Origin of the sequence: Pseudomonas sp. Z003-0.4C(8344-21) (assembly GCF_900104975.1) — a bacterium.
GTDB lineage: Bacteria > Pseudomonadota > Gammaproteobacteria > Pseudomonadales > Pseudomonadaceae > Aquipseudomonas > Aquipseudomonas granadensis.
Genome location: NZ_LT629756.1, coordinates 4,727,454 through 4,953,260, shown reverse-complemented (window position 1 = coordinate 4,953,260; position 225,807 = coordinate 4,727,454). Strand labels below are relative to the sequence as shown.

The 225,807-nt window shown below is 60.3% G+C and carries 208 protein-coding genes, 2 tRNA genes and 1 pseudogene (1 of these 211 cut by a window edge); 114 read left to right on the top strand and 97 right to left on the bottom strand.

What is annotated here, in order from left to right; translation table 11 throughout:
* Positions 1-10: the beginning of a CopD family protein gene (locus BLU24_RS22370; RefSeq protein WP_093104031.1), read on the bottom strand. 449 nt of this gene lie to the left of the window's left edge; 10 of the gene's 459 nt are visible here — the first part of the coding sequence; its start codon is at positions 8-10; the stop codon falls past the left edge of the window.
* Between the two features lie 98 nt (positions 11-108).
* Between BLU24_RS22370 and dinG the strand changes: the two genes are divergently transcribed.
* From dinG to BLU24_RS22340, 6 genes are all read left to right on the top strand, one after another.
* Positions 109-2,253: an ATP-dependent DNA helicase DinG gene (dinG, locus tag BLU24_RS22365; protein WP_093104027.1), complete on the top strand. Its 2,145-nt coding sequence runs from the start codon at positions 109-111 to the stop codon at positions 2,251-2,253.
* A gap of 95 nt (positions 2,254-2,348) precedes the next feature.
* On the top strand, positions 2,349-4,811 hold the full coding sequence (locus BLU24_RS22360; RefSeq protein ID WP_093104024.1) for a beta-galactosidase: 2,463 nt from the start codon (positions 2,349-2,351) through the stop codon (positions 4,809-4,811).
* A 145-nt stretch (positions 4,812-4,956) separates the two neighbouring features.
* Positions 4,957-6,102: a serine hydrolase domain-containing protein gene (locus tag BLU24_RS22355; protein WP_093104021.1), complete on the top strand. Its 1,146-nt coding sequence runs from the start codon at positions 4,957-4,959 to the stop codon at positions 6,100-6,102.
* 112 nt (positions 6,103-6,214) lie between these two features.
* Positions 6,215-7,321, top strand: coding sequence for an OmpA family protein (locus tag BLU24_RS22350; RefSeq protein ID WP_093104018.1), 1,107 nt, complete (start codon positions 6,215-6,217; stop codon positions 7,319-7,321).
* Positions 7,322-7,345: 24 nt separating this feature from the next.
* On the top strand, positions 7,346-7,993 hold the full coding sequence (gene pdxH / locus BLU24_RS22345; protein WP_093104015.1) for a pyridoxamine 5'-phosphate oxidase: 648 nt from the start codon (positions 7,346-7,348) through the stop codon (positions 7,991-7,993).
* Between the two features lie 179 nt (positions 7,994-8,172).
* Positions 8,173-8,637 (top strand): glycine zipper 2TM domain-containing protein, encoded by a 465-nt coding sequence (locus tag BLU24_RS22340; RefSeq protein WP_016771369.1) that lies wholly within the window; start codon positions 8,173-8,175, stop codon positions 8,635-8,637.
* A gap of 128 nt (positions 8,638-8,765) precedes the next feature.
* On the opposite strand, the gene BLU24_RS22335 is transcribed toward BLU24_RS22340, so the two are convergent.
* The 3 genes from BLU24_RS22335 to nhaA all read right to left on the bottom strand — a co-directional run bounded on the left by BLU24_RS22335 (position 8,766) and on the right by nhaA (position 11,528).
* Positions 8,766-8,990: a hypothetical protein gene (locus BLU24_RS22335; RefSeq protein WP_093104013.1), complete on the bottom strand. Its 225-nt coding sequence runs from the start codon at positions 8,988-8,990 to the stop codon at positions 8,766-8,768.
* Complete coding sequence (locus BLU24_RS22330; RefSeq protein WP_093104010.1) at positions 8,987-10,171, bottom strand: S-type pyocin domain-containing protein; 1,185 nt, start codon at positions 10,169-10,171, stop codon at positions 8,987-8,989. The genes BLU24_RS22335 and BLU24_RS22330 overlap by 4 nt, the downstream gene beginning before the upstream one ends.
* A gap of 166 nt (positions 10,172-10,337) precedes the next feature.
* A complete protein-coding gene (nhaA, locus tag BLU24_RS22325; protein ID WP_093104007.1) occupies positions 10,338-11,528 on the bottom strand; it encodes a Na+/H+ antiporter NhaA in 1,191 nt (396 codons plus the stop codon).
* Positions 11,529-11,778: 250 nt separating this feature from the next.
* On the opposite strand from nhaA, the gene BLU24_RS22320 reads away from it, so the two are divergent.
* Positions 11,779-12,873 (top strand): PLP-dependent cysteine synthase family protein, encoded by a 1,095-nt coding sequence (locus tag BLU24_RS22320; RefSeq protein WP_093104005.1) that lies wholly within the window; start codon positions 11,779-11,781, stop codon positions 12,871-12,873.
* A 113-nt stretch (positions 12,874-12,986) separates the two neighbouring features.
* Here the strand turns inward: BLU24_RS22320 and BLU24_RS22315 are convergent, their stop codons facing one another.
* Complete coding sequence (locus BLU24_RS22315; RefSeq protein ID WP_093104002.1) at positions 12,987-14,600, bottom strand: NAD(P)/FAD-dependent oxidoreductase; 1,614 nt, start codon at positions 14,598-14,600, stop codon at positions 12,987-12,989.
* A 96-nt stretch (positions 14,601-14,696) separates the two neighbouring features.
* Positions 14,697-15,350: a COG3650 family protein gene (locus BLU24_RS22310; protein ID WP_093103999.1), complete on the bottom strand. Its 654-nt coding sequence runs from the start codon at positions 15,348-15,350 to the stop codon at positions 14,697-14,699.
* A 128-nt stretch (positions 15,351-15,478) separates the two neighbouring features.
* On the opposite strand from BLU24_RS22310, the gene BLU24_RS22305 reads away from it, so the two are divergent.
* On the top strand, positions 15,479-15,826 hold the full coding sequence (locus BLU24_RS22305) for a hypothetical protein (protein ID WP_093103997.1): 348 nt from the start codon (positions 15,479-15,481) through the stop codon (positions 15,824-15,826).
* A 4-nt stretch (positions 15,827-15,830) separates the two neighbouring features.
* On the opposite strand, the gene BLU24_RS22300 is transcribed toward BLU24_RS22305, so the two are convergent.
* Positions 15,831-16,430 (bottom strand): short chain dehydrogenase, encoded by a 600-nt coding sequence (locus BLU24_RS22300; RefSeq protein ID WP_093103994.1) that lies wholly within the window; start codon positions 16,428-16,430, stop codon positions 15,831-15,833.
* 104 nt (positions 16,431-16,534) lie between these two features.
* On the opposite strand from BLU24_RS22300, the gene BLU24_RS22295 reads away from it, so the two are divergent.
* Entirely contained in the window at positions 16,535-17,449 is a 915-nt protein-coding gene (locus tag BLU24_RS22295) for a LysR family transcriptional regulator (RefSeq protein ID WP_093103991.1), read from the top strand.
* Between the two features lie 104 nt (positions 17,450-17,553).
* On the opposite strand, the gene BLU24_RS22290 is transcribed toward BLU24_RS22295, so the two are convergent.
* From BLU24_RS22290 to BLU24_RS22250, 9 genes are all read right to left on the bottom strand, one after another.
* Positions 17,554-18,030: a DoxX family protein gene (locus BLU24_RS22290; RefSeq protein WP_093103988.1), complete on the bottom strand. Its 477-nt coding sequence runs from the start codon at positions 18,028-18,030 to the stop codon at positions 17,554-17,556.
* Positions 18,027-18,785 (bottom strand): HvfC/BufC N-terminal domain-containing protein, encoded by a 759-nt coding sequence (locus BLU24_RS22285; protein WP_093103983.1) that lies wholly within the window; start codon positions 18,783-18,785, stop codon positions 18,027-18,029. The genes BLU24_RS22290 and BLU24_RS22285 overlap by 4 nt, the downstream gene beginning before the upstream one ends.
* Entirely contained in the window at positions 18,782-19,669 is an 888-nt protein-coding gene (bufB, locus tag BLU24_RS22280) for an MNIO family bufferin maturase (RefSeq protein WP_093103980.1), read from the bottom strand. Before bufB ends, BLU24_RS22285 begins: the two co-directional genes overlap by 4 nt.
* 25 nt (positions 19,670-19,694) lie before the next feature.
* On the bottom strand, positions 19,695-20,000 hold the full coding sequence (locus BLU24_RS22275; protein WP_093103978.1) for a BufA1 family periplasmic bufferin-type metallophore: 306 nt from the start codon (positions 19,998-20,000) through the stop codon (positions 19,695-19,697).
* A gap of 297 nt (positions 20,001-20,297) precedes the next feature.
* Positions 20,298-20,999, bottom strand: coding sequence for an ABC transporter ATP-binding protein (locus tag BLU24_RS22270; protein ID WP_003222380.1), 702 nt, complete (start codon positions 20,997-20,999; stop codon positions 20,298-20,300).
* Complete coding sequence (gene livG, locus BLU24_RS22265) at positions 21,000-21,767, bottom strand: high-affinity branched-chain amino acid ABC transporter ATP-binding protein LivG (protein WP_016771357.1); 768 nt, start codon at positions 21,765-21,767, stop codon at positions 21,000-21,002.
* The gene (locus BLU24_RS22260; RefSeq protein WP_090282128.1) at positions 21,764-23,020 is read right to left on the bottom strand and encodes a high-affinity branched-chain amino acid ABC transporter permease LivM; all 1,257 of its coding nucleotides are present in this window, start codon (positions 23,018-23,020) and stop codon (positions 21,764-21,766) included. Before BLU24_RS22260 ends, livG begins: the two co-directional genes overlap by 4 nt.
* Positions 23,017-23,940 (bottom strand): high-affinity branched-chain amino acid ABC transporter permease LivH, encoded by a 924-nt coding sequence (livH, locus tag BLU24_RS22255; RefSeq protein ID WP_090282129.1) that lies wholly within the window; start codon positions 23,938-23,940, stop codon positions 23,017-23,019. Before livH ends, BLU24_RS22260 begins: the two co-directional genes overlap by 4 nt.
* 230 nt (positions 23,941-24,170) lie before the next feature.
* Entirely contained in the window at positions 24,171-25,298 is a 1,128-nt protein-coding gene (locus BLU24_RS22250; protein WP_093103975.1) for a branched-chain amino acid ABC transporter substrate-binding protein, read from the bottom strand.
* A 351-nt stretch (positions 25,299-25,649) separates the two neighbouring features.
* Between BLU24_RS22250 and BLU24_RS22245 the strand changes: the two genes are divergently transcribed.
* Positions 25,650-25,970: a DUF2288 domain-containing protein gene (locus tag BLU24_RS22245; RefSeq protein ID WP_090282131.1), complete on the top strand. Its 321-nt coding sequence runs from the start codon at positions 25,650-25,652 to the stop codon at positions 25,968-25,970.
* A 303-nt stretch (positions 25,971-26,273) separates the two neighbouring features.
* On the opposite strand, the gene BLU24_RS22240 is transcribed toward BLU24_RS22245, so the two are convergent.
* Positions 26,274-28,466 (bottom strand): hypothetical protein, encoded by a 2,193-nt coding sequence (locus tag BLU24_RS22240; protein WP_093103972.1) that lies wholly within the window; start codon positions 28,464-28,466, stop codon positions 26,274-26,276.
* Positions 28,467-28,661: 195 nt separating this feature from the next.
* Between BLU24_RS22240 and BLU24_RS22235 the strand changes: the two genes are divergently transcribed.
* Positions 28,662-29,558 carry an NAD(P)-dependent oxidoreductase gene (locus BLU24_RS22235; RefSeq protein WP_172833292.1) on the top strand — a complete coding sequence of 299 codons (897 nt, stop codon included), beginning with the start codon at positions 28,662-28,664 and terminating at the stop codon, positions 29,556-29,558.
* Here the strand turns inward: BLU24_RS22235 and BLU24_RS22230 are convergent.
* Positions 29,449-31,731, bottom strand: a complete 2,283-nt coding sequence (locus BLU24_RS22230; RefSeq protein ID WP_093103969.1) for a putative bifunctional diguanylate cyclase/phosphodiesterase — start codon at positions 31,729-31,731, stop codon at positions 29,449-29,451. The two genes, BLU24_RS22235 and BLU24_RS22230, sit on opposite strands and share 110 nt — an antisense overlap.
* Before the next feature lie 149 nt (positions 31,732-31,880).
* Positions 31,881-32,249 (bottom strand): YkgJ family cysteine cluster protein, encoded by a 369-nt coding sequence (locus BLU24_RS22225; RefSeq protein ID WP_090282134.1) that lies wholly within the window; start codon positions 32,247-32,249, stop codon positions 31,881-31,883.
* Positions 32,250-32,550: 301 nt separating this feature from the next.
* Between BLU24_RS22225 and BLU24_RS22220 the strand changes: the two genes are divergently transcribed.
* Entirely contained in the window at positions 32,551-33,900 is a 1,350-nt protein-coding gene (locus tag BLU24_RS22220; protein WP_093103966.1) for a spinster family MFS transporter, read from the top strand.
* Between the two features lie 184 nt (positions 33,901-34,084).
* Here the strand turns inward: BLU24_RS22220 and rapA are convergent, their stop codons facing one another.
* The gene (rapA, locus tag BLU24_RS22215) at positions 34,085-36,931 is read right to left on the bottom strand and encodes an RNA polymerase-associated protein RapA (RefSeq protein ID WP_093103963.1); all 2,847 of its coding nucleotides are present in this window, start codon (positions 36,929-36,931) and stop codon (positions 34,085-34,087) included.
* A gap of 239 nt (positions 36,932-37,170) precedes the next feature.
* Here rapA and BLU24_RS22210 point away from each other — a divergent pair, with 239 nt between their 5' ends.
* The 3 genes from BLU24_RS22210 to ccoM all read left to right on the top strand — a co-directional run bounded on the left by BLU24_RS22210 (position 37,171) and on the right by ccoM (position 38,038).
* On the top strand, positions 37,171-37,512 hold the full coding sequence (locus BLU24_RS22210; RefSeq protein ID WP_090282137.1) for an aspartate-semialdehyde dehydrogenase: 342 nt from the start codon (positions 37,171-37,173) through the stop codon (positions 37,510-37,512).
* A gap of 106 nt (positions 37,513-37,618) precedes the next feature.
* Positions 37,619-37,780 carry a hypothetical protein gene (locus tag BLU24_RS27850; protein WP_090282138.1) on the top strand — a complete coding sequence of 54 codons (162 nt, stop codon included), beginning with the start codon at positions 37,619-37,621 and terminating at the stop codon, positions 37,778-37,780.
* Between the two features lie 144 nt (positions 37,781-37,924).
* Complete coding sequence (ccoM, locus tag BLU24_RS28135; protein ID WP_016771346.1) at positions 37,925-38,038, top strand: cytochrome c oxidase subunit CcoM; 114 nt, start codon at positions 37,925-37,927, stop codon at positions 38,036-38,038.
* A gap of 1,006 nt (positions 38,039-39,044) precedes the next feature.
* Here ccoM and BLU24_RS22200 read toward each other — a convergent pair.
* Positions 39,045-40,520 carry an inorganic phosphate transporter gene (locus BLU24_RS22200; RefSeq protein WP_093103960.1) on the bottom strand — a complete coding sequence of 492 codons (1,476 nt, stop codon included), beginning with the start codon at positions 40,518-40,520 and terminating at the stop codon, positions 39,045-39,047.
* A gap of 371 nt (positions 40,521-40,891) precedes the next feature.
* Positions 40,892-41,092, bottom strand: coding sequence for a hypothetical protein (locus tag BLU24_RS22195; protein ID WP_008080067.1), 201 nt, complete (start codon positions 41,090-41,092; stop codon positions 40,892-40,894).
* A gap of 630 nt (positions 41,093-41,722) precedes the next feature.
* On the opposite strand from BLU24_RS22195, the gene pcaR reads away from it, so the two are divergent.
* From pcaR to pcaC, 11 genes are all read left to right on the top strand, one after another.
* Positions 41,723-42,565, top strand: coding sequence for a pca regulon transcriptional regulator PcaR (gene pcaR, locus BLU24_RS22190; RefSeq protein ID WP_090282140.1), 843 nt, complete (start codon positions 41,723-41,725; stop codon positions 42,563-42,565).
* Positions 42,566-42,859: 294 nt separating this feature from the next.
* Positions 42,860-44,206 carry an MFS transporter gene (locus BLU24_RS22185; protein WP_093103957.1) on the top strand — a complete coding sequence of 449 codons (1,347 nt, stop codon included), beginning with the start codon at positions 42,860-42,862 and terminating at the stop codon, positions 44,204-44,206.
* Positions 44,207-44,476: 270 nt separating this feature from the next.
* Positions 44,477-45,334, top strand: coding sequence for a CoA transferase subunit A (locus BLU24_RS22180; protein WP_093103954.1), 858 nt, complete (start codon positions 44,477-44,479; stop codon positions 45,332-45,334).
* Positions 45,334-46,113, top strand: a complete 780-nt coding sequence (locus BLU24_RS22175; protein WP_093103951.1) for a CoA-transferase subunit beta — start codon at positions 45,334-45,336, stop codon at positions 46,111-46,113. Before BLU24_RS22180 ends, BLU24_RS22175 begins: the two co-directional genes overlap by 1 nt.
* Positions 46,110-47,315 carry a 3-oxoadipyl-CoA thiolase gene (gene pcaF, locus BLU24_RS22170; RefSeq protein ID WP_172833291.1) on the top strand — a complete coding sequence of 402 codons (1,206 nt, stop codon included), beginning with the start codon at positions 46,110-46,112 and terminating at the stop codon, positions 47,313-47,315. The genes BLU24_RS22175 and pcaF overlap by 4 nt, the downstream gene beginning before the upstream one ends.
* A 36-nt stretch (positions 47,316-47,351) precedes the next feature.
* On the top strand, positions 47,352-48,056 hold the full coding sequence (gene pcaH, locus BLU24_RS22165) for a protocatechuate 3,4-dioxygenase subunit beta (protein ID WP_093103945.1): 705 nt from the start codon (positions 47,352-47,354) through the stop codon (positions 48,054-48,056).
* 1 nt (position 48,057) lies between these two features.
* A complete protein-coding gene (gene pcaG, locus BLU24_RS22160) occupies positions 48,058-48,624 on the top strand; it encodes a protocatechuate 3,4-dioxygenase subunit alpha (protein ID WP_093103943.1) in 567 nt (188 codons plus the stop codon).
* 236 nt (positions 48,625-48,860) lie between these two features.
* On the top strand, positions 48,861-50,156 hold the full coding sequence (locus BLU24_RS22155) for an MFS family transporter (protein WP_093103940.1): 1,296 nt from the start codon (positions 48,861-48,863) through the stop codon (positions 50,154-50,156).
* Between the two features lie 45 nt (positions 50,157-50,201).
* Positions 50,202-51,566, top strand: a complete 1,365-nt coding sequence (locus BLU24_RS22150; protein WP_093103937.1) for a 3-carboxy-cis,cis-muconate cycloisomerase — start codon at positions 50,202-50,204, stop codon at positions 51,564-51,566.
* An 11-nt stretch (positions 51,567-51,577) separates the two neighbouring features.
* Entirely contained in the window at positions 51,578-52,369 is a 792-nt protein-coding gene (gene pcaD / locus BLU24_RS22145) for a 3-oxoadipate enol-lactonase (RefSeq protein WP_093103934.1), read from the top strand.
* Positions 52,370-52,380: 11 nt separating this feature from the next.
* Positions 52,381-52,773 carry a 4-carboxymuconolactone decarboxylase gene (gene pcaC, locus BLU24_RS22140; RefSeq protein ID WP_093103932.1) on the top strand — a complete coding sequence of 131 codons (393 nt, stop codon included), beginning with the start codon at positions 52,381-52,383 and terminating at the stop codon, positions 52,771-52,773.
* A 713-nt stretch (positions 52,774-53,486) separates the two neighbouring features.
* On the opposite strand, the gene BLU24_RS22135 is transcribed toward pcaC, so the two are convergent.
* The 4 genes from BLU24_RS22135 to emhA form a co-directional block, all read right to left on the bottom strand.
* The gene (locus tag BLU24_RS22135) at positions 53,487-54,746 is read right to left on the bottom strand and encodes an OprD family porin (RefSeq protein WP_093103929.1); all 1,260 of its coding nucleotides are present in this window, start codon (positions 54,744-54,746) and stop codon (positions 53,487-53,489) included.
* A gap of 419 nt (positions 54,747-55,165) precedes the next feature.
* On the bottom strand, positions 55,166-56,626 hold the full coding sequence (gene emhC, locus BLU24_RS22130; RefSeq protein ID WP_093103926.1) for an efflux RND transporter outer membrane subunit EmhC: 1,461 nt from the start codon (positions 56,624-56,626) through the stop codon (positions 55,166-55,168).
* Positions 56,623-59,772, bottom strand: coding sequence for an efflux RND transporter permease subunit EmhB (emhB, locus tag BLU24_RS22125; RefSeq protein WP_093103923.1), 3,150 nt, complete (start codon positions 59,770-59,772; stop codon positions 56,623-56,625). The genes emhC and emhB overlap by 4 nt, the downstream gene beginning before the upstream one ends.
* 3 nt (positions 59,773-59,775) lie before the next feature.
* Complete coding sequence (emhA, locus tag BLU24_RS22120) at positions 59,776-60,933, bottom strand: efflux RND transporter periplasmic adaptor subunit EmhA (protein WP_090282155.1); 1,158 nt, start codon at positions 60,931-60,933, stop codon at positions 59,776-59,778.
* A gap of 266 nt (positions 60,934-61,199) precedes the next feature.
* Here emhA and emhR point away from each other — a divergent pair, with 266 nt between their 5' ends.
* Positions 61,200-61,832 (top strand): efflux system transcriptional repressor EmhR, encoded by a 633-nt coding sequence (gene emhR, locus BLU24_RS22115; RefSeq protein WP_090282156.1) that lies wholly within the window; start codon positions 61,200-61,202, stop codon positions 61,830-61,832.
* A gap of 381 nt (positions 61,833-62,213) precedes the next feature.
* On the opposite strand, the gene BLU24_RS22110 is transcribed toward emhR, so the two are convergent.
* The 3 genes from BLU24_RS22110 to BLU24_RS22100 are packed head-to-tail and all read right to left on the bottom strand — an operon-like array spanning position 62,214 to position 64,798.
* Complete coding sequence (locus tag BLU24_RS22110) at positions 62,214-63,263, bottom strand: alkene reductase (protein WP_093103920.1); 1,050 nt, start codon at positions 63,261-63,263, stop codon at positions 62,214-62,216.
* A 32-nt stretch (positions 63,264-63,295) separates the two neighbouring features.
* Positions 63,296-64,462, bottom strand: a complete 1,167-nt coding sequence (locus BLU24_RS22105) for an MFS transporter (protein WP_093103917.1) — start codon at positions 64,460-64,462, stop codon at positions 63,296-63,298.
* A 33-nt stretch (positions 64,463-64,495) separates the two neighbouring features.
* A complete protein-coding gene (locus BLU24_RS22100) occupies positions 64,496-64,798 on the bottom strand; it encodes an ArsR/SmtB family transcription factor (RefSeq protein WP_007917068.1) in 303 nt (100 codons plus the stop codon).
* A 167-nt stretch (positions 64,799-64,965) separates the two neighbouring features.
* Between BLU24_RS22100 and BLU24_RS22095 the strand changes: the two genes are divergently transcribed.
* Positions 64,966-65,544, top strand: a complete 579-nt coding sequence (locus BLU24_RS22095) for an acyl carrier protein phosphodiesterase (protein WP_093103914.1) — start codon at positions 64,966-64,968, stop codon at positions 65,542-65,544.
* Positions 65,545-65,668: 124 nt separating this feature from the next.
* On the opposite strand, the gene BLU24_RS22090 is transcribed toward BLU24_RS22095, so the two are convergent.
* The gene (locus tag BLU24_RS22090) at positions 65,669-66,460 is read right to left on the bottom strand and encodes a lysophospholipid acyltransferase family protein (RefSeq protein WP_093103911.1); all 792 of its coding nucleotides are present in this window, start codon (positions 66,458-66,460) and stop codon (positions 65,669-65,671) included.
* Positions 66,460-67,215, bottom strand: a complete 756-nt coding sequence (gene olsB, locus BLU24_RS22085; protein WP_071174633.1) for an L-ornithine N(alpha)-acyltransferase — start codon at positions 67,213-67,215, stop codon at positions 66,460-66,462. Before olsB ends, BLU24_RS22090 begins: the two co-directional genes overlap by 1 nt.
* A 153-nt stretch (positions 67,216-67,368) precedes the next feature.
* On the opposite strand from olsB, the gene BLU24_RS22080 reads away from it, so the two are divergent.
* The 5 genes from BLU24_RS22080 (at position 67,369) to BLU24_RS22060 (ending at position 71,758) form a co-directional block, all read left to right on the top strand.
* Positions 67,369-68,247, top strand: coding sequence for an acyl-CoA dehydrogenase family protein (locus tag BLU24_RS22080; protein ID WP_093103908.1), 879 nt, complete (start codon positions 67,369-67,371; stop codon positions 68,245-68,247).
* Between the two features lie 168 nt (positions 68,248-68,415).
* Positions 68,416-69,495, top strand: coding sequence for a serine hydrolase domain-containing protein (locus tag BLU24_RS22075; protein WP_093103905.1), 1,080 nt, complete (start codon positions 68,416-68,418; stop codon positions 69,493-69,495).
* Positions 69,492-69,788, top strand: a complete 297-nt coding sequence (locus BLU24_RS22070; RefSeq protein WP_093103902.1) for an amidase — start codon at positions 69,492-69,494, stop codon at positions 69,786-69,788. The genes BLU24_RS22075 and BLU24_RS22070 overlap by 4 nt, the downstream gene beginning before the upstream one ends.
* A gap of 220 nt (positions 69,789-70,008) precedes the next feature.
* Complete coding sequence (locus BLU24_RS22065) at positions 70,009-70,599, top strand: YceI family protein (protein ID WP_093103899.1); 591 nt, start codon at positions 70,009-70,011, stop codon at positions 70,597-70,599.
* A gap of 1 nt (position 70,600) precedes the next feature.
* Entirely contained in the window at positions 70,601-71,758 is a 1,158-nt protein-coding gene (locus BLU24_RS22060; protein WP_093103897.1) for a phospholipase D-like domain-containing protein, read from the top strand.
* Positions 71,759-71,889: 131 nt separating this feature from the next.
* On the opposite strand, the gene bglX is transcribed toward BLU24_RS22060, so the two are convergent.
* On the bottom strand, positions 71,890-74,181 hold the full coding sequence (gene bglX, locus BLU24_RS22055; protein ID WP_093103895.1) for a beta-glucosidase BglX: 2,292 nt from the start codon (positions 74,179-74,181) through the stop codon (positions 71,890-71,892).
* Between the two features lie 252 nt (positions 74,182-74,433).
* Between bglX and BLU24_RS22050 the strand changes: the two genes are divergently transcribed.
* From BLU24_RS22050 to BLU24_RS22035, 4 genes are all read left to right on the top strand, one after another.
* Positions 74,434-75,042: a LemA family protein gene (locus BLU24_RS22050; protein WP_093103893.1), complete on the top strand. Its 609-nt coding sequence runs from the start codon at positions 74,434-74,436 to the stop codon at positions 75,040-75,042.
* Positions 75,043-75,067: 25 nt separating this feature from the next.
* Entirely contained in the window at positions 75,068-75,823 is a 756-nt protein-coding gene (locus tag BLU24_RS22045; RefSeq protein ID WP_093103890.1) for a TPM domain-containing protein, read from the top strand.
* A gap of 33 nt (positions 75,824-75,856) precedes the next feature.
* Positions 75,857-76,474 (top strand): TPM domain-containing protein, encoded by a 618-nt coding sequence (locus BLU24_RS22040; RefSeq protein ID WP_093103888.1) that lies wholly within the window; start codon positions 75,857-75,859, stop codon positions 76,472-76,474.
* Positions 76,475-76,637: 163 nt separating this feature from the next.
* Positions 76,638-77,864 (top strand): class I SAM-dependent methyltransferase, encoded by a 1,227-nt coding sequence (locus BLU24_RS22035; RefSeq protein ID WP_093103885.1) that lies wholly within the window; start codon positions 76,638-76,640, stop codon positions 77,862-77,864.
* A 65-nt stretch (positions 77,865-77,929) separates the two neighbouring features.
* Here BLU24_RS22035 and BLU24_RS22030 read toward each other — a convergent pair whose 3' ends face one another.
* Positions 77,930-78,835 carry a DMT family transporter gene (locus BLU24_RS22030; protein WP_093103882.1) on the bottom strand — a complete coding sequence of 302 codons (906 nt, stop codon included), beginning with the start codon at positions 78,833-78,835 and terminating at the stop codon, positions 77,930-77,932.
* Positions 78,836-79,102: 267 nt separating this feature from the next.
* Here BLU24_RS22030 and BLU24_RS22025 point away from each other — a divergent pair, with 267 nt between their 5' ends.
* Positions 79,103-79,684 carry a DJ-1/PfpI family protein gene (locus BLU24_RS22025; RefSeq protein WP_093103879.1) on the top strand — a complete coding sequence of 194 codons (582 nt, stop codon included), beginning with the start codon at positions 79,103-79,105 and terminating at the stop codon, positions 79,682-79,684.
* 160 nt (positions 79,685-79,844) lie between these two features.
* Positions 79,845-80,189 carry a YegP family protein gene (locus BLU24_RS22020; RefSeq protein ID WP_093103876.1) on the top strand — a complete coding sequence of 115 codons (345 nt, stop codon included), beginning with the start codon at positions 79,845-79,847 and terminating at the stop codon, positions 80,187-80,189.
* A 162-nt stretch (positions 80,190-80,351) separates the two neighbouring features.
* Here the strand turns inward: BLU24_RS22020 and BLU24_RS22015 are convergent, their stop codons facing one another.
* Positions 80,352-81,371, bottom strand: coding sequence for a DUF4917 family protein (locus BLU24_RS22015; protein ID WP_093103874.1), 1,020 nt, complete (start codon positions 81,369-81,371; stop codon positions 80,352-80,354).
* Positions 81,372-81,525: 154 nt separating this feature from the next.
* Here BLU24_RS22015 and yiaY point away from each other — a divergent pair, with 154 nt between their 5' ends.
* From yiaY to BLU24_RS21990, 5 genes are all read left to right on the top strand, one after another.
* Positions 81,526-82,674: an L-threonine dehydrogenase gene (gene yiaY / locus BLU24_RS22010; RefSeq protein ID WP_093103871.1), complete on the top strand. Its 1,149-nt coding sequence runs from the start codon at positions 81,526-81,528 to the stop codon at positions 82,672-82,674.
* A gap of 28 nt (positions 82,675-82,702) precedes the next feature.
* On the top strand, positions 82,703-82,993 hold the full coding sequence (locus tag BLU24_RS22005; protein WP_157720868.1) for a hypothetical protein: 291 nt from the start codon (positions 82,703-82,705) through the stop codon (positions 82,991-82,993).
* A gap of 38 nt (positions 82,994-83,031) precedes the next feature.
* Positions 83,032-83,745, top strand: a complete 714-nt coding sequence (locus BLU24_RS22000; RefSeq protein WP_093103866.1) for a hypothetical protein — start codon at positions 83,032-83,034, stop codon at positions 83,743-83,745.
* Between the two features lie 84 nt (positions 83,746-83,829).
* A complete protein-coding gene (locus BLU24_RS21995; protein WP_093103860.1) occupies positions 83,830-84,468 on the top strand; it encodes a LysE family translocator in 639 nt (212 codons plus the stop codon).
* Positions 84,469-84,633: 165 nt separating this feature from the next.
* A complete protein-coding gene (locus tag BLU24_RS21990) occupies positions 84,634-85,137 on the top strand; it encodes a DUF4142 domain-containing protein (RefSeq protein ID WP_093103858.1) in 504 nt (167 codons plus the stop codon).
* Positions 85,138-85,256: 119 nt separating this feature from the next.
* Here BLU24_RS21990 and BLU24_RS21985 read toward each other — a convergent pair whose 3' ends face one another.
* Positions 85,257-85,667: a low affinity iron permease family protein gene (locus BLU24_RS21985; protein ID WP_090282181.1), complete on the bottom strand. Its 411-nt coding sequence runs from the start codon at positions 85,665-85,667 to the stop codon at positions 85,257-85,259.
* A gap of 162 nt (positions 85,668-85,829) precedes the next feature.
* Here BLU24_RS21985 and tam point away from each other — a divergent pair, with 162 nt between their 5' ends.
* Positions 85,830-86,600, top strand: a complete 771-nt coding sequence (tam, locus tag BLU24_RS21980) for a trans-aconitate 2-methyltransferase (RefSeq protein ID WP_093103856.1) — start codon at positions 85,830-85,832, stop codon at positions 86,598-86,600.
* 73 nt (positions 86,601-86,673) lie between these two features.
* On the opposite strand, the gene BLU24_RS21975 is transcribed toward tam, so the two are convergent.
* From BLU24_RS21975 to BLU24_RS21945, 7 genes are all read right to left on the bottom strand, one after another.
* A complete protein-coding gene (locus tag BLU24_RS21975) occupies positions 86,674-87,933 on the bottom strand; it encodes a type II toxin-antitoxin system HipA family toxin (protein WP_093103853.1) in 1,260 nt (419 codons plus the stop codon).
* A complete protein-coding gene (locus BLU24_RS21970; protein WP_093103851.1) occupies positions 87,926-88,243 on the bottom strand; it encodes a helix-turn-helix transcriptional regulator in 318 nt (105 codons plus the stop codon). Before BLU24_RS21970 ends, BLU24_RS21975 begins: the two co-directional genes overlap by 8 nt.
* A gap of 255 nt (positions 88,244-88,498) precedes the next feature.
* Positions 88,499-88,572: transfer RNA gene (locus BLU24_RS21965), tRNA-Gly, on the bottom strand.
* A gap of 163 nt (positions 88,573-88,735) precedes the next feature.
* Positions 88,736-89,620, bottom strand: coding sequence for an alpha/beta fold hydrolase (locus BLU24_RS21960; RefSeq protein ID WP_093103847.1), 885 nt, complete (start codon positions 89,618-89,620; stop codon positions 88,736-88,738).
* 315 nt (positions 89,621-89,935) lie between these two features.
* Positions 89,936-90,628: a pseudouridine synthase gene (locus BLU24_RS21955; protein ID WP_093103844.1), complete on the bottom strand. Its 693-nt coding sequence runs from the start codon at positions 90,626-90,628 to the stop codon at positions 89,936-89,938.
* A 33-nt stretch (positions 90,629-90,661) separates the two neighbouring features.
* Positions 90,662-90,880, bottom strand: a complete 219-nt coding sequence (locus tag BLU24_RS21950; RefSeq protein ID WP_275407429.1) for a cysteine-rich CWC family protein — start codon at positions 90,878-90,880, stop codon at positions 90,662-90,664.
* Positions 90,881-90,884: 4 nt separating this feature from the next.
* Positions 90,885-92,372 (bottom strand): sensor domain-containing diguanylate cyclase, encoded by a 1,488-nt coding sequence (locus tag BLU24_RS21945; protein WP_093103838.1) that lies wholly within the window; start codon positions 92,370-92,372, stop codon positions 90,885-90,887.
* A 371-nt stretch (positions 92,373-92,743) separates the two neighbouring features.
* Here BLU24_RS21945 and BLU24_RS21940 point away from each other — a divergent pair, with 371 nt between their 5' ends.
* The gene (locus BLU24_RS21940; protein WP_093103835.1) at positions 92,744-93,145 is read left to right on the top strand and encodes a hypothetical protein; all 402 of its coding nucleotides are present in this window, start codon (positions 92,744-92,746) and stop codon (positions 93,143-93,145) included.
* Positions 93,146-93,208: 63 nt separating this feature from the next.
* Here BLU24_RS21940 and BLU24_RS21935 read toward each other — a convergent pair whose 3' ends face one another.
* On the bottom strand, positions 93,209-94,321 hold the full coding sequence (locus BLU24_RS21935; RefSeq protein WP_093103832.1) for an enoyl-CoA hydratase/isomerase family protein: 1,113 nt from the start codon (positions 94,319-94,321) through the stop codon (positions 93,209-93,211).
* Positions 94,322-94,453: 132 nt separating this feature from the next.
* Here BLU24_RS21935 and ung point away from each other — a divergent pair, with 132 nt between their 5' ends.
* Positions 94,454-95,146 (top strand): uracil-DNA glycosylase, encoded by a 693-nt coding sequence (gene ung / locus BLU24_RS21930; protein WP_093103829.1) that lies wholly within the window; start codon positions 94,454-94,456, stop codon positions 95,144-95,146.
* Positions 95,147-95,271: 125 nt separating this feature from the next.
* Here ung and BLU24_RS21925 read toward each other — a convergent pair whose 3' ends face one another.
* The 4 genes from BLU24_RS21925 to BLU24_RS21910 are packed head-to-tail and all read right to left on the bottom strand — an operon-like array spanning position 95,272 to position 99,306.
* Positions 95,272-96,306, bottom strand: coding sequence for an AbrB family transcriptional regulator (locus BLU24_RS21925; protein WP_093103826.1), 1,035 nt, complete (start codon positions 96,304-96,306; stop codon positions 95,272-95,274).
* Positions 96,299-97,813 (bottom strand): tripartite tricarboxylate transporter permease, encoded by a 1,515-nt coding sequence (locus tag BLU24_RS21920; protein WP_093103823.1) that lies wholly within the window; start codon positions 97,811-97,813, stop codon positions 96,299-96,301. The genes BLU24_RS21925 and BLU24_RS21920 overlap by 8 nt, the downstream gene beginning before the upstream one ends.
* Position 97,814: 1 nt before the next feature.
* Positions 97,815-98,273: a tripartite tricarboxylate transporter TctB family protein gene (locus tag BLU24_RS21915; RefSeq protein WP_093103820.1), complete on the bottom strand. Its 459-nt coding sequence runs from the start codon at positions 98,271-98,273 to the stop codon at positions 97,815-97,817.
* A gap of 55 nt (positions 98,274-98,328) precedes the next feature.
* Positions 98,329-99,306 carry a Bug family tripartite tricarboxylate transporter substrate binding protein gene (locus tag BLU24_RS21910; RefSeq protein WP_093103817.1) on the bottom strand — a complete coding sequence of 326 codons (978 nt, stop codon included), beginning with the start codon at positions 99,304-99,306 and terminating at the stop codon, positions 98,329-98,331.
* A gap of 433 nt (positions 99,307-99,739) precedes the next feature.
* Between BLU24_RS21910 and BLU24_RS21905 the strand changes: the two genes are divergently transcribed.
* Both BLU24_RS21905 and BLU24_RS21900 read left to right on the top strand, forming a co-directional pair.
* Positions 99,740-100,411, top strand: a complete 672-nt coding sequence (locus BLU24_RS21905; protein WP_090282195.1) for a response regulator — start codon at positions 99,740-99,742, stop codon at positions 100,409-100,411.
* On the top strand, positions 100,404-101,789 hold the full coding sequence (locus tag BLU24_RS21900; RefSeq protein ID WP_093103814.1) for a sensor histidine kinase: 1,386 nt from the start codon (positions 100,404-100,406) through the stop codon (positions 101,787-101,789). The genes BLU24_RS21905 and BLU24_RS21900 overlap by 8 nt, the downstream gene beginning before the upstream one ends.
* A gap of 120 nt (positions 101,790-101,909) precedes the next feature.
* Here BLU24_RS21900 and BLU24_RS21895 read toward each other — a convergent pair whose 3' ends face one another.
* Both BLU24_RS21895 and ygfZ read right to left on the bottom strand, forming a co-directional pair.
* On the bottom strand, positions 101,910-102,731 hold the full coding sequence (locus tag BLU24_RS21895) for an HDOD domain-containing protein (RefSeq protein WP_093103811.1): 822 nt from the start codon (positions 102,729-102,731) through the stop codon (positions 101,910-101,912).
* Between the two features lie 35 nt (positions 102,732-102,766).
* Positions 102,767-103,711 (bottom strand): CAF17-like 4Fe-4S cluster assembly/insertion protein YgfZ, encoded by a 945-nt coding sequence (ygfZ, locus tag BLU24_RS21890; protein WP_093103808.1) that lies wholly within the window; start codon positions 103,709-103,711, stop codon positions 102,767-102,769.
* 150 nt (positions 103,712-103,861) lie between these two features.
* Between ygfZ and BLU24_RS21885 the strand changes: the two genes are divergently transcribed.
* Both BLU24_RS21885 and BLU24_RS21880 read left to right on the top strand, forming a co-directional pair.
* Complete coding sequence (locus tag BLU24_RS21885) at positions 103,862-104,116, top strand: FAD assembly factor SdhE (RefSeq protein ID WP_007911418.1); 255 nt, start codon at positions 103,862-103,864, stop codon at positions 104,114-104,116.
* A complete protein-coding gene (locus tag BLU24_RS21880; RefSeq protein WP_093103805.1) occupies positions 104,100-104,552 on the top strand; it encodes a protein YgfX in 453 nt (150 codons plus the stop codon). The genes BLU24_RS21885 and BLU24_RS21880 overlap by 17 nt, the downstream gene beginning before the upstream one ends.
* On the opposite strand, the gene nadB is transcribed toward BLU24_RS21880, so the two are convergent.
* Positions 104,521-106,137, bottom strand: a complete 1,617-nt coding sequence (gene nadB / locus BLU24_RS21875) for an L-aspartate oxidase (protein WP_093103802.1) — start codon at positions 106,135-106,137, stop codon at positions 104,521-104,523. The two genes, BLU24_RS21880 and nadB, sit on opposite strands and share 32 nt — an antisense overlap.
* Before the next feature lie 557 nt (positions 106,138-106,694).
* Here nadB and rpoE point away from each other — a divergent pair.
* The 4 genes from rpoE to BLU24_RS21855 all read left to right on the top strand — a co-directional run bounded on the left by rpoE (position 106,695) and on the right by BLU24_RS21855 (position 110,506).
* On the top strand, positions 106,695-107,276 hold the full coding sequence (gene rpoE, locus BLU24_RS21870) for an RNA polymerase sigma factor RpoE (RefSeq protein ID WP_003172477.1): 582 nt from the start codon (positions 106,695-106,697) through the stop codon (positions 107,274-107,276).
* Between the two features lie 30 nt (positions 107,277-107,306).
* On the top strand, positions 107,307-107,894 hold the full coding sequence (locus BLU24_RS21865) for a sigma-E factor negative regulatory protein (RefSeq protein ID WP_090282201.1): 588 nt from the start codon (positions 107,307-107,309) through the stop codon (positions 107,892-107,894).
* 8 nt (positions 107,895-107,902) lie between these two features.
* On the top strand, positions 107,903-108,868 hold the full coding sequence (locus BLU24_RS21860; protein WP_093103799.1) for a MucB/RseB C-terminal domain-containing protein: 966 nt from the start codon (positions 107,903-107,905) through the stop codon (positions 108,866-108,868).
* A 207-nt stretch (positions 108,869-109,075) separates the two neighbouring features.
* Positions 109,076-110,506, top strand: coding sequence for a DegQ family serine endoprotease (locus BLU24_RS21855; protein WP_090282203.1), 1,431 nt, complete (start codon positions 109,076-109,078; stop codon positions 110,504-110,506).
* A gap of 81 nt (positions 110,507-110,587) precedes the next feature.
* Here BLU24_RS21855 and BLU24_RS21850 read toward each other — a convergent pair whose 3' ends face one another.
* Complete coding sequence (locus tag BLU24_RS21850; RefSeq protein ID WP_093103796.1) at positions 110,588-112,021, bottom strand: M48 family metalloprotease; 1,434 nt, start codon at positions 112,019-112,021, stop codon at positions 110,588-110,590.
* 97 nt (positions 112,022-112,118) lie between these two features.
* On the opposite strand from BLU24_RS21850, the gene BLU24_RS21845 reads away from it, so the two are divergent.
* Together BLU24_RS21845 and BLU24_RS21840 are read left to right on the top strand one after the other, a co-directional pair.
* Positions 112,119-112,358 carry a sulfurtransferase TusA family protein gene (locus BLU24_RS21845; protein WP_093103793.1) on the top strand — a complete coding sequence of 80 codons (240 nt, stop codon included), beginning with the start codon at positions 112,119-112,121 and terminating at the stop codon, positions 112,356-112,358.
* Positions 112,359-112,389: 31 nt separating this feature from the next.
* Positions 112,390-113,460 (top strand): AI-2E family transporter, encoded by a 1,071-nt coding sequence (locus tag BLU24_RS21840; RefSeq protein WP_090282206.1) that lies wholly within the window; start codon positions 112,390-112,392, stop codon positions 113,458-113,460.
* A 129-nt stretch (positions 113,461-113,589) separates the two neighbouring features.
* On the opposite strand, the gene BLU24_RS21835 is transcribed toward BLU24_RS21840, so the two are convergent.
* Both BLU24_RS21835 and BLU24_RS21830 read right to left on the bottom strand, forming a co-directional pair.
* Positions 113,590-114,063, bottom strand: coding sequence for a peroxiredoxin (locus BLU24_RS21835; RefSeq protein ID WP_093103790.1), 474 nt, complete (start codon positions 114,061-114,063; stop codon positions 113,590-113,592).
* Positions 114,064-114,073: 10 nt separating this feature from the next.
* Positions 114,074-114,634, bottom strand: coding sequence for a glycine cleavage system protein R (locus tag BLU24_RS21830; RefSeq protein ID WP_090282208.1), 561 nt, complete (start codon positions 114,632-114,634; stop codon positions 114,074-114,076).
* A gap of 328 nt (positions 114,635-114,962) precedes the next feature.
* Between BLU24_RS21830 and dapA the strand changes: the two genes are divergently transcribed.
* From dapA to BLU24_RS21790, 8 genes and pseudogenes are all read left to right on the top strand, one after another.
* Positions 114,963-115,841 (top strand): 4-hydroxy-tetrahydrodipicolinate synthase, encoded by an 879-nt coding sequence (gene dapA, locus BLU24_RS21825; protein WP_090282210.1) that lies wholly within the window; start codon positions 114,963-114,965, stop codon positions 115,839-115,841.
* A gap of 17 nt (positions 115,842-115,858) precedes the next feature.
* Complete coding sequence (bamC, locus tag BLU24_RS21820; protein WP_090282211.1) at positions 115,859-116,974, top strand: outer membrane protein assembly factor BamC; 1,116 nt, start codon at positions 115,859-115,861, stop codon at positions 116,972-116,974.
* 6 nt (positions 116,975-116,980) lie between these two features.
* The gene (locus BLU24_RS21815; protein WP_090282212.1) at positions 116,981-117,742 is read left to right on the top strand and encodes an MBL fold metallo-hydrolase; all 762 of its coding nucleotides are present in this window, start codon (positions 116,981-116,983) and stop codon (positions 117,740-117,742) included.
* A 28-nt stretch (positions 117,743-117,770) separates the two neighbouring features.
* Complete coding sequence (gene purC, locus BLU24_RS21810) at positions 117,771-118,484, top strand: phosphoribosylaminoimidazolesuccinocarboxamide synthase (RefSeq protein WP_093103787.1); 714 nt, start codon at positions 117,771-117,773, stop codon at positions 118,482-118,484.
* Between the two features lie 83 nt (positions 118,485-118,567).
* Positions 118,568-118,657, top strand: a tRNA-Ser gene (locus BLU24_RS21805).
* Between the two features lie 378 nt (positions 118,658-119,035).
* Positions 119,036-119,556: pseudogene (locus BLU24_RS28055) on the top strand (DNA adenine methylase); the annotation flags it as partial.
* Between the two features lie 399 nt (positions 119,557-119,955).
* Complete coding sequence (locus BLU24_RS21795; RefSeq protein WP_093103784.1) at positions 119,956-122,139, top strand: PAS domain-containing sensor histidine kinase; 2,184 nt, start codon at positions 119,956-119,958, stop codon at positions 122,137-122,139.
* Entirely contained in the window at positions 122,136-122,498 is a 363-nt protein-coding gene (locus BLU24_RS21790; protein WP_093103781.1) for a response regulator, read from the top strand. Before BLU24_RS21795 ends, BLU24_RS21790 begins: the two co-directional genes overlap by 4 nt.
* A gap of 437 nt (positions 122,499-122,935) precedes the next feature.
* Here BLU24_RS21790 and BLU24_RS21785 read toward each other — a convergent pair whose 3' ends face one another.
* A complete protein-coding gene (locus BLU24_RS21785; protein ID WP_090282215.1) occupies positions 122,936-123,127 on the bottom strand; it encodes a YegP family protein in 192 nt (63 codons plus the stop codon).
* A gap of 277 nt (positions 123,128-123,404) precedes the next feature.
* Between BLU24_RS21785 and BLU24_RS21780 the strand changes: the two genes are divergently transcribed.
* The 6 genes from BLU24_RS21780 (at position 123,405) to BLU24_RS21755 (ending at position 129,095) form a co-directional block, all read left to right on the top strand.
* Positions 123,405-124,370, top strand: coding sequence for a glycosyltransferase family 2 protein (locus BLU24_RS21780; protein ID WP_093103778.1), 966 nt, complete (start codon positions 123,405-123,407; stop codon positions 124,368-124,370).
* Between the two features lie 3 nt (positions 124,371-124,373).
* Positions 124,374-125,084 carry a class I SAM-dependent methyltransferase gene (locus tag BLU24_RS21775; RefSeq protein WP_093103775.1) on the top strand — a complete coding sequence of 237 codons (711 nt, stop codon included), beginning with the start codon at positions 124,374-124,376 and terminating at the stop codon, positions 125,082-125,084.
* On the top strand, positions 125,081-125,467 hold the full coding sequence (locus tag BLU24_RS21770) for a GtrA family protein (RefSeq protein ID WP_093103772.1): 387 nt from the start codon (positions 125,081-125,083) through the stop codon (positions 125,465-125,467). The genes BLU24_RS21775 and BLU24_RS21770 overlap by 4 nt, the downstream gene beginning before the upstream one ends.
* Positions 125,464-127,560 (top strand): DUF6311 domain-containing protein, encoded by a 2,097-nt coding sequence (locus tag BLU24_RS21765; RefSeq protein ID WP_093103769.1) that lies wholly within the window; start codon positions 125,464-125,466, stop codon positions 127,558-127,560. Before BLU24_RS21770 ends, BLU24_RS21765 begins: the two co-directional genes overlap by 4 nt.
* An 86-nt stretch (positions 127,561-127,646) precedes the next feature.
* On the top strand, positions 127,647-128,567 hold the full coding sequence (locus BLU24_RS21760; RefSeq protein WP_093103766.1) for a LysR substrate-binding domain-containing protein: 921 nt from the start codon (positions 127,647-127,649) through the stop codon (positions 128,565-128,567).
* A 165-nt stretch (positions 128,568-128,732) separates the two neighbouring features.
* On the top strand, positions 128,733-129,095 hold the full coding sequence (locus BLU24_RS21755) for a 5-carboxymethyl-2-hydroxymuconate Delta-isomerase (protein WP_093103762.1): 363 nt from the start codon (positions 128,733-128,735) through the stop codon (positions 129,093-129,095).
* Between the two features lie 3 nt (positions 129,096-129,098).
* Here the strand turns inward: BLU24_RS21755 and BLU24_RS21750 are convergent, their stop codons facing one another.
* Positions 129,099-130,034 carry a LysR family transcriptional regulator gene (locus tag BLU24_RS21750; RefSeq protein WP_093103759.1) on the bottom strand — a complete coding sequence of 312 codons (936 nt, stop codon included), beginning with the start codon at positions 130,032-130,034 and terminating at the stop codon, positions 129,099-129,101.
* A gap of 176 nt (positions 130,035-130,210) precedes the next feature.
* The gene (locus BLU24_RS21745) at positions 130,211-131,404 is read right to left on the bottom strand and encodes a cyanate transporter (RefSeq protein WP_093103756.1); all 1,194 of its coding nucleotides are present in this window, start codon (positions 131,402-131,404) and stop codon (positions 130,211-130,213) included.
* 413 nt (positions 131,405-131,817) lie between these two features.
* Between BLU24_RS21745 and BLU24_RS21740 the strand changes: the two genes are divergently transcribed.
* From BLU24_RS21740 to BLU24_RS21720, 5 genes are all read left to right on the top strand, one after another.
* A complete protein-coding gene (locus tag BLU24_RS21740) occupies positions 131,818-133,467 on the top strand; it encodes a phosphoethanolamine transferase (protein ID WP_093103753.1) in 1,650 nt (549 codons plus the stop codon).
* 163 nt (positions 133,468-133,630) lie between these two features.
* Complete coding sequence (rnd, locus tag BLU24_RS21735; RefSeq protein WP_093103751.1) at positions 133,631-134,764, top strand: ribonuclease D; 1,134 nt, start codon at positions 133,631-133,633, stop codon at positions 134,762-134,764.
* Entirely contained in the window at positions 134,761-135,054 is a 294-nt protein-coding gene (locus tag BLU24_RS21730) for a YcgL domain-containing protein (protein ID WP_090282226.1), read from the top strand. The genes rnd and BLU24_RS21730 overlap by 4 nt, the downstream gene beginning before the upstream one ends.
* Before the next feature lie 104 nt (positions 135,055-135,158).
* Entirely contained in the window at positions 135,159-136,091 is a 933-nt protein-coding gene (locus BLU24_RS21725; RefSeq protein WP_090282227.1) for a D-2-hydroxyacid dehydrogenase, read from the top strand.
* A 243-nt stretch (positions 136,092-136,334) separates the two neighbouring features.
* Positions 136,335-136,784, top strand: coding sequence for a YcgN family cysteine cluster protein (locus BLU24_RS21720; RefSeq protein ID WP_090282228.1), 450 nt, complete (start codon positions 136,335-136,337; stop codon positions 136,782-136,784).
* 170 nt (positions 136,785-136,954) lie between these two features.
* On the opposite strand, the gene BLU24_RS21715 is transcribed toward BLU24_RS21720, so the two are convergent.
* The 4 genes from BLU24_RS21715 to BLU24_RS21700 form a co-directional block, all read right to left on the bottom strand.
* Positions 136,955-137,323, bottom strand: coding sequence for a YgaP family membrane protein (locus BLU24_RS21715; RefSeq protein WP_090282229.1), 369 nt, complete (start codon positions 137,321-137,323; stop codon positions 136,955-136,957).
* Between the two features lie 81 nt (positions 137,324-137,404).
* Entirely contained in the window at positions 137,405-137,875 is a 471-nt protein-coding gene (locus BLU24_RS21710) for an RNA methyltransferase (RefSeq protein ID WP_007911337.1), read from the bottom strand.
* Between the two features lie 209 nt (positions 137,876-138,084).
* Positions 138,085-138,456, bottom strand: coding sequence for a YajD family HNH nuclease (locus BLU24_RS21705; protein WP_007944009.1), 372 nt, complete (start codon positions 138,454-138,456; stop codon positions 138,085-138,087).
* Positions 138,457-138,505: 49 nt separating this feature from the next.
* Positions 138,506-139,192 (bottom strand): spermidine synthase, encoded by a 687-nt coding sequence (locus BLU24_RS21700; RefSeq protein WP_093103748.1) that lies wholly within the window; start codon positions 139,190-139,192, stop codon positions 138,506-138,508.
* An 80-nt stretch (positions 139,193-139,272) separates the two neighbouring features.
* Between BLU24_RS21700 and BLU24_RS21695 the strand changes: the two genes are divergently transcribed.
* Positions 139,273-139,557, top strand: coding sequence for a hypothetical protein (locus BLU24_RS21695; RefSeq protein WP_090282231.1), 285 nt, complete (start codon positions 139,273-139,275; stop codon positions 139,555-139,557).
* Here the strand turns inward: BLU24_RS21695 and BLU24_RS21690 are convergent.
* Positions 139,554-140,027 carry a cyclic nucleotide-binding domain-containing protein gene (locus BLU24_RS21690; protein WP_090282232.1) on the bottom strand — a complete coding sequence of 158 codons (474 nt, stop codon included), beginning with the start codon at positions 140,025-140,027 and terminating at the stop codon, positions 139,554-139,556. The genes BLU24_RS21695 and BLU24_RS21690 overlap by 4 nt on opposite strands.
* Positions 140,028-140,223: 196 nt before the next feature.
* Positions 140,224-142,278 carry a S9 family peptidase gene (locus BLU24_RS21685; protein ID WP_093103745.1) on the bottom strand — a complete coding sequence of 685 codons (2,055 nt, stop codon included), beginning with the start codon at positions 142,276-142,278 and terminating at the stop codon, positions 140,224-140,226.
* Positions 142,279-142,502: 224 nt separating this feature from the next.
* Here BLU24_RS21685 and BLU24_RS21680 point away from each other — a divergent pair, with 224 nt between their 5' ends.
* From BLU24_RS21680 to BLU24_RS21670, 3 genes are read left to right on the top strand one after another with little or no spacing between them, the layout of a single operon-like run.
* A complete protein-coding gene (locus tag BLU24_RS21680) occupies positions 142,503-143,000 on the top strand; it encodes an MFS transporter (RefSeq protein ID WP_093103742.1) in 498 nt (165 codons plus the stop codon).
* A gap of 15 nt (positions 143,001-143,015) precedes the next feature.
* Positions 143,016-143,792 (top strand): class II glutamine amidotransferase, encoded by a 777-nt coding sequence (locus tag BLU24_RS21675; RefSeq protein WP_093103739.1) that lies wholly within the window; start codon positions 143,016-143,018, stop codon positions 143,790-143,792.
* A gap of 12 nt (positions 143,793-143,804) precedes the next feature.
* Positions 143,805-144,347 carry a DUF2937 family protein gene (locus BLU24_RS21670; RefSeq protein ID WP_090282236.1) on the top strand — a complete coding sequence of 181 codons (543 nt, stop codon included), beginning with the start codon at positions 143,805-143,807 and terminating at the stop codon, positions 144,345-144,347.
* Positions 144,348-144,453: 106 nt separating this feature from the next.
* Here the strand turns inward: BLU24_RS21670 and BLU24_RS21665 are convergent, their stop codons facing one another.
* The gene (locus tag BLU24_RS21665) at positions 144,454-145,368 is read right to left on the bottom strand and encodes a LysR family transcriptional regulator (protein ID WP_093103736.1); all 915 of its coding nucleotides are present in this window, start codon (positions 145,366-145,368) and stop codon (positions 144,454-144,456) included.
* Between the two features lie 158 nt (positions 145,369-145,526).
* On the opposite strand from BLU24_RS21665, the gene BLU24_RS21660 reads away from it, so the two are divergent.
* The 5 genes from BLU24_RS21660 (at position 145,527) to BLU24_RS21640 (ending at position 149,882) form a co-directional block, all read left to right on the top strand.
* Positions 145,527-146,813 (top strand): MFS transporter, encoded by a 1,287-nt coding sequence (locus BLU24_RS21660; RefSeq protein ID WP_093103733.1) that lies wholly within the window; start codon positions 145,527-145,529, stop codon positions 146,811-146,813.
* 62 nt (positions 146,814-146,875) lie between these two features.
* Complete coding sequence (locus BLU24_RS21655) at positions 146,876-147,628, top strand: 5-oxoprolinase subunit PxpA (protein WP_093103730.1); 753 nt, start codon at positions 146,876-146,878, stop codon at positions 147,626-147,628.
* Complete coding sequence (locus BLU24_RS21650) at positions 147,625-148,329, top strand: 5-oxoprolinase subunit B family protein (protein WP_093103728.1); 705 nt, start codon at positions 147,625-147,627, stop codon at positions 148,327-148,329. Before BLU24_RS21655 ends, BLU24_RS21650 begins: the two co-directional genes overlap by 4 nt.
* Entirely contained in the window at positions 148,326-149,243 is a 918-nt protein-coding gene (locus tag BLU24_RS21645) for a biotin-dependent carboxyltransferase family protein (RefSeq protein WP_093103726.1), read from the top strand. The genes BLU24_RS21650 and BLU24_RS21645 overlap by 4 nt, the downstream gene beginning before the upstream one ends.
* A gap of 117 nt (positions 149,244-149,360) precedes the next feature.
* Positions 149,361-149,882: a hypothetical protein gene (locus tag BLU24_RS21640; protein ID WP_090282242.1), complete on the top strand. Its 522-nt coding sequence runs from the start codon at positions 149,361-149,363 to the stop codon at positions 149,880-149,882.
* 61 nt (positions 149,883-149,943) lie between these two features.
* Here the strand turns inward: BLU24_RS21640 and BLU24_RS21635 are convergent, their stop codons facing one another.
* Together BLU24_RS21635 and BLU24_RS21630 are read right to left on the bottom strand one after the other, a co-directional pair.
* On the bottom strand, positions 149,944-151,122 hold the full coding sequence (locus tag BLU24_RS21635; protein WP_093103720.1) for a vWA domain-containing protein: 1,179 nt from the start codon (positions 151,120-151,122) through the stop codon (positions 149,944-149,946).
* Between the two features lie 12 nt (positions 151,123-151,134).
* Positions 151,135-151,980, bottom strand: coding sequence for an AAA family ATPase (locus BLU24_RS21630; RefSeq protein WP_007911294.1), 846 nt, complete (start codon positions 151,978-151,980; stop codon positions 151,135-151,137).
* Positions 151,981-152,179: 199 nt separating this feature from the next.
* Here BLU24_RS21630 and BLU24_RS21625 point away from each other — a divergent pair, with 199 nt between their 5' ends.
* Both BLU24_RS21625 and BLU24_RS21620 read left to right on the top strand, forming a co-directional pair.
* Complete coding sequence (locus BLU24_RS21625) at positions 152,180-152,410, top strand: DUF4160 domain-containing protein (RefSeq protein WP_093103717.1); 231 nt, start codon at positions 152,180-152,182, stop codon at positions 152,408-152,410.
* Positions 152,398-152,895 (top strand): DUF2442 domain-containing protein, encoded by a 498-nt coding sequence (locus tag BLU24_RS21620; RefSeq protein WP_093103715.1) that lies wholly within the window; start codon positions 152,398-152,400, stop codon positions 152,893-152,895. Before BLU24_RS21625 ends, BLU24_RS21620 begins: the two co-directional genes overlap by 13 nt.
* On the opposite strand, the gene BLU24_RS21615 is transcribed toward BLU24_RS21620, so the two are convergent.
* Positions 152,892-153,968 (bottom strand): DUF748 domain-containing protein, encoded by a 1,077-nt coding sequence (locus BLU24_RS21615; RefSeq protein ID WP_090282245.1) that lies wholly within the window; start codon positions 153,966-153,968, stop codon positions 152,892-152,894. The two genes, BLU24_RS21620 and BLU24_RS21615, sit on opposite strands and share 4 nt — an antisense overlap.
* 140 nt (positions 153,969-154,108) lie before the next feature.
* Here BLU24_RS21615 and cysK point away from each other — a divergent pair, with 140 nt between their 5' ends.
* Together cysK and BLU24_RS21605 are read left to right on the top strand one after the other, a co-directional pair.
* A complete protein-coding gene (gene cysK, locus BLU24_RS21610) occupies positions 154,109-155,083 on the top strand; it encodes a cysteine synthase A (RefSeq protein ID WP_090282246.1) in 975 nt (324 codons plus the stop codon).
* A 181-nt stretch (positions 155,084-155,264) separates the two neighbouring features.
* Positions 155,265-156,203: an aspartyl/asparaginyl beta-hydroxylase domain-containing protein gene (locus BLU24_RS21605; RefSeq protein WP_093103712.1), complete on the top strand. Its 939-nt coding sequence runs from the start codon at positions 155,265-155,267 to the stop codon at positions 156,201-156,203.
* A 50-nt stretch (positions 156,204-156,253) separates the two neighbouring features.
* Here the strand turns inward: BLU24_RS21605 and BLU24_RS21600 are convergent, their stop codons facing one another.
* Entirely contained in the window at positions 156,254-156,415 is a 162-nt protein-coding gene (locus BLU24_RS21600; RefSeq protein ID WP_231990170.1) for a hypothetical protein, read from the bottom strand.
* A gap of 35 nt (positions 156,416-156,450) precedes the next feature.
* A complete protein-coding gene (locus BLU24_RS21595; protein ID WP_331717143.1) occupies positions 156,451-156,873 on the bottom strand; it encodes a hypothetical protein in 423 nt (140 codons plus the stop codon).
* A 547-nt stretch (positions 156,874-157,420) separates the two neighbouring features.
* Here BLU24_RS21595 and BLU24_RS21590 point away from each other — a divergent pair.
* A complete protein-coding gene (locus BLU24_RS21590; protein WP_093103703.1) occupies positions 157,421-158,281 on the top strand; it encodes a DMT family transporter in 861 nt (286 codons plus the stop codon).
* Positions 158,282-158,403: 122 nt separating this feature from the next.
* On the opposite strand, the gene BLU24_RS21585 is transcribed toward BLU24_RS21590, so the two are convergent.
* Entirely contained in the window at positions 158,404-159,312 is a 909-nt protein-coding gene (locus BLU24_RS21585; RefSeq protein WP_093103700.1) for a DMT family transporter, read from the bottom strand.
* A 206-nt stretch (positions 159,313-159,518) separates the two neighbouring features.
* Between BLU24_RS21585 and aceK the strand changes: the two genes are divergently transcribed.
* The 5 genes from aceK to BLU24_RS21560 all read left to right on the top strand — a co-directional run bounded on the left by aceK (position 159,519) and on the right by BLU24_RS21560 (position 167,714).
* Entirely contained in the window at positions 159,519-161,240 is a 1,722-nt protein-coding gene (aceK, locus tag BLU24_RS21580; RefSeq protein ID WP_093103697.1) for a bifunctional isocitrate dehydrogenase kinase/phosphatase, read from the top strand.
* A 134-nt stretch (positions 161,241-161,374) separates the two neighbouring features.
* Complete coding sequence (gene hrpA, locus BLU24_RS21575; RefSeq protein WP_093103694.1) at positions 161,375-165,286, top strand: ATP-dependent RNA helicase HrpA; 3,912 nt, start codon at positions 161,375-161,377, stop codon at positions 165,284-165,286.
* Between the two features lie 327 nt (positions 165,287-165,613).
* On the top strand, positions 165,614-166,735 hold the full coding sequence (locus BLU24_RS21570; protein WP_093103691.1) for a beta-ketoacyl-ACP synthase III: 1,122 nt from the start codon (positions 165,614-165,616) through the stop codon (positions 166,733-166,735).
* Positions 166,736-166,872: 137 nt separating this feature from the next.
* Positions 166,873-167,484, top strand: coding sequence for an RNA polymerase sigma factor (locus tag BLU24_RS21565; RefSeq protein WP_093103688.1), 612 nt, complete (start codon positions 166,873-166,875; stop codon positions 167,482-167,484).
* On the top strand, positions 167,478-167,714 hold the full coding sequence (locus BLU24_RS21560; RefSeq protein WP_090282255.1) for an anti-sigma factor family protein: 237 nt from the start codon (positions 167,478-167,480) through the stop codon (positions 167,712-167,714). The genes BLU24_RS21565 and BLU24_RS21560 overlap by 7 nt, the downstream gene beginning before the upstream one ends.
* Positions 167,715-167,858: 144 nt before the next feature.
* Here BLU24_RS21560 and BLU24_RS21555 read toward each other — a convergent pair whose 3' ends face one another.
* Positions 167,859-169,181, bottom strand: a complete 1,323-nt coding sequence (locus tag BLU24_RS21555; protein WP_093103685.1) for a putative porin — start codon at positions 169,179-169,181, stop codon at positions 167,859-167,861.
* Positions 169,182-169,460: 279 nt separating this feature from the next.
* Between BLU24_RS21555 and BLU24_RS21550 the strand changes: the two genes are divergently transcribed.
* Positions 169,461-170,585 (top strand): GNAT family N-acetyltransferase, encoded by a 1,125-nt coding sequence (locus BLU24_RS21550; protein ID WP_093103682.1) that lies wholly within the window; start codon positions 169,461-169,463, stop codon positions 170,583-170,585.
* A gap of 117 nt (positions 170,586-170,702) precedes the next feature.
* Here BLU24_RS21550 and BLU24_RS21545 read toward each other — a convergent pair whose 3' ends face one another.
* The 4 genes from BLU24_RS21545 to BLU24_RS21530 all read right to left on the bottom strand — a co-directional run bounded on the left by BLU24_RS21545 (position 170,703) and on the right by BLU24_RS21530 (position 174,932).
* Positions 170,703-172,535 (bottom strand): ABC transporter ATP-binding protein, encoded by a 1,833-nt coding sequence (locus tag BLU24_RS21545; RefSeq protein ID WP_093103679.1) that lies wholly within the window; start codon positions 172,533-172,535, stop codon positions 170,703-170,705.
* Positions 172,536-172,623: 88 nt separating this feature from the next.
* On the bottom strand, positions 172,624-173,187 hold the full coding sequence (locus BLU24_RS21540; protein ID WP_093103676.1) for a peptidylprolyl isomerase: 564 nt from the start codon (positions 173,185-173,187) through the stop codon (positions 172,624-172,626).
* A gap of 3 nt (positions 173,188-173,190) precedes the next feature.
* Entirely contained in the window at positions 173,191-173,994 is an 804-nt protein-coding gene (locus BLU24_RS21535; RefSeq protein WP_093103673.1) for an alpha/beta fold hydrolase, read from the bottom strand.
* Between the two features lie 14 nt (positions 173,995-174,008).
* Entirely contained in the window at positions 174,009-174,932 is a 924-nt protein-coding gene (locus BLU24_RS21530; RefSeq protein ID WP_090282261.1) for a LysR family transcriptional regulator, read from the bottom strand.
* A gap of 49 nt (positions 174,933-174,981) precedes the next feature.
* Here BLU24_RS21530 and BLU24_RS21525 point away from each other — a divergent pair, with 49 nt between their 5' ends.
* The 3 genes from BLU24_RS21525 (at position 174,982) to BLU24_RS21515 (ending at position 177,329) form a co-directional block, all read left to right on the top strand.
* Positions 174,982-175,296: a 3-phosphoglycerate kinase gene (locus BLU24_RS21525; RefSeq protein WP_083353346.1), complete on the top strand. Its 315-nt coding sequence runs from the start codon at positions 174,982-174,984 to the stop codon at positions 175,294-175,296.
* A gap of 232 nt (positions 175,297-175,528) precedes the next feature.
* Entirely contained in the window at positions 175,529-176,128 is a 600-nt protein-coding gene (locus BLU24_RS21520; RefSeq protein WP_093103670.1) for an FMN-dependent NADH-azoreductase, read from the top strand.
* A 334-nt stretch (positions 176,129-176,462) separates the two neighbouring features.
* Complete coding sequence (locus BLU24_RS21515; RefSeq protein WP_093103667.1) at positions 176,463-177,329, top strand: carboxylate/amino acid/amine transporter; 867 nt, start codon at positions 176,463-176,465, stop codon at positions 177,327-177,329.
* 122 nt (positions 177,330-177,451) lie between these two features.
* On the opposite strand, the gene BLU24_RS21510 is transcribed toward BLU24_RS21515, so the two are convergent.
* Positions 177,452-178,750 carry a mechanosensitive ion channel family protein gene (locus tag BLU24_RS21510; protein WP_093103665.1) on the bottom strand — a complete coding sequence of 433 codons (1,299 nt, stop codon included), beginning with the start codon at positions 178,748-178,750 and terminating at the stop codon, positions 177,452-177,454.
* Positions 178,751-178,942: 192 nt separating this feature from the next.
* Here BLU24_RS21510 and BLU24_RS21505 point away from each other — a divergent pair, with 192 nt between their 5' ends.
* On the top strand, positions 178,943-180,283 hold the full coding sequence (locus BLU24_RS21505; RefSeq protein ID WP_093103662.1) for a DEAD/DEAH box helicase: 1,341 nt from the start codon (positions 178,943-178,945) through the stop codon (positions 180,281-180,283).
* A 52-nt stretch (positions 180,284-180,335) separates the two neighbouring features.
* Here BLU24_RS21505 and BLU24_RS21500 read toward each other — a convergent pair whose 3' ends face one another.
* Positions 180,336-180,611 (bottom strand): hypothetical protein, encoded by a 276-nt coding sequence (locus BLU24_RS21500; protein WP_093103660.1) that lies wholly within the window; start codon positions 180,609-180,611, stop codon positions 180,336-180,338.
* Between the two features lie 79 nt (positions 180,612-180,690).
* Positions 180,691-181,425 (bottom strand): DUF899 domain-containing protein, encoded by a 735-nt coding sequence (locus BLU24_RS21495; RefSeq protein ID WP_093103657.1) that lies wholly within the window; start codon positions 181,423-181,425, stop codon positions 180,691-180,693.
* 174 nt (positions 181,426-181,599) lie between these two features.
* On the opposite strand from BLU24_RS21495, the gene BLU24_RS21490 reads away from it, so the two are divergent.
* Positions 181,600-181,992 carry a transcriptional regulator gene (locus BLU24_RS21490; RefSeq protein WP_090282272.1) on the top strand — a complete coding sequence of 131 codons (393 nt, stop codon included), beginning with the start codon at positions 181,600-181,602 and terminating at the stop codon, positions 181,990-181,992.
* Between the two features lie 121 nt (positions 181,993-182,113).
* Here BLU24_RS21490 and BLU24_RS21485 read toward each other — a convergent pair whose 3' ends face one another.
* The 3 genes from BLU24_RS21485 to BLU24_RS21475 form a co-directional block, all read right to left on the bottom strand.
* Positions 182,114-182,983, bottom strand: a complete 870-nt coding sequence (locus BLU24_RS21485) for a DUF6279 family lipoprotein (RefSeq protein WP_093103654.1) — start codon at positions 182,981-182,983, stop codon at positions 182,114-182,116.
* Positions 182,984-183,060: 77 nt separating this feature from the next.
* Positions 183,061-183,777: a TorF family putative porin gene (locus tag BLU24_RS21480; protein WP_093103651.1), complete on the bottom strand. Its 717-nt coding sequence runs from the start codon at positions 183,775-183,777 to the stop codon at positions 183,061-183,063.
* 203 nt (positions 183,778-183,980) lie between these two features.
* Entirely contained in the window at positions 183,981-184,169 is a 189-nt protein-coding gene (locus tag BLU24_RS21475; RefSeq protein WP_016985943.1) for a hypothetical protein, read from the bottom strand.
* 340 nt (positions 184,170-184,509) lie between these two features.
* On the opposite strand from BLU24_RS21475, the gene BLU24_RS21470 reads away from it, so the two are divergent.
* The 3 genes from BLU24_RS21470 to BLU24_RS21460 all read left to right on the top strand — a co-directional run bounded on the left by BLU24_RS21470 (position 184,510) and on the right by BLU24_RS21460 (position 186,999).
* Positions 184,510-185,346: a CvfB family protein gene (locus BLU24_RS21470; RefSeq protein WP_093103648.1), complete on the top strand. Its 837-nt coding sequence runs from the start codon at positions 184,510-184,512 to the stop codon at positions 185,344-185,346.
* 45 nt (positions 185,347-185,391) lie between these two features.
* Positions 185,392-185,796 carry a DUF2177 family protein gene (locus BLU24_RS21465; protein WP_093103645.1) on the top strand — a complete coding sequence of 135 codons (405 nt, stop codon included), beginning with the start codon at positions 185,392-185,394 and terminating at the stop codon, positions 185,794-185,796.
* A 315-nt stretch (positions 185,797-186,111) separates the two neighbouring features.
* Positions 186,112-186,999: a DMT family transporter gene (locus BLU24_RS21460; protein WP_442965790.1), complete on the top strand. Its 888-nt coding sequence runs from the start codon at positions 186,112-186,114 to the stop codon at positions 186,997-186,999.
* Here BLU24_RS21460 and BLU24_RS21455 read toward each other — a convergent pair.
* Positions 186,944-188,125, bottom strand: a complete 1,182-nt coding sequence (locus BLU24_RS21455) for an MFS transporter (protein WP_093103639.1) — start codon at positions 188,123-188,125, stop codon at positions 186,944-186,946. The two genes, BLU24_RS21460 and BLU24_RS21455, sit on opposite strands and share 56 nt — an antisense overlap.
* Positions 188,126-188,229: 104 nt before the next feature.
* On the opposite strand from BLU24_RS21455, the gene ptrR reads away from it, so the two are divergent.
* The gene (ptrR, locus tag BLU24_RS21450; RefSeq protein ID WP_093106894.1) at positions 188,230-189,123 is read left to right on the top strand and encodes a putrescine utilization regulator PtrR; all 894 of its coding nucleotides are present in this window, start codon (positions 188,230-188,232) and stop codon (positions 189,121-189,123) included.
* Positions 189,124-189,265: 142 nt separating this feature from the next.
* Positions 189,266-189,394, top strand: coding sequence for a PA1414 family protein (locus BLU24_RS28115; RefSeq protein WP_003198971.1), 129 nt, complete (start codon positions 189,266-189,268; stop codon positions 189,392-189,394).
* A gap of 169 nt (positions 189,395-189,563) precedes the next feature.
* On the opposite strand, the gene BLU24_RS21445 is transcribed toward BLU24_RS28115, so the two are convergent.
* The 4 genes from BLU24_RS21445 to speB form a co-directional block, all read right to left on the bottom strand.
* The gene (locus BLU24_RS21445) at positions 189,564-190,943 is read right to left on the bottom strand and encodes a sodium:solute symporter (protein ID WP_093103636.1); all 1,380 of its coding nucleotides are present in this window, start codon (positions 190,941-190,943) and stop codon (positions 189,564-189,566) included.
* A 152-nt stretch (positions 190,944-191,095) separates the two neighbouring features.
* Positions 191,096-192,598 (bottom strand): purine-cytosine permease family protein, encoded by a 1,503-nt coding sequence (locus BLU24_RS21440; RefSeq protein WP_093103631.1) that lies wholly within the window; start codon positions 192,596-192,598, stop codon positions 191,096-191,098.
* A 51-nt stretch (positions 192,599-192,649) separates the two neighbouring features.
* Positions 192,650-193,072: a YybH family protein gene (locus tag BLU24_RS21435; RefSeq protein ID WP_093103626.1), complete on the bottom strand. Its 423-nt coding sequence runs from the start codon at positions 193,070-193,072 to the stop codon at positions 192,650-192,652.
* Positions 193,073-193,082: 10 nt separating this feature from the next.
* Complete coding sequence (gene speB, locus BLU24_RS21430) at positions 193,083-194,033, bottom strand: agmatinase (protein WP_039761035.1); 951 nt, start codon at positions 194,031-194,033, stop codon at positions 193,083-193,085.
* A 398-nt stretch (positions 194,034-194,431) separates the two neighbouring features.
* Between speB and BLU24_RS21425 the strand changes: the two genes are divergently transcribed.
* Both BLU24_RS21425 and BLU24_RS21420 read left to right on the top strand, forming a co-directional pair.
* Entirely contained in the window at positions 194,432-195,325 is an 894-nt protein-coding gene (locus BLU24_RS21425) for a LysR family transcriptional regulator (RefSeq protein WP_090282283.1), read from the top strand.
* Between the two features lie 6 nt (positions 195,326-195,331).
* Positions 195,332-195,928 (top strand): tRNA-uridine aminocarboxypropyltransferase, encoded by a 597-nt coding sequence (locus BLU24_RS21420; RefSeq protein ID WP_093103623.1) that lies wholly within the window; start codon positions 195,332-195,334, stop codon positions 195,926-195,928.
* 120 nt (positions 195,929-196,048) lie between these two features.
* On the opposite strand, the gene BLU24_RS21415 is transcribed toward BLU24_RS21420, so the two are convergent.
* The 3 genes from BLU24_RS21415 to BLU24_RS21405 form a co-directional block, all read right to left on the bottom strand.
* Entirely contained in the window at positions 196,049-197,410 is a 1,362-nt protein-coding gene (locus BLU24_RS21415; RefSeq protein ID WP_093103620.1) for an HlyD family type I secretion periplasmic adaptor subunit, read from the bottom strand.
* A 9-nt stretch (positions 197,411-197,419) separates the two neighbouring features.
* Positions 197,420-199,579, bottom strand: coding sequence for a type I secretion system permease/ATPase (locus tag BLU24_RS21410; RefSeq protein ID WP_093103618.1), 2,160 nt, complete (start codon positions 199,577-199,579; stop codon positions 197,420-197,422).
* Positions 199,580-199,762: 183 nt separating this feature from the next.
* A complete protein-coding gene (locus BLU24_RS21405) occupies positions 199,763-201,121 on the bottom strand; it encodes a TolC family outer membrane protein (RefSeq protein ID WP_093103615.1) in 1,359 nt (452 codons plus the stop codon).
* A 531-nt stretch (positions 201,122-201,652) separates the two neighbouring features.
* On the opposite strand from BLU24_RS21405, the gene BLU24_RS21400 reads away from it, so the two are divergent.
* Positions 201,653-208,798 carry a retention module-containing protein gene (locus BLU24_RS21400; RefSeq protein ID WP_093103612.1) on the top strand — a complete coding sequence of 2,382 codons (7,146 nt, stop codon included), beginning with the start codon at positions 201,653-201,655 and terminating at the stop codon, positions 208,796-208,798.
* Between the two features lie 238 nt (positions 208,799-209,036).
* Here BLU24_RS21400 and BLU24_RS21395 read toward each other — a convergent pair whose 3' ends face one another.
* From BLU24_RS21395 to BLU24_RS21380, 4 genes are all read right to left on the bottom strand, one after another.
* On the bottom strand, positions 209,037-209,396 hold the full coding sequence (locus BLU24_RS21395) for a DUF6124 family protein (protein WP_093103609.1): 360 nt from the start codon (positions 209,394-209,396) through the stop codon (positions 209,037-209,039).
* 467 nt (positions 209,397-209,863) lie between these two features.
* Positions 209,864-212,872: an Ig-like domain-containing protein gene (locus BLU24_RS21390; RefSeq protein WP_093103606.1), complete on the bottom strand. Its 3,009-nt coding sequence runs from the start codon at positions 212,870-212,872 to the stop codon at positions 209,864-209,866.
* A 139-nt stretch (positions 212,873-213,011) separates the two neighbouring features.
* Positions 213,012-213,407 (bottom strand): YbaN family protein, encoded by a 396-nt coding sequence (locus tag BLU24_RS21385; protein ID WP_093103604.1) that lies wholly within the window; start codon positions 213,405-213,407, stop codon positions 213,012-213,014.
* A 10-nt stretch (positions 213,408-213,417) separates the two neighbouring features.
* A complete protein-coding gene (locus tag BLU24_RS21380) occupies positions 213,418-214,005 on the bottom strand; it encodes a UPF0149 family protein (RefSeq protein ID WP_093103601.1) in 588 nt (195 codons plus the stop codon).
* 387 nt (positions 214,006-214,392) lie between these two features.
* On the opposite strand from BLU24_RS21380, the gene recQ reads away from it, so the two are divergent.
* The 3 genes from recQ to BLU24_RS21365 all read left to right on the top strand — a co-directional run bounded on the left by recQ (position 214,393) and on the right by BLU24_RS21365 (position 219,146).
* On the top strand, positions 214,393-216,522 hold the full coding sequence (gene recQ / locus BLU24_RS21375) for a DNA helicase RecQ (RefSeq protein ID WP_093103598.1): 2,130 nt from the start codon (positions 214,393-214,395) through the stop codon (positions 216,520-216,522).
* Positions 216,523-216,841: 319 nt separating this feature from the next.
* On the top strand, positions 216,842-217,276 hold the full coding sequence (locus BLU24_RS21370) for a MarR family transcriptional regulator (RefSeq protein ID WP_090282294.1): 435 nt from the start codon (positions 216,842-216,844) through the stop codon (positions 217,274-217,276).
* A gap of 127 nt (positions 217,277-217,403) precedes the next feature.
* Positions 217,404-219,146, top strand: coding sequence for a FimV/HubP family polar landmark protein (locus tag BLU24_RS21365; RefSeq protein WP_093106889.1), 1,743 nt, complete (start codon positions 217,404-217,406; stop codon positions 219,144-219,146).
* Between the two features lie 121 nt (positions 219,147-219,267).
* On the opposite strand, the gene BLU24_RS21360 is transcribed toward BLU24_RS21365, so the two are convergent.
* Positions 219,268-221,457 carry a patatin-like phospholipase family protein gene (locus BLU24_RS21360; protein WP_093103595.1) on the bottom strand — a complete coding sequence of 730 codons (2,190 nt, stop codon included), beginning with the start codon at positions 221,455-221,457 and terminating at the stop codon, positions 219,268-219,270.
* 71 nt (positions 221,458-221,528) lie between these two features.
* Here BLU24_RS21360 and BLU24_RS21355 point away from each other — a divergent pair, with 71 nt between their 5' ends.
* Positions 221,529-221,816 (top strand): SelT/SelW/SelH family protein, encoded by a 288-nt coding sequence (locus BLU24_RS21355; protein WP_093103592.1) that lies wholly within the window; start codon positions 221,529-221,531, stop codon positions 221,814-221,816.
* On the opposite strand, the gene BLU24_RS21350 is transcribed toward BLU24_RS21355, so the two are convergent.
* Positions 221,810-222,703: a DMT family transporter gene (locus BLU24_RS21350; RefSeq protein WP_093103589.1), complete on the bottom strand. Its 894-nt coding sequence runs from the start codon at positions 222,701-222,703 to the stop codon at positions 221,810-221,812. The genes BLU24_RS21355 and BLU24_RS21350 overlap by 7 nt on opposite strands.
* Before the next feature lie 202 nt (positions 222,704-222,905).
* Positions 222,906-223,670: an AraC family transcriptional regulator gene (locus BLU24_RS21345; protein ID WP_093103587.1), complete on the bottom strand. Its 765-nt coding sequence runs from the start codon at positions 223,668-223,670 to the stop codon at positions 222,906-222,908.
* 135 nt (positions 223,671-223,805) lie between these two features.
* Between BLU24_RS21345 and BLU24_RS21340 the strand changes: the two genes are divergently transcribed.
* Positions 223,806-224,621 carry a UDP-2,3-diacylglucosamine diphosphatase gene (locus BLU24_RS21340; RefSeq protein WP_093103584.1) on the top strand — a complete coding sequence of 272 codons (816 nt, stop codon included), beginning with the start codon at positions 223,806-223,808 and terminating at the stop codon, positions 224,619-224,621.
* A gap of 134 nt (positions 224,622-224,755) precedes the next feature.
* Here the strand turns inward: BLU24_RS21340 and BLU24_RS21335 are convergent, their stop codons facing one another.
* Both BLU24_RS21335 and BLU24_RS21330 read right to left on the bottom strand, forming a co-directional pair.
* Entirely contained in the window at positions 224,756-225,346 is a 591-nt protein-coding gene (locus BLU24_RS21335) for an HD domain-containing protein (RefSeq protein ID WP_093103581.1), read from the bottom strand.
* Between the two features lie 13 nt (positions 225,347-225,359).
* Positions 225,360-225,671: a DUF962 domain-containing protein gene (locus tag BLU24_RS21330; RefSeq protein WP_090282301.1), complete on the bottom strand. Its 312-nt coding sequence runs from the start codon at positions 225,669-225,671 to the stop codon at positions 225,360-225,362.
* Between the last annotated feature and the right edge of the window lie 136 nt (positions 225,672-225,807).

The window sequence follows — 225,807 nt, the reverse complement described above, 5'->3', positions numbered from 1 at the left end:
AAGGTGTCATTCGGGCACTCCGTTCTGCGCAGGATCGATTAGCGGGGTATGATAGCCGCCGAATCAAACCACTGAAAATTTATCCAGCGTTTTTGCGCCCGACACTCAATGATCAGCACTGAACTCAAAACCACGATCCAGGGCGCCTATTCGCGTTTTCTAGAGGCCAAGAGCCTCAAGCCGCGATACGGTCAGCGCCTGATGATCGCTGAAGTCGCGAAAGTCCTCGGTGATATCGACACCGACGACGAAGGCCGGCGCAGTGGCGACCCCGCGATTGTCGCGGTGGAAGCCGGCACCGGTACCGGCAAGACGGTGGCCTACAGCCTCGCGGCGATCCCGACTGCGAAACTGGCCGGCAAGCGCTTGGTGATCGCCACCGCGACCGTCGCCCTGCAAGAGCAGATCGTCTACAAGGATTTGCCTGACCTTATGCGCAACAGCGGGCTGAATTTCAGCTTTGCGCTGGCCAAGGGCCGTGGCCGTTACATGTGCCTGTCCAAGCTCGACATGCTGTTGCAGGAAGGCCACGCACAGACCGCCACCGCGCAGCTGTTCGAAGAAGAAGGCTTCAAGATCGAGGTCGACGAGGCGAGTCAGAAGCTTTTCACCAGCATGATCGAAAAGCTCGCCGGCAATAAGTGGGACGGCGACCGCGACAGCTGGCCGAATGCGCTGGAAGACGCGGACTGGGCGCGCCTGACTACTGATCACAGCCAGTGCACCAACCGGCATTGCCCGAACTTCGGCCAGTGCGCCTTTTACAAAGCGCGCGAAGGCATGGGCAAGGTCGACGTGATCGTCACCAACCACGACATGGTCCTGGCTGACCTGGCCTTGGGTGGCGGTGCGGTGTTGCCGGATCCGCGCGACACCATTTACGTGTTCGACGAAGGCCACCACCTGCCAGACAAGGCCATCGGCCACTTCGCCCATTACACGCGCCTGCGTTCCACCGCCGATTGGCTGGAAACCACCGCCAAGAACCTCACCAAACTGCTGGCTCAGCACCCGTTGCCGGGCGATCTGGGCAAGCTGATCGAGCAGGTCCCGGAGCTGGCGCGGGAGATCAAGGCGCAGCAGCAGTTCATGTTCAGCGCTTGCGAGCAGGTGGCCGATTTCAAACCCGGTGAAGACGTCGAGGGCCGCGAGCGCCCGCGTCATCGCTTTGTCGGCGGGGTGATTCCGGAGCACATGCGCGAAATGGGCATCGAGCTGAAGAAGGGCTTTTCGCGGCTCAATGATCTGTTCCAGCGCCTGACCGACCTGCTCAAGGAAGGCATGGATGGCGAGGTCAACATCGGCATCGCCAGCAATCAGGCCGAAGAATGGTATCCGCTGTTCGGCAGCCTGTTGTCCCGTGCCTCGGGCAACTGGGAATTGTGGACCGCGTTCACCGCCGAAGACCCGGAAGACAGCCCGCCGATGGCGCGCTGGCTGACCTTGGCCGAAAGCGGTTCGCTGTTCGACATCGAGGTCAATGCCAGCCCGATCCTCGCCGCAGAAACCCTGCGCCGCAGCCTGTGGAACGTGGCTTACGGCTGTCTGGTGACTTCGGCGACGCTGACCGCGCTGGGCACGTTCGACCGATTCCGCATGCGCGCCGGTCTGCCGAAAAAAGCCGTCACCGCCGTGGTGCCGAGCCCGTTCCATCACGCCGATGCCGGGGTATTGCGCGTGCCCGACCTGAAGGCCGACCCGCGCGATGCGGCGGCGCACACGGCGGCGATCATTCGCGAATTGCCGGATCTGGTCGAGGGCTCGCGCGGCACGCTGGTGCTGTTCTCTTCGCGCAAACAGATGCAGGACGTATTCGACGGCCTCGATCGTGACTGGCGCAAGCAAGTGTTCATTCAAGGCAACCTGTCGAAACAGGAAACCCTGAACAAGCACAAGGCGCGGGTCGATGGCGGCGATTCCAGCGTGCTGTTCGGCCTCGCCAGTTTTGCCGAGGGCGTCGACTTGCCGGGGGCTTACTGCGAGCACGTGGTGATCGCCAAGATCCCGTTTTCGGTGCCGGATGACCCGGTCGAGGCCGCGCTGTCGGAATGGATCGAAGCCCGCGGCGGCAATCCGTTCATGGAAATCTCGGTGCCCGACGCTTCGCTGAAACTGGTCCAGGCCTGCGGGCGTCTGCTGCGCACCGAAGAAGACCGCGGCACCATCACCTTGCTTGATCGGCGTCTGGTCACCCAGCGCTACGGCAAGGCGATCCTCAACGCACTGCCGCCGTTCCGCCGCGAAATATCCTGAGACAACGGTGGGCGGTTTCGCCCACTGTGTTGTCTATCTCCTTGCCACCGCTTTTCCACTGGCCTTGATGGGTCGTTAGGGAGAACTCCGTTCTTATGATTCGCCGTTCGTTGCCCGCTGTATTCGCCCTGATCTTCGCTGCGCCGTTGTGCGCAGCGCCTGCCGGTCAACAGACCCTGTTCAACTTCGTGCGCCCGGCCGATGTAGTCAAGGTTGTCACCGAAAATGCTGATCTGCCGCAAGCCAACGCCGAGCAGACAGCAGAGGGCGAGGTGCTGCGCCGTGTGACCTTCAATCCCGTGGCCCGTCCGACCCTGCGTCTGACGCCGCAGACCGGCGCTTGGGACTGGTCGCAGTCCGGCATGATGACCCTGCGGCTGCAGAGCGCGATGGACTGGGCTGTAACGGTTTACGTGCAGATTCAGAGCAACGATGGCAAAACCCTGGTCAGCCGCGTCGACCTGCCGGCCGGTCCGGCGCAGACCCTGCTGGTGCCTTTGGTCGCCACCACGCCGTTGAGCCAGGGCATGAAAGCCGGGCCGGCGATGCCGATGACTGTCGATGGCCAACGCATCCTGCTCGCCAGCAGCAGTGGCGCAATTGATCGCAGCCAAGTGGTCTCGGTCAGTCTGTCGATGGATCAACCGAAAGTTGCCCAGAGCCTGCTGCTCGAGCGTTTCGGCGTGCAGAACGACGACGGGATCAACCAGGCCGTGTACGGCAATCTGGTCGATGCATACGGGCAATCGACTCGAGGCAAGTGGCCGGAGAAGATCGCCGACGACCAGCAACTGAAATCCGCCGCCGCCAAGGAACAGCAGCAACTGAAGAGCTGGCTGGCCGAGCGCCAGAAGTCTTCACTGGACAAATTCGGTGGCTGGAATCGGGGCCCGGCGTTCAAGGCCAGCGGTTTCTTCCGCAGCGAAAAGCGCGATGGCCGCTGGTATCTGGTGACCCCTGAAGGGCATCCGTTTTACTCCCTCGGCGTCAACACCGTCAGCCCCGACGTCAACCGCACTTATGTGAGCGGTCGCGAATACATGTTCGACTCGTTGCCCAAGCCGAACGAACCGTTGGCCAGCCATTTTGGCGAGGGCGACAATCGCGGTGGCAATGGCGTCGATCAGGGTCGAGGCTATGCCAATGGTCGCTGGTATGACTTCTACGCCGCTAACCTGCAACGCTTGTACGGCGCGCCGTGCAAGGCGGACAGCGAAGGCAAGTCCGGCGTGGCAGAGGCGGCCAAATCCGAAGCCGCCGAAACGTCCGCCGAGAAAACCGCCGCGCCTGTAGTCGAGCCGAAATCCGGCGTGGCCGAAGCCGCTCAAACAGACGCGGCGCACATCGCCCGCGCTGAAACCTCCGCGCCGTGCCAAGCGACTATCGACGAACAGCAATGGGCCACCCACACTCTTGATCGCCTGCAAGCCTGGGGCTTCAATACCATCGGCAACTGGAGCGCACCGGTGCTTGGCGATGCCGAGCGCGTGCCGTATACCTTGCCGCTGTCGATCGTCGGCGACTACGCCAGCATCAGCACCGGCAGCGACTGGTGGGGCGGCATGCCTGACCCGTTCGATCCGCGTTTCGCCATGGCTACCGAACGTGCGGTGGCGATTGCCGCGCGCGATCATCGCGACGATCCGTGGCTGATTGGCTATTACGCCGACAACGAACTGGCCTGGGCCGGTCCTGGCGATGATCCGAAGGCGCGTTACGCGCTGGCTTACGGCACGCTGAAAATGACCACTGACGTGCCGGCCAAACGCGCCTTCCTCAAACAACTGCGCGACAAATACCGCAATCAGGCCGGGCTGTCGAAGGCCTGGGGCATCGACTTGCCGGCGTGGGAATTGATGGAAGATCCGGGCTTCGTGCCGCCGCTGCCGAACCCGGAACACCCGGAAATCGAGGCCGACTTCAAATACTTCCAGAAGGTTTTCGCCGACACGTACTTCAAGACCATTTCCGACTCGCTGAAATGGCACGCACCCAACCAGATGTTGCTCGGCGGGCGCTTCGCTGTCAGCACGCCGGAAGCCGTGGCGTCCTGTGCGCAGTATTGCGATGTGCTGAGCTTCAATATGTACACGCTCAAACCGCAGGACGGTCATGACTTCGCCGCCCTCGCCGCGCTGGACAAACCGGTGCTGATCACCGAGTTCAATTTCGGCTCGACCGATCGTGGCCCGCTCTGGGGCGGTGTCACGCAAGTCGCGCGAGAAGAAGATCGCGGCCCGGCCTATGCCAATTTCCTCAAACAGGCGCTGAACGAGCCGTCGATTGTTGGCGTGCATTGGTTCCAGTATCTCGATCAACCGGTAACCGGGCGTTTGCTCGACGGCGAGAATGGTCACTTCGGTCTGGTCGGGGTCACCGATGTGCCGTACCAGGGCTTCGTCGAGACTGTGCGCAAGAGCAATCTGCAGACGCTTGAGCAGCTTGGCAAAGAAGCACAGAAAGCCCCGGCTCATGAAGCTGAGGGCGGGCGCAAAGGGGAGGCGGGTAAGGCGGCAGGGGCCGGACATGCAGGTGGGCATTCCGGCAATGGTCACTGAGTTCCGAAAGACCGCGTTAGCGTTCTTCGCGAGCAGGCTCAACAAATTTCCAGAACAACCGTCTGGCCCGCGCCTGTTCCCAAATCCTTCAAGGGCTGGAACAATGCGGGCCACTTTGTAGAGCGTTTTCGCGGGGGAGTTGCGGGTGCAGATTCAGGGTCATTACGAGCTTCAATTCGAAGCGGTGCGCGAGGCATTTGCCGCACTGTTCGACGATGCCCAGGAACGCGGCGCAGCCCTGTGCATTCAGGTCGGTGGACAAACCGTTGTCGACCTCTGGTCCGGCACCGCCGACAAGGACGGCGCCGAAGCCTGGCACAGCGATACCATCGCTAATCTGTTCTCCTGCACCAAGACGTTTACTGCGGTCACCGCGCTGCAACTGGTGGCCGAAGGCAAGTTGCAACTCGATGCACCGGTCGCCCGCTATTGGCCGGAATTCGCCGCCGCCGGTAAAGAATCCATAACGCTGCGCCAATTGCTCTGCCATCAGGCCGGCCTGCCGGCGTTGCGCGAACTGCTCGCTCCCGAAGCCCTGTACGACTGGCAAACCATGGTCGATGCCCTCGCGGCCGAAGCACCGTGGTGGACGCCGGGCACGGGTCACGGTTATGCCGCGATCACTTACGGTTGGCTGGTTGGCGAATTGCTGCGCCGCGCTGACGGCCGTGGGCCCGGTGAATCCATCGTCGCTCGTGTGGCCAAGCCGTTGGGGCTGGATTTCCATGTCGGTCTGGCCGATGAAGAATTTCATCGCGTGGCGCACATCGCCCGCGGCAAGGGCAACCCCGGCGACGCCGCGGCCCAGCGCTTGCTGCAAGTGACCATGCGCGAGCCGACGGCCATGACCACCCGTGCCTTCACCAATCCGCCGTCGGTGCTGACCAGCACCAACAAACCGGAATGGCGACGCATGCAGCAACCAGCGGCGAACGGCCATGGCAATGCGCGTAGTCTGGCCGGGTTTTATGCCGGTCTGCTTGACGGCAGCCTGCTCGAAAGCGACATGCTCCAAGAGCTGACCCGTGAGCATAGCCTCGGCGACGACAAGACGTTGCTGACCCGCACGCGTTTTGGTCTCGGCTGCATGCTTGATCAACCCGACGTGCCCAACGCCACCTATGGCCTCGGTCCGCACGCGTTCGGCCATCCGGGAGCGGGCGGCTCCATCGGTTTTGCTGATCCTGAGCATGATGTCGCGTTTGGTTTTGTGACAAATACCCTTGGGCCATATGTATTGATGGACCCGCGCGCGCAAAAGCTCGCGCGGGTGCTTGCCACTTGTCTGTAAAGCGTTGATAGAGGTTCCAGGGGCGGAACCTCAACAGGATTTTCGATTCAAAACGGCTGTTTATCCGGGCGAAAGTGCTCTGATTTTTCATTACTTCATTTGTGGATTTTCAATGTCATCTAAAAAGACCCTCGCCCTGGCCCTGTGTGTAGCGATCACCGGTTGCGCACAGACCCCGAAAAACGACGCGGACGGCGGCAGCTGGTGGCCGTTCGGTTCTTCCGACACGGTCGCGGCCAAGGAGCCTGCACCGGCCCCGGCCCCGTTGAAACCTGCGGCGACTGCACCGGTCGCCAAGGCTGAGAGCAGCAATCCGTGGTACTGGCCGTTCGGTTCCAGCGATGAAGCGACCAAAGCGGACCTGAAGGCTGAAGTTGCTCCGGAAGTGAAAAAACCGGTCACTGTCGCCAAGGCTGAGGCCGAGTCCAGTGGCAAATGGTGGTGGCCGTTCGGCGGTAAAGACCAACCGACCGCCAAAGCCGTGCCGATGCCTGATCCCAAGGTGACTCAGGCTTGGCTCGACGACTACGAGCCGCGCTTGCGCGAAGCGGTCAAGGACAGCAACCTGCAACTCGAGCGCCGCGACAACGTGCTGGTCGTCACCGCGCCAGTTGAGGGCTCGTTCAACCCGGACCGTCCGGCGATGCTGTTGCCGGTCACCCTCGGCCCATTCACCCGCGTAGCGAAAATCCTCGAAGCCGACCCGAAAACTGCCGTGCTGGTGCTCGGCCACAGCGACACCAGCGGTGCCGCGCCGGCCAACATCAAGCTGAGCCAGGAACGAGCTCAATCGGTGGCGGCGATCTTCCGCCTCAGCGGTCTGCAGCGTGATCGCCTGATGCTGCGTGGCATGGGTTCGGAAGCACCGCGTGCGGCCAATGACAGCGTTGAAGGCCGCGCCTTGAACCGTCGCGTTGAGTTGCTGGTGACCCCACAAAACACCATGGTTGCGCTGTTGAGCAAATACAACATGCCAGCGCCGAAGCCAGTGACCCTGGTTGCAGCGCAAGACGTCAAGCCAGCGGCCAAACCAGCGACTCCGGCTCCAGCCGCGAAAAAAGCCGCCGTCCCAGCGGCGAAAAAGGCCCCGGCCAAGAAAGCTGCGGCCAAGGCACCTGCGAAAAAGGCTCCGGCCAAACCGGCTGCAAAGAAAACCGCGCCAGCCAAAGCTGCCACGACCGACAAGAAAGTCGCTGCGACAGACGCCACCAAAAAGTGATCCGCTAATCAAAAGGAATGCGCCATGACCCAGGCTCTGGCAGATATGCGTCGTGATTACACCCGCGATGGCTTGACCGAGGCGCAAGCCCCGGCCGAGCCGTTCGCCCTGTTTCACCAGTGGTTCGCCGATGCGGTGAACACCGAACAGGCACCGGTAGAGGCCAACGCCATGACCCTGGCCACGGTCGATGCCGACGGGCGTCCGCACTGCCGCATTCTGCTGCTCAAGGGCCTGGACGACCACGGCTTTACCTTCTTCACCAATTACGACAGCGCCAAGGGACAACAGCTGGCGGCCAATCCATTTGCCGCCATGACCTTCTTCTGGCCTACCCTGGAACGTCAGGTGCGCATCGAAGGGCGAGTGGTCAAGGTCACACCGCAGGAGTCCGATGCGTACTACCAGGTACGGCCACTGGGCAGTCGTCTCGGTGCCTGGGCCTCACCGCAAAGCCGCGTGATCAACGGCCGTGGTGAACTGGAAGATTTGCTCAAGGCCACCGAGCAGCGTTTCTCCGACAGCCAACCCGACTGCCCGGCACACTGGGGCGGGTATCGCTTGCTGCCCGAGCGCATCGAATTCTGGCAGGGCCGGCCGAGCCGTCTGCACGATCGCCTCAACTACCGTGCGCAGGGCGCCGCCTGGATTCTTGAACGACTGGCACCCTGAGCAGTCTACCGAGCCAGATAGCGGCCGGCGGCGCAGGATCGCTGATTTGGCGCTACTGTAAGTGGACGTTCGCCGCCATCTGTACCTGGCCTGAATGGAAGCCAATTTATCCGGCCGGTGTCGTGACAGGCGCCAAGCCACGGAGTTTAATGAACACATGTTCTTTTGGAGTTGATGCTATGCGTAAGTCTGTTCTGCTGGTTGCTTCCTTTTCCACCATGGCAATGTTGCTGACCGGCTGCCAGTCGAGCCTGACCGGTGACTCCTACTCCCGTGACGAAGCGCGTCGCGTGCAGACGATTCGCATGGGCACCATCGAATCCCTGCGTCCGGTGAAAATCGAAGGCACCAAGACCCCGATCGGCGGCGCGGCTGGCGCAGTGGTCGGCGGTGTCGGCGGCAGCGCCATCGGCGGCGGCAAGGGCAGCATCGTCGCCGCGGTCATCGGTGCAGTGGCGGGCGGCTTGCTCGGCTCGGCCACCGAAGAAGGCCTGACCCGTACTCAAGGCGTGGAAATCACCGTCCGCGAAGACGACGGCAGCATGCGCGCCTACGTGCAGCAGGTTCAGGAGAATGAAGTGTTCCGCGTCGGCGAGCGGGTACGGATTTCGACCGTTGGCGGGACCAGTCGCGTTTCGCACTAAGCGGGATGCAGGTGAAGAAAACCCCGATCAGGTGACTGGTCGGGGTTTTTTGTTGCTTGTGATTTGAGCAATCAGTATTTGGCGCAGGTGCCCATGAAGTATTCGAGGCCCCTGTGGCACCTAAGTCATTAGTCTTCAGAGGAAAGATATAGGTCAAGGTGTCGAGGCATGTTTACGGCGCATGCTTGTTCAATATCAGTGATCTGTTGCTCCGTCAGCTTGTAATCGTAAAGAGAGTCGTCTCTCGTACTCCAACCCATAATGACTTTTAAATTGGACGTAGCGATGGGGAGCGCTTGCTCAAATACAGCTGAGTCGTCACCCTTTACCACGCCCATGATTCGATGCTTCATGGTTCTATCCTTCTTGTAGGATCTGCTGGTTTCGTCTGTTCGCCTGTTTCATGGTTGTACTCCCCCAAATGCCTCCCACGCTTTGTATATTTCTCAACCGCACCGTGCCGGAAATCCCATTCAAAAATTAATCCCTCTTTGTCTTTCCATCGCGGGCGTAACCCTCCGCCACCCTTTATTGGTGTTTTTGGAGGAGCCCATCGAGCATCGGGATATGCAGGTAAGCTTTTAGGTTTTTGATGGTAATTTCCCTGTGAAATGCTGGCCACAATATATAGCGGCCTGATGCCCGAATCCGCCGGAAACACGAGAATGAAATCCTTGTACTCCGGCGGATAAACTGGATTCACCAGAATCCCGTCCGCCGCTTTCGTCGGCGGGTACACCCAGATATGCGGTGCTTGTGGTGCAGCCTCCAACGCCGGTATGCCGAGAATGTCAGAGCCATCCACAGCCGGCGTCCACAGCAATTCGACGCCTTCCCCCAGATCCGCAACGAACCGGTCACCGCGTGGCCTGAACTGCACGACATCAACCATTTCCCAATCGCGGTTCTTGCCGGTGTAGAAACCGTAACCCTTGAGCGTGCCATCGGCCTGCTGTTCGACACGCAGGCGCACGCGAGTCCGGGCTTGTTTGAGCGTGCTCAGTTGCTCATCGGTATACAGCGCACTGTCACCCAGATTTGAAGGCATCAGCAGCGCAACCAACCCGAGCAAAGGCGAGACCGCCGCGCTGGACATCATCGCTGGCAGCGCTTCGAAGGCTGAACCGGCCAACGCCAGGCTGCCAAACCCGACGGGGAGGGCATTGGCGCTGATTTTCTTGAGGGGGACGCCACCGCGTTCATCCGCCTCGCGAGCGCCGAGCAGGATCAGCTCGCCGTAATCCTTCAGGCTGTCGGTCGGCACCATGCCGGAAGGGTTGGCGTAATCGATGATGGCGTCCGGCAACTTGCAGGACTTGGCAAACACGCAGCCAGCACGCACGGCTTCAGGTTTTGTCGCAGCCACTTCCCGGCTGCGTTCAAACGTCTCTTGCCGGACCAGCATCGCGTCGTAGGCGTTTTGTCGCGCTTCACGCTCGGCCAGTTCAGTGGCCGTCATATACCGCCAGGTAACATGATGCCCGTCGCCCGCCGGTGGGTTATGCACCCGGGGAATGTCCTTGTTAGGCGCCACAGATCGTCCCTTCGTTCATCATCGACAGCCCCTCGAAAGGGGCTGCACGACGTTAACGAAGCAGGAAAATTATGGCTGTAGGACGCGTCGCTAAAGGCGTGGAGATAGTTCGCCGCGCGTTACAAAGAATGATGGCGAGGGAAGATTTCCCCTCGCCATGGATCTTCTATCTGGTGGGCAATACGGCCTGCTTGCGACTCGCCGCCGCCGTCACCGCGTAACCGATCAACGCCGCCAGAATCGAGCCGGTCAAAATGCCCATCCGGTCCATGCCGGCGTAGTCGCTCACGCCCGGCTCGAAGGCCAGTGAGCCGACGAACAGGCTCATGGTGAAGCCGATGCCGCAGAGGATCGCCACGCCGAGGATCTGGCCCCAGTTGGCGCCTTGGGGCAGGGCGGCGATACCGACTTTTACCGCGAGCCATGTCAGGCCGAACACGCCTATTGTCTTGCCCAGCAGCAGGCCGATGGCGATCCCCATCGGTACATCATGGGTGAAGCTTTCGACGGTGACGCCGCTCAGCGACAGACCGGCGTTGGCGAAGGCGAACAGCGGCAGGATGCCGTAGGCGACCCAGGGATGCAGCGCGTGTTCGAGGGTGAGCAAGGGTGACGGTTCGGCGTTTTTCGTGCGCAACGGAATGCAGAACGCCAGCGTCACACCGGCCAGCGTCGCGTGGACGCCGCTCTTGAGCACGCAGACCCAGAGGATCAGACCGATGATCATGTATGGCCCGAGCTTGACCACGCCGAGTCGATTCATCGCCACCAGCGAGGCGATGCACGCCGCGGCGAGACCCAGCGACAGGGTCGACAGTTCGCCGGAGTAGAAGATCGCGATGATCACGATGGCGCCGAGGTCATCGATGATCGCCAGGGTCATCAGGAACAACTTCAGCGACACCGGCACGCGTTTGCCGAGCAGGGCAAGTACGCCGAGGGCGAAGGCGATGTCGGTGGCGGTCGGGATCGCCCAGCCACTGAGGGCGGCAGGGTTTTCGCGGTTGAGAAACCAGTAGATCAGCGCCGGTATCAGCATGCCGCCGACGGCCGCCGCACCGGGCAAAACGATCTGCGAGGGCTTGGACAACTGGCCGTCGAGCACTTCGCGCTTCACTTCCAGACCGATCAGCAGGAAGAACATCGCCATCAGGCCGTCGTTGATCCACAACAGCAGCGGTTTGGCGATTTTCAACGCACCGACCTGCGCCACCACCGGCGTGTCGAGCATGCCGGTGTACAGCCACGACAGCGGCGAGTTGTTGATAATCAGCGCCAGAATGGCTGCGGCGATCAATAACAGACCGCTGGCAGCTTCCAACTGAAAGAAACGCGTGAAAGTGCTACGCAGAGGCAAGGTCGCTCTCCATCGAATCGTCAAAAAGGTAGGACACCCTAACCCGTACGGTTAGTTGTTAAAACAAAAGTTATATTCTTTTTTGTTATATGTCGTTACAAGGCTTTTGACCCCAGCCACGCTGAGCCTAGCAGTTGCCGGACACATTGAGACTCAGCTGTACCTGTGCGCGCTGGAGGATTTTTCCTAAGCTGATGAGCGAGCCTCATAAAGAGGCTGATTCCTGCCCGATTCGACGAGAAGCCTGACCATGAGCGACAACCGACAGTGGGCCCGCGAGGCCATCCGCATCATCGAGGCGGATTTCCAGCGCAGCGCCGATACCCACTTGATCCCCTTGCCGCTGCCGGGTTTTGCGGGCATCGAGTTGTACTTCAAGGATGAATCCAGCCACCCTACCGGCAGCCTCAAGCATCGCCTGGCCCGTTCGCTGTTTCTGTATGCGCTGTGCAACGGCTGGTTGAAGCCCGGCGCGCCGGTGATCGAGGCGTCCAGCGGCTCGACGGCGATTTCCGAAGCGTACTTCGCCCGGATGCTGGGTTTGCCGTTCATTGCGGTGATGCCGGCGACTACGTCGAAAGAGAAGATCGCGCAGATCGCTTTTTACGGTGGCCAGAGCCATCTGGTGCAAGACCCGACACAGATTTACGCCGAATCCGAGCGCCTGGCTCGCGAACACGGCGGGCATTTCATCGATCAGTTCACTTACGCCGAACGCGCCACCGACTGGCGGGCGAACAACAACATCGCCGAATCGATCTTTCAGCAGATGCGCTATGAAAAACATCCGGAACCGAGCTGGCTGATTTCCAGCCCCGGCACCGGTGGTACTACCGCGACGCTCGGTCGTTATGTGCGCTATCGCCAGCACTGCACTCGCGTGTTGTGCGCCGATGCCGAGCGCTCGGTGTTCTTCGATTATTACCGGAGCGGCGATGCCGGTCTGCGCCTGGAGTGCGGTTCGCGCATCGAAGGCATTGGCCGGCCGCGGGTGGAAGCGTCGTTTCTGCCCAAAGTGATCGATGCGATGGTCAAGGTGCCGGACGCCCTGTCGCTGGCGGCCATGCATTACCTGGCGCAGCGCCTGGGCCGGCATGTCGGCGGCTCGAGCGGGACCAACCTGATCGGTGCGCTGATGGCGGCGCAGCAAATGAAGGCGGCGGGGGAGTCGGGGTCGATCGTGGCGATACTGTGCGATGGCGGCGAGCGCTATGCCGACACCTATTACGATCAGGCCTGGTTGCAGGCGCAGGGGTACGAGTTGGATGGATTGATCGAGGCCGTAACGGCGAGTGCCGAGCGGGGAGAGGCGCTGCCGACTTCAGTCTTGCGCGCCAATATCTGACACACCGCAATCAAATGCAGGAGTGAGCCTGCTCGCGATAGCGGTGATTCAGTCAACTTAAGTGTTGAATGTTATCGCGCTATCGCGAGCAGGCTCACTCCTACACGGTTATGTCAGTCAGAGAGACCGAGGATATCCCGCGCCACCGCCTCGGCAATCCGAATCCCGTCCACGCCCGCCGAAAGAATCCCGCCGGCATAACCCGCGCCTTCGCCCGCCGGGAACAGGCCTTTGACGTTCATGCTTTGCAGTGACTCGTTACGGGTGATGCGCAGCGGCGACGAAGTGCGCGTTTCGATCCCGGTCAACACCGCGTCGTGCAACGAATAACCACGGATCTGCTTCTCGAACGCAGGCAACGCTTCACGGATGGCTTCAATGGCAAAGTCCGGCAGGGCCAACGCCAGATCGCCCAACGCCACACCCGGTTTATACGATGGCTCGACTTCACCCAGTTCGGTCGAAGGTGTGCCATTGATGAAGTCGCCGACCAGCTGCGCCGGGGCCTTGTAGTCGCTGCCGCCAAGGATGAACGCGTGGGATTCCAGACGCTCCTGCAACTCGATGCCCGCCAGCGGGCCGCCCGGATAATCGACCTCCGGGGTGATGCCGACGACGATGCCCGAGTTGGCATTGCGCTCGTTACGCGAGTACTGGCTCATGCCGTTGGTGACCACGCGGTTCGGCTCTGAAGTTGCCGCGACCACGGTGCCGCCCGGGCACATGCAGAAGCTGTAGACCGAACGGCCATTCTTGGCGTGGTGCACCAGTTTGTAATCGGCGGCGCCGAGTTTCGGGTGCCCGGCGTACTTGCCCAAACGTGCGCGGTCGATCAGCGATTGCGGGTGTTCGATACGGAAACCCACCGAAAACGGCTTGGCTTCCATGAACACGCCACGGCTGTGCAACATGCGGAAAGTGTCACGGGCGCTGTGGCCGAGGGCCAGAACCACGTGCTTCGAATGCAAGGTTTCGCCGCTCGCCAGTTGCACGCCGACCAGTTGGCCTTCTTCTATCAGCACGTCGGAAACGCGCTCCTGAAAGCGCACTTCACCGCCGAGTTCGCGGATCTGCTCACGCATGTTTTCAACCATGCCGGTCAGACGGAACGTACCGATGTGCGGTTTGCTGACGTAGAGGATTTCTTCCGGCGCGCCGGCCTTGACGAACTCGTGCAGGACCTTGCGCCCGAGGAATTTCGGGTCCTTGATCTGGCTGTACAGCTTGCCGTCGGAGAACGTCCCCGCGCCGCCTTCACCGAACTGCACGTTGGACTCGGGGTTGAGCACGCTTTTGCGCCACAGGCCCCAGGTGTCTTTGGTGCGCTGACGCACTTCGGTGCCGCGTTCGAGAATGATCGGCTTGAAGCCCATCTGTGCCAGCAGCAGGCCGGCGAAAATCCCGCACGGGCCGAAACCGACGACGATCGGGCGCTGTCCCAAGTCGCTCGGTGCCTGACCGACAAACTGGTAACTGACATCCGGCGCCACGTTGACATTGCGGTCATCGGCGAACTTGCCCAGCACCCTGGTCTCGTCGCGCAGGCTGAGGTCGATGGTGTAGATGAAACACAGCTCGGAGGATTTCTTGCGCGCGTCGTAGCTGCGCTTGAACAAGGTGAAATCGAGCAGCTCATCGCTGGCGATGCCCAGGCGTTGCACGATGGCCGCGCGCAGGTCTTCTTCGGGATGGTCGATGGGCAGCTTGAGTTCGGTGATTCGTAACATGGCGGGATCCGGGTTCGCGGGGCGCACAACTGCGCCAGGGCGTTTGAAGGCGGCGATTATAAGCCGCAACGTCCGGATCCGCCGAGGATAATGCGCTCAGTCGTTGCGCGATCCGCCGAAATACCCGCAACCACGCTGCACCTGGCCGTCGATGCGCAACTCGGCGCTCATGTGCTGCACGCTGCCGGTGCTGCTGTCGACGCAGCGTTGCGGGGCGACCCACAATTCGATGCGCTGGTTGTTGGCTTCGCTGCTGAGGTTGAAACGACCGTCTCCGAGTTGTTCCTCGACATAAGGCACGGCCAGCGGCGGCTGGCCCTCACGCTCGATGACCATGCCCTTGCCGCTAACCTTGACGTTCCATTCCGGGCCGTGGCCGGCAGCACGCAGAATCAGCAGTTTGAAATTCGGATCATCGCAAGCGCTGCCGGAGCGCTCGACACGGTACAGCTGGGTCAGATCGAGGCGATCGCCGACGACTTTGCCGCGAACATCGGCGAACAACTTGCCTTGCTCATCGGCCAGCGTCGCGGCTTCCTGCAACACGCTGGTGCCGCCGGTGTCATTGACCACCAACTGGCGCTGATCCTGACACGGCTGAAACACCAGCTTGCCGTCCGCCGCCGTCAGTTGCCCCTGCATTCGCGTCTGCCCGACGTGCGAAGCACTTTCGCGCTGGCCATCGAACAACTGGCAGGCGGCAAACAACGGCAGCAGGGCAACAACGATCAACGAACGGGCGACACGCATCTTTGGCTCTCCAGACAAGTGTCGCCACGTTACTGAGGGCGGCTGTCGATCACAAGGCTTGTGTGGCCACTATTGAGTCACGATTAGCGTCGATGCATAGTTTCGCCACGTAAATCAGGAAGAATTTTATGCAATGGACGTCGGCAATATTGCTGTTGACACTGGCAACATCAGGCGCAAGTCAGGCAGCCGAGATCAATCTGTCCTCGGCTACGGATTTCTCCAGAATGGAGGTGCTGCTCAAGGATGATGAAGGAGCTAATCCGGATCTCGTTCAGCTCTCGGTCACGCTTACGCCAGAAGCAACCGAGAGGATGGCGCAAATCAGTCAGGAGTCGATCGGCAAGCCACTGACGCTTTCGATCAATGGGCAGCCCGTTTCGACGGCAACGGTTCACTCGGCGCTGGGGCGGCAATTCAGAATGGCGATACCTCGGCCCGTTGCCAAAAAACTGTTGCCGACGCTGATCGAATAAACGATCAACCGACGTGAAGTGTCTGCCCGGTTTGCAGGCCTTCGACACTTTTGGCGTAGGCCAATGCCACGTCCGCCGCAGGAACGGACTTGAAGCCGCGGAAGTAAGGCGCGTATTTACCCAAGGCTTCCGTCAGAACCGTCGGGCTTACAGAATTTACCCTCAAACCGCGTGGCAGTTCGATCGCGGCGGCACGGACGAAGCTGTCGAGAGCCCCATTGACCATAGCTGCCGAGGCGCCGCTACGTATCGGATCGTGGCTGAGCACGCCGGTGGTGAAGGTGAACGAGGCGCCATCGTTGGCGAATTCGCGCCCGATCAGCAGCAGATTGACCTGGCCCATCAGCTTGTCCTTGAGGCCGAGGGCAAAACTGTCGTCGCTCATTTCGCTCAGCGGCGCGAAGGTTACGTTGCCGGCGGCGCAGATCAGCGCGTCGAATTTGCCGGTCTGTTCGAACAGCTTGCGAATCGACGCGCTGTCGCTGATATCGACCTGCAAGTCGCCGCTGTTACGGCCGATGCGAATGACTTCGTGACGTTGCGACAGTTCTTTGTCTACGGCCGAACCGATTGTGCCGCCAGCGCCTATCAACAGAATCTTCATCGAGCTGTACCTCAAGTGATTGCATGAGGTTTCAGTCTAGAGTGGTTTTTCTCCCGGATAAGCGCGCTAATAGGCAACCTTTGGTTTTCAAATGGAAACAATCCATGAGCGAAATGGATGATCTGGCAGCGTTCGCCGTGTTGATCGAAGCCGGCAGTTTTACCTTGGCCGCGCAACAGTTGGGCTGCAGCAAAGGCCAGTTGTCCAAGCGCATCAGTCAGCTCGAAGCGCAGTTTTCCGTGGTTCTGCTGCAACGCACCACCCGGCGATTGAGCCTGACGGCGGCGGGCGCGGCGCTGTTGCCACAAGCGCAGGCACTGGTGGTTCAGGTGGAACGGGCACGTCAGGCATTGGCGCGGCTCAAGGACGACATGGCCGGCCCGGTGCGGATGACGGTGCCGGTGTCGCTCGGGGAAACCTTCTTCGATGGTCTGCTGCTGGAGTTCTCGCAGCAGTATCCCAACGTGCAGATCGAGCTGGAGTTGAATAACAGCTATCGCGATCTGTCGCGCGACGGTTTCGATCTGGCGATCCGCTCCGAGGTGGCCAATGACCAACGCCTGGTGGCCCGGCCGCTGCTGGCGTGGCAGGAGATGACCTGCGCCAGTCCCGCCTATCTTGAACGATACGGCGAGCCAACGACGCCGCAACAACTGGCCGAGCACCGCTGCCTGCTCAACAGCCATTACAGCGGGCGCGAAGAATGGCTGTATCACCAGCAGCACGAATTGTTGCGAGTGCGAGTCTCGGGCCCGTTCGCCAGCAACCATTACAGCCTGCTGAAGAAAGCCGCACTCACCGGTGCCGGCATCGCCCGACTGCCTTCCTATCTGCTGCAGACGGAATTGGCCGACGGCCGCTTGCGCTGGCTCCTGCGCGACTTTCAGACCCGTCGTGTGCCGATGTTGCTGGTGCATCCGTATCAGGGTGGTTTGCCGAAACGCACGCAGGTGCTGGCGGATTACCTGATGGACTGGTTCAAGCGCAGTGGTGAGGCGCTGGATCGACTCCAGCGCTGATTTCGTACCTTGTGGGGAGCCTGCAAGCGATAGCGGTGTATCAGTCACAAACTCAACAACTGACAGTCCGCAATCGCGAGCAGGCGAAGGCCTACAGTTCGAGGTCAGCCTTGGAAGCGGCGGGCGATCAGGTGATCGATCGACAATTTGCCCGGTCCTGTCGTCATCAAATACAGCAATACCGCCGCCCAGGTGCCGTGGGTCGGGTACGCGTCGGGATAGACGAAAATCTGGATGGTCAGGGTCATGCCCAGCAGCGCCAGCGCCGAAAAACGTGTCGCCAGGCCGATCAGGATCAGCGCCGGGAAAAAGTGTTCAGCGAACGCCGCCAGATGCGCGGCGATTTCGGGCGACAGCAGCGGCACGTTGTATTCACTCTGGAACAGCGGAATCGCCGAGTCCGCCAGACGCGGCCAGCCCAGTTCAAACGTGCCGTCAATCAGGTCGATCGCCAGCCCCTCGACCTTGGTCTGCCCGGACTTCCAGAACACCGCAGCGATGGAAAAACGCGCAAGGAAGGCAATCAGGCTGTGCGGGATTTTTTCCAGCAGGGTGATGGCGCGCGGGATAAGCGTGTTCATGGCAACTCCTTGTAGCTCAGTTGAATGATCGCGTTATGGGCGATCAGCAAGGCGAGGGTTTGGGCGAGATCGAAGGGTGGGCTGTTTTCGGCCGCCGCGAGCAACGGCTCGCCATTGTTCAGGTGACGGATAAACACGCTGGCGCCGGCATCCAAGGCAAACACTTCAACTTCGAGGCCGTTGCGCAACACCAGTGCGTGTTGCCCTTGATTCAGGCCAATGCCCGCCAGGCTTTGTTCCTGCTGATGCGCGGCCCAGATCGCCACCACGGCAAACCCTGAATCGAGCAGGTGCAGCGATGGATGCAGGCCGAACGTCAGCCCGCCGAGAGTATGCGGATTGGCGAGGGCGGCGCTCACGTGCTCCGGCCGGATCGGCTGCGCGTCGGCGGCGTGGTAGGCGAGGACGCGTAAATACTCGAGGCGCGCGACGTCGGCGACATACGGCACGCCGGCAATCGGTTCGAACTGCGCGATGAAGTCGGCGAACGTTTCGCCGTAGCGGCTCATCAGCGGACTCTGTGGCGGTTGGCTTCGGATAAAAATCGCGGCCATGGCGCGGAAAAATTCCTCGCCAACCAGCTGCTGTACGACCGGATAACTGTCGGCCAGGGTATTGATCAGCGACGCCTGCACGTTGTTGCGATACACCGCGAAACGGCTCGCCGGGTCGGCACCGTTGGCGCTGCGCAGACCATCGGGGCAGGGCAGGCGCGTATCGATCAGCGCGGCGGCGAAAGCGCTATGTGTGCTCATGCGCGGCCTCCGCTTTGCAGCAATAGCCGCTCGGCCTGTTGCGCCTCGGCCAGCAATACCTCGAACGGCGGCACCTGGTTGTCACGCTCGATCAGCGTTGCCACCGGGCCGATGCGCTCCAGCGCCTGGCGGTACAACTGCCAGACCGCTTGGTCGATTGGCGCGCCGTGATCGTCGATCAGCAAACGATCGCCGAGGCTGTCGCAATCTTCGGCGAACCCGGCCAGATGAATCTCGCCGACCGCGTGCAGCGGCAGGGCGTCGAGGTAGGTCAGCGGATCGCGCTGATGATTGATGCACGACACATAGACGTTGTTCACGTCGAGCAACAGGCCGCAGCCGCTGCGGCGAATCACCTCAGCGATGAAGTCTGGCTCATCAATCGTCGAGCGTTCGAACGCCAGATAGGTCGCCGGGTTTTCCAGCAGCATCGGCCGCTTGAGGGCGTTCTGGACCTGATCGATGTGCGCGCAGACGCGGTTCAGCGTTGGCGTGTCGTAGGCCAGCGGGAGCAGGTCATTGAGAAACACCGGGCCGTGGCTCGACCACGCCAGATGTTCGGAAAAAGATTGCGGTTGATAGCGTTCAATCAGCTCAGCCAGGCGCTTGAGGTGTTGTTGATCCAGCGACCCTTCGGCACCGATGGACAAGCCGACACCGTGCAGCGATAGCGAATACTGCGCACGAATCAAACCGAGAAAATGATGAAACGGGCCGCCGGCCACCATGTAGTTTTCGGCGTGGACTTCGAAGAAGCCGAGGTCCGGTAATGAACCGAGCACTTGTTGAAAGTGCCCGGTCTTGAGGCCCAGCCCTGCACGGGGCGGGAGCCCGGTGAGGGCTGCCTGAGTGCGTGGAAGGACATGGTCGTGGTGGCTGAACATGATCGTCACTCAGGCAGGCCGCGGATCAGGACTTGGCTTTGAAGGCTTCGAGTTGACCGAAACCGGTCGGCGAGGTTTTGCTTTCGATGGTGGCGCAGGTGCCTTTCGGAACGTGTTTCCAGGCGTTGGCCTGATAGTCCATTTTCGCTGTGCCGGCGCAGGTGGTGCCTGCACCTGCGGCGCAGTCGTTCTTGCCTTTCATGGCCACGCCGAAGCATTTTTCCATGTTGGCATCGGCGGCTTGAGCGGTGGAGACGGTGGCGATGCTCAGCGCGGAACCAAGGGCCAGAACCAGTGCGGTGGCGGACAGGGTGCGGGTGGTAGCAGTCATGATGTTTCTCCAGGTTTTATCAGGGTGTCTGCAAGTGCTGTTGCGCTTGCTTGTCCCTCTAGAGAAAGGTCGGGGGGATGCGTTACAGGTGGGCCTGAAATTTTTTTAAAAATCTCCGAACCGCCTCGTCCCCTGTAGGAGTGAGCCTGCTCGCGATAGCGGACTGGCAGTCAATATTTTTGCAACTGTTACACCGCTATCGCGAGCAGGCTCACTCCTACAGGGTGGTGGGTTCGAGGTTTGTGGCAGGCAATAAAAAAACGGCCCGAAGGCCGTTTTCGTGTTCAGCGATAACGCTCAACCCCCCAGATACGCCTCGCGCACTTTCGGGTCGGTCAGCAGCGCTTCACCGGTGCCTTGCATGACCACGCGACCGTTCTCCAGAACGTAGGCGCGGTCGGCGATTTTCAGCGCCTGGTTGGCGTTCTGCTCGACCAGGAACACCGTCACACCGTCCTTGCGCAGCTGTTCGATGATGTCGAAGATCTGCTGGATGATGATCGGAGCCAGGCCCAGCGACGGTTCGTCGAGCAGCAGCAGCTTGGGCTTGCTCATCAGCGCACGGCCGATGGCGAGCATTTGCTGTTCGCCGCCGGACATGGTGCCGCCGCGCTGGTTGAAGCGTTCCTTGAGGCGCGGAAACAGGCCGAGGACCTTGTCCATCTGCTCCTGATAATCGCCCTTGTCAGTGAAGAAACCGCCCATGGACAGGTTTTCTTCGACGGTCAGACGGGCGAACACCCGACGACCTTCCGGCACCACGGCGATGCTCTTGCGCATGATCTGCGACGAGTCCTGGCCGACCAGTTCCTCACCCATGTAGCGGATGCTGCCGCTGTGCGCTTGCGGCGAACCGCAGAGCGTCATCAGCAGCGTCGACTTGCCGGCACCGTTGGCGCCGATCAGCGTGACGATCTCGCCCTGACGGACTTCGACGTTGACGCTGTGCAGGGCCTGGATCTTGCCGTAGAAGGTGGAAACGTTTTCGAACTGCAGCATTTACGCTTCCCCCAGGTAGGCTTTGATCACTTCAGGATTGTCGCGGATCTGTTCCGGCGTGCCGTCGGCCAACGGCGTGCCCTGGTTGATCACGACGATGTGGTCGGAAATGCTCATGACCAGTTTCATGTCGTGTTCGATCAGCAGCACGGTGACGTTGTGCTCCTCGCGCAGCACGCCGATCAGCGCCTTGAGGTCCTCAGTCTCTTTCGGGTTCAGACCGGCGGCCGGTTCGTCGAGCATGAGGATCCGCGGGCGGGTCATCATGCAGCGAGCGATTTCCAGACGCCGTTGCTGGCCGTAGGCGAGGGTGCCGGCGGTGCGGTTGGCGAACTCTTTGAGGTTGACCTTTTCCAGCCAGTACTCGGCAAACTCCATGGCCTCGCGCTCGCTTTTGCGGAACGCCGGGGTCTTGAACAGACCGGACAGGAAGTTGGTGTTCAAGTGCCGGTGCTGAGCGATCAGCAGGTTCTCGACCGCGGTCATGTCCTTGAACAGACGCACGTTCTGGAAAGTACGCACGACGCCTTTAAGGGCGATCTTGTGACCGGGCAGGCCCTGGATCGGCTCGCCGTCGAGCAGGATGCTGCCGCCGGTCGGCTGATAGAAACCGGTCAGGCAGTTGAACACGGTGGTCTTGCCCGCGCCGTTCGGCCCGATCAGCGCAACCACTTGTTTCTCTTTGACGGTCAGGGCCACACCGTTGACCGCGAGCAGACCGCCGAAGCGCATGCTCAGGTTTTCGACTTTAAGGATCTCGCGGCTCATTTGCGCAACTCCATGTGTGGGCGTTGCATCGGCAGCAGACCTTGTGGACGCCAGATCATCATCAACACCATCAGGGCACCGAACATCAACATGCGGTACTCGCTGAACTCACGCATCATTTCCGGCAACAGGATCATCACGATCGCCGCCAGAATCACACCCAGTTGCGAGCCCATGCCACCCAGCACGACGATGGCGAGAATGATCGCCGACTCGATGAAGGTGAACGACTCCGGCGTGACCAGACCCTGGCGCGCGGCGAAGAAGCTGCCGGCAAAACCGGCGAACGCGGCACCGAGGGTGAACGCAGAAAGCTTGATCACGGTCGGGTTCAGGCCCAGCGCACGGCAGGCGATTTCGTCTTCACGCAGCGCTTCCCACGCACGGCCGATCGGCATGCGCAGCAAACGGTTGATCACGAACAGCGCAGCCAATGCCAGCAACAGCGCAACGAGGTAAAGGAAAATCACCTTGTTGATCGAGTTGTATTGCAGGCCGAAATACTCGTGGAACGTCTGCAGACCTTCGGCCGCTTTACGCTCGAAGGTCAGGCCGAAGAACGTCGGTTTTTCGATGTTGCTGATGCCGTTCGGGCCACCGGTGATATCGGTCAGGTTACGCAGGAACAGACGGATGATCTCACCGAAACCCAAGGTCACGATCGCCAGATAGTCACCGCGCAGACGCAACACCGGGAAGCCCAGCAGGAAGCCGAACGTCGCCGCCATCAGGCCGGCAATCGGCAGGCAGATCCAGAAACTCAGGCCGTAGTAGTGCGACAGCAGCGCGTAGCTGTAGGCGCCGACGGCATAGAAACCGACGTAACCGAGGTCGAGCAGACCGGCCAGACCGACGACGATGTTCAGGCCGAGGCCGAGCATCACGTAGATCAGGATCAGCGTGGCGATGTCCACCGCGCCACGTGAACCGAAGAACGGCCACACCAGGGCGATGATGATCAGCGCAATGATGAAGTAACGCTGAGTGGTCGGCAGGGTCAGGAAGTTGCTGGCCTTGGCCGGGATCAGCGGCATGCCCGGCGAGGAGCGCCAGGCTTTGCTGATCTGCTGATTGAACAGCACGCGCAGGAACATCAGCACCGAGCAGATTGCGATGGTCGCAAGCACCGCAGGGCTGGTGTTGTGCACTTCCAGATTGATGCCGACGATGGTCAGTTTCAGACCGAGTACCGGGTAGGCCACGGCCCACACCAGCAAAGCGCTGAACAGCGCCTGTTTAAGATTCCTAGTCATACTTTCTCAACCTCCGGACGGCCCAGAATGCCGGTCGGACGGAACAACAGCACCAGAACCAGCAAGCCGAACGCCACGACGTCCTTGTACTGGTCGCCGAAGATATCGGCACCGAACGCTTCCGCTACACCGAGCACCAACCCGCCGAGCATCGCGCCGGGAATGCTGCCGATGCCGCCCAGTACCGCAGCGGTGAACGCCTTGAGGCCGACGAGGAAACCGGCGTTCGGGTTGATCACGCCGTATTGCATGCTCAGCAGCACAGCTGCAACGGCTGCCAGCGCAGCACCGATGACGAAGGTCAGGGCGATGATGTTGTTGGTGTTGATGCCGAGCAGGTTGGCCATCTTGATGTCTTCGGCGCAGGCGCGGCAGGCGCGGCCCAGACGAGAACGGGAGATGAACAGGGTCAGGCCGAGCATGGCGATCAGCGTGACGACGAACACCACGATCTGCATGTAGGAAATCAGCACTTCTTGTGCGCCACCCGGACCGAAGGCGAGGTTGCCCGGGATCAGGTTGGGGATTGCTTTGTCCTTGGAGTCTTGCGCCAGCAGAACGGTGTTCTGCAGGAAGATCGACATGCCGATGGCGGAAATCAGCGGGATCAGACGGTTGCTGCCGCGCAGGGGGCGGTAGGCAATGCGTTCGATGCTGTAACCGTAGGAACTGGTGACGACGATGCTGGCAATGAACGCCGCGGTCATCAGCAGCGGGACACTGTCGAGTCCCATCATGGTCAGCCCGGCGATGGCGATGAACGCCACGTAGGAACCGATCATGTACACCTCGCCGTGGGCGAAGTTGATCATTCCAATGATGCCGTAGACCATCGTGTAGCCGATGGCGATCAAGGCATACATGCTGCCAACGTTGAGGCCGTTAACCAGCTGTTGGAAGAAGTGATAGAGGTCAGGCATTACAGCGCTCCTAAAAACCTGATACGCATTTCACTGGTGGAGTCATTTTCCCGCCCGGCCCCGTGGATCTCTATCCACTTCGAATCCGGGTTTTGCCAGCGAACCGCTGATGACGGTTTTGAGATTTTCAGGTGGGGAGACTGGCGGATCACGCCAGCGCGGCCCATACATTCGTAAAACAAAGCCCACGGCACGCCGTGGGCTTTATTGGCAGTCAGTCAGGCAGCGCCTTACTGAGGCGAAACTTCAGTTTTAGGTTTGCCGTTGTGCCACTCGTAAACCACGAATTTGAAGTCTTTCAGGTCGCCCTTGGCGTCGAAACTCAGGTCACCGGTCGGGGTCTTGAACGCACCGGCGTGAATGGCTTCGGCAACTTTGGTGGCGTCTTCGGACTTGGCAGCCTTGATGCCTTCGGCGATCACGGTCACAGCCGAGTAGGACGGGAACACGAACGGGCCGCTCGGGTCTTCCTTCTTCGCTTTGAACGCGTCAGCCAGGGCAACGTTGGCCGGATCCTGGTCGAAGGATTTCGGCAGGGTCACCAGCAGGCCTTCGGACGCGTCCTTGGCGATCTGGGTGATCGAGTCGTTACCCACGCCTTCCGGACCCATGAACTTGGCTTTCAGGCCTTTTTCCTGGGCTTGACGCAGGATCAGACCCAGCTCTGGGTGGTAGCCGCCGTAGTAGACGAAATCGACACCGGCTTGCTTGAGCTTGGCGATGATTGCCGAGAAGTCCTTGTCGCCGGCGTTGACGCCTTCGAACACGGCAACCTTGGTGCCTTTCTTCTCCAGGGTCGATTTCACCGCGGTGGCGATGCCTTCACCGTACTGCTGTTTGTCGTGCAGCACGCCAACCACTTTCGGTTTCACGTAATCGGCGATGTAGTTGCCGGCGGCAGGGCCCTGGGCGCTGTCCAGACCGATGGTACGGAAGATCATTTTGTAGCCACGGGCGGTGATGTCCGGGCTGGTGGCAGCCGGGGTGATCATGATCACGCCTTCGTCTTCATAGATGTCCGAAGCTGGCTGAGTGGAGCTGGAGCACAGGTGACCGACCACGAACTTGACGCCGTCGTTGACGACCTTGTTCGCTACCGCTACCGCTTGTTTCGGATCGCAGGCATCGTCGTATTCAACGGCTTCGAGTTTCTTGCCGTCGACGCCGCCCTTGGCGTTGATCTGCTCGATGGCCATTTTCGCGCCACTGAACTGCATGTCGCCGTATTGGGCTACTGGACCGGTTTTAGGACCGGCGATACCGATTTTGATGGTGTCAGCTGCGAACGAATGGCTGGCAACCCCGGCCAGAACCATAGCGGCAAACAGTTTGGAAATCTGCTTAGTAGCCTTAGTCATAGTGCTCCACTCTTACTGTTGTATTTTTTAGAGTTCTGGCGCCGTAGCAGCAGAACCGGGTCAGATATCTTTGCGACATCCTCCGGAAATGCCCCCGGCAACTGTACCGGTACAGTGTAGAGCGCCGCTTGTTCAACTGGGAAGCGGGCGCCAAGAGGCAAAACTTGGGGGTGTCGCATTTTTGAATGAAAAAGACAGAATTGCGGCGGGGCTTTCGCGGGCATATAGCCCAATCAGCAGCATTCCCTGGCGTTCCTGCTCTTTTCGTTCGGTGCAGCCATTTGCAACCGGGTTTTTCTGGCGGACCACCAACGTTATGATTCGCGTCGATTTCTTTTCCGGACAGAGCCCATGAATCAAGAACCTAGCACCCTCTATGCCAAGCTGCTTGGGGAAACCGCATCTATTACCTGGAAAGAGTTGGAGCCGTTCTTCGCCAAGGGTGCCCTATTGTGGGTCGACCCTGAGCTGGATTTGATCGCGGCTGCCGAAGCCGTGGCGTCTGACGAAGGCGAGAAAGTCGCGGCCTGGCTGGCCGACGACAAGGTCGCCAAGCTGTCTGAAACACGGGCGCTGGATATTTTTGAACGCGATCCGCAACTGTGGGCCGTGGTGGTGTCGCCATGGATTCTGATCCAGGAAAGGGCGAGCGCTCCAAGCGTCGCACCTTAATGGTGCTAGCTGTCATCGGCGAAAAGTGTGTAGCGGAGTAGCGTGATGGCACGTTGCCGTAGAGAAATGCCACAGGCGTGTCCCACTTCACGGTGACGTAAACGTAACGGGAACAGTTTATTGAGCGGCCTGAGGGTCGCTTAATTGTTTCTGGATGTTGGAAAGGCTGAAATCTTTAGTGAATTTGAAGGCCCCATCGCTGGCAAGCCAGCTCCCACAGTGTCCGGGTGAACACAAATATTGTGAGCACCACAAAATCTGTGGGAGCTGGCTTGCCAGCGATGGGGGCGACTCGGTCTCTGATCAGACCGAATAAGTCTTCCCGGTATGGTTATTCAGGGAAATGACCTTGGTCTTGCCAATCCGGTGGCGGTAAATCTCGCGCAGGTACTTGATCGACTTCTTCACACAATCGCGCGACAGGCGAATGTCGTTGATCGAGACAAACTTGTCCTTGTCGTTGATCAGCTCGCGGTACTTCTTCTCGTACATCGGTTTGATCGCGTACCAGTTGGTGTCGAGAATCTTCGCCGGGTTTTCGAACTCGTTGAGCAGGTCATCGATGCGGTCTTCGTCAAACTCTTCCTGAATGATGAAGTCGAGAATCGAGTTGTCCAGCGTCTCGTCGAAACGGTACGGGGTCTTGGCGAAGCAACGCTTGATGAATGCCACGATCAACGTCAGGAAGTCATCCGACAGGCACGGGCTCTTGGCAATCAGGGTGGTCAGCGACAGGTTCGCCGAAGCGCCGATCACCAGCGCGTAACGCTTGAGCGTGGTGTTGGGGAACAGGCTGTTGAGGTGGGTCTTCAGCCGGTTCAGGTCCATGTACGACAGCTTGTAGTCCTTGGGCAGCGAAACGATCGAGACCACCGACGAGCAGTTCTTGAAGAAGTGCAGGTCATGCAGGGCGGCGGCATCGTAGCCGGAATTCTTGTACTGCTCCAGCGACGCGCGATAGCGCTTGGACTCGATCGGCAGCAGGCTGATGCCTTCGATGGCCTGGGTGACCTTGTTGAAGTGCGGCAGGTCGATCGAGCGGAAGAACAGATCGTCGATGTTCAGACGCTGCGGCTCTTTTTCGAAGACCTTGAACTTGTCGCTGCTCGGCGGCGGCGTTTCCGGCACCACCGATTCGGCGTAGGCGATCGCCACCGGGCCGGCCAGGCTCATGAACAGGTCGTTGGCGTCCAGGCGAATGGTCTCGCCGATGTCGATGCCGGCGCGACGGAAGTAGTTCTGGTCGTAGTCGGTGGTCACTGCCTGCGCGGTGAGAATGTTGAAGATCTGCTGCGAGATGTACTGGTTGGCGTGCTTCTCCATCGCATTGACATCAATGTTCTGGATGTTGCCGTCATCGCTTTCTTCGGCGTAACGCATGATGTCGTTGGAAATCAGCATCATCGCATTCCATGGGCGAATCCGCCCCATGACGCTGGCTTCGCTGCTGTCTTCGTTGGCGAAGTTGTAGGAGAAGTCCCATTCCTCGGAAAGATATTTGCACAGCAGGCGCCCGGCGTTGATGTGCAGCGCCTCGGATATTTCACTGCGGTGATCAGAAATGTTCGGCAGCACGCAGATGCCGCTGGTGAAGATCGGCTCGAATACAAACGAATGACCGCTCTTGCCGTCATGTTCGTCCATCGGCTTGGTGTCGAACGTCTTGTTCATGTACGAGTGCTGCTGGGCCAGACCGAATTCGGAGGCCATGCCCGAACCGGTACCGCCGCCGGCACTGAAAATCGAAAAGTACAGGCGCGACTGGTTGGCTTTGATGCCGCAGCTGTCGATCAGGTACGAGTGGATCATTTTCCAGTCGGGGCTGGAGAAACGCTGGGTGTCCTTGTTGAGGATGATTTTCGCCAGGTACTGGCCGAGGATCGGCGCGTTACCGGCGCCACCGGCGTGGACTTCGGACAAGTCCATGATCTTCATCTTGCTGTAGTCGCGCAGGAAACCGCTTTTTTCGCCCTTGCGGGAAAAGCGGATGCGCCCGGCGATGTCCTTGTCGAGGTCGCCGAGCATCACCAGCGGCTCGACCAGAAACACCGGTTTGGCCGATTTGTTCGGCCCCAGACGCAGGTTCTGTTTGATCCACTGCGCCGGGCTGTAGCCCTTGTCGGCCAGACGCCGATCGGCCGGGCGATCTTCGTTGTTGAATTCGTTGAGGTAGAACTTGCGCGCGTTGTACACCAGCTCCGCGACGTCGAGGGCGATGTTGGAGCCGCAGCGACCGAGGCCGATCAGGCACACCGAAGGGAATTCCTGATCGTTGTGCTGTTCGTTATCGCCTTCCAGGTGCGGCGGGCGCGGGAACACCAGATCGCGCAGGCCGTCGAGGTTATCGAGGATGCGGTCGGTATTGGTTTCGGTGAAGTACAGGTATTGCTGGGTCGACAGCGGACGCGCGGGTTGCGCAGGCTTGGTCGGGCTGTTGGCGGCGGGGCTGGAGGTCAGGTCGGAAATCGCAGTGGCAGGATTGTTTTTGGATGTCATGGTGCGCCATGTACCTGGACTGGGTTGGCCCGATGACCGATGTCAGCGAACCTCACGGAATAGGATCTCGCGTCTTTTTTGCGCGAATTGAGCCCGAGCGTCAGGGCGGTGGCCTGACTGTCGCTGGGGGGAATCCTTTCCTGATCGTTGTTGAATCGGCCATTATTCGGCGATCTTTAATGGAAAAGAGGCAAAATGATGTCAACGCGACCTTCGTTGGGGTTTGCCGGAATCGGCCTGATGGGCCTGCCAATGTGCCGGCGTCTGTTGGCGGCGGGTTACTCGCTGACCGTGTGGAATCGCAACCCGGCCAAGTGCGCGGCACTGGTCGAGGCGGGTGCCCGGCAAGTGGCGAGCCCCGCCGAACTGTGCGAGCACGCGGACATCGTGATGTTGTGTCTGGCTGACACGGCGGTGGTGCGCGAGGTGGTGTTTGGTGCTGGCGGCATTGCCGAGCGCGCAAAAAACGAACAACTGCTGGTGGATTTTTCCAGTCTCGAACCAACGGCGACCCGCGAGATGGCCGCGCAACTGGCGCAGCGAGCCGGCATGGGCTGGTTGGACGCCCCGGTGTCCGGCGGCGTGGTCGGCGCCGAGGCGGGCAGCCTGGCGATCATGGTTGGCGGCGCGGCGGCGGATCTCGAGCGGGTGCGTCCGGTGCTGCTGAGTCTCGGCCAGCGCGTCACGCACATGGGCGGCGTCGGTGCCGGCCAGGTGACCAAGGCCTGCAATCAGATGATTGTCGCCTGCAACGCGCTGGTGATCGCCGAAGTGGTGGCGCTGGCCGAACAGGCCGGGGTCGATGCCAGCCTGCTTGCCGAAGCGCTGGCCGGCGGTTTTGCCGATTCGAAACCGCTGCAGATTCTTGCGCCGCAAATGGCCGAGAGTCGTTTCGAGCCGATCAAATGGCACGTGCGCACGTTGCTCAAGGATCTCGACACGGCAGTGAAATTTTCCCGTGAACAGGGCTCGGCCACGCCGCTCAGCGGATTGGCCGCACAACTGATGCGCCTGCATGGGGCGCAGGGCTATCTGGCGCAGGACCCAGCGACACTGGTGCAAATGTACCGCGCGCCAGCAGCAACGGATTGAACGCCGGCGACGCCTTGCGCTGGTTGATTTCCGCCAGCACCGGGCGCAACTCGTTGAGCGGCACTGGGCGGCTAAGCAAGTAGCCCTGAATGAAATCGCAGCCCGAGCGCTCGAGAAACTCGTACTGCTCCAGGCTTTCCACGCCTTCGGTGACCACCTGCAGGTGCAGGGTGTGCGCCATGACGATGATCGCCTGGACGATTTCCATGTCCGCCGTGGCCTTGGGGATGTCGAGGATGAACGAGCGGTCGATTTTCAACGTGTTGAGCGGCAGGCGCTTGAGGTAGGCCAGCGACGAATAACCGGTGCCGAAGTCGTCAATCGACAGCGACACGCCAAGCGCGCGGATCTGCCGCAACAACACCAGGGTGTTGGCGATGTTGCCCATCAGCGCATTTTCGGTGACCTCCAGCTCCAGTCGTTCCGGCGCCACTCCGGCGCTGCGCAGGGCGTGTTCGATTTCATCGGCCAGCTCTTCGCGGGCCAGATTCAACGGTGAGCAGTTCCAGGCGATTTTCAGCTCCTCGCAGCCATGGCTGGAGAGTTCGCCGAGATCGCGACAGGCGCGCCGTAACACCCAGTTGTCCAGCTCGGCGATCAGGCCGTTGCTCTCGGCGATGGCGATGAAACGATCCGGGGTCAGCAAACCGTGCAGCGGGTGCTGCCAGCGAATCAGCGCCTCGAGCTTGGTGACACGGCCGGTTTTCAGCTCGAAGATCGGCTGGTAGTACAGCGTCAGGCCGTTTTCTTCGCGCAGGGCCTGGCGCAGTTCTTCTTCGAGTTGCAATTCCAGGGTGGCGCGGTTTTTCAGGCTTGAATTGAAAAAGTGCAGGCCATTGCGCCCCGCGCCTTTGGACTGGTACAGCGCCAGGTCGGCGTGTTTTAGCAGTTCTTCGCAAGTCGTGCCGTCTTCAGGAAACAGGCTGATGCCGATGCTGGTGGTCATCACCATGCGCCGGCCGGCCAGTTCGATCGGCTCTTTCATCTTGAGCATGATGCGCTGCGCCATGCCGCGTGCCTCTTCGCGGTCGTGCAGGCTGATCAGGATGCAGAACTCGTCACCGCCGAACCGCGCGACCACGTCTTCGTGGCTGCGCACCGAGCTTTTGATGTGCTGGGCGATGACTTTGAGCAGCGCGTCGCCGGCGTCATGCCCGAGGCTGTCGTTGATCCGTTTGAAGTGATCGATGTCGAGAAACATCACCGCGAGCATGCCGCCTTCGCTGGTTTTCTGGCTGAGTTTTTCCGCGAACATCTGGTTGAAGCCACGGCGGTTGATCAAATTGGTCAGCGCGTCGTAATTGGCCGCTTGCTGTAACGACATGCGCGCCTGATCGAGCTGGCTGAGCAGGGCGTTGACCCGGCGCAGGTCTTGCTCCTTGTTTTGCAGCTTCTTGTCGGCGAGGGCGGCGCTGATTGCACTGCCCAATATCAACAGGATGATCAACGCCACGGTCAGGCCCAGTTGCAGATGTCCGGTTGCGCCGCCGCTCGCTGCCAGGCCACCCTCGGCAATGACCAGATCCAGGGCGGCCATGCCGGTAAAATGCATGCTGATGATGCCTGCGCCGAGAATCAGCGCAGCGCTGTATTTGAGCAACTGATGGGCCACGCCGCTGCCTTCGCTCAGATAGCGGGCGACCCACAGCGCGGCGAAACTGGCGCCGATGGCGATCAGCACCGACAGCGCAAATAGCCCCGGATGGTAGTAGGCGCTGGCGCTCGATTTCATCGCCGCCATGCCTACGTAATGCATGCCGGCGATACCCAGGCCAATGACCGACGCCGTTTTCAGGCAGCGCTGCGCACTGGGCTGCACCTCGCTCAGGGTCTGCATGGCCAGCCACGAGGCGAGCAGGGCGATCAGTAACGAGAAGAGGGTGATGCCGAGGTCATACTCGATATCGATGGGCGTCTGAAAAGCCAACATGCTGATGAAGTGCATGGCCCAGATGCCGCCGGCCAGACAGGTCGCGCCGATCCAGCGCCAGAGCCGCCGCGAGGCTAGATCCTCGGCATGCACCACACGCTCGGCCATATCGAGCGTCGCGAAACTCGCCGCGCAGGCAACCAGATAGGCCGCCAGCACCAGCAACGGATTGTGGCTGCAATCGAGAATGACCTGCCCGCGCGCCGGCAGCTCGGTAACAAAATGCAAACCAAGCCACTCCATAGCGTGCCCCGTCTCTGAAGTCGTCCTGACTGCGCGATCAACGCAGGCGAATGACTTGGAGTATAGAGGCCGATTTCGGCGCGCAAGCGGTAGTGGCACATTGGCGCTAATGATTTTGGCATTAGCATCATAGCGATTCGCGCTAAGACTCAGGCAATACGCTCAAGTGGCAGATCGTTCCAGTGCGGGTCAAGCGGCGGCAGACCATGCGCGGCGCGGGCCTTGTCGCAGTCGGGGTTGTGTTCACCGTTCTCCCACGACGCTTCGAATTCGCGGCAGGGGCTCGAGCGATTTTCATAGATCGTGCACGCTACTTTGCTGCCGACTTCCCCTGCCAGCGAGATGCAGCGCGTGGGTTTGCGATCAGTGCCGATCATTGCCACACGGCTCGGGGTGATTTGCTCGACCAGTTCATCAGGTACCGTACCGCCGGAGGATGCGCATTCACCCCAGAAAAAAGACACGCGAAAATGGGAACAGCAGGCACCGCAATTCAGACACGGACTGACTTCAGACATGGGCGAGGGTATCAAAGGGATTGATCGGCAGATCCGGACGGATCCGGCGGCCATTCTAGGCTTTGCCATGGACTTGGGAAGGGGGGCGCGAAAGTATTTTTTTGTGCCCGGATTTTGCCGTGAAAGCCCGGTATGGCAGGGGATTTCAGCGTTATCAAGGGCTTACGTTTCGTTACAGTGCGATGGGCCGATATCAGGCTGACGAATGATCACAGACAGCCCTCGCGCGGCTGACTAGATTGCAGGTTCCGGGCTCGAACGCGCTGGCAGTGAAGCCCCATAACAATAAAGAGACGGACCCATGCAGAACTCGACCCAAGCGGCGAATGCCTGGCGCATTCTGTTTTTACTGTTCCTCGCCAACCTGTTCAATTTCTTCGACCGTACCATTCCGGCGATCATCATCGAACCTATCCGCATGGAATGGCACCTCAGCGACTTTCAGCTGGGCATCATCGGCACTGCCTTCACCATCGTTTACGCCATTGCCGGCCTGCCACTCGGGCGCATGGCCGACACCGGTTCACGCAGCAAACTGATGGGCTGGGGTTTGGCGACCTGGAGTGCACTGACTGCGGTCAACGGTATGGTCGGCAGTTTCTGGAGCTTCCTGATCGTGCGCATGGGCATCGGCATCGGCGAAGCCAGTTATGCGCCAGCGGCCAACTCGCTGATCGGCGATCTGTTTCCGGCGCACCGTCGGGCGCGGGCCATGGGCATTTTCATGCTTGGCTTGCCGCTTGGGCTGCTGCTGGCGTTCTTCACCATCGGCGCGATGGTCAAGGCGTTCGACAGCTGGCGCGCGCCGTTCTTTATCGCCGCGGTGCCGGGGCTGATCCTTGCGGTGTTCATGTTCTTCATCAAGGAACCCAAGCGCGGCGCGGCGGAAACCGTGCAAGTCTCGCAAGAGAAAGTCGACAAGCCAATTCGTCGCGTGCTGGCGGTGCCGACGTTTCTGTGGCTGGTCATGGCCGGGCTGTGCTTCAACTTCGCGACCTATGCCTGCAACTCGTTTCTGGTGCCGATGCTGCAACGCTTCTTCCTCATGCCGTTGCAGGAAGCGGCGGTGGCCACCGGGATCATTGTCGGCGTGACCGGGCTGGTCGGGCTGACCTTGGGCGGCTGGATCGCTGACAAGATTCACCAGCGCGTGGCCAGCGGGCGACTGCTGTTTGCGGCGTTCAGTCTGATCATCTCGACCCTGTGCACGGCGTGGGCGCTGCATGCCGGGCGAATCGAGATCGGCGTGTTCGTCGCAGTGTTCAGTGTTGGCTGGCTGTTCGCCTATAACTTCTACACCTGCGTGTACACGGCGATTCAGGACGTTGTCGAACCGCGCCTGCGCGCGACGGCGATGGCGTTGTTCTTTGCCGGGCTGTATCTGCTCGGCGGTGGTTTGGGGCCGGTGGTGGTCGGTGGTTTGTCGGACCATTTTGCGCACACGGCGATGCTGTCGGCGGGGGCGGAACAGATGACCGAAGCGTTCAAGGCGGTCGGCTTGCATGACGCGATGTACCTGATTCCGGTGGCGCTGTTTCTGACCATGGTGTTTCTGTTTCTGGCCTCGCGGTGTTTTGTGCGGGATGCGCAGCGGATGAAGGAGGGGTTGGTGGCTGTGGTTGAGCCAGGTGCTGCGGCGGCGACTGCCTGACCGCAATCGCTGGCAAGCCAGCTTCCACAGTGACCGAGTCGTACACATAATCTGTAAACAACCCGAAACCTGTGGGAGCTGGCTTGCCAGCGATGAGGCCATCAGCTTCAGCTAATAAATTACAGGCAAACAAAAGGCCCGCATCGCTGCGGGCCTTGTTGTTTTCAGCGGTGGAGCGGGGCGGTTAGCCCGCCACCAACACCCGAATCGCTTCCAGACGCAGCGCCGCTTTATCCAGCATCGCCAGACCCTGCTCGCGCTGAGTGCGCAACGCTTCCAGTTCGCTGTCACGCACGGTCGGGTTGACCGCTTGCAACGCGGTCAGGCGCGCCAGTTCTTCGTCGGTGTCGGCGGCCAGACGACGACGCGCCTCGGCCACGCGCTCGGCGTGACGCGGGGCGATCTTGTCTTCGCCGGCGTTGATCCGCGGCGTCAGCTGATCGCGCTGGGCCTGGATGAACTTGTTGGCGCTGGCGCGCGGCACGCTTTCCAGCTGATCGTTAAGGGTTTCGAAGGACACCCGTGGCGACAGGTCGTTACCGTTGGCATCGAGCAGGCAGCGCAGCGCCGCCGGCGGCAGGTAGCGGCCCAGTTGCAGCGAACGCGGTGCGACCACTTCGCTGACATACAGCAGTTCCAGCAACACGGTGCCCGGTTTCAACGCCTTGTTCTTGATCAGCGCGACGGCGGTGTTGCCCATCGAACCGGACAACACCAGGTCCATGCCGCCCTGCACCATCGGGTGTTCCCAGGTGATGAACTGCATGTCTTCGCGCGACAGCGCCTGGTTACGGTCGTAGGTGATGGTCACGCCTTCGTCGTCGCCCAGCGGGAAGCTGGCGTCGAGCATTTTCTCGCTCGGCTTGAGGATCAGGGCGTTTTCCGAATGGTCTTCGCTGTCGATGCCAAACGCGTCGAACAGGGTTTCCATGTAGATCGGCAGGGCGAACTGGTCGTCCTGCTCAAGGATCGCCTCGACCAGCGCTTCACCTTCGCCAGCGCCACCGGAGTTGAGTTCCAGCAGACGGTCGCGACCAGTGTGCAGCTCGGCTTCCAGACGCTCACGCTCGGCGCGTGCTTCGTCGATCAGCGCTTGCCACTCGCCGTCGTCGGCTTCTTCGAGCAGCGGCAGCAGGCGCGGGCCGAACTGATGCTGCAAGGCATTGCCGGTCGGGCAGGTATTGAGGAATGCGTTCAGCGCTTCGTGGTACCACTGGAACAGGCGCTCTTGCGGGCTGGTTTCCAGGTACGGCACGTGCAGTTCGATGATGTGCTTCTGGCCGATCCGGTCGAGACGACCGATGCGCTGCTCGAGCAGGTCCGGGTGCGACGGCAGATCGAACAGCACCAGGTGGTGAGCGAACTGGAAGTTGCGACCCTCACTGCCGATTTCCGAGCAGATCAGCACTTGCGCGCCGAACTCTTCGTCGGCGAAGTAGGCCGCGGCGCGGTCACGCTCAAGGATGTTCATGCCTTCGTGGAACACCGTGGCCGGGATGCCGGAGCGCACACGCAGGGCGTCTTCCAGATCCATTGCGGTTTCAGCGTGGGCGCAGATCACCAGCACTTTGGTGCGCTTGAGCATCTTCAGCTGGTCGATCAGCCACTCGACGCGCGGGTCGAATTTCCACCAGCGTTCTTCTTCGCTGGCCTCCGGCTGGGACTGGAAGCTGACTTCCGGATACAGCTCGGCATGCTCGCCCAACGGCAGTTCGAGGTATTCGTCGGGGCATGGCAGTGGATAGGGGTGCAGCTTGCGCTCCGGGAAACCCTGCACGGCCGCACGGGTGTTACGGAACAGCACGCGGCCAGTGCCGTGGCGATCAAGCAATTCACGCACCAGACGCGCGCTGGCTTCGGTGTCGCCATCGTTGACCGCGGTCAGCAAGGCTTCGCCTTCGTTGCCGAGGAAACCGTGAATGGTTTGGTGCGCTGCGGGCGAGAGGCGGCCCTTGTCGAGCAGTTCCTGAACCGCTTCGGCGACCGGGCGATAGTTGTCGCTCTCGGCGCGGAACGCCGCCAGATCATGAAAACGGTTCGGGTCGAGCAGGCGCAGACGGGCGAAGTGGCTGTCCTGACCGAGTTGTTCCGGGGTGGCGGTGAGCAGCAGCACACCGGGAATGACTTCGGCCAGTTGTTCGACCAGCGAGTATTCCGGGCTGGCTTTTTCTTCGTGCCAGACCAGGTGGTGGGCTTCGTCGACCACCAGCAGATCCCAACCGGCAGCGAACAGTGCGTCCTGAGCCTTTTCGTCGTCGACCAGCCATTCCAGCGCGACCAGCGCCAGTTGCGTGTCTTCGAACGGGTTGGTGGCATCGCTTTCGATGAAGCGTTCTTCGTCGAACAGCGCGACCTGCAGGTTGAAACGGCGGCGCATTTCCACCAGCCACTGGTGCTGGAGGTTTTCCGGAACGAGGATCAGCACGCGGTTGGCGCGGCCGGACAGCAGTTGGCGGTGGATCACCAGACCGGCTTCGATGGTTTTACCCAGGCCTACTTCGTCGGCCAGCAGTACCCGCGGCGCGATACGGTCGGCGACTTCACGGGCGATGTGCAACTGGTGCGCGATCGGCTGTGCGCGCACGCCGCCCAGGCCCCAGAGCGAGGACTGCAACTGGCGGCTGGTGTGTTCAAGGGTGTTGTAGCGCAGGGAGAACCACGGCAGCGGATCGATCTGCCCGGCGAACAGACGGTCACTGGCCAGACGGAACTGAATGAAGTTCGACAGCTGGGTTTCCGGCAGGGTGACGGCTTCGTTCTGCGCGTTGAGACCGTGATAGACCATCAGCCCGTCGACGTCGTCGACTTGCTGCACGGTCATCTTCCAGCCTTCGAAGTGGGTGATGCTGTCACCCGGCGAGAACCGCACGCGGGTCAGGGGCGCATTCCGTAGCGCGTACTGGCGGGTTTCGCCAGTGGCCGGGTAAAGCACGGTCAACAAGCGGCCGTCCTGTGCCAGAACGGTGCCTAAACCAAGCTCTGCTTCGCTGTCACTGATCCAGCGTTGCCCCGGTTGATACTGCTGCGCCATGCTGCCTGACTCCCACCTTGAAAAAGCGGGCTATCTTAACGGAATGACGGCTTCAGGGCCAAAGGAATAGGAGCAGTGGCGAGCTTTTAGCTGCAGGCTGCAAGCGGGTACCGGAGCGTCAGGCGTCGGTTTTTTCCAGCGGCGGGGCACCTGTGGGTGCCAACCGGGTCACAAGTTTGCGACGGGCGGCTCAAGGCGCCTGTACCGCAGCCGATAGCCTGCACACAGGAGACCTATATATGTTGCCACCGATGCTCCCCTTGAGCGCCGTGCCGATCACTTCCCAGCAGGATCCGATCCGCCAGCGGCCGGACATCCCTCCGGTGGTGCCGGTGCAGGAAAGCTCCAACGAAAGCACGATCGATCTGCAAAAACGCAATCCCGAAGAGGATGGCCTGTTGCTGCGCGAGGAACAGCGCCGCCAGCAGGAGCGCGAGCGTCGGCGTCGCGAGGCCGATGAAGACCCGGAAGAACATCTGGCCGTACCCGGTACCGAACTCAATGCCGACAACACCGTGCCAGTGGTACCGCTGATGGACGATCAGCCGCGTCAGGGGTTGTGGGTCGATATCGAGATTTGATTGCGGTGCCGGTGTGGCTGGTCAGCGCCGGCGTCAGGCGGCATGATGGGCGCAGTCCTGCCGGTGATGTGGCAGTTGTGTTCTTTTTCTTCGATGTACTGATGCCATGAGCCAAGACGACAAACTGATCGACCTCAGCAGCGAGCGCGCCAAGCGTGTGCATGACCTCAACGAGAAGCGCCTGAACGAAGTCCGCCAGGCGTTCGAGCAGGCGATGCCGTTGGGGAAAGCCAGGAAAAAGTCGAAGAACAAGCCGAAAAAGCGCTGATCTCCCCTGCGTTCTTTGACGCAGGTCATTTAGTTTCCCCCTCGTTTCTCTCTTTGTTGCGGACATTGATCCTGGTCAATGTGCGTGTCTGTGTGTCTGCTAATTTGCACTCATCGCAGTAAAGCAGGGGCCAGGAGGCCAGTCATGTTTTTCGATAACGTGGTGTTTGCCGGGGTCCTGACGGTTGGGCTGATGGTGCTGTTTTTTGCAGGGTTTGGATTTTTTATCTGGAAGGATGCGCATAAGCGGCGCAAGTGAGTTCTTCTGGGTTGATGGGCACGCAAGGCATTTTGGGGCGACTTCGGTTGCCCCTTTTTTTTTGGGCCGTGGCGGCCTTTGGGCCGACCAGGCTCTTGGGGTTTTGGGTGAATATCCGTTGCTTCGGGTGCTGCTTCTGGCGGTTTCGCCCTTACGGCGAGTCCCTTTTTCAGACGCCAAAAAGGAACCAAAAGGCTTTGCTCCTACGTCCGGCCCCTCGCAAGCTCGGGGTCCCTTCGCTCCGGGATCGATCCGGGCGCAGCGGCTACGGTTTGCTTCGCTGCACCTCCTTCCGCTGTGTCTGGCTGCGCCAGACGGTCGCTACGCTCCCACGCCCGGATCAATCCCTCCACTCAGCCTTCCGATGTCGCTGGTTAGGCAAGATCAAGAGCACTCGAGCTGGCGCTCATTGTTGAGTGGTTTGAAGCGGCGCTTGGCTTGGGATTTGTTTTGGATTCGCCCCTCACCCCAGCCCTCTCCCGAGGGAGAGGGGGCCGATTTTCGTGCTTTTCAAATTGTGCATTCAACTCGATATCCCAGGTTAGCGTATCTCCCACATCCACCACGGTCGGTTCCCTCTCCCTCCGGGAGAGGGCTAGGGTGAGGGGCTTTTGATTTTGCTCCGGCTTTTGATCTTGATCTGGCTTTTGATCTTTTGCCCCTTCGGAAGGCTGAGTGAAGGGATCGATCCGGGTGTGGGAGCGTAGCGACCGTACGACGAAGTCGTACACAGCGGAAGGAGGTGCAGCGAAGCAAGCCGTAGCCGCTGCGCCCGGAGCGATTCCGTAACGAAGGAACCCCGAGCCCCAGCGAGGGGCCGAACGCCGGGGCAAAGCCTTTTGGTTCCTTTTTGCTGGGCCGGCACTCCGGCGTTTGAAAAAGGGACTCGCTGTAAGAGCGAAACCGCCAGCAGCAGCCCCCGCAGCAACGGATATGCCCCCAATCCCAACTCCAAAAAAAAGGCGCGATTCCAAAGAATCGCGCCTCCTTCACAAGCAGCTGAAGATCAGCTACCCAACGCCTTGGACGCCAGCCAGAACAACCCGGCCGACAACGCCACCGTCGCTGGCAAGGTCAACACCCACGCCAGCAAAATGGTCTTGACCGTGCCACCCTGCAAGCCGCTCTTGTTGGCAACCATGGTCCCGGCCACACCCGAAGACAGCACGTGAGTGGTCGATACCGGCAGGCTGAAAATGTTGGCCATGCCGATCAAACTGGCCGTCGTGATCTGCGCGGACATGCCTTGGGAATAGGTCATGCCTTGCTTGCCGATCTTCTCGCCAATGGTCAGTACCACGCGCTTCCAGCCCACCATGGTGCCCAGGCCCAAGGCCAGGGCGACTGCCAGAATCACCCAGAACGGGGCGTATTCGGTGGTGGTGGTCAGGTCTTTGCGCAGCTTGTCGAGGTCAGCCTTTTCACGGGCTTCGAGGCCTGGTAGCTTGCCGACTTTCTTCGCCGTGTCGTCCAGGCACAGCAGGTAACGACGTACCTCAATGCGGCTTTCCGACGACAGCGAATGGTAGTCCGCTACACCTTTAAGAGTGTGCAGGAGGGCGGAAATGGTCGGTTCGGTCTGCTGCGGGTTGCAGCGGAACTTCTCCGGCAGGTCGCCTTCCACGCTTTTGCCCAGGGCGAGGAATTCACCCAGCGAATCGGCGTTGCGCTGGTAGAACTGGCTCAGGTGCAGAGTCGCGTCGCGGGTGCGTTCGATCTGGTAGGTGGTGCTGTTCAGGTCGAGCACGAACTGCGCAGGCACGATGCCGATCAGTACCAGCATGATCAGGCCGATGCCTTTCTGGCCATCGTTGGAACCGTGCACGAAGCTCACGGCCATGGCCGAGATCACCAGGACCAGACGGTTCCAGAATGGCGGGTGTTTCTTGTCGTCGATCTTGCGGCGCTGTTCCGGCGTCTTGTGCATCTTCGACAGCGGGCGCCACCACTTCAGGCCGATCAGCACCAGTGCGGCGATCAGGAAACCGGCCATCGGCGAGAACACCAGCGAGGCGCCGATGTCGATCGCTTTCTGCCAGTTCACCCCATCTCTCAACGGGATGTCGTTGATCAGCGCGTTGGCCAGGCCGACACCGAGGATCGAGCCGATCAGGGTGTGCGAGCTGGAAGCCGGGATACCGAAGTACCACGTGCCCAGATTCCAGGCGATGGCCGCGGCGAGCAGCGAGAAGACCATTGCCAGGCCATGGCCGGTGTTCACATTGATCAGCAGTTCCACCGGCAGCAGGTGGACGATGGCATACGCCACGCCAACGCCGCCCAGCAGCACGCCGAGGAAATTGAACACGCCGGAAAAGAACACTGCCAGATGCGGCGGCATGGCTTTGGTGTAGATAACAGTGGCTACCGCGTTAGCGGTGTCATGAAATCCATTGATGAACTCGAAGGCGAGGACAAACGTCAGGGCGAGCAAGAGGCTCACAAGCACCCAAGCATCCAGTCCGCTGAATAAATCGATCATGAAGGTTTTCTGACCCGGTCGTAAGGGGGCGCGATTATGCCAGAAAAGACAGGAAATCGATGCCCTGTCTGCTCACTGGTCACACTCTTCTTCAAGTTAATTTGTTGCAGCGCGTTAAAACCAAGCGGTGCGCAGGGTTTTTCAAGTCATTGATTATATTAATAAAATTGGCGTTTTGCCGGCATTTTCAAAGACTGGGCGAACGCTCAAACGCTTGTCTGAAATATCTGTGAAACCTGTAGGACGTCTGTCATCAGCCTGTCAGACGCGAGGATTGCCGCTGCCCGCGGGTAGCGGGCGCGCAAGGCATCGTCGTTTCACCGCGCTTGTAAATGGTGCGGACGCAAACCTTCAAAAACCGCCGCCTGTGTTCAAGGCTCCTCGGCTTTGAGCTCCTTTTCGATTTTTTCGATTTCCTGCTTGAACACCTGATCCTGAACGGTAGGGCGCTTGCGCCAGGCTTTGCGTTCCGGTTCGGGCTGTGCGGCGTAGGTGGTGACTTCCCCGCCGTAAACTTCCTTGTAACGTTGTTCCTGGCGCTCAAGTTCCGCGCGCAGTTCGTCTTTCGTCACAGTGATACCTGTATGAGTTGAGTTGTAAGTCTGGTGAAACGCATGGCAACGAATCGCTCGAGCGCCCCCCCATTTCAATGCCTGAACAGGCATTAGTTGAATCGGCGAGCGAACGGGACTTTCGTCTGTCAGGCGGCTACGGCACCCGATAAAACTGACGCAGCATCAGTTTCCTGTTTCGGCGAACGCAGGCGTTGCATGAAAAATGGCGTCTGGCGCTGGCCGGGCTGTCGGTGATGGACATCACCTCAGCGGGTGGCGATCCGGGTCAATGAAGACGGGGCGCCACTGAGGTGCATTATAGCCATCGATTCAGGAATGACTATCTTTGCCAAGTTAAAAACGGTTCTGAATGTGTGGGGGCCTGGTTGCGCGCAAGTTTATTTAGTTGCACTGCGTGCTGGGAACTATTTGCCGGATGATCAGTTTTTGGCGCCATTAAATGAATAACTAACGCATCCATCTAAAACGGGCGTGGTCGAAACGGGCACGTTGACTCGGCGCGAGATGACGGATTGCGATTATCGGTCGACGGTTCGATAATCGCCCAATGTTGCGTTCTCAGCGCTTGTGCATTCGCCTGTGAGCCGTTTGTATAGCCACTGATCCGAGCCGGACCAAGGACCTTGAATGAACGATCAAATGCGCAATTCCTTCACTTCCGTGGCGCCGCCGATCGTCGCTTCGCCGGCCAAGCGTATCCAGGCCCTGACCGGCGATCCGGATTTCATGACCTCATTGGCCCGCGGTCTGGCGGTGGTGCAGGCTTTTCAGGAGCGCAAGCGCCACCTGACCATCGCCCAGATCAGCCACCGCACCGAGATCCCTCGCGCGGCGGTGCGCCGTTGCCTGCACACGCTGATCAAGCTCGGCTACGCCACCACCGACGGTCGCACCTATTCATTGCTGCCGAAAGTGTTGACCCTCGGCCACGCCTATTTGTCATCGACGCCGCTAGCCGTGTCCGCGCAACCGTACCTCGACCGCATGAGCGAGCAGCTGCATGAAGCCTGCAACATGGCCACGCTCGAGGGCGACGACATTCTGTACATCGCCCGTTCGGCTACGACCCAGCGGCTGATTTCGGTTGACCTGTCGGTGGGCGGGCGGCTGCCGGCGTATTGCACGTCGATGGGGCGCATTTTGCTGGCAGCACTCGACGATACGTCGCTGGGCGAATATCTCGACCACGCGGAACTGGTGGCCAAGACCAGCCGCACGATCCATACCCCTGACGCCTTGCTCGCCTGCCTGCAAGAGGTGCGGCAGCAGGGTTGGTGCATCGTCGATCAGGAACTGGAACAGGGCCTGCGCTCGATTGCCGTGCCGGTGTATGACGCGTCCGGTCAGGTGGTTGCGGCGCTCAATGTCAGCACCCACGCCGGACGAGTCAGCCGCAGCGAACTGGAGCAGCGCTTTTTGCCGGGCCTGCTCAGCGCCAGTCGCGACCTCAGTGCGCAGTTGTTTGCCTGATGAAGCTGTTCGATAAACGCACAGTGTTGCGTTTATCGAATTGACGCTAAAACCCTCGGATCATTAATGTCGCGGCAGCGTCATCCGGCGCTGACCAGCAGAGTCAGCCCGGACTGCCGACTCCGATAATAATGACAAGAGGCACCTCACCATGCGCATGTTCCCCGACTGTCTGCCTTGCCGACTCTGTTGCCGGATGCAACGCGACGCCTGATTCAAACCCTCTATTCTCATGACCGTGCCGCCCGTTGGCCGGCCATCGTTCGACTGCGTTTTTTGCGTGGAATAAAAATAATGAACCAGCCTCAGTCCGCTGTGGGTAACTGCCTCGATGTGCAGACCTTCATCAATGCCCAACCGATCTCGCGCTACCAGTGGCGGGTGGTAATCCTGTGTTTCCTGATTGTCTTTCTCGATGGCCTCGACACCGCCGCCATGGGTTTCATCGCCCCGGCGTTGTCGCAGGACTGGGGTATCGACCGCGCCAGTCTCGGCCCGGTAATGAGCGCCGCGCTGATCGGCATGGTCTTCGGTGCCCTCGGTTCCGGCCCGCTGGCTGACCGCTTCGGCCGCAAAGTGGTGCTGGTCGGCGCCGTGCTGCTGTTCGGCGCTTTCAGCCTGGCGTCGGCTTACAGCACCAATGTCGAACAACTGCTGGTGCTGCGTTTCTTGACCGGTCTCGGCCTGGGCGCGGGGATGCCGAACGCCACCACCTTGCTCTCGGAATACACCCCGGAGCGCAAGAAATCACTGCTGGTGACCAGCATGTTCTGCGGCTTCAACCTGGGCATGGCTGGCGGCGGGTTCATTTCCGCCAAGCTGATTCCGGCTTTTGGCTGGCACAGCCTGCTGCTGATCGGTGGGGTGCTGCCGCTGATCCTTGCTGTGGTCCTGTTGTTCTGGCTGCCGGAATCGGCGCGTTACCTGGTAGTGCGCAACCGTGGCACCGACAAGGTGCGCAAGACGTTGGCGCCGATCGACCCGGTGACCGTGGCCCAAGCCTCGAGCTTCAGCGTGCCGGAACAGAAAACCGTCAAGGCGCGCAACGTCTTCGCGGTGATTTTCTCCGGCACCTACAGCACCGGTACCTTGCTGTTGTGGCTGACCTATTTCATGGGTCTGGTCATCGTTTACCTGCTGACCAGTTGGCTGCCGACGCTGATGCGTGACAGCGGCGCGAGCATGGAACAGGCCGCCTTCATCGGCGCGTTGTTCCAGTTCGGTGGGGTGTTGAGCGCGGTGGGAGTGGGCTGGGCCATGGACCGCTTCAACCCGCACAAGGTCATCGGCACGTTCTACCTGCTGGCCGGGGTGTTTGCCTACGCGGTAGGGCAGAGCCTGGGCAACATCACCTTGCTCGCGACTTTGGTGCTGGTGGCGGGGATGTGCGTCAACGGCGCGCAATCGGCGATGCCGTCGCTGGCGGCACGCTTCTACCCGACGCAAGGCCGCGCCACCGGGGTTTCGTGGATGCTCGGGATTGGCCGCTTCGGCGCGATTCTTGGCGCGTGGATGGGCGCGACGCTGCTGGGCCTGGGCTGGAATTTCGAGCAGGTGCTGACAGCGCTGGTGATTCCGGCCGGGTTGGCGACCGCGGCGGTGGTGATCAAGGGCATGGTCAGCCATGCGGATGCGACCTGAGTTTTAAGGTCAGGATTTCTGTGAATGTTCTGGTCTCATCGCGAGCAGGCGAAGGCCTACATTTGGAATGCGTTCCCCTGTAGGCCTTCGCCTGCTCGCGATGCTTTTGATTCGATTGTTAGGGGAACAACAATCCGTTCGATAAACGAACACTCAGTCGATTATCGGATTGTTTGGCCATTTCCCCAGGCTTAATCTTCAGTGACTTCGGCGCTGAACCTCGCGCCTTTTTATCACTGGCGATTCACTACAAAAACGGGAGCCCGCTCCATGGCTGAGATCCTTTCGCTGCACGACGCGGTGAAGCAATTCGTCAACGATGGCGACACCGTCGCGCTCGAAGGCTTCACGCACCTGATCCCTACCGCAGCGGGTCATGAAATCATTCGTCAGGGCAAGAAAGATCTGACGCTGGTGCGGATGACGCCCGACCTGATCTACGACCAACTGATCGGCGCCGGTTGCGTACGCAAGCTGATTTTTTCCTGGGGCGGTAACCCGGGCGTCGGTTCGCTGCATCGTCTGCGCGATGCGGTCGAGAAACAGTGGCCGCATGCGCTGGAAATCGAAGAACACAGCCACGCCGACCTGGCCAACGCCTACGTCGCGGGCGCGTCCGGCCTGCCGTTCGCGGTGCTGCGCGCCTACGCTGGCTCCGACCTGCCGAAGGTTAACCCGCTGATCAAAACCGTCACCTGCCCGTTCACCGGCGAAGTGCTGGCGGCCGTGCCGTCGGTGCGCCCGGACGTCACCGTGATCCATGCGCAGAAAGCCGACCGCAAGGGCAACGTGCTGTTGTGGGGCATTCTTGGCGTGCAGAAAGAAGCCGCTTTGGCGGCCAAGCGTTGCATCGTCACCGTCGAAGAAATCGTCGACGAGCTCAACGCACCGATGAACGCCTGCGTCCTGCCGACCTGGGCGCTGAGCGCGGTCTGCCATGTGCCCGGCGGCGCGCATCCGTCCTACGCTCACGGTTACACCGAGCGTGACAATCGGTTCTATCAGGCGTGGGACCCGATCGCTCGGGACCGTGAGACGTTTACCGCGTGGATCGACGAATACATCCATGGCTGCGCTGATTTCAGCGAATTCCAGGCCAGGTTGGCCGCTGCTTCGGAGGCCAAGTAATGACTTACACCACCAATGAAATGATGACCGTTGCCGCGGCGCGGCGCCTGAAGAACGGCTCGGTGTGCTTCGTCGGCATCGGTCTGCCATCAAAAGCCGCCAACCTTGCGCGTCTGACTTCGTCGCCGGATGTGGTGCTGATCTACGAGTCGGGCCCGATCGGTGCCAAGCCGAGCGTGTTGCCGCTGTCCATCGGTGACGGCGAGCTGGCCGAGACTGCAGACACCGTGGTCCCGACCGGTGAGATTTTTCGCTACTGGCTGCAGGGCGGACGCATCGATGTCGGTTTTCTGGGTGCCGCGCAGGTCGACCGTTTCGGCAACATCAACACCACCGTGGTCGGCGATTACTTCTCGCCGAAAGTGCGCCTGCCGGGCGCCGGTGGCGCGCCGGAGATCGCCGGTTCGGCGAAAAGCGTGTTGATCATCCTTAAACAGTCGGCGCGTTCGTTTGTCGACAAGCTCGATTTCATCACTTCGGTCGGCCATGGCGAGGGCGGCGATTCACGCAAGCGTCTGGGCCTGCCGGGCGCCGGGCCGGTGGGGATCATCACCGACCTGTGCATCATGGAACCGGAGGAGGGCACCCATGAATTTGTGGTGACCGCGCTGCATCCGGGCGTGACCCGCGAGCAAGTGGTCGCCGCCACCGGTTGGGCGATTCGTTTTGCCGACAATGTTGAAACCACCGCTGAGCCGACCGAAGTCGAGCTGACCGCGCTGCGCGATCTCGAAGCGCGCACCGCCGCCGCCCACGGTCAGGCACCGGGAGAAGCATGATGCGTGACGTGTATATCTGCGACGCGATTCGCACCCCCATCGGCCGTTTTGGCGGTGGCTTGTCCGCCGTGCGCGCCGACGATCTGGCCGCCATACCGATCAAGGCCTTGATGGAGCGCAACCCATCTGTCGACTGGACTGCCGTCGACGAGGTGTTCCTCGGCTGCGCCAACCAGGCCGGCGAAGACAACCGCAACGTCGCGCGCATGGCCCTGTTGTTGGCAGGTCTGCCGGACAGCGTGCCGGGCGTGACGCTCAATCGCCTCTGCGCTTCGGGCATGGACGCGATCGGTACGGCGTTCCGGGCAATTGCCAGCGGCGAGATGGAGCTGGCGATTGCCGGCGGCGTCGAGTCGATGTCGCGCGCGCCGTTCGTGATGGGCAAGGCTGACGCGGCGTTCTCGCGCAACATGAAACTGGAAGACACGACCATTGGCTGGCGTTTCATCAACCCGTTGATGAAAGCGCAATATGGCGTCGACGCGATGCCGCAAACCGCTGACAACGTCGCCGACGACCATAAAGTCTCGCGCGAAGATCAGGACGCGTTTGCCTTGCGCAGTCAGCAACGTACCGCCGCCGCGCAGGCCGCCGGCTACTTCGCTGAAGAAATCGTCGAGGTGCGCATCGCTCACAAGAAGGGCGAAACCGTGGTCAGCCAGGACGAACACCCGCGCGCCGACACTACGATTGAAGCGTTGGCCAAGTTGAAACCGGTCAATGGTGCGGACAAAACCGTTACCGCCGGCAATGCTTCCGGGGTCAACGATGGCGCCGCTGCAATGATTCTGGCTTCTGCCGAAGCGGTAAAAAAACACGGCCTGACCGCCCGCGCAAAAGTGCTCGGCATGGCCAGCGCCGGCGTCGCGCCGCGGGTGATGGGGATCGGCCCGGTGCCAGCGGTGCGCAAACTCACCGAGCGTCTCGGTGTGGCGGTCAGCGATTTCGACGTGATCGAACTCAACGAAGCGTTTGCCAGCCAGGGTCTGGCGGTGTTGCGCGGACTGGGGCTGGCGGATGACGCGGCGCAGGTCAACCCGAACGGCGGCGCAATTGCCCTCGGCCACCCGTTGGGCATGAGCGGGGCGCGACTGGTATTGACCGCGCTGCATCATCTGGAAAAGACCGGCGGCAAGAAAGGTCTGGCGACCATGTGCGTCGGTGTTGGCCAAGGTCTGGCCCTGGCCATCGAACGCGTCTGACGCGTTGCGGCATCTATAAGAACTGAGGAAAGCGAAATGACTGACAAGCCTGGTTACCGTCGCCCGCAGGCAGGCACCCAGCCTGAGTACCTGCACCCGACCTACCAATCCACCAACCTGCGCTCGCCGTCCAAGCCATTGGTGCATCTGCCGCACTCGCTGTCGGAAATCACCGGGCCGACCATTGGCGCCGAGCGCCTGGTGGAAAATGACCACGACCTAACCGCCCAGCATGAAGGCGAGCCGTTGGGCGAGCGCATCATCGTTCACGGCCGTGTGCTCGATGAAGACGGTCTGCCGGTGCCGGGCATTCTGGTGGAGATCTGGCAGGCCAATGCCGCCGGTCGCTACAACCATGCGCGCGACCTGCACGACGCACCGCTTGACCCGAACTTCACCGGCACCGGCCGCACCGTCACCGACGCCGATGGCTGGTACCAGTTCCAGACCATCAAGCCCGGCGCCTATCCGTGGGGCAACCACCACAATGCGTGGCGTCCGGCGCATATCCACTTTTCGCTGTTCGGGCCGAGCATTCTCACGCGTCTGGTCACGCAGATGTACTTTCCCGGCGACCCGCTGCTGGTGTACGACCCGATCTACAACTGCGTGCCGGACACCTCGGCCAAGGAACGCCTGATCGCTGCTTTCGATCTGGAAAAAACCATTCCGTCCTACGCCCTCGCTTACCGCTGGGACATCGTGCTGCGCGGGCGTGAAGCCACGCCGATGGAGAAATAAGATGACGCTCAATGCGACCACGTCCCACACCGTCGGGCCGTATTACCACATCGGTCTGACCTGGCTGAACCGCGAAGACCTCGCCAATGAGCAGACCCTCGGCGAACGCCTGGCGATCACTGGGCAGGTGGTGGATGGCAACGGCGATGTTGTCAACGACGCCATGCTCGAAGTCTGGCAGGCCAACGCCGCGGGCAAGTACGACCACCCCGAAGATCATCAGGACAAGCCGCTGGACCCAAACTTCGAAGGCTTCGGCCGGGTACCGGTAGACGGCGAAGGGCGGTTCCGTTTCACCACGATCAAACCGGGCAGCGTGCCGGGTCTGAAAGGCACGACCCAGGCGCCGCATTTGGTGGTGCTGGTGTTTGCCCGTGGCCTGGTCAAGCACTTGCTCACGCGGATCTACTTCGAAGGTGAACCGGCCAACGTCGATGACCCGCTGCTCGAATGCGTACCCGCCGAACGCCGTCAGACCTTGCTGGCCAAGCCGGATGCGTCAGGCGTTTATCAATGGAATGTGATCCTGCAGGGCACCGAGGCCGAGACAGTGTTCTTCGATTACTGAACAACACCGCCAACCCCTCTAGGAGTGAGCCTGCTCGCGATTGCGGTGTGTCAGGTTTGAATTGTCTGAATGACACACCGCAATCGCGAGCAGGCTCACTCCTACAAGGGAAACGGTGTAGTTGAATGCGTGATCGTCCCACGCTCTGCGTGGGAACGATCAATAGACACCCGATGTGGAACGGGACTGTTGCAAAGTATGTCTAGACTCTCACCGTCCCTTTCGAGTGAAAAACAATGACCACCACCACTTCCCATTACACCGGCGAGGAGCGCAGCAAGCGCATCTTTGCCATTGTCGGCGCCTCGTCCGGCAACCTCGTCGAATGGTTCGACTTCTACGTCTACGCCTTCTGCGCGATCTATTTCGCCCCGGCGTTTTTCCCTTCCGACAACCCGACGGTGCAACTGGTCAACACCGCTGGCGTGTTCGCCGCTGGCTTCCTGATGCGCCCGATTGGCGGTTGGATTTTCGGCCGGGTCGCCGACAAGCACGGGCGCAAGAAATCGATGCTCATCTCGATTCTGATGATGTGCTTCGGCTCGCTGCTGATCGCGTGCCTGCCGACCTATAACTCCATCGGCGTCTGGGCGCCGATCCTGTTGCTGTTCGCACGGCTGCTGCAAGGTCTATCGGTCGGCGGCGAGTACGGCACTACCGCGACTTACATGAGCGAAGTCGCGCTCAAGGGCCAGCGCGGATTTTTCGCCTCGTTCCAGTACGTGACCTTGATCGGCGGGCAACTGCTGGCGGTGTCGCTGGTGGTAGTGCTGCAGCAATTTCTCAACGAAGACGAACTGCGAGCCTACGGCTGGCGGATTCCGTTTGTGGTCGGTGCGGTGGCGGCGCTGATTTCGCTGTTCCTGCGGCGCTCGTTGAAGGAAACCACCAACGAAGAAACCCGCGCGCACAAAGATGCCGGCAGCATCAGCGCACTGTTCCGCGATCACAAGGCCGCGTTCATCACCGTGCTCGGTTACACCGCCGGTGGCTCGCTGATTTTCTATACCTTCACCACTTACATGCAGAAGTACCTGGTGAATACCGCGGGCATGCACGCCAAGACCGCCAGCTACATCATGACCGGCGCGCTGTTCTTGTATATGTGCATGCAGCCGCTGTTCGGCATGCTCGCCGACCGGATCGGCCGACGTAATTCGATGCTCTGGTTCGGCGCCCTCGGTACGCTGTTCACCGTGCCGATTCTGCTCAGTCTGAAAAGCGTCAGCAGCCCGTTCCTCGCCTTCGTCTTGATCACCGCGGCGCTGGCGATCGTCAGCTTCTACACCTCGATCAGCGGTCTGGTGAAAGCCGAAATGTTCCCGCCGGAAGTTCGCGCCCTCGGCGTCGGGCTGGCCTACGCGGTGGCCAACGCGATCTTCGGTGGCTCGGCGGAATTCGTCGCCCTGAGCCTGAAAAACATCGGTATGGAAAACTCGTTTTACTGGTACGTGACGGCGATGATGGCGATCGCGTTCCTGTTCAGTTTGCGCTTGCCGAAACAGGCGGCGTATTTGCACCACGATCTCTAACCCGAAATGCGCGGGCCGCCATGGCCCGCGCCGGCAAGGACTTTTATGACTCAGCGACCGGGCAATCAATTGTTCGATGCCTATTTCACTGCCCGCAATATGCGTGAGGTGTTCTGCGATCAGGGCCGGGTGCAGGCGATGCTCGATTTCGAGGCCGCGCTGGCCCGGGCCGAGGCGCGCGTCGGACTGGTTCCGGCGTCTGCCGTGGCACCGATTGCGGCGGCATGCGATGCGCGGCTGTATGACTTCGCCGCACTCGGCGAGGCGATTGCCACGGCTGGCAATTCGGCGATTCCGCTGGTCAAGGCGTTGGGCAAGCAGATTGCCGCGACAGACGCCGAAGCCGAGCGCTACGTGCATCTGGGCGCGACCAGTCAGGACGTGATGGATTCCGGGCTGGTCCTGCAACTGCGTCAGGCGCTGCTGCTGATCGAAAACGAACTGGCGCAACTGGCCGATTCGCTCGCCGTTCAAGCCCAACGGTTTGCCACGACGCCGCTGGCCGGGCGCACCTGGCTGCAGCACGCGACGCCGGTGACCCTCGGCATGAAAATCGCTGGCTGGCTCGGCGCGGTGACGCGCAGTCGTCAACGTCTGCAAGAATTGAAACCGCGCTTGCTGGTCCTGCAATTTGGCGGTGCGTCGGGGACACTGGCGGCGCTGGGGCAACACGCTCTGCCAATCGCCGAAGCCCTGGCCGAAGAGCTGCAACTGCGCCTGCCAGAACAACCGTGGCACACCCAACGTGATCGCATCGTCGAGTTCGGCGCTGTGCTGGGATTGATCGCCGGTAGCCTCGGCAAATTCGGCCGCGACATCAGCCTGTTGATGCAGACCGAGGCCGCTGAGGTCTTCGAACCCGCAGCGCCGGGCAAGGGCGGTTCGTCGACCATGCCGCACAAGCGCAATCCGGTCGGCGCGGCGGTGCTGATCGGTGCAGCGACGCGGGTGCCGGGGCTGGTCTCGACATTGTTCAGCGCCATGCCCCAGGAACACGAACGCAGCCTCGGTTTGTGGCATGCCGAATGGGAAACCCTGCCGGAGATCTGCTGCCTGGTGTCCGGTTCGCTGCAACAGGCACGCTTGCTCGCTGACGGCCTGGAAGTCGATGCCGAGCGCATGGGCCGCAACCTCGAATTGACTCAGGGGCTGGTGCTGGCCGAAGCGGTGAGCATCGTGCTTGCGCAACGGGTCGGCCGCGATACGGCGCATCATCTGCTTGAACAATGCTGCAAGCGCGCGGTGGCCGAGCAACGGCATCTGCGCGCGGTGCTCGGTGACGAACCGCAGGTCACCGCCGAGCTGAGCGGTGCTGAACTCGATGATCTTCTCAATCCCGCGCATTATCTCGGTCAGGCCCACGTCTGGGTCGAGCGCGCGGTGGCCGAACACAACGCTTTGACTGTCTGAAGGAGAGGGCTGTGGCTTTCGTTCAACTCGCCGATGGCGAACTGCATTACCAGATTCAAGGGCCGGCGCAGGCGCCGGTGCTGGTGCTGTCCAACTCGCTGGGCACCGACCTGCACATGTGGGACGCGCAGATGCCGGCGTTCACCGAGCATTTTCGCGTGCTGCGTTTCGACACCCGCGGCCACGGTCAATCGCTGGTGACCGAAGGGCCGTACAGCATCGAGCAGCTCGGCCATGACGTGCTCGGGTTGCTGGATGCGCTGCACATCGAGCGTGCGCATTTCTGCGGTTTGTCGATGGGCGGGCTGATCGGTCAGTGGCTGGGGATCAATGCCGGGCATCGTTTGCATAAGCTGATCGTCTGCAACACGGCGGCGAAAATCGGTGATCCGTCGGTGTGGAATCCACGTATTGAAACCGTGCTGCGCAATGGCGCGGCGGCGATGGTCGCGCTGCGTGATGCGTCGATTGCGCGCTGGTTCACGCCTGACTTTTCCGCAGCGCATCCCGAGGCGGCGAAGAAGATTACCGACATGCTCGCCGCGACCAATCCACAAGGTTATGCGGCCAACTGCGCAGCGGTGCGCGATGCCGATTTCCGTGAACAACTGGCTTCGATCAACGTGCCGTTGCTGGTAATCGCCGGCAGCGAAGATGCGGTGACGCCGCCGTCCGGTGGGCATTTCATTCGCGACAACGTACGCGGTGCGCAGTACGCCGAGTTCTACGCGGCGCACCTGTCCAACGTGCAGGCTGGCGCTGATTTCAGTGATCGAGTTCTGGCGTTTCTGAACGCTCGATAAGGGGATTTTTCGTGGACGAGAAACAACGTTACGACGAAGGCATGCAGGTCCGCCGCGCGGTGTTGGGCGATGCCCATGTCGACCGCAGCCTGACCACGCTGACCGAGTTCAACGCCGAATTCCAGGAGATGATCACCCGCCACGCCTGGGGCGATATCTGGACACGCCCGGGCTTGCCACGCCACACCCGCAGCCTGATCACCATCGCCATGCTCATCGGCATGAACCGCGAAGGCGAACTGAAACTGCACCTGCGCGCCGCCGCCAATAACGGCGTGAGCCGCGGCGAGATCAAGGAAGTGATCATGCAGAGCGCGATTTACTGCGGAATACCGGCAGCGAATGCGACGTTTCATCTGGCCGAATCGGTGTGGGATGAACTTGGGGTTGAATCCCGGGAGTAATGACGTCTGAGCTGCCGCCATCGCTGGCAAGCCAGCTCCCACAGGTTTTATGTTGTGCGCAAGATTTTCTGTTCAATGAACATCCCTGTGGGAGCTGGCTTGCCAGCGATAGCGGTGCATCAGTGACGAAATTGGACTGACCTGACGCCATCGCCAGCAGGCTGGCTCCCACAGGGTTGAATGTTGGCCGCAGGCTATGGGTACAACGCAAAACCCTTGTAGGAGTGAGCCTGCTCGTGAAGCGGTGTGTCAGTCAAAGCTGATTCGACTGACCTGACGCCATCGCCAGCAGGCTGGCTCCCACAGGGTTGAATGTTGGCCGCAGGCTATGGGTACAACGCCAAACCCTTGTAGGAGTGAGCCTGCTCGCGAAGCGGTGTGTCAGTCAAAGCTGGTTCGACTGACCTGACGCCATCGCTGGCAAGCCGGCTCCCACAGGGTTGAATGTTGGCTGCAGGCTATGAGTACAACGCAAAACCCTTGTAGGAGTGAGCCTGCTCGCGAAGCGGTGTGTCAGTCAAAGCTCATTCGACTGGCCTGACGCCATCGCCAGCAGGCTGGCTCCCAAAGGGTTGAGTGTTGGCCGCAGGCTATGGGTACAACGCAAAACCCTTGTAGGAGTGAGCCTGCTCGTGAAGCGGTGTGTCAGTCAAAGCTCATTCGACTGGCCTGACGCCATCGCGAGCAGGCTCACTCCTACAATTGGATCGTGTTTACAGCAGGCTGATCGGGTAGCTGACGATCAAGCGGTTCTCATCGAACTCGTTGTTGCTGAAATCCCGGCGCATGGTCGAGTTGCGCCATCTGACGTTCAAATCCTTGAGTGTGCCGCTCTGCACGGTGTAGCCCAGTTCCGATTCGCGGCCCCATTCCTTGCCGTCGGTGATGGTGCCGGTGTGCACGTTGTCGCCGCTGATGTAGCGGTTCATCAGGGTCAGGCCGGGGATGCCGGCGGCGGCGAAGTTGTAGTCGTGACGCAACTGCCAGGAGCGTTCCTGGGCATTGTCGTAACTGGCGTTGTAGCTGTCGTTGGCCAGCGTCCCGCCGCTGGTGCCGTTGACCCGCATCCACGCGCTGTCGCCGGTGAGTTTCTGCAGGCCGACGTAGAAGGTGCTGCCGCCGTATTTGGCCGAGAACATCCCGTACCAGGTTTTGTTATCCAGATCACCGGCGCGAGCGCTGCCGTCCTCCTTGCCATAAAAGAAGCCGAGGTTGGCGCCAAGCGTCCAGTCGCCGAGCGGCTGGCTGTGCAGCACATTGAGGTACTGCTGGCTGTAGATGTCCTTGAGCTGGGCGTTCCACAAGCCGATCTGCGTGCGCTTGTCGTTGAACAGGTATTCGCCGCCCTGGAAGTTGAACCGGTCGGAAGTGAACGCGGCTTTGCCGGTCATCGACAGGTCGCTCATGCTGCTGTCATCACGTGGGCTGTTGGCGCGGAACTGGCCGCCATACAGAGTCAGGCCGTCGATTTCCTTTGAGGTGATCTGACCGCCGCGAAAGGTCTGTGGCAGCGAACGGCCGTCGTCCGAACGCAGGATCGGCAGCACCGGCATCCACTCGCCGACCTTCACTTCAGTCTGTGAAAACTTCGCTTTGAAAGCGACGTTGGTGCGGCCGAAATTATCGGCCGGGCGACCGTCGCGATCCAGCGGCAACAGTTGCGTGCCGCCAGTGCCTTTACCGCCATCGAGCTTGACCGAGTACAGACCCAGCACATCCATGCCGAAGCCGACGGTGCCTTGGGTGAAACCGGATTTGGCGTCGAGGATGAAACTTTGCGTCCACTCTTCAGCCTTGCCCTGGGCCTTGGTCGGGTTGGTGAAGTTGCGGTTGATGTAGAAATTGCGCAGGTTCAGGTTGACCTTGGCGCCTTCGACGAAACCGGCTTCTTCGGCTGCGGCGGGCAGGGCCGCGCCGGCCAGGGCCAAAGCGATCAGACCAGGAAGTGCGCAGGGCGCAGAGGAAGCTTTCATGGGCGTGGGTCTCTCTTGTTTTTTTGGGGCGAACGAGGGCGCTGGCGCCGGTTTTTCAAGGCGCAGACGGGAAACACATTGGAGGATGAAACGGATTGATCAGCCGGGCGGGGCAGGGCGCGGGAGCATGGTGTCGGACCTGATGTTATTGGTTTTGTTGAGTGAATGGTGCGGGGGGCGTGGGGCTGGATTCAATTGGTTAAAGCGGGTTTTGGGCGATTATCGAACGCAAGATTCAGCCAGAATTTGTAGCGTATATCAGGGCCTCATCGCGAGCAGGCTCACTCCTACAGGGGGAACGCATTTCAAATGTAGGAGTGAGCCTGCTCGCGATAACGTCAGCCCAGACAACATCAACTTCTCTGCAGGCAACAAAAAGCCCACCAACCGGTGGGCTCCTTGTGTTCAGCGGATGATGATCAGAACAGCTTCATCTTCGGTGCTTCTTCTTTCAGCGGTTCGTTCTGCGCGGTCTGCGCATTCCAGCCGCCACCCAGGGCCTTGTACAGGTTGACCGCACTGGTCAGCTGCGCAAGGCGGTCGGTGATCAGCGCCTGTTGCGCGCTGAACAACTGACGCTGGGCGTCGAGGAAGGTCAGGTTGCTGTCGACCCCGATGCGGTAGCGACGTTCGGCCAGGCGGTAGTAATCCTGGTTGGCCTGCACGAAGTCACGCTGCGCTTGCAACTGCTCGGTGTAGGTCTGGCGGGCGGCGAGGCCGTCGGCGACTTCCTGGAAGGCCGTTTGAATGGACTTCTCGTAGTTCGCCACGCCAATGTCCTTCTGGATCTTGGCGTAGTCGAGGCTGGCGCGCAGGCTGCCAGCGTTGAAGATCGGCAGGTTGATCTGCGGCTGGAACAGCCACGTTCCCGAACCGCCCTTGAACAGGCCGGACAGGTCCGGGCTCAGGCTGCCTGCGTTGGCGGTCAGGCTGATGCTCGGGAAGAACGCTGCACGCGCCGCGCCGATGTTGGCGTTGGCGGCCTTCAGGTTGTATTCGGCCTGAAGAATGTCCGGACGCCGCTGCAGCAGATCCGACGGCAGACCGGCCGGCACATCGCTGAGCAGGTCATCGGACAGCGGCTTGGCCGTCTGCAGATTGGCCGGAATACCGGTGCCAAGCAGCAGGGTCAGGCTGTTTTCATCCTGCGCGACCTGGCGGGTATAACGCGCCAGTTGTGCCCGGGCGTTTTCCACGGAAGTGCGTGACTGCGCCAGATCCAGCGCCGAGGCTACACCGACCTCGTTGCTGCGGCTGGTCAGCTTGTAGCTTTCTTCGAAGGCACCGAGGGTGTCCTGGGTCAGCTTGAGCAGTTCCTTGTCCGCTTGCCAGGTCAGGTAGGCATTGGCGACGTTGGCGACCAGACTGATCTGCGTGCTGCGCCGTGCTTCTTCGGTGGCGAAGTATTGTTGCAGCGCTTGCTCGCTCAGGCTGCGCACCCGACCGAACAGGTCGAGTTCGTAGGCGCTGATGCCGACCGTGGCCGAGTACGAGCTGGTGATACCGGCTTCACCGGTCTGCGAGGCACGGGCCGGCAGACGCTGGCGACTGCCGGCACCATTGGCCGACACCGCCGGGAACAGATCGGCGCGCTGGATGCGGTATTGAGCCGCGTACGCGTCGATGTTCAGCGCCGCGACACGCAGGTCGCGGTTGTTTTCCAGAGCTACCTGGATCAGCTGTTGCAGCGCCGGGTCATGGAAAAACTGCTTCCAGCCCTGCTCGGCAGCGGTCTGCGCCGGTGCCTGGGCCGGCGAATACGCCGGCCCCTGCGGGTACTGGCCTGCGACCGGAGCCTCAGGCTGCTGATAGTCAGGTATCAGCGAGCAACCGCTCAGCACGAAGGCGGCGACTGCGATGGAGAGTAGCGACTTGCTCATTGGCCAGCCTCTTTAGGAGTTTCAGGCGTTTCATCCGTGTCAGCGTTTTTGCGCTGGCCCATGGACGAAACCGTAACGAAGAACAGTGGGACCCAGAAGATCGCCAGGATCGTGGCCGTGAGCATACCGCCAATCACGCCCGTACCGATCGCATGCTGACTACCCGAGCCTGCGCCCGTGGAGATCGCCAACGGTACAACACCGAGGACGAAGGCCAGCGAGGTCATGATGATCGGTCGCAGACGCATGCGGCAGGCTTCGATCGCCGCGTCACGCAGGCTGCGCCCTTGCTCATGCAGTTCCTTGGCGAACTCGACGATCAGAATGGCGTTTTTAGCCGCCAGACCGATGGTCGTCAACAGGCCTACCTGGAAGTACACGTCGTTGGACAAACCGCGCAGGCTGGTGGCCAGCAGCGCACCGATGATCCCCAGCGGTACCACGAGCATAACGGCGATCGGAATCGACCAGCTCTCGTACAACGCCGCCAGACACAGGAACACCATCAGCAGCGACAGGGCGTACAGCGCTGGCGCCTGCGAGCCCGACAGACGTTCCTCGTAGGACAGACCCGTCCAGGAGATACCGACACCGGCCGGCAGCTTCTTGGCGATCGCTTCGACTTCGGCCATCGCTTCACCGGTGGAGTAACCCGGCGCCGGAGAACCGAGGATCTCCATCGCTTCCACACCGTTGTAACGCGCCAGTTTCGGCGAACCGTAAATCCACTCGCCCTTGGCGAATGCGGAGAACGGCACCATGGTCCCTGCGCTGTTGCGCACGTACCATTTCTTCAGGTCTTCAGGGCTCATGCGAGCACCGGCCTGACCTTGTACGTAAACCTTCTTCACACGACCACGGTCGATGAAGTCGTTGACGTAGCTACTACCGAAGGAGATCGACAGGGTGCTGTTGATGTCGGTGAGGCTCAAGCCAAGGGCCTGGGCTTTCTCGTCGTCGATTTCCAGGTGGTATTGCGGCTCGTCGTTCAAGCCGTTCGGACGCACCTGGTAAAGCACCTTGCTTTGCGCCGCCATACCGAGGAACTGGTTACGCGCTTCCATCAGCTTGTCGTGACCGATACCGGCGCGGTCTTGCAGGAACACGTCGAAACCGGTGGCGTTACCCAACTCCAATACCGCAGGCGGGGCGAAAGCGAACACCATGGCATCGCGGAAAGTGAAGAAGTGTTGCTGGGCACGTTGGGCCAGGGCAAACACGCTGTTGTCCGCGTTACGCTCATCCCACGGCTTGAGCATGATGAACGCCAGGCCAGAACTCTGACCGCGACCGGCGAAGTTGAAGCCGTTTACGGTGAACACCGAGGACACTGCGCCTGCTTCTTTATCCAGCAGGTAGCTGCGCATTTCATCGATCACCACCTGAGTACGCTCGGCGCTCGAACCGGCCGGGGTCTGGACCTGGGCGAACAGTACGCCCTGGTCTTCTTCCGGCAGGAACGCGGTCGGAATGCGTGTGAACAGCCAGATCATGCCGACGACGATCAGCAGGTAGGCCAGCAGATACGGGATCTTGCGCTGGAGCATGTTGCCGACACCGCGCTCGTAGCTTCTGACACCACTGTCGAACGTGCGGTTGAACCAGCCAAAGAAGCCTTTCTTCGGCGTGCCGTGCTCGCCTTTTGGAATCGCCTTGAGCATGGTCGCGCACAGGGCCGGGGTGAAGATCAACGCCACCAGCACCGACAGGGCCATGGCCGAGACGATGGTGATCGAGAATTGCTTGTAGATCACACCGGTAGAGCCGCTGAAGAACGCCATCGGCAGCAGTACCGCCGACAGTACCAGCGCGATACCGACCAGGGCGCCCTGAATCTGGCCCATGGATTTCTTGGTCGCTTCCTTCGGTGACAAGCCTTCTTCGCTCATCACCCGCTCGACGTTTTCCACCACGACGATGGCGTCGTCCACCAGCAAGCCGATCGCCAGCACCATACCGAACATGGTCAGGGTGTTGATGCTGAAACCGAACGCCGCGAGGATGCCGAACGTACCCAGCAATACCACCGGCACGGTCATCGTGGTGATGACGGTGGCGCGGAAGTTCTGCAGGAACAGGAACATCACCAAAAACACCAGCACGATCGCTTCGACCAGGGTTTCAACCACACCTTTGATCGACTCGGTCACCACTGGCGTGGTGTCGTACGGGAATACCACTTCCATGCCTTGCGGGAAGAACGGCTTGAGGTCGTCAATCGTCTTGCGCAGCGCCTTGGCGGTGTCGAGGGCGTTGGCACCGTTGGCCAGTTTTACCGCCAGACCAGAAGCCGGACTGCCGTTGAACTGCGCAGAAATGCTGGAGTTTTCACCGCCCAGACCGACGTCAGCGACGTCGCCGACACGCACTTGCGAGCCGTCCTGGTTGACCTTCAGCAGTATCGCCTTGAACTGCTCGGCAGTCTGCAGGCGGGTCTTGCCGATGATCGTTGCGTTCAGTTGCTGGCCAGGCAGCGCCGGCAAACCGCCGAGCTGACCGGACGACACCTGGACGTTCTGCGCCGAGATCGCCGTGCTGACATCGCCCGGGGTCAGGTTGTACTTGTTCAGCTTGGCCGGGTCGAGCCAGATGCGCATCGCGTACTGGGCACCGAAGACCTGGAAGTCACCGACACCGGCGGTCCGCGAGATCGGGTCTTGCATGTTCGACACGATGTAGTTGGACAAGTCGTCCTTGGTCATGCTGCCGTCACGCGAGACCACACCGATCACCAGCAAGAAGTTTTTCACTGCCTTGGTGACGCGGATACCTTGTTGCTGCACTTCCTGCGGCAACAGCGGGGTGGCCAGGTTCAGCTTGTTCTGGACCTGCACCTGCGCGGTGTCGGAGTTGGTGCCTTGCTCGAAGGTCGCGGTGATGGTCATGCTGCCGTCGGAGTTACTTTCCGAGGACACATAACGCAGGTTGTCGATACCGTTGAGCTGCTGCTCGATCACCTGGACCACGGTGTCCTGCACGGTTTGCGCCGAAGCGCCCGGGTAGGTCACGGAGATCGCAATGGCCGGTGGCGCAATGCTCGGGTATTGGTTGATCGGCAATTTCAGGATCGAAAGTGCCCCGACCAGCATGATCACCAAGGCAATTACCCAGGCGAAAATCGGACGGTCGATAAAGAATTTTGACATGGATTACTCCCCTTTGCCGCCGGCGGCTTTGTCAGCTGCCTGTGCGGGGGCCGGGTTCTTGGTGCCGACGTTGGTCGCTTCGGTCGGTTTGACCTCCACACCTGGTTTAACGTACTGCAGACCCTCGGTGATCAGACGATCGCCAGCCTTCAGGCCGTCTTCGATCAGCCACTGGCTGCCGACGGTGCGGCTGGCCTTGAGCTGACGCAGTTCGACCTTGTTGTCCGGGCCGACGACCAGTGCGGTCGGCGTGCCTTTGAGGTCGCGGGTCACGCCTTGCTGCGGCGCCAGAATGGCCGCGGCGTTGACACCGGCCTGCAACTGGGCGCGTACGAACATGCCAGGCAACAGGGTGTGATCCGGGTTCGGGAACACGGCGCGCAGGGTCACCGAGCCGGTGGTCGGGTCGACCGTCACTTCGGAGAACTCCAGCTTGCCGTCCAGCTTGTACTGGGTGCCGTCCTCGAGGGTCAGCTTCACAGCAGCGGCGTTGTCGCCGGACTTCTGCAGACGACCGCTTTCCAGCTCGCGGCGCAGTTGCAGCAGTTCGACCGACGACTGGGTCACGTCGACGTAGATCGGGTCCAGTTGCTGGATCGTCGCCATCGCATCGGCCTGGCCATTGCTGACCAGCGCACCTTCGGTGACCGCGGAACGACCGATCCGACCGGAGATCGGCGCGTAAACCTTGGTGTAGCGCACATTGATCTGCGCCGTCTGCAACGATGCTTCCGATTCCATGCGGTTGGCCACAGCGGTGTCGTATTCCTGACGGCTGACGGCCTGTTCATCGACCAGTTGCTTGTAGCGGTCGGAGATCGACTTGGTCGAACGCAGGTTGGCTTCGGCGCTTTTCAGGGTCGCTTCATAGACCGACGGATCGATCTGGTACAGCTGCTGGCCGGCTTTGACGTCGGCACCTTCCTTGAACAGGCGCTTGAGAATGATGCCGTTGACCTGTGGACGCACTTCGGCGATGCGGAACGCACTGGTGCGGCCCGGCAGTTCGGAAGTCAGGGTAAAGGCCTGGGGTTGCAGGGTGACGACGCCGACCTGAGGGGGCGGAGCGGCCGGAGCCGCTTCTTCCTTTTTACATCCGCTGAGCAGCGATGCCAGGGCGACGGCAGTGACCAGAGCGGTAACAGCTGGCTTGAATTGCATGAAGATCCTCGGGTCAGGCGCGCACAAAGCGCACAAGAAGTGTGAAAGGGTAAAAAATGCGTACCGGGTGGATAAGTAGCTTGCTAAGGAATATACTTACGTTCATGGTTGTTTGTAAATACCTTCGGCGCGTACCCACCCTGTTACAAAAGTCGTCGCAAGGTTCGAAATTGTAGGCTGGGGAGACGATTCACGAGAGATCGCCCCCTCTTTATTCAGCGGATATTCAGCCATCCCTGAAACATCCTGTTTGAGGTTTTACTGCCATGGTCCGTCGTACCAAAGAAGAAGCTCAGGAAACCCGCAGCCAGATTCTGGAAGCGGCCGAGAAAGCCTTCTATGAAAGGGGGGTTGCCCGCACGACCCTGGCGGACATCGCGACCCTGGCCGGCGTGACGCGCGGTGCCATCTACTGGCATTTCAGCAACAAGGCCGATCTGGTCCAGGCCATGCTCGACAGCCTGCACGAGCCGCTGGAAGAACTGGCCAAGGCCAGCGAAAGCGAGGACGAACCGGACCCACTGGGCTGCATGCGACAGTTGCTGATTCATTTGTTTCATCAAGTTGCGCTGGACCCGAAAACCCGGCGCATCAACGAAGTTCTGTTTCATAAGTGCGAATTCACCGATGAAATGTGCGATCTGCGCCAGCAGCGCCGGACGGCCAGTCTCGAATGCAACGTGCGCATCGGCCTGACCCTGCGTAATGCGGTGAATCGCGGCCAGTTGCCGGAAGATCTCGATACCGCCCGTGCGGCTGTCAGCATTCACGCCTATATCGACGGCTTGCTGTACGGCTGGCTGCTTGCGCCGGACAGCTTCGAACTGCACGCCGAGGCCGAGCGTTGGGTCGACACCGGGCTGGACATGCTGCGCCTGAGCCCCAGCCTGCGCAAATGAAACAAAATGCGTAATTGACACAGCTTATGTCAATTGGCCGGCCTTTATACAGGTTGGCAGCGGGGGGAGTTTATACGTAGCAAGCTGCGCATTTTGTAGGGAAATTGTGTCGCTCTTGTGAAATTTGGTTGCCCGTTTGCCCTCACCCTAGCCCTCTCCCGGAGGGAGAGGGAACTGACCGAGGTGAATGTTCGAATTGCGCCGACCTGAGATATCCAGTCGAACTGAACATTTGAAATCCCCACAAATCGGCTCCCTCTCCCTCCGGGAGAGGGCTGGGGTGAGGGGCTACGCACTCAGCTGCGCAATCACTCTCCAGCCGAACACAAAAAAGCCCCCAACTCTCACAAGTCGGGGGCTTCTTCATTTCTACACGACCGCTTACAACGTCGGATAATCGATATAGCCCACCGGCCCCTTGCCATAGAAGGTTTCAGGATGCGGCTCATTCAACGGCGCATCAGCCTTCAACCGCGCCGGCAGGTCCGGGTTGGCAATGAACGGCACGCCGAATGCCACCGCATCCGCCTTGCCAGCCGCCAGCCACTCGTTGGCGCTGTCCTTGGTGAATTTCTCGTTGGCGATGTACGGGCCGCCAAACGCTTCTTTCAGTCGAGGGCCAAGGCTGTCGGCGCCTTCTTTTTCACGCGAGCAGATGAACGCGATGCCACGCTTGCCCAGTTCCCGCGCGACGTAGGTGAAGGTTTCTGCCAGGTTGTCGTCGCCCATGTCGTGGGAGTCAGCGCGCGGCGCCAGGTGCACACCGACACGGCCGGCGCCCCAGACTTCGATCGCGGCGTCGGTCACTTCCAGCAGCAGACGTGCACGGTTTTCCAGCGAGCCACCGTACTGGTCGGTGCGCTGGTTGGTGCTGCTCTGCAGGAACTGGTCGAGCAGGTAGCCGTTGGCACCGTGGATTTCCACGCCGTCGAAACCGGCGGCTTTGGCGTTCTCGGCACCGGTGCGGTAGGCGTCGACGATGTCGGCGATTTCGGCGGTTTCCAGCGCACGCGGCGTCGGGTAATCGGCCAATGGACGCACCAGGCTGACGTGGCCTTTTGGTTGAATCGCGCTCGGCGCCACCGGCGCTTCACCGTTGAGGTAAGAAGGGTGAGAGATACGGCCGACGTGCCACAGTTGCAGGAAAATCTTGCCGCCGGCGCCGTGAATGGCTTTGGTCACGTTGGCCCAGCCACGTACCTGGTCGTTGGACCAGATGCCTGGGGTGTCCGGGTAGCCGACGCCCATCGGCGTCACCGAGGTGGCTTCGCTGAGGATCAGGCCGGCCGAGGCGCGCTGTACGTAGTACTCGGCCATCAGCGCATTCGGCACGCGGCCTTCGTCGGCGCGGCAGCGGGTCAACGGGGCCATGATGATGCGGTTGCTCAGCTCGACGTCGCCGAGTTTGATCGGGTCGAAAATAGTCGCCATGTCTACAAGCCTCTCTTAATTAAGGAAGTTGATCAGTTGGATGCAGCGGCCAGCTCGGCATTGCCGTTCTGGCGGAAAGTAATCAGGGTCACCAGCAGCGCCAGCACCGCCAGTGCGGCGGCGGCCAGCGGTACGCTGGTCAGGCCGTAACCGTGGGCGATCACCGTGCCACCGACCCAGGCGCCGAGGGCGTTGCCGACGTTGAACGCGCCGATGTTCAGAGTCGACACCAGGTTCGGTGCCGCCTTGCCGAAGGTCACCACGTTGACCTGCAGCGCAGGCACCGCGGCGAAACACGCGGTGGCCCAGAGGAACAGGGTGATTTCGCTCGGGATCAGCGCCACGCTGGTCCAGCTCAGCACCGTGGAGATCACGGCCATGGCGATGAACACGCCGATCAGCGTGGCGGCCATGCCTTTGTCGGCCAGTTTGCCGCCGATGATGTTGCCGACGGTCAGACCGAGGCCGATCAGCATCAGCGTCCAGGTCACGCCACGGGGCGAGACGCCGGTGACTTCGCCGAGCAGCGGCGCCACGTAGGTGAACAGGGTGAAGACCGAGGCGGCGAACAGCGCGGTCATGCTCAGCGACAGCCAGATACCGGCGCCTTTGAGAGCCGCGAGTTCGGCGCGCATGTCGAGTTTTTCTTCGTCACGCTTGGCCGGCAGGAAGCGGATCAGACCGATCAGTGCAATCACGCCGATCACGGTCACCGCCCAGAAGGTCGAGCGCCAGCCCGCGTGCTGGCCCAGCGCCGTACCGAGCGGCACGCCGAGCACGTTGGCCAGGGTCAGGCCGGTAAACATCAGCGCTACGGCGGAAGCACGTTTGTTCGGCGCGACCAGATTGGCCGCCACCACCGAGCCGATGCCGAAGAACGCGCCGTGGCACAGCGCGGTGATCACGCGGGCGAACATCAGCACGTTGTAATCACTGGCGATGGCGCAAAGCAGATTGCCGACGATGAAGATGCCCATCAGTGCGACCAGTGCCGCCTTGCGTGGCAGTTTCGCCGTGGCCATCGCCATGAAGGGGGCGCCGATGGCCACACCGAGGGCGTAACCGGTCACCAGCCAGCCAGCGCCGGGAATCGACACACCGAGATCGGCCGCGACATCGGGCAACAGGCCCATGATGACGAACTCAGTGGTGCCGATGGCGAAGGCGCTCAAGGCGAGGATGAGAAGCGAAAGGGGCATGCGGGTTTCCTTGCGGCTGACTGACGTCAAGGGTCAGAGCTCTTTACTGAGGGTGCTGAGGAACGCCTGGATCACGTCCTCGTTACGTTTGAAAAAGTGCCATTGACCGGCCTTCTGGCTGCTGATCAGACCGGCGCGTTGCAACGTCGCCAGATGCGCAGAGACCGTCGACTGCGACAGGCCGCAACGCTGATCGATCTGCCCGGCGCAGATGCCGTACTCGTGGTTGTGCAACTGCTCGGGGAATTCGTTCTTGGGGTCTTTCAGCCAGTTGAGGATGTCTCGTCGTACTGGGTGCGCCAGGGCTTTTATTATTTCGTCGAGGTCGAGGTTCATGGCAGGGCTCGTGTTGGCAGTGGCGATATATCGCAATGAGGCGAACTTTAAATCGTTGGATCGCGATATACCAATATGAATTGGTTCTGATCAGCGCATGAATCGCTATATCGGGTTATAACGATATAGAGCTGCCGGCTCGCCTGGCGCAGTGCTAAGCTGCGCCCATGAACTATCTCGCACATTTGCATCTGGGCGGTCAGCGCCCCGGCCAGTTACTCGGCAGCCTCTACGGCGATTTCGTCAAAGGTCGGTTGCAGGGGCAGTTTGCGCCGGAGGTCGAAGCAGCCATTCAACTGCATCGCCGCATTGACGTATTCACAGATCGCCATCCGCTGGTGGACATCGCCTTGGGCCGCTTCACCGAAACCCGCCGGCGTTATGCCGGAATCGTCCTTGATGTGTTTTTCGATCATTGCCTGGCGCGGGACTGGTCGTTGTATGCCGAGCAACCGCTGGAGGTGTTTACGGCTGGCGTTTACCGGGTGCTTTCCAGTGAGCAGCAATTGCCGGAGCGTTTGGCAAAGATCGCGCCGCACATGGTTGCCAATGATTGGCTGGGGTCGTATCAGCAGTTCGAAGTACTGGAGCAGGTGCTGCGCGGAATTTCGCGGCGGCTGACCCGGCCGGAGGAACTGGCGGGGGCGATGGAGGAGTTGCGGCGGTTGTATGAACCGTTGAGTGAAGACTTCAGTCTCTTTTACCCACAACTGCAGGACTTTGCACTGCAAACACATACCACCTGAATCCCTGTGGGAGCTGGCTTGCCAGCGATAGCGTCGGCACATTCAACTTTGATGTTGATTGACCCACCGCTATCGCGGGCAAGCCCGCTCCCACAGGGGGCAAGGTGAATGGCGGAAATGTGTTTCAGGCAGCGATTGCCGGGCGCATTGGGGATTGTCGGGTCTCAGGAATCGAGCCAAACAACGCCTTCTGCACCGCCTGCTGCGCTTCGAACGCCAGTGCCGCGCGCTCGCGGCCTTCACAGGCAATCGGTTGGAGCAAATGCACTTCGACATCGCCGCAGTCATTGCTGAACAGGCGCATCAGGTGCGAGAGCAAATCGTCGTCGCCAATGAACGGCGCCAAGGTATCGACTTCGCCATGGCGCAGATAACGAATCGCCACCGGTTGCAGCATCACTTCGGAATCAATCGCCGCCGCCAGCAAGCGGCCATGAAACGTGCGCAGTGAACGCCCGTCAGTGGTGGTGCCTTCGGGGAACATCAGCAGGGCGTGCTCGCTTTGCAAGTGACGGGTCATCTGCTTGCGGATCAACTGGCTGTCGCCCGAGCCGCGGCGGATGAACAGGCTGCCGGCCTTGGCCGCGAGCCAGCCGGCTACCGGCCAGGTGCGCACTTCGGCCTTGGACAGGAACGACAGCGGCGTGAGCATGCCCAGCAGCGGGATGTCGGTCCAGGACACATGATTGCTGACCCACAGCATCGGCTGTTTCGGCAGCTCGCCATGTACGCTCACGCGAAAGGGCAGGGCGTTGCTCAGGCGCGCCATGAAAAAGCGCGACCAGCGCTGGCGCCGCTCCATCGAATGCGCCAGGCCAATGCGCTCGAACACCCCGAACACGCTGGCCATGCTCAGGCCCAGCGAGACCACCAGCAGCACCCGCGCGATTCGCGCGTACACCCGCAACCGGCTCATCACACGGCCGCCTTGAAGTGTTTGGCGTAGCGCGGGCAGAGTTCGTCGCGCTTGAGCAGGATGAACACGTCGGCGACCTGGAAATCTTCGTCCCAGCACGGCTCGCCGCAAATCTTCGCGCCCAGGCGCATGTAGGCCTTGAGCAGCGGCGGCATTTCGGCGATCACATTGGAAGGGATATCCAGCGTTGGCAGCGGTTTTTTCGGCTCGGCGCGCAAGTGTTCGGTGCACAGATAACGTTCGCGCAGGCGCTGCATGATCGCATGGGCCTGAATGCCGCCGTCCTGCATCGGAATGCTCGCGCAACCCATCAGGTAGCTGTAGCCGCCCTGATTCAGCACTTCGGCCAGTTCGCCCCAGAGCACAGCGATGGTCCCGCCGTTGCGGTAGGCCGGATCGACGCAAGTGCGGCCGATTTCCAGGATCGGGCCTTGCAGGTGCGCAAGGCCATGCAGGCTGAATTCTTCTTCGCTGTAAAACTTGCCCAGGCTGCTGGCAGCGGTGTGATCGAGCAAACGGGTCGTCGCCACCAGGCGCCCGGTGTTCAGGTCACGCACGCCGATGTGGCTGCAGTGAACATCATAGTCATCCATGTCCAGACCCAGTTCCGCGCCTTTGAGTTTGGCGTTGAACTCGCCGCTGAAAACGGCGAAGCGCAGGGCCTGGGCTTGCTGCAAGGCTTCGGCGCCGATCAGGCGTTCGGCTTGCAGGCGGCGTTCATTGCCGGTGTCGCTGATGCGGGCGATTTGCGTCATGTGAATCTCCGTACGGGCCTTGAACCCGTCATGGGTTGCAGCCGATCGACTTTCTTTATGCAGCCGTGTTGTGCAAAGTCAGGCTATGTAGCCCCGGTGTCATCGCCATGAACGTTCGGTGATGCTTATATGACAGCCCAGAAGGAGCCGCCCGTGCCCTGGTCAGATCTGTTGCAACGTAGTGAGCGCTTGCCCGTCGGCGCCGACCTCGCAGAGGGTTTCGCGACGCTGTTGCAAACGCTGGGCACTGTCTCGCCATTCGAACTGGCAGTCGCCGGCGGGCGGCGCATGGCCACGCCGGGGCTGGCCTTTCTCGTCGGCTATCAGGCGGCGTTGCGCATGCTCTGGCCGAGCGCGCCATTGAGCCTCGGCGCGTTGTGCGCCACCGAACAGCGCAGCCTGCGCCCGGCGGATATGCAAACGCGCCTGCACGGCTTGCGCCTGAGCGGGCGCAAGGATTTCGTCACGGCAGGCGATGCGGCGGACTGGCTGCTGGTGGCCGCGCGCAGCGAATCAGACGGCGAAACACCGCGACTGACGTTGGCAGTGGTCTATCCCGGTGAGCCCGGCGTGACCGTGGAAACACTGCCGGCGCTGCCGTTGCTGCCGGACATCAGCCACGGTCGTCTGCGTCTGGATGGCGCGTTGTGCGAATTACTCGCCGGCGATGGCTGGGATGCGTACGTCAAACCCTTTCGCACCCTTGAAGACGTGTACGTGCTGAGCGCGATGACTGCGTGGCTTTACGGCGTCGGCCAGGACAGTGACTGGCCGCAGACCCTGCAATTACGTTTGCTGGCGCTGTTGGCCGGGTGTGCCGAAGCGAGCCGGCAAGCGCCGGATAATCTGGCCGGGCATGTGTTGCTGGGTGGGTTGTTTGCGCAGTTCGAGGCGCTGGCGGGGGAGGTGGATCAAGCGTTGGCCGCAGGCCCGGTGGCGTGGGCGCAGATGTGGCAGCGGGACAAGGCCGTGATGCAATTGGCGGCGGGGGCGAGGGGCAAGCGGTTGGCCAAGGCTTTGGCGGCGAATTAAAAGGCCTCATCGCGAGCAGGCTCACTCCTGCAGGGGACCGTGATTCTTCAATTGGAATGCGATCAAACTGTAGGAGTGAGCCTGCTCGCGATAGCAATTCACGAAACGCCACCGCCCTGTCATAAACCCCGACTAGTCTCAGCAGGTTCATTTCCCAGAGCCTCGACCATGTTCAAAGGTCTGTCCCTGTTCCTGCTGCTCATCAGCCTCACCGCGCACGCCGAACAGTGGCCCGGCGAGCAATGGCCGACCGGCCCGAAAATCACCGGCCCAGCCGTCGAGGCGCTGGAAACCTACGCCTTCCCGCCCCGCGACGACAGCACCCGCCAAGGCATCCGCACCGACGCCTTGTTGATCATCCGCGACGGCCAGATCATCTACGAACGCTACGCCGGTCCGACCACCGCGCAAACCGCGCACCTGACCTGGTCGATCAGCAAAAGCCTGATGGCCACCGTGCTCGGCGTGGCGTATGGCGAACACCGCTTCAAGCTCGAAGACCCGGCCGCGCAGTATTACCCGCCGCTGGCAAACCACCCGGGGATCAAAATCGCCGACCTTCTGCACTGGGCCTCGGGCATCGACTGGCAGGAAGACTACGAATACGCGCCGCTGAAATCCTCGGTGGTGGCGATGCTCTATACCCGCGGTCGTCGCGACATGGCCGTGTTCGCCGCTGATCATCCGACCTACGCTGAACCGGGTCGGGCGTTTCGTTATTCCAGCGGCGACAGCAACCTGCTCGCCGCTGCGTTGAAAGGCATGCTCGGCCCGCAGCGTTATGCCGATTACCCGTGGACGGCATTGTTCGAACCACTGGGGATTCGCCGCGCGGTTTGGGAAATCGATGCCAGCGGCACGTTCGTCGCCTCGTCTTACGCCTACCTTACCGCGCGGGATCTGGCGCGAGTCGGGCTGCTGATGGCGCGCGACGGGCGCTGGCAGGATCGGCAATTGCTGCCCCAGGATTGGGTTGCGTTCAACCGGGAACCCTTCGCCAGCTACAAGGCGGGTCAGGACGAAGCCGTGCCCGGCGGTCATTGGTGGCTCAATCGCGCGGTGGACGGCGCGTCATCGCCATGGCCCGCCGCGCCACCCGACACCTTCGCCGCGCTCGGCCATTGGGGCCAGGCGCTGTACGTGATTCCCGGCCAAAAACTGGTGGTTGTGCGCTACGCCGATGATCGCGATGGCAGTTATCGCCACAACGAATTGCTCGCGCGCGTACTCAAGGCGGTGCAGCCATGAAGCGCTTATTGCTGTTGCTGCTGGTCCTGCTGCTCGGCTGGATCGCTTACGAGCGTGAAAATCTGTGGGCCTTTCCGGACATCATCAGCGCCTACACCGCCAAGGAATATTGCTCGTGCCGGTATGTGATGAACACCGACGCCGAATACTGCCGTGGCTATGTAAAGCAGTGGCTGCCGATCAGCCAGTTCACCGATGACAGTGCCAGCAAAACCGTCACGGTCAGCGGCATCGGCCGCAGCAATAGCGCGCAGTGGCAGAACGAACGCCACGGTTGCCGCCTCATTCCGTGACCACACCCAATTCCCTGTGAATGGAGATCATGTGGGAGCTGGCTTGCCAGCGATTGCAGTGGATCAGCCAGCGAAAATTTTGCCTGTGACGACGCTATCGCTGGCAAGCCAGCTCCCACAAGGGTCTCATCAGTGCAGGCATCTGTGGTGATCTTCAGTTTGCAATAACTCGGCGGGCGGTTAATGTTCGGCTCAGGTTTATCGCCCCCACGAGTGCTCAATGTTCAACCGCTCCCTGTACACAACCCTTTCCTGCCTGCTGCTGGCCGCCGCCGCATTGCCGGCCCAGGCCAATTGGTATCTGGACGGCGAGTCGTCGCGGCTGTCGTTCGTCAGCACGAAAAACGCCAGTGTCTCCGAAGTGCAGCGCTTTCTGGTGCTGCACGGCAAGGTCGATCCCAATGGGCGGGCCGAAGTCGAGGTCGAGCTGGAGTCGATCAACAGCGGCATTCCGCTGCGCGATGAGCGGATGCGCAAGGAGTTGTTCCAGATCGAGCAGTTCCCGGAAGCGACGATCACCACGCAGATCGACCTGCGCCCGATCAACGATCTGGCCCCCGGCGCGCAGCTGGAATTGCGCCTGCCGCTGACCGTCAGCCTGCATGGCAAGCAACACGAATATCCCGCCGAGCTGCTGGCGACACGCCTCGATGACCGGCGTTTTCAAGTGGTGACCCTGGAGCCGCTGGTAATTAACGCCGCAGATTTCGACCTCGCGCCTGGGCTGGAAAGCCTGCGCAAGCTCGCCGATCTATCGGCTATCAGCCTGTCGGTACCGGTGGGTGCGGTGCTGATCTTCACGGCGCGCTGACATGCGCGGCGCAGTGTTTCCCTGGCGCGACGGCAACCGCTTCGAGCTGCTGATCGATGGCCCGCAATTCTTTCCGCGGATGCTCGAGCACATCGCCGCCGCCAAAGAACAGATCGAACTGGAACTGTATCTGGTCGAAGCCGGCGCCTGCGCCGACACCATCGTCCAGGCGCTGGCGGCGGCGGCCGAGCGCGGTGTGCGTGTGCGCTGCCTGTTCGATGATTACGGCAGCCTCGCGTTTACCTTGCACTTGCGTCAGCGCCTGACCGCTGTCGGGGTGGAACTGCGTTTCTATAATCGCTTGAGCTGGCGGCGATGGGTCGGCAATTTCTATCGTGATCACCGCAAACTGCTGCTGGTCGATCAATGTCTGGCGGTGGTTGGCGGCACCGGTGTCACTGATGAATTCTGGACGCCGGGCGAGGACACCAGCGAGTGGCACGAAGTGATGGTGCAAATCAGCGGTCCGCTGGTGATCGACTGGCAGTTGCTGTTCGATCGCCAGTGGATCGCCAATCGCTACCGCCGCGCCTGGCGCCCGGCCGCGCATTTCGGCTTGCCGCGTTTGCCGCGTGTGCCGGACAAGGGCGAGGGCATGGGCCGCGTGGCTTATGCCGATGCGCGGCAGCATCGCGACATTCTGCAATCACTGTTTCGCGCGCTGAACAGCGGGCAGAAACGCATCTGGATGGCCACGCCGTATTTCCTGCCGACGTGGAAAATCCGCCGCTCGCTGCGCAAGGCCGCGGCGCGCGGTGTCGACGTGCGTTTGCTGCTGACCGGGCCGCGCACCGATCACCCGTCAGTGCGCTACGCCGGGCACCGTTACTATCCGCGACTGCTCAAGGCCGGGGTGCAGATCTTCGAATACCAGCCGTGCTTCCTGCACCTGAAAATGGTGCTGGTGGACGAATGGGTGAGCATCGGTTCGTGCAACTTCGATCACTGGAACCTGCGCTTCAATCTGGAAGCGAACCTGGAAGCACTGGATCCGTCGTTGACGGCGGCAGTGGAGGCGAGTTTTGTCAGGGACTTCGGGCTGAGTCAGTTGGTCAGCCTGGAGGAGTGGCAGCGCCGGCCGTTGTGGCGGCGGGTCAAGCAGCGGGTGTGGGGCTGGGTGGATCGGTTGGTGGTCAACATCCTCGATAGACGCGGTTAACGGGACACCCCAAAAACACTGTGGGAGCTGGCTTGCCAGCGATGAGGCCATCACATTCAACATATCAGTTGACTGTCAGGCCGCCATCGCTGGCAAGCCAGCTCCCACAGGTTTATGTGTTACCTGAAAAATTACAGCAATTCGAAACTCTGCTGCGTCACGCTCTGCGAATCCAGGCCGATCTGCACATTGAACTTGCCCGGCTCGGCCGCGTATTTCAGTTGGGCGTTGTAGAACTTCAGGTCATCCTCAGTGATGGTGAAGTGCACGACTTTCTGTTCGCCGGCCTTGAGCATGATTTTCTGGAAGTTCTTCAGTTCTTTCACCGGGCGGATCATCGAGCCGGTGACGTCCTGAATGTACAGCTGCACCACGGTTTCGCCGTCACGCTTGCCAGTGTTCTTGACCATCACGCTGGCGTCGAGCTTGCCGGTGGCATTCAACGTGGTCGACGACAAGGCCATGTCGCTGAGGGCGAAGGTGGTATAGCTCAGGCCATAACCGAACGGGAACAGCGGCCCGGTGGTGTCATCGAAATACTGCGAGGTGTAGTTGCCCGGTTTGCCCGGGGTGAACGGCCGGCCAATGCTCAGGTGGTTGTAGTAGGTCGGAATCTGCCCGACGGAGCGCGGGAAGGTCACCGGCAGTTTGCCCGACGGGTTGTAGTCACCGAACAGCACGTCGGCAATCGCGTTGCCCCCCTCGGTGCCGCTGAACCAGGTTTCCAGAATCGCGTCAGCCGACTGGTTCTCTTCGAGAATCGTCAGCGGGCGGCCGTTCATCAGCACCAGCACCAGCGGTTTTCCCGTGGCTTTCAGCGCGCGGATCAGCTCGCGCTGGGTTTCCGGGATGTTCAGGTCGGTGCGGCTCGAGGATTCGTGGGACATGCCACGGGATTCGCCCACTGCCGCAACCACCACGTCGGCATCCTTGGCGGCCTTGACCGCTTCGTCGATCAACACACTGGCAGGGCGCGGATCATCGACTACTTCCGGCGCATCGAAGTTGAGGAAGTTCAGGTAGTCGAGGACCTTCTTGTCGCCAGTGATATTGGCGCCACGGGCGTAGATCAGCTTCGATTTGTCGCCGATCACTGCGCTCATGCCGTCGAACAGCGTCACCGATTGCGCAGGGCGACCGGCGGCGGCCCAACTGCCCATCATGTCGATTGGCGCTTTGGCCAGCGGGCCGACCAGCGCGACTTTCGCGTTCTTCTTCAGCGGCAGGGTTTCATTCTGGTTCTTCAGCAGTACAAGGCTGCGTCGCGCCACCTCTCGGGCCTCCGCACGGTGCAGACGGCTTTCGGCGTAGGTGTCGGCCGGATCATCTTCGGCCTTGCCGATGCGCAGGTATGGGTCCTTGAACAGACCCATGTCGTACTTGGCGGCGAGCACTTCGCGCACCGCGTTGTCGATGTCTTTCTGTTCGATTTCGCCGGATTTGAGCAGCCCCGGCAGTTCCTTGCCGTACAGGGTGTCGTTCATGCTCATGTCGATGCCGGCCTTGATCGCCAGCTTCGCTGCTTCACGACCGTCGCGAGCGACGCCGTGTTTGATCAGCTCGAAAATCGCCCCGTGGTCACTGACTGCCAAGCCCTTGAAGCCCCAATCTCTGCGCAGCAGATCGTTCATCAGCCAGGTATTGGCCGTGGCCGGAATACCATTGATCGAGTTCAACGCGACCATCACCCCACCGGCGCCGGCATCGATCGCGGCGCGGTACGGCGGCAGGTAATCCTGGTACATCTTCACCGGGCTCATGTCGACCGTGTTGTAGTCGCGACCGCCCTCGACCGCGCCGTACAGGGCGAAGTGCTTGACGCTGGCCATGATGCTGTCGGCGGCGCTCGGGGTTGCTCCCTGATAAGCGCGGACCATGACCCCGGCAATGCGCGAAGTCAGGTAGGTGTCTTCACCGAAACCTTCGGAGCTGCGGCCCCAGCGTGGGTCGCGGGAAATGTCGACCATCGGCGCGAAAGTGATGTCGAGGCTGTCGGCGGCGGCTTCTTTTGCGGCAACACGGCCGGACTGGCCGATGGCGTCCATGTCCCAGCTCGAGGCGAGGGCCAGCGGAATCGGGAAAATCGTACGGTGACCGTGGATCACGTCGTACGCGAAAAACATCGGAATCTTCAGGCGGCTGCGCATGGCGGCGTCCTGCATCGGCCGGTTTTCCGCGCGGGTGATCGAATTGAAGGTGCCGCCGATGTTACCGGCGGCGATCTCTTTGCGGATCAGCTCGCGAGGCATTTCCGGGCCGATGCTGATCAGGCGCAACTGGCCGATCTTCTCATCGAGGGTCATCTGGCCCATCAGGTTGCTGATGAACGCGTCCTTGTTTTCCAAGGGAACCGGGACCGTGGCGGCCAGTACCTGGTGACTGGCCAGGCTGACGAACAGACCCAGCAAACACAGCTTCTTCATGAATATTTTTCTCAAGGGCCCAAACGGTGACGAAACACCGGCCAGCCAAAATGTAAGGAGCGACTATTGTTGTTCGGGTGCCGGCTCGAATATTCAGAGCCAAAAAACCACAGCCGACAGCGGCAGCGTGAACGCGAAGGGCACTTTTTAGCCCATAAGCCCGTCGCAATCCAGTGGCGGGGCCGATTATGCCCCAACCGCCGTGCCGGAATATTCAGCGCGCGGTTTTTTAATCAAAGGAGCATCACCGCAATGACGATCAGCCCGACCTACCGCTCACGTTTGCAAGTGGCCACGCTGCTGGTGCTGGCTACGTTCTTGACCGCGTGCGGCATCAATAATATCCCGACCCTCGACGAACAGGCCAAAGCCGCCTGGGGCCAGGTGCAGAACCAGTACCAGCGCCGCGCCGATCTGATCCCCAACCTGGTGGAAACCGTGAAGGGCTATGCAGCCCATGAACAGGAGACCCTGACCGCCGTGATCGAAGCGCGGGCCAAGGCGACGTCGATCCAGGTCGATGCCAGCACCCTCGACGACCCAGCGAAACTCAAGCAGTTCCAGCAGGCGCAGGATCAACTGACCGGCGCATTGAGCCGCCTGATGGTGGTCTCCGAGCGCTATCCGGACCTGAAAGCCAACCAGAACTTCCTCGCTCTGCAATCGCAGCTCGAGGGAACGGAAAACCGCATCGCCGTGGCGCGCCGCGATTTCATTCTGGCGGTGCAGAAATACAACACCGAGATCCGCACCTTCCCCGGACGCCTGTGGCACAGCGTGATGTACAGCGATCTGCCAGTGCGCGAAACCTTCGAAGCCACCACGCCCGGCGCGGAAAAGGCCCCGGAAGTGAAGTTCTGATCCGATGTTGGCGATGAGGTTGTCCATGCGCGTGTTGAAAACGGGTCTGGTGCTGATGCTCTGGCTGTTTGCCGTCAGCGCCCAGGCCGAATTGACGTTCCCGGCGCTGAGCGGTCGCGTGGTCGATCAGGCGCAGATGCTCGAGCCGTCGCTGCGTGCGCAACTGAGCCAGCAATTGCAGGCCCACGAACAGGCGACCGGCGAACAAGTGGTGGTGGTCACGCTGCCCGATCTGCAGGGCACCACCATCGAAGATTTCGGCGTTCAACTGGGCCGGCACTGGGGCATCGGCCAGAAGGACAAGAACAACGGCGCACTGCTGATCGTCGCCCGTGACGAGCGCAAGTTGCGCATCGAGGTCGGTTACGGGCTGGAAGACCGGCTGACCGATGCGCAGGCGTCGGTGATCATCCATCAGGTCATCACGCCCGCATTCAAGGCCGGGAATTTTAACAAAGGCATCAGCGACGGCGTCGCGGCGATGCTGGTGGTGCTCGGTGGCAATCCGCTGGACGAGCCGTCGACGGTGTACGAATCCAGTGGCGACCCGGCCGATGATTTCATCTCGCGGCACCCGGCGCTGTTCATGTTTTTGGTGATGTTGTTCATCCTGACGGTGTTTGTCTGCCAGATGCTCGGTATCCTGCCCGCCGGCCGTGGCGGCTCCGGAGGCGGGGGCGGTTTTGGTGGCGGTGGATTCGGCGGGGGCGGTGGCGGCGGAGGCGGCTTCAGCGGCGGCGGGGGCAGTTTCGGCGGCGGTGGTTCGTCCGGCGGCTGGTGAGCACAGAACAATAACGAGCAGGCATTTTTCGACATGGCATTACTGACTGAACACGAACAACGCAAAGTCGCCGAGGCGATCGCCCGGGTCGAACGCGACACCGACGCTGAACTGGTCACGGTGCTGGCTGCGCGCGCAGACGACTATGCCTACATCCCGCTGCTTTGGGCCAGTCTGCTGGCGCTGGTGCTGCCGGGCGTTGTGCATTACCTGACCGGCTGGCTGACCCTGCGCAGCCTGCTGATGGTGCAGTGGGGCTTGTTCATCGTGCTGTGCCTGATGTTCCGCCTGCCGAAAATCACCACCCATCTGGTCCCGCGCCGCGTGCGGCACTGGCGCGCCTCGAACCTGGCGCGGCGGCAGTTTCTTGAGCAGAACCTGCACCACACCGTTGGCAGCACCGGCATGCTGATTTTTGTCTGCGAGGCTGAGCGGTATGTGGAGATTCTGGTGGACGAGGGCATTTCGCGGCGTCTGGAAAACAAGAACTGGGATTTGATTGTTGCGGCGTTTACCGAGCAGGTGCGGCAGGGGCGCACGCTGGAGGGGTTTGTTACCTGTATCGAGGCGTGTGGCGAGTTGTTGAAGGTGCATGTGCCGGTGACGCAGGTGAGGAATGAGTTGCCGAATCGGTTGGTGGTGTTGGGCTGAAAAGCCCCTCACCCCAGCCCTCTCCCGGAGGTAGAGGGCTGGGGTGAGGGTAGCTTTTTAACTGTTGAAACCAACCGTTCAGCAAATAAGCGCGTGTCCCCAACCCCCATCCCCCCTAAAATACCCGCCATTCCCGATTTCGCCCGTCCGAGGCCGCTTTTTCATGTCCGTCACCGCCCCCTCCGCGCCGTCCACAAAGTCTGCGCCCGACCACCACGCCCAATTCATCGAGCTGCTGCAAACCAGCCTCGAACAGAACGGCTTCATCAAACTGGTGCTGGCCAAGTACGTCGGTGACGAGGCGGATCTGCAGCGGGTGATCATCAAACCGGTGACGGTCAAGGCCCAGCCGCACCTGTCCTTCGTCTACCGCTACAAGACCCGCGACATCACCAAGAACCTGCCCCTGGCTGAAGGCGTAGCGGCGATTGCCGGGCTGCTGCCGACCTCGTTCAAGAATGCGCATTTGCTGGCGCTGAGTGACGAAGCCCAGCTGGAATACAGCAAAAAGGGCAAGTCGTCGCTGTTCAAGAGCAAACCTCAGCAATTGCGCGAGGCGCCGTCCGCCGAGCATAACCGCGAGAAAAACCGCTTTCTCGAGTTGAGCCGGCCGTTTCTCCAAGACCTTGGCGTGACCAATGCCCAGCACGAGCTGATCCCGGCGATGTCGCGCAAGTGGAAGCAGATCAACAAGTTCATCGAAGTGTTCAGCCACGCCCTGACCTCGTCACCGCTGGCGCTGGACAAGCCGGTGCGGGTGGCGGATTTCGGCTCGGGCAAGGGCTATCTGACGTTCGCGATCCACGATTACCTGCGCAACACGCTGAAGGCCGAAGGCGAAGTCACCGGCGTTGAACTGCGCGAGGAGATGGTCAATCTGTGCAACACAGCAGCGGCCAAACTCGAGCATCCGGGGCTGGTGTTCAAGTGTGGCGACGTGCGCAGCGTCGCGCCGAGCAAGCTGGACGTGATGATCGCCCTGCATGCCTGCGACATTGCCACCGATTACGCGATCCACACCGGCATCCGCTCGGGCGCGTCGATCATCATGTGCTCGCCGTGCTGCCACAAGCAGATCCGCCTGCAGATCCAGAGCCCGGCGCTGCTCAAACCGATGCTGCAATACGGTTTGCACCTGGGCCAGCAAGCGGAAATGGTCACCGACAGCCTGCGTGCGCTGTTCCTCGAAGCCTGCGGTTATGAGACCAAAGTGTTCGAGTTCATCTCGCTGGAACACACCAACAAGAACAAGATGATCCTGGCGGTGAAACGCGCCGAGCCAGTGGCCCCGGCGCAGTTGTTGGCGAAAATTGAAGAATTGAAAGCGTTCTACCACATCAGCGAGCACTGCCTGGAAACCCTGCTGCGCGCAGACGGTTACCTGGCCTGACGCTGACCCTGTGGGAGCGAGCCTGCTCGCGAAGGGGCCATGACAGCCAACATCATAGTTGACTGTCAGTCCGCCTTCGCGAGCAGGCTCGCTCCCACATTCGCTTTCACCGCAGTCTTGCGCCCGAGCATGACGGTAGCAATCACGCCGCAGGCAAATACCCAAGTGATCGGCTCGACGTGTTCGCCGAAGAACATCGCAGAAAAGGCGATAGTGAAGAAAATCTGCAGCAACTGGATCTGACTGACCCGGGCGATGCCGCCCATGGCCAGCCCGGCGTACCAGGCGAAAAATCCGAGAAACTGCGAGAACAGCGCAACATAACCAAACGCCCACCAGGCCCTGGCCGACACTGCGCCCTGATGTTGCAACGCCAGGTACACAACCGGCCCGATCAGCAGCGGCGTCGACAACACCAGCGCCCAGCAGATCACCTGCCAGCCGCCCATCTCTCTGGCCAGGCGGCCGCCCTCGGCGTAACCCAGCCCGCCGACAGCAATCGCGCCGAGCATCAACAAATCCCCGGCCTGAATGCTGCCCGCCCCGGTGTACAAGGCATAACCGAGCACCAGCGCACTGCCCAACGCGGCGCAAGCCCAGAAAGCTTTCGACGGGCGCTCATGGGACAGCCACGCCGCGTACAGCGCCACGCACAGCGGTTGCAAACCATTGACCAGCGCACCGTGGGACGCCGGCAACGTTTGCATGGCCCACGCCGACAACACCGGAAAACCCAGGATCACCCCGGCGATCACCAGGCTCAGGCCTTTGACTTGCTGCCAGCTCGGCCACTTCTCGCGACGCCACAACAGCAGCAGCGCCGCCGGGATTGCCGCGAACAGTGCCCGCCCCAAGCCGTTGAGCAGCGGATGCAGTTCCTGCACCACGATGCGGGTGAAGGGCAGGGTCAGGCTGAAAATCACTACACCGAGCAGGCCGAGGGCCATGCCGGTGTTTTCGCGCGACGACATGAGAGGCACCGGATTTGAGGTGGCTGAAAGTCATCCATCTAGCCATAAACCGCACGCTTCAGGCTGTTACAGACAGACACAAATTGAGGCGTACAGTTTGCCGACGCCATCGCGAGCAGGCTCACTCCTACAAGGGGAATGCATTCCAAATTGTAGGAGTGAGCCTGCTCGCGATGAACGATGGCTCGGTCTATAACCCCCACCACCAAACATCCAGATTCGGTCTACCTTGAATACTTCCAGACCTTTCCCGCAGGAGTGCTCCCCATGCCCGCCAAAAAAATCCTCATGCTGGTCGGCGATTACGTCGAAGACTACGAAGTAATGGTGCCGTTCCAGGCCCTGCAAATGGTGGGTCACAGCGTGCATGCCGTGTGCCCGGACAAAGCCGCCGGACAAACCGTGCGCACCGCGATTCATGACTTCGAAGGCGATCAGACCTACAGCGAAAAACCCGGCCATCTATTTGCCCTGAATTTCGACTTCGCCAAGGTCAGCGAGGCCGATTATGACGCGCTGCTGATCCCCGGCGGGCGCGCGCCGGAGTATCTGCGGCTGAACGAGAACGTCCTCGAGCTGGTGCGCGCCTTCGACAACGCCGGCAAACCGATCGCCGCGGTCTGCCACGGTGCGCAACTGCTGGCCGCGGCGGGCGTGCTCGAAGGACGCGAATGCAGCGCCTACCCGGCCTGTGCGCCGGAAGTGCGGCTGGCCGGCGGTATCTACATCGACATCGCAGTCACCGACGGCCACGTCCAAGGCAATCTGGCCACGGCACCGGCATGGCCCGCGCACCCGAAATGGCTGGCCGGGTTCCTCGGGTTGCTCGGCACGCAAATCATCTTGTAATGAGTGGTCATGCCCGTTCGCGAGCAGGCTTGCTCCCACGAGAATGCGTTCCAGTGTGGGAGCCAGCCTGCTGGCGATGGGGCCGCAACAGGCGACAGATAGCTCGCGCTGGTCTTTACTTTGAAGCGCACTCTGCCTAAATCGCCCAGGAGCAACGCGCATGTCCGGATGGTACGAAGTCAGCAAAAGCAGCAACGGCCAATTCAGGTTCGTGCTCAAAGCAGCGAATGCCGAAACGATTCTGACCAGCGAGCTGTACACCACACGCGCCGGCGCCGACGGTGGCATCGCCGCCGTGCAGAGCAACAGCGCGGTGGACGAGCGCTACGAAAAAAAGTCGACCAAGGACGGCCATCCCTATTTCAATCTGAAAGCGGCCAACCATCAGGTCATCGGCAGCAGCGAGGCGTACTCCTCGGACGCCGCTTGCGATAAAGGCATCGCCAGCGTCAAAAGCAACGGCGCGACCAAGGTGATCAAGGACAAGACCTTGCCGGTCCTCTGAACACACCACCTTCCCTGGAGCGAGCCTGCTCGTGATGAGGCCATCGGCTTCGATAGAGATGCCGAACAATAGACCGCTATCGCGAGCAGGCTCACTCCTGCAGTTGAAATGCGATCCCCTGTAGGAGTGAGCCTGCTCGCGATGGCGTCGGTAGCCTCGCCGCTAAACCTCGACCGGCACCGACAATTTCGGATTGCCCAGCGCATGGCTCTTGGCATCGAAGAACCGCAACTCGACCCCGGTGCCGTCGAACACCCTGGTGTAATGGCGCTTCTGATGCTGGACGAACGCCGCACTGCGCGGGTAAATCGAGATCGCCACGCTTGTCGGTTTGGCCAGGCGCAGCGCGCGGATGATGTGCGCATCCTGTTCGCCCAAGGCATGGCCGAAGATGCACAGGCTGCCGTCGTGTCCCAATAACTGCTGATAACAGAACGACAGGTAATCCGAGCTGCGGATGGTCTTGAGCTTGTCCGCGCTTGGCCCTTCGCTGACGAACAGCGGCACGTCATCGAGGGTTTTCAGGGTGTTGTTGATGGCGAAACTGCCGAGCAGCGTGCCCTCGGTCGAGGTCAGTTTGCGCGCCGTGCCGTCCTGGTTACGCACCAGATGCAGACCGCCGTGCAAGTACAGCAAGCGCGGTTTGTCAGTGGTGCTTTCGCTCAGGTCGAAACTGGCGTTCGGGCCGTTGAACAGATCGTCGATCACTGTGCTGTCGTGTTGCAGCGCCCAGTAGTTGAGCAGATCGTAATTGGTGGTGAACACCGTGCGATAGCGCGCCAGTTCTTCGCTCAGCGTCGCCAGCGTTGACAGCTGCACCAGCCGCCACGGGATGTGCATGGCGTGCACGGTGTTAATCAGCGCTTCCTTGATCGCGTAGTAGCGATTGCGCGGCGCCGCCGAGCTGACGGCTAGCGCCTTGTTGACCCGGCTGGTGGTTTTCAGTGCGCCGAGTACCTGCTCGAAGCTGCGCGTTTGCAGCGCATCGAACACCGCCAGCTCCGAGGCGCTCAAAGGTTTTTCTTCCACGGTGCGGGCATTTTCGAACAGCGAGTCGTAGCCGAAGTCGTCCCATACCGCGCGGCTGGCGCCATTGCCCACCAGCAAACCGTTGAAATCGGTCGCGGCGCGCAGAGCGTTCCAGTCTTCGAGGGTGGCGTCGACATTCAGAAAATCAGTCATTGCGCAGGCGTCTCAAAACAAAGGGGCAGATGGGCGGCGACTTTATCACGAGCGGGCATTGAGCCAGATCAACATCCGTCGTGACCGATCGGTCGATCCTGTGTGCATCCGCCGGAGCGCAGCGCTCGAGCCGGCCCTAGTCAGGAGACACACGATGAGCAGCACCTTCTTCATTCCGGCGGTCAACATCATGGGCAGCGGCTGCCTCGACGAAGCCATGGACGCGATCCGCAACTATGGCTTCGGCAAGGCGTTGATCGTCACCGACAGCGGTCTGGCCAAGGCTGGCGTCGCCACTCTGGTGGCCGAGAAACTGGCGATGCAAGATATCGACTCGGTGATTTTCGACGGCGCCAAACCCAACCCGAGCATCGCCAATGTCGAGGCCGGGCTGGCGCTGTTGCAGGACAGCGGCTGCGATTTCATCGTCTCGCTGGGCGGCGGTTCGCCCCACGACTGCGCCAAAGGCATCGCTCTCTGCGCAACCAATGGCGGGCACATTCGCGACTACGAAGGCGTCGATCGATCGCAAAAGCCGCAACTGCCGCTGGTCGCGATCAACACCACCGCCGGCACCGCCAGCGAGATGACCCGGTTCTGCATCATCACCGACGAATCGCGCCACGTGAAAATGGCCATCGTCGATCGCAACGTCACGCCGCTGCTATCAGTCAACGACCCGCAATTGATGGTCGCCATGCCCAAAGGCCTGACGGCGGCAACCGGCATGGACGCGCTGACCCACGCCATCGAAGCTTATGTCTCGACCGCCGCCAACCCGATCACCGATGCCTGCGCACTCAAGGCCATGAGCCTGATCAGCAACAACCTGCGCCTGGCCGTGCGCGACGGCAGCGACCTGGCCGCACGGGAGAACATGGCCTATGCGCAATTTCTCGCCGGCATGGCCTTCAACAACGCCTCGCTGGGGTTCGTCCATGCGATGGCGCACCAGTTGGGCGGCTTCTATGATTTGCCCCACGGTGTGTGCAACGCGGTGTTGCTGCCTCATGTGCAGGCGTTCAATGCGCAGGTGTGTGCTGAGCGACTGAGAGACGTCGCCCATGCGATGGGCGCAGACATTCGCGGTTTCAGCGCGGAGCAGGGCGCGCAAGCCGCGATCAACGCGATCCGTAGCCTGGCCAGAGACGTTGAGATTCCCGGCGGCCTGCGTGAGCTGGGCGCCAAACTCAGCGACATTCCACTGCTCGCCGCCAACGCCTTGAAGGACGCTTGCGGATTGACCAATCCACGGGCGGCGGATCAGCGCCAGATCGAGGAGATCTTTCGCAACGCTTTCTGAGAACGGTACAGCAGCGACTGTCTACGTAATGGCAATTTGGTCTGCTTTTGTTGAATCGTCCGGTTCAGAAGGGGATAGTGCGCGACTGGAAATGTATTGCGAGGGCGAGCGCAGTGAAATTACCCGAACCGTTGAGATCGCCAAAACCAGCTCCCATGGCTACGCGGACCTTATCGTGAGAACGAGGGAAACAGGTACTTCAAGTGTGGGCAAGGGCGACGCTTGCAAGGATAAGATCACCGAGTCCAAACCCGTTTCGACAACCTTGCGTTATGACGGCAAGTCTTACGTTCTGCCACAAGGTTTCAAAGGTCTGTAATCGACCTGCATTCACACGACTGTCATCAAGGAAGAACCATGCTCCCACCCACCAGATTGCTGATTGCCATTGGTTTTCTCGCCTGTGCCTTCCAGGCCCAGGCCGCGTGCGACATCAAGGCCTTCGACGGCAAGTCCCTGTCACGCTGCAAGGTCTGGCCTGCGGTGCAGAACCAGGCGATCGCGGTGACCTCGACGTACCTGGCCGACCCCGGTGACGATGAGGCCGGTGTGTTCGATCTGGATCTGGCGATCGTCGACGCGAGCAGCGCCAAACCCATCGCCACCTACCGCAAACCGGGGGCGTACAACTCCGATGCCGTGCGCTTCGAGGACCTGCGGATCGACACGGCCCGTTATCGACTGGCGCCCGAGACTCGGGCTTTTGGCTTGCGCTCGAGGTTTTCGCACAGCTCCCAGGCCAACCCCTACGAAAAAACCGATCTGGCCCTGTATGTGCGCGAAGGCAATGCGCTGCGCCCGGTGCTGGAGGGGCTGGTGATTGCCAAGAGCAACGGTGAGTTCGTAGATTGCGAAGGCTACGAGAAGAAGATTCGCCGTAGCGTCGAAGTGGGGCCCACCAGCCACCATGGTCTGGCCGACCTCATCGTCACCACCCGTGGCAGCAAGACGAAAAACACCCGGTCAGGTCAGCAATGTGTATCCAGCGTGACCCAACTGAAACAGACCCGTATCACACTGACTTACGACGGCGAGCAATATGTCGTTCCTGAGGACTTCAGGGGGTATTGATTAATGATTTCTCACCGGTCGGCGACCTCGCCTCGCGGCTGATATAGACTGGCCGCCACGTGTTCTGGCGCTTGCAGGTTCCCCATGACTCCATCGTTGCTTATGGCCGTGCTGGCCTCGGGTTTCATCTACGGCATTACTCCAGGACCGGGCGTGCTGGCGGTGTTCGGCATCGGTGCGGCGCATGGGCGGCGGGCCGGGGCGGGGTTTCTCTGTGGGCATTTGCTCGGTGATGTGGTCTGGTGCAGCACGGCGTTGATCGCGATTGTCGGCGCCCGTGAAATCGGCAGCACGGCGTTCGATGTGCTCGGTGTGCTCAGCGCGCTGTATCTGTTCTGGCTCGGCTGGCGTGCGGTGCGTGCCCAACGGCGCAATGGCGACGAAGCGCAAGGCGCCGCGCGTCAGCCGTTCTGGCACGGCATTGTCTTCGGTCTGACCAATCCCAAGGCCTACCCGGTGGCCGTGGCGACGTTCACGGCGCTGCTGTCGAGCCGCGCCGAACTGCTCAACTGGTCGATGCTGCCGGCGCTGATTGCCCTGAGTTTCGTTGGCGGCGCGCTGGCTTACGCGATTCTGGTGGGCGTGGTCGGCGCCCATCGCGTGCGCAAGATTTATCAGCGTCACGAACTGTTGATCACACGCCTGTGCGGGGTGATGTTCATCGGTTTCGCCATCAACGCGCTGATGCATGCGCTGCCGGGTTTGATGCCGACCAAGAGTTGATGCGGGATCTGCCGGACGCACCGTTCGTCGTGCCTGGGCCAGTTTTTCTAAACCTTTGACCGTTAAAACATTCCTAACTGAGGCGGACGTTTGTCCGCCACGTGTATTTAAGCAGCGGGCGAATCACTGCCCGCTTGAGTATTTTCAACGAAGGAGGGCGCGACCATGAGCCGGATGGCCACCCGTATACGTACCGTCAGTTTTGCAACCCTGCTCGGCCTGTGCGCCAGCAGTGCGTTCGCCCAGTCGCCTGCCGAATTCATCAATGATGCTTCCGCCAAAGGCATGGCCGACATCGAAGCCAGCCGTCAGGCCCACGGCAAGACCGAATCCAAAGAGGTCAAGGATTACACCATCGTCGTCATCAACGACCGCACCACGGCCAACCAGCACCTGGCGAAAATCGCCAGGAAGCTCGACTTGCCGGTTGCGCCCCGCGAAGAGCTCGCCGACAAGGCCAAGGAATTGATGCCGGAAGTGAAGGATGGCGCGACCTTCGATCAGGCCTACGCGGCCAGTCAGGTCAAAGCCACCGAAGAAGCCATCACCCAGATCGAGCAACAGGCACAGACCACCGACGTGCCGGAAATCAAAGCGTTTGCCGATGAGACTTTGCCAAAACTGCAAAGCCATCTGGAGAAGGCCCGGGCTCTACAGGCCAGTCGCTAAATTCTCAAGCTGATCCCTGCATCCCCAAACCTTCGCAGGGCCTGCTTGATGCAGGCACTGTCGAAGGTTTTTTTACGCCTGCGACGCGTCTCGTGTGGGAGGGGTTATATGCAGATTGCTCAGCACTCATTCAAATCCTGCTTCGGCTTGCTCTTGTCACCGAGCCCCTCAAGCTCGAACACTTGGTTCTCCCCCAGCGAGCGATAGTGCTTGCGCAATTCCTCCAGTTGCTTGAGGTCCAGCGCTTCCAGCCCGAGCATTGCGTTCTGCGCTTCCTTGTTGACCCGCAGCAGCTCATCGAGCTTGAGGTGCAGGATGTCGGTGTCACGGTTTTGCGTGTTCTGGATCAGGAAAACCATCAGGAATGTGATGATCGTGGTCGAGGTGTTGATGATCAGTTGCCAGGTATCGTTGTAACCAAAAATCGGTCCGCTCAAACCCCATAACCCGATCAGGATCAACGCGCCCATAAAGGTCTTCGGGCTACCGGCCCAGAGTGCGAGTTTTTGGGCGATTTTTGCGAATTTCATGACAGCGTTCCTTTTTCAGCGAGCTTGAAATTGAGACAGTCGCTGCGCTTGGAAAATTCTAATTACAATTCGACTCCGAACACTGGACGTTGGTAGGAAAGGCAGGTGCGCCGGATCGCGGTATGGTGACCCACCGCTGAACCGCCCCGACAGGAGAACGCAATGAGCTGGTCTGCCAAGCAATACGTCGCTTTCGAAGATGAACGCACCCGCCCGGCCCGTGATTTGCTGGCGGCGATTCCCACGGCTGATGCGCGAACCGTGGTCGATATCGGTTGCGGTCCCGGTAACTCCACGGAGTTGCTGGTGCAGCGGTTTCCTGCGGCAAAGGTCAATGGACTCGACAGCTCGGCGGACATGATCGATGCGGCACGCCAGCGCTTGCCGCAGTTGCAGTTCGACGTGGCCGAGATTGATCAATGGGCGGATGCAGGTCCGTTCGATGTGATCTTCGCCAACGCCGTGCTGCAATGGGTGCCTGATCACGCGACGTTGCTGCCGGCACTGGCAAGCAAGCTGTCAGCGGGTGGCAGTCTGGCGATCCAGATGCCCGACAATCTCAATGAACCCTCTCACCGACTGATGCGCGAAGTCGCCGCCAATGGCCCATGGGCGAGCAAGCTCGCTGGCGCGGCAGGGCAGCGCACCGACATGGCCAGCGCCAGCGAATACTTTTCAATGCTGCGACCGCACTGTGCGCGAGTGGACGTGTGGCGTACGACTTATCACCATCAGTTGTCTGGTGGGGCGGCGGGGGTCGTGGAGTGGTTCAAGGGGAGCGGGTTGATTCCGTTTTTGAGCCCGTTGACCGAAGAGGAACGGACGCAGTATCTGCAGCAATATCTGGCGGCGGTTGAAGACGCTTATCCAGCATTGGCCGACGGCTCGGTGCTGTTGCCGTTTCCACGCTTGTTTATTGTTGCGACCCGCTGAAAAAAACGCTCGGCAGGCTCGCTTTTATGTCCTGCACGCAGGCTCAGTTTGCTAGTCAGTGGAATCTGTCGATTCAACGAAGGAGGGCGATGTTGCTATCGATCCTGCCCTGGATGACTTGCAAAGTCTCTGGGGTTATCTCGTTCGGAAGCAGTTCGGCAGCGATTGCCGAAAACCGGCTGGCAACGGCGCATATTCGATCTATCACGTCCTCCGCTTTATCGATTGATATTTCCGCTTCCTGCGAAAGCCTCAGCATCTCCTTGCGGCCAATTTCCAAAGCTTCACCCATGATGTCCATTTGGTGATAACCGCCGGGCCCTTCGCAAAAGGTCACGTCGAAGGCAGGCGACAACTTCCACTCGCCGGGAGACGACATGAGATAGGCGAAATTCTTCGGATGATCATCCCGGTTGTTGAACGCGACGTTGAAAACCGCTCGTTCGAAGGCCAGCGCTTTCTCGCGCACGTCGTTAGTGCAGTGATGGGTCGCACGGAGAAAGTTCACGTAATCCAATGCGCCGGGGGATCGAAAGTCGGCTCCCGTCAAGGCTGCCAGGCTCTGCATGGGGATGCGCAGACCGTCTTGTCGGTCGAAGCGTCTGCTGGCGAAAGCGGCCATTCCATCAGGCAGGCGGAAGTGCTGGCTGTCGGGCGTCTCGATGCCACACAAACGCAGGCATTCTGAATAGGCCATTTCGACTGCGCAGACTTCGGGATGCTCGCCCTGACCGGGGAATTTCACCAGCCAGGCTTCGAATCCAGAGACCGTCGCCGTGGTAAATGTCCCGGTTCTGGGATCGCGATAGATCAACGCCTTGGGTCTGGCACCTTGCGGCGAGCCACCCACCAACAATAACTTCTGCAGCAACTGTGCATCGTCGCCGTCGAGCACTTCGCGTACTTCAGCCGCCAGCAGCTCAATCGAGCTATGGGTGGCCGGTACCATTAACTCAGGAGCGACAGGCTCGAACGACATGGCGCCCATCGCGTTCGCGCCGACGTAGGCCAAACGCTCCAGGGGGCCGATGCGTGCGGCGTTGAGGCCGCGACGTTTGAACAAGCGATCCATCAGAAGCATGCCCCAACCATCCGGCAACGCATCATAGACCGGGCCGGGAAGACCCATTTGATGCGATGGGAAATCTCGCCTCAGCTTCCCGCCCGCTAACGGGAGGCGAAGGGAGGACAGTTCCAGGCCTTTTTTCTTCGCCTCATCGCTGTACTCAAACACTATCAATGGGCGCCCGGTCAACGCTGTTGTGGAAACAAGCGAGCCCCAAAGCCAGCGCTCACCCCAGCCCTCGTAATAAACGTCAACCCTTTCAAGCATTGTCAGGTTTCCTTTTGATGCGCTGACGCTTGGCGCTGTTTTCATAACGCAGGATGTCGTCCAGGGTTTCGAGCCTGGGCTGGAACAAGTCTTCGAGTTCTTTTCCTCGGCCTAGCACCATCGCAACGCGCACCAGATTCTCGAACCCGACGTTGCGTCCTGACTCCAGATTGGACACGGTGTTGATTCCGATACCAGCCCGTGCGGCCACATCAGCCTGGGTCATTTCCAGAGCGAGCCGTTCTGTACGAAGCCGACCGCATAGGCGTTTGACGATTTCGGCGGGTGTGCTGAGATTAAGCTCCAGCATGGCAAGGTCTCTTGAAGAAGTCTGATTTCTGAAGTGTAGCGTAAATCCCTTTTAGTGGATTTTATCCGCAAATTATCGATATAAAACACCAAATAATGGATTTATGTGGGGGAAGGATGTTTTGGTCAATATCGAGGGGATACTCTTGAAATTGTCTTTTTACAAATCCCGGACACAAAAAAACCGGCCCTGTAGGCCGGTTTTTTCATTCCTGCGTCCCCCGTCCAAAAAGCATGACGTGAGACAAGATTCGGTTGGAGCGGGTAGAGGGAATCGAACCCTCATCTAAAGCTTGGGAAGCTTTCGTTCTACCACTAAACTATACCCGCTCAGAGCGGCTGACTTTGTACCAGACTCGGCCACGGATTTGAAGTTTTCTTTTCTTTTCAGCGGCTTTTTACGTAGAAACCGGTCAGTCGCGAGCAAGGGCTGCAAAGGTCAGACGAACGCCTCCCGCCCCCCGCCTGCAGCCTTGCCCGCGCTGACATCCTTTCAAATAGCCAATGCATGTTGGCCCTGCACAAACGAGTAGCGCGTTCGATTGGTCTGCTGCGCCGGTTTCAGAAAGCCGAGCAAGGCATTCTGGCTGTCGCGGCACGCGGCTTTATGTTCCATGTCGAGAAAATGCCCGGTGGCTTGCAGGGTGGTGAACGTGCTTTGCGCCACATGGTCGCCGAACAGGCGTGCGTCTTCGGCGGCGGTGTATTCGTCCCATTCGCCGTTCAGAAACAGCACCGGTACGTTGATCTTCTTCGCCGCGTTCAAGTAGCACTGGCGGTCGCTGTGCAGCACATCGTTGATGTGGAAATGCATCTGCCCGTATTCATGTTCGGCCAGGCTGCTGACATGGCGGTAGTTGAAGCGCTTGAACAGTGACGGCAGGTGTTTGCCAATGGTGCTGTTGACCAGGTGGCCGACGCGGTCGCGATCCAGATTGCCGAGGTAATCGACGCCGCGCTCAAGATAATCGAGCATATGTGCGTTGATCACCGGCGAGAACGAGCTGATCACCGCTCTTTCGATGCGTCGTGGCTGCTGGGCGAGGGCGACCAGAGTGGCGGCACCGCCCCAGGAAAACGACAGCACGTGTTCGGCGGCGAAGTGGTCGATCAGCTCCAGCAGGATCTGTCCTTCGACTTCCTTGGTCAGATGTTTCTCGTGGCGATTGTGGGCTTTTGAGCGACCGGCGTAGGGCTGGTCGTAGCAGACCACATTGAATTGCGGATGCAGGTTCTTCACCGTCTGGGCAAACGACGCAGTCGTGGCCATCGAGCCGTTGACCAGAATGATGGTCTTTTCTGCGGCGTCTGCGCGATAGAACTCCGTGTAAACCCGATACTGACCCTGTATATCCAGCACAGCGATTTCTGGCCTCATGTCGTAAGACTCCTGGCAAGCAAGCGGGTATGCGCGCAACGAAGATTGCACGAGCTTTGTGACAGGTAGGCATACGCCTGGAATGTGTTGGCCCATGTCGATCCGGTAAGGCAGGTCGACGGGTGTTGTTATTGGCGGGCAGTCTGCCGGTTGCAGTGCAGCCCCGAGGGCGTGCGACCGACAAAAAGTTTCTTGGAAGTATGTGGTGACTCATCGGTCACATTTCGGCCGACGACCTGATTCAAGCAGGGGAGTCTGGATCGTGCAAGTGCCGTTGGTAAATTGTTCGACAACTTCGGCTGAGCGGTCGCAGGCTTAGAACAACTGAATCTCTTCGGTGCGCAAAGCGCGGTACTCGCCCGGTTTTAGCGCGCTATCGAGGGCCAGTTCGCCCATCGATTCGCGGTGCAGGCGCAGCACCTTGTTGTCGAAAAAACCAAACATGCGCTTCACTTGGTGATAGCGGCCCTCGACGATGCTCAGCCGCGCCGAATGCGGCCCTAGTATCTGCAGGTGTGCCGGTTGGGTGGTCAGGTTTTCAAAGGCGAAATAGATACCCTCGGCAAAGGTCGGCGCATAGCGTGCGTCAATCTCTTGCTCGGTCTCGACGTAATAGACCTTCGGCAGCTTGGTCTGCGGTTGAGTCAGGCGCCGCGACCAGGCGCCGTCGTTGGTGATCAGCAGCAGCCCGGTGGTGTTGAAGTCCAGGCGCCCGGCGATGTGCAGGTCGGCCTTGTCCGGTTCATCAAGCAGGTCGAGCACGGTCGGGTGTTGCGGATCGCGGGTGGCGCTGACGCAGCCCGGTGGCTTGTGCAGCATGAAGTAGCGCGCCGGTTTACCGCTTTGCAGGATTTCGTCATCGACTTCGATGCGGCTGAATTCCAGCACCTCGCTGTGCGGGTCGCTAACGACTTTTCCGTCAACACGCACGCGCTTTTCCACCAGCAACAGACGAACCTGCTGACGGTTATAGCGGGGCAGGTTACTGAGGAAACGGTCGACGCGCATGGTCAGCATTCAATGGCTAAACGGCCGCGCATCTTACGGGATCGGGCGCCGGCCTGCTTGCAGTTGCGCCTCGACCTGCGCGCAACGTGGACACAGGCAGGACTGGTTGCGCAGCGCTGGCGGCAGTGCCTCGAGCACCGCCGGGTCGATCGTCACGCCGTAGCACCAGCATTCGCGGTCGGCCGTGCGCGGATCAGCCAGGCTGCAGTCGTTGCGAGCGCCGCAGGCCGGGCAAAGGTCGGGTTTTGCAATATCGTCAGGCATAAGTCGAGTGAGGCATTTCCACGCAGGTGCGGTTGCGGCCGGTGTGCTTGGCCCGGTACATCGCATGATCGGCCCGCGACAGCAGACTGTGCAAGGTGTCATCGCGTTGCACGGTGGTGGCGCCGATGCTCACGGTCAGATTCAGGCTGTGGCCGTTGTAGGCATATTCGTGTTGCTCGACGTGTTGGCGGATCTTCTCGGCAATTTTCTGACCGGTGTCGCCGTCGGTGTCCTTCAACAATACGATAAATTCCTCACCGCCCCAGCGACAGACAATGTCGGCGTGGCGCAGACAGCTTTGCAGATCGCGGGCGAAGCCGAGCAACACCTGATCGCCAGCCATGTGACCGTGGGTGTCGTTCAAAGCCTTGAAGTGATCGAGGTCGAGCAACAGCGCAGTCAGCGGTCTGGTCTCGCGCTGAGCTTCGTGCAACGCCTGCGCGGCAAGAATGTCGAAGCCGCGGCGGTTGGGCAGGCCGGTGAGGCTGTCGAGCGTGGCCAATGCCTGGATTTTGTTCTGGTAGCGTTTGATCACCCGGTTGAGCAGCGCCAGCACGATCAACGTCACCAGCAGGCAGATCAGCAGGTTGAGGTACAGCGACTGGCGGATTTCACTCAACGCACCGTCTTCACGTTTATCAACGAACAGGTACCAGTTCAGCTCTGGAATAAACCGCACGTTGAGGAAATGCCCCTGCCCGTGGGTGGAATATTCATAACTGCCGCTGTGCGGTTTTGGCAGCTGGCTGATCAGGCTCTTCATGCTGTCCAGCTCGCCGAGGCTCTGGCCGATGTGCGCACCTTGCGGTCCGCCCTCGGCGCCGGTGAGGACCAGGCGCCCGAAGGTGTCAACGAAGTACACGCTGCGTTGATAGCGCTGCTGATATTTGTCGATCAGCTTGATCACCGCGTCGACGGTCAGCCCGACACCCGCCGCGCCGATGAACCGATCGTGGTAGTCGTAAACCTTGTAGTTGATGAAAAATGTCAGGTTGTCCTTGTTGGCCAGATCCGGGTCGACGTTGATCTCGTACGGGTCTTTCATGTCGCGCACGCGGAAGTACCAGGCATCTCGCGGCTCGTCGACCTTGACCTGCTTGAGCACGCCCTTGGCGTGGTAATAAGTGTGCGTGCTGTCGGAGACGAAAAACGCCGTATAGGCGCCGTAATGGGTCATGACCTCGTCGAGGTAGCGGGTCATCTGCTCCGGGTTCTGCTCACCGTTGACCACCCAGTCGCGCATGAACGTGTCGCGGGACATCATCGAAGAAATCAGGATCGGCCGGACCAGATCCTTCTGGATTTCCGAATAGACCGTGTCGGAGGTCAGTGGCAGTTCGGTGTTGACGATGTTGTCGCGAATCGACGCCCGCGAGGCGTAATAGCTCAGCAACGACGTGGCGAGGAAACCGGCGCCGAGCAGCGCGACCAGGGTCAGCACCAGTGAGCGTTGCGAGTACAGCGGTGAACGAAGCGGCATGGCAGATCCGTTGGCAGTGACCCGATGGCAAGCATTTTAGTGGGATGGCCAGGAAAAGACTGCGGGATTTGTGCCGGAAATGGCGGGGGATCTGACTCAGCGAAGTGACAGGAAAAATCGCAGCCCCTCACCCCAGCCCTCTCCCGGAAGGAGAGGGAGCTCATTGTGGTGATGGCAACGTTTGTGATCGGCTCGGTATCAGCCAACGGCGACCTTTTAAAAATTAAACCTTTCATCGATCACTTGTTTCAACTTGTTGCAGGAACGCACCAGATGCCGAAATCGCTGTCTGATTTTTCGTCAGTCACCGATAAACGACTGATGCCTGCCAGCGTCGCTGGTGTGGCCCACCCGCGGTCCAGGAGGCCGCCATGTATAGACGAATTCTTCTGCTTGCTGCGTTGATGTTTTCCGTTGCCGGTTGCGTCCCGTACTCCTACGCGGACTCGTATTACTCCGAGGTGTACACATCACCCGCGCCGGCCTACTACAACACAGGTGGCACGTATTACCGGGGCGGCAGCACATACTATTCGGCGCCGCGTTACTATCAGCCCGCACCACGTTATTACCAGCAACCGCGTTACTACCAGGCGCCGCGCTACTACCAACCGGCCCCGCGTTATTACGAAAGCCGCCGCTGGCACGGCAATGATCGCGGACGCTGGGAAGGCCACCGTCGCGGCGGTTGGGACAATGACCACCGCGGTCGCGGCAACTACGATCGCCACAGCGGTCGCCGTGATTACAACGGCCGTGGCAATCGCTGGTAATCACCCGCAAATGAAAAGCGGCGCATCGAGCGCCGCTTTTTTTTGCCTGCGATTTTTCAAAAGCTAGTACTGGGTCAAATCCGCCAACGGATGCCGCCCCTCCCAAGCCTTGTGAAAATGCGCGTCGACCACCGCTTCCGGCACATGATGAATATCCGGCCAGTGCCAGTGCGGTTTCTGATCCTTGTCGATCAACCGCGCTCGCACCCCTTCGCTGAATTCCGGATGCCGGCAGCAATTGAGGCTCAGGGTGTATTCCATCTGGAAAACTTCGGCCAGTGACATATGCCGCGCGCGAATGATCTGCTGCCAGACCAGATGCGCAGTCAGCGGCGAGCCTTCGCTCATGGTCTTTGCTGCGCGGGCGATCAGTGGATCGCTGCTGTCGCGTTGCAGGCTGATGGCGGTCCAGGCACAGGTGACATCGCTGACATCGAGCAATTCGTCGATTTGCTGCCGACGCGGCAGCCACTGCGCTTCGGGCATCTGCGCCAGTGCTTCCTGTTGCAGGGCCTTGAGCAGGCTGTTCAGTTGCATGTCGGTCTGTTCCTGCCAGTTGAGCTGCAACAAGCCTTTGATCAGTTGCGGTTGCTGTTCGTCGAGCAAAAACCGGTCGGCCAAGCCCAGATCGAGCGCATCACGGCCATTGATGTGCGCGCCGGTCAAACCGAGAAACAGCCCGAGCTTGCCCGGCAACCGGGCGAGAAACCAACTGGCGCCGACATCCGGATACAGGCCGATGGTGATTTCCGGCATCGCCAGACGGCTGCTCGGCGTGACGATCCGCGTGCTCGCACCTTGCAACAACCCCATGCCGCCGCCGAGCACGTAACCGTGGCCCCAGCAAATCAGCGGTTTCGGGTAGGTGTGCAGTTGGTAGTCGAGACGATATTCAGCACTGAAAAACTGTGCCGCCAGCGGCGGTACTTCGCCGGGATGTGCGCGGCAGGCTTCGACCAGGCTGCGCACTTCGCCGCCGGCACAGAACGCCTTGGCGCCATTGCCCCGCAGGAGCACGCAGACGATTTGCGGGTCATTGGCCCAAGCGCTGAGTTTGTCGCCGAGGGCGTTGATCATCGGCAGGGACAGTGCGTTCAGTGACTTTTCGGCATCCAGGCTGGCGATGCCGATACGGGCGCCGTCGGTGCCGGTGAGTTCTTCGAAGTGCAGATTCATCGTGACCTCGATCGGGAAATTGAACGATCAGTATGATCGCTGTGGGGGAAAGTGCCGGATCTGCGTCAGATCAATTGACAAGCGTGGTCGGCTTTCCTAGGGTTCGCCCCATTGTTTTTGCCGGGTATGACCATGACTGCTGATGACCGTATCAAACTCGAACCGAGCTGGAAGGAGGCACTGCGTGCTGAGTTCGACCAGCCGTACATGGCAGAGTTGCGCCAGTTTCTGCAGCAGGAGCGAGCGGCCGGCAAGGAGATCTATCCGCCGGGACCGATGATTTTCAACGCACTGAATTCGACGCCGCTGGAGAAAGTGAAGGTGGTGATCCTCGGCCAGGACCCGTATCACGGCCCCGGTCAGGCCCACGGCTTGTGCTTCTCGGTGCAACCGGGCGTGCCGGCGCCACCGTCGCTGGTCAACATCTATAAAGAGTTGAAGCGCGACCTCAATATCGACATTCCCAACCACGGCTATTTGCAGAGCTGGGCCGATCAGGGCGTGTTGATGCTCAACACCACCATGACCGTCGAGCGCGCCAACGCCAATGCGCACAAGGACAAGGGCTGGCAGTTCTTCACCGACCGCATCATCGAAGTGGTCAGCGAGCGGCAGCCGCATCTGGTGTTCATGCTTTGGGGCGCGCACGCGCAGAGCAAGCAAAAGCTGATCGACGCCACCAAGCACCTGGTGCTGACTTCGGTGCATCCGTCGCCGTTGTCGGCTTATCGCGGGTTTCTCGGGTGCGGGCACTTTGGCCGGGCGAACAAGTTTCTTGAGCAGAATGGCGAGACGCCGATCGAGTGGCGCCTGCCGCCCATCTGATGGGGATCTGAAGTGCCCCATCGCTGGCAAGCCAGCTCCCACAGGGTTTTGTGGGTGCCACAGATTATGTGAACACCCCAAAAACCTGTGGGAGCTGGCTTGCCAGCGATAGGGGCGACGCGGTCTTATTCGGGCTGACGATTCCAGTACTTGAACAACGGCTCTGCCAGAAACAGCACAAACAACAGCCGCATCACCTGCATCGCCGTCACGAGTGGCACCGACAGTTGCAGGGTCTCCGCGGTCAGGCTCATCTCGGCAATCCCGCCGGGCATCATGCCCAGGGTCAGCGAGCGCAGATCCAGATGGGTCAGGGCGCTCAGTCCCAAGGCTGCCAGCGAAGCAATCAACATGGTCAGCGCCGTGCCGATCAATGTCCGCCCCATGAATGACGGCGCACGGCGGAAGAATTCCCGGTTGAAATGACAGCCCAGACCACTGCCGATCAGCCATTGGCCGATCTGGCTGCCGCCATTGGGTAAACCGATGTGCAGATCCCAACCGATGCTCACCGCCGCACTCACCAGCAACGGCCCGAACAACCACGGATTGGGTTGGCGCAAACGTTGCCAGAGCCAGGCGAGCAGGGCGCCCGCCGGAAACAGGATTGCCAGCCAGCGCCAGTCGACGCTGCCCGCATGAGAAATCGGCGTGCCGTCACCGAGCAGGTATTTGAACGCCGCCGGCACACACAACACCACCACCAACACCCGCAGACTCTGCCCCGCCGCGACGTGGCTGAGCAAAGCGCCGTTGCGCGCGCCGAGGTTGACCATCTCGCCCGAGCCGCCGGGCATGCTGGAAAAGAATGCGGTGGCGCGATCTTCGCCGGTACGCCGCATCAACCACACGCCGACCACCGCCGACAGGCTGGTGACCAGCGCACCGAAGAAAATCAGACCGAAATGACTGAGCACCTGCTCCATCACCAGCGGGGTGAAGTGCAGGCCAATGCCGATGCCGACGATCCACTGGCCGCACTTGCGTCCGCCAGGGATTTCCGTGAGTTGCCAGGGGGTGAGACAGCGCACGAGAATGATCGCCAGCAACGAGCCGACCATCCACGGCAACGGCCAGCCGATCTGGCTGGCGAGGTAACCACCAAGCAGACCGACCAGCGGGGTTCCCCACCAGGATTTCAGGGCAGAGCGATCAAACATCGGCAACGACGCGCCGTGCCGCCGAACGTTTGCGCCAGATGCGGACCAGCGGCATCAGCAGCATGATCGCCGTCAGGATCCAGCAGCCGAAGGTGATCGGGCTCGACCAGAGGATTTCCAGCGCACCGTTGGAAATCGACAGGGCGCGACGCAGGTTCTGCTCCATCAGACCGCCGAGGATGAAACCGAGCAGCAGCGGCGACAACGGGAAGTCCAGCTTGCGCAGGATGTAACCGAAGATACCGATACCGATCATCAGGAACAGGTCGAAGGTGGTCGCATGCACTGCGTAAACGCCGATCCCGGTGATGATCGCGATGATCGGCACCAGTGCCCAGTTCGGCACGGCGAGGATGCGTGTGAACACGCGGATCATCGGAATGTTGAGGATCACCAGCATGACGTTGGCGATGAACAACGACGCGATCAGGCCCCAGACGATGTCCGGTTGCTGTTGGAACAACAGCGGGCCCGGGGTGATGTTGTACAGCGACAGCGCGCCGATCATCACTGCAGTGGTGCCCGAACCCGGAACACCGAGGGTCAGCATCGGCACCAATGCACCGCATGCCGCGCCACCGATGGCGGTTTCTGGCGCCGCGAGGCCACGGGCGTCGCCTTCACCGAATTTACCGCTGGTGCCAGCGATGCGCTTCTCGGTCATGTAGGCTACGGCACTGGCAAGGGTCGCGCCGGCGCCGGGCAAAACGCCCATGATGAAGCCGAGCACGCCGCAGCGCAGGTTGACCGTGAATACCGACGCCGCTTCCTTGAAGTTGAACATCATGCGCCCGGTGGCTTTTACTGCTTCCTGGCCGTGGTGGGTTTTTTCCAGCAGCAGGAGGATTTCGCTGATCGAGAACAGACCCAGCACCAGCACGACGAACTGAATGCCGTCGGTCAGATGAATGTTGTCGCCGGTGAAGCGGTACACGCCGCTGTTGGCGTCGATGCCAACGGTGGAAAGGAACAGGCCGATCAGCGCTGCGATGAAGGTTTTCAGCGGTCGATCTCCGGCCATGCCGCCGAGACAGACAATCGCGAAGACCATCAATACAAAATATTCCGCCGGGCCGAAGGCAATTGCCCATTTCGCCAGCAGCGGCGCGAACAGCACCATGCCGCAGGTGGCGATGAACGCGCCGATGAACGAGCTCCACGCCGACAGCGACAGCGCGACACCGGCCAGGCCTTTGCGGGCCATCGGGTAGCCGTCGAGGGTGGTCATCACGGTGGAGGCTTCGCCAGGAATGTTCAGCAGGATCGAACTGATCCGGCCGCCGTATTCGCAGCCCAGATACACCGCCGCTAGCAGAATCAGCGCCGATTCCGGCGGTAGACCGAGGGCGAATGCGATCGGAATCAGCAACGCCACGCCGTTGATCGGGCCCAGGCCCGGCAACAGACCGACGACGGTGCCGATCAGCGTGCCGCACAGCGCGGTCACCAGGTTGTAGGGGCTCAGCGCGACGCCAAAACCCTGACCCAAATAGCCAAGAGTATCCATATCAGTTCTCCAGAACGCTGAGCAGGCCGAGGGGCAGCGGAACGTCCATCAAACGGTCGAACAGCAGGTAAAGACCGATCGCCATCAGGCTGATGATCACCACGCTTGGCATCCAGCGTCCGCCATAGAGACGGGCCATCGGTACGCCGGTGAGGATGCTGGCGACGATGAAGCCGAGGGGCTCGAAGGTGCCGGCGAATACCAGCAACAGCACCACGCAGAGACCGATCTTGGTCAGGCTTTCGCGATCCAGCGGCGGCTCATCCGGGTTGTGCTTGATCGGCGCCGGACGGAACACCATGTACAGCAGCGCCAGGCCCATCAGGCCGAGCATCAGCAGCGGGAAGGCGCGCGGGCCCACCGGCTCGTAGGAAAAAGCCGCTTGGTACGGCCACGCCATCAGTGCCAGGCCGGCGCAAACCAGCAGCAACACCGCGGCGAAAATACGTTGAATAAGCATGGGAGCTCCTGTGCGACGTCCCCGCGAAGGAGACGCCGCCACTAGACAGAGACGATCACTGGATCAGGCCGAACTCTTTGGCCAGCACTTTGTAGTCCGCGACCTGCTTCTTCACGTAGGTGTCCAGCTCCGGGCCGGTCATGGCGAACGGGAACAGTTCACGCTGATCGCGCAGCTTGGCGAACTCCGGCGATGCCAGCAGTTTGTCGAACGCGTCTTTCCACCAGGCGTAGTCTTCGTCACTGACTTTTGGGCCGAGGTAGAAACCGCGCACCACCGGCCAGACGATGTCGTAGCCTTGCTCGCGAGCAGTCGGGATGTCCTTCATTTCCGGCTCGTCGAGACGCTTTTCAGCGAATACCGCGAGCAGACGCATGTCGCCACTCTGGATGTGCGGCATGGAGTCGGAGATGTCGGTACTGCCGACCTGAATGTGGCCGCCGAGCAGTGCGGTAGCAATTTCGCCGCCGCCCTCGAGGGCGACGTAACGCAGGTCACGCGGATTGATCCCGGCCGCTTTGGCGATCAGTGCGGTCTGCATCCAGTCCTGGCTGCCGACCGTGCCGCCGGAACCGATGACCACCGAGCCCGGATCTTTCTTCAAGGCCTGAACGAGATCGTCAAGGGTCTTGTAGGGCGAATCGCTTTTCACGGCGATGGCGCCGTAGCTGGTGCCGACCGCTGCCAGCCAGCGCACGTTGGTTTCGTCGAAACGCCCGAACTTGCCCTGCGCCAGGTTCAACAACGAACCGCTCGACCAGGCGACCAGCGTGCCGGCATCGGCCGGACGCTGAGCCACCACGGCGTTGTACGCCACTGCGCCGACACCGCCGGGCATGTAGGTCACGCGCATCGGTTTGCTCAGCAGCTTTTCATTCACCAGCGCACTCTGCACCAGTTTGCAGGTCAGGTCGAAACCACCGCCCGGCGAGGCCGGGGCGATGCATTCCGGGCGTTTCGGCTCGGCCATGAGTTGGCCGGCGATCAACATTGCGCCAGCGGCTAAAGCGACTTTACGCAGGGATACGTTCATTTGAGTCTCCAGAGGAGTTGTTGTTATGGATGGATCAATGACCAAAGAACACGCTAGAGCTTAGCGGCAGGCGCGGTTTTCTCGCGGCGCGAGCGCAGACAGGGCAACAACGCAGGCCTGCGGTGAAAAACCGGCAAGGGAATGCTGGAAGCGGGAGGGGCGAGCAGGCGTTAGAGCCTTGGTGCGCATGGATAGCATGCTGGGGTACTCCGTTATTGTTCTTATGGGTCGAAAACGCTTCGTGGCGTTTTTCGGGCGCTGTGTGGCTTCAGCGACGACAGTCGCAACTGTCCGTGAGGCCGACTGTAATCCGCTAACCTTTCGCTAACCTTTCAGCTCGCTTTCACGGTTTTCGGGCTTCACAGCAGCGGTTGCGGCTGTAAACTCCGCGGCAAAGCGTGGCGCCGGCCATCCCTGAACGAGGTAAAAATCCATGCGTGTTCTGCTCGTCGAAGACCATCTGCAACTGGCTGAAAGCGTCGCCCAGGCGCTCAAGAGCACCGGTCTGACCGTGGATGTGTTGCACGATGGCGTGGCCGCCGACCTGGCGCTTGGCAGCGAGGAATATGCCGTGGCGATCCTCGATGTCGGCCTGCCGCGCATGGACGGTTTCGAGGTGTTGGCGCGGTTGCGCGCCCGTGGGAAAAACGTGCCGGTGCTGATGCTGACCGCGCGCAGTGATGTGAAAGACCGCGTGCATGGCCTCAATCTGGGTGCCGACGATTACCTCGCCAAGCCATTCGAACTGACCGAACTTGAGGCGCGGGTCAAAGCCCTGTTGCGCCGCAGTGTGCTCGGTGGCGAGCGCCAGCAGCGCTGCGGCGTGCTGGCCTACGACCTCGACACCCGGCGCTTCACTCTTGGTGAAGAACTGCTGACCCTGACCTCCCGCGAACAAGCTGTGCTCGAAGCGCTGATTGCCCGTCCTGGCCGGGTGATGAGCAAGGAGCAGCTGGCTGCGCAAGTGTTCGGCCTCGACGAAGAAGCCAGCCCCGACGCCATCGAAATCTACGTGCATCGCCTGCGCAAGAAACTCGACGGCCAGCCGGTGGCGATCGTGACCTTCCGCGGCCTCGGTTATCTGTTGGAAAGCCGCGATGCATAAGCCCAGCAGCCTGCGCTGGCGGTTGTTGTGGAACCTCGCAGTGTTGCTGGTGGTGCTGATGCTCGCCAGTGGTTTGAGCGCTTACTGGAATGGCCGCGAAGCCGCCGACACCGCCTATGACCGCACGCTGCTGGCCTCGGCGCGGACCATTGCCGCCGGCCTGTCGCAGCGCGATGGCAGCCTGAGTGCCGATGTCCCTTACGTGGCCCTCGATACTTTCGCCTACGACAGCGCCGGGCGCATTTATTACCAGGTCAACGACATCCACCAGAAGCTGATTTCCGGCTACGAAAATCTGCCCGGCCCACCGCCCGGCACGCCACGCACCGACAGCTATCCGGCATTGGCGCGTTTCTACAACGCCACTTACAACGGCCAGAACGTGCGCGTGGTCAGTCTGCTCAAGGCCGTGTCCGAGCCGAACATGAACGGCATGGCGGAAATCCGCGTCGCCGAAACCGACGAGGCACGGGTGAGCATGGCGCGCAGTCTGGCTGCTGACACCTTGCTGCGTCTGGGCATGTTGGCGATCGGTGCGCTGCTGATGGTCTGGTTCGCGGTCAGCGCAGCGTTGCGCCCGCTGGAGCGCCTGCGCACGGCAGTCGAAGAACGTCAGCCCGACGATCTGCGCCCGCTGCCGCTGGTGGAGGTTCAGGATGAACTGGGCCCCTTGGTGCGCGGCCTCAATCACTTTACCGAGCGCCTGCGCGCGCAGTTCGAGCGCCAGGCGCAATTCATCGCCGATGCCGCCCACGAACTACGCACGCCATTGGCGGCGCTGAAGGCGCGGCTTGAACTGGGGCTGCGCTCGACGGAGCCACAGACCTGGCGCGATACCCTCGAATCCTCCGCGCAAGGCACCGATCGCCTGACCCATCTGGCCAATCAACTGCTATCGCTGGCCCGCGTCGAAAACGGTGCGCGGGCGATCGCCGAGGGTGGCGCGCAATTGCTCGATCTGAGTCAATTGGCGCGCGAACTGGGCATGGCTATGGCACCTTTGGCGCACAAGCGTGGCGTGGCATTGGCGCTGGAAGCGGACGAGCCGGTGTGGCTACGCGGCGAGCCAACGTTGCTCAACGAGTTGCTGAGCAATCTGGTCGACAACGCTTTGGCACATACACCGCCCGGCGGCAACGTGATCCTGCGGGTCGCCGCGCCGGCGGTGCTTGAGGTGGAAGATGACGGGCCGGGCATTCCGCTGGAGGAACGTGATCGGGTGTTCGAGCGCTTCTACCGGCGCAATCAGCAAGTCGCGGGTTCCGGGCTGGGGCTGGCGATCGTCGGCGAGATCTGCCGCGCGCACCTGGCGCAGATCAGCCTGCATGATGGCGAACAGGCGGGGTTGAAGGTGCGGGTGAGTTTTATTGCCGGGTGACAGGGGCGCCATTACCGACCCATCGCCAGCAGGCTGGCTCCCACATGGGGAGAAAGTGCAGTTTAATTGCAAATCCTGTGGGAGCCAGCCTGCTGGCGATGGCAGCACCACGGTTGCGGATCAGTAAAACATCGACCGCGACTCTTGCAGATCGGCACACAACTCCTTGTTCTCCGGGTCGATCCCGAGCTTGCGGAAAGCCGGAACGCTCAGCGGATCGATCCGCGCGAAAGGATGCTCGGTGTCCTTGTGGCAATACAGGCTCGCCACCTGCACCACATCCACATAATCGATTTCAGCCGAATCGCGTTTGAAGTCCTGATAAAGCCCCGGCAACGCCACCAACCGCTCGGGAAACTCCCAGACCCGCAACAGCTTGTCGCCGAGCAGCGGATGGATGCGGTCGATCACATGATTGAGGCTGACCGGGTCCGAAAGCAGTTCGTAATGGTCCTCGGCGTAGGTCAGGATCGGCAGCACGCCGATCTGGTGCACCAGCCCGCCCAGGGCGGCCTGATCGGGCTTGAGGGTGGTGTAGCGGCGACACAGGGCATAGCTGACGCCGGCGATCTCCAGACTCTTGCGCCAGACCTCACGCATCTTCTGTTCGACCACTTCGGAGCGGGCGTGAAAGATCTGCTCCATCACCAGGCCGATGGCCAGGTTGCTGCTGTAGTTGATCCCCAGGCGGGTGATCGCAGTGTGCAGGTCGGTGACTTCCTGAGCCGCGCGCAGCAGGGGACTGTTGACCACTTTGATCAGGCGCGCCGACAGCGCCGTGTCGCGGCCGATCATCTTGCCCAGGTCGCTGACGCTGATTTCCGGGTCTTCAGCGGCCTTGCGAATCTGCAGGGCCACTTCCGGTAGCGTGGGCAGAACCAGGTCATCGTTATCGATGGCCGCAACCAAATCCGTTTGGACTTTTTCTGCCAGTTCGCTCATTTAAACTCTCTAGGGTGTTGCGACAAATGCTGCGATCAACGCTGGATTTCGCGGTCGCGATCCAGTTCGTAAGGCAGGTCGAGCACATGCAGCGTCGGGCCTTCGAGAGTACCCAGATGCAGATCACCGGCTTCGGCAGCTTCGGCCTGCAATACCGCCAGGAGTTCAATGTTCTGGCCCGCATCGACGGCGGCCAGCACCACCTCGCCGATCGAGCTGTTGTGGCTGGGGGCGAACAACGGCGTGCCGGGCTCCGGCAGTTGCGTGCCGCCCAGGCTCAGGCGATACAGACGGCGCTTGAGTTTGCCCAGGTACTGCATGCGCGCGACGATTTCCTGGCCGGTGTAGCAGCCCTTCTTGAAACTCACGCCGCCGACGGCTTGCAGATTGAGCATCTGCGGAATGAACAGTTCGCGAGTGGTCGGCATGACCTGGCCGATACCGGCGCGGATCTGCCCCAGCAACCACTGATTCAGCTCGGCTTCGGGCAGCATTGCCGCCAGTCTGGCCTTGATCGCGTCGGCCTGATCGGCCGGTACCCAGAGTTCGGCACGCTGCGGCGACACGCGGATTGCGATCAGTGATTCGTGACGCACGACACTGTCGGTTTCTTCCGGCAAGTCCAGACCGAGGCTGACCAGCGCTGCATCACCCTGTTCAACGCCGAAGCGCGCCCAGGCAGCACTTTCATCGGTCAATCTGGATTTGGAGAACACGGCGTATTTTTTCAGGTCCGCCAGTTGCGGCTCCAGCAGTTCGCTGGCCATCGCCATCAGCACGCCGTCGCCTTCGAGCAGAATGCGGAAACTCGACTGCATCCGGCCTTTCTGCGTACACCGGGCACCGAGGCTGGCGCGGTTGTCGCTGAGGTAATTGATATTGCAGGTCAACTGGCCTTGCAGGAATTTTCCGGCATCCGCGCCGCGAACCGCGAGAACGCCTTCATGAGACAGGGTGCAGAAAAAAGCAGAATCGGCCATGGGTCATCGCAGGGTAAATAGACTGGGGCACATCATAAGGGGGCGTTGGTGAAATGGGTAGTTGATAAAGGATCGGTGGTGCCCGACCAAAGCCGACTGTGCGACCCGCCCGGGGTCTGTATACTTGCCGCCAAATTCGAGGAGGGCTCCATGGTCGAACAAGTTGAACTGAATCGCCTCTTTTGGCACAGCCGTCGCGGCATGCTTGAGCTTGACGTGTTGCTGGTGCCGTTCGTGCAGGAGGTCTACGCGACGCTGAATCAGGTGGACCGCGATTTGTATGTCCGTCTGTTGACGTGTGAGGATCAGGACATGTTCGGCTGGTTCATGGAGCGCAGCGAGTCTGAAGACCCCGAGCTGCAGCGCATGGTCCGGATGATTCTGGATCGTGTCCAGCCCAAGTAACACGTTCGAATGCCGCTGGCATGCCTCACGGCAATTGCTGGCGGCGTATCTGTTGGCTCAGGCGTTCGCCCTGTGCGCTTTGTTTCTATTGTCGATTCCCTTGTGGGCCAGTCTGTTCGCGGCGTTCGGCTGCGTGCTGCATGGCGTTTGGGTGTTGCCGCAGCAGATTTTGCTCAGCCATCCAGCGGCATTCTGTGGATTGCGCCGCGATGCCGATGGCTGGCAGGTCTGGAGTCAGGCTGATGGCTGGCAAGCGGCGCAGTTGTGCCGTGACAGTCTTGCGCTGCCGCTGATCGTGGTGCTGCGGTTTCGCTTGCGGGGTGAGTGGCAGGTCAGGTCGATCTGCGTGCCCCGGGACGCGCAGACGGCCGATGTGCATCGGCGCCTGCGCGTACGGCTCAAATTCAGCCGACGTAGGTGGGCGGCACCAGAATAGTGTCGAGCGCCTCGGGCAGCATCTGCGGGTAATCGAGGGTGTAATGCAGGCCGCGGCTTTCCTTGCGTTCCATGGCCGAGCTGATCATCAGTTCGGCGACTTGCGCCAGATTGCGTAGTTCGATCAGGTCACGGCTGACTTTGTAGTTGCTGTAGAACTCGTCGATTTCGTCGAGCAACAACCGCACGCGGTGCTGCGCCCGCTGTAGACGTTTGTTGGTGCGCACGATGCCGACGTAGTCCCACATGAACCGGCGCAGCTCATCCCAGTTGTGCGCAATGATCACGTCTTCGTCGGAGTCGGTCACCTGACTGGCGTCCCAGGCGGGCAGGGCGCTTGGCGCGCAAACGTCGTCCAGTTGCGCGAGAATGTCTGCCGCCGCCGAACGCGCATAGACGAAACATTCCAGCAACGAGTTGCTGGCCATGCGGTTGGCGCCATGCAGGCCGGTGAAGCTGGTTTCGCCGATGGCATACAAGCCCGGCACATCGGTGCGGCCGTTCTGATCGACCATCACGCCGCCGCAGGTGTAGTGCGCGGCAGGTACCACCGGGATGGGTTGTTGGGTGATATCGATGCCGAAGCCGAGGCAGCGCTCATAAACCGTCGGAAAGTGACTTTTTACGAACGCTTCGGGTTTGTGGCTGATGTCGAGATACACGCAATCGACGCCCAGGCGCTTCATTTCATGGTCGATGGCCCGGGCGACGATGTCCCGCGGCGCCAGCTCGGCGCGCGGGTCGAAGCGCTGCATGAAGCGTTCGCCATTGGGCAGCTTCAAATGCGCGCCTTCGCCGCGCAGGGCTTCGGTGATCAGGAAACTCTTCGCCTGTGGGTGATACAGGCACGTCGGGTGAAACTGATTGAATTCCAGGTTCGCCACGCGGCAGCCCGAACGCCAGGCCATGGCGATGCCATCTCCGCAGGCGCCGTCGGGGTTGCTGGTATAGAGATAAACCTTGGCGGCGCCGCCCGTGGCCAGAATCACGAAACGGGCGCCATAAGTATCGACTTCACCGGTTTTGCGATTGAGCACATAGGCGCCGAGGCAGCGCTCGCCGGGCATGCCCAGGCGACGCTCAGTGATCAGATCGACAGCGACGCGCTGCTCCTGCAGATCGATATTCGGTCGCTGTTTCGCCTGGGCCAGCAAGGTCTTGAAAATCGCCGCGCCTGTGGCATCGGCGGCATGGATGATGCGCCGGTGGCTGTGGCCACCTTCGCGGGTCAGATGGAATTCGAATCCGCCGTCTTCGGTCCCGGATTGATCATCGCGAGTGAACGGCACACCTTGATCGATCAACCACTGGATGGCTTCGCGACTGCGTTCGACCGTGAAGCGCACGGCATCCTCATGGCAGAGACCGCCACCGGCGTTGAGGGTGTCGTCAACATGGGATTCGACCGTGTCGGTGTCATCGAGCACCGCGGCGACGCCACCCTGGGCCCAGAATGTCGAGCCGTTGGCGAGATCGCCTTTGCTCAGTACGGCAATGCTCAAATGACCGGGCAAGGTCAGTGCGAGACTCAAACCGGCAGCACCGCTGCCAATGACCAGAACATCGTGTTGAAACTGTTGGCTCATTTCAGGATTCCGCTCAAAGCGACCCGGATCGGGGTTGGCGCAAGACAGCTGGATCGGCGAGTCAAGACAGCCACACAGCCCACTAGTATATAGAGGGGTGGGACGGCACAATAGCCGGGCCGGTATGGCATTGTGAAACTACTGTGTTCGCAAAAACCGCACGCTTCGTCGGAAGTTTTTCTCACCCCTAAAGGGTGAAGGCGACTGTATCGGCGCTGAAACACGGTTTTTCCACGCAGGGTTGTCGAATGTCGGTAGGTAGCGGCTATAAATAATTGGAACTTTTGCCAAAGGCCCAAGATCAATAGTCGGTGCCAGAGATAAGGGACGTGTCGGCTTCAGTATGCAATCTGTGGTTGGATTGCGGTCCGCGAAACCGATGACAAGATTATTCGCGCAGCCGGTTCATCCCGCGCTGCGTTTTTCGTGCGTGTCAAATCAGAGCCCGCAGGAAACTTGCTTGGAGGGGGAGAACTTTTGCGAAAAGCCCGAGTCTATGTTTGCAAGTCTGGTCGTTTAGTTATGCAAGCCTCCTCCGGGCTTATCGAGGAGTGTTCATGCTAACCCAGGAAGAGGATCAGCAGCTGGTCGAGCGCGTTCAACGCGGCGACAAGCGAGCTTTCGATCTGTTGGTGCTGAAGTATCAGCACAAGATTCTCGGGTTGATCGTGCGATTTGTGCACGACACCCATGAAGCCCAGGACGTGGCTCAGGAAGCCTTTATCAAGGCGTATCGAGCGCTTGGAAACTTTCGCGGCGACAGTGCGTTTTATACGTGGCTGTACCGTATTGCCATTAACACGGCAAAGAATTACCTGGTTTCACGCGGCCGCCGGCCGCCGGACAGCGATGTAAGTTCCGAGGATGCAGAGTTCTACGATGGCGATCACGGCCTCAAGGATCTCGAATCACCAGAACGTGCGTTGCTGCGGGATGAGATCGAAGGCACTGTCCATCGAACCATCCAGCAACTACCAGAAGATTTGCGTACGGCTTTAACTTTGCGCGAATTCGACGGTCTGAGTTACGAGGACATTGCGAGCGTCATGCAGTGTCCGGTGGGTACCGTGCGCTCCCGGATTTTCCGCGCTCGGGAGGCCATCGACAAAGCCCTGCAACCGTTGTTGCAGGAAAACTGAGACAGCGGCGACAGCCAAGAGAGGAACGCCATGAGTCGTGAAGCCCTGCAGGAATCGCTGTCCGCAGTGATGGATAACGAAGCGGACGAACTGGAGTTGCGTCGAGTGCTCAATGCACTGGATGATGTTGAAACCCGTGAGACCTGGGCTCGTTACCAGATCGCTCGGGCAGCCATGCACAAGGATCTGCTGCTTCCGCGTCTGGATATCGCTGCGGCAGTGTCTGCTGCGCTGGAAGACGAAACGGCCCCGGCCAAAGTATCTCGCAGCCCATGGCGCAGCCTCGGCCGTCTGGCTGTTGCAGCCTCGGTGACGGTTGCCGTGCTGGCGGGTGTTCGCCTGTACAACCAGGACGAGATCGCTGGCGTCGAACTGGCTCAGCAGTCCAATCAGCCAACGCTGGCCACCCCGCAAGTCAAGGGCCCGGCTGTTCTGGCAGGCTACAGCGAAAGCTCTGAAGCCACTGGCCCTATGGCCAACGGCGTGCTGCAAGGTCAGCCAGGCTGGCATGATCAGCGTCTGCCGGGTTACCTTCGTCAGCATGCCCAACAGGCTGCTTTGAAAGGCACTGAAAGCGCGCTGCCTTATGCACGTGCCGCAAGCCTGGAAAACCGTTAAGGAGGATCATGCGCGCCATACCTCTACTTTCGCTTCTGCTCAGTGGCTGGTTCGTTATTCCAGCCCACGCTGATGAGGCCCAGGATTGGTTGACCCGGCTGGGCCAGGCCGAGCAGCAGCAAAGCTTTCACGGTACTTTCGTTTACGAGCGTAACGGTAGCTTTTCTACCCACAACATCTGGCATCGCGTCCAGAACGGCCAGGTCCGCGAGCGGTTGCTTCAGCTCGACGGTTCGGCTCAGGAAGTCGTGCGCATTGATGGGCATACTCAATGCGTCAGCGGCACCCTGATTGCCGGGCTGGGAGACTCGCCCAATGCTGCGGCTCGTCCTCTTGATCCCAAAAAGCTGAAAAACTGGTATGACCTTGCCGTCATTGGCAAGTCGCGTGTGGCCGGCCGAGATGCCGTGATCGTGGCGTTGACGCCTCGTGATCAGCATCGCTACGGATTCGAGTTGCACCTGGACAAAAAAACGGGTCTGCCGCTCAAGTCGTTGCTGTTGAATGACAAGGGGCAGTTGCTCGAGCGATTCCAGTTCACCAGCCTCGACACTGATGAAGTGCCGTCTGATGGTGACTTGCAGGCCAATGCCGATTGCAAGCCAGTCAAGCTCGACAGCGACAAGGCATCGGCAGTCAAAACGGCGCAAACCTGGCATTCGGACTGGCTGCCGCCGGGTTTCGAACTGACCAGCAGTGCATCGCACAAAGACGCCGAGACCAAGACGCAGGTCAACAGCCTGCTGTACGACGACGGTCTTGCGCGTTTCTCGGTTTTTCTCGAGCCATTGAATGGCGCGACGGTGACCGATACCCGCACGCAACTCGGCCCGACCGTTGCTGTGTCCCGTCGCCTGACCACGCCTTCGGGCGAAATGATGGTAACCGTGGTCGGCGAGATCCCGATCGGCACCGCCGAACGAATTGCTTTGTCGATGCGAAATACCGATGGCGCCGCAACCAGCAAACAGTGAGCTGATTTCAGCGATTCGCGTTTCATCAACGAGGCGTGGAAATGTTTGCTGAGCATTTTCATTTGCAAATACCCCGGAAATTTTTTATAGGTCAGAGCCTCACGGCTCTGGCCTTGTTTGTTGTTGCCGGAACAAAAATGCCGGTCTGTGGTTTCCGGTGTTGCTTGCTCCATATCGCTTAACCCTGCTCGTCGTAACGGGAGCTGTATGTCGATACTTAGCTTGAAGTCTTATCTTTCCATTTTTGCCACCGTGCTGGTGCTCGGTCAGGCAGTTCCTGCTGCGCAGGCGGCCGATCTGCCTGACTTCACCCAACTGGTCGAACAAGCTTCGCCAGCCGTGGTGAACATCAGTACCACGCAGAAACTGCCGGATCGCAAGGTCAATCAGCAGATGCCCGATCTGGAGGGCCTGCCGCCAATGCTGCGCGAGTTCTTCGAACGTGGCATGCCGCCGCAACAGCGCTCCCCGCGTGATGGTCGCCAGCGTGAAGCGCAATCGCTGGGTTCGGGCTTCATCATTTCCCCGGATGGCTACATTCTCACCAATAACCATGTGATTGCCGACGCTGACGAAATCCTCGTGCGTCTGGCTGACCGCAGCGAGATGAAAGCCAAGCTGATCGGCACTGACCCACGCTCCGACGTGGCGCTGCTGAAAATCGAAGGCAAGGATCTGCCGGTACTCAAGCTCGGCAAGTCGCAGGATCTGAAGGCCGGTCAGTGGGTTGTCGCCATCGGTTCTCCATTCGGCTTTGACCACACCGTGACTCAAGGCATCGTCAGCGCCGTTGGCCGCAGCCTGCCGAATGAAAATTATGTGCCGTTCATCCAGACCGACGTGCCGATCAATCCGGGCAACTCCGGTGGCCCGCTGTTCAACCTCGACGGCGAAGTGGTCGGCATCAACTCGCAGATCTATACCCGTTCCGGCGGCTTCATGGGCGTGTCGTTCGCCATTCCGATCGATGTCGCGATGGACGTTTCCAATCAGCTCAAGAGCGGTGGCAAGGTCAGCCGTGGCTGGCTGGGTGTGGTGATCCAGGAAGTGAACAAGGATCTGGCGGAATCGTTCGGTCTGGATAAGCCAGCCGGTGCACTGGTTGCGCAGATTCAGGATGACGGCCCGGCAGCCAAGGGCGGCCTGCAGGTCGGCGACGTGATTCTGAGCATGAACGGCCAACCGATCGTCATGTCCGCAGACTTGCCGCATCTGGTCGGCGCGCTGAAGGCTGGCGCCAAAGCCAATCTGGAGGTGATCCGCGAGGGCAAGCGCAAGAACGTCGAGCTGACGGTCGGCGCGATCCCGGACGAAGACAAAGAGCTGGATACGCTGGCGAAATCCGGCGCTGAAAGCAGCAGCAACCGCCTCGGTGTTGCAGTCGGCGAGCTGACCGCTGAGCAGAAGAAAGCCTACGACCTTAAAGGTGGTGTGGTGATCAAGGAGGTGCAGGATGGTCCTGCCGCCCTGATCGGCCTGCAGCCAGGCGACGTGATCACCCACCTGAACAACCAGGCCATCGGTTCGGCCAAGGAGTTCACGGATATCGCCAAGGCGCTGCCGAAGAACCGCTCGGTGTCGATGCGCGTTCTGCGCCAGGGTCGCGCCAGCTTTATCACCTTCAAACTGGCCGAATAATCCGCTGGGAAGATAAAAAGAAAACCGCCTCGAAAGAGGCGGTTTTTTTATGCCTGAAGCTTTTATCTCAGCGACCAGGCCTCAGCCCATCATGTCCTTGATCATGCGCTCCTGCTCCATCAGCTCACGCTGGCGGGCATCGATGCGGGACGACAGCGGGAAGTTGCTGCCGGCCTTGCGCTTGGCAAAGTCCAGTTGCTGAATAGCCTGTCGATAGTCGCCAACGAGGGCAAAATATTCCGCTCGAGCCTGGTGCAGGCCGATGATGTTGCCCGACAAGCCACGTGTTTCCGCCACTTGATACCAGACGTCCGGATCGTCCGGGCGCGATTTGAGCAAGGCTTCCAGGGCTTTCTCGGCATCCGGCGCACGGTTCTGCTTGAGCAGCAGATCCACGCGCACCTGATTGAGCGGATAGTTGCCCGGATACTGCGTCAGCATGCGATCTACCCGTGACTGTGCGTCGGGCAAGCGGTTGTTAGTGATATCCAGGTCGACCTGAGCGAGGTTGTAGATGATCTCGTTCGGCGATGTTGCCAGCAGTTGTTTGAGATTCTCGCGCGCCTCGTTCAGTTGCCCACCCTTGATCTGCGCGATGGCCAGACCATAACGCGCCACATCGTTTTTCGGGTTCTCGTCCAGCAGCGCGCGGAAACGCTTGGCGCCCAGCCCCGGTGTTTCTTCATAGATCAACTGCACCCGCGCGCGGATCAGTTGATAGCGTTTGGAGTCTTCGATACCGCCCGGTTTGGCCTGTTCGGCGCGGTTGCGGGTGTCAGCGATACGCGATTCGGTCACCGGGTGCGTCAGCAAAAATTCCGGCGGCTTGGCATCGAAGCGATACTGGCGCATCAGGCGTTCGAACATGGTCGGCATCGAGCGCGGGTCGTAGCCGGCCTTTTCCAGGTTGAGGATGCCGATGCGGTCGGCTTCCTGTTCGTTCTGCCGGGAGAAGGTCCGTTGCGCCTGAATCGCCGCCGCCTGGCTACCGGCAATCGCCGCAATCCCGGCATCACCACCGCCGGCCGCAGCGATGACGATCCCGGCCAGCAGCGCAGCCATCATCGGCACCTGCATGCGCTGCGAAGCCTCGACACCGCGGGCGAAGTGGCGTTGCGACAAGTGCGCCAGTTCGTGTGCGAGTACCGAGGCATATTCGCCTTCGGTCTGCGCGTTGAGAAACAGTCCGCCATTGACCCCGACCACGCCGCCGGGCGCCGCGAAGGCGTTGAGTTGCGGGCTGTTGATCAGGATGAATTCAAGACGCCGGTCGGTGACCTGGCTGGTTTCCACCAGTTTGTACACGCTGGATTCAACGTAGTCTTTCAATTGCGGGTCGTTGAGTTGTGACACCTGGCTGCGCAACATGGCCAGCCAGGCGCGGCCGAGCTGGTATTCCTGTTGTGGCGAGACAATGGCAGAACTGGCGTCGCCGAGTGACGGCAGATCGTCGGCAAAGCCTGGTGAGGCGAGCAGGCAAGCGAGCGTCAGCAGGGTAGGGCGCAGAAAAGTCATGCACAAAGCCTTAGAAGACAAAGACCTTACTGTAGCCGGACACCAACGCTGCGACCAGATATTCTAGGCAGCTCAAGACCTGAACCGGAGTGACGCAATGAGTGACGCTGTAGCCCCTGACGTAGAACTGGACGCCACTGGCCTGAACTGTCCGTTGCCGTTGCTCAAGGCAAAAATGGCGCTGAACAAAATGGCCAGCGGCGAAGTACTCAAGGTGACTGCTACGGATGCGGGCTCGCAACGCGACTTTCGCACCTTTGCCAAACTCGCCGGTCATGCGCTACTGCGGGAAGAGGACGAAGCCGGCATCTTCCGTTACTGGTTGAAAAAAGCCTGAAAACGACAGCGTCAAAACCTGAGGATTATTGATGTTCAAAGTGTTGCGCGACTGGATTCAGCGCTATTTTTCCGATGAGGAAGCGGTGGTGCTGGCGGTGCTGCTGTTTCTCGCCTTCACCGCGGTCCTCACCCTCGGCGGCATGCTTGCGCCAGTGTTGGCCGGCATGGTGCTGGCTTATCTGATGCAGGGGCTGGTGGTCACGCTTGAGCGTATGCGCGTGCCGGGCGGTGTCGCGGTGGGTTTGGTGTTTGCGCTGTTCATGGGCGCGTTGATGCTGTTCATCGTCGTCGTGCTGCCGCTGCTCTGGCATCAGTTGATCACCCTGTTCAATGAGCTGCCGGGAATGCTCGCCAAATGGCAATCGTTGCTGTTGTTGCTGCCGGAGCGCTATCCGCATCTGGTCTCCGATGAGCAAGTGCTGCAAGCCATTGAGGCGGCGCGCGGCGAGATCGGCAAGTTCGGCCAGTGGGCGCTGACTTTCTCGCTATCGAGTCTGCCGCTGCTGGTGAACATCATGATCTACCTGGTGCTGGTGCCGATCCTGGTGTTTTTCTTCCTTAAAGACCGGGCGATGATCGGTGAGTGGGTGCGTGGGTATCTGCCCCGTGAGCGCGCGCTGATTACCCGCGTTGCGCAGGAAATGAACCGGCAGATCGCCAATTACATCCGCGGTAAAGGTATCGAAATCGTCATTTGCGGTGGCGTGACCTACATCGCTTTTATCGCGCTCGGTCTCAACTACGCGGCGCTGCTGGCGTTGCTGGTGGGCCTGTCGGTGGTGGTGCCGTATGTCGGTGCGGTGGTGGTGACTGTTCCGGTCCTGCTGATTGCTTTGTTCCAGTGGGGCTGGAGCGATCAGTTCATCTATCTGATGGCGGTTTACGGAATCATTCAGACGCTGGACGGCAACGTGCTGGTGCCGCTGCTGTTTTCCGAGGCGGTCAACCTGCACCCGGTAGCGATCATCTGCGCGGTGCTGCTGTTTGGCGGGCTGTGGGGATTCTGGGGCGTGTTTTTTGCGATTCCACTGGCGACGCTGTTCAAGGCTGTGCTCGATGCATGGCCACGAAAAGAGCCGGTGGTGGCGCCGCTGCTTTAGCGATTGATCCGAATTGCCCGGCCAGGCTCGAGGGCCGTTCGCGAGCAGGCTCGCTCCCACATTTGGAATACGATTCCCTGTGGGAGCGAGCCTGCTCGCGAAAGCGGCGGTAAATTCAATGCAAAACCATCAGGCTTTATTCAAGGCCTGTGCAGCAGCCAGAACCGCATCCACATGCCCCGGCACCTTCACACCACGCCATTCCTGACGCAGCACACCATCCTTGTCGATCAGAAAGGTGCTGCGATCAACGCCCAGGTATTCCTTGCCGTACAGCTTCTTCAACTTGATCACGTCGAACAACTGGCAGACGGTTTCGTCCTTGTCACTGATCAGCTCGAACGGAAACTCCTGCTTGCACTTGAAGTTCTCGTGTGACTTCAGGCTGTCGCGGGAGACGCCAAAGATCTCCGTGTTGGCAGCCTTGAACGCGGCGTATTGATCGCGAAAACCCTGGCCTTCGGTGGTGCAGCCCGGGGTGCTGTCCTTCGGATAGAAGTAGATCACCACTTGCTGGCCCTTGAGCGCTGCCAGGCTGACGGTTTGCCCGCTGGTGGCAGGTGCTTCGAAATCGGCAACCGGTTGGTCGATGACAACAGCCATTAAAGCTTCCTTACATTGGGTTTTGTGGGCGCCAAGGCTCGATCAGCGCATCCAGATTCATCGCATCGGAGAAATCGAGGAACTGATCGCGCAGCCAGCTGATCTGGGTGCCGGCCGGCAGCGTCACGGTGAACGTGGCGTTAAGCATGGTGCCGCCGGTCTGTGGTGCCTGATAGGTGTCGCAGGTCAGGTTTTCCAGCTCGACGTTGTGGTCCATGAAGAACTGGCACAACTCATTAATGATGTCCGGGCGATACGCCGAACTGACGTAAGCCACATACGGCAATGCCTGTGGGCGGTTTTCCAGCGGTGCGCTGCGCACCACGTTGACCGTGAATGCGTGTTTCTTGGCGAGGCCGGGCAGGCTGCCTTCGAGGCGCGCGAGGGCGTCCCAGCTCCCGGAAATCTCGAGAACCAGCGCACTGCACTCACCGTGGCGAGTCAGGCGCGAAGTCACCACGGCGCAGCGATTTTCATGGCTGGCGCGGCACAGCACGTTGGTCAGCTCCATCGGGTTGGCGCCGAGAGCACTGATGACAAGGAATTGTTCGCGAACTGTGGGGGTGGACATGCAGCATTCCTAAAGCGATGAGCGGTCGGTAGGTTGAGACGTTGAATGCCGGAAGGTGCCTGTTGTGGCGGTCCGTTCAAAGCGACCCGGTCAGCGCTCGCGGCTCGCGCCATTGGCGCACGAGCACGTTAAGGCGACGCAGGAACAGGGTCTGGAAGGCCGAAACGGGAGGCAGAAACCCGGCGTACAAGCTGATCAGTACCGATCAAAGTCTGAAGGGTAGCGAAAAGCGGCGCCAAGGGGAATGGCGGCAGCGCAGTACTTCGCTTGTGCAAGCATCTTGGCGCCAGTACCATTACCGCTCTCTTTTTCCGGCAGGAGCGGTTTCATGATTGCGGGCAGTATGGTGGCACTGGTCACTCCCATGGATGCACAAGGGCGTCTTGACTGGGACAGCCTCAGCAAACTCGTGGACTTCCACCTCAAGAACGGCACCCATGCCATTGTCGCGGTCGGTACTACCGGCGAGTCGGCAACCCTTGATGTAGACGAACACATCGCCGTGATCAAAGCCGTGGTCAAACAGGTTGCCGGGCGCATTCCGGTCATTGCCGGTACTGGCGCCAACTCGACCCGCGAAGCCGTCGAATTGACCCGCAACGCCAAGGAAGCCGGCGCCGACGCCTGCCTGCTGGTTGTTCCTTATTACAACAAGCCGACCCAGGAAGGTCTGTACCAGCACTTCAAGCACATCGCTGAAGCGGTCGACATTCCGCAGATTCTCTACAACGTTCCCGGCCGCACCTCCTGCGACATGCAGGCCGAGACCGTGATTCGCCTGTCCACCGTGCCGAACATCATCGGTATCAAGGAAGCGACCGGCGACCTGACGCGTGCCAAGGCGATCATCGATGGCGTGAGCAAGGATTTCATCGTGTTGTCCGGCGATGATCCGACCGCTGTCGAACTGATCCTGCTGGGCGGCAAAGGCAACATCTCGGTGACCGCCAACGTCGCGCCGCGTGAAATGGCCGACCTGTGCGAGGCCGCGCTCAAGGGCGATGCCGACACCGCACGCGCAATCAACGAAAAACTGATGCCGCTGCACAAAGACCTGTTCATCGAAGCCAACCCGATTCCGGTGAAATGGGCTCTGGTCGAAATGGGCCTGATGCACGAAGGCATCCGCCTGCCACTGACCTGGCTGAGCACACCTTGTCACGAAACGCTTCGCACGGCCCTGCGCCAGTGCAGCGTCCTGGTTTAATTGAGGAAGTACAACGCATGAAGCGAATGGCCGGACTTTCCGCACTTGCCTTGATTATCTCCAGCACCAGCGGCTGCGGATGGGTCTGGGGGCCGGAAGGTTATTTCCGCGACCGTGGTAGCGATTACCTGCAAGCGCAACAGACTGCACCGATGCAATTGCCACCGGATGTGAACACCTCCAAGCGTCTCGATCCGCTGTTGCCGATCCCGCGCAACGTTGCTGATGACACCGCCAAGGGCGAATACATCGTGCCGCGTCCGCAGCCGTTGTCCGCCGTGGCCGATGCCAGCGATTACTCGCTGCAGAAGAGCGGCGACTCGCGTTGGGTCGTGGCCCAGCATCCGCCGGCCGAAGTCTGGCCAGTGGCGCTGCAGTTCTTCCAGGACAACGGTTTCCGCCTGGATGAACAGCGTCCGCAGACCGGCGAGTTCACCACTACCTGGCAGCACTCCGATGAGCTGTCGGCATCGATGGCCAAGCGCCTGAGCGCGGCCGGCATCGCCAGCGACAGCGAAACCCGCGTGCGTGTACGCATCGAGCCTGGCGTGCAGCGCAACACCAGTGAGATCTACGTGGTCAGCGCCGAGCGTCCTGCCGGCAGCACCGCCGATGTCGCCTTCACCAACCGTTCGGTCAACACCGGCCTGGACGCTGCGCTGGTCGACGACATGCTCGCGAGCATGAGCCGTACGTCCGAGAAGGGCGGTTCGGTATCGATGCTGGCTTCGCGTGATTTCGACGCGCCAAGCCGTGTCAGCCTCAGCGAAGATGGCAGCGGCAACCCGGTATTGAACGTCGGCACCGACCTGGACCGTGCCTGGTCGAGCGTTGGTCGTGCATTGGAACAGGGCGAATGGCGCGTTGAAGACATCAACCGCAGCCTGGGCCTGTACTACATCAACCTGGCCGAAAAAGCCGAGAAGAAAGACGACAAGCCAGGCTTCTTCAGCAGCCTGTTCGGCAGCGCGCCGAGCAAGGAAGAAGTGGAAGCCCGTGCCGAGCGTTATCAGGTGCGCCTGAGCAAGGTCGGCGAGAACATTCAGGTGACCGTCGAGAAAAACATCAACACCGTCGCGCCAGCTGATGTGGCGCGTAAAGTGCTGAGCGTGATTCAGGACAATCTGGGCTGATCAATCATGCGTTTTGCCGTTCTCGGCAGCGGTAGCCAAGGGAACGGCACGCTGATCGCCAGTGCTGATACGTACGTGCTGGTGGATTGTGGTTTTTCCCTGCGGGAAACCGAAAAACGCCTGTTGCGCCTGGGTGTTCACCCGGCGCAACTGAGCGCGATACTCGTGACCCACGAACATGCCGACCACGTGCATGGCGTGGGTTTGCTGTCTCGGCGCTACAATCTGCCGGTCTACCTCAGTCGCGGCACACTGCGCGGGATGCGCAAACCGCTCGAGCCGGCAGGCTTTCTGGCCGGTGGCGAGCAGCTGCAAATCGGTGCGCTGAACGTCGGGGTCATTGCCGTGGCCCATGATGCGCAGGAGCCGACCCAGTATGTCTTCAGCGATCAGGAACAGCGGCGCTTCGGCCTGCTCACCGACCTGGGATCGTACTGCGAGCGGGTGCTGGACAATTACCGGGACCTCGATGCATTGATGATCGAGTCCAACCATTGCCGCGACATGCTGGCGCGCGGTCATTACCCGTACTTTCTCAAGCAACGGGTGGGCGGTGAGCTGGGACATTTGAACAACCATCAGGCGGCATTCCTGGTGGCCGAGTTGGGCTGGCAGGGCTTGCAACACCTGGTCTTGGCCCATCTGAGCAGCAAGAACAACCTGCCGCAGCTGGCCCGGCAATGTTTTGTCGACACCCTCGGGTGCGACCCGGACTGGCTGCAACTGGCCGATCAAGATTCAGGGCTCGACTGGCGCCACATCGCCTAGCCCACCTACTTAGCAAGCGGAGCCCATCATGGAAAAACGTGAAGAACTCTACCGCGGCAAAGCCAAATCGGTTTACAAGACCGACGACGCTGACCGCTTGATCCTGCTGTTTCGCAACGACACCTCGGCGTTCGACGGCAAGCGCATCGAGCAACTCGACCGCAAAGGCATGGTCAACAACAAGTTCAACGCTTTCATCATGCAGAAACTCGAAGCGGCCGGCATCCCGACCCAATTCGACAAACTGCTGGCTGACAACGAAGTCCTGGTGAAAAAACTCGACATGATCCCGGTCGAGTGCGTCGTGCGTAACTACGCCGCCGGCAGCCTGGTCAAGCGTCTGGGCGTCGAAGAGGGCATGAAGCTCAACCCATACACCTTCGAACTGTTCCTCAAGGACGACGCCAAGGGCGACCCGTTCATCAACGAATCCCACGTCGTGGCATTCGGTTGGGGCACCGCCGAGCAACTGGCGCGCATGAAAGAACTGTCGCTGAAGGTCAACGAAGTACTGACCAAGCTGTTCGATGACGCAGGTCTGCTGCTGGTCGACTTCAAGCTTGAATTCGGCGTATTCAGCGACGGCTCCATCGTCCTCGGCGACGAGTTCAGCCCGGACGGCTGCCGTCTGTGGGACAAGGACACTATGAAGAAGATGGACAAGGACCGCTTCCGCCAGGGCCTCGGTGACGTCATCGAAGCCTACGAAGAAGTCGCCAATCGTCTGGGTGTACCGCTTTAATCGACGCAAGCATCTGATAGCACGAACAAATTTTCGAAAGAGGGTTTGCTTTCGGTAAAAGTGTTGTTATGATGCGCGCCGTTGGAGAGATGCCAGAGTGGCCGAATGGGACGGATTCGAAATCCGTTGTACCTTCACCGGTACCTAGGGTTCGAATCCCTATCTCTCCGCCATTATTGAACAAGACGAAGCCCCCGTAATCATTGATGATTACGGGGGTTTTTTCGTTTCCGGACTTTCGTTTTAGGGCATTTTAAGGGCAAAAAAATGACATCATGAGGGTGCTCTAGGCCTGTGTATGCTTCAGCCAATTTCGAAAGTGTGCTGTTGGATTTGCGCTAATGGCGAGGGCGCGCGCGAGATATTGGAGCCTATCAGGGAGTTAAGTATGTGGGTTTGGCAGGAAGCACGAGAGCGTTGGCTGCTGGTGGCAGTGGTATAAACCTCAGGTTGCCTTTGTGGCAGTTTTTGGAAGGCGGAGCTATTGCCGCATTTCTATGTGCAGACGCAACGATCAGTGTCACCAGCGATCTGCTTGTCGGACTCATATCCGCATATGCCGATTCTTCTACCTGCAGCACCATGCCTTCGCCGGCAAGGTCTCGGGGCAGGCGTTCGGCACGGCGACGACTGCCCCAGCCATTAACCTGCTGCGGATCGAGGAAAACCTCTCAGTCGCTTGGTAACGACTGTCCGGCACCTACGTCGAAAATCTCCCTTGGCTTGAATGCGCTGAACGTTACGACCGCGTCCACACCTTCCACTACATGGACCCGCCTTACTGGCAGACAGCCGGTTACGGCGTGGACTTTCCGTTCGAGAACTACAAGCGGATGGCCAACTTCATGCGCCGCTGCAAAGGCAAGGTGATGATCAGCATCAACGACCATCCGGATATCCGCCTTGTGTTCGATGGTTTCCATTTCGAAACCTTAGACATCCGCTACACCACAACCAACCAACCAACCAACCAACCAACCAACCAACCAACCAGCGGCAAGGCAAAGCAGAGATGAGCGGTGAGCGGGTGATCATGAACTGGGCGCCAGAATCGTTGGGCGGCTTGTTCTGATCATCATGACGCGAATGGCATTCCGATGGCCTGGTTATCCAAGTGGTATTTTCGATGAACAGGGTGAGGTTGCTTTCTTAATCTGGAAATTCATATGGTGGATATCACGGGCTATTCGCTTGGTCGACAGTGCCTCTTGGAGGCGATCATATTCATTGTGGCCTCGTCACGCCGCCCAGCAGGGCTACGCTCTTAACGTCGTCAAAACGTGCGGTGGGCTTTGTGCCAATTACTGAACTAGCGCAACAAGTAGCGATCCGTCCCTTGCTGCCCCAAGAAAAAGCTTGCTGTGCTCATGAAATTTATCTGAGGTGGAATACGACCTCAGTAGATACTCTCAGAGAAAGCCAAGACGTCGATAGATGGCGCGTTTAGGAATACAGGCATTGAGGAAGAAGCATGTTGAATGTTGACGAGTTCCCCACGGACAGTGGGCAACCCACTGAGTACGAGAGTCTGATCACCAGGGGGCCCCATTCGCTCGATGCCATTCCGGGGGCAATCTACTTGTGTGACCGCAACGGATGGCTCGTCAGCTTCAACAGCGAAGCGGTCAATCTGTGGGGAAGAACACCTGCCCTAGGTGAGAATGGGGACCGTTTTTGCGGCTCGTACCGGCTCTACACGACAAACGGCACGCCATTAGCTGTTGACGAATGTCCCATGGCTTCCACCCTCATCAAAGGCCTAAATTCGCGTAACCAGGAGGTTTTGATCGAGCGCCCGGACGGATCACGCTTTGTAGCGCTCATGAATATCCGCACCCTTAGAGACCAGCGTGGGGAAATCCAAGGTGCGATCAATTGCTTTCAGGACGTCTCGGCGCACCACGCAATAGCCGAAGAACTGCGACGCCAAGGCTCCGATCTTGAAGACTTTTTCGAAAACAGCGCCGTCGGCCTTCATATTGTCAGCGGCGAGGGCATTATCCTGCGGGCAAATAAAGCGGAGTTGTCGCTGCTGGGTTATTCCCCGAACGAGTACATTGGCCGTCACATCACCGATTTTCATGTTGACGAGCCGGTTATCGGAGACATCCTCAATAAACTCAGTAGCGGTGATTGCCTGAAAAGTTATCCGGCGCGTCTGAGGGCTAAGGACGGCACCATCAAACATGTCGCGATTACCTCTAACGGGCGATTTGAAGACGGTAAGTTCTTCAACACACGTTGCTTCACTGTTGATGTGACGCGCGTGCATGAAGCTGAAGTTGAGCGCCAGGAGAGCGATGATCGGCTTGCGGCTACCTACGAGGCGGCGACCATCGGAATTGCTGAGGCGGGAGAGGATGGCCGCCTGCTCCGGGTGAACGATGCCCTTTGTACCATGCTGGGTCGCTCTCGCGAGCAGCTGCTGGCGATGACCTTTTTTGACTATACCCATCCGGACAGTGTTGAGCAGGATAGAGAGTTATATGCACGGCAGGTGGCAGGTGACCTGGACAACTATGTGTTGCGCAAAAGGGCCATGAAGCTCGATGGCCAGCCGCTTTATCTCGATATTCATAGCTCGTCGGTAAGGGCTCCTGACGGCAGGTTCCGCTATGGTGTGCGCGTCATCCAGGATGTGACGCTGGCCCGAAAAACGGAAAACCGGTTGCGAGAAAGCGAGCGTCACATGCGCAATTTACTAGAAGCGCTGCCGGCGGCCACCTACACTACTGACGCTGAGGGGCGCATCACATTCTATAACCGTGCGGCAGTCGAGTTGTCGGGGCGAACGCCGCAACTGGGCGAATTATGGTGCGTAACCTGGAAATTGTTCAACACCGATGGCTCCTATCTTCCTCACGACCAATGCCCCATGGCCGTAGCTCTTAAGGAAAATCGGCCGATTCGGGGCGTTGAGGCCATAGCAGAGCGTCCGGATGGCACACGTGTGCCATTTACGCCTTATCCGACCCCCCTCCATGATGCCGACGGAAACCTTGTCGGTGCCATTAACATGCTTGTGGATATCACCGAGCGTAAGCAAGCAGAAGACCGACAAAAAAACCTGATCGACGAGCTGAATCATCGAGTCAAGAACACGCTGACTACGGTTCAGTCCCTAGCGGCGCAAACAGCGCGCAACGCGAAGGATGCCAATGATGGGTACACACGGTTCGAAGCCCGGTTGCTCGCATTGTCGCGTGCTCACGATCTGCTGACTAAGCGGCATTGGGGCCTTACCCCGCTGGATCTGCTAGCCCATGAAGTGTTGATGCCGATATTTGGCCAAGAGCCCGGCCGCGTCGTGATCACTGGTGATGCCTTCAACGTTGACAGTCGCGTCGCACTGAACCTCACCATGACGCTCAATGAGCTGGCAATCAACGCCCTTAAATACGGAGCGATGTCCACCGAGAGGGGGACACTTTCGGTGAGGTGGAGCGTGCAACCCAAACCGAACGGAGCTCTACTCAGCCTGGACTGGCGTGAACAGGGTGGTCCCCCCGTGTTCACGCCTGAGCGAGAAGGATTGGGTTCGCGGTTGATGAAGCGTTGCATCGAGCGTGATCTAGGCGGTTCTTTTGAACTCGACTTCTCCCGTGAGGGCGTTCGCTGCCGGTTCTCGTTCACACTCGCTGGGGATTCATCATGATCTCTATCAAAGGAATAAAGGTGCTTCTGGTTGAAGACGAAGGCGCCATTGCCATGTTGATCGAGGAGATGCTCGAGGAATGGGAGTGCACGGTAGTCGCCTCCGTGGCCCGACTAGCGGAGGCTCTGCAGGCGGCAAGTGTGGTGGATGTAGATTTGGCGATTCTCGACGTAAACCTGGCTGGAGAGCGCGTTTTCCCGGCAGCTCGGACTCTGCGTGCGCGCAACATCCCTTTCTTGTTCAGTACGGGCTACGGCGCTAGCGGCCTGCCGGAAGAGTTTGCGGATTGTCCGGTCCTGCATAAGCCGTTTTCGGACATCGATCTTCGGTCAAGAATTGCACTAACGCTGAAATATTAGTTCAGTAAAGCTCTTTTGCTTGTGTCTGATCATTGGAAGGGGGGGCGGCAGCAAGAGGAGATGTTTAATTCGACACTGGGTGAGACCCGCATACGCATAGACGAAAGTGAGAGCCAGGCGCGCAGTATCGGTCGTGAATGCCTTCATTGGATGACAAAAGCCGGTATCGGCCGTACGCGGCGTCCGCACATCTGACCTATACAAACCGATAGACGATGATTCCGGTCGACACTCCGCATTGAACTCGCTTTTTTCTGGCGCAATCCATTGGTCATCGAGAGCCTGGGAACCGGTCGTCCCGTAAAAATCCTGTGACCTTGTCTGCCATTACGCAAGGATTCGCTCCGTTACCCGATACGGATAAAAGCCCTGCAGACGATTATGTGTCTGCAGGGCTTCCTGGTTTTACGAGAACGAATTCCTGTCAGGCCGAGGCTTCAAATCTCCTTCACCGGCGTCTCTCCCTGTACCGCCTTGATCAACCCGATCACGTGAAGACAATCCGCCTTGTTCACATAAGACTCGCCGCTGGCGATGGTCTCGTGGTTGCCTGCTCTCAGTCTCCAGCGCCATTGTCCCTGGCCGGTGCGGGGGGTGCCTCTGGATTGCCTGTAAATCTCGAAATACATTCAGTTCGCTCCATGCGATTTAGATGTGCGTCAGTGGGTGTGGCGCATCGTCGCAAGCCTAGCGCAGACGGTTTTTTTGGCTATCGGACATTTGTTTCCAATCGTTGGCGGATGTTTCCGAGGAGCGCGGAATAGAGCGGGGGATAGGCGTCCGGATTGGCCGATATGCCGCTGTTTACTTGTTGCAACGCTGCAAGCGCTACTGCTTAATACGGGACGGCTCATGGCGTCGAAACTGATCGGCGACCGATAAACACTATAAAAAAGAGCACTCCCTTTGACTGAGCACGGAACGCAACAGGCCGGGCAGGTGACGTTATCGCTGGTGGTCCCGGTTTTCAACGAAGAGGACAGCCTCGACACCTTTCTGCGGCGGATCAATGAAGTCTTCCAGCAACAACCGTTGATCGACCTCGAGCTGGTCTTCGTCAATGACGGCAGCACCGATGCCACCCTTGAGCGTCTGCTCGGGCATCAGCGACAGGACCCGCGCCTGCGCATCGTTGATTTGAGTCGCAACTTCGGTAAAGAGGCGGCGTTGTCTGCCGGTCTGCAGATCGCGGGCGGGCAGATTGTCGTGCCGATCGATGCAGATTTGCAGGATCCGCCGGAAGTCATCCTGCCAATGATCGAGCGTTGGCGCGAAGGTTATGAAGTCGTGCTGGGGCATCGAGTCAGTCGCCGCAGCGACACCTGGGCCAAACAGACCTCGGCGCATTGGTTCTATCGCCTGCACAACCGGATCGCTGAGCAGCCATTACCCGAGAATGTCGGCGATTTTCGTCTGATGGATCGCTGCGTGGTCGATGCCTTGCTGACGCTGCCCGAATCCCGGCGCTTCATGAAGGGCTTGTTCGCCTGGGTCGGTTTTCGCACTACGCACGTCGATTACGAACGCCCCGAGCGCGTGGCGGGGCAGAGCAAATTCAATGGCTGGCGGCTATGGAATTTCGCGCTTGAAGGCATCACCAGCTTCAGCACCGAACCGCTGCGCGTCTGGACGTATGTGGGCGCGGCGGTGTCGCTCGTATCGTTTGCCTTCGCCATTTTCATTGTTTTACGCACGTTGATTCATGGCGTCGACATGCCCGGTTACGCCTCGCTGATGGTGGCGGTGACGTTTCTCGGCGGCTTGCAATTGATCGGCATCGGCGTGCTCGGTGAGTACCTGGGCCGCACCTATATCGAATCCAAACGCCGGCCGGTTTTTCTGGTGCGTCGCGTCTACGACCCCAAGGACTGACACATGGATCTCAAGGAAACCGACATCCTCGGCGACAGCATCGATGAGCATTGGTATTACAGCTCCAAGGCCGCGGCCACGCGACGCTTGCTTGGCGACGGGCCGATCCAGCGGATTCTCGATGTGGGCGCCGGCTCGGGTTTCTTCTCGCACCACCTGTTGACCCACACCCTGGCGCGCGAGGCGTGGTGCGTCGACATCAGTTACCCTGCCGATTCCAGCGGTACTGCCGCTGGCAAACCGGTGCATTATCGCCGCGACATCGACCACGTCGACGCCGATCTGGTGCTGCTGATGGACGTGCTCGAACATGTCGACGACGACCTCGGCCTGCTCAAGATGTACGTCGACAAAGTGCCGTCAGGCAGCCGCTTTCTGATGACCGTGCCGGCGTTTCAGTTCCTGTGGAGTGGTCATGACGACTTTCTCGAACACAAGCGCCGTTACACCCTGGCGCAGTTCGAAACCCTGGCGCGCGATGCCGGTTTGACGGTACAGCGCGGTGCGTATTATTTCGGCGCGGTGTTTCCGCTTGCCGCAGCGTTGCGTTTGCTGCCGCAGGGCGCACAGGCGCAACCGCCGCGCTCGCAACTCAAACGTCATCATCCGCTGGTCAATACCGTGCTCAAGACGCTTTGCAGCCTTGAGTTGCCGCTGATGGGCATGAATCGTCTGGCGGGTCTGAGCGTATTTGTACTGGCGCAGAAACCGTGACCCCAAGCGAAAGAGCCGCGTTTATCCAGCGTGGCGTGCGCTTTGCCGTGACCGGTTTGTTCGTCACGGCGTTGCATGCGTTGGTCGCGATCGGGTTCATCAACTTCATCAGTCCTTTGCCGCCCTTGGCCAACGGCGTGGCGTTCGCCGTGGCAACGGTCATGTCGTATGTGATCAACACCACCTGGAGCTTTTCGGCGCGGTTACATGGCCGAACGCTGCTGCGGTTTCTGCTGGTGTCGGTCGGCGGATTTTTCCTCGCCATGTTGGTCGCCTGGGCGGCGCAAATGGCGGGGCTGCATTATTTGCTGGGCATCGTGGCGGTAGCGCTGACAATTCCGGCTTTCACGTTTGTGCTGCATAACTTCTGGACGTACCGATGAGGGAATTGAACAAGCATCCGGCCCTCGCGCTTTTGCCTGTATTGCTGGGTGTGCTGGCGTTTTTGCTGGTGATCGGCCCGCATGTGCTGGACCCGCAGAACATCGCCTGGCTCAAGGACGGCGACCCGGCAACGCATTACCTGGGCTGGGTAAATTTCCGTCATGGCCCGTGGACATTTCCGCTCGGGCTCAATCCGTCTTATGGACTGGAGCTGGGCAGTGCGGTGATTTTTTCCGATTCCAATCCGCTGCTGGCAATACTGTTCAAAGCCGTCGATGGCTGGTTGCCCGAGACGTTTCAGTATTTCGGCTTATGGTTGCTGGCCTGTTTTGTCTTGCAGGCCTGGTTCGGCTGGAAACTGCTCGGCCTCATCACCGATAACGCCGCGCTGCGCCTGTTGGGCTGCGGATTGTTGGTGTTCTCGCCGCCGATGTTCTTGCGCACCGGGGGGCACCTGTCGCTTGTCGCGCACTTTCTGATTCTCGCCGCGTTGTATCTGGCCTTGCATCCGGCACTTGAGCGGCGTCGCCTGGCCTGGGGGACCTTGCTCGGCGCGACGGCGTTGGTGCATGCCTATTTATTAGTGATGGTGGCGTTGATCTGGGTGGCTGACCTGTTCGGTAAAGTCATGGCCGGCAAGCTGAGTCGGCGTCGGGGGCTGATCGAGTTCGGTGGATTGTTTGCTTTGGTCAGCGTGTGTTGCTGGCAGGCGGGCTATTTCAGCATCGTCGACGGGGCGGGCGGCGGCGGTTTCGGCTGGTACCGAATGAATCTGCTGGCGCTGATCGATGCGGGTGGCTGGTCGTACGTGTTGCCGAGCTTCGCCAAGCGCGGCGGCGACTACGAAGGTTTCAACTATCTGGGCCTCGGTGTGTTGATGCTGTTGCCGTTGGCAACGATTGCACTGTGGCGAAGCAACATCAGGCTGAAGTCGCTGCTGCTTCGCTGGCCATGGCTGCTGGTGGCATTGATCGGGCTGAGCCTGTTTGCGCTGTCCAATCAGATCGGCTTCGGCGCACACACGGTCAGTTATCCGCTGCCGAGAACCATTGAGGGGCTGGCGAGCATTTTCCGCGCTTCGGGGCGGATGTTCTGGCCGGTGTTCTACACCTCGGTATTGCTGGTGATCTATCTGATTGTGCGTGGATACCGGGCGCCAGTCGCCATCGGCTTGCTGGCGGTGGCGTTGACCACACAAGTCATCGACACAAGTATTGCCTGGCAGGGGCTGCGCGCGACGAAAATGCTGCCGCCGTCCTCGGTGTGGACCAGCCCGATGCGCGACCCGTTCTGGGCAAGCGCCGCGGCTCACTACCAGTACATCCGTGCCCTGATGCCGAAAAACCAGTCGGATCAATGGCAGCCCATCGCCTGGTTTGCCGCGACGCATGGCTTGAGCACCGATGCCGTGTATATGGGACGCATGAGCCCCAAGGCACTCGACCAGGCGCAGCGTGATGCACAACGCCGGCTGAGTTCTGGAGAATATGCGGCCGATTCGCTGTACATCCTCGACGATGACGCGCTGGATCTGGCGGTGAAGAGTGTGCGCAGCGAAACCGACCTGCTGACCCGCGTCGACGACTTTGTCGTGCTGGCACCGGGCTGGAAGCGTTGCGAGCAATGCCTGCCAATGGTCGATGAGGGGCGCTCGATGTCGGCGCTGCCCTTGAGCCAACCGGGACTGGTGCAACTGTTCAATCACAAGAGCCGACAGTTGCTCAACGGCTGGGCCGCGCCGGAAAGCTGGGGGACCTGGAGTGAAGGGCAGGAGGCGCAAATCGCTGTGCGTGTCGCGCCGCTGAGCACTGCGATCGTCATGGACGTGCTCGCGTTCGTCATGCCGCCCCGGTTGACTCAACGGGTGATCGTCAGCATCGAGGGGGTCGAGGCCATGTCCACGCGCCTGACCCAGGTGCAAGACAACGTACTGGAAATCCCGCTCAGCGCAGCGGTCCAGGACAAATTGAAAAATGGCCAGCCGCTGATTCTGCAAATCCATCTGCCGGACGCGACCAGTCCGCGAAACCTCGGCTTGAACGATGATGCGCGCGTCATGGGGCTGGGCCTGAAATCGCTGACCGTCCGTTGAAATCGCGTTGGTTGCGCAAACGTTGATGGACGTCGGGCTCGGCGTCTTTCTACACTGCCCGCATTCCGGGGAGCAGGGGGCAAGGGATGAACCGCAATGAACTTCGCAAGGCCGATATCAACCTCATGGTGGTGTTCGAGACCTTGATGCTCGAACGCAACGTGACCCGGGCGGCGGAGAAACTGTTTCTCGGCCAGCCGACCATCAGCTCGGCACTCAACCGCCTGCGCACGATGCTCAACGACCCGCTGTTCATTCGCGTCGGCCACCGCATGGAACCGACGGCCCGCGCCGAAGATATCTTTCGTCATTTGAAACCGGCGCTGGATTCGCTGTCGGTGGCGCTGAGCCTGACCCGCGATTTCGACCCGGCCGTGAGCACCATGACCTTTCGCATCGGCCTGTCCGATGACGTCGAGTTCGGCCTGCTGCCGCCGTTGTTGCGAGCACTGCGCCAGGAAGCACCAAACGTGGTGTTCGTGGTGCAACATGCCGATTACTGGCGGATTCCCGACCTGCTCGCGGCGGGCGATATCACCGTTGGCATCAGCCAGACCCGCGGCCTGCCGGCCAACGCCAAGCGCAAATTACTGCGGCACATCCAGCCGAGCATTCTGCGCGCCGACGCCAGCGATACACCGCTGACTCTGGATGAATATTGCGCGCGTCCGCATGTACTGGTTTCGCACACGGCCAATGTCAGTGGCTACGCCGATGAGTGGCTGGCGGAGCTGGGTCGCACGCGCCAGGTCGTATTGTCGGTGCCGCAATACAGCGCGTTGCCGGCGCTGCTGGCCGGCACGGATCTGATCGCCAGCCTGCCGGATTACACCGCGGCGGCGATGGCTGCGTCTGGATTGCTGTTCCAGGAACCGTTTCCGTTCAAGACGCCGATGCTGGACCTGTCGATGGTCTGGCTCAGCCACGTCGACAGCGATCCGGCCGAGCGCTGGTTGCGTTCGCGGCTGGAAGCCTTCATGAGCGAACGGCCACAAAACCCGCTCTGATACACATACCCTCTGTAGGAGTGAGCCTGCTCGCGATTGCGGTGTGTCATTCAACATAAGTGTTGCCTGACCCACCGCTATCGCGAGCAGGCTCACTCCTACAAAAAGCCTGGGTGCGACTGTGGTATATGTACCGCCCTACGCCCCACCGACCGGAGACTTTCAATGCCCCATCTGCACATGGAATACACCGCCAACCTGCCGCTGAACGCCGATGTTGCATTGATCCGGCTCAACAACACTTTGGTGGGCTCCGGTCAGTTTGCTGCCGAGTTCGATATCAAGGGCCGTGCGGTCAAGGTCGCGACATTCAAGGTCGGTACCGCGCTCGCCGAGCGTGCTTTCGTTCACGTCAAACTGGCATTGCTCAGCGGGCGGTCGCCGGAGATCAAGAAGCAGTTGTCGCAAAGTCTGCTGGCGGCGTTGCAGGACATCTGCGAATGGCCGGCCGGTGTCGAAGTGCAATTGTGCGTCGAACTGCTCGACATCGATCGCGAGTCCTACAGCAAAGCTGTGGTGGGCGTGTAGGACTCAGCTTGCATCGAGTTCGCTGCACACGTTGACCACCTGCTCGCGCAGCCAGACGTTGGCGCTGTCCTGATCGACGCTCTGGCACCACTGCATGTCGAGGGTGAAGCCGGGTAAGCCGTTCGGCGCCTCGCAGTGATTGAACACGGCCTCGTTGGTCAGTAGGCGCTGGATACGGCGGGGCAGGGTGAGGATGAAATCGGTGCCGGTAATCATCTTCAAGGCAGCGCTGTAGCTGTTCGAGCGCGCGACGATCTGGCGTTTCTGCGCCTGCCGCGCCAGCCAGCCATCGACCATGTTGGTGGATGAAGTCCAGGGGGTCGGGAAAACGTGGCGGCGCTCGGTGAAGGCTTGCAGGCTCAAGCGCGGTTCCAGCGGTGTAGCGCGTTTGTCGAACACGCAAACCAGATCATCTTCCAGCAGCAGGCGTGATTTCAGGTCGTTGTGCTGGCGATGGAAATTGGGGCCGAAGCTGATCACCAGATCGAGGCTGCCGTCGCGCAGTTCCTCTGCCGGGACGTCGGTCTCGAATTTGTGCATGTTGACCATCACCGGCAAATCGTCGAAGTCGAAGCGCTTCAACAGCCGCGGCAGGATCAGTTGCTCGAAATATTCCGGTGCGCAGATGTTGAAGGTGACGGCTTGCTGGCTCGGGTCGAACGTCGGGGCGCCGGCATGACAGAGGTTGATGCTTTCGATGATCTTCTGCACATGGCCGTACATGCTGCTGGCCTTGTAGGTCGGGCGCATGCCGGTGCGGGTGTTGATGAACAGTTCGTCTTCAAAACTGGTGCGCAGTTTTTTCAGGCAGTAACTGACGGTGGACTGGCTGACGAACAGGGTTTCCGACACATCGGTGACGCTGCTCTGCTCATACACGGCGACAAATACCATGAGGTCCTGCATGTCGAGCTTTCGAAGCAAGTTACTGTTCAGCATCCGTTCTGTCTCGCTGTGCTCCTTGCGCTGAAACCGCGCAAACGTGTGCGAACGATCCTAGCGGAACGATGGTGCCAGGAGAAAGCCCTGTAAGACATTTCACGGTCACATGTGGGACAGAAACTTTTAGCAACACGACGTTATCGATCAAAGCGGATAAAGCTGGCCAGAGGCCTTCAGCTCGCTGGTGAAAAATGTCGGCGGTAGTGCCGCGGATCGAAGCGCAACACCATCAGCAGCATCAGCGCCATGACTGCCGTCAGCGACCACCACGCCCATTCGAAGCTGCCCAGGCGGTCGCGGATCAACCCGGCCAGCATTGGCGAGAGCCCGGCGATCAGATATCCGATGCCCTGCACGAACGCCGTCAGGCCACCGGCCCGCTGCGGGTCGTCGAGGTGATCGAGCGCGACGATCAGGCTCATCGGAAACAAGCCACCGATGCCCAGACCCAGCAGGCACGGCCAGAGCAGGCTCAAATGCTGCGGACTGAGGACCAGGCCGCAGAACCCGGCAATGATCAGCGCCAGCAAGGCCACCAGGATTGCGCGCCGATCGCGGCTGCGGTTGGCGATAGCGGGAACGAGCAGGCCGGAAATGACCTCCATCGCTGTCAGAAAACCCAAAACCAGCCCGGCATTTTCTTCGCTCCAGCCTTGTTCAACGTAGTACGGAGCGAGCCAGGCGAGCACACAGGTGTAGGACGCAGTCCCCAGTCCGAAGAAAATCGCCAGTAACCAGGCACGACCGTTACTGGCGAAAACGTCCTTCTTCGCGGCCAGCGTCAGGCTATCGCGCAATTGACGCCCTTGTGCCCACCAGACCAACAGCGCCATTACTGCCAGCAAGGACCATACCGCCAGACCGATACGCCAGCTCGCGGTCTGCACCATCACCCAGGGCGCGAAGGTCGCCGCCAGTGCCGCGCCGCCCATGATCGAGGTGACATACAGGCCCATGCACAGCGCCACATTGTCGGGGAAGCGCGACTTGATCAACGCAGGCATCAACGCCTGAATCAACGCAATGCCGATGCCCGCCAGCACGGCGCTGATAATCAACCCGGCCGCCGTATCGACAAACAGCCGCGCCAGCGTTGCCAGCGCAATGATCAGCAGCGACAACAACACCGTGCGCTGTTGACCGAAGCGTTGACTGATTGCCAGACCGAAAAACATCGCCAGCCCCATGGCCATCACTGGCAGCATGGTCAGCAGTGACGCCAGGCTGAAACTCAGCGGGATTTCACCGCGAATGGCCGACAGCAGGGGACCGACCGCCGCCATCGACGGCCGCAGATTGAGCGCGACGAGGATGATGGCGAGCATCATTCCCACAGCAGGGCGAGTGGTGGCGTGGGCGGTTTGCATGGCATGTCCTTCATAAGCGCAGACCGGTGATTAGGCGCGGAGCCGTGCATGCCGGGCAAACCAGAAAATCCACAGGCCTATTCAATAATTCAATACCGCCTGGGCCCTCTGTAGGAGTGAGCCTGCTCGCGATAGCGGTGTGTCAGGCAACACTTTTGCTGAATGACACACCGCTATCGCGAGCAGGCTCACTCCTACGTGAGTTAAGCGAGTTTTCTGAATAAAGCCTGAACCATTCTCAAATACATACTTGGTCCAGCGATATTATTAAAGGCCAACTAATCGTTGGCGTCTTTTTCACAAAAAATTGATGGTTGCCTGCCTAAAGTTTGCATGCACTTGGTTAATGAATTTTTCATAAATGAAAAATTCGTTATCAGCCAAGGCTCTTCTTTTCAGGAACAGCCCTTTCTATGTTCAAGTCAAAAGCCGTGCGCCCGGAATGGGTGACGTTGATCGCCAGTGCCTTTCTTCTGATCGGTTTCAATCTGGTGCTCTGGCAGCACCTGTTCGCGATCACCGGTGGCGATGGCCGGGGCATCGCCATGCGTGTGGCTTTTGCTGTGATGATCCTGGCGGCATTCAATCTGGTGTTGACGGCATTTGCCTTTCGCCCGCTGCTCAAGCCTGTGCTGATCGTGCTGTTTTTAACCAGTGCCGGTGTGGCTTACTTCATGAACCAGTATGGCGTGATGATGGACGCCGGCATGTTTCGAAACTTTGCCGAAACCAATGTCACGGAAGTGCGCGATCTGCTGTCGTTGAAGTTGTTTGCTTTTATTTTATTGCTCGGTGTCTTGCCTTCATGGTTGTTGTGGAAAGTGCCGGTTGATTATCGTCGCTGGCATCGCGAAGTTTTCAGTAAAGTTGTGGTGAGTGTTGCCAGCGCTGCCGTTATTGGCGGTGTGGCATTGGCAAACTATCAAGGCTTGTCCTCGCTGTTTCGTAATCATCATGAAATTCGCTTGATGCTGGTGCCGAGCAACTTTATCGGCGCTTCTGCTGGTTACTTGCGTGAACAAGTAGCGTCCGCACAGCAGCCGTTCATCAAAATCGGCGAAGACGCCCAGCGCAATCCGGACATCAAACTGCAACCGCGTAAATCCCTGACAGTGTTGGTGGTCGGCGAAAGCGCCCGTGCGGAAAACTTCGGCATCCTCGGTTACCCCCGCGATACCACCCCGACACTCGACAAGGAAGCCGGGCTGATCGCCTTCACCGATGTTCATTCCTGCGGCACGGAAACCGCCGTGTCGGTGCCGTGCATGTTCTCCAACATGGGCCGCAAGAACTACGACGCAAGCAAGGCGAAGAATGAAGAAGGTCTGCTCGATGTGCTCAAGCGTGCCGGTATTGACGTGATCTGGCGCGATAACCAGTCGGGCTGCAAAGGTACTTGTGATCGCGTCACGGTGCAGGATGTGAGTAATCTGAAAGATCCGGCGTTATGCGCCAACAGCGAATGCCGCGACGAAATTCTCCTGCAAGGCCTGCAGAGCTTTATCGATCATCTGGACAAGGACACCGTGTTGGTATTGCACCAGATGGGCAGCCACGGCCCGGAATACTTCAAGCGCTATCCGAAGGAGTACGAGCACTTCACCCCGGTCTGCGAAAGTAACGCGCTGAACAATTGCAGCCGCGAAAGTATCGTCAATGGCTACGACAACACGCTGGTTTACACCGACCATGTGCTGTCGAGCCTGATCGATGTATTGCGCAGCAATCAGGACAAAGTCGATACCGCGATGTTGTATCTGTCCGATCACGGCGAGTCGCTGGGCGAGTACAACCTGTTCCTGCACGGCACGCCTTACATGCTGGCGCCGGAACAACAGAAACATGTGGCGATGCTGGCGTGGTTCTCCGACAGCTATCAAAAAGCCTACTCGGTCGATACACACTGCCTGCAAATGAGCCGCGACAAACCGCTGAGCCAGGACAATCTGTTCCACTCGATGCTCGGCCTGCTGGAAGTCAAAAGCAGCGTTTATCAGGCCGATCTGGACTTGTTTGCCGGTTGCCGTGGTGCGGTGATCGACGGCGTGCTGGCCAAGGATTGAAAAATCTCGGGCCCGCCCCGCTGATGCGACGGGCCTGTCTGTTTCCTCTGTCAGACTATTCTTTCTATCTCGCAGGACATTTCGTTACAGCTGTTACCCTTCCCAGGCGCGTAAATCGCCGGTGGCGATATATACTGCGCGCCATTCTTCAAGGGAGAGCCGTGTGGCTATCGATATTCACTGGATTCGCGACAACGAAAGCCTCGCGCAGTTTTGCGCCGAGTGGCAGCAACTGCCGTTCGTTGCCCTCGACACCGAATTCATGCGGGTCGACACCTTCTATCCGATTGCCGGCCTGTTGCAGGTGGGCGACGGCAAACGCGCCTACCTGATCGATCCGCTGACCATCAATGCCTGGCAACCGCTGGCGGCGTTGCTTGAAAACCCGGCGGTGCTGAAAGTACTGCACGCCTGCAGCGAAGACCTCGAAGTGCTGTTGCGTCTGACCGGCAGCCTGCCAGCGCCGCTGTTCGACACTCAGTTGGCTGCCGCGTACCTGAACCTCGGTTTCTCGATGGGTTACTCGCGGCTGGTGCAGTCAGTGCTCGGCATCGACCTGCCCAAAGGCGAGACCCGTTCCGACTGGTTGCAACGTCCGCTGTCCGAGACGCAGATCAGCTACGCCGCCGAAGACGCCGTGCATCTGGCCGAAGTATTTGTCGAACTGCAGCCCAGGCTGTCCGCCGACAAGTTCGCCTGGGTGCTGGAAGATGGCGCCGAACTGGTCGCCAACCTGCGCCGCGAAACCGATCCGTACGAGGTTTACCGCGAGGCCAAGCTGGCGTGGAAACTGTCCCGTGCGCAACTGGCCGTGCTGCGTGAACTGTGTGCCTGGCGCGAGCGTGAGGCGCGAGCCCGCGACCTGCCGCGCAACCGCATCATTCGCGAGCATTCGCTGTGGCCGCTGGCCCGCACGCAACCGGACAATCTCGCCGCGCTGGGCAAGATCGAAGACATGCACCCGCGTACCGTGCGTCAGGACGGCCAGTTTCTGCTTGATCTGATCAAGCGCTCTGGCAGTGTGGGGCCTGATCAATGGCCGCCCGCCGTCCCGGAGCCGTTGCCGATCGAAGCCGCTGCGCTGATCAAACGCCTGCGCGCACTGGGGCAGGCCGAGGCCGAGCGTCTGGATATCGCGCCGGAACTGATGCTGCGCAAGAAAACCCTCGAAGCGCTGGTCAAAAGCGGCTTCCCCGAGGGGCCTTACCAATTGCCCGAGTCGTTGCGTGGCTGGCGCCGCGAACTCATGGGCCAGAAGCTGCTCGACAGCCTGGCCACCGCCGGAGAACAGCCTTGAAACGTATCTGCTCCATCTACCAAAGTTCCAAGCGCAGCGGCATGTACCTTTACGTGCTCAAAAGCGATGCGCTCGAGCGCGTGCCGGAAGCGCTGATGCTGGCGTTCGGCAAAGCGAAACACTCCTTCGATCTGGTGCTGTCGCCTGCGCGCAAACTGGCCAGCGAAGACATCACCGTGGTTCTGGAAAACCTCGACAAGCAGGGCTATCACTTGCAGATGCCGCCAGCCGAGGACGAGTACATCGAGCACTTGCCCGAAGAGTTGTTGCGCCGCAACGACCCGGTCTGATCGGCGAGGCTCTGTTCTGAGCCTCGATCCACCCTGGAACTGTTTTTACCGCGATGGCCGCCGGAATCCGGCGACCGTCTGCACGGCTTGCGAAAGGTTTGAAAATGCGCGTTCTGATTGCTGAACACGACCACGCGATATACGCCCGGCTGCTGCGTCAGGCAGCGCCGGAGCTGGAAGTACTGACCAGCGGCGACTCCGCCGAACTGGCGCGGCAGGCCGCCGATTGCCCGGTCTGGCTGGGCCAGCCCGATCTGCTGGCGACGCTGTTGCGCCAAGGGCATCAGCCACAATGGCTGCAATCGACCTGGGCCGGGATCACGCCGTTGCTCGCCGACGGCTTGCGCCGCGATTATCGCCTGACCCGTGCGGTGGGGATTTTCGGTCAGGTGATGGCTGAATACGTGCTGACCTACATCCTCGGCCATGAGCGCGAAGTGCTGGCGCGTCTGGTCAGCCAGGTCGAGCGCAAGTGGGACAACCGCAGTGGCCAGAGCCTGGTCGGGCGCAAGGTGCTGATCGTCGGCACCGGCGATATCGGCCAGAGCGTGGCGCAGTTTCTGTTGCCGTTCGGCATCGAGTTGTACGGCATCGCCAGCAGCGCCCGTGAGCAGGCGCCGTTTGTCGAAGTCGGCTCGATGGCTGACCTGCCGCGCCTGGTGGGGGAGGTCGACTACGTGGTCAATCTGCTGCCCAACACCGAGCACACCCACGATATCTACGATGCGGCGCTGTTCAAGCAATTCAAACCGACCGGATTGTTCATCAACGCCGGGCGGGGTGTTGCGGTGGTTGACGCTGATTTGGTGGAAGCCCTGAAAGAAGGGCATCTGGCCGGCGCAGTGATCGACGTCTGTCGGCAGGAACCATTGCCGCAGCGCCACCCGTTCTGGACGGCGTGGGGTTTGTTGCTGACCGGGCACAGCTCGGCGCCGACTTCACCGCCGTTGATGGTGCAACTGTTTGTCGACAACCTGAAGGCCTATCAGGCGGGTGAGGCATTGCGCGGCGAAGTGGATTTCGACCGCGGTTATTGACTCGCCGCTTGCCGGAAGATGCACAACACCTGTGGGAGCCAGCCTGCTGGCGATTGCGCAGTGTCAAACGACAATAATGTTGCCTGACAGGCCGCTTTCGCCAGCAGGCTGGCTCCCACAATGGTTTGTGGTGCGGCTCATAGGCGACGACCAGGATTTACCGACAGTCGCCAGCGCTTGGCCGACAGCCCCGCGGGCACTAGACTGGCGGCCTTTTCACCACCTGATGTTGATGCTTGAGCCATGGCCGCGATAGTCGAACCGTTCTGGAAACGCAAAACCCTCGATCAGCTCGATCACGAGGAGTGGGAATCGCTGTGCGACGGCTGCGGTTTGTGTTGCCTGCAGAAACTCGAAGATGAAGAAGACAACAGCGTCTATTACACGCGCATCGCCTGCAAACTGCTGGATCTGAAAACCTGTCAGTGCAGCGATTATCCGAACCGCATCCAGTTCGTCCCCGACTGCATTCAGCTCACACCGGGTCAGGCCGAAGAATTCAAATGGCTGCCGCCGACCTGTGGCTATCGTCTGGTCAGCGAGGGCAAGGACCTGCCGTTGTGGCATCACCTGGTGTGTGGCGACCGCGACGCGGTGCACCACGAGCGAATTTCCCAGTCCGGGCGCATGCTGGCCGAGGGCAGCGTGCCGGAGGACGACTGGGAAGATCACCTGATCTTTCGCGCGGGTTGAGCCAGCAATCGGATCAGGCTTGGCGCTGACCTGCGCCTGTCAGACCGCTATCGCCAGCAGGCTGGCTCCCACACGTTTCGTGTCGTACATTCGGCTTGAGTACAATCCACAACCCCTGTGGGAGCTGGCCTGCCAGCGATGGGGCCGGCAGAAGCGCTAAAGGTTCTGGATCAAACCGCAGCTTTCGGCGACTTCAGCGAATCATTGCCGGTCACGGTGGCAGTTTCAGTCGCCACTTCGGCATTGGTTTTCAGCTTGTTCAGTTCTTCCCCGGCGCGCTCGATCTTCGCCCGCACGTTGTTCATGTCCTGACGACTTTTCTCCAGCAGGCTCTTCGCCGAGCAGTGCCCGGTAATCCCGCGGGCCATGGCCATGCCGCCCAACGCGACCTGAATCAGGCCGAACACACCCCCGCGGCGCAGCCCTTTGCCGACCATCAGCACGCCGCCGGTCAACGAGCCAATGCGCTCCCAGCCGTGGACGTTCTGGTTGGAATGAGATTGAAACGGGGTCGATTCGACGCGCTTGAGCTCGGACATGATGGTTCTCCAGGCAATCAATGATGGATAAACAAGCTGACTGCCGCGGCGACCAGCTTGTTCCATCGAATGTGCGACGCTTCAGCGGAATTTCGGTCCGGAGCGAGTGTTCAGGCCTTTGGCCATGCGGTCGTACAACACGACGTTGACCGTGGCGGCGAGGTTCATGCAGCCGGTGGTCGGGATGTACACGACGTCTTCACACCAATCGCGGATCTCTTTGTCCAGCGAGCCGTCTTCCGGGCCAAAAATATACAGCGCGCGATCCGGGTGGGTGTATTCCGGCAGCGGGCGGGCGCCCTCGACCAGTTCCACGGCGACGGGTACACAGTTGAGCGGGAGGATCTTTTTCAGATCATCGATGCCGATCAGCGGAATGTCGTAGTGCACGCGTTTGGTATCGGTGACGAAGTCCGCGGCGCGTTCATAACGCTTGCCGGTATAGAACACCGACGCCACGCCATAGCAGCCGGCGGCGCGCATCACCGAACCGACGTTCTCGGGTGACTTGGGGTTATACAAACCAATGCAGCTGTACCGTTTGTCTGCCACGAGCGGGGTGCCTTCGGGAAAAAGAGCGCGATTATACGGGGATTGGGGGAGGGCGGGCAGATTCAAGATCTGCGGTGTTTGGCCCGGCCTCATCGCTGGCAAGCCAGCTCCCACAGGTTTTCCGGGATACACACAAAATTTGTGAACGATCCTGATCACTGTGGGAGCTGGCTTGCCAGCGATGAGGCCAGTTCAGGCGATGAAGATCGTTAGTCTTCTTTTTTCATCAGCCCGGCCAGTGCGGCAAACGGGTTATGCGTGGCCTTGGCGATTTTCGGCGTGCTCAGCGAGCCTTCGCCGAAATACTGCTGATCGGTATAACGCGAGTGCTCGTTGTCGTGGCAGTACAGGCACAGCAGCTCCCAGTTCGAGCCATCCTGGGGGTTGTTGTCGTGGTTGTGGTCGCGGTGGTGCACGGTGAGTTCGCTCAGGCGCTTGCCGGAGAACTCACGGGCGCAGCGGCCGCAGACGTGCGGGTACATCTTCAGGGCTTTGTCGCGGTAGCCCATTTCCTTGTCGCGCTGGTTGTCGGCGAGGATGCGGTCCAGCTTCGACGTATTGGTGGGGGTGGACGAACTCATGGGTTCACCTTTGTAGAAAGACAAATGACGGTTATGCGCAGAGTTTAGCTCAGCCCTTGAGCTTCTCGGCAATCCAGATCGTGTGGCGGGTGCCCTTGTTGCCGTGGGCGAAGACCTGGACTTCCTCGGCCTTGAAGCCGGCCTTTTTCAATTTGTCGGAGAATTGCCGGTCAGCGCTGGCCGACCACACCGCGAGTACGCCCTTGGGGCGCAAGGCCTTGGCGCAGGCATTCAGCCCGGCGGCGGAGTACAGCCAGCTGTTGGCCTTCTGGGTCAGGCCTTCGGGGCCGTTGTCGACGTCGAGCATGATCGCGTCAAAGCCGTTGGGTTCGCTCTGCAGCACATTGGCCACGTCTTCCTGACGGATCACCGTGCGCGGATCGAGCAACGGCCGACCGGACTTTTCACCCAGCGGGCCGCGATTCCACTCGACCACGCCAGGCACCAGCTCGGCGACCACCACCTCGGCGCTTTTGCCCAGATGCTTGAGCGCCGAAGCCAAAGTGAAACCCATGCCGAGGCCGCCAATCAGCACCCGCGAATCCGGCCGTCCGGCGACCTTGCGGCAGGGAATCTCGGCCAGCGCATCCTCGGAACCGTGCATGCGCGTGTTCATCAATTGCCCGCCGTCGCCGCCCTGGATCTTGATGACGAAGTCCTCGCCATACTCGAACAGGCACAGGGCACCGCCGCTTTCAGGGATCGGGGTGGTGTCGAGCAGAACGAAACGTTTCATGGAAATCTCTACAGGGGGGAAGGCAAGCAGGCTTGTTGGGAGTAGCCTGAGCACAGACTAGAGGCCAAACGGAGCCCTTGATGAAGCGCACCATTCTAACGGTCATTGCCCTGGCCGCGCTCGCGATTACTGCGGCGCAGGCGCAGCAGGCGATTCCGGTCAGCCCGACGCCGCAACCCGGTTCGCCCGGTACTGCGACACCAACGCCGTATCCGCAGATTACACCGATCACTTTGCCCAAATCCGGCGCCGGCAGTGGCAGCCCGCCGCTGGTGCCGATCGAAATGCCTGGCCCGCCAAGCAAGGATCAACCGGTGCCGGGCATCGATCCGAGCGGCACCAAGGCCAAATCCCCCGGCGGTTAAACCTGCTGCGCCGCCAGTTGACCGTCGGCCATGCGCAGGCGTTTCGACAGCGAGACGGCGAGGGCGCGGATGATCTTCGCGGCGATCTTCGGGGCGTCGTTGAGCATTTTTTCCAGCGAATCCTTGCCCAGGTTCAGCAACTGGCAGTTGCTCGCGGCAATGCAAGTGGCGGAGCGCCGCTCGCCGTCGAGCACGGCCATTTCGCCGAACGCCCGGCCGCTGCGCAGGGTGGCCATGGTGATGACCTGGCCGTCGGCGCCGGTTTTCTGCACCGCCACCTGGCCGGTGTGAATGATGCACATGAAGCTGCCGGCATCGCCCTCGTGAAAGATCGCTTCGCCTTGCGCCACGGTGCTGATGCTGAAGTAGCCGGACGCGGCGGCAAAGTCGGCCAGTTGCAATTGGTCGAACAGGCCGCAGTCCATCAGCCAGTCGCGGATTTCATTGTTCAGTAAGGTCGGTTCTGACATGTCGTCACGGTCTTTTTGTTTTCACATTTTCAGGCGTTACACGATCCCCTTGTAGGAGTGAGCCTGCTCGCGATAGCGGTGTGCCATTCAAATTACAGGTGACCGACACACCGCTATTGCGAGCAGGCTCACTCCTGCATGGGTTCTGTGGAAGGCTCGGGTCTGGAGTTAAGACCCAAGCGCCCCACAGAGTTCCTCAGGCGAGGCCCAAAACCTTGAACACAAACGCATATTCGAGCGCTACGTCACGTAATCCCTGATAACGCCCGCTCATCCCGCCATGCCCGGCGCCCAGTTCGGTCTTGAGCAGCAGCGGATTGTTATCGGTCCTGGTCGCGCGCAATTTCGCCACCCACTTGGCCGCTTCCCAATATTGCACGCGGCTGTCGTTGTAGCCGGCGATCACCAGCAGCGGCGGATAAGCCTGCGCGGTGACGTTTTCGTACGGCGCGTATGCCTTGATCCGATCATAAACGTCCGGTTCTTCCGGGTTGCCCCACTCGTCGTATTCGGTGACGGTCAGCGGCAGTTCCGGGTCGAGCATGGTGTTGAGCACGTCGACGAACGGCACCTCGGCAATCGCCACGCCGAACAGGTCGGGACGCTGGTTCAGCACCGCGCCGATCAGCAAGCCACCGGCGCTGCCGCCGCTGATCGCCAGTTTTTCTGCGGTGGTGATGCCGTTGAGAATCAGAAACTCGGCGCAGGCGATGAAATCGCTGAAGGTGTTGTGCTTGTGCTCCTGTTTGCCGGCGCGATACCAGGCCTCGCCCAGTTCGCCGCCGCCACGCACGTGGGCGATGGCGAAGGCCATGCCGCGATCGAGCAGGCTCAGACGCGCGTGGGAAAACCACGGATCCAGACTGGAACCGTAAGCGCCGTAACCATAGAGATACAGCGGCACCGGTTTGCCGAGCATTTCGCGCTTCATCACCAGGCTGATCGGCACTTGCGTACCGTCCGGCGCGGTCGCCCACAGACGCTGGCTGACGTAGGCGTCGGCATCGAACGGGCCAAGCACCGGCGTTTCCTTGAGCACCGTTTGTTCGCCCGTGGCGAGGAGCAACTGACGCACCTGCGCCGGGCGGTTCAACGCTTCGTAACGCAGGCGAATGCGGTCGCTGACGAATTCCAGGCTGTTTTGCACATAAAGGCTGTAGGCCGCGTCCGGCAATTGCACGCGATAGGGTGCCAGACCGTGCGGGTGCACTTCGATAATCGGCAAGCCACCTTCGCGCAGGCTCAGGGTCATGGCTTGGGCATTGAGGCTGACGCCGTCGAGCATCACCTCGTCGTTGTGCGGAATCAGGTTCTGCCAGTCCGCCTCGCTCGGTACCTCGCCAGTGTCCGGGGCCTGATACAGCGCATAGTTGATGCCGTCGCGGTTGCTGCGGATGAACCAGGTCCAGACCCCATCGAGCATGCCGTGGTCGACGTCGTATTCATGGTCCTCGACTCGCGGCGCCAGGCAGGTGAACGGCAGGTGCGGCTGGTTGGCGTCCAGCGCCCAGACTTCACTGGTGGTCTTGCTGCCCAGCGACAGCAGCAACTGCTGCTCGGAACTTGCGCGATAGCAATGCAGGAAAAAGCGCCCGTCCGGCTCGTGAAACACTTCTTCCGCTGCGGTGCCGTCGAGGCGATAACGGAACAGTTTGTGTGGGCGATGGGTATCGTCGAGCACGCCGAAAAACAGGGTCAGGCTGTCGTTGGCCCAGGTCATGCTGCCGTCGCAGTCGGCAAATTCCAGCTCGCTGACCCGGTCGCTGGACAGCTCTTTGACGAACAGTGTGTAAATCTCATCGCCCGAGGCATCGACGCTGTAGGCCAGACGCTGATGGTCGGGGCTGATGCTGAACGCGCCCAGCGAAAAAAATCCGCCGTTGGCCAAGGCATTCGGGTCGAGCAGTAATTGTTCGCGGCTTTCATCGAGGGTCAGGCTGTCGTCGGCCGGACGCGGGCAGCGATAGTGCCGGGCGTATTCGTCACCTGCGGTAGTGCGCGTGTAATACAGGTACGGGCCCCACGGCGACGGCAACGACAGGTCGGTTTCGAGGATCCGGCCCTTGATCTCGTTGAACAGGGTTTCGCGCAGCTCGGCCTGGTCGGCGGTTTGCGCTTCCTGGTAAGCGTTTTCGGCCTTGAGGTAATCGAGCACCGCGTCGGTGTCGCGCTCCTGCAGCCAGGCATACGGGTCGGCGCCGGGCGCCCGGTGGGCGATCGGTGCAGTGATGACGTTGGCGGATTCGGGCATGGAAGGCTCTCGGACAATTCGGAATAAGGGTTTTCGCGGGTCTTGAAAGCGCCGCAAAACCCTGTAGGAGTGAGCCTGCTCGCGATAGCGGTGTGTCATTCAAATCAATTCTGATTGAGATGCCGCTATCGCGAGCAGGCTCACTCCTACAGGGTGTGTGTCTATTGGGACAAGCCGCATGGGCGAAAAGTCGTTACTATAAGCGCCTCTTTGCCTGCCTTGCCATGGACACCATGACCGAGAACGACTATCTGATCGCCTGGGGCCTCTACGCCTTTGCCGCCGTAGGCTGCCTGTTGGTATGGATGCGCCTGACCACCTGGATGTGGCGCTGGTTGCGCGAGCCGCTGCGTGTGCTGATGGCGGTGTTGCTGTTCAGCCCGACCATTGTCGATCCGGTGAAAGCCAAGGTCGCGCCGGCCATCGCCATTACCGCCCTGGACCTGCTGTTCAAGGTCGGCAACAACGCCTGGCGGGCGGTGTCCGATCTGTTCATGTACGGCATGATCGCGCTCGGCATCTATCTGGTATTCGTATTGATTCGGCTTCCAATCGAGCGCGCCTCCAAAGCACGCCGCGAGCAGGCCGAAGCGGCCAAGGCTGCGGCGCGCGCCGATGACCGCGACGACGATCAGCCATTCGGCGGTGCTGGTGACGACCGTTACGGCCGCCCGCCCGTGCCGAACAATCCGCAGCGCATGCGGGTCGAGCCGCGTCTGTAATCCGAGAGTCCGCACATGTGTGAATTATTGGGCATGAGTGCCAACGTGCCGACCGACATCGTGTTCAGCTTCACCGGCCTGATGCAGCGCGGCGGTCGTACCGGCCCGCACCGCGACGGCTGGGGCATCGCCTTTTATGAAGGTCGCGGCTTGCGCCTGTTCCAGGACCCGGCCGCAAGCAGCGAGTCGGAAGTCGCCAACCTCGTGCAGCGCTACCCGATCAAGAGCGAAGTGGTCATCGGCCACATTCGTCAGGCCAACGTCGGCAAGGTCTGCTTGTCCAACACCCATCCGTTCGTTCGCGAGCTGTGGGGCCGCAATTGGTGCTTCGCCCACAACGGTCAGCTCGCCGAATTCACTCCGATCAAAAGTTTCTACCGCCCGGTCGGCGATACCGACAGCGAAGCGGCGTTCTGCGATCTGCTCAATCGCGTGCGGGCCGCGTTCCCGGAGCCGGTCGATATCGAAATGCTGTTGCCGGACCTGGTCGCAGCTTGTGCTGAATATCGCAGCAAAGGCGTGTTCAACTGCCTGCTCAGTGATGGCGACTGGCTGTTCTGCTATTGCTCGACCAAACTGGCGCAGATCACTCGGCGTGCACCGTTCGGCCCGGCGCGGCTCAAGGATGTCGATGTGATCGTCGACTTCCAGGCGGAAACCACGCTCAACGACGTGGTGACGGTGATCGCCACCGAACCGTTGACCGAAAATGAAACCTGGACCCGCTACGAACCGGGCCAATGGAGCCTGTGGCGACGCGGCGAATGCGTCAGCCAGGGCAAGACCGAATAAGGATTGCACCTCATGTTGCTCAGTTATGTACGGCTGGTGTTGTTTGCGGCGGGCCTGTTGATCGGTGTCCAGGTGCCGGGGTTCATCAACGATTACGCCCAGCGTGTCGAAGCACATCTGATCGAAGCGCAGACCGGTCTGCGTGGCTTCCAGGGCACCGCCGATCAGTTCTTCAAAGGTGACATGCAGGCACTGGTCGCGCATTACCGCGCCAGCGAAGACCCGATATTCCGCAGCGATGCCGACAGCCTGAACACCTTGCTCACCCGTCAGGTTGCGCTGGATAAACAGTTCCAGGCGATGCAAGGGCCGTGGTACATCCGCTTTCTGCAAGTGGTGCTGGCCGCCGATCCGGACATTCGCAAGGAAACCTGGAACGGCTACAGCTATCAGATTCTGCTGACCCCGGAGGCGATGATCTGGGGCATGAGTGGTGCGCTGCTGCTGTCGTTCGGCATCGAATGCCTGTTCCGCCTGATTGACTGGGTGGTGCTTGGCGGCCGACGCCTGCGCCAGAGCCGACCGATCGAAGACCGCGACGTGCGCGGCCTTTGATCGTTCCCACGCTCTGCGTGGGAATGCAGCCCGGGACGCTCTGCGTCCCTTTCAAGCCGAACGCGGTGCGTCCGTGGAGGTATTCCCACGCAGAGCGTGGAAGCGATCATGACGTGAGAGTGATGCAGTCCTCGCCCACCTTGCGCGCATAGTCCGCCAACACCTGCCGACACAACGTCACAATCTCCTCGACCCACTCAACCCCGATCCGCCACGACACCACCACCGGCAAATCCGGCGGTCGCTGATCAATATTCAACAGGATCAAATCCCCCCGCGCCAACTCTTCGGCCACCAGCACCGGCGGCAGCACACCGATACCAAATCCGTCGCGCAACAGTCGCGTGATCGCCGACACCGAATTCACGCAATTCATACGTGGCGCCAACACGCCATTGGCCTGCATCAACGCCAGCAAGTCCTGATGCGGCCGCGAGTTCTTCGAATAAGTGATGATGCGTTCCTGCGCCAGTTCGGCGAGGTCGGCGTAGTCGCGGTGGTAGATCGACTGGCGGGCGACTATCCAGCCCAGCGGATGGCTGGCCAGTTCCAGACTGCGCACGCTTTCGTGGCGGATCAGATCGGTCTGCAGAATGATGTCGAGAAAGCCTTTTTGCAGTTGATCGCAGAGGTTCAGCGCCGTGTCCGCGACCAATTCGATTTCTACTCGTGGATACAGATCGGTCATCTGCGCCACCAACGGGCTGAGCCAGGTGTGGATCACCGTGTCCATCACACCGATGCGCACCCGGCCGATCTTGCTCGAGCGGGTCTCGATCGACTGTTTCAGTGCCGCCATGGTGTCGAGCATCTGCTCAGCATAGTCGAGCACTTTCAGGCCTTCGGGCGTCAGGCTCACGCCGCGCGAATCACGCAAAAACAGCTTCACCCCTAGCTCGCCTTCGAGCACCGCGATGCGGCTGGAGATCGACGCCTGCGTGGTGAACAGCTTGTCGGCGGTCAGGCGAAAACTCTTCAGTCGGGCGACCCAGACAAAGGTTTCGAGAAACTTCAGGTTCATGGGCAAGGCTCGGGTGACAATTTTTTCTTATGCCTAAGGCGGGTTTTTATTCGTTGGACGCACAAGCGCCGTGCGGCGAAAAATCGGCGCATGCGGTTCCCACGATAGGCCTCGTCGGAGCTTCGAACAAGACCAATAAAAACCTGCGGAGATTTGCCATGAGTGCTCCCGACACCCTCCCTTTATCCACGCCTGCGGCACGTCCGGGGCCGTTTGACTGGTATCGCAATATCAACCAGCAGGAGCGCCGCACCTTCTGGAGCTGCAAGATCGGCTATGGCCTCGATGGCATGGACACGCAGATGCTCAGTTTCGTCGTGCCGACCCTGATCGCGATGTGGGGCATCAGCACCGGCGAAGCGGGGCTGATTCACACCAGCACCTTGATCGCCTCGGCCATTGGCGGCTGGGTCGCCGGTATTCTCTCCGACCGCATCGGCCGAGTGCGCACCTTGCAACTGACGGTGTTGTGGTTCGCCTTCTTCACTTTTCTTTGTGGCTTCGCGCAAAACTACGAACAGTTGTTGATCGCGCGCACCTTGATGGGCTTCGGTTTCGGCGGCGAATGGACCGCGGGCGCGGTGCTGATCGGCGAGGTGATCCGCGCCAAAGACCGCGGCAAGGCGGTGGGCATGGTGCAGTCCGGCTGGGCGTTGGGCTGGGGCCTGACGGCGATTCTCTATGCCGTGCTGTTTTCGCTGTTGCCACCGGAAGACGCTTGGCGCGCACTGTTCATCCTCGGCATCGTGCCGGCGGTTTTCGTGATTTTCGTGCGGCGTCTGGTGAAAGATCCGGAGATCTACCGCGAGGCCAAAGCGGCGCAAACGCCGGACAATCCGGCGAAGTTCTACGAGATTTTCGCCCCGGGCATGCTGTTCACCACGTTCCGCGCTTCGTTGCTGACCACCGGCGCCCTCGGCGGTTACTACGCGATTACCTCTTGGCTGCCGACCTTTTTGAAAAACGAGCGAGGCTTGAGCGTGTTAGGTACGGGCGGCTATCTGGCGATGGTGATTGTCGGTTCTTACGTCGGCTATGTGATCAGCGCCTATCTGACCGACCTGCTGGGGCGCAAAAAGAATTTCATCCTGTTCGCGGTGGGCTCGTTCACCATCGTTCTGCTCTATACACAGATGCCGGTGAGCAACGGGGTAATGCTGTGGCTGGGCTTTCCACTGGGCTTTTTCGCTTCAGGGATTTTCAGCGGCATGGGTGCGTTTCTCACTGAACTGTTTCCTACCCGTATTCGCGGATCCGGGCAGGGCTTCTGCTACAACATCGGTCGCGCACTGGCGGCACTGTTTCCGCTGTTGATCGGCCTGCTCAGCCAGAAGGTGCCGTTGAGCGTAGGTATTGGTGCGTTCGCGGCGGTGTCGTATGGCGTGGTGATAATCGCCGCGCTGAGCCTGCCGGAAACCCGTGGCAAGCAACTCGACGCGCAGTAACTGATAACCTGCCAGGCAAAGTCCTACAGATAAAAAGATCAGCACCTACAGGAGTGTTCACCGTGAACCGCCTGCTTTTGAATTGCGACATTGGCGAGAGCTTCGGTAGCTGGACGATGGGTCTGGACGCCGAGGTCATGCCTTTCATCGATTGCGCCAACGTGGCCTGCGGCTTTCACGCCGGCGATCCGGGCATCATGCGCAAAACGGTCAGCCTGGCCTTGAGCCATGGTGTGCAGATCGGTGCGCATCCGGCCTATCAGGATCTTGTGGGCTTCGGCCGGCGCTCCATGGCCTATTCCGCAGAAGAACTGCAGGACATCCTGCATTACCAGATCGGCGCTCTCGACGGCATTTGCCAGGCGCAGGGCGCGCGGGTCAGTTACGTCAAGCCTCACGGCGCGATGTACAACGACATGATGGCCAACCCGGCGCAGTTGCGCGCAGTGATTCAGGCGATAGCGGCCTATGATCGCAGCCTGCCGTTGATGCTGATGGCCACGCGTGACAACGCAGCGGCGCAGCGGATCGGCGATGAATTCGGTGTGACCCTGTGGTTCGAAGCTTTCGCCGATCGTGCCTACGACAGCGCCGGCCGGCTGGTCTCGCGACAACTGCCGGGCGCGGTGCATCACGATGGCGAAACAATCGTCGCGCAAGCGCTGACCATTGCCCGTGGCGACCACCTCACCGCCAGCGACGGCAGCGCCTTGCGCCTGCACGCCAATACCCTCTGCGTACACGGTGACAACGCCAGTTCGGTGGCCGCCGTCCAGCGCATCCGTGAGGCCTTGAACCTGCTGAGTGCGCCATGAATCCCAGGGTTGAAGTGGTGGCGCTGGATTGCCTGATGCTGCGTCTGTTCGATGAAATCGCCGAAACCAACATGCCGTGGATGCTCGCCGCCAGCGAGCGTTTGCGCGCAGTCTTCGCCGGGCATCTGATCGATCTGGTGCCGTCGTATACCACGCTGATGGTGCATTACGACCTGAGCGCATTGAGCCCGGCGCAAGCGCGCGAGTTGATCGCCGTAGCGCTGGTCGACCTGTCGCCGAATGCGCGCGCCGCTGGCCAATGCCATGTGCTGCCAGTCTGGTATGACTTGAGCGTTGGCCCGGAACTGCGTCTGCTTGCCGAGCGCAGTGGGCTGGCGGTGGAAGAAGTGATCCGCCGCCACAGCGCACGCGAGTATCAGGTGTTCGCGCTCGGCTTTGCACCGGGGTTTGCCTTTATGGGCCTGGTTGAAGAAGTGCTCGCCGCTCCCCGTTTGAATACCCCGCGCAAGAAAGTCGCGGCCGGCAGCGTCGGTATCGCCGAGCGCCAGACCGCCGCCTATCCGGTGGTATCTCCCGGTGGCTGGAACCTGATCGGGCGCACGCCGGCACGACTGTTCGACCGTGATCGCGATGGCTACAGCCTGATGCAGCCCGGCGACACGGTGCGCTTCGAAGCGGTCAGCCATGCCGAATTCATCAACCTGGGCGGTGACGACACACCGTTGGAGGCGCTGGCATGAGCCGACTGACGATTAGTGCGAGCACGCCGCTGTGTCTGTTGCAGGACGCCGGGCGCTTTGGCGTGCGGCATCTGGGCGTGACGCAGGGTGGCGCGGCGGATTGGTGTTCGATGAGCTGGGCCAACTGGTTGCTGGGCAATGCGCTGGACGCCACGGTGGTTGAAATCACCCTCGGCGGCTTTGCTTTAGTGGCTGAGCAAACGTGTTGCCTGGCATTGGCGGGCGCGGATCTTGGCGCGCAGATCGACGGCCAGCCACTGGCGCCGTGGCGCAGTTTCAAATTGGATAAAGGGCAGACTTTACAGCTCACGCAACCTTTGCTCGGTGCCCGGGCTTATCTGGCAGCACCCGGCGGGTTTGTGGCGCCGAAAGTGCTCGGCAGCACTGCGACCGTGGTGCGTGAAGAACTCGGCGGTCTCGATGGCATGGGGTTGCCGCTGGCCAAGGGTGCGACGCTGGACTATCACGGGCCATCCCGGCCAATGCGTGAAGTGCCCCGCCAGCGTCAACCTGACCTGCGATCACATAAACCGCTGGATCTGGTGCTCGGCGCACAGATCGGCCAGTTCAGCGGGCAGAGTCTGTTCGATGTGTTCAACACGGTCTGGACCCTCGACACCCGCGCTGATCGCATGGGCATTCGTTTGCTCGGCAAGACCCTGGCGTACCAGGGCTTGCCGATGATTTCCGAGGGCATTCCGTTGGGAGCCGTGCAAGTGCCGCCAGACGGGCAACCGATCGTGTTGCTCAACGACCGGCAGACGATCGGCGGTTATCCACGCTTGGGCGCGTTGACGCCGCTGGCGCTGGCCCGGCTGGCGCAATACCTGCCGGGGGCCAATCTGCGATTCAGACCCGTATTGCAGGAAGATGCCTGGAAGACACACCAGAACTATCTCGGATCCTACTTGTAACGCGTGTGGTTCGTACCTGGAATCCAGACGCTTCCTTTCGGCCGAGTGCATCGTCCTACATCAGTTGTTGTGAGGCTATGAAACTATGGGGCTTCATCTCTTACAAGGAAGTTGCAGATGCGATATATGAAGTTGGGTTATCAGGTCAGGCTTGAAGGCGTCGCCAATGTCGAAAGCCGGATCGTTGAGTTCCATGACCGTGCCGAGGACAAGGTCGTCTACAAAGCGAGTATCAGCCGTTTTGGTCATGTGCAAAGACTGCAAAGTGACGAAGCCGATCGCGACGGACTGACTGCCTCGATCGAACGGTTTCTGGCCAAAACCTGTTCCGATATGCAACGCATGTTTGACAACCACCACCGCGCTGATCAAAACGGCAAATCCATGGAACTGCTGGCTGAGGCCGGCAGCGTCCGGGTTGGTTTTTTTGCCGCAGACGGGAAGAAGCAGCACGAAATGCTGATTACACCGGAAACCCGCCAGGAAAAGTCCAAACGCCTGGAACGCGAAGCTCAACGCTGGAAGGAAGTGGTGCAGGAAGCCAAAAGGCGCGGTGTGCCCCCGCCGCCTGTTTGTAAAACCCTGGACCGGGGCTTCATGGACAGACTTTGCGAGGCCTATGTAAAACTGGGTTGGTAAGTCTGTGCCAGATAGGTAACGGGAAAGGCGACAGCCAGTGCGCTGATCGCCTTTTTTCGCGTCACTTCGACAAAAAACGCATGCCTTCCTCAAGCCCGCGTAACGTCAGCGGATACATCTGGTCGTCGATCAGATCGCGCACGATATTGGTCGAGGACGTGTAGCCCCAGGTATCTTTCGGATACGGGTTGATCCAGATGAGTTTCTTGTACTTCTCCATGAAACGCTGCATCCAGACATAGCCCGGCTCTTCGTTCCAGTGCTCGACGCTGCCGCCGGCCTGGGTGATTTCATAAGGCGCCATGGCGGCGTCGCCGATGAAGATCACTTTGTAGTCGGCCCCGTACTTGTGCAGCAGATCCTGCGTCGAGGTGCGCTCGGAAGTACGGCGCATGTTGTTCTTCCACACCGATTCATAAATGAAGTTGTGGAAATAGAAATACTCCAGATGCTTGAACTCGGTCTTGCAGGCCGAGAACAATTCTTCGCAGATCTTTACATGGGCGTCCATCGAGCCGCCGATGTCGAACAGCAGCAACAGCTTGACGGTGTTGCGTCGCTCCGGCCGCATCTGGATATTCAGCAGGCCGGCGTCCTTGGCGGTGTGGTCGATGGTGCCATCAATGTCGAGTTCTTCCGCCGCACCCTGGCGAGCAAACTTGCGCAAGCGACGCAAGGCGACCTTGATGTTGCGCGTCCCCAGCTCCACCGAATCATCGAGGTTCTTGTATTCGCGCTGATCCCAGACCTTGACCGCTTTGCCCTGACGCTTGCCGGCATCGCCGACACGAATGCCTTCGGGGTTGAAACCACCGGAGCCGAACGGGCTGGTGCCACCGGTGCCGATCCATTTGTTGCCGCCGGCGTGGCGTTCCTTCTGTTCTTCCAGACGCTTCTTGAATTCTTCTATCAGTTTGTCCAGGCCGCCAAGGGACTGGATCTGCGCACGTTCTTCGTCAGTCAGCGAACGCTCGAATTCCTTGCGCAGCCAGTCTTCGGGAATCAGCGCCTGCAAGTGATCGTCGAGCTTTTCCAGACCATTGAAATAGGCGCCGAAGGCCCGGTCAAACTTGTCGAAATGACGTTCGTCCTTGACCAGAATCGCTCGCGACAAGTAATAGAACTCGTCCATGTCGGCGAAGGTTACGCGCTGTTTCAGCGCGTTGATCAGGTCGAGCAGTTCACGCACCGACACCGGCACTTTCGCTGCGCGCATTTCATTGAACAGATTGAGCAACATGGCAGCAGCCTCTTAGCGGGTGCCGCGCCGGCTCATGAACGCCAGACGCTCCAGCAGTTGCACGTCCTGTTCGTTCTTCACCAGTGCGCCTGCCAGCGGCGGAATGGCTTTGGTCGGATCGCGCTCGCGCAGTACCGCTTCGCCAATGTTGTCGGCCATCAGCAGTTTCAGCCAGTCGACCAGTTCCGAGGTGGACGGCTTCTTCTTCAGGCCCGGTACTTTGCGCACGTCGAAAAATACATCCAGCGCTTCGCTGACCAGATCTTTCTTGATATCCGGATAATGCACATCGACGATCTTCTGCAGGGTGGTGCGGTCGGGGAAGGCAATGTAGTGGAAGAAGCAGCGGCGCAGGAAGGCATCCGGCAGCTCTTTCTCGTTGTTGGACGTAATGATGATGATCGGGCGTTTCTTTGCCTTGATGGTCTCGTCGATCTCGTAAACGTAGAACTCCATCTTGTCGAGTTCTTGCAGCAAGTCATTCGGGAACTCGATGTCGGCCTTGTCGATTTCGTCGATCAGCAGAATCACCCGCTCCTCGGACTCGAACGCTTCCCAGAGCTTGCCCTTTTTCAAGTAGTTGCGCACGTCATGGACTTTTTCATTGCCCAGTTGCGAATCACGCAGGCGGCTGACCGCATCGTATTCATACAGACCCTGATGGGCCTTGGTGGTGGACTTGATGTGCCAGGTGATCAACTTCGCGCCAAACGACTCGGCCAGTTGCTCGGCGAGCATGGTCTTGCCGGTCCCCGGTTCGCCCTTGACCAGCAGCGGCCGCTCCAGGGTGATGGCGGCGTTGACCGCCAGCTTCAGGTCATCGGTGGCGACGTAGGCCTGGGTGCCTTCGAACTTCATCTGCTAATCCTCGAACGGTAACGCGGACCTGACGGGCAGGGCGGGGGCGAAATAATCGGATGCCCGACTATAACGCGCAGCCCGGTCGACTGTGAACGCAGACGGGGTATTCAGTCTCTGAATGGAGCGTCACATGTTGACTCAGTCTCGGCTGATGGCCAGTATTCGGGTATCGCCGATTTGGCGATAGCCTTGCGGCATGTCTACTAAATATCGATTTCGCGATAAATACCGAATTCAGCTACGGGAAAAGGATCACCCACCGCCTCACGTTCACCTTACCGGTGGCGGCGTTGATGTGATGCTGAGCCTGGAGACCATTGAAGTGATGATGGGTAAGGCACCGCCGCTGATTGTCAAGGAGGCCCTCGCATGGGTAGCCACACATCAGGCGCAATTATTGGAGGACTGGAAACAATGTTATCCATGAAGCGGCCTCGTCTGGCTGCCGTGAGAGCGCTGCCGGATTTCCGCCTGGCATTGACGTTCACTGATGGCCAGCAACTGACGCTCGATCTGGGACGAGACATTCGTGGATTTCCGGGGCTACGACCGTTGCTGGATAGCGATGTGTTCGCGACTGCGACGCTAGACGAGGACGGGTGGACGGTTGAATGGCTGGAACCGGATATACAGATCGGCGCAGACACCCTTTATATGGACGCGCTGGCACAGAATGCCCTGGACGAAAACACCCGGATCTTCATTGACTGGCGTGCCCGAACGGGACTATCACTTCAGCAGGCCGCCGAAGCACTGGGCGTCAGTGCTCGCAGCATCAGCCGTTACAGCAATGGCCGCGAGGCCGTGCCTCGTTCGCTCGCGCTGGCTTGTCTGGGCTGGGATTCGCTGCAACAGCAGTCGACCATTGCAGCAGAAGATAGCGGTCGTTATATCGTCAACCGTAAACCTTAACCCTCGTCCGGCTTCGGCCGCTCATAACGGGCGTTGAATGCCTGAATGAAGCCGTTGCGCAAAATCTGTAGAAACGCTTCGAATGCGTTGATGTTCTGCTGATGCACATTGCCACTGAGTTCGACGCGGGTGGCGAACTGGTTTTTGTTCTGGTTTTTCAGCACGGTTTCGGTGCCACCGACCAGCGCTTCCCAGATCGAGCGGAAAATGCCCTTGTTCTTGTTTTCCACGTCCTGCTGCCAGTTGAACACGTCAACGTCGCGCAGCAACGGTTTGATGTAACCGGTCAGCCGCGCATTGTCTGCCTTGGCTTCGATAACCACATCGCCGTGGCCGGCGTTGAAGTCGAATTTGCCATAAGCTGCGGCGAAATCGTTCATGCGTTTGAGCTCGATGTCGCGCGCGCGCAGGCGGAATTCGAAATCTTCGAAGTCACTCAGCGGATCGAAAGTAGCGGTCACTTCGACGGGGGCATGCCCCAGCAGCAGGGCCTTGCCTTCGAAAAGAGCATCGCGTTTGCCTTCCTTGTCGACAACGTTGGTCAGGTTGTAGATGCTCGCATTGACCTTGCTCGCATTCATGTTCACCGGCGGCTTGGAGTTGAAGTTGCGGAAGGTGATGCGGCCATCGTTGATCTGCACCTCGTCGAGGGTAATTGGCAGCAGTTTGCCCAGTTGCTCACGCCAGTCGGTGCCTTGACCGGTCTGGGAGTTCTGTTTGTTGGCGCCACCATCGACAAAGTTGATTTCGGGGTTGAGAAATTGCACCTGCGCGACCACGGCATGGTCGTACCACAGTGAGTGCCAGCTCACCGACAGATCGATCAATGGGGCATCGACGAACGGCACCGGTACCTTGCCGTCGACCTTGACGATTTTCAGGCCATTGATTTTGTAGGCGCCGCGCCACAAGGCAAGGTCAACATCGGTGATTTGACCGCGGTAATCGCCCATGTCGGCGAGTTTGTCATTGAGGTAGTCGCGCACTACATACGGCAAGGCAAAATGCACCGCCAGCAGCAGTACAACGACGCCCGCGAAGGTCCATAGGGGCCAACTGTAACGACGCTTCATGGCAGGGTTCCTGAATAAGGTCCTTGAGGATTCTTTGCGATTGACTCTCGGCGTTCGCAGACGTTCGACCCGACTGGACTGTGATGTGCAACAGGCTTACCGTGGAAGGCTGAATTCAACGCTGCACAAGGACCCAGCCAATGAGCCGTATTTTTGCTGATAACGCCCATTCCATCGGTAATACACCGCTGGTGCAGATCAACCGCATTGCGCCGCGCGGTGTGACCATTCTGGCCAAGATCGAGGGGCGCAACCCCGGTTATTCGGTGAAATGCCGGATCGGCGCCAACATGATCTGGGACGCTGAAAGCAGCGGCAGACTCAAACCGGGCATGACCATCGTCGAGCCGACATCGGGCAATACCGGTATCGGCCTGGCCTTCGTCGCCGCAGCCCGGGGCTACAAGCTCATGCTGACCATGCCCGCCTCGATGAGCATCGAGCGGCGCAAGGTGCTCAAGGCGCTGGGTGCCGAACTGGTGCTGACCGAACCGGCCAAAGGCATGAAAGGCGCTATCGAAAAAGCGGCCGAGATAGTCGCCAGCGATGCCGACAAATACTTCATGCCAGCGCAATTCGATAACCCGGCGAACCCGGCAATCCATGAGAAGACCACCGGCCCGGAAATCTGGAACGACACCGACGGTGCGGTCGACGTGCTGGTCGCGGGCGTCGGTACCGGTGGAACCATCACCGGCGTTTCGCGGTATATCAAGAACACTGCTGGCAAACCGATTATCTCGGTGGCCGTGGAACCGACGTCATCGCCGGTCATCACTCAGGCCCTTGCCGGTCAGGAGATCAAACCGAGCCCGCACAAGATTCAGGGGATCGGCGCCGGTTTCGTGCCAAAGAACCTTGATCTGTCGATGGTCGACCGGGTGGAACAGGTGACCGACGAAGAGTCCAAGGCCATGGCGCTGCGCTTGATGCAGGAAGAGGGGATTCTGTGCGGAATTTCCTGCGGTGCGGCGATGGCCGTTGCGGTGCGTCTGGCAGAGACGCCGGAAATGCAGGGCAAGACCATTGTTGTGGTGCTGCCGGACTCCGGCGAGCGTTATCTGTCGAGCATGCTGTTCAGCGACTTGTTCACCGAGCAGGAGAACCAGCAGTAGGCAGATTGATGCAGGTCAGCCAGGGTTCAGGTGCCCTGTGCTAATAAATGCTTTGTTGCGAACCGCTTGACACTGAATCTTGTCAGGCGGGTTTTTCCCGGCGCCGGTAGTGTTTATCATGGCCGGCTGCCATGCCGGGTAAAAGGCATGCGCAGCGTTGTCTTTATTCAAGGAGTTGTTGATGACCGTTTCGTTTGCCGCCAAGGCGTTTGTGCTGTTGCTGTTTTTGGGCAGCACGCTTTATGTGCATTTGCGCGGTAAGGCGCGTTTGCCGGTATTGCGTCAGTTCGTCAACCACTCGGCGTTATTCGCTCCGTATAACGCTTTGATGTACCTGTTTTCCGGGGTGCCCTCGAAACCGTATCTGGATCGCAGCAAGTTTCCGGAACTGGATGTGCTGCGCGATAACTGGGAAACCATTCGCGACGAAGCGTTGCACCTGTTCGACGAAGGCTATATCCGCGCCGCGGAAAAGAATAACGACGCCGGTTTCGGTTCGTTCTTCAAGAAGGGCTGGAAGCGTTTCTACCTCAAGTGGTACGACAAACCGCTGCCATCGGCCGAAACCCTGTGCCCGAAAACGGTGGCGCTGGTCAGTGCGATTCCCAACGTCAAAGGCGCGATGTTTGCGCTGTTGCCGGGCGGCAGTCACCTCAATCCGCATCGCGACCCGTTCGCCGGTTCACTGCGGTACCACTTGGGCCTGTCGACGCCGAACTCGGACGATTGCCGGATCTTCGTCGACGGTCAGGTCTACGCCTGGCGTGACGGTGAAGACGTAATGTTCGACGAGACCTATGTGCACTGGGTCAAGAACGAAACCGACCAGACCCGCGTGATCCTGTTCTGCGACATCGAGCGCCCTTTGAGCAACCGCCTGATGACCCGCATCAACCGCTTCATCAGTGGCTGGCTCGGTCGGGCCACAGCGCCGCAGAACCTTGACGACGAACGCGTCGGCGGGATCAATCAGGCTTACGCCTGGAGCAAGCGCTTCAGCGACAAGTTCAGCGGCGTGGTAAAGCAATGGAAGCGCCGTCATCCCAAGGCCTACCGCGTGATGCGCCCGGTGCTGGCGGTGGTTGTGCTGACGTTGTTGGGGTATTGGCTGTTTGGTTGAGGCTGGATCAGGCAATAAAAAACCGCTCACTGGGAGCGGTTTTTTTTGCTTCAAGGGCGGCCGGCCAGCACGCTGGGCTCGTCCAGATCAGTTCCGTTTTCAAGAACATGCAAAAAACGACGTTGATTAGCGGATAACGCGAGACTTCCAAGCGCGCCTGCAGGCTTGGGCAACGCCTTCTTGGTCAGGGATTTTTTAATGACTTTACGCATACTCCCTTCCTCATTGATCAAAATTTGAACTGCTTTCAAGATACTTGATTCTCCACTGCAAGAACAAGGCGACCTTGCAGATCAAAGGCAAAGCCGAGTTGCTGATAAATTGGAATCGCTCCCGGCATCGGTTCCTGCACTTCGATCAAGCGACTGCCGATAATCCGGGCAAATTCATCGATAGCAATCAATGCCAGAGCTGCGATACGGTTTCTGAGTGGGTGAGCCTTCGCAGGTCTTCCCTCTAGCCGCACGATGCGAACTCGTTGACGGCTATTGTTCGGGTTTGCAAAACACAGCCCGCACAGCTCTTGTTCGAACCAGATCGCGATATCGAACGATAAAGGTTCTCGGGCTTTCCATCTGACGACCTCATCCCATGAAAAAACTGAATCGTGCCATGCTTCATAGGCCGCCAGTGCTTGGGCATCGATAGGTTCGAAGCGCACTTTCGACATGTCTGCACTTGAGGTTGACTGCATCTGGAGAGTGGCGTAAGCAGCCTTTTTCCTGGCCTCTGACCGATACAACTGATACCGCAAATACGTCCGTTCCCTGGGCATGTGATCTCTTGCATTCCCTGTCTCCTGACAATCCGTTGCCACCGCCAATTACCCTAATCACCCGGCACCGCACTGTCGCTAGCGGCCCTTTGCCCAAGTCATTGCAATCTGTGTCCCGCGCTGGTTATAGTCGGCGCTCGTGAATCAGACGACTCACGTTCCTTCCAAAGAGATCCGCACCAATGCCTGCATCCCACATCAACGCGGTAGTCGATTCAGCGGTCAACGCTGGCGTCGTGCCGTGCGGGAATCAGCAGCCTGTGCAGATCAGCCATTACCCCCCACCTGTCAGTAGCGCGCCGGTGTGCGTAGTCCTAGCACCGCCGGGCGTTGGCGTTTCGGGCTGATCGGCAGTTTGTGCTGACCCCTGCGCCCGCCAGAAAAACCTACTGAATTTCAGCTTCGGCTGAGTTGGCTTTGTGCCTGACTACAGGTGGTATTCATGTTTGTCCTTTCGAAACAATCCGCGCTCGCGGCGGCGTCCACGAGCCTGTTCGTTCTGCTGTGGAGCAGCGGGGCGATCTTCTCCAAGTGGGGGTTGGCCCATGCGTCACCCTTCGCCTTTCTGCTGATCCGCTTTGCGATTGCCTTGTGCGGGCTGGTGCTGCTGGCGCCGCTGCTCAAGCTCAAGTTGCCCAAGGGCGGCAAGCCGATGCTGTTCGCGATCGCTACCGGTGTGGTGCTGTTGGGGGCGTATCAGATCTTTTATCTGTTGGCCTTGAACAGCAAAGTCACCCCGGGGGTGATGGCGACCATCATGGGCGTGCAACCGATTCTCACCGTGGTACTGATGGAACGGCAGCGCTCGACCAGTCGGATGTTCGGGCTGGCGCTAGGCCTGGCCGGGTTGATCATGGTGGTTTACCAAGGCATCGGTCTGGCCGGGATGTCCTGGGTTGGCATGCTGTTTGGTCTGCTGGCGCTGGCGAGCATGACCCTGGGGTCGATCATGCAGAAGCGCATCACTGACAATCCGCTCGGCACACTGCCGGTGCAGTATCTGGCCGGGCTGTTGCTGTGCGGGATATTCGTGCCCTTCCAGCCGTTCCATTTCGAACACACGGCAGGGTTTATCGTGCCGGTGTTGTGGATGGGACTGGTGGTTTCGGTGCTGGCGACGCTGTTGCTGTATCGCTTGATCGCACGGGGCAATCTGGTCAACGTCACCAGCCTGTTTTACCTGGTACCGGCGGTGACGGCGGTGATGGATTACCTGATTTTCGGCAATCGCCTGGCGGCGTTGAGTGTGCTGGGGATGTTGTTGATTATTGTTGGTCTGGGGTTTGTGTTTCGTAAGTCTTAATGACCTTCAGTTGCGATGGTGGCTGTTCGGTCGCCATCGCGAGCAGGCTCACTCCTACAGGGGGAACGCATTTCAACTTGGAGCGAGCCTGCTCGCGATAGCGATCTTCGCCACCAACGCAATTAACGATCAGCCACCACTGCCGGCTTCACCACCGCAGGTTTCAACACCAGCCACAACGCCAGCGCAATCAGAACCCCGCCATACACGTGCGCCATTGAAAGCGGCTCATCCAGCAACAACGCCCCCCACAACACCCCGAACGGCGGGATCATGAAGGTCACGGTCATCGACTTCACCGGGCCGATCGAGCTGAGCAGGCGGAAATAAATGATGTAGGCAAATGCCGTGCAACCCAGGCCCAGACCGAGCAGCGACAGCCAGACGTGCCAGCCACCCCAGCTCACTGGCGGTGCAGTGATGACGCTGTAGCCGAATAGCGGCAGTAGAAACAACGTTGCCCCGAGCATGCTGCCCAGCGCCGAGAGGCGACTGTCCAGCCCGCCGGCCTGATCCAGCCAGCGTCGTGCGAGGAACCCGGCGAAGCCATAGCAAGTGGTCGCGAGCAAACAGGCAACAGCGCCCATCAACAGTTGCAGGTCGAACGCCACCGGGCCGGCGCGGGTCAGAACGCCGACGCCGAACAACCCGAGAAACACTCCGCCCAGTTTCGCCGCGGTGAGTTTTTCACTGAAGAACAAACCGCCGATCAGCACGCCCATCAACGGCGTGGTGGCATTGAAGATCGCGGAATAACCGGCCGGCAATACTTGCGCTGCAACCGAGTAAAGCGTTGCTGGAATGCCTGAGTTGATCACCCCCAGCAGCATCACGGTTTTCAGTTTGCCTTTGAAATCCCAGCTGACGCGCATCAGCCCGAGTATGACCAGCAAGCCGGCGGCAGCAATCGACACGCGAAAAAAACCGGTTGGAATGGTGCCGATCACCGGCGCAATGATGCGCATGAACAGAAAACTCGCGCCCCAGATAGCGGCCAGCGACAACATGCGGAAAATATCGACAGGGCTCACGGCGGGCCTCCTTCCTTGATCGGGACGAGAGTGTTGCCGAGTGCCCTGGCCATGGCAACCGCTAATCGGGCATTTAATTTCGCATCACCCAGCACGAGTGGGCTTGTAGGGCAAGCCGGTATCGGTTTTGGCTGAAATTGCACTTTTCCTGTGAGCCTTTCCGTGACTAAGCTCAAGCGAACCGAATTCGCGCCGAGGTTTCACCTATGCCGCAGCAATGGCCAGCCACCGACATCGCCCGCATGATCCTCGCTGGCTTCGACGATTACCGCGAGCATTTCCGGCGTATCACCGACGGTGCCCGAGAGCGTTTCGAGCAGGCCCGCTGGCAAGAAGCCCAGACTGCCTCGGCGGCGCGGATCAGCCTCTACGAGGAAAAGGTCGGCGAAACCGTTGCGCGCCTGCGCGAGCATTTCGATGAACAGACGTTGATGAATGTCAGTTGCTGGCCGCTGGTCAAAAGCGCCTACATCAGTGTGATCGACCTGCGCTTCGACGATGAGCTGTCGGAGACCTGGTACAACTCGATTTTCTGCGGACTGTTCAGCCATGACCTGATCAGCGATGGCTGCATGTTCATCCACACCACCCGGCCGACCTTGCGTCGTGCCCGCGCCGCACAGACCCGCACCTACAAGCCGCAGGGCCAACTGTCGGGCATGCTCGCCAGTATCTTCGCCGACTTCCGCTTCAGCGAGGATTACGCCGATCTGCCCGGCGACCTCAATCGGCTCGAAGCACAACTGCGGGAAAACCTGCCGGACTGGGTGTGCAAGGACCCGGAACTGGCGGTGGAACTGTTTTCCTCGGTGCTGTACCGCAACAAGGGTGCTTATCTGGTCGGGCGCATCTACACCCGCGACGAGCAATGGCCGCTGGTGATTCCGTTGCTTCACCGCGAAGGACGGGGGATTCAGATCGATGCGTTGATCACCGACGAAGCCGACGTGTCGATCATCTTCTCGTTTACCCGTTCGTATTTCATGGTCGACGTGCCGGTGCCGGCCGAGTTCATTGGTTTTTTGCGGCGCATTCTGCCGGGCAAGCACATCGCCGAGTTGTACACCTCGATCGGTTTCTATAAACACGGCAAGTCCGAGTTTTACCGCGCGCTGATCAATCACCTGGCCAATACCGACGATCAGTTCATCATGGCACCGGGCGTGCGCGGTATGGTCATGAGTGTGTTTACCCTGCCGGGTTTCAACACCGTGTTCAAAATCATCAAGGACCGTTTCTCACCGTCGAAAAATGTCGACCGCGCCACGGTGATCGAAAAGTACCGACTGGTGAAAAGTGTCGATCGGGTAGGGCGCATGGCCGATACCCAGGAATTCGCCGACTTCCGTTTTCCGCTGAGCAAGTTCGAGCCGGCGTGTCTGCAGGAATTGCTCGAAGTCGCGCCCTCGACGGTTTCCGTGGACGGCGACACGGTGCTGATCCGCCACTGCTGGACCGAGCGGCGCATGACCCCGCTCAACCTGTACCTGGAAAATGCCAACGAGGCTCAGGTGCGCGAGGCACTGGAGGATTACGGTCTGGCGATCAAGCAACTGGCGGCGGCGAACATTTTCCCCGGCGACATGCTGCTGAAAAACTTCGGCGTCACCCGACATGGGCGGGTGGTGTTTTATGACTACGACGAGATCTGTTTCCTGACTGAGGCCAACTTCCGCCACATCCCCGCGCCGCGCACGCCGGAAGATGAAATGGCGTCCGAACCGTGGTACTCGATCGGGCCGCTGGACGTGTTTCCCGAGGAGTTTCCGCCGTTTCTGTTTGCCGATGCCGGGCAGCGCAAATTGTTCGATCAGTTGCATGGCGAGTTGTATGACGCCGATTACTGGAAAAGCCTGCAAGAGGCGATTCGCGCCGGCAAAGTCATTGACGTCTTCCCGTATCGGCGCAAGGGCCTCGATAACGAATGACGGCAGCTACAAGCTTCAAGCTTCAAGCTAAAGGCCGCTACGGCTTTTAACTTGCAGCTTGCGGCTTGGCGCTGGCAGCTGCTTTTCTGCCACAATCGCCCCCTGCATAAACAGACGACCGAATTGCCTACCCGATGACCGACGAATCGCCCTCCATCGACAAACTGCTGAAAAACCTCGATCACGCCATGCTCGCCGACCGTCACCGGTTGCGCCGGCAGTTGCTTGAGCTGCGCAAGAAACCCGACGAGGCGAAACTGGCTCAGTGGGTGGCGCGCATGCAGGCGTCCTGTGATCAGGTGCTGGCGCGCAAGGCCAGCCTGCCGGTGATTCGTTACGACGACAGCCTGCCGATCGCGGCCAAACGTGACGAAATCAAAAAGGCCCTGGAACAGCATCAGGTGCTGATCATCGCCGGCGAAACCGGTTCGGGCAAAACCACCCAGTTGCCGAAGATCTGTCTGGAAATCGGTCGCGGCCAGCACGGTTTGATCGGCCACACCCAGCCGCGTCGAATCGCTGCGCGCAGTGTCGCCAGTCGCGTCGCCGAAGAACTCGGCACACCGCTCGGGTCGCTGGTCGGCTATCAGGTGCGATTCGAGGATCAGAGCGACGCCAACACCCTGATCAAGCTGATGACCGACGGCATACTGCTCGCGGAAACCCAGAACGACCGCTATCTGGAACGCTACGACACGATCATCGTCGACGAAGCCCACGAACGCAGCCTCAACATCGATTTCCTCCTCGGTTACCTGAAAACCCTGCTGCCGCGCCGTCCGGATCTGAAAGTCATCATCACCTCGGCGACCATTGATCTGGAGCGCTTTTCCAAGCACTTCGACGATGCGCCGATTGTCGAAGTCTCCGGCCGCACGTTCCCGGTGGAAACCTGGTATCGCCCGCTGACACTGGAGCAGGACGAGGAGGGCAACCGTGTCGAGGACGACCTGACCGTCGATCAGGCGATCCTCGCCACCCTCGACGAGATCGCCGCTTATGAGCGCAGCGAACGCCGCAGCCCCGGCGATGTGCTGGTGTTCCTGCCCGGCGAGCGCGAGATCCGCGATGCCGCCGACATGTTGCGCAAGGCGCAGCTCAAACACACCGAAATCCTGCCGCTCTACGCGCGCCTGTCGCCGGCTGAGCAGCAGCGGATTTTCCAGTCGCACCCCGGTCGCCGTGTAGTCCTGGCGACCAACGTTGCCGAAACCTCGCTGACCGTGCCGGGCATCCGCTACGTGATCGACAGCGGCACCGCGCGCATCAGCCGCTACAGCTACCGCGCCAAGGTTCAACGCTTGCCGATCGAGGCGATTTCCCAGGCCAGCGCCAATCAGCGCAAGGGCCGTTGCGGCCGGGTCGAGCCGGGTATCTGCGTGCGCCTGTACAGCGAGGAAGACTTCCTCGGTCGCCCGGAATTTACCGATCCGGAAATCCTGCGCACCAACCTCGCCGCCGTTATCTTGCAGATGCTGCACCTGCGCCTTGGCGAAATCACCGCGTTCCCGTTCATCGAGCCGCCGGATGGCAAGGCGATCAGCGACGGGTTCAACCTGTTGCAGGAGCTTTCGGCAGTCGACCGTAACAGTCAGCTGACGCCGCTGGGTCGCCAATTGGCGCGCCTGCCGGTCGATCCGCGCATGGGCCGCATGCTGCTGGAAGCGGCGAAACTCGGCAGCCTGCAGGAAGTGCTGATCGTCGCCAGCGCCATGTCGATTCAGGACCCGCGCGAGCGTCCGCCGGAGCGTCAGCAAGCGGCCGATCAGGCCCACGCACAATGGAAAGACAGCGATTCCGACTTCGCCGGACTGGTCAATCTATGGCGCGGTTTTGAAGAGCAGCGCCAGGCGCTGACGGCCAGTCCGCTGCGCAACTGGTGCCGCAAGAACTTCCTCAATTACATGCGCTTGCGCGAATGGCGCGACTCGCATCGCCAGTTGAGCCTGATCTGCCGCGACCTGCAGTTGAGCCTGAACAAAGAGCCGGCCGACTATCCGAAACTGCACAAAGCGGTGCTGGTCGGCCTGCTCAGCCAGATCGGCCAGAAAACTGAAGACGGCGATTACCTCGGCGCACGGCAGCGACGCTTCTGGATTCATCCGTCGTCGGGTATCGGCAAAAAGCGCCCGCAATGGCTGATGGCCGCTGAACTGGTGGAAACCACCAAGCTCTATGCGCGCATGGTCGCCAAGATCGACGCCGACTGGATCGAACCGCTGGCCGGGCACCTGATCAAGAAAAACCACTTCGAACCGCACTGGGAAAAGAAGCGCGGTCAGGTGGTGGCTTTCGAGCAGATCACCTTGTTCGGCCTGATCGTCGTCGGCCGGCGCCCGGTGCATTACGGCCCGGTCGATCCCGTGGTGTCGCGCGAGCTGTTTATCCGCGAAGGCCTGGTGCGCGGCGAGATTCAGTCGCGAGCCAAATGCCTGAGCGCCAACCAGCAATTGCTCGAGCAGCTCGACGAACTGGAAGCCAAGGCGCGCCGCCGTGACATTCTTGCCGACGAAGAAACCCTCTACGCCTTCTACGATGCGCGTCTGCCGGCCGAGATCCACCAGACTGCGACCTTCGATAGCTGGTACAAGGTCAACAGCCAGAAAGACCCGCAACTGCTGATCATGCGCGAAGAGGACGTGCTGGCCCGCGAGGCCAGTGAAGTCACCGCACGCGATTACCCGGACACGCTGCACATCGGCGATCTGGAACTGGCGCTGGCCTATCACTTCGAACCCAATCACCCGCGCGACGGCGTGACCCTGCGAGTGCCGGCGCCGCTGTTGCCGATGCTGCCGCCGGAGCGCCTGGAGTGGCTGGTGCCGGGGCTGATCGAGGCCAAATGCATTGCGCTGGTGCGCAATCTGCCGAAAGCCCTGCGCAAGAACTTCGTGCCGGTGCCGGATTTCATCAAAGCCGCGTTGCAGCGCATGACCTTCGCCGAAGGTTCGCTGCCGCAAGCATTGGGTCGTGAACTGCTGCGCATGACCGGTGCGCGGGTCAGCGACGAGGCGTGGGCGGAAGCTGCGCAGCAGGTGGAAAGCCATCTGCGCATGAACCTGGAAATCGTCGATGGCCAAGGCAAGTTCCTCGGCGAAGGCCGCGATCTGGCCGAGCTGACCGCGCGCTTTGCCGAAGCCAGCCAGGCGGCACTGGCGGTGCCGCAGAGTGCCAGGAGTCAGCAGCCGGTGGAGGCGAAAGTCTTCGCGCCGGTAGCGCAAAAGACTCAGCAAAAGATTGCCGGCCTGTCGATGACGGTGTACCCGGCGCTGGTCGAGGAGGGCGGTACGGTCAAGGAAGGGCGCTTCTCGACGCCGGCCGAGGCCGAGTTCCAGCATCGTCGAGCCTTGCAGCGCTTGCTGATGCAGCAATTGGCCGAGCCGGCCAAATTCCTGCGCGGCAAGTTGCCGGGGCAGACCGAGCTGGGCTTGCTCTATCGTGAGCTGGGCCGCGTCGATGCGCTGGTCGAAGACATTCTGCTGGCCAGTCTCGACAGCTGCATCCTGGACGGCGAAGACCCGTTGCCCCGTGACGGTGCCGGTCTGGCGGCACTGGCCGAGCGCAAACGCGGCAACTGGACCGAGCACGCCGAACGCGTGGCGCGCCTGACCCTGGAAATTCTCAAGCTCTGGCACGGTTTGCAAAAACGCTTCAAGGGCAAGATCGACCTCGCTCAAGCGGTGGCGCTGAATGACATCAAGCAGCAAATCGGCCATCTGGTCTATCCGGGGTTCGTCCGTGAAACGCCGATGCAGTGGCTCAAGGAGCTGCCGCGTTACCTGAAAGCAGTCGAACAGCGTTTCGACAAGCTTGCTGCGCAATTGCAGAAGGACCGGGTCTGGAGCAGCGAACTCGCCGGCCTCTGGGCGCAATACCAGGCCCGTGCGGCCAAGCATGCGCAGGAAGGCAAGCGCGATCCGCAGCTTGAGTTGTACCGCTGGTGGCTGGAGGAATACCGCGTCTCGCTGTTCGCCCAGCAGTTGGGCACGAAAGTACCGATCTCGGACAAGCGCCTGAGCAAGCAGTGGAGTCAGGTCGAGCCTTGATCTCGAGCCATGCGCAATCCCCTGTAGGAGTGAGCCTGCTCGCGATTGCGGTGTGTCAGTCACATTATCACTGGCAGACAGATCGCTATCGCGAGCAGGCTCACTCCTACAGGGGGAGCGGCGTTTAGCAGGAGAATGGCGCCAAAACCTTGGGTTTATGGCAAACTTCGCCACAATAAACGCCGGTTTCGCGACCCAGAGCCTTCGCTGTGTCGCGCCGCGGAATAAAACAATGCCAGGTTTGCGTCCCCCGGACGGCAATAGACCCTTTGTGTGTTGGTACGACGGTTCCAGCACTTTCTGCCTGAACAGATTAGAGAAACGAGCATGCATAACGTCGTCATCAGCGGCACCGGCCTGTACACCCCGGCCAACAGCATCTCCAACGAAGAGCTGGTGGAATCTTTCAACACCTACGTCGCCCGGTTCAATGCCGACAATGCCGAGGCCATCGCCAGCGGCGAAGTCCAGGCCCTGACCGAATCCAGCGCCGCGTTCATCGAAAAAGCCTCGGGCATCAAGAGCCGCTTCGTCATGGACAAGGACGGCATCCTTGATCCGCAACGCATGGCCCCGCGCCTGCCGGAGCGTTCCAACGACGAATGGTCGGTGCTCTGCCAGATGGCCGTGGGCGCGGCCGAGCAAGCCTTGCAGCGTGCCGGCAAGACCGCCGCCGATATCGACGGCGTGATCGTTGCCTGCTCGAACCTGCAACGCGCCTATCCGGCCATTGCCATCGAAGTCCAGGAAGCGCTGGGCATTCAGGGCTTCGGTTTCGACATGAACGTGGCCTGCTCCTCGGCGACCTTCGGCATTCAGGCGGCGGCCAACAGTGTGCAACTGGCCCAGGCGCGGGCGATTCTGATGGTCAACCCGGAAGTCTGCACCGGTCACCTCAACTTCCGCGACCGTGACAGCCACTTCATTTTCGGTGACGCCGCCACGGCCGTGATCATCGAGCGGGCCGATCTGGCCACGTCCAAATACCAGTTCGACGTGGTCAGCACCAAGCTGCTGACCAAGTTCTCCAACAACATCCGCAACAACTTTGGTTTCCTCAACCGTGCGGCTGAGGAAGGCATTGGCACGCGCGACAAGCTGTTCGTGCAGGAAGGCCGCAAGGTGTTCAAGGACGTTTGCCCGATGGTTGCCGAACTGGTCGGCGAGCATCTGCAGGAAAACCAGCTCAATGTCGCCGATGTGAAGCGCTTCTGGCTGCACCAGGCCAACCTGAGCATGAACCACCTGATCGTGCGCAAACTGCTCGGCCGCGAAGCCACCGAAGAGGAAGCGCCGGTTATTCTCGACACCTACGCCAACACCAGTTCGGCCGGTTCGGTGATTGCATTCCACAAATATCAGGACGACCTCGCCTCCGGCTCGCTGGCGGTGCTCAGTTCGTTCGGTGCAGGCTATTCGATCGGCAGCGTGATTCTGCGCAAGCGGTGAAATCGGTTTAATTTCCGCTTAATCGCGGCGACCTTTCCTACATCCGAATCGGTTCTAACGCTGTAATTTTTCCGCAGAGAGCGGCAGGTCCATCACCTGCCGCGTTCGTCTATGGAATCGGAACAAGGGGATGATGGATGGCGGCTGACGATACCCTTCTGCTCACGCGCCTGCTGGCTGGCGAGCAACAGGCATTCAAGGAACTGGTGACGACGTATCAGAGCGCCATGCGCGCCGTGGCTTATGCCATCGTCGGCCAGCGCCATGTCGAGGAGGTAGTGCAGGACGCCTGGCTGTCGGTGGTGCGCCATCTCGGCAGCTTCGAGGGGCGTTCCAGCCTCAAGACCTGGCTGCTGACGATCACCGCCAATTCGGCGAAAAGCCGCTACAAGCTCAATCGCCGCGAAGTGCTGATGGATGATTTGCCATCGCCTCACGGCAGCATCGACGACGATCGTTTTTCCTCGAGTGACGGCCATTGGCTGGTAGCGCCGTTCGCCTGGCATCAGGACACGCCCGAAGCGCTGCTCACCGAAGGCGAATTGCGTGACTGCCTGGAGCACACGCTGCTGAGCCTGTCGGAACTGCAGAGCAGCGTCTTGCTGTTGCGCGAGCGTCAGGGACTGGAGCTGGAAGAAATCTGTAATCTTCTGGAGATCTCGCTCTCCAACGTGCGTGTGCTGCTGCATCGTGCGCGGCTGAAAGTCTTCGCGACCGTGGAGCATTTTGAGGAGACCGGAGAATGCTGACCTGTAAGGAACAAGTGGCGCGCTCCAGCGATTATCTCGATGACCAGTTGAGTTTTCGGGAAAAGCTGATGGTGCGCCATCACTTGATGTTCTGCCCCAACTGCCGGCGTTTCATGCGGCAGATGCGTTTGATGCAGGCGACACTGAAGGCGATGCCGGAGAAACCGGAACAGGGAGTGGATGCCCTGGCTGAACGTCTGGCGACGCAGAGGCGTGACGAGAATTCCTGAAAAAATCAGCCCGGTGTAGCGCCAGCGAACGGATGATGGGGATCGCTGAAGCGGCACCGGGCTGCAGGAAAACCAGCTTCGATCGACAAGCCGCAAGGGGAGCGGTGACTTGCAGCTTGTCGCTCGAAGCCTGGAGCTGTTTTCTTAGAACTTGGCTTCGGCGTCCAGTTGCAGCGTGTTGGCATCTGCATCGCGCTGACCGCGGCTGGCGAAGTCGGCCTTGGTCAGGAAGTAGGTCGCGCCGATGGCGAAGTTCTTGTCGATGTCGTAACCGACCTTGAACTTGTGACCACGCGAACCGGTAGTGCCGTTGGCGAAGTCGGAGTCGGTGAAGGCACCGACCACGGCGTTGCGCTGCACGTCGCGGTAGTTGTAGTCGAGGTTCAGGCCGAACACTTTCGATTTTGCGCCGAGCAACCAGGCGGTGTCCTGATCGGTCACGGCATCGTTGTTTTTCACGTACTGACCGTAGAACGACAGTGGCATCGGCAGACCGCCGATGTCGACCTGGCTGAACCCTTCATACAGACGGAATTCGTTGTTGGCCGAGTTGCCGTTGACGGCCAGGGCGCACGGTGTCGAAGTACCGGTGCAACGGCTGTCGTCGTCGTTCTGGTAGGCGTAGACACTGCCACCCAAAGTCACTTTCAGGTTATCGGTGATGTTGAAGCGGCTGCCCAACTGGCCGGCGGTCAGACGCAGGTCGTGGCGGAACTGCACGCCGTCGCCGTCGACGTTGTCCTTGAGGTTGTAGTTACCCAGGCTGCCGAACAGCTCGGCGCTGCCGCCCAGTGGGTACTTGTAAGTGAGTGCCAGACCTTCCGGGTTGATATCGCTGTCCCAGATCACGTCGCCCATGCTCACCCACGGTTGCAGCATCTTGCCGCCGATGACGTGCAGGTTCTTGATCTGGTCAGGGTGGTAGTCGATGTAGCCGAGGTCGAGCCAGATCTGCTTCTTGTCGAAGTAGTTGTCCTGGTCCTGGTTGGTCGAACGCGCGTCGTCACCGCCGCCAGTGGCGATACGAATGCCGGTGTCGACCTGCGGGTTGATCTCGGTATAGGCGCCCAGACGGGCACGGATGCGCTGACGGTCCTTGTCGCGGCCGCCGTTGTTCGGTTCGCCGTCGATCTTGATGGTTTCCTGACGGACACGCACATCGCCTTTGAACTGGGTCTTGGCCGCCCAGGCCAGTTTCTGGTCGAAGGCGCTTTGTTCGTTGCTCTTCTTTGCGACAGCCGCGACTTGTTCATTGGTCTCTTGCTGCGCCTGCTGGGCGATTTGCTGAGCCTTCTGATCCTTGGCCAGCTCCGTTTGCAGTTCGATGTACTGCGCCTGGGAAATCGAACCGTTGGCCTTGAGCATGTCGAGCAGTTTGGCGTCGACTGCGGCACTGGCCGGAACACTCATGGCCAGCAACAGGCCGCCACACAGGGCTGCCGCAGTTTTCGTGGAAGCAAGACGCATAGCAATCTCCGAAGATGAAAGGGATGGCTGAACCATCCTGGGCACAACCGACGTTGACGTCGGAAAACTGTGTCCGGGCTAGAACCCGGCGCTCTAAAAACAGGCGCCAGTATCGCGATCGTTTATGACAGAGCAGTGGCACGGTGATGGCAGGTTGATGACGATCGCGATGCGCCCTGAACTATCGGGCTAGAGCACTGTCGTCGCGATGGCGGGTGTGCAACCGTGCGCAATCGGCGATACTCGCCGGGCGCTGAAGTCTGTCTGGAGAGCTTGTCGATGCCGTTGCAATGCCTGCAAAACCTGTCGCAAATCGCCCCGGCGAGCTGGGACGCACTGGTGCCGGAAAACCAGCCGTTTCTGCGTCACGCTTTCCTCAGTGCGATGGAGGACAGCGGCAGCGTCGGCCCGCACAGCGGTTGGCAGCCCGAGCATTTGCTGCATGTTGAAGGGGATCGCCTGATCGCCGCGTTACCCGGTTATCGCAAGTGGCATTCCTACGGCGAATACGTTTTCGATCACGGCTGGGCCGACGCCTGTGCCCGTGCCGGCATCGAGTATTACCCCAAGTATCTCAGCGCCGTGCCGTTCAGCCCGGTCGGCGGTCCGCGGCTATTGGCGGCGAATGTCGAAGACGGTTACGAACTGCTCAAGAGTCTGCCGGGCTATCTGGAGATCGAAGGGCTTTCCAGCGCGCACATCAATTTCACCGACCCGTTCACCGACGCGGCGATGGCCGCACAGCCTGGCTGGCTGCAGCGCATTGGCTGCCAGTATCACTGGCAGAATCGCGGCTACCGCGACTTCCAGGATTTCCTCGATGCGCTCAGTTCACGCAAGCGCAAACAGATGCGCAAGGAGCGTGAGCAAGTGGCGGAGCAGGGCTTCGAATTCGAGTGGCTGGAGGGGCATGAGCTGGACGAGGCGCAATGGGATTTCGTCTACGCCTGCTACGCCAATACCTACGCGGTGCGGCGCCAGGCGCCGTACCTGACCCGTGAGTTTTTCAGTCTGCTCGCCGAGCGCATGCCCGAAGCGATTCGCGTGGTACTGGCCAAACAAGGTTCTCGGCCGGTGGCGATGGCCTTTAGTCTGGTCGGTGGCGACAGTTTCTACGGTCGTTACTGGGGCTGCCTGGCCGAGTTCGATCGGCTGCATTTCGAGACGTGTTTCTATCAGGGCATGGACTATGCGATCGCCCACGGCTATCAGCGCTTTGATGCCGGTGCGCAGGGTGAACACAAGTTGATTCGCGGGTTTGAGCCGGTGATCACCCATTCGTGGCATTACTTGCGCCACCCGGGGTTGAAGGCGGCGGTGAAGGATTTCCTCCAGCAGGAACGGGCCGGCGTCCTTGCTTATGCCGAAGAAGCCCGCAGCGCCTTGCCCTACCGCCAGACCTAGAACCCTTGCAGGAGTGAGCCTGCTCGCGATGGCGGTGTGTCAGTCAATGTTATTGATGCTGACACTCCGCCATCGCGAGCAGGCTCACTCCTACAGGTCTTGTGGTGTTCGGCAGATTTAATCGATGCCGACAAAGCCTCCGGTCTGATGCGCCCACAGCCGCGCGTACAAGCCGCGATGGGCGAGCAATTCGGCGTGGGTTCCGCTTTCGGCGATCTTGCCGTTTTCCAGCACCACCAGCCGGTCCATGCGCGCGATGGTCGAAAGGCGGTGGGCAATGGCGATCACGGTTTTGCCCTGCATCAGGGTTTCCAGGCTTTCCTGAATCGCCGCTTCGACTTCCGAGTCCAGCGCCGAGGTGGCTTCGTCCATGATCAGGATCGGCGCGTCCTTGAGCAGCACCCGCGCGATGGCGATACGTTGCCGCTGGCCGCCGGACAGTTTCACCCCGCGCTCACCGACATGCGCGTCGAAGCCGGTACGGCCCTCGGCATCGGACAGCAGCGGAATGAACTCATCGGCACGGGCCTTGTGCACCGCTTCCCACAGCTCGGCGTCGGTCGCGTCGGGTTTGCCATAAAGCAAATTGTCGCGGATCGAACGGTGCAGCAAGGAGGTGTCCTGAGTGATCATGCCGATACGCTCGCGCAGGCTTTCCTGGCCGACTTCGGCGATGTTCTGGCCATCGATCAGAATCCGCCCGCCCTCGACGTCGTACAGGCGCAGCAGCAGGTTGACCAGCGTCGATTTGCCAGCGCCGGACGGGCCGATCAAACCGATCTTTTCCCCCGGTTTGATGTTCAGGTTGAGGTCGCCGATGATCCCGCGTTTTTTGCCGTAGTGAAAATCCACGTGCTCGAAACGCACTTCGCCACGGGCCACTTGCAACGGTTTGGCCTGCTCGTGATCGGTGACGCTGACCGGTTGCGAAATGGTGCGCAAACCGTCCTGGACCATGCCGATGTTTTCGAAGATCCCGGTGACCACCCACATGATCCAGCCGGACATGTTGACGATGCGGATCACCAGCCCGGTCGCCAGGGCAATCGCCCCGACCGTGATCAGCGACTGGGTCCACAGCCACAAGGCCAGCGCCGTAGTGCCGACGATCAGCAGGCCGTTCATGGTGGTGATCGTCACGTCCATGCTGGTCACCACACGGCCGGCCATTTGTGCTTTGACGGTCTGTTCTTCGATGGCCTCTTTGGCGTAGTGCTGTTCGAAGTTGGTGTGGGCGAACAGTTTCAGCGTGGCGATGTTGGTGTAGCCGTCGACGATGCGGCCCATCAGTTTCGAGCGCGCGTCGGAGGCTTCCACCGAGCGTTCCTTCACGCGGGGGACGAAGTAATACAGCGCGCCGATGTAGGCGATGATCCACGTCAGCAGCGGAATCATCAGGCGCCAGTCGGCCTCGGCGAACAGCACCAGCGAACTGATCGCGTAGATCACCACGTGCCACAACGCGTCGACCGCCTGCACCGCCGAATCACGCAGCGAGTTGCCGGTCTGCATGATCCGCTGGGCGATGCGCCCCGCGAAGTCGTTCTGGAAGAAATTCAGGCTCTGCTTGAGCACGTAGCTGTGGTTCTGCCAGCGAATCATGCTGGTCATGCCCGGGCTCAGGGTCTGGTGCACCAGCAGGTCGTGGAGGGCGAAAAAGATCGGCCGCAGCACCAGGGCCACCACCAGCATCCACGTCAGTTCGAGGGCGTGTTCACTGAAGAAGTTCGGGTTGGGCGTGCCCTGCGCCAAGTCGATGATGCGGCTCAGGTAACTGAACAGCGCCACTTCGATCAGCGAGGCAAACAGCCCGACGACCAGCAGGGCGGCGAAACTCGGCCAGACCTGCTTCAGATAATAGGTATAGAAAGGCCAGACGCGGTCTGGAGGAGACGCCGTCGGGGCGTCGCGGAAGATATCGATCAGTTGTTCGAAACGGCGATAGAGCATCAGATAATCGCCCGCAAGACGGGCTCTCCTTTTATCAGTGTGAGCGGCGCGGGATCAGGCCGTCGCCGCTCGTAATGCCCTGCAGCAATCAGTCGATGCGCTTGGCCGACTTGATGATCACAGGGTCGACAGGCACGTTTTGCATGCCTTGTTTGGTAGTGGTTTGCGAGTTGACGATGATATCCACGACGTCCATGCCCTTGACCACTTTGGCGAACACCGCGTAACCGGCATCACGGCCCGGATCGAGGAACGCGTTGTCAGCCACATTGATGAAGAACTGGCTGGTGGCCGAATCCGGGTTGGAGGTGCGGGCCATCGACAGGGTGCCGCGAACGTTGTGCAGGCCGTTGCTGGCTTCGTTCTTGATCGGCGCCTTGGTGTCTTTTTGTTGCATCTGTTGAGTGAAGCCGCCGCCCTGTGCCATGAAGCCCGGGATCACGCGGTGGAAAATCGTGTTGGTGTAAAAGCCGCTGTCGACGTACTCAAGAAAGTTCTTGGTGCTGATCGGTGCCTTGACCGGGTCCAGTTCGATTTCGATCTGGCCGTTGGTGGTGTCGAGCAAAACATGGGGCGCCTTGGCTGGGGTGGCAGCCATCAGGTTGGCGGCAAACAGCACGGTACCAGCGGCGAGGGCGAGTTTTTTCAGCATGGGTCAGTGATCCTGAGATTGAATGTCGGCTGCGGCGAGAAACTCCAGCAGCGTGTGGTTGAAGCGTTCGGGTTGATCGAGCGGGGTGGCGTGGCGCGAGTCGGCGATCACCACCAGCCGCGCATTCGGTAGCAGTTTTACATAGGTTTCTTTCAGCGCCACAGGCGTGTAGTCGCGGTCGGCGCTGACGATGAGGGTTGGACAGGTCACCCGGGAAAGTCGTTCCTGAACCCCCCAACCCACAATCGCATCGAAGCTGGCGAGATAAGCACGTTTGTCGTTTGTTGCCCAGCGTTCGGCCATTTTTCGTCGCAGGTCGGCCTGTTCCGGCTTGGGAAAAAGCTTGCTGCCGAGGGCTTTGCCGATGGTCTCGAGGCTGAGCAGGCGCATCAGGCTCCAGCGCTTGAACCACTGCCAGTAATCGTCGCGGCTGCGCAGTTTGACCTGTGGTGCGCTGTTGACGATGGTCAGGCTTTTCAGTGCCTGCGGCTGATCGACGCCGAGCTGGAAGCCGATCATCCCGCCCATCGACAGGCCGACATAGTGCACCGGGCCGAGGTTCAGATATTCGATCAGCGCGAGCAGGTCGGTGCTGAAACCGGCGATGCTGTAACGCTCACGCGGCTTGTCCGAGCGGCCGTGACCGCGAATATCCGGGACGATCACCCGGTAATGCGCGGCCAGTGCCGGGATCTGCATCTCCCAGTCCAGCGTGCTCGAACCAAGCCCGTGGACCAGCAATAACGGGGCGCCGTGGCCATATTCTTCGTAATGCAGGTTGCAACCATCGTGCTCGAAAAAGGCCATCGGTGAACTCCGTGTCAGGCTTGCTCGGGGGCGGCGAACGGGGCGTCCAGCGGCAAGGTATCGAAGGTGCGCAGCAGTTCGATAAGGATTTGCGTGGCCGGGCCCAAGGGTTTGTCCTTGTTCGAATACAGATAGAAGCTGGAATTGCGATTGCCGCCTCTGTCCAACGGTAGCAGCTTCAGCGAGCCATCCTTGAGTTCCCGCTCGATCATGTGCCGGGGCAGCCAGGCAAAGCCCAGTCCGCTGCTGACAAACGTTGCGGCAGTGGCAAGGCTGCCGACCGTCCAGCGCTGTTCGGCGCCGAGCCAGCCGACATCGCGCGGCTGCTGGCGACCGGAGTCGCGGATCACCACTTGCATCTGGGTCTCCAGATCCTGAAAGCTCAGCTCGCGATTGAGCCGGTGCAGCGGGTGATCAGGGTGGGCGACGGCGACGAACTCGACGTCGCTTAATTCCGCCCCCAGATAACCGGGAATGCTCAGACCGGTGATCGCCAGGTCGGCAACGCCTTCGAGCAGGACTTCCTCAACGCCCGACAATACTTCTTCGCGCAGACGCACCCGGCAGCCGCGGCTCTGCGGCATGAACGCGGTCAATGCCCGCACGATACGCGCGCTCGGGTACGCCGCGTCGACCACCAGCCGCACTTCGGCTTCCCAGCCTTGCTCCATGTGGTGGGCAAGGTCTTCGAGTTGGCTGGCCTGTTTCACCAGTTGCCGGGAACGGCGCAGCAGCACGCCGCCGGCTTCGGTGAGCACGGCTTTACGGCCGTCGATGCGCAGAAGCGGCACGCCGAGCTGGTCCTGCATGCGCGCCACGGTGTAGCTCACCGACGATTGCGAACGGTGCAAGACCTCGGCGGCCTGGGCGAATCCGCCGTGGTCGACCACGGCCTGCAACGTTCGCCATTGATCCAGTGTCACGCGGGGCGCTTTCATCAATAGCTCCTCTTGTCCTAAGCTGGCCGTTCCCCATGGAGAGCGGCGAATGAAAAAATTCTGTTGTGTGGTGCTGGCGTTGCTGCCGTTGACGGCTTTTGCTTATCCGATCGATGTGCAGAAAGACCTCAACGGCATGAAGATCGACTACGAGACCTTCGACACCGATAACGACATCGGCTCGATTCGGGTGGCCAACTACGGTGACGTCGATGCGACGTGTCGCGCGGTATTCAGCAACGGTCCGGAAGCGCCGCGCACGCGCAGTATCGACGTGCCGGCCGGCAAACATAAAAACGCCACGGCCAAGTTCACCCGCGAGATCATCAAGCTGCGCATCAAACTGACCTGCACCCCGAAATAACGGTAATCCCTTGTAGGAGTGAGCCTGCTCGCGATAGCGGTGTGTCAGTTGCCGGTGATATCGGCTGATCCACCGCTATCGCGAGCAGGCTCACTCCTGCAACGGGCATGGGTTAGCTTATAAACGAATTTATCGATCGGTTACAGCGGATAATTGCGCTTTTTAATCGATTCAGCCCTGTTTAATGTTCACTCCATCGACCTACAACATATTCGGATGGAGGCTACACACCATGTCCCGCGTTCTGATCATCGAAAGCAGCGCCCGTCAGCAAGACTCGGTTTCGCGTCAACTGACCCAGACCTTCATCGCTCAGTGGAAAGCCGCGCACCCGAACGATCAGATCACTGTGCGTGACCTCGCCGTTAACCCGGTGCCGCACCTGGACGCCAACCTGCTGGGCGGTTGGATGAAGCCTGCGCAACAACGTAACGAAATCGAACAAGCCTCGCTGGACCGCTCTAACGCCTTGACCGATGAGCTGCTGGCGGCCGACGTGCTGGTGCTGGCGGCGCCGATGTACAACTTCGCCATTCCGAGCACGCTCAAGGCCTGGCTGGACCATGTGCTGCGCGCCGGGGTGACCTTCAAGTACACCGAAAGCGGTCCGCAAGGCCTGCTCAATGACAAGCGTGCCTTTGTCTTGACGGCACGTGGCGGGGTGTATGCCGGTGGCCCGGCGGATCATCAGGAACCGTACCTGCGTCAGGTCATGGGTTTCATCGGCATCCACGACGTGACGTTCATTCACGCCGAGGGCATGAACCTCGGTGGCGACTTCCAGGAAAAAGGCCTGAATCAAGCCAGCGCCAAACTGTCCCAAGTCGCTTGATATGTTAATCGCCAGATAATCGCTGGATGGTCTAGTGACCTGGCGCAACCCCTTCAAGGCTTTACGCGCAACGAACCTCCCTTTGCACTTTTGCTCCTGAGTGCTGTAGCCCGATTGAACGCTTTAGCGAGATCGGGCTTTTTTTTGCCTGGGATTTGATGATCGACATAATTCCCCTTGTAGGAGTGAGCCTGCTCGCGATGCCGGTGTGTCAGCCAATACAGATGCGCCTGAACGACCGCGATCGCGAGCAGGCTCACTCCTGCAGGGGATTTGTGTTGGTTGCAGAATCGAAAACCGCTATCGTCGCGGCCATTCGATTTCCGAGGCGAGCATGGGCTATCTACTTTTTGTCACGCTGATCCAAGCGTTTTCCTTCAGTCTGATCGGCGAATACCTGGCGGGGCATGTCGACAGTTATTTTGCGGTGCTGGTGCGCGTGGTGCTGGCCGGGCTGGTGTTCATTCCGTTGACGCGCTGGCGTTCGGTGGAGCCGGCGTTCATGCGCGGCATGCTGCTGATCGGCGCATTGCAGTTCGGTGTGACTTACGTCTGCCTGTACCTGAGCTTCCGTGTGCTGACCGTGCCGGAAGTCTTGCTGTTCACCATCCTGACGCCGCTGCATGTGACGTTGATCGAAGACGCGCTGAACCGCCGCTTTAATCCTTGGGCGCTGATTGCTGCGCTGGTGGCGGTGGGCGGGGCGGCGGTGATTCGCTTCGACAGCATCAGCCCGGATTTCTTCATGGGCTTCCTGCTGTTGCAACTGGCCAACTTCACTTACGCGGCGGGGCAGGTGCTGTACAAGCATCTGGTGGCGAAACACCCGAGCGATCTGCCGCATTACCGGCGCTTCGGCTACTTCTACCTCGGCGCACTCGCCGTGGTATTGCCGGCGTTTCTGCTGTTCGGTAAAGCCAATTTTCTGCCCGAAGCGCCACGGCAATGGGGCGTGTTGTTGTTTCTGGGGCTGGTGTCAACGGCGTTGGGTCTGTACTGGTGGAACAAGGGCGCGTGCATGGTCAACGGCGGCACGCTAGCGGTGATGAACAACCTGCATGTGCCGGTGGGGTTGTTGTTGAACCTGCTGATCTGGAATCAGCATGAGGAACTGGGGCGGTTGTTCCTTGGCGGGAGTGTGATTCTCGCCGCCGTTTGGATCAGCCGGTTGGGTATCCGCAAATCCCCGGCGACCGCATAACTCTTGATTCACATATAACCCTGTGGGAGCCAGCCTGCTGGCGATAGCGGAGTGTCAGTCATTATCGATGTGACTGACACACCTCAATCGCCAGCAGGCTGGCTCCCACATTCGTTTGTGAACTACATCAAATGCTTTTCAGGCTCGGGAATGCTCGCCGAACCCAACACCGCCGGCAACAACCCCGAACGCAAATCCCCACCACTTGGCTGCTGATACAGACTCAAGCCAAACTCCGGCAACACCGCCAGCAGATAATCGAAAATGTCCCCCTGAATCCGCTCGTAATCGGCCCAAACGGTGGTGCGGGTGAAACAGTAGATTTCCAGCGGAATGCCCTGGGCGGTTGTCTGCATCTGCCGCACCATGCAGGTCATGTTCGGCTGAATCTCCGGGTGACTCTTCAAGTACGCCAGCGCATAAGCGCGGAAGGTACCGATGTTGGTCATGCGCCGGCGGTTGGCCGACATCGCCGCGACGTTACCCTGCGCCTCATTCCAGGCCTTGAGTTCGGCTTTCTTGCGGCTCATGTAGTCGGTCAGCAGGTGCACTTGCGAGAGTTTTTCTTCTTCATCGTCGCGGATGAAGCGCACGCCGCTGGCGTCGATGAACAGGCTGCGCTTGATCCGCCGCCCGCCCGATTGCTGCATGCCGCGCCAGTTCTTGAACGACTCGGACATCAACCGCCAGGTCGGGATCGAGACGATGGTCTTATCGAAATTCTGCACCTTGACCGTGTGCAGAGTGATATCGACCACATCGCCGTCGGCACCGACTTGCGGCATTTCGATCCAGTCACCGACGCGCAGCATGTCGTTGCTGGTCAGTTGCACGCTGGCAACGAATGACAGCAGGGTGTCCTTGTAGACCAACAGAATCACCGCCGACATCGCACCCAGACCGGACAGCAGCAACAGCGGCGAGCGGTCGATCAGGGTGGCGACGATGATGATCGCGCCGAACACGTACAAGACCATTTTCGCCAGTTGCACGTAGCCTTTGATCGAGCGCGTACGTGCATGTTCGGTACGCGCATAGATGTCGAGCAGGGCATTGAGCAGGGCGCTGACCGCCAGCAGCAGGAACAGAATGGTGAACGCCAGCGCCACGTTGCCAAGGAAGTTCATCGCGTTTTTGCTCAGCTCGGGCACCAGGTGCAGGCCGAACTGAATCACCAGCGACGGCGTCATCTGCGCCAGGCGCTGAAACACCTTGTTGTGACGAAAGTCGTTGATCCAGTGCAGCGCTGGCTGACGCCCGAGCATGCGGCTGGCGTGCAGGATCAGATAGCGCGCCACTCGTCCGAGGACGAGGGCAACCACCAGCAGCACCATCAACGCCAGTCCCGATTGCAACAGCGGATGCTGTTCGAGGGTGCCCCAGAGGTCCTGAGCTTTGAGCCAGAGCTGTTTGATATCCATAAGCGAAACGTTTCTTCTATAAGGCGCGAGGGGGGGATTAGAGCATTTAAGACGCTGCGTATTACGATTGGAGACAACTCAGGCAACAAAAAAACCACTGATTGCGCCCGTTTGCACAAAGAAACTCGGCCTGAGCGCTCGAAACCGGTAACCTATGCAGCTGTTTTTTTGCATATCTTCGAGGTAGCACCCGTGTTTTCCCAATTCGCCCTGCACGAACGCCTGCTTAAAGCCGTGGCCGAGCTGAAATTTGTCGAGCCAACGCCTGTGCAAGCCGCGGCCATTCCGCTGGCGCTCCAAGGGCGTGATCTGCGGGTGACGGCGCAAACCGGTAGTGGCAAAACCGCCGCTTTCGTTCTGCCCATCCTCAATCGCCTGATCGGCCCGGCGAAGATTCGCGTCAGCATCAAGACGCTGATCCTGCTGCCGACCCGCGAACTGGCCCAGCAGACCTTGAAGGAAGTCGAACGCTTCTCGCAGTTCACCTTCATCAAATCCGGGCTGATCACCGGCGGCGAAGACTTCAAGGTCCAGGCGGCGATGCTGCGCAAAGTGCCGGACATCCTCATTGGCACCCCGGGCCGGATGATCGAGCAACTCAACGCCGGCAACCTCGACCTCAAGGAAGTCGAAGTGCTGGTGCTCGACGAAGCCGACCGCATGCTCGACATGGGTTTTGCCGAAGACGTGCAGCGTCTGGTCGATGAATGCCCGAACCGTCAGCAGACCATGCTGTTCTCCGCCACCACCGGCGGTTCCGGCCTGCGCGAGATGATCGGCAAGGTGCTGAACAACCCTGAGCACTTGCAGCTCAACGCGGTCAGCCAACTGAACTCGACCACCCGTCAGCAAATCATCACTGCTGACCACAATCAGCACAAAGAGCAGATTGTGAATTGGCTGCTGGCCAACGAGACCTACCAGAAAGCGATTGTTTTCACCAATACCCGCGCCATGGCCGACCGCATCTACGGCCGCTTGGTGGCGCAGGAATACAAGGCGTTCGTGCTGCACGGCGAAAAAGACCAGAAGGATCGCAAACTGGCGATCGATCGCCTGAAGCAGGGCGGCGTGAAGATTCTGGTGGCGACCGATGTTGCGGCCCGTGGTCTGGACGTTGATGGTCTGGATCTGGTGATCAACTTCGACATGCCACGCAGCGGCGATGAATACGTGCACCGCATTGGTCGTACTGGGCGTGCCGGTAACGACGGTCTGGCGATCTCGCTGATCTGCCATGGCGACTGGAACCTGATGTCGAGCATCGAGCGCTATCTGAAGCAGAGCTTCGAGCGCCGCACCATCAAGGAAGTCAAAGGCACCTACAGCGGGCCGAAAAAGGTCAAGGCCTCGGGCAAGGCTGTTGGCGTGAAAAAGAAAAAGACTGACGCCAAGGGCGACAAGAAGAAAACCGCGGCCAAGACGCCGACCAAGCGCAAGAGCGCCAACCGGCCAAAACCGGATTCACTGGTGAGCAGCGACGGCATGGCCCCGCTCAAGCGCCGCAAACCGGCCGAGCCTGCGGCTGAGTAAGAGTTTAATACGCGCACAAAAAAACCGGACGATGTCCGGTTTTTTTATGTCTTCAGCTATCAGCTTTTTTCTCTGCCGAGCCCAGTTCTTTCAGACGCTGGTCGATCAACTGGCATTTGTCGGGCAGATCGGCGCTCGCCGTGCCCAGGTCCATTTTCTGCAACTCAGCGTTGATCTCCTTGGCTTTTTCCGGGTTCTGCTCGGTCAGTTTCGAGACTTCCTTCGCCAGCTGTTCGCGTTTGATCGTCGCTTCTTCCGGCGTGCAGGCCCACACGGGCAGGGCGCAGGCGAGGGTAGCGGCGAGGGTGAGCTTGATCAGGATTTTCATCGGGGCAGGCCTCAGTTCCGGTTAAGGCAGTCAAGCGGTTGAGGGCGAGACGCAGGGAAAAGTTCATCCCGAATTCGTCTCAACTGCCGTGGCTGCAACCGGAGCGGATAGCTTCTTCATACCGATCATGATGCCGCACCCATTCCATGATCTCGTCTTCATTGCGGCCCTTGGGCGTGAGGTCAAGGTAGTGATAGGCGCCGACCAGCATGTCCAGGCCGCGGGCATAGGTTGAATAGGTGTGGAAAATCTCGCCTTGGTCGTTGCGATAAAACACGCTTAACCCGGGCATTTCTTCCTCGGCGCTGTCGGTCTTTTCGTAGTTGTAGGTAGCCGTTCCTGCTGCGACGTCGGCCACGCGTGCACATACGTCGAAGTCAAAGTTGAAGTCGCAACCCTCTGACGACACCCAGTCGAATTTCCAGCCCATGCGTTTCTTGAAATCTTGAAACTCGCTGAACGGTGCGTGAGACACGGCCACCACGGCGACATCGTGATGGGCCAGATGCTGGTTGGCGCCGTCAATGTGGTCGCTGAGAAACGAGCAACCCTGACAGCCTTCCTGCCAGCCCTTGGCGAACATAAAGTGATAGATGATCAGCTGGCTGTGCTTGCCGAACAGGTCGGTGAGCTTCAGTTCGCCGTTCGGGCCCTGAAAGTGGTAATCCTTGTCGATCTTTACCCAGGGCAGGGCGCGGCGTTCGGCGCTGAGACGGTCGCGTTCGCGGGTGAAGGCTTTTTCGTGGGCCAGGTGTTGCTGGCGCGCGGCGAGCCATTCTTCGCGCGATACCACCGGATGGTTTTCGACGTTCATGACGATGTCTCCTGCGGGGTTGAACCGGCTGTTTCAGACTAGTCGTTCAACCGCCGGGCAAATCGACAGACCGCCGGTCGGTCAGTGCCGGAAACGCGGCTGAACGGCTGTGCGCCGCTCCGGTCACAACCTGAGAACGCACCATTACCGATGCGCACCGGAGGTTGAATCAGGATGACCACATACAATTGGGATTTGATTGAACGCTTGCTGCATGAAGTTCAGAACAGCGCCGGACACAGTTTCACGCCGCGCCCCTATGCCGAGGAGCACGCCGCGAATATGGCGGCGTCGGGTGAGCCGGTGGAAAACCTGGATCATCTGAAAACGCAGGCGTGCCAATACGAGAAATTGCTGCTGGAACGCGGTTTCATCGAGCCACGGCCAGAGGACGAGGGTGGCAACGGCGAAAACTTCGTCCTGACCCCGCGCGGTGCGAGCCTGCTGAGCCTGATCGACAGCAGCATTCCGGGCAATGACCATCCGCGTCAGGTGCTGGATGAGCAGGAGGATGCGCTGGATGAGTTGACGTTTGATGAAGTGGCGTCCAAGGCCCAGATTGCCTGAAGCCAACACCTGAACCTGTAGGAGTGAGCCTGCTCGCGATAGCGGTCGATCAGTCACATCACTGATGACTGAACCACCGCTATCGCGAGCAGGCTCACTCCTACAGGGGATCTCGATTTTCTCAGGGTTTCTTTGCGCCCTTCAGGCACTTCAGGTCGTTGAAATCCTTACGCACGCCCTCGATCTTTTTCAACAAGCGTTCACGCTGCTGCGGCGTGCTGTCGGCCATCAGGTCCACCGCCAGCGCGCGGCCCTGTGCTTCGGTGTTGGCGTAGGCCTTGCGGTAGTCCGCCGTCCATAAACGCTCACGGTTGACCAGCAGCGTCTCGATGCGTTGGGCGAACTCAGGGCTCTGGCGCTGTGCCACGGCGGCGCTGAATTGCTGCTGCCAATGGGCGCGGTTGGCGATCCATTGGGTGTTCTGATCGCCTAGCGCCGCGGACCACTGCGCCACCCGTTGTTTTTGCCTGTCGCTGAGTGGGCCGAGCCAGTCGCCGAAACGTTTTTCCATGCGCTCGCCGCGTTCCTTGATTTGTTGCGCCACCGGCGGCTCGACGTATTCCTTCTGGCGCTTGCGCAAATCCTTGGCGAAGGCGTCGTTCATTTCCGCTACCTGTTTGTCATCCAGACCCTGCAGCAGCTCAATGGCCGACGGCGTGATTTCCCGAGCGGTCTGGGCGATCGCCTGTTTGGCTTCGGCGGTGCGTTCCTGCAGGGCAGCGTCGGTGACCTGATTGCTTTCGACCATGCTTTGCAGGCGATCGAGCCAATCCAGATAACCGGGCAATTGCGTGGTGCAGTGCCAGCTCAAATGTTCCCTGAGCCGTTCGTTGAACCAGTCTTTCTGCTCGCCGTTCATGTCCAGGTAATCGCCGAGCGTCCATGGAATGATCACGTCGAGATTGCGGTAGGCCAGGCCGACACGGCTACAGGCGCCGAGGGCGAGGGTGAAGATCAATAAAGCGGCGATGTGTTTGAACCAGCGAGACATGGGCAAATCCTTGCGAGAGCCTGGCGTCGGAAATCTGATTCTTATGTGATGCGGGATGCGCGCGGCAGTTCAGCCGATCAATAGAACGCGCGTGCGGCTTTCAGGGTGACGAGGCCATCGCACTGGCTGTTGTGCCCGGAATAGGCCGAGCAATCGTCGCCGCTGAGGCTGGAATTGCTGTAGATCAGGTCGAGGTCGACGCCCATGAACGGCCGCGACAACTTCACCGACCAATCGGTGAAACTGCTGACGTACCCGCCGTCCACCGCCACCGGCGTGTTCAGCTGGTGCGTGGTGTATTTCATGCTGACGCCGATGCCGAACGGCTGATTGCCGCCGAGGTCGGCAAACAGGGTGTTGTTCTGTTTGTCCGGGTCGTTGCTGAGGGCCACGCCGAAACGGCTGCCGAGCAGGGTCAGGCCGCCAAACAGTTCCTGACTGTCGAGGGTATCCACGCTGGGATAGCTGTAGTGGATCATGCCGACTTCGTAGCCGAGGACCTGATCGAAAGGCTGCTTGAAGCCTACGTAGGAGTCGATTTCCAGATCCTTGCCCGGCGTCAGGCCCATGCTCGGTGCGTACTGGCCGACGTACAGGCCGCTGTCATGGCTCAGATCGAGGCCGCCGTGGAACGAGCCGACCGCCGCCGGTTTGACCAGACCCTGGGCCATGCTGCGGCTCGGGGTGGTGCCGAGCTTGAGGTCGAAGTCGCCCAGTTCACGCTGAAATACCTGCGCAAACGCGGACGCGCTGGCGCAAAGGCTGACGAGCAATAAACAGGAAGATGGGCGCATGCGTCACTCCATGAACCGCGAGGGCAGGGCTGCGCCTGCTGAAACGCTTGATCTAGACGCGTGCAAGGATACCGGCGAATGCTCGGCATTGAGGGCCGTTCGTCGATTTTCAGGGATTTTTGTTTAATGCGGAGGGAATTGCGCGGTGCCAGTCCAGACGCTTCGAAGCTCAAAGCGCCTCTGGACGGGTGTAAAACCGGGTATTACTTCTTGCCCAGGCTGATCTGCTTGGACGGGCCGAATGTCTGGCCACTGACGCCTTTGGCAATTTGCTGAATCTCGCCGCCGGACTTGAGGAACGCGGCGATCTGATCGTTGATCGATTCGCTGGTTTCAACGGCTGGAGCTGGCTTTGCTTTGCTGGTGGATGCTTTTACACGCATGGCGGCCATTAACCTGTAGAAAGTAACTCGGCCAGGCATCGTACAGGAATAACTTGACAATTGCTTGGTAAATATCCTTCGGAATAACCGACCGCTGCGCTGCATTATTATCGCTTCTATCTCTGAGATAACCGTCTAACCTGCTGTTTTAAATAAGAAGATTTATCTGGAGCAGGTGTTGAGTATTCGCTCGGGCGTGGGCTCGTCGGTCTGACGAATGGCATATGGACCGTCCGCCAATCAGATAAATCAAGGCGTTGCGCCGATTAAACGCCGCGCGCGGATCTGTCGCCCGACGCTCACGGCAAAAACGGGTAGAATGCCGCCCACGCAATGAGGGTTCTGGAAAATGGCTTTAGTCGGGCGTTACAACAGTTTGCAAGTGGTTAAACACACTAACTTCGGTTTATATCTGGATGGCGGTGCCGACGGCGAAATCCTTCTGCCCAACCGTTATATCCCCAAGGATATTCCCAGTGAAGATGAAGATTGGCTCAATGTTTTTGTTTATCTGGACAGCGAAGACAAACTGCTCGCGACCACAGAAAAACCGAAAGTCCAGGTCGGCGAGTTTGCCAGCCTGAAGGTCGTTGAAGTCAACAGCATCGGTGTGTTCCTTGACTGGGGTCTGCCCAAGGATCTGTTGCTGCCGTACTCCGAAGAAAAACGCCAATTGACCGCCGGCGAATACTGCGTGGTGCACGTCTACCTCGACAAGCACACCCGTCGCATCACCGCCACGGCGCGTCTGGATCGCTACCTCGACAAGACCCCGGCCAACTACAGCCCGGGCCAGGAAGTCGATTTGCTGGTGGCCGAATCCACCGACATGGGCTTCAAGGCGATCATCAACAACAAGCACTGGGGTCTGATTCACAAGAACGAGATCTTCAAGTTCATGCGCGCCGGCATGCTCGAGAAAGGCTACATCAAGGAAGTGCGTGCCGATGGCAAGATTGCCCTGAGCCTGCAACCTGTCGGTCAGGAAGCCGCCAGCAGCCTGAGTTCGAAGATTCTCGCCAAATTGCGCGACAACAGCGGCACGCTCGCAGTCAGCGATAAAAGCGATCCGGCGCTGATCAGCAGCCTGTTCGGCGTGAGCAAAGGCAACTTCAAGAAGGCTATCGGTTCGCTGTACAAGGAAGGCAAGATTGTCATCCATGCCGATCGCATTGAACTAACCTGAGCCCTGGATGGCCCATGCTCCATGGGCACACAGGGAAACGGTTCGATGAAAAAAACGCTGATCGCCTACGTCGCCACGCTGCTGACGTTTCTTTTGCTCGACGGCGTCTGGCTCGGCCTGTTGATGGCGCCGACCTATCGCGAACTGCTCGGTCCGCTGATGCTCGACAAACCGCTGCTGATCCCCGCAGCGGTTTTTTATTGCCTGTACGTTATGGGTTGCGTGGTGTTTGTGGTGTTGCCGGCCCTCACTTGGCAGCGTGCGGCGAAGATGGGGGCGTTGCTCGGGCTGGTGGCGTATGGCACGTACGATCTGACCAACTGGGCGACGTTGCGCGGCTGGTCGGTGCAGGTGAGTCTGATGGACTGGGCGTGGGGGGGCTTTGCCACAGCGGTGGCCTGTGCGGTGGGTTTTTTGTTGGCGAATCGATTTGGTCATACAGATCGGTAATTGATGTTGTGGCGGCTGCCGCTATCGCCAGCAGGCTGGCTCCCACAGGGGAATTGTGACCAGCCCAGTATTGGGGGATTCACCACAATCAGTGTGGGAGCCAGCCTGCTGGCGATGGATGGCGCAGCCATCCGCCATTCAAAGTTGACGTCACTGATAAACAAAATGTCTTTTCCAGACGCCTTTTTCCGCGCGTCTGATCAATAATCCCAGCATTGTTTTCTGACCATTGGATGGCCTGCCCATGTCGTGTGTGTTCGAGGTGTTGCGGTGAATGTCGAGCGGCGCAATGCCGACAGCTTTGCCCTGCAAGTGATGATTGGCCTGTGCCTGATCTGGGGTGTACAGCAAGTGCTGATCAAGTGGGCGGCGGCGGATATCGCACCGGTGATGCAGGCGGCGGCGCGTTCGGGGATTTCCGCATTGCTGGTCGGCTTGCTGATCTGCTGGAAGGGCGGTTGGGGTCAGGTTGGCAAGACCTGGCGCGGCGGCTTGCTGGCCGGTGCGTTGTTCGGTCTGGAATTCCTGTTTATTGCCGAAGGCCTGCAACTGACCACTGCTGCGCACATGTCGGTATTCCTCTATACAGCGCCGATTTTCACCGCGCTCGGTGTGCACTTTCTGCTGGCCAGTGAGCGCCTGCGACCGTTGCAATGGCTGGGCATTCTTCTCGCTTTTATCGGCATCGCGATCGCCTTCGCCGGCGGTGTGTCGTGGGACAACCTCGATCGGCGCATGCTGCTTGGCGATGCGTTTGGCGTGCTGGCCGGCGCCTGCTGGGGCGCGACCACGGTGGTGGTGCGCGCTTCGCGGCTGTCGGAAGCGCCGGTGACGTTGACGCTCTTTTATCAGTTGATCGTCGGCTTCCTTGGCCTGTTGCTGATTGCGCTGTTCAGCGGCCAGATCACTCATGTCAACCTGACCACCGTGGCGGTCGCCAGTGTGCTGTTCCAGGGACTGGTCGTGTCGTTCTTCAGTTACCTGGTCTGGTTCTGGCTGCTGCGTCGCTATCTGGCGGCGAATCTGGCGGTGTTTTCGTTCATGACGCCGCTGTTCGGGGTGACCTTTGGCGTGTTGCTGCTGGGCGAACAACTGACGCTGAATTTCGTTCTCGGCGCCGTGCTGGTGTTGCTCGGCATCACTTTCGTCAGCGCCGAGCAGTGGCTGCGTCGGCGTTTGCGCAGCGCGCTGGGCCAACGTTAGACGCCTGCATCGCCAGGCCGCCAGCGATCAGCAAGCCGCAAGCGGCAATCACCAGCGCCGGTTGCAAGCCGCCGCTGAAGTGGCTGCTCAATGCCGCCAGCAACGGGCCACTGAGCTGGCCGACGGCAAAGCAGGCAGTCAGCAAACCGGCGTTGCGCTGGGTGGCGTGGGGCGCCAGTTCCCGCGAGCGCTGCATGACCAGTTGCATGCACGCCAGAAACGGCGTGCCGCACAGGATCACACCCAGGCCGAGACCGACGCCGCTGCCGAGCAAGCAAGCGAATACACCGCCCGCTTGCAGCCACAACGTCGCCATCAACCAGTGCCGCGTGGTTTGCGGATCGTGACGACGCAGGCTGACCAGCAACACCCCCAGCGCCGCCGCCAGACCGAAGCACGGCCAGAACAGATCGGCCTGCCATCGCCCGTCAAATTGTGCATTGGCCATTTGCGAGAGGAAGGTCGCCGGGATGATGTAGCCGATGCCGTACAACGCATAAATCAGCGCGAGCCTGCCGATGCCACGATTCGCCGGGCTCGCCCTCGGCGCAGCCACTGCAACCGTGGCGACTGGCGTCGGCAACAGACGCCAGACGCTCAACATCATCACCAGCGCGGCCGCCGCATAAATCAGCCATAGCGTCGCGGATGTCTGCTGCAGCCGATGCGAGGCCAGCGCCAGCAACCCGGTCAGAAAAATCCCCAGCCCCGGTCCGGCAAAGACCAGCGCGCCCAGCCGTGGTCGACCCGCTGCCGCTGCCAGCGGCTGACTCAACGCCGTAATCATCACCAGCACCCAGGCGCTCGCCACCCCGGTGCCGAAGCGCAGCAGCAAGTGCGACCAGAAGCCATCCGCCCAGAACGACGCCAGCGTCAGCAACACGCACAGCCACAAGCCACCGTGCAGGCGTCGCTGCACTTGCGACGGGCGATGCGCGAACATCGCATCCACCGCGCCGAGCAGGTAACCGAGGTAGTTGGCCGCAGCGATCAGACCGGCGCCCGTCAGGTCGATCTGGCCTTCGCTGAGCAGGTGGGGCATTTGCGGGGTCAGGGCGAAACGGCCGATGCCCATGGCCATCATCAGGGCAACGAAGCAGGCGGATAAGCGAATCAGAGGCGACATGGTCGGGCTTCCGTCGAGAGAGCAATGACCGTCAGGCTAGGACCGATTGACTTTCTTTAAAATTGAATAATAGTGAGTAACTTGTTCTGTTCTGGAGAATGTCGGTGGAATTCAGTCAACTGCGAATCTTTCAGGCCGTCGCCGAGGAAGGTTCGATCACCCGCGCCGCCGAGCGCTTGCATCGGGTGCCGTCGAATCTGTCGACCCGGCTCAAACAGCTCGAAGAGCAATTGGGCGTCGAACTGTTCGTGCGTGAGCGTCAGCGGTTGCAGTTGTCGCCTGCGGGAAAAGTCCTGCTGGACTACACCGGCAAGCTGTTCGCCCTGCGCGATCAGGCCAGCGCGGCGGTGATGGGCGGGCAACCGGCCGGGGATTTTGTGCTCGGCACGATGTACAGCACGGCGGCGATTCATCTGCCCGAACTGCTGGCGCGCTATCACCAGCAATATCCCGCAGTGAATCTGCAAGTGCAGGCAGCGCCGAGCGGCGAGCTGCTGGAAGGTTTGCTCACCGGGCGCCTCGACGCTGCACTGGTCGACGGCCCGCTGGAGCTGGCCGGGCTCGACGGCGTGCCGCTTTGCGACGAGCGTCTGGTGTTGATTACCGAACCCGAACATCCGCCGGTGCGCACCGCCCTGGATGTCGCGGGGCGTGCGGTGTTCACCTTTCGTCAGGGCTGTTCGTACCGCATGCGCCTGGAAGCCTGGTTCGCCCATTACCACGCGGCGATGGGGCGGGCGATGGAGATCGAGTCGTATCAAGGCATGCTCGCCTGTGTGATTGCCGGCAGCGGCGTCGCGCTGATGGCCGAGTCGATGCTGGCCAGTTTGCCGGGGCGCGAGCGCGTCGCGGTGCATCCGCTGGCCGAGCCGTTCGTGGGTGCGACAACGTGGCTCATGTGGCGTAAAGGCATGGTCGGGGCCAACCTGAATGCCTGGATCGACGTGCAGCAAGCGGTCTATCCCGCGCCTGTGGCGCAAGCCCGCGAAACAGCCTGAACCAATGACAGCCGATCCTGATCAATTCAGTAACAGATCATTGCGGATTTGGCCGAGCATTGCGTAGGACTTCGGACTATTATCAGTGCGAAGCGGCCTCAGAATTCCGGCCGCTCAGCACCACCCTGAAGGGGGCACGACGATGAAAGAGAAAATTCAAAACTGGCTGCACGATTTGGGTGTTGCGCTCGGCTTGATCGAACCGCCAATGCAACCTGTGCCGATTCGCACCGATGACGAGCAGCGCCGCCGCCAGCCACGTCGGCGTTAACGCCCCCGGATTTCCAGATTCAGTGAAATCGCAGTCTTCGGCCTCACTTGCCAATACCTGGCAGGCGCGGCCGGAGGCTGCGATTTTTGGCTTTCTGCAGACGTAAAAAAACGGGTGTGGCAACCGACGCCACACCCGTCGAAGAAAGCAGCAAGTCGTTACATCAAGTTCAAATCGCAGGCGCCACAGCCGCCGGACGCGGCGAAAACAGGCTGACCAGCACGAAGCTCACCAGACTGACCCCGAGGCTGTAATAGATCGGCGTGTTCGCGTCCATACCGTCCTTGACCATGAACACCAGCGCAGTGATAAAGCCCAGCGTCATGGCGCTGATCGCCCCGGCGGTGGTCGCGCGTTTCCAGAAAATCGCGCCCATCAGCGGAATCAGCATGCCGCCGACCAGCAGGTTGTAAGCCAGAGTCAAAGCACTGATCACGTCGTTGACCACCAGTGCAATGCCCAGCACCGCCACGCCAGTCAGCAGGGTGAACAGACGGCTGACGGCGACGTTCGATTGTTTGCCGCCGCGCAGTTTCGGCAGCAGGTCTTCAGTCAGCGTGGTGGAGGCGGCGAGCAGGCCGGCGCTGGCGGTGGACATCATCGCCGCCAGTGCAGCAGCGATCACCAGGCCACGGATGCCGTCCGGCAGCGAGACTTTGACGATGGCGGCAAAGGCGTTGTTGACGTTGTCCAGATCCGGAATCAGCACATGCGCGGCCATGCCGATCAGCGCGCAGACCAGACCGTAGACGATGCAGTAGATCCCGGCCGAAGTGCCGGCGTACCTGGCGACCTTTTCGCTCCTGGCGGTGAACACGCGCTGCCAGATGTCCTGACCGATGAGGATGCCGAAGAAGTAGATCATGAAGTAGGTGATGATCGTGTCCCAGCCGATGCTGGTGAAGTTGAAGCTGGCTGCCGGCAATTGCGCCACCAGTTGATCCCAGCCACCGACGCGGTACAGGCAGATCGGCAGCAGCAGGAACATCAGGCCGACGGTCTGGATGCCGAACTGGACGATGTCGGTCAGGGTCAGCGACCACATGCCGCCGATGGTCGAGTAGATCACCACGATACCGCCGCCCAGCAGCACCGAGATCCAGAACGGCAGGCCGAACAGTACTTGCAGCACGGTGCCGATCGCCAGGATCGAGGTCACGCCGATCATCAGCGCGTAAGCGAGCATGATGGTTGCGCTGGCGGTGCGGGCCATCGGGTTGTAGCGCTTTTCCAGCACCTGGGTGACGGTGAACACCTTCAGCTTCAGCAGCGGTTTGGCGAGGAACAGGTTCAGCGCGACGATCCCGCAACCCAGTGCCGCACACAGCCAGAACCCGGAAATGCCATGCACGTAACCCAGCCGCACGGTGCCGACGGTGGACGCGCCACCCAGAACGGTAGCCGCCATGGTGCCCATGTACAGCGACGGCCCCAGGTTACGCCCGGCGACCAGGTAATCCTCGTGGGTCTTGGCCTTGCGCATGCCGTAGTAGCCGAGTATCAGCATCGCGGCGGCGTAGAGGAGTACGACGAATAAATCCAAAGCCATGATGGCGAGTCTCCGATTGTCTTTTTTATATTGGGGCTGAAATCAGTTCCCTTGCAGGCGTGAGCCTGCTCGCGATGGCGGTCTGTCAGGCACATCTTTGTTGGATGTGCCGCAGTCATCGCGGGCAAGCTCGCTCCCACCGGGGATCGGTGTCAGGCGGCCTGACGCAGTTGAGGTTTTATTGCAGCTTCCCGGCGCACATCGGTCGGCCCGAACACTTCGCGCGGTTCCGGGAACAGCTTGAGCAGTGTCAGGTACACCACCGACGCCAGGCCCAGGGTCACCGGCAGGCTGATGTCGATGCCGCCAGCCAGTTCACCGAGCGGGCCGACGAACTGCCCCGGCAGGTTGACGAAGCACAGGCCGACCGCCGCGCTCGGGATCCACGCACCCAGACCCCGCCAGTTCCAGCCGTGGCTGAACCAGTAGCGCCCGCCCTGTTCGCCACGGGTGAACACTTGCAGGTCATCCGGGCAGTAGAAGCCGCGACGCACCACCAGGCCGATGATCATGATCACCATCCATGGCGTGGTGCAGGTGATGATCAGCACGGCGAAGGTCGACACGCTCTGCACCAGGTTGGCGGCAAAACGACCGATGAAGATGAAGGCAATCGACAGCACGCCGATCAGCAACGTCGCCTTGACCCGCGACAGCACACGCGGGAACACGCTGGACATGTCCAGCCCGGTGCCATACAGCGAGGTGGTGCCGGTCGACATGCCGCCGATCACCGCGATCAGGCACACCGGCAGGAAGAACCAGCTCGGCGATACCGCCAGCAAGCCGCCGACATAGTTGTTCGCGGCAATGTAGTCGGGAGCCTTGATCGCCACGATGGTCGCGGTGGCAAGGCCGAACAGGAACGGAATCAGCGTCGCCAGTTGCGCCGCGATCACCGCCAGCATGATCTGGCCCTTCGGCGTCGTCCGTGGGATGTAGCGTGACCAGTCGCCGAGGAACGCACCGAAGGAAATCGGGTTGCTCATCGCCACCAGCGCCGCGCCAATGAACGCCGCCCAGAAACCGGCCTGACCGAGCGCGACGCTGCCGGCGTACTGGCTGTCAAAGGCCGGCGCAAAGGCAAAGATCCCGAGCAGGAACAGCAGGCTCGCGGCCCACACCGCAATGCGGTTGACCCACAACATGAAGCGGAAGCCGTAGATGCACACGGTCAGCACCAGCAACGCGAACAAGCCGTAGGCCAGGCCCAGGGTCAGGTCGGTTTCCGGCAGATCGAGCAGGCGTTTGGCGCCGCCGACCAGCGCGTCACCCGAACTCCACACCGACAGTGAGAAGAACGCGATTGCGGTCAGCAATGACAGGAAGGAACCGACGATCCGCCCGTGCACGCCGAAGTGGGCACCGGAAGATACGGCGTTGTTAGTGCCGTTGAGCGGGCCGAACAGGCCCATCGGCGCGAGAATCAGCGCACCCACCATTACACCCAGGACAATCGCCCAGACGCCGGCCTGAAACGACAGACCGAACAGTACCGGAAAACTGCCCAGCACCGCCGTTGCAAAGGTATTGGCGCCGCCGAAGATCAAGCGAAACAGGTCGCTGGGTCGGGCGTCGCGCTCATGATCCGGGATCTGTTCGACCCCGTTGGTTTCAATGCTGCTAAGGCTTTTTTCGTTGTTGTTGTTATTCATGATCTGCTCCGATCATCAGGCGCGCTCATCGTGCGTGAGCGTCACCATTGGCTAAGGGGATGGCAGCCCTTCCGGCATTGCGGACAAATGTTCGTGACAGGCCAGCCATAGGCCTTGTTGTTCTAGGCTCGACGCTTGTTTTTTGAAAACAATCGTCTCGCGCTCCTGGCTGAAGTGTTGCTCCCCTTGCATGCGCAGCTCGGTGGCCACGTCATGAATGAAAATCGCCACGTCACCCTGCAGGCTGACGAAGGCGTTGCTCGAGGTGCACGACAGCACCTCGAAGCCATCCTCGCTGCGCCAGCGGTCCCACAACGCCTGATAAGCATCGCGCGACAGCAGTGGCTGTTCGAGGGTGTAAAACACGAAACTCGCATCGGCGCTGAACGCACCGAAGTAGGCTTCGCGGTCGTTACGGGCAAACGCGGCGACCAATTCGGCGGCCGCGTGCAGAACCTGATCACGTTCGTTCATGACCCGACCCTCAGCGATGAACCACGCCAGGCAGTACGCAGAGCATTTCGTACAGCAGGTTGGCGGCCAGCAGCGAGGTGTTGCCGGTGGTGTCATAAGCGGGCGAGACTTCTACCAGATCGCAACCGATGAGGTCGAGGCCCTGGCAGCCGCGGATGATCTCGATTGCCTGAATGGTGGTCAGACCGCCGATTTCCGGGGTGCCGGTGCCAGGCGCCCAGGCCGGGTCGATGCCGTCGATATCGAAACTCAGGTACACCGGGCCGCCGCCGACTTTCTCGCGCACTTCGGCCATCAGTGGTGCCAGCGACTTGTGCCAGCACTCTTCGGCCTGCACCACGCGGAAACCCTGATCGCGGCTCCAGTTGAAGTCATCCGCGGTGTAACCCTGCGCGCGCAAACCGATCTGCACCACACGGTCGCAGTCCAGCAGGCCTTCCTCTACCGCGCGGCGGAAGGTGGTGCCGTGGGCGATCTTCTCGCCAAACATGTGATCGTTCACATCGGCGTGGGCATCGATATGCACCAGGCCGACCTTGCCGTGCTTCTTATGAATCGCACGCAGGATCGGCAGGGTGATGGTGTGGTCGCCACCCAGGGTCATGGGGATGACGTTGTGCTCGAGGATGTTGTCGTAGGCTTCTTCGATGATGCGCACGGCGTCGAGCAGGTTGAAAGTGTTGATCGCTACGTCACCGATGTCGGCAACCGACAGCGAATCGAACGGCGCAGCACCGGTGGCCATGTTGTACGGGCGGATCATTACCGATTCGGTGCGGATGTCGCGCGGCCCGAAGCGAGTGCCGGGCCGCAGCGAAGTGCCGATGTCCAGCGGCACGCCAACGAAGGCAGCGTCCAGACCGGCAGCGGTCGGTACATGGGGAAGTCGGAGCATGGTGGCGATGCCGCCGAAGCGCGGCATTTCGTTGCCGCCCAGTGGTTGGTGAAGAATCTTGTCCACGGGTAGGGCCTCATCGTCTTTGTTTTATTTATGTCGGCGCGCCGATAAATACGGGCTCGGACGCCGCTGTGGGGGCGATGATGCGAAATGTAGTGGCGGGGAAGAATCGCTAGGGGCAAAAACTTAGTTCAGATTTTTCTAAACTAATGGAGGTGGGGGGATTAGACTTTCGCGGGTTCGAATGAAGTGTAGGGCTGAAGATTGTTGCCCTCACCTCAGCCCTCTCCCGGAGGGAGAGGGGGCCGACCGAGTTGTTGGCGGAATCTGCATCGATCTGAAAAAAATCGAGTCGAACTCAGGATTTGAAAGCCATGGAGATCAGCTCCCTCTCCCTCCGGGAGAGGGCTGGGGTGAGGGTCTTTTTCCACAGACACACAGTTGCACAGCCCGGAGTACCAATGGCCAACGCTTTACCCGACCTGAAACTCCTGCGCATCTTCGTCAGCGTCGTGCGCCATCAGGGTTTTGCCAACGCGCAGCAGGAACTCAACCTGTCGACCTCGGCGATCAGCACCTACATGAGCCAGCTCGAAGCGGCGCTCGGCCTGGTGCTGTGCCATCGCGGGCGTGGCGGGTTCAGCCTGACCAGCAAGGGCGAGCTGTTTCATCAGGAAACGTTGCGCCTGCTCGGCGAGCTCGAGGGCTTCGAGCAATACGCCGCCGCGCTCAAAGGCGAACTGCGCGGCACCCTCAATCTCGGGGTAATCGATTCCACTGTCAGTGACAAGGCCTTGCCTTTTGCCGAAGCCATCGGCGCCTACAGCCAGGAGCACCCGGCGGTGCATTTGCATTTGTCGGTGATGAGCCCGTATGAATTGCAACTCGGCGTGCAGGACAACCGCCTCGACCTGGCCATCGGCGCGTTCTCCACGCGCATGAGCGGGTTGGTCTACATGCCGCTGTACCGCGAGCAACACTGGTTGTATTGCAGCAGTCGCCATCCGCTGTTCAACGAACGGCGCATTCCCGAGCAGGTCATCACCCAGCAGCGCATGGTCGGGCGCGGTTACTGGAGCCAGGCCGAACTGGCCCGGCATGGTTTCAAACACAGCGCCGCCACCGTGGAAAGCATGGAAGCGCAGCTGATTCTGGTGCTCTCCGGTGCTTACATCGGTTATTTGCCGGAACACTACGCCCAGGCCTGGGCCGACAAGGGCGACTTGCGCGTGTTGCTGCCGGCCACGTTCGGCTATCAGGCGCCGTTTTCGATGATCATGCGCCGCGGTCGCAGTCGCGAGCCGTTGATCCAGACCTTCCGCGATTTGCTCAAAGCCCAGTTGAATCAGGCGTAACCCTTCATGTCCCGACCACAATGCCCGCGCTGCCTGCGCCCTCAAACCCACTGCCTGTGCCCGCTGATCCCCAGCCTCGACAGCCGCACCCGGGTGTTGCTGTTGCAGCATCCGAGCGAGGTCAATCATGCGTTGAATACCGCGCGGCTAGCCGCGTTGGGCCTGATCAATGCCGAGTTGATCGTTGGTGAAGTGTTCGACGATTTGCCGACATTGTTGAACCGCCCGGGCTATCAGGCGCGGCTGTTATTCCCGGCTGATGATGCGCAGCCGATGCAGGCTTACGAGCCGACTGACGAACCGTTGTTGCTGGTCGTGCCGGACGGTACCTGGCGCAAGGCACGCAAGATGTTGCACCTCAATCCACTGCTGGCGGCGTTGCCACGGGTGACGCTGGCAGAGGGCGGCGTGTCGCGTTATCGATTGCGCAAGGCGCCGGGGCCGGGGGCATTGTCGACTATCGAGGCGATTGTGCAGGCGTTGCAGACCCTGGAAGCGCCGGCTTCATTCGAGGCGTTGCTCAAGCCGTTTGAAGCGTTGATCGAAGGGCAGATTGCGGCGATGGGGGAGGAGACCTTTCACAAGAACCATGGCGATAGATAGGCGGTGATTGGACTGGCGCTATCGCGAGCAGGCTCACTCCTACACTTGAAACGCGTTCCAAATGTAGGAGTGAGCCTGCTCGCGATAGCTGTTGCACCGTCAACGCAGTTTCGACCACATCTACCTTTCGCGCATCGCCTCGGTCCGCGCTTTCAGCACCGGTTTGAGCAGGTAATCCAGTACGCTTTTTTCGCCGGTGATGATGTCCACCGTCGCCACCATTCCCGGAATGATCAGCAGCGGTTTGACGTCCCCGCCCAGATGGTTTTTATCGGTACGCACCTGGATCAGGTAGAAGCTGTTGCCCTTGTCGTCAGTGATCGTGTCGGCGCCGATCAGCTCGAGTCTGGCGCTCAGGCCGCCGTAGATCGTGTAGTCATAGGCACTGAACTTGACCATGGCTTTCTGGCCCGGATGCAGGAACGCCACATCCTGTGGCCGCACTTTGGCCTCGATCAGCAGGTTGTCTTCCAGCGGCACGATTTCGACCATGTCGCTGCCCGGCTGGACCACGCCACCAATGGTGTTGACCTTCATCTGCTTGATCACCCCGCGCACCGGCGAGGTCACCGTGGTGCGGGTGACGCGGTCGTCGATGGCGATGCTGGTGGCAGTGATTTTTGACAGGTCGGTGCGTTTCTCGTTGAGCTCTTTGGCGGCCTCGGAGCGGAAGGTCTGCTCCGATTCGTCGATCTTGCTGCGGATCTCGGCAATCGCCGATTCGGCGCGGGGGATCGCCAGCGTGGTTGCATTCAGCGAGCCACGAATTTCCACTGCGCTGCGCCTGAGGCGAAGAATTTCCACCGGTGACACGGCGCCGGTTTTCACCAGCGGTTCGGACATGTTCATCTCTTGCTGCAGCAAGGCCAGGCTGGAACTGAACTGGCCCTGCTTGGAACGAAACTCCGCCAGCTCCTGGGTTTTCTGCCGCAGTTGTTCGCTCAAGGTACGCTGCTCGCTGGCGAGGCGGCGCTGGCGCTGTTCGTACAGCGAGCGCTCGTCTTCGGCGACTTGCGGAGCCTTGGCAATCACCTCCGCGGAGAGCTTGAACGGCCGGCCCTCGGCCTCGGCGGACAGGCGTTCGACCTGCGCAGTCAGCGCGTAGCGGTCGGCCTCGCTTTCGCCCTTGTTCGAGCGAAAGCGCGTGTCATCCAGCCGCAGCAGGGTATCGCCCTTGCTGACCATCTGGCCTTCGCGAACGAAGATCTCGGTGACGATGCCGCCTTCGAGGTTCTGGATCACCTGGACCTTGCTCGACGGAATCGCCTTGCCTTCGCCCATGGTGACCTCTTCGAGCACGGCGAATTTCGCCCAGACCACCGCGCTGATCAGCAGTGCCGCCGCCAGCCACACGGTGATCCGCGATTTGCGCGGCGAGTCCTGCAACGAGGCGCCGGCGGTTTCCGGCATGAAGTCGGCCTCGGCGCTTTTGCCGAAGCTGTCGAAGTAGCCGCGATCCTTGCTATCGGTGGAAGCAGACATGGGCAACTCCTAGACCGCCGCCGAGCCGACACGGCCCTTGCGCAGTGCATCGATGACCGCTTCTTTCGGGCCGTCAGCGACGACCCGGCCGTTGTCCAGTACCAGCAAGCGATCGACCAGGCTCAACATCGAGGTGCGGTGGGTGACCAGCAACAGGGTTTTGCCCTGCACCCATTGATGCAGTTTCAGCCGCAGCTGGTCTTCACTGCTGTTGTCCATGGCGCTGGTGGGTTCGTCGAGCAGCATGATCGGCGGGTCGAGCAACAACGAGCGTGCCAGCAGGACCGCCTGGCGCTGGCCGCCGGAGAGCAATTGTCCGCGTTCGCCCACCGGCCGGTCGAAGCCTTGCGGGTGCTGGCGGGCCAGATCGGTGACGCCGGTCAGCTCGGCCACTTCAAGCATGCGCGCGTCGCTGATGTAGCGGGCGCCGAGGGTGAGGTTGTCGCGCAGGCTGCCGGCCAGCAGCGGCAGGTCGTGGGCGACGTAGCCGATCTGTTGGCGCAGGTCGGCGACATCGAGCTGGCGCAGGTCGAGGCCATCGAGCAGCAACTGGCCTTCTTCGGGCTCGTAAAAACCCATCACCAGTCGCGCCAGGGTGCTTTTGCCGGAGCCGCTGCGGCCGATGATGCCGACCCGTTCGCCAGGCTTGAGGCTGAAACTGACGTTGCTCAGCGCCGGCGCGTTTTGGCCGTTGTAATGGAAGGTCACGCCGCTGACGTCCAGCGCGCCTTGCAGTTGCGTGCGTTCCAGTGGCCGCTGCTTGCCGTCGCGTTCCTGCGGCAAGGCCATCAGCGCATCGGTGCTTTTCATGGTCAGTTGCGCTTGCTGATAGCGGGTGATCAGCCCGGCGATCTGCCCCAGCGGCGCGAGCACCCGGCTGCCGAGCATGTAGGTGGCGACCAGCGCACCGACGCTGAGGTTACCGGCAATGATGCTGTAGACCCCGGCGACAATCGTCGCCATCCCGGAAAACTGCTGAATGAACAAGGTGCCGTTGGTCGCCAGCGCCGAAAGATTGCGCGCATGGCTGTCGAGGCGGGTGAGGGCGCCGTGGGTGCTTTCCCATTGGTGCTGGCGTTCGCTTTCGGCGCTGCAGGCCTTGAGGGTTTCCAGGCCGCTGAGGGTTTCGATCAGCAGGGCCTGGCGTTCGGCGCCGAGGCTCAGGCTCTTTTGCACGGTGTCGCGCAGTTTGACCTGAATGACCATGGCGAAAATGATGGTGAGCGGAAACGCCAGCAGCGGAATCACCACCAGCCAGCCACCGAGCAGGCCGATCACTGCGAGCATCAACACCACAAACGGCAGGTCGATCAGGCTGGTCAGGGTCACGGCGGTGAGGAATTCGCGCAGGCCCTGAAAATCATGAATGCTTTGTGCGAACCCGCCGATGGTCGCTGGCCGCGCCTTCATCGACATGCCAGTGATGCGTTCGAACAAGGTGGCGGACAAAATCACATCGGTTTTCTTCCCGGCGGTGTCGAGCAAATGCGCACGCACCACGCGCAGAACCAGTTCGAACCCGGTGCCGATCAACAGGCCGATCGACAGCACCCACAAAGTCGAGGTGGCCTGGTTCGGCACCACTCGGTCGTAGGTCTGCATGACGAACAGCGGCACCATCAGGCCCAGCAGGTTGATCAGGAAACTGGCGAGAATCGCGTCGCTGTACAGCCATTTCGACAGCTTCAAGGTGTCGCGAAACCACGCCTGCACCCGGGGCACCAGTGGCGCGCGCAGGTCTTCGAGTTCGTGCCGCGGCCGGGCGAACAAGGCCTGGCCGCTGTAATGTTCGGCGAGTTCGTCGCGGCTGACCCATTGCTCGCCGCCGTCGGCTTCACTGGGCAACAGCAACGCTTTGCCGTCGTCGCCAAAACGCCGCAGCACCGCCGTGCGGCCGTCGTTGAGCAGCAGCAGAATCGGCAGGTTCAGCGACGAAATATCTTTCAGGTCCCGGCGCAGCAGACGCGCCTGCAACCCGGCGCGGGCGGCAGCGCGGGGCAGCAGATCCAGGCTCAGGCGTTGTTTGTTCAGCGGCAACCCGGCGCTCAGGCTGGCGCGGCTGACCGTCGCACCGTGCAGTTTGCAGAGGATCAGCAGACCGTCGAGTAACGGATCATCGAAGCTCAAACGCGGATCGATGCCGGCGGCGCCGGTTTCCATGCGGGTCATATTGATTGCCTCTGTTGAACGGTGATGCGAGGTGAACGACGTCTTCAGATCGTCGGATCGTTCTCACGCTCCCGCGCGGGAATGCAGCCCCGTGACGCTCCGCGTCACTGGACGCGGAGCGTCCCTAGAGGCATTCCCACGCAGGAGCGTGGGAACGATCAGTGTCCACGGCGCCTGTGTGTGTTACTTCAACTCAGGCAAGCGCGCCTGGTTTTTCACCTCGGTCGCGGCAATCGCGTCGGCCGGCAGCACCACTCGTTGCTTGCTCAGCAACTGGCCCATGTTCGCCAACACGCGGTACATCGAGTATTCCTCGGTGTAACGAATTTCGGTGTAGCGACGGTTGGCGTTGTACAGCTCGTTTTCGCTGTCGAGCAGGTCGAGCAGGGTACGTTGGCCGAGGCCGAACTGATCCTGATAGGCGGCGCGTACGCGTTTGGTGGTTTCGGCGTACTCGCGCGCGGTCGGCGTTTGTTTCTTCGCGTTTTCCATGGCGTTCCAGGCCAGACGAATATTTTCGTTGAGCTGGCGCAGGGCGTTGTTGCGGATGTCCATCGCCTGGTTGATGTCGTGGGCGTTGGCCGCCAGGCGCGCCTTGTCGCTGCCGCCGCGGAACAGGTTGTAGTTCATCACCACGCCGACACGCCATTCGTTGTCGTGACCTTCGTCGCCTTGCACGTTGTTGTTCGCGCCCACCGCGGCTTCGGCGTCGAAGCGTGGGTAGAACGGCGACTTCGCTACTTCGTATTGGCTTTCGGCCGACTGCACGTCAGCCTGTGCCGATTTCAGGTACGGGTTGTTATCAACCATGCTCTGCTGGGCTTCGCGCAATTCGGTCGGCAGTTCGCCGCGGGTCGAGGCCGGCGTTTCCAGCTCATCGGGCATGCGCCCGACCACGCTGTAGAAGTTCGATTCGGCGTCGGCCAGATCCACTTCGGCGGTATCCAGGTTGTTTTGCGCCAGCGCCTTACGCGCTACCGATTGATCGGAGTCTGCCGTGCTGCCGACGCCACGCTCGGTGCGCAAGCCGATCTGGTCGTTGACGCGCAAGTGCGCCTGCAGGTTGTTCTTCGCAAGCGTCACCAGTTCGCGACGCTTGAGCACTTCCAGATAGACCTCAATGGTGCGCAGGGCCAGATCCTGCGCGGTGCCTTGCGCGTAATAGGCGCGTGAATTCGACACGCCTTTGGTGCGCTCGACCTCGTTGGCGGTGTTGAAGCCGTCAAAGATCATCTGCCGCAGCCGCAGTTCGGACTGGGTGTAATTGAGGATTTCGGTGTTGTGATTGCCGAAGGCGCGAGTGTTGGTGTTGTCGCTATAGCCGCGTCCGTAAGCGGCGTTCAGGTCGACGGACGGATAGAAACCGCCCTTGGCGACTTTGACTTGTTCATCCGCCGACAGGCGCGCATCCACGCGCGACGCCAGTTCCGGGTGAGTGGCAATGGTGCTTTGAATGGCTTCAGTCAGATTCATGGCGTGGGCTTGAGAAGTGCAAGCCATGGCCAGCAAAACCGCGCTGCAGAGGGGGGTTAGTACGCGCATGGGTGCATCTCCGTAAGTCCTGATGGTGTGTTACTGTCGCCAAATATTTGACGATATTTTAAGGTGTCGGCGTCTCACTCTTGTAACATCAGAGCTAAGAACATCCTGAAGCGTAGCTAAGAAAAAATTTTCATAAGGCTTATGCCAAAAAAAACTTATGCGGTTTTTCAAAAGCAGCACATTGTTCAGCTCGAAAGCCTTTGTTTTATGCGCTTTAGGGAGCTCAAAAGGGCTTGAGGAAAGTTCCATTCACTTTGCTTTAGACGGCGAAGTACTGCTGAAGGGGAGGGACGCGTAACGGTCGATGAGCGACAGATTTTTGTCACTCAGGTGATTCACCACCGTTACGTAGCGCTAGTGGGTGTATTGCCTTGAACAGGGTGCCGAAGTGCTTGAATGCGCTGAGGTTTTCCGGCAGGGCACCCGCGAAACGAACTGTCGAGGGTGCGAGCGTCGCCCCCGGCAACCCGATTGAGCCATGGGCTGCTTCGCGAACCAGTGCCGACGGTGGTCGGCAGCGGAGGATTTCACATGGCAACGCTCATCGGTACGGTCACAAAAATCATCGGTCAAGTATTCGCTCAGGCGGGCGACGGCATCAAACGGCCGCTGTTCGAAGGCGATCGTTTGTATGCCGGCGATCAATTGATCACTGGCGCGGAAGGCGCGGTGGCGGTGAAACTGCAGAACGGCGAGCAATTGACCCTCGGCCGCGGCAGCAGCATCACCATGACCGGGCAACTGCTGGCCGATCAGGCGGTGCCGGTGAATGTTGACGAAGCGCAGACCCCGAGCCAGGCGCAGTTGACCGATGTCGAGCAAATCCAGAAAGCCATTGCTGCCGGTGACGACCCCAGCCAAAGCGCCGAAGCCACCGCTGCCGGGCCCAACGCGCCCAGCGGCAATACCGGTGAACTGGGCGGCGGTCACAGTTTTGTGCTGCTGAGCGAAGTCGGCGGCCGGGTCGACCCGATCATCGGTTTCCCCACCGCCGGTTTCAACGGCATCCCCGAGTTTCCCGACTATCGCCGCGACGCGGACAACGACAATGACAATGGCGATGACGCGCCCGCGCCGATCATTGCGCCACCGCCACCGGTGGACAACCCGGTGACACTGACCGGCCTGGCCGTGCAGGGCGGCGAACTGTCGGTCAACGAAGCCAATCTGCCCAACGGCTCAGCCAGTAACAACGGCGCGCTGACCCAGAGCGGCACGTTCAGCATTTCCGCTCCCGATGGTCTGACCAGCCTGAGCATCGGTGGCGTCAACATCATCGTTGGCGGCGTTGCGGTCGGCTTCCCGCAGTCGGTCACTTCGCAATTGGGCAACACCCTGACCATCACCGGTTACAACCCGGCGACCGGCGTGGTCAGCTACAGCTACACCCTCACCGGCAACGAAACCCATTCGTCTGCTGACGGTGCAAACACCATCAGCGAACAATTCACCGTGATCGCCGGCGACAGCAATGGCGACACGGCCACCGGCACCCTCGACGTCAACATCACCGACGACGTGCCCAAGGCGTTCGACGACAACAACGGTACCGCTTCGGAAACCCAGCTGACCCTGACCGGCAACGTCCTGACCAACGACGTGCAAGGCGCCGACCGCGTGCCGACTGGCCCGGTTACGCCCGGCACCTTCACCGGCACTTACGGCACACTCGTGCTGAACGCCGATGGCACCTACACCTACACCCTCAACACCAACGATACGGACTTCAAAAACCTGCACGGTGGCGGCAACGGCACCGAAACCTTCGCCTACACGATCACCGATGCCGACGGCGATACCAGCACGGCGAACCTCATTCTGCAGATTCACAACAACGACGATCCGGTGATCATCAACGGCCTGAACGTCGAGGGCGGTGAACTGACGGTCAACGAAAGCAACCTCAGCGACGGCAGCGCCCCAAACGCCAACGCGCTAACCCAAAGCGGCACCTTCACCATCACCGCACTCGACGGCGTCACCACCCTGACCGTCGGCGGCATCGCCGTGGTCACCAACGGCGTCGCCGCCGGTTTCCCGCAATCGATCACCACGCCGCTCGGCAGCACGCTGACCATCACCGGTTTCAACCCTGCCACGGGCGTGGTCAGCTACAGCTACACCCTGGTCGACAACGAAGCACACCCGAACGCCAACGGCACCAACAACCTGCCTGAGCAATTCGCCGTCACCGTAGTCGATGACAACGGCACCACCGCCACCGGCACCCTCGACGTCAACATCACCGACGACGTGCCCAAGGCGTTCGACGACAACAACGGCACCGCTTCGGAAACGCAGCTGACCCTGACCGGCAACGTGCTGACCAACGATGTGCAAGGCGCCGACCGCGTGCCGACCGGGCCAGTCACTCCCGGCACGTTTACCGGTACTTACGGCACCTTGGTGCTGAATGCCAACGGCACTTATACCTACACCCTCAACACCAACGATACGGACTTCAAAAACCTGCACGGTGGTGGCAACGGCACCGAAACCTTCGCCTACACGATCACCGATGCCGACGGCGATACCAGCACCGCCAACCTCGTCTTGCAGATCCACAACAATGACGATCCGGTGATCATCAACGGCCTCGACGTCAACGGTGGCGAACTCACCGTCTACGAGAAAAACCTCAGCGACGGCACCAGTCCCGATACACCGGCCCTGACCCAGAGCGGCACCTTCACCGTCTCCGCGCTGGATGGCCTGCAAACCCTGACCGTGGGCGGCATCAACGTGGTGACCGGTGGCGTCGCCGCAGGCTTTCCACAATCGATCGTCACGCCGCTCGGCAGCACGTTGACCATCACCGGTTACAACCCGGCCACCGGCGTGGTCAGCTACAGCTACACCCTGGTCGACAACGAAGCTCATCCGAACGCCAACGGTGCGAACAGCATTACCGAGAACTTCAATGTCGTGGCCACCGACACCGACGGCAGCACGGCCAGCGGCCAGATCAACGTCAACATCGTCGACGACTTGCCGAGCGCGTACGCCGACGCTGCGTCGGTGAAGGAGGGCGGCACGGTCAGCGGCAACGTGCTGAACAACGACGTCGGCGGCGCGGACGGCCCGGCGGTCACGGGTGCGGTCGTCGGCGTGCGCGCCGGTGCCGACACTTCCACATCAGCCATCGGCGGCCTCAATTCGCAGATCAACGGCACCTACGGTTACCTGACCCTCGACGCCAACGGCAATGCGGTTTATCACAGCAATCCCAACACCGTGAACGGCCCGGGCGCGGTGGACGTGTTCACTTACACCGTGCGTGATGCTGACGGCGATGAAAGCACCACCACCATCACCATCGATGTCTATAACAGTTGCCTGAAAGCGGTCAGCGACAGCGATGTCAGCGTCTATGAAAAAGCCCTCGATCTGAACAAGGACGGCCAGGATCTGGCGGCGGGCAGTGTGGTCGGCAGCGACCCGGGCAACAACGGCGAAACCGCGTCCGGCACGCTGGTCGGTTCGGTCACCGGCGCGGTCGGCGCGATCAGCTATGCGCTGGTCGGCAGCGCCAGCGGCAACTACGGGCAGATTCAGCTCAACCCCAACGGCACTTACACCTACACGCTGACCTCGCCGGCGAGCACCACGCCACAGGCCGACGACGGTGCCAACACCCTGACGGAAACCTTCACCTATCAGGCCACTGATTCACTGGGCAACATCGTCACCAGCACGATTGTGATCAGCGTCGTCGACGACGTGCCGAAAGCACTGAATGACAGCAACGCCAACACCGCTTCGGAAAACCAGCTGAGCCTCACCGGTAATGTGCTGATCAATGATGTGCAAGGCGCCGACGTGGTGGCGACCGGACCGAATGCCGGACCGATTACCCCCGGCACCTTCACCGGTACTTACGGCACGCTGGTGCTCAACGCCAACGGCACCTACACCTATACGCTTAACACCAACGATGTGGACTTCAAAAATCTCGGCGGCGGTGGCAACGGTAGTGAGACCTTCACCTACACACTGACCGATGCCGACGGCGACACCAGCACGGCCAATCTGGTGCTGAACATCCATAACAACGACGACCCGATCTGCCTTGACGGCCTCGATGTGAAAGGCGGCGAACTGACCGTCTACGAGAAAAACCTCAGCGATGGCAGCAGCCCAGACACACCGGCTCTGACCCAGAGCGGGACCTTCACGGTCTCGGCCCTCGATGGTCTGCAAACCCTGACCGTCGGTGGCATCGCCGTGGTGACCAACGGTGTCGCCGCCGGCTTCCCGCAATCGGTGGTTTCGCCACTGGGCAGCACCTTCACCGTCACCGGTTACAACCCGGCCACCGGTGTCGTGAGTTACAGCTACACCCTGGTCGATAACGAAACGCATCCGAATGCCAACGGCGCCAACAGCCTCACCGAGAACTTCGCCGTTGTCGCGACCGATACCGACGGCAGCAGCGCGAGCGGCCAGATCAACGTCAACATCGTCGACGATCTGCCGGCGGCCAACCCGGATGCGGCTTCGGTTGCGGAGGGCGACACCGTCAGTGGCAATGTCCTCAGCAACGATGTGGGCGGTGCTGACGGTCCGGCGATCAGCGGCGCGGTGGTTGGCGTGCGTGCCGGCGCCGATACTTCCTCTTCTGCCATCGGCGGTTTGAATTCGCAGATCAATGGCACCTACGGCTACCTGACCCTCGACGCCAACGGCAACGCGGTTTATCACAGCAATCCCAACACCGTGAACGGCCCGGGCGCGGTGGATGTGTTCACCTACACCGTACGCGATGCCGACGGCGACGAAAGCACCACCACCATCACCATCGACGTGCACGACAGCTGCCTGATAGCCGCCAGCGATGCTGACGTGACGGTCTATGAAAAAGCCCTCGACCTGACCAAGGATGGCCAGGATCTGGCGCCCGGCACGGTGACCGGTAGCGATCCAGCCAGCAGCGGCGAAACCGCGACCGGCACGCTGGTGGGGGCAGTCTCCGGCGGAACGGGCGCGATCACCTACACCCTGGTCGGCAGCGCCACCGGCAGCTATGGGCAGCTGCAGCTCAACGCCGACGGCACCTACACCTACACGCTGACCTCGGCGCCGAAAACCATGCCGAACGCCAACGACGGACCGAACACCCTGAGCGAAAGCTTCACCTACCAAGCCACCGATGCGCTGGGCAACAGCACCACCAGCACACTGGTGGTCAACATCGTCGACGACGTGCCAAAAGCCGTGGCATCGGATCGCTCGGTGGCGGCGGTGGAAATCGACTCCAACGTTCTCATCGTCCTCGATATTTCCGGGAGCATGGCCGACCCCTCTGGCGTACCTGGTCTGTCGCGACTGGATCTGGCCAAGCAGGCCATCAGCGCCTTGCTCGAAAAATACGACGACCTCGGCGATGTGAAGGTGCAACTCGTCACCTTCAGCAGCGGCGCCACCGATCGCACCTCGGTGTGGGTCGACGTCGCCACGGCAAAAACCCTGCTCGCCGGGCTCAACGCCGGCGGCGGTACCAACTACGACGCCGCGGTGGCGGTGATGCAGAGCGCCTTCAACACCTCGGGGAAACTGACCGGGGCGCAGAACGTCGGTTACTTCTTCTCCGATGGCAAACCCAACGAGGGCGACATCGGTACGGCCGACGAAACAGCGCTGAAAAACTTCCTCGATGCCAACAACATCAAGAACTACGCGATCGGCCTGGGCAGCGGCGTGAGCAACGCCAACCTCGACCCGCTGGCCTATGACGGCATCAGTCACACCGACACCAACGCAGTGGTGGTCACCGACCTCAATCAGCTCAACTCGGTATTGTCCGGCACGGTGCAGGGCGCCCCGGTCACCGGCTCGCTGCTCGGCGAGGGCGGTTCGTTCGGCGCCGATGGCGGTTTCATCAAGTCCATCGTGGTCGACGGCACCACCTACACCTACGATCCGAAAGCCCTCGGCGGCCAAGGCTCGTTGACCGCGAGCGGCGGCGCCAATCACGGCACCTTCAACACCGCCAACAACACGTTGAGCATCGCCACCAACAACAGCGGCACCTTGCTGATCAATCTCGACACCGGCGAGTACACCTACACCTCGCAGAAAACCACCGCCGTGGTCATCACCGAGAACATCGGCTTCACCGTCAGCGACAACGACGGCGACCTCGCCAGCTCGACGCTGACCGTCAAAGTGATTCCCAACGCGCCACCGGTGGCGATGGACGATCACGTCATTACCAACGTGCTGTCGGGCAACATCGTGGTGCCGGGCGAACTGTTGCTGGCCAACGACACCGATCCGAACGGCGATGCCCTCAACGCCACACCGACCAGTTTCAACACCGGTTGGATTTCAAAAGCGGCGGACTTTACCGGCTCGGGCGTGATCCTTTTCAATAACCCGAACAACAACCCCGCCAACCAAAGTCTCGCCAACGTGCGCAACGCGTTCAATGCCACTGCCGCGACCATGACCGCCGTGCTCGTTGTCACGGGGTATCTCGGCGCGGTGAGCAACAGCAACGCCAACGACGAGGACCGCATTACCGTCAACCTGCGCCAGGGCGAAACCCTCAACCTGGATCACAACCTCGATCCCGGTCGGATCAGCATGGAGTACTCGCTCAATGGCGGTGCCTGGATTGCCCTGAATGACGGGCAAACCCTCACAGCGTCAGCCGATGGCGTGTACCAGATCCACATCACCAACATCGCCAACGCCACGGGTAACGGCAACCCGAACGGGGCGGAAAGCTATCAACTGACCATGACGCTGAACTACGCAGGCGCCCATGACGTTACGGCGGATTATCACGGCACCTACACCGCCAGCGACAACCACGGCGGCAGCGACACGGCCAACGTCAGCATCAGTTATCAGGACGGCCACATCCTCACCGGTACCGCCGGCGATGATGTACTGGTGGCCGGCAACGGCGACAACATCATCAATGCCGGTGACGGCAACGATGTGCTCACCGCAGGCTCAGGCAACAACGAGCTGCACGGCGGCGCCGGTAATGACCTGCTCTACAGCGGCGCGGGCAATGACCTGCTCGACGGCGGCACTGGCATCGATACCGCCAGCTACGCTCACGCAACGGCCGGCGTCAGCGTCAATCTCGGCCTGCTCGGCGCGCAAAACACCCTGGGCGCCGGCAGCGATACCCTGACCGGCATCGAAAACCTGCTCGGCTCCAACTTCAACGACAGCCTCACCGGCGACAACAACAGCAACGTGATCAACGGCGGCCTTGGCAACGACACTCTGAACGGTGGCGGAGGCGACGACCTGCTGATCGGCGGCTTGGGCAACAACACCCTGACCGGCGGGGCCGGGGCGGATACTTTCCAGTGGCTCAAGGGCAACAGCGGCCACGACCTGATCACCGACTTCACCCCGGGCACCGACAAGCTCGACCTGTCGCAACTGCTGCAAGGCGAAAACGCCAGCACCGCCTCGCTGGACGACTACCTGCACTTCACCGTCAGCGGCAGCGGCGCCTCGGTGATGACCAGCATCGACGTCAGCGCCATGGCCGGCGCCACGCCGAACCAGACGATTGATCTGGCCGGCGTCAACCTTGCCAGTCACTATGGCGTGACACCGGGCGCGGGCGGCATGGTGGCTGGCGGGCATGACACGGCGACGATCATCAGCGGGATGTTGAATGATCACTCGTTGAAGGTGGATACGGTGTAAGCGCAGTCTGAAAAACGAAAAAACCGCCGTCCCTGTTATAGGGGCGGCGGTTTTTTTCTGCCTGAGGGCGCTGCATTGCTCATACGTCAGTCTTCGCGAGCAGGCTCGCTCTCACAGGGGAGCGCGGTCAACCCATGTGTGCGAGCCTGCTCGCGATGGGGCCAGAACAGGCACCGATCCACAGCTGCCGATTGATCGTTCCCACGCTCTGCGTGGGAAGCATCAGTGGAGGGTGGCGCTACTGCGGCAACTCCAGATTATCCAGCACCCGATTCATCGCCAGCTCGCCAAGCATGATCAACTGCGCAATCCCCAACAGCGTTCTGCGCTGCGAGGCGGGTATGAGGTTGGCGAAGTCATTGGCAATGGTTCTGGCCGAGGCGAGGGTTTCGCAGGCGTTGGCCAGTAGTTCCTCGTTTTTGAAGTCAGCGGTCACGGCGTACATCGTGCGTTTTTTACGCGGCGGTGGAGGGGAACCGGGCGGGCAGAGGTAGTGATCGAGGGCGCGGTCGGCGGCCTCGTGGAGTTTGGTGGAGTCGAGGGATTCGTAGGGGGAGGTGGGGTCGGTTGCGGGTGGGTTTGGCGTTGGTTTGGTCATGGTGAAGCTCCTTGAGATGTGGAGCCGTCATCCTTCGCTGCTAAACGAAGAGGGTGGCGGCTGTACGCGGGTTAGCAGACCAGGCTCAAGGATCCCGGCGCACCGAAGTGCCCCACGCAAAGCCGCCATTACGTAATGGCGGGACCGCGTGCCTTGAAATTGCCGAGCTGCTAAACCCGATCACTGAACATTCAGCGACCGCACCACAATAGAACCCGACCCCAAAGCGCACAAGCCGGCGGATTCTGGCTTGGCTGTAGGCAATGGCGCAAGGATTTGTAGCCTGGAAGGCGTGTCTGGAGGTGTCTTTTAAACGCCTTCGTTTAAATCGAAAAGTTGCGCCGAATCGGATGGCCTCTTCGCGAGCAGGCTCGCTCCCACATGGGAGCGCGGTCAACCAAATGTGGGAGCGAGCCTGCTCGCGAAGGGGCCAGGAGCTGGCCGCGTTAGCCGGCGATAGCACAATCTCAATTGACCGGTCTGAGGCACCATGCCCAGTATCCGATGTCCCCGTCGTTACGGCAGAGATGTCCGCCACCTCTCCAGACGTAATATCCCGCATTGCCACTACATGCTCTGGTGTCGCACATCCATGTTATCCAGCCAGAATGTAGCGGCCAGTACACGTCATTGGAATAGACCTCGTACATGGCATTAAAGAAATAGGTCAACGGTTCTGAACCATAAATCTTATCCTTCCAGCGTACTGCGGCGCCGTGATCCATCGAAACTCCAGACACGTCCAGTCGGTAAATATTCCTGACATCCACGTTGTAAGAAAATGAGCTGAACCTGTCTTGCACGGTGATGTAGGTATTGCCGTTACGCAAACCGGTGACTTTCCCGTTGCCGTCAACGGAGGCCACGTTCGGATTACTGCTCGTATACCTGATCGGGGGCACCCCTGTGGACGGGACAGCAGCACGGATTTGCGTGTTACCTAGGAAGTCCTTACTGTGGGCCCATGCATAAACTCTCGCTCCATGCAGGGCCATGGCGCTGTTGTTGACTTGCAATGCTTTGCGCAGCGTGAACGAGCGTAAAGGCGAGAGCAGCCGGTCGCCATAGAGTGCTCGAATCTGCACGACGGTCAGTACATCGACGGTTAGCTCCTCCAATAGCACTGAGAATTTGCCGTCCTTGTCCGTGGTCACCGTCTCCACCGACTCGCCATTCACCAGCACTTCAACCTGCTGCTCTATGCTCGCAGTCCCCTCAACCGTGATATCGGGGTCAACCGTCTGGTCGCTGTGCGGGATTTCCCGGTTCTGCGAGTCCTTGATGAGGGTAATGACCGGCTGCAGCTCAACCAGAGATTCGATCTGATATATCTGGTGAGGAAATTCCACCGGTTTGCCGCGCAGCCCCAGACGCACAGAAAATATCAATGTTGCCGTAGTGCCGTTTTTGAGATTTCTCAATACTTCCAGCGTCAGCGTTGACAGCTCCCGTATCAGCCCGGCGCTGGTGACGCTCGCCTCTGCGTTGATGATGACGTGACGAACAGCGTTGTCGTTGGCGTCGACGCCGATCAGCACAAGCGTCAGGCTCTGCGTGGGCCGTTGTCCATGCCAATGGTTGACCACCAGTTTGTCTGTGCTGGTCAGCTTTTTTACGTCCAGTATTCCGTTGTCAAAGCCAATGATCCGCGGCCTCGGAAACCTGGGGTCCTGATCTGCGATCAACTTGAAGGAAATCGTCGTTTCTGGAGATGAACCGATTTTCTTGCCGTCCAGATTCAAATTGTATTTGAATCGCACGGTTTCGCCGTGAAGGGCGGTTATCAGCTGTCGGTTCAGCAGAAAGGTGGCTTGGTTGGCCGAATCCAGCTCTACCAGCGGGAAACGATCAAATCCGAAGGGCAGGGGTGTGCACACCAGACGAACTTTTTCCGTCTCGGCATCGGGATACTCCACCAGCATGCTCGGCAGCGCCGCCAGGGGGTCAAGGGGATTAGTGAAGGGGTCTACGAGTGAGGGGGGCGGCAGGACAAGCTCCTTGGGATCGCCGATCTTCAACTCCGTGAGATCAGAAAAGATTTCCTTCTCACCGGGGTTGGTAATCGTGGCCTTTACGGCCAGTTTCGCGCTTGCGTAGGGCTTGATGTTTTCGCTTCCGATCTCGAAAACGATCTTTCTGGTGATATCAACTACAGTATGCCCCAATGAGAATTCGTTCCATTTGCCGTTGATGTCTGTTTTCCAGTGCATTCTGACTTCTGCGCCTTTTTTCAAGGGCCAGAAACTCGCGACCTCTACCAAGGCTATTACCGTATCCACCTCCAGTTTACCTTCCACCAGAGGAGTGACCACCGGTGCTCCCAATGACAGGGATTTGCCCGCAACGGTTACGTCAGCAGGCTTGGAGAGTTGGGGTTTACCTGCTCTGGTAAGAATATAGGTTGCTCGTAAACTTCCACCTATTACATTTTGGATGCGGAAATTTTCGACCGGAAAGTTCAGTGTCTTGCTGGCGACGGTAATCGTTTGAGAATAAGTATGAGTGACTCGCACGCTGTCCTTGGTGAACCCTTCAAGCGTCAAGGCAATCAGGTCGTTCACCGCAAAAGAGCCTGTGAGCAAAATGTTCGTCGGGCCGCCGGCAAGCAGGTCATGGTGCAGTACGTTTTCGCCATCGGACTGCTCGAAAATCGGCGCAGCCAGCAGAATAACGCCGGGTTTGAACGTCAGCATGAGCGCATCCGACCAGCCACTGGCGTTCTCTACAACGTCATAAGCGCACCAGCGCACCACCAGGCTATTGGTTTTTGGCAAGGTGGCGAGTAGCTGAGGCGTCAGCTCGAAAACGATGTCGGCCGAATCGTCGGTCACGACGCTCTCCAGTCGCAGCGAACCGAATGCAAGCACAACCGTATCGCCAATCCGCTGGTTGAAGTAGTGCTCGACCGTGCAATACATGCCCTCCTCGATGACGAGCTGATCGACGACGCTCTCCGTTGGGATCGGCAGCTTCAGACCCTGATTGAAAGGCTTGCCACCGTCAATATCCGCCTCGCCCGGTGCGGGGTGTTTGAACCAGAGCTGTGCGTGTGGCGATGGAAGCGATGTGTTGCCGCTCTTTCGCGTGACTTCGCTCCAGAAGTCCAGCCTTTGGTCTGTCAGAGGCGCAAATTTTTCCTCGAGAGTCTCCGCTGGAATATAAAACGTTACAGGCTTGGGCGTCAGTCCGTCGGCCTCGAAATCGTCCTCTGTCAGTTCGTCAAACCATACAGGCAGAGGCTTGGAGACGTCGGGCCTGTCGATGAATACTTTAATGAGATCGCCGATGGCTTGGCCAAGATACTCCGGGAGATAGCACCACAATCCCTCAGTATCGCTATACACCATGGCGATGTTGATGCCCAAGCTACCGTCTTCCTGTTTCTTGTAGCCGAGTGGGTTCGGCGGATAGACGGCCAGCACTCCGATGCCGGAATGGGGAGCGGGGGGGAATATTACGTACTGGGAGTCGCTCATGAATGCACACCTTCCGCAGTGGGCGCTGTCAGCGCCGATGCAGAAGAATTAACCATGCTGCGGTGAAGTGCGCACCTGTCAACTCTGACAGGTGCGGGCCGGTTTCAGATGGGCGGTAGCGAGGCAGGTCCGGAATAATTCACGTTTTGCGCGACGTCTTCTGCCGCAGAATATAAACCGTCACCAGCACCGCACTGGTCAACATGAACCCGCGTGCCCACAGCAGCGGCACCAGGTAGCATGAAAACAGAATGCTCGCCCACATCAGCCCGATCGCGTAGACCTTGGCCTTGAGCGGAATACCGTTGCCGTCGAGATAATCGCGAATCCATGGCCCGAGCCGTGGGTGCTCGACCAGCCATTGGTAGAAACGCGGAGAGCTGCGCGCAAAGCAGGCCGCGGCGAGCAGGAGGAAAGGGGTGGTGGGCAGGACCGGCAGGAAAATGCCGATCACCCCCAATGCCACGCTGAGCCAGCCGACGGCCAGCAGGATGTAGCGCAACATCAGGGAGCGGTTGCCTATGGGATTTTCCATAGGCCGGATCTTAGTGGTGACGTGGCTTGAGGATGGCCGGTTTTTCGTCGGGCGCGTGGCACAGCAGGTACAGCGCGGTCAGGGCTTCCGGGATCTGTACGATCATGTCGTCCATCAGATTGGCGTCCTTGGCGATGTCTTCGAATTCCGGCTGTTCGTCGAACAGACCCGAACCGACCATGATCGGCAGGAGCATTTCGCTGACTTCTTCCTCGGCGGTTTCGAACCAGGCGGCTTCACGCAGGAACACACCTTCCATGAAACCGATGCACCAGCCGCGCAGTTCGGAATCGTCCGGCTCATCACCGAGGTCCAGTTCGCAAGGCAGTTCGAATTCTTCATCGGACGCCAGTTGACGGGCGATGTGCGCCTTGAGGCCGATCAGCGTGGCTTCGATCTCTTCGCGCTGGGCTTCGCTGCTGTAGTGCGGCTCTTCAGCGAACAGGGCGTCGATCCATTCACGCTCCGGCACATCTTCGGAGCAGATCGACAGCGCGGTCAGGTAACCGTGGGCGGCCACATAATCCAGCGCCTCGTCGTGCAGCTCGTCGGCGTCGAGGAAGACTTGCAGGCGGGTCAGTTGCTCAGCGAAGGACATTACGGGGCTACCTTGGGGAATAAACAGTGCGAGAATTCTAGGCCTTCTTGCGCGCTCAAGCCAGCCGCCTGGCAGATTTGCCGCCAGTTACACAAAACCCTGCAGGAGTGAGCCTGCTCGCGATAGCTGTGTGTCAGTCACATAATTGCCGGATGTGCCGCCGTCATCGCGAGCAGGCTCACTCCTACAGGATCCGTGAAAGGCACAATTGGCAGTGTCTTATCAGCGGCACCCTGCGCAGGAGAGGCCTCGGGTATACTGCCGCGTTTTGCGCTCCCTGCCCGCATCTTGCTGGCCATGCAACGGCTTCTTACCTTTTGTTTAAGCAGTCGCGGCTGTTCTGACCCAGCCTGAGCAGGGATGTACCGGTAGATTTTTGGAGTTTCTATGCTCGAACAGGCTCAACGCGTCCTCAAGGACATCTTCGGCTACGACAGTTTCCGTGGCCGTCAGGGTGCAATCATTGAGCGTGTGGCCAGCGGCGGTGATGCGCTGGTGCTGATGCCTACCGGTGGCGGCAAGTCCCTGTGCTTCCAGGTCCCGGCGCTGCTGCGCGACGGCCTGGCGGTGGTGGTGTCGCCGCTGATCGCGCTGATGGACGATCAGGTTGCCACGCTCGAAGAACTGGGTGTGGCGGCCGCTGCGCTGAACTCGACCCTGAGCGCCGAGCAGCAACGCGATCTCGCCGCGCGGATCAAACGCGGCGAAGTGAAGATGCTCTATCTGGCGCCCGAGCGTCTGGTCCAGCCGCGCATGCTGGCGTTCCTGCAAAGCCTGGAAATTGCCCTGTTCGCCATCGATGAAGCGCATTGCGTGTCGCAGTGGGGCCACGATTTCCGCCGCGAATACCTGCAACTCGGCCAGTTGGCGGAGCTGTTCCCCAACGTTCCGCGCATTGCCCTCACCGCAACCGCCGACAAGCGCACCCGCGAAGAGATTGTCGATCGCTTGCACCTGCAGAACGCCGAACGCTTCCTGTCGAGCTTCGACCGTCCGAACATCTTCTATCGCATCGTGCCCAAGGAGCAGCCGCGCAAGCAATTGCTGGCGTTCCTTGCCGAGCGGCGCAGCGATGCCGGTATCGTTTATTGCCTGTCACGCAAGAAAGTCGAGGAAGTTGCTGCATTCCTCAGCGAGCAAGGCTTCCCGGCGCTGCCGTATCACGCCGGTCTGCCCAATGATCTGCGCGCCTATCACCAGAAGCGCTTCCTCAACGAGGAAGGCCTGATCATGGTCGCTACGGTGGCGTTCGGCATGGGCATCGACAAGCCCAACGTGCGTTTCGTTGCGCACCTCGACCTGCCGAAATCCCTTGAGGCCTATTACCAGGAAACCGGTCGCGGCGGCCGTGACGGTTTGCCGGCGGATGCGTGGATGGCCTACGGTCTGCAGGACGTGGTGATGCTCAAGCAGCTACTGCAGAACTCCGAAGGCGACGAACGGCACAAGCGTCTGGAGCAGCACAAGCTCGACGCCATGCTCTCGCTGTGCGAAGAAACCCGCTGCCGGCGTCAGACTCTGCTGGCCTATTTCGACGAAGACATGCCCGAGCCGTGCGGGCATTGCGACAACTGCGTCGATGGCGTGCAGACCTGGGACGCCACCGAGCCGGCGCGTCAGGCGTTGTCGGCGATTTTCCGCACTGGTCAGCGCTACGGCGTCGGGCATCTGGTCGATGTCCTGCTGGGCAAGGACAACGAGAAAGTCCGCAGCTTCGGTCACCAGCATCTGTCGGTGTACGGGGTCGGCAAGGCCCTGAGCGAGAGTGAGTGGCGCTCGCTGTACCGCCAGTTGGTGGCGCGCGGTCTGGCGGATGTCGATCACGAGGGTTATGGCGGTCTGCGCTTGAACGACAGTTGCCGGCCGTTGCTCAAGGGCGAAGTGACGCTGGAGCTGCGTCGCGATCTCAAACCGCAAGCCACCGCCAAAACCGCCAGCAAGAGCCCGGCCAGCCAACTGGTGCGCGGCGAAGAGCGCGAACAGTGGGAAGCCCTGCGCGCGCTGCGGCGCAAACTGGCCGAAGAACATGGCGTGCCGCCGTACGTCATCTTCCCCGATTCGACCTTGCTGGAAATGCTCCGCAGCCAGCCCACCTCGCTGGCGGAAATGGCCCGGGTCAGCGGCGTCGGCGCGCGCAAGCTGGAACGCTACGGCGATGCCTTCCTCGAAGTGCTCGGCGGCGAGGCCGAGGCGCCGAAACCGGTCGCCGACGTACGCCACGAACTGATCACCCTGGCCCGCGCCGGCATGACGCCATTGCAGATTGCCGGGCAGTTGCAGTGCTCGGAGAAGAACGTCTACACGATGCTCGCCGAAGCGATCGGCAAGCAGCAGTTGTCACTCGAGCAGGCGCTGGATTTGCCTGAAGAATTGATGGGCGAGGTGCAGGATGCATTTCTTGACGGGGAGGGCGAATTGCCGTCGGTTGCCGAGGTAGCTGAGTTGTTTGCCGGGCGGGTCCCGGAAGGTGTGCTTTATTGCGTGCGGGCGGCGTTGCAGTCTGAATTCGAGATGTAATCAGGCCCCTTACCCCTCATCCCTCACCCCAGCCCTCTCCCAGAGGGAGAGGGGGCCGACCGCGATGTCTGGCGTCATACATCGACCTGAACGCTCGAGTCGATTATGGATTCAGCAAAGCTTTGCCAGATCGGCGAATTTCTGAAGCATCCCCGTATCGGTCCCCTCTCCCTCTGGGAGAGGGCTAGGGTGAGGGGCTTTTGATCTTCAAGCAGTTGTAACGATTCAGTACAGACCGCCACTTGCCTATAACTGCCGCCCATGCTTAGCTGACTAATAATTAGATTTTCCGTATTTTCAGTCTATCCGTGAGTGTTTTATGCCGTTAACCGATCAACACCGCTTTGGCATGCAACTGGCCCATATGTCCCGTGGCTGGCGTGCCGAACTTGACCGTCGACTGGCCGGGCTGGGGCTGTCCCAGGCGCGCTGGCTGGTGCTGCTGCACCTGGCACGGTTCGAAGAGGCACCGACCCAACGTGAGCTGGCGCAGAGCGTTGGAGTGGAAGGGCCTACGTTGGCGCGCTTGCTCGATAGTCTGGAAACCCAGGGCCTGGTGCAACGTCAATCGGTGATGGAAGACCGCCGGGCGAAAAAAATCGTCCTCTGCGCACCGGCCCTGCCGTTGATCGAACAAATCGAAACCATTGCCACGCAACTGCGACGCGAGTTGTTCGATGGCGTCGACGAGGCGGATCTGAAGGTGTGCATGCGCGTTCACGCGCACATTCTGGGCAACCTGGAAAAGTCTTGAGGCACATCCACGTGCCGATTCTTGGAGAGATCGCGCTGAGCCGACTATAAGAACTACTGGGCAATATCGTGTTCGTACCGGATGTGCGAACGCATAGAAGTCGGTTTTGCTTATTTAAGGGATGCTCATGCTCGCAAGTCGGCACGTGGTACTGCGCAGCGCCAAATGGCTGCTGGTCGCTGGCGTATTCAGTTATTCGGCCTGGTCAATGGCGTTGGGGCTGGGTGACATCACCGTTCACTCAGCCCTCAATCAGCCGCTCAAGGCCGACATCGCCCTGGTTGACGTCGGTGGGTTGACGCAAAACGATCTGGCGGTGAGCCTCGCCACCGCGGAGGAGTTCGCTCAGGCCGGGGTCGAGCGAGTGTTCTTTCTCAATGACCTCAAGTTCATTCCGATCCTGCGTGGCCAGCGCCAGATGATCCGGGTGACCTCGAGCAAACCGGTCAACGAACCCTTTCTGAATTTCCTCGTGCAGATCAACCAGCCCAATGGGCGTTTACTGCGTGAATACACCGTGCTGATCGACCCACCGGGTTCGCCGGGTATCGTGCCGGCGACCGATGAGCCGGACCCCCGTGCACAATCCTCGGCATTTCCTACCGTTGAGCCCGTTACCGCGGCGCCACAGGCCGCTCAAGGCAAGCGCGAGGCGGCGCCTGCGGCAACGCCAGCACCGATTGATGACAGCAAAGAGCAATTGGCCGCCAGCGAATTGCTGAACCAGCAGTTGCAGAAAACCGTCGACGAATTGAACGCGAAGGTGCAAGCGCAGGATGTACAGATTGCTGACGGCAAGAAGCAGGTCACTGACCTGCAGACGCGCTTGGCCGAGCTGCAAAAAGCCCCACCGCCCACCGTTATCGCGCCCACGCCCGCACCAGCGGTCACGCCGGTCGAGCCTGCGGAAGACGGTTTGAACTGGCCCTTGCTTGGCGCACTGATGCTCCTGCTCGGCGCTTTGGCGGCGCTGTTCGTGCGCAAGCATCGTCAACAGTGGCGACGAGACGGCGAACCGCTGCCGCAGATGGCACCCCTTGCCGAGCCGCCAGCCGACGCGATGGAAGCTGCCGAGCCTGTCGCAACTCAAGTCAACGCCGATCACCGCGAAGAGCCGACAGCCGGAGATGTGCTGGAGGCCGTGGGGATCTATCTCGCCTATGGCCGGCTCAACGAAGCGGCGGGACTCTTGCGTGATGCCCTGCACAAGGAGCCTGAACGCCTTGACCTCGGCCTGCAATTGCTCGAAGTGCTCGGACGTCAGGGCGATAGCGCCGCGTATGAAGAGCAGGAAAATCACTTGCGCGAACTCGGTGTGGACGAACAGCCGTTACGCGAAACGCGCGCGCGCCATCCAAAACTGATCAACGCCGCGCCGCTGGCACCTGTATTGCCGATTGTCGGAGCCGCGCCTGTGGTAGCTGAACAATCGCCGCCCGAGCATGACTTCGAACTGAAGCTGGGCGAATTGTCGATGGAGTCCAGTTGGGACCTTGAAGACACCCGCCAGGCACCGTCAATCGAGAACGCCGACCTCGGCGCCGGCCTGGAAGTACTGCCTCAGGATTTCGAGCTGCCCGAACCGACGACCGGGGAAGAAGCGGAGCTTGAGTGGATTCCCGAACCGGATGCGCAGCCGCTGGACGATGACTTTCTCAATGAGTTCGCTGATCCGAAGCCTTCGATAGTGCTCGAACCGCTGGATCTGCAGGCGCCTGAACCTGGTGCCTCGCAGAAGCTGGAGCAGGCGCAAACCTGCATCGACGACGGCGACATCGACAGTGCAATCGCACTGCTCAATGAATTGCTCAAAGAGGGCGATGAACCGCTGAAGCAAACCGCACGCACGTTGTTGGCGGGAATTCGCTGATCTCTGACCTGTTTGTGGTGCGGCTGACTCCGCCATCGCGAGCAGGCTCACTCCTGCATGTGGAATGCATTCCCCTGTAGGAGTGAGCCTGCTCGCGATAGCGGATTGTCAGACCAAACCACTAGAACGTCTGCCCCAGATTCAGATACACCGCCTGCTCATCCGCATCATTCAAGCCATAACTGAAATTCAACGGCCCCAGTGGCGTATCAAAACCAATGAACACGCTGGCGGCATTGATATAGCCGCTGTCGAATTCATTATCGTTGTTCCACGCCCGACCGCGTTCCAGCGAGGCGCCGGCATACAACGGGAAGTCCAGCGGCAGATAGGCGCGAGGCGTCAGGCGACGGTAGAACACCGCGCGCATCAGGCTGATGTTCTGCCCGGAAATCGCGTCTTCGCGGAAGCCCGACAGCTGCCGCGCACCGCCAAGCAGGAAGCTCGACGTCACCACATTCGCGTCGTTGAGCGTGCGTCCATAGCGCCCGCCGAGGATCAGCGTGTCCGGCCCATGGCTCATGGCTTTATCGATCTTGAAATCCCACTGCCGATAACGCGTATCCGAACCGAGCCCCGGCTCGTACTGCACCAGGGTCAGGCTGATGTCCTTGCCCTCGTGGGGGAAATAGACGTTATCCAGCGAATCGTAGGAATACTTCAGCGCATAGAAACCTTCGTTGAAGTTTTCACTCGGCAGATCCTGATCACCAATTCGCACATCGGCCTTGCCCCAGGCTTCGCCGACGCCGAAGCGCACTTCGCCGTTGTTGCCGATCTGGCGCCCCAGGTTGAGGCCAAAACCGTAGCGCTCGACGCGATATTGCGCGATCGGGTCGTTATCCAGCACCGAATCGACGTTCTGCGCTTCGAACGACGCGTACGGCGCGACGAAATACCGCGAGCCAACGTCCAGCGGTTGATAGAACTCGCTGTACAGCTCCTGTTTATCGCCGATCTGCGCGCGGGTCAGCCATTCCGCGCCGAGGCGGTTGATGCCATTGACGCGGTAGCTGGCGCCGAGATTGAAGGCGCTGTCACCGCGCATGTCGTCCGACAGGTTGAGGCCAACGCGCAAATAATCGGTACCGCTGCGTTTGCCGCGGGCGCTGATCACGAGGGTGTGAGCGTCGCCCTTGTGCACCACGCGGTATTGCACCTGTTCGAAATAGTCGAGGCCGTACAGCGTGCCCATGTCCGAGTGCAGACGGCCCAGATCCAGCGGCTCACCGATGTGCTGGCGGATGTAATAGCGGATCACATCGTCATCGACTTTCGAGTCGTTCTCGACGCGGATCGCGGTGATGATCGGCGTGCGCTGGCCGGGTGAGCGCGCAGCGTTGAGTTCGGCGTCCTGGGATTGCGTGGGTTTGAGCACGGCGAGGCGCTTGTCGAGGATGCGCGTCGCGCGATAACCGGCGTCGATCATCTCCTGCGTCTTGCCGAAGTCGGTCACGCCGTAGGCGGCCAGTGCTGGCTGGATCAGCACGTCCGTAGATTTCAGTGCGGCCAGTTGTTCTTCGGAGTTGCTGCGGGTCATCAGGGTGATCGACTGATTCAACACGTCGACCACCGTGGCCAGTTGCTTGCGATTGCGCAGCGGCGTACCGATGTCGACCACGATGGCTACGTCGACGCCCATTTGCCGCGCGACATCGAGCGGAATGTTGTCGGTCATGCCGCCGTCCACGAGCAGCCGGCCGTCGAGTTCGACCGGGGCGAACACCGCCGGGATCGACATGCTAGCGCGGATCACCTGGGGCAAATGACCTTTGCGAAACACCACTTTTTCGCCGTTGGCAATGTCGGTGGCGACAGCGCGGAAGGGGATTGGCAGCTTGTCGAAGTCGCGGGTATCACTGGTATGCGCCAGCAGGCTTTCCAGCAGCAGCGCCAGGTTCTGGCCCTGGATCACCCCCAGCGGCAGGCCGAGGCTGCCGTCGTCGCGGAAGCTGAGTTTCTGTTTGACCAGAAAATCACGGTCGTCCTGTTTGCGCCGGAACGGCACGTCTTCACGCGGTGGCGCGTCGGACAGCGCCGCTTGCCAATCGATGCTCAAGGCGAGTTTTTCCAGCTCATCGACCTTGTAGCCCGAGGCGTACAAGCCGCCCACGACGGCGCCCATGCTGGTGCCGGCGATCGCGTCGATCTTGATGCCCTGTTCTTCCAGGGCCTTGAGCACGCCGATGTGCGCCAGCCCGCGTGCCGCGCCGCCGGACAGCACCAGACCGATTTTCGGTCGCGGCGCTTCGCTGGCATGAACGAACAGGGGCAGGAAACCAAGCAGCAGGCAGAACAGCAGACGGCGCATTGTGAGTCTCGGGGCAAGCGATAAAGCCGGCTATTATAGCGGCGCCCTCTGTCTCAGGAGTTTCAGCGAACATGACTGTCGCAAAAGCAGAAGTTGTCATCACTTATTGCACCCAGTGCCAATGGCTGCTGCGCGCCGCGTGGCTGGCGCAGGAACTGCTCAGCACCTTCGGCGACGATCTCGGCAAAGTGTCACTGGTGCCGGGCACCGGCGGGATATTCCACATCAGTTGCGATGGTGTGCAGATCTGGGAGCGCAAGGCCGACGGCGGTTTTCCCGAGGCCAAGGTGCTCAAGCAGCGGGTCCGCGACCGGATCGATCCGCAACGCGACCTCGGTCACAACGACCGCACTCAGTGAGACGCGGCCTCGGCGGCGACGGTTTTCTTCTCGGTATGCCCGGACATCCGCGCTGAGACAACGATGGCGACAATGATCAGCGCGCCGCCCAGCAACATCTTCGGCGTCGGGTTCTCATCGAACAGCAGCCAGGCGATGGTGATGCCGTAGACCGGCTCCATGGCGAACACCACCGCCGCCGTGCGCGCCTTTATCACCGCCAGACTGGCGACGAACAGACTGTGCGCAACCCCGGTGCAGAACACCCCGAGCAGGGCGATCCACAACCAGTCCAGCGCACGCACTGCGCTCAGTTGCGGCGCCGCGACTGGCAGCAGACACAGCGCCACCACCACGTTCTGGCACAGAGCCGCCTGTACCGCCGGAATCCGCCCGGAGCTGGCGCGGTTGGTCAGCGACAACAGCGAAAACAGCAGGCCCGACAACACCGACCAGAGCAGACCGATGGTCGCGCCACTGCCCAAATCAAAGCTCGGGGTGACCAGAATCAGGCCAACACTGACCAGCAGCACCAGCAGCATCTCGTTGGCGCGGATGCGTTCGCGAAAGATCAGCCCTTCGAGAATCACCGTGAAGGCCGGGAAACTGGCAAAACCCAACGTCGCAATGGCCACGCCGGCGACTTTCACCGAGAGGAAAAAACTCACCCAGTGCCCGGCCAGCAATACGCCGCTGAGCGCGAGGCGGCGCCAATCGAGCGCCTGCAGTTTCCGCCAGCCGTGCTGACTGGCGAACCGGGCAAAGAAGGCGAGGGCGAGTACGGCGAACGCGGCACGACCGAAGACGATCACCGCGGGCGAGGCGGCAGCGAGTTTGCCGAACACACCGGTCAGGCCAAACATCAAAGCGCCAATGTGCAGAGCGCCGAGGGCGGTACGCGGAGTCATTGCAATCCTTTATTTCAAATACGGTTTAATCGTGATCGTTGATCGTTCCCACGCTCCGCGTGGGAATGCCTCCAGGGACGCTCTGCGTCCAGTGACGCGGAGCGTCACGGGCTGCATTCCCACGCAGAGCGTGGGAACGATCAGATCATCTGCGGCAGCTATTGCATTGAACCGCGGATTGCCCGGCAAATCTGTCGGCAGGCTAGCGACTTTTGTCGCAGGAATCGCGGCGCAACTGACGCGGAGACGCGCCGAACTCACGCAGCACCGCAGCAGAAAACGCACTCTGCGAGGCATAGCCGACGCGGCTGGCGATTTCGCCGATCGGCAGCGGCGTGTCGCGCAACCATTGCACCGCCAGATGCAGGCGCCGACTGCGAATGTAGTCCATCGGCGTCTGCCCGCATTCGGCCATAAAGCGTGCGTGCAGACGTGCGCTGGACAACCCGGCGACCCGCGCAAGATCGGCGACTTGCAGCGGATAAGCGGCGTATTGCTCGATATGCGCATCCAGCGCGGCATAAGGCAGGCGGCGGGCAGCGAGTTCGGCAGGCCGCGCGTGGTTCAGACTGGCCAGCAGCAACACCGCGCCTTGCTGCGCAATCAACGGATCGGCGACCGGGCTGTTTGCCAGCCAACTGACCAACTGGCTTTGCCCCGCATCCAGCGACAACCGGCCCGGCTGATCGAGCAAGCGGCGACTGGCGTCGGCATGCTCACCGAGCGAGTCCGTCAGCCATCCTCCGTCGGGAACATCCAGCACCAGACACCGGCTACCGCTGGGGCTGCCACAAGCGTGATGGGCGCCGGCGGGGATCACCACAAAACTCTGCTGGCGCACTTGGCTGCCACAACCTTCGACTTCGAAATCCAGCGCACCGGAAAGCCCGAATACCAATTGTGCGTGGTCGTGGCTGTGCACGATCAGGTCGCGGGTGTAGTGACGCAGGGTGAGGATCGGTCGCATGGCAGGCAGTCTCCGCAGTGGTCGCCAGTCTACACCGACGTTGCCAGGATGCGTTGTCACACGACTGACTTGCGCTTGTCATGGTCGATTCACCGGGCCAGTGCACGATGGCGAAAACATCGCAGAGGGTTGCCCATGACCAGCGCCGAGCTCGCCAGACCCAGCCGCAAGCAACGGGTGCGAACCCTGTGGATTTCCGACGTGCACCTGGGCACGCGCGATTGCCAGGCGGAACACTTGTCGAAGTTCCTCAAGGGTTACCACGCCGACAAGATCTATCTGGTCGGCGACATCATCGATGGCTGGAAACTGCGCGGCGGCATGTACTGGCCACAGGCGCACACCAATGTGATCCGCCGGCTGCTGACGATGAGCAAGCGCGGCACCGAAGTCATCTACGTCACCGGCAACCACGACGAATTCCTGCGCCGCTATTCGAAACTGATTCTGGGCAATATCCAGTTGGTCGACGAGGCGGTGCACGTCACCGCCGATGGGCGCCATCTGCTGGTGATCCATGGCGATCAGTTCGACGTGATCACCCGTTATCACCGCTGGCTGGCCTTTCTCGGCGACTCCGCCTACGAATTCACCCTGACCCTCAATCGCTGGCTCAACCATTGGCGGGCGCGGTATGGCTATGGCTACTGGTCGTTGTCGGCGTACCTGAAACACAAGGTCAAAACCGCGGTGAGTTTCATCAGCGACTTCGAAGAAGCGATCGCCCATGAGTGCGTGAAGCGCGAGTTGCATGGCGTGGTCTGCGGCCACATCCACCATGCCGAGATTCGTAAGGTGGGCGAGGTGGATTACCTCAACTGCGGCGACTGGGTGGAATCGTGCACGGCGTTGATCGAGCACTGGGACGGCACGATCGAGCTGTATCGGCTGGCGGATGCGCAGGCACGTGAGGCGCAGCTCAAGGCGGCCAAGGTCACCGAACTCGCCTGATTCTCGGGTGGTTGAGAGGGCCTAATCGCTGGCAAGCCAGCTCCCACAGGGTTCCTGGATGCACACAAAATGTGTGAGAGATCCAATTCTCTGTGGGAGCTGGCTTGCCAGCGATGGGGCCAGAACAAACAACATCAAGCCGGGCTGTGTTGCTCCATCGCCGCCTTGTAGATCGAGTTCTTCGGCTGCGCAAACAGCCGCTCCATCATCGGCTCAAAGAAGCTCAGCGGCAGTGTGTCATACGCTGGATCAAATGCCGCCGCATCGTATCTGGCGCAGAACTCGGCGGTTGCCTGAAATTGCGGGTGCTCCTTGAATTGCTCGCGCAGGTGTCGATCCATGCCCAGGTGGTGGAAAAAGTAGTAACCCTGAAATACCCCGTGCTTCTCGACCATCCACAGATTTTCGGCGCTGACGAACGGCTTGAGAATCGCCGCGGCAATGTCCGGGTGATTATACGAGCCGAGGGTGTCGCCGATGTCGTGCAGCAGCGCGCAGACCACATATTCCTCATCGCGGCCATCACGAAACGCACGGGTCGCGGTTTGCAGCGAGTGGGTCAGGCGATCCACCGGAAATCCGCCGAAGTCACCTTCGAGCAACTTCAGGTGCGTGACGATCCGCGCCGGCAGCTGTCTGGCAGAAGCGCTGAAGTCAGCGGCGATGATCGCCCAGTCTTCTTCGGTGCCGTCCTTCATATGGGTAAAGCGGGCAGTGGCATTCACGGGCAGAGCTCCTTCAGAACGCTACGCGACCCAGAATCATGTCGCGGTACATGACGAAGTCACCGAGCAGGCTGTACAGCGGGTGCTGGAAAGTCGCCGGTCGGTTCTTTTCAAAGAAGAAATGCCCGACCCAGGCGAAGCTGTAGCCGGCCAGCGGCAGGGCCAGCAACAGCAGCCACGCGCCTTTGGCGATGGTCAGAGCGAGGATGAAAATCACCAGGCTGGTGCCGATGAAGTGCAGGCGCCGGCAGGTGCTGTTGCTGTGCTCGCTGAGGTAATAGGGGTAGAACTCAGCGAAGCTGTTGAATTGCTTTACGTTTTCCACGACTGCGATCTCTGTGGTTATTGTTCTGGCGACGAGTTGTGCGGCGGGTAGCCTATTTGAGTCTAGAGTGATCATGGGGGTGGGCCAGTGACAATCGGCGCCACTTTAGTATCCTTCGCAAATCGGGCCGTAACAT

Bases quoted from the DNA above. Each gene is read 5' to 3' on its own strand.
- BLU24_RS21830 (WP_090282208.1), bottom strand. From the start codon at position 114,634: ATGTCCACCCCCACAGTTCGCGAACAATTCCTTGTCATCAGTGCTCTC.
- BLU24_RS22000 (WP_093103866.1), top strand. From the start codon at position 83,032: ATGCTCCCACCCACCAGATTGCTGATTGCCATTGGTTTTCTCGCCTGT.
- BLU24_RS21690 (WP_090282232.1), bottom strand. From the start codon at position 140,027: ATGTCAGAACCGACCTTACTGAACAATGAAATCCGCGACTGGCTGATG.
- hrpA (WP_093103694.1), top strand. From the start codon at position 161,375: ATGACCGACGAATCGCCCTCCATCGACAAACTGCTGAAAAACCTCGAT.
- BLU24_RS22035 (WP_093103885.1), top strand. From the start codon at position 76,638: ATGTCCGTCACCGCCCCCTCCGCGCCGTCCACAAAGTCTGCGCCCGAC.
- BLU24_RS22185 (WP_093103957.1), top strand. From the start codon at position 42,860: ATGAACCAGCCTCAGTCCGCTGTGGGTAACTGCCTCGATGTGCAGACC.
- BLU24_RS22235 (WP_172833292.1), top strand. From the start codon at position 28,662: ATGATGTCAACGCGACCTTCGTTGGGGTTTGCCGGAATCGGCCTGATG.
- tam (WP_093103856.1), top strand. From the start codon at position 85,830: ATGAGCTGGTCTGCCAAGCAATACGTCGCTTTCGAAGATGAACGCACC.
- BLU24_RS22335 (WP_093104013.1), bottom strand. From the start codon at position 8,990: ATGAAGCATCGAATCATGGGCGTGGTAAAGGGTGACGACTCAGCTGTA.
- BLU24_RS21355 (WP_093103592.1), top strand. From the start codon at position 221,529: ATGACTGTCGCAAAAGCAGAAGTTGTCATCACTTATTGCACCCAGTGC.
- BLU24_RS21365 (WP_093106889.1), top strand. From the start codon at position 217,404: ATGCTCGCAAGTCGGCACGTGGTACTGCGCAGCGCCAAATGGCTGCTG.
- BLU24_RS22155 (WP_093103940.1), top strand. From the start codon at position 48,861: ATGACCACCACCACTTCCCATTACACCGGCGAGGAGCGCAGCAAGCGC.
- BLU24_RS21570 (WP_093103691.1), top strand. From the start codon at position 165,614: ATGCATAACGTCGTCATCAGCGGCACCGGCCTGTACACCCCGGCCAAC.
- BLU24_RS22260 (WP_090282128.1), bottom strand. From the start codon at position 23,020: ATGACTAGGAATCTTAAACAGGCGCTGTTCAGCGCTTTGCTGGTGTGG.
- BLU24_RS21840 (WP_090282206.1), top strand. From the start codon at position 112,390: ATGTTCAAAGTGTTGCGCGACTGGATTCAGCGCTATTTTTCCGATGAG.
- BLU24_RS22150 (WP_093103937.1), top strand. From the start codon at position 50,202: ATGACTCAGCGACCGGGCAATCAATTGTTCGATGCCTATTTCACTGCC.
- dinG (WP_093104027.1), top strand. From the start codon at position 109: ATGATCAGCACTGAACTCAAAACCACGATCCAGGGCGCCTATTCGCGT.
- BLU24_RS21495 (WP_093103657.1), bottom strand. From the start codon at position 181,425: ATGAACGTCGAAAACCATCCGGTGGTATCGCGCGAAGAATGGCTCGCC.
- BLU24_RS21785 (WP_090282215.1), bottom strand. From the start codon at position 123,127: ATGTATTTCGAGATTTACAGGCAATCCAGAGGCACCCCCCGCACCGGC.
- BLU24_RS22305 (WP_093103997.1), top strand. From the start codon at position 15,479: ATGCAATGGACGTCGGCAATATTGCTGTTGACACTGGCAACATCAGGC.
- BLU24_RS21490 (WP_090282272.1), top strand. From the start codon at position 181,600: ATGACCACATACAATTGGGATTTGATTGAACGCTTGCTGCATGAAGTT.
- BLU24_RS21345 (WP_093103587.1), bottom strand. From the start codon at position 223,670: ATGCGACCGATCCTCACCCTGCGTCACTACACCCGCGACCTGATCGTG.
- BLU24_RS22240 (WP_093103972.1), bottom strand. From the start codon at position 28,466: ATGACATCCAAAAACAATCCTGCCACTGCGATTTCCGACCTGACCTCC.
- BLU24_RS21705 (WP_007944009.1), bottom strand. From the start codon at position 138,456: ATGAGTTCGTCCACCCCCACCAATACGTCGAAGCTGGACCGCATCCTC.
- BLU24_RS21635 (WP_093103720.1), bottom strand. From the start codon at position 151,122: ATGTTGCTCAATCTGTTCAATGAAATGCGCGCAGCGAAAGTGCCGGTG.
- BLU24_RS21920 (WP_093103823.1), bottom strand. From the start codon at position 97,813: ATGGATACTCTTGGCTATTTGGGTCAGGGTTTTGGCGTCGCGCTGAGC.
- ccoM (WP_016771346.1), top strand. From the start codon at position 37,925: ATGTTTTTCGATAACGTGGTGTTTGCCGGGGTCCTGACGGTTGGGCTG.
- BLU24_RS21535 (WP_093103673.1), bottom strand. From the start codon at position 173,994: ATGGCCTTTTTCGAGCACGATGGTTGCAACCTGCATTACGAAGAATAT.
- BLU24_RS21795 (WP_093103784.1), top strand. From the start codon at position 119,956: ATGTTGAATGTTGACGAGTTCCCCACGGACAGTGGGCAACCCACTGAG.
- bglX (WP_093103895.1), bottom strand. From the start codon at position 74,181: ATGAAGAAGCTGTGTTTGCTGGGTCTGTTCGTCAGCCTGGCCAGTCAC.
- BLU24_RS21545 (WP_093103679.1), bottom strand. From the start codon at position 172,535: ATGCTCTATCGCCGTTTCGAACAACTGATCGATATCTTCCGCGACGCC.
- BLU24_RS21485 (WP_093103654.1), bottom strand. From the start codon at position 182,983: ATGTCTCGCTGGTTCAAACACATCGCCGCTTTATTGATCTTCACCCTC.
- BLU24_RS22060 (WP_093103897.1), top strand. From the start codon at position 70,601: ATGCGCGGCGCAGTGTTTCCCTGGCGCGACGGCAACCGCTTCGAGCTG.
- BLU24_RS21605 (WP_093103712.1), top strand. From the start codon at position 155,265: ATGACCGTTTCGTTTGCCGCCAAGGCGTTTGTGCTGTTGCTGTTTTTG.
- olsB (WP_071174633.1), bottom strand. From the start codon at position 67,215: ATGACGCAAATCGCCCGCATCAGCGACACCGGCAATGAACGCCGCCTG.
- BLU24_RS22065 (WP_093103899.1), top strand. From the start codon at position 70,009: ATGTTCAACCGCTCCCTGTACACAACCCTTTCCTGCCTGCTGCTGGCC.
- BLU24_RS22105 (WP_093103917.1), bottom strand. From the start codon at position 64,462: ATGCCCCTTTCGCTTCTCATCCTCGCCTTGAGCGCCTTCGCCATCGGC.
- BLU24_RS28115 (WP_003198971.1), top strand. From the start codon at position 189,266: ATGAAAGAGAAAATTCAAAACTGGCTGCACGATTTGGGTGTTGCGCTC.
- BLU24_RS21675 (WP_093103739.1), top strand. From the start codon at position 143,016: ATGTGTGAATTATTGGGCATGAGTGCCAACGTGCCGACCGACATCGTG.
- BLU24_RS21670 (WP_090282236.1), top strand. From the start codon at position 143,805: ATGTTGCTCAGTTATGTACGGCTGGTGTTGTTTGCGGCGGGCCTGTTG.
- BLU24_RS21595 (WP_331717143.1), bottom strand. From the start codon at position 156,873: ATGTCGAAAGTGCGCTTCGAACCTATCGATGCCCAAGCACTGGCGGCC.
- BLU24_RS21420 (WP_093103623.1), top strand. From the start codon at position 195,332: ATGTCCCGACCACAATGCCCGCGCTGCCTGCGCCCTCAAACCCACTGC.
- BLU24_RS21845 (WP_093103793.1), top strand. From the start codon at position 112,119: ATGAGTGACGCTGTAGCCCCTGACGTAGAACTGGACGCCACTGGCCTG.
- BLU24_RS21745 (WP_093103756.1), bottom strand. From the start codon at position 131,404: ATGCAAACCGCCCACGCCACCACTCGCCCTGCTGTGGGAATGATGCTC.
- BLU24_RS21480 (WP_093103651.1), bottom strand. From the start codon at position 183,777: ATGCGCCCATCTTCCTGTTTATTGCTCGTCAGCCTTTGCGCCAGCGCG.
- BLU24_RS21715 (WP_090282229.1), bottom strand. From the start codon at position 137,323: ATGTCCGAGCTCAAGCGCGTCGAATCGACCCCGTTTCAATCTCATTCC.
- BLU24_RS22350 (WP_093104018.1), top strand. From the start codon at position 6,215: ATGTCATCTAAAAAGACCCTCGCCCTGGCCCTGTGTGTAGCGATCACC.
- BLU24_RS21500 (WP_093103660.1), bottom strand. From the start codon at position 180,611: ATGAAAATCCTGATCAAGCTCACCCTCGCCGCTACCCTCGCCTGCGCC.
- BLU24_RS22230 (WP_093103969.1), bottom strand. From the start codon at position 31,731: ATGGAGTGGCTTGGTTTGCATTTTGTTACCGAGCTGCCGGCGCGCGGG.
- BLU24_RS22005 (WP_157720868.1), top strand. From the start codon at position 82,703: ATGGCAATTTGGTCTGCTTTTGTTGAATCGTCCGGTTCAGAAGGGGAT.
- BLU24_RS21415 (WP_093103620.1), bottom strand. From the start codon at position 197,410: ATGTCTGCTTCCACCGATAGCAAGGATCGCGGCTACTTCGACAGCTTC.
- BLU24_RS22320 (WP_093104005.1), top strand. From the start codon at position 11,779: ATGAGCGACAACCGACAGTGGGCCCGCGAGGCCATCCGCATCATCGAG.
- bufB (WP_093103980.1), bottom strand. From the start codon at position 19,669: ATGTTCAGCCACCACGACCATGTCCTTCCACGCACTCAGGCAGCCCTC.
- BLU24_RS21680 (WP_093103742.1), top strand. From the start codon at position 142,503: ATGGACACCATGACCGAGAACGACTATCTGATCGCCTGGGGCCTCTAC.
- BLU24_RS21915 (WP_093103820.1), bottom strand. From the start codon at position 98,273: ATGCTTATTCAACGTATTTTCGCCGCGGTGTTGCTGCTGGTTTGCGCC.
- ung (WP_093103829.1), top strand. From the start codon at position 94,454: ATGACTGCTGATGACCGTATCAAACTCGAACCGAGCTGGAAGGAGGCA.
- BLU24_RS21975 (WP_093103853.1), bottom strand. From the start codon at position 87,933: ATGCTTGAAAGGGTTGACGTTTATTACGAGGGCTGGGGTGAGCGCTGG.
- BLU24_RS21775 (WP_093103775.1), top strand. From the start codon at position 124,374: ATGGATCTCAAGGAAACCGACATCCTCGGCGACAGCATCGATGAGCAT.
- pcaF (WP_172833291.1), top strand. From the start codon at position 46,110: ATGATGCGTGACGTGTATATCTGCGACGCGATTCGCACCCCCATCGGC.
- yiaY (WP_093103871.1), top strand. From the start codon at position 81,526: ATGAGCAGCACCTTCTTCATTCCGGCGGTCAACATCATGGGCAGCGGC.
- BLU24_RS21935 (WP_093103832.1), bottom strand. From the start codon at position 94,321: ATGAATCTGCACTTCGAAGAACTCACCGGCACCGACGGCGCCCGTATC.
- BLU24_RS21625 (WP_093103717.1), top strand. From the start codon at position 152,180: ATGTCTACTAAATATCGATTTCGCGATAAATACCGAATTCAGCTACGG.
- BLU24_RS21945 (WP_093103838.1), bottom strand. From the start codon at position 92,372: ATGCCGCTTCGTTCACCGCTGTACTCGCAACGCTCACTGGTGCTGACC.
- cysK (WP_090282246.1), top strand. From the start codon at position 154,109: ATGAGCCGTATTTTTGCTGATAACGCCCATTCCATCGGTAATACACCG.
- rapA (WP_093103963.1), bottom strand. From the start codon at position 36,931: ATGGCGCAGCAGTATCAACCGGGGCAACGCTGGATCAGTGACAGCGAA.
- BLU24_RS22310 (WP_093103999.1), bottom strand. From the start codon at position 15,350: ATGCGTGTCGCCCGTTCGTTGATCGTTGTTGCCCTGCTGCCGTTGTTT.
- BLU24_RS22270 (WP_003222380.1), bottom strand. From the start codon at position 20,999: ATGCTGCAGTTCGAAAACGTTTCCACCTTCTACGGCAAGATCCAGGCC.
- BLU24_RS22180 (WP_093103954.1), top strand. From the start codon at position 44,477: ATGGCTGAGATCCTTTCGCTGCACGACGCGGTGAAGCAATTCGTCAAC.
- BLU24_RS21990 (WP_093103858.1), top strand. From the start codon at position 84,634: ATGAGCCGGATGGCCACCCGTATACGTACCGTCAGTTTTGCAACCCTG.
- BLU24_RS21425 (WP_090282283.1), top strand. From the start codon at position 194,432: ATGGCCAACGCTTTACCCGACCTGAAACTCCTGCGCATCTTCGTCAGC.
- BLU24_RS21815 (WP_090282212.1), top strand. From the start codon at position 116,981: ATGCGTTTTGCCGTTCTCGGCAGCGGTAGCCAAGGGAACGGCACGCTG.
- BLU24_RS21970 (WP_093103851.1), bottom strand. From the start codon at position 88,243: ATGCTGGAGCTTAATCTCAGCACACCCGCCGAAATCGTCAAACGCCTA.
- BLU24_RS21645 (WP_093103726.1), top strand. From the start codon at position 148,326: ATGAGCCGACTGACGATTAGTGCGAGCACGCCGCTGTGTCTGTTGCAG.
- BLU24_RS21685 (WP_093103745.1), bottom strand. From the start codon at position 142,278: ATGCCCGAATCCGCCAACGTCATCACTGCACCGATCGCCCACCGGGCG.
- livH (WP_090282129.1), bottom strand. From the start codon at position 23,940: ATGCCTGACCTCTATCACTTCTTCCAACAGCTGGTTAACGGCCTCAAC.
- BLU24_RS21465 (WP_093103645.1), top strand. From the start codon at position 185,392: ATGAAAAAAACGCTGATCGCCTACGTCGCCACGCTGCTGACGTTTCTT.
- BLU24_RS21455 (WP_093103639.1), bottom strand. From the start codon at position 188,125: ATGTCGCCTCTGATTCGCTTATCCGCCTGCTTCGTTGCCCTGATGATG.
- ygfZ (WP_093103808.1), bottom strand. From the start codon at position 103,711: ATGGCCGATTCTGCTTTTTTCTGCACCCTGTCTCATGAAGGCGTTCTC.
- BLU24_RS21565 (WP_093103688.1), top strand. From the start codon at position 166,873: ATGGCGGCTGACGATACCCTTCTGCTCACGCGCCTGCTGGCTGGCGAG.
- BLU24_RS22210 (WP_090282137.1), top strand. From the start codon at position 37,171: ATGTTGCCACCGATGCTCCCCTTGAGCGCCGTGCCGATCACTTCCCAG.
- BLU24_RS21515 (WP_093103667.1), top strand. From the start codon at position 176,463: ATGGGCTATCTACTTTTTGTCACGCTGATCCAAGCGTTTTCCTTCAGT.
- BLU24_RS21435 (WP_093103626.1), bottom strand. From the start codon at position 193,072: ATGAACGAACGTGATCAGGTTCTGCACGCGGCCGCCGAATTGGTCGCC.
- BLU24_RS22100 (WP_007917068.1), bottom strand. From the start codon at position 64,798: ATGAACCTCGACCTCGACGAAATAATAAAAGCCCTGGCGCACCCAGTA.
- BLU24_RS22110 (WP_093103920.1), bottom strand. From the start codon at position 63,263: ATGGCGACTATTTTCGACCCGATCAAACTCGGCGACGTCGAGCTGAGC.
- BLU24_RS22200 (WP_093103960.1), bottom strand. From the start codon at position 40,520: ATGATCGATTTATTCAGCGGACTGGATGCTTGGGTGCTTGTGAGCCTC.
- BLU24_RS21555 (WP_093103685.1), bottom strand. From the start codon at position 169,181: ATGCGTCTTGCTTCCACGAAAACTGCGGCAGCCCTGTGTGGCGGCCTG.
- BLU24_RS22015 (WP_093103874.1), bottom strand. From the start codon at position 81,371: ATGACTGATTTTCTGAATGTCGACGCCACCCTCGAAGACTGGAACGCT.
- BLU24_RS21885 (WP_007911418.1), top strand. From the start codon at position 103,862: ATGGTCGAACAAGTTGAACTGAATCGCCTCTTTTGGCACAGCCGTCGC.
- BLU24_RS21650 (WP_093103728.1), top strand. From the start codon at position 147,625: ATGAATCCCAGGGTTGAAGTGGTGGCGCTGGATTGCCTGATGCTGCGT.
- BLU24_RS22090 (WP_093103911.1), bottom strand. From the start codon at position 66,460: ATGAGCCGGTTGCGGGTGTACGCGCGAATCGCGCGGGTGCTGCTGGTG.
- BLU24_RS22340 (WP_016771369.1), top strand. From the start codon at position 8,173: ATGCGTAAGTCTGTTCTGCTGGTTGCTTCCTTTTCCACCATGGCAATG.
- BLU24_RS21855 (WP_090282203.1), top strand. From the start codon at position 109,076: ATGTCGATACTTAGCTTGAAGTCTTATCTTTCCATTTTTGCCACCGTG.
- emhC (WP_093103926.1), bottom strand. From the start codon at position 56,626: ATGAGCAAGTCGCTACTCTCCATCGCAGTCGCCGCCTTCGTGCTGAGC.
- BLU24_RS21725 (WP_090282227.1), top strand. From the start codon at position 135,159: ATGCGCGTTCTGATTGCTGAACACGACCACGCGATATACGCCCGGCTG.
- BLU24_RS21895 (WP_093103811.1), bottom strand. From the start codon at position 102,731: ATGAGCGAACTGGCAGAAAAAGTCCAAACGGATTTGGTTGCGGCCATC.
- aceK (WP_093103697.1), top strand. From the start codon at position 159,519: ATGCCGCAGCAATGGCCAGCCACCGACATCGCCCGCATGATCCTCGCT.
- BLU24_RS22295 (WP_093103991.1), top strand. From the start codon at position 16,535: ATGAGCGAAATGGATGATCTGGCAGCGTTCGCCGTGTTGATCGAAGCC.
- nadB (WP_093103802.1), bottom strand. From the start codon at position 106,137: ATGAGCCAACAGTTTCAACACGATGTTCTGGTCATTGGCAGCGGTGCT.
- BLU24_RS21995 (WP_093103860.1), top strand. From the start codon at position 83,830: ATGACTCCATCGTTGCTTATGGCCGTGCTGGCCTCGGGTTTCATCTAC.
- BLU24_RS21630 (WP_007911294.1), bottom strand. From the start codon at position 151,980: ATGAAGTTCGAAGGCACCCAGGCCTACGTCGCCACCGATGACCTGAAG.
- BLU24_RS21560 (WP_090282255.1), top strand. From the start codon at position 167,478: ATGCTGACCTGTAAGGAACAAGTGGCGCGCTCCAGCGATTATCTCGAT.
- BLU24_RS21910 (WP_093103817.1), bottom strand. From the start codon at position 99,306: ATGAACGTATCCCTGCGTAAAGTCGCTTTAGCCGCTGGCGCAATGTTG.
- pdxH (WP_093104015.1), top strand. From the start codon at position 7,346: ATGACCCAGGCTCTGGCAGATATGCGTCGTGATTACACCCGCGATGGC.
- BLU24_RS22360 (WP_093104024.1), top strand. From the start codon at position 2,349: ATGATTCGCCGTTCGTTGCCCGCTGTATTCGCCCTGATCTTCGCTGCG.
- purC (WP_093103787.1), top strand. From the start codon at position 117,771: ATGGAAAAACGTGAAGAACTCTACCGCGGCAAAGCCAAATCGGTTTAC.
- BLU24_RS22030 (WP_093103882.1), bottom strand. From the start codon at position 78,835: ATGTCGTCGCGCGAAAACACCGGCATGGCCCTCGGCCTGCTCGGTGTA.
- BLU24_RS22020 (WP_093103876.1), top strand. From the start codon at position 79,845: ATGTCCGGATGGTACGAAGTCAGCAAAAGCAGCAACGGCCAATTCAGG.
- BLU24_RS21955 (WP_093103844.1), bottom strand. From the start codon at position 90,628: ATGCGCGTCGACCGTTTCCTCAGTAACCTGCCCCGCTATAACCGTCAG.
- BLU24_RS21525 (WP_083353346.1), top strand. From the start codon at position 174,982: ATGAAAAAATTCTGTTGTGTGGTGCTGGCGTTGCTGCCGTTGACGGCT.
- BLU24_RS21940 (WP_093103835.1), top strand. From the start codon at position 92,744: ATGTATAGACGAATTCTTCTGCTTGCTGCGTTGATGTTTTCCGTTGCC.
- BLU24_RS21340 (WP_093103584.1), top strand. From the start codon at position 223,806: ATGACCAGCGCCGAGCTCGCCAGACCCAGCCGCAAGCAACGGGTGCGA.
- BLU24_RS21740 (WP_093103753.1), top strand. From the start codon at position 131,818: ATGTTCAAGTCAAAAGCCGTGCGCCCGGAATGGGTGACGTTGATCGCC.
- BLU24_RS21370 (WP_090282294.1), top strand. From the start codon at position 216,842: ATGCCGTTAACCGATCAACACCGCTTTGGCATGCAACTGGCCCATATG.
- BLU24_RS21695 (WP_090282231.1), top strand. From the start codon at position 139,273: ATGAAGCGCACCATTCTAACGGTCATTGCCCTGGCCGCGCTCGCGATT.
- BLU24_RS21385 (WP_093103604.1), bottom strand. From the start codon at position 213,407: ATGGAAAATCCCATAGGCAACCGCTCCCTGATGTTGCGCTACATCCTG.
- BLU24_RS21765 (WP_093103769.1), top strand. From the start codon at position 125,464: ATGAGGGAATTGAACAAGCATCCGGCCCTCGCGCTTTTGCCTGTATTG.
- BLU24_RS21600 (WP_231990170.1), bottom strand. From the start codon at position 156,415: ATGCGTAAAGTCATTAAAAAATCCCTGACCAAGAAGGCGTTGCCCAAG.
- BLU24_RS22050 (WP_093103893.1), top strand. From the start codon at position 74,434: ATGACGATCAGCCCGACCTACCGCTCACGTTTGCAAGTGGCCACGCTG.
- emhB (WP_093103923.1), bottom strand. From the start codon at position 59,772: ATGTCAAAATTCTTTATCGACCGTCCGATTTTCGCCTGGGTAATTGCC.
- BLU24_RS21410 (WP_093103618.1), bottom strand. From the start codon at position 199,579: ATGACCCGCATGGAAACCGGCGCCGCCGGCATCGATCCGCGTTTGAGC.
- BLU24_RS21755 (WP_093103762.1), top strand. From the start codon at position 128,733: ATGCCCCATCTGCACATGGAATACACCGCCAACCTGCCGCTGAACGCC.
- BLU24_RS22290 (WP_093103988.1), bottom strand. From the start codon at position 18,030: ATGAACACGCTTATCCCGCGCGCCATCACCCTGCTGGAAAAAATCCCG.
- BLU24_RS21400 (WP_093103612.1), top strand. From the start codon at position 201,653: ATGGCAACGCTCATCGGTACGGTCACAAAAATCATCGGTCAAGTATTC.
- bamC (WP_090282211.1), top strand. From the start codon at position 115,859: ATGAAGCGAATGGCCGGACTTTCCGCACTTGCCTTGATTATCTCCAGC.
- BLU24_RS22175 (WP_093103951.1), top strand. From the start codon at position 45,334: ATGACTTACACCACCAATGAAATGATGACCGTTGCCGCGGCGCGGCGC.
- BLU24_RS21460 (WP_442965790.1), top strand. From the start codon at position 186,112: ATGATTGGCCTGTGCCTGATCTGGGGTGTACAGCAAGTGCTGATCAAG.
- BLU24_RS21440 (WP_093103631.1), bottom strand. From the start codon at position 192,598: ATGAATAACAACAACAACGAAAAAAGCCTTAGCAGCATTGAAACCAAC.
- BLU24_RS21550 (WP_093103682.1), top strand. From the start codon at position 169,461: ATGCCGTTGCAATGCCTGCAAAACCTGTCGCAAATCGCCCCGGCGAGC.
- livG (WP_016771357.1), bottom strand. From the start codon at position 21,767: ATGAGCCGCGAGATCCTTAAAGTCGAAAACCTGAGCATGCGCTTCGGC.
- BLU24_RS22225 (WP_090282134.1), bottom strand. From the start codon at position 32,249: ATGTCTGAAGTCAGTCCGTGTCTGAATTGCGGTGCCTGCTGTTCCCAT.
- BLU24_RS21925 (WP_093103826.1), bottom strand. From the start codon at position 96,306: ATGTTTGATCGCTCTGCCCTGAAATCCTGGTGGGGAACCCCGCTGGTC.
- BLU24_RS21405 (WP_093103615.1), bottom strand. From the start codon at position 201,121: ATGCGCGTACTAACCCCCCTCTGCAGCGCGGTTTTGCTGGCCATGGCT.
- BLU24_RS27850 (WP_090282138.1), top strand. From the start codon at position 37,619: ATGAGCCAAGACGACAAACTGATCGACCTCAGCAGCGAGCGCGCCAAG.
- BLU24_RS21475 (WP_016985943.1), bottom strand. From the start codon at position 184,169: ATGGCCGCCATGCGTGTAAAAGCATCCACCAGCAAAGCAAAGCCAGCT.
- BLU24_RS21395 (WP_093103609.1), bottom strand. From the start codon at position 209,396: ATGACCAAACCAACGCCAAACCCACCCGCAACCGACCCCACCTCCCCC.
- BLU24_RS21390 (WP_093103606.1), bottom strand. From the start codon at position 212,872: ATGAGCGACTCCCAGTACGTAATATTCCCCCCCGCTCCCCATTCCGGC.
- BLU24_RS22220 (WP_093103966.1), top strand. From the start codon at position 32,551: ATGCAGAACTCGACCCAAGCGGCGAATGCCTGGCGCATTCTGTTTTTA.
- BLU24_RS21640 (WP_090282242.1), top strand. From the start codon at position 149,361: ATGCGATATATGAAGTTGGGTTATCAGGTCAGGCTTGAAGGCGTCGCC.
- BLU24_RS22040 (WP_093103888.1), top strand. From the start codon at position 75,857: ATGGCATTACTGACTGAACACGAACAACGCAAAGTCGCCGAGGCGATC.
- BLU24_RS21720 (WP_090282228.1), top strand. From the start codon at position 136,335: ATGGCCGCGATAGTCGAACCGTTCTGGAAACGCAAAACCCTCGATCAG.
- BLU24_RS21860 (WP_093103799.1), top strand. From the start codon at position 107,903: ATGCGCGCCATACCTCTACTTTCGCTTCTGCTCAGTGGCTGGTTCGTT.
- BLU24_RS22095 (WP_093103914.1), top strand. From the start codon at position 64,966: ATGAACTATCTCGCACATTTGCATCTGGGCGGTCAGCGCCCCGGCCAG.
- BLU24_RS21445 (WP_093103636.1), bottom strand. From the start codon at position 190,943: ATGGCTTTGGATTTATTCGTCGTACTCCTCTACGCCGCCGCGATGCTG.
- BLU24_RS21760 (WP_093103766.1), top strand. From the start codon at position 127,647: ATGAACCGCAATGAACTTCGCAAGGCCGATATCAACCTCATGGTGGTG.
- BLU24_RS21620 (WP_093103715.1), top strand. From the start codon at position 152,398: ATGTTATCCATGAAGCGGCCTCGTCTGGCTGCCGTGAGAGCGCTGCCG.
- BLU24_RS22315 (WP_093104002.1), bottom strand. From the start codon at position 14,600: ATGTTACGAATCACCGAACTCAAGCTGCCCATCGACCATCCCGAAGAA.
- BLU24_RS21660 (WP_093103733.1), top strand. From the start codon at position 145,527: ATGAGTGCTCCCGACACCCTCCCTTTATCCACGCCTGCGGCACGTCCG.
- BLU24_RS21350 (WP_093103589.1), bottom strand. From the start codon at position 222,703: ATGACTCCGCGTACCGCCCTCGGCGCTCTGCACATTGGCGCTTTGATG.
- BLU24_RS21905 (WP_090282195.1), top strand. From the start codon at position 99,740: ATGCGTGTTCTGCTCGTCGAAGACCATCTGCAACTGGCTGAAAGCGTC.
- BLU24_RS22075 (WP_093103905.1), top strand. From the start codon at position 68,416: ATGTTCAAAGGTCTGTCCCTGTTCCTGCTGCTCATCAGCCTCACCGCG.
- pcaG (WP_093103943.1), top strand. From the start codon at position 48,058: ATGACGCTCAATGCGACCACGTCCCACACCGTCGGGCCGTATTACCAC.
- BLU24_RS21470 (WP_093103648.1), top strand. From the start codon at position 184,510: ATGGCTTTAGTCGGGCGTTACAACAGTTTGCAAGTGGTTAAACACACT.
- pcaR (WP_090282140.1), top strand. From the start codon at position 41,723: ATGAACGATCAAATGCGCAATTCCTTCACTTCCGTGGCGCCGCCGATC.
- BLU24_RS21790 (WP_093103781.1), top strand. From the start codon at position 122,136: ATGATCTCTATCAAAGGAATAAAGGTGCTTCTGGTTGAAGACGAAGGC.
- BLU24_RS21960 (WP_093103847.1), bottom strand. From the start codon at position 89,620: ATGAGGCCAGAAATCGCTGTGCTGGATATACAGGGTCAGTATCGGGTT.
- BLU24_RS21750 (WP_093103759.1), bottom strand. From the start codon at position 130,034: ATGCTGAACAGTAACTTGCTTCGAAAGCTCGACATGCAGGACCTCATG.
- BLU24_RS21985 (WP_090282181.1), bottom strand. From the start codon at position 85,667: ATGAAATTCGCAAAAATCGCCCAAAAACTCGCACTCTGGGCCGGTAGC.
- BLU24_RS22285 (WP_093103983.1), bottom strand. From the start codon at position 18,785: ATGAGCACACATAGCGCTTTCGCCGCCGCGCTGATCGATACGCGCCTG.
- BLU24_RS22045 (WP_093103890.1), top strand. From the start codon at position 75,068: ATGCGCGTGTTGAAAACGGGTCTGGTGCTGATGCTCTGGCTGTTTGCC.
- BLU24_RS21700 (WP_093103748.1), bottom strand. From the start codon at position 139,192: ATGAAACGTTTCGTTCTGCTCGACACCACCCCGATCCCTGAAAGCGGC.
- BLU24_RS22135 (WP_093103929.1), bottom strand. From the start codon at position 54,746: ATGAAAGCTTCCTCTGCGCCCTGCGCACTTCCTGGTCTGATCGCTTTG.
- BLU24_RS22275 (WP_093103978.1), bottom strand. From the start codon at position 20,000: ATGACTGCTACCACCCGCACCCTGTCCGCCACCGCACTGGTTCTGGCC.
- BLU24_RS21540 (WP_093103676.1), bottom strand. From the start codon at position 173,187: ATGCTGAAAAAACTCGCCCTCGCCGCTGGTACCGTGCTGTTTGCCGCC.
- BLU24_RS21615 (WP_090282245.1), bottom strand. From the start codon at position 153,968: ATGAAGCGTCGTTACAGTTGGCCCCTATGGACCTTCGCGGGCGTCGTT.
- BLU24_RS21360 (WP_093103595.1), bottom strand. From the start codon at position 221,457: ATGCGCCGTCTGCTGTTCTGCCTGCTGCTTGGTTTCCTGCCCCTGTTC.
- BLU24_RS21530 (WP_090282261.1), bottom strand. From the start codon at position 174,932: ATGAAAGCGCCCCGCGTGACACTGGATCAATGGCGAACGTTGCAGGCC.
- BLU24_RS21850 (WP_093103796.1), bottom strand. From the start codon at position 112,021: ATGACTTTTCTGCGCCCTACCCTGCTGACGCTCGCTTGCCTGCTCGCC.
- recQ (WP_093103598.1), top strand. From the start codon at position 214,393: ATGCTCGAACAGGCTCAACGCGTCCTCAAGGACATCTTCGGCTACGAC.
- rpoE (WP_003172477.1), top strand. From the start codon at position 106,695: ATGCTAACCCAGGAAGAGGATCAGCAGCTGGTCGAGCGCGTTCAACGC.
- emhA (WP_090282155.1), bottom strand. From the start codon at position 60,933: ATGCAATTCAAGCCAGCTGTTACCGCTCTGGTCACTGCCGTCGCCCTG.
- BLU24_RS21865 (WP_090282201.1), top strand. From the start codon at position 107,307: ATGAGTCGTGAAGCCCTGCAGGAATCGCTGTCCGCAGTGATGGATAAC.
- BLU24_RS21520 (WP_093103670.1), top strand. From the start codon at position 175,529: ATGTCCCGCGTTCTGATCATCGAAAGCAGCGCCCGTCAGCAAGACTCG.
- BLU24_RS22250 (WP_093103975.1), bottom strand. From the start codon at position 25,298: ATGACTAAGGCTACTAAGCAGATTTCCAAACTGTTTGCCGCTATGGTT.
- emhR (WP_090282156.1), top strand. From the start codon at position 61,200: ATGGTCCGTCGTACCAAAGAAGAAGCTCAGGAAACCCGCAGCCAGATT.
- BLU24_RS21590 (WP_093103703.1), top strand. From the start codon at position 157,421: ATGTTTGTCCTTTCGAAACAATCCGCGCTCGCGGCGGCGTCCACGAGC.
- BLU24_RS21380 (WP_093103601.1), bottom strand. From the start codon at position 214,005: ATGTCCTTCGCTGAGCAACTGACCCGCCTGCAAGTCTTCCTCGACGCC.
- BLU24_RS21900 (WP_093103814.1), top strand. From the start codon at position 100,404: ATGCATAAGCCCAGCAGCCTGCGCTGGCGGTTGTTGTGGAACCTCGCA.
- pcaH (WP_093103945.1), top strand. From the start codon at position 47,352: ATGACTGACAAGCCTGGTTACCGTCGCCCGCAGGCAGGCACCCAGCCT.
- BLU24_RS21510 (WP_093103665.1), bottom strand. From the start codon at position 178,750: ATGGATATCAAACAGCTCTGGCTCAAAGCTCAGGACCTCTGGGGCACC.
- BLU24_RS21835 (WP_093103790.1), bottom strand. From the start codon at position 114,063: ATGGCTGTTGTCATCGACCAACCGGTTGCCGATTTCGAAGCACCTGCC.
- BLU24_RS22070 (WP_093103902.1), top strand. From the start codon at position 69,492: ATGAAGCGCTTATTGCTGTTGCTGCTGGTCCTGCTGCTCGGCTGGATC.
- BLU24_RS21665 (WP_093103736.1), bottom strand. From the start codon at position 145,368: ATGAACCTGAAGTTTCTCGAAACCTTTGTCTGGGTCGCCCGACTGAAG.
- dapA (WP_090282210.1), top strand. From the start codon at position 114,963: ATGATTGCGGGCAGTATGGTGGCACTGGTCACTCCCATGGATGCACAA.
- BLU24_RS22300 (WP_093103994.1), bottom strand. From the start codon at position 16,430: ATGAAGATTCTGTTGATAGGCGCTGGCGGCACAATCGGTTCGGCCGTA.
- BLU24_RS22245 (WP_090282131.1), top strand. From the start codon at position 25,650: ATGAATCAAGAACCTAGCACCCTCTATGCCAAGCTGCTTGGGGAAACC.
- BLU24_RS22025 (WP_093103879.1), top strand. From the start codon at position 79,103: ATGCCCGCCAAAAAAATCCTCATGCTGGTCGGCGATTACGTCGAAGAC.